The sequence below is a fragment of the Dactylosporangium cerinum genome (assembly GCF_042653625.1).
Classification (GTDB): domain Bacteria; phylum Actinomycetota; class Actinomycetes; order Mycobacteriales; family Micromonosporaceae; genus Dactylosporangium; species Dactylosporangium cerinum.
The window spans coordinates 1-230,686 of record NZ_JBHSIU010000130.1 but is presented as its reverse complement, the minus strand read 5'-3'; the positions used below and the strand labels follow the sequence as shown (position 1 = coordinate 230,686).

The 230,686-nt window shown below is 72.8% G+C and carries 174 protein-coding genes, 1 tRNA gene and 4 pseudogenes; 83 read left to right on the top strand and 96 right to left on the bottom strand.

What is annotated here, in order from left to right; translation table 11 throughout:
- Positions 1-269: 269 nt before the first annotated feature.
- The 6 genes from ACFPIJ_RS59115 to ACFPIJ_RS59090 all read right to left on the bottom strand — a co-directional run bounded on the left by ACFPIJ_RS59115 (position 270) and on the right by ACFPIJ_RS59090 (position 5,247).
- Entirely contained in the window at positions 270-647 is a 378-nt protein-coding gene (locus ACFPIJ_RS59115; RefSeq protein ID WP_380128346.1) for a DUF5655 domain-containing protein, read from the bottom strand.
- A 130-nt stretch (positions 648-777) separates the two neighbouring features.
- Positions 778-2,025, bottom strand: coding sequence for a hypothetical protein (locus ACFPIJ_RS59110; protein WP_380128345.1), 1,248 nt, complete (start codon positions 2,023-2,025; stop codon positions 778-780).
- A 2-nt stretch (positions 2,026-2,027) separates the two neighbouring features.
- Positions 2,028-2,363 carry a hypothetical protein gene (locus ACFPIJ_RS59105; RefSeq protein ID WP_380128344.1) on the bottom strand — a complete coding sequence of 112 codons (336 nt, stop codon included), beginning with the start codon at positions 2,361-2,363 and terminating at the stop codon, positions 2,028-2,030.
- Positions 2,360-2,692 (bottom strand): hypothetical protein, encoded by a 333-nt coding sequence (locus ACFPIJ_RS59100; RefSeq protein WP_380128343.1) that lies wholly within the window; start codon positions 2,690-2,692, stop codon positions 2,360-2,362. The genes ACFPIJ_RS59105 and ACFPIJ_RS59100 overlap by 4 nt, the downstream gene beginning before the upstream one ends.
- 77 nt (positions 2,693-2,769) lie before the next feature.
- Positions 2,770-4,215 carry a glycosyltransferase family 2 protein gene (locus ACFPIJ_RS59095; protein ID WP_380128342.1) on the bottom strand — a complete coding sequence of 482 codons (1,446 nt, stop codon included), beginning with the start codon at positions 4,213-4,215 and terminating at the stop codon, positions 2,770-2,772.
- 51 nt (positions 4,216-4,266) lie between these two features.
- Positions 4,267-5,247: a glycoside hydrolase family 5 protein gene (locus ACFPIJ_RS59090; RefSeq protein WP_380128341.1), complete on the bottom strand. Its 981-nt coding sequence runs from the start codon at positions 5,245-5,247 to the stop codon at positions 4,267-4,269.
- Between the two features lie 367 nt (positions 5,248-5,614).
- On the opposite strand from ACFPIJ_RS59090, the gene ACFPIJ_RS59085 reads away from it, so the two are divergent.
- The gene (locus tag ACFPIJ_RS59085) at positions 5,615-6,946 is read left to right on the top strand and encodes a condensation domain-containing protein (protein ID WP_380128340.1); all 1,332 of its coding nucleotides are present in this window, start codon (positions 5,615-5,617) and stop codon (positions 6,944-6,946) included.
- On the opposite strand, the gene ACFPIJ_RS59080 is transcribed toward ACFPIJ_RS59085, so the two are convergent.
- Positions 6,943-8,268 carry a condensation domain-containing protein gene (locus ACFPIJ_RS59080; protein WP_380128339.1) on the bottom strand — a complete coding sequence of 442 codons (1,326 nt, stop codon included), beginning with the start codon at positions 8,266-8,268 and terminating at the stop codon, positions 6,943-6,945. The genes ACFPIJ_RS59085 and ACFPIJ_RS59080 overlap by 4 nt on opposite strands.
- A gap of 77 nt (positions 8,269-8,345) precedes the next feature.
- Between ACFPIJ_RS59080 and ACFPIJ_RS59075 the strand changes: the two genes are divergently transcribed.
- The 10 genes from ACFPIJ_RS59075 to ACFPIJ_RS59030 all read left to right on the top strand — a co-directional run bounded on the left by ACFPIJ_RS59075 (position 8,346) and on the right by ACFPIJ_RS59030 (position 29,151).
- Positions 8,346-9,809: a class I adenylate-forming enzyme family protein gene (locus ACFPIJ_RS59075; protein ID WP_380128338.1), complete on the top strand. Its 1,464-nt coding sequence runs from the start codon at positions 8,346-8,348 to the stop codon at positions 9,807-9,809.
- Positions 9,806-11,254 carry a condensation domain-containing protein gene (locus tag ACFPIJ_RS59070; RefSeq protein WP_380128337.1) on the top strand — a complete coding sequence of 483 codons (1,449 nt, stop codon included), beginning with the start codon at positions 9,806-9,808 and terminating at the stop codon, positions 11,252-11,254. The genes ACFPIJ_RS59075 and ACFPIJ_RS59070 overlap by 4 nt, the downstream gene beginning before the upstream one ends.
- Positions 11,235-12,128 carry a thiamine pyrophosphate-dependent dehydrogenase E1 component subunit alpha gene (locus tag ACFPIJ_RS59065; RefSeq protein WP_380128336.1) on the top strand — a complete coding sequence of 298 codons (894 nt, stop codon included), beginning with the start codon at positions 11,235-11,237 and terminating at the stop codon, positions 12,126-12,128. The genes ACFPIJ_RS59070 and ACFPIJ_RS59065 overlap by 20 nt, the downstream gene beginning before the upstream one ends.
- On the top strand, positions 12,125-13,090 hold the full coding sequence (locus tag ACFPIJ_RS59060) for an alpha-ketoacid dehydrogenase subunit beta (protein ID WP_380128335.1): 966 nt from the start codon (positions 12,125-12,127) through the stop codon (positions 13,088-13,090). Before ACFPIJ_RS59065 ends, ACFPIJ_RS59060 begins: the two co-directional genes overlap by 4 nt.
- A complete protein-coding gene (locus ACFPIJ_RS59055; RefSeq protein ID WP_380128334.1) occupies positions 13,083-14,219 on the top strand; it encodes a 2-oxo acid dehydrogenase subunit E2 in 1,137 nt (378 codons plus the stop codon). The genes ACFPIJ_RS59060 and ACFPIJ_RS59055 overlap by 8 nt, the downstream gene beginning before the upstream one ends.
- A complete protein-coding gene (locus ACFPIJ_RS59050) occupies positions 14,216-20,209 on the top strand; it encodes an amino acid adenylation domain-containing protein (protein ID WP_380128333.1) in 5,994 nt (1,997 codons plus the stop codon). Before ACFPIJ_RS59055 ends, ACFPIJ_RS59050 begins: the two co-directional genes overlap by 4 nt.
- The gene (locus tag ACFPIJ_RS59045; protein WP_380128332.1) at positions 20,206-25,632 is read left to right on the top strand and encodes a non-ribosomal peptide synthetase/MFS transporter; all 5,427 of its coding nucleotides are present in this window, start codon (positions 20,206-20,208) and stop codon (positions 25,630-25,632) included. Before ACFPIJ_RS59050 ends, ACFPIJ_RS59045 begins: the two co-directional genes overlap by 4 nt.
- A complete protein-coding gene (locus tag ACFPIJ_RS59040) occupies positions 25,632-26,045 on the top strand; it encodes an MbtH family protein (protein ID WP_380128331.1) in 414 nt (137 codons plus the stop codon). Before ACFPIJ_RS59045 ends, ACFPIJ_RS59040 begins: the two co-directional genes overlap by 1 nt.
- 68 nt (positions 26,046-26,113) lie before the next feature.
- On the top strand, positions 26,114-26,905 hold the full coding sequence (locus ACFPIJ_RS59035; protein ID WP_380128329.1) for a peptidoglycan DD-metalloendopeptidase family protein: 792 nt from the start codon (positions 26,114-26,116) through the stop codon (positions 26,903-26,905).
- Positions 26,906-26,976: 71 nt separating this feature from the next.
- Positions 26,977-29,151, top strand: coding sequence for a DUF6461 domain-containing protein (locus ACFPIJ_RS59030; protein WP_380128328.1), 2,175 nt, complete (start codon positions 26,977-26,979; stop codon positions 29,149-29,151).
- Between the two features lie 100 nt (positions 29,152-29,251).
- On the opposite strand, the gene secD is transcribed toward ACFPIJ_RS59030, so the two are convergent.
- Both secD and ACFPIJ_RS59020 read right to left on the bottom strand, forming a co-directional pair.
- Positions 29,252-31,681 carry a protein translocase subunit SecD gene (gene secD, locus ACFPIJ_RS59025; protein WP_380128327.1) on the bottom strand — a complete coding sequence of 810 codons (2,430 nt, stop codon included), beginning with the start codon at positions 31,679-31,681 and terminating at the stop codon, positions 29,252-29,254.
- Positions 31,682-31,759: 78 nt separating this feature from the next.
- Positions 31,760-32,131 (bottom strand): hypothetical protein, encoded by a 372-nt coding sequence (locus ACFPIJ_RS59020; protein ID WP_380128326.1) that lies wholly within the window; start codon positions 32,129-32,131, stop codon positions 31,760-31,762.
- A gap of 223 nt (positions 32,132-32,354) precedes the next feature.
- Here ACFPIJ_RS59020 and ACFPIJ_RS59015 point away from each other — a divergent pair, with 223 nt between their 5' ends.
- From ACFPIJ_RS59015 to ACFPIJ_RS58975, 9 genes are all read left to right on the top strand, one after another.
- A complete protein-coding gene (locus tag ACFPIJ_RS59015) occupies positions 32,355-32,654 on the top strand; it encodes a hypothetical protein (RefSeq protein ID WP_380128324.1) in 300 nt (99 codons plus the stop codon).
- A gap of 116 nt (positions 32,655-32,770) precedes the next feature.
- Positions 32,771-35,107: an ATP-binding protein gene (locus tag ACFPIJ_RS59010; protein ID WP_380128323.1), complete on the top strand. Its 2,337-nt coding sequence runs from the start codon at positions 32,771-32,773 to the stop codon at positions 35,105-35,107.
- Between the two features lie 99 nt (positions 35,108-35,206).
- Positions 35,207-35,641, top strand: coding sequence for a hypothetical protein (locus ACFPIJ_RS59005; RefSeq protein ID WP_380128322.1), 435 nt, complete (start codon positions 35,207-35,209; stop codon positions 35,639-35,641).
- On the top strand, positions 35,638-36,078 hold the full coding sequence (locus ACFPIJ_RS59000; RefSeq protein ID WP_380128321.1) for a hypothetical protein: 441 nt from the start codon (positions 35,638-35,640) through the stop codon (positions 36,076-36,078). Before ACFPIJ_RS59005 ends, ACFPIJ_RS59000 begins: the two co-directional genes overlap by 4 nt.
- A 69-nt stretch (positions 36,079-36,147) precedes the next feature.
- A complete protein-coding gene (locus tag ACFPIJ_RS58995; protein WP_380128320.1) occupies positions 36,148-36,579 on the top strand; it encodes a hypothetical protein in 432 nt (143 codons plus the stop codon).
- 308 nt (positions 36,580-36,887) lie between these two features.
- On the top strand, positions 36,888-37,136 hold the full coding sequence (locus ACFPIJ_RS58990) for a hypothetical protein (RefSeq protein WP_380128319.1): 249 nt from the start codon (positions 36,888-36,890) through the stop codon (positions 37,134-37,136).
- 314 nt (positions 37,137-37,450) lie between these two features.
- Entirely contained in the window at positions 37,451-38,425 is a 975-nt protein-coding gene (locus ACFPIJ_RS58985; protein ID WP_380128318.1) for a hypothetical protein, read from the top strand.
- Positions 38,415-39,761 (top strand): type I glutamate--ammonia ligase, encoded by a 1,347-nt coding sequence (locus ACFPIJ_RS58980; RefSeq protein ID WP_380128317.1) that lies wholly within the window; start codon positions 38,415-38,417, stop codon positions 39,759-39,761. The genes ACFPIJ_RS58985 and ACFPIJ_RS58980 overlap by 11 nt, the downstream gene beginning before the upstream one ends.
- Positions 39,749-40,861 carry an amidohydrolase family protein gene (locus tag ACFPIJ_RS58975; RefSeq protein ID WP_380128316.1) on the top strand — a complete coding sequence of 371 codons (1,113 nt, stop codon included), beginning with the start codon at positions 39,749-39,751 and terminating at the stop codon, positions 40,859-40,861. Before ACFPIJ_RS58980 ends, ACFPIJ_RS58975 begins: the two co-directional genes overlap by 13 nt.
- 2 nt (positions 40,862-40,863) lie before the next feature.
- Here ACFPIJ_RS58975 and ACFPIJ_RS58970 read toward each other — a convergent pair whose 3' ends face one another.
- The 6 genes and pseudogenes from ACFPIJ_RS58970 to ACFPIJ_RS58945 form a co-directional block, all read right to left on the bottom strand.
- Positions 40,864-41,682 (bottom strand): carbohydrate-binding protein, encoded by an 819-nt coding sequence (locus ACFPIJ_RS58970; RefSeq protein ID WP_380128315.1) that lies wholly within the window; start codon positions 41,680-41,682, stop codon positions 40,864-40,866.
- A gap of 497 nt (positions 41,683-42,179) precedes the next feature.
- On the bottom strand, positions 42,180-42,857 hold the full coding sequence (locus tag ACFPIJ_RS58965; protein WP_380128314.1) for a hypothetical protein: 678 nt from the start codon (positions 42,855-42,857) through the stop codon (positions 42,180-42,182).
- A gap of 82 nt (positions 42,858-42,939) precedes the next feature.
- Positions 42,940-44,094: a pectate lyase gene (locus ACFPIJ_RS58960; protein ID WP_380128313.1), complete on the bottom strand. Its 1,155-nt coding sequence runs from the start codon at positions 44,092-44,094 to the stop codon at positions 42,940-42,942.
- Between the two features lie 327 nt (positions 44,095-44,421).
- The gene (locus tag ACFPIJ_RS58955) at positions 44,422-45,696 is read right to left on the bottom strand and encodes an MFS transporter (RefSeq protein ID WP_380128312.1); all 1,275 of its coding nucleotides are present in this window, start codon (positions 45,694-45,696) and stop codon (positions 44,422-44,424) included.
- 174 nt (positions 45,697-45,870) lie between these two features.
- Entirely contained in the window at positions 45,871-48,657 is a 2,787-nt protein-coding gene (locus ACFPIJ_RS58950) for a GH92 family glycosyl hydrolase (protein WP_380128311.1), read from the bottom strand.
- Between the two features lie 100 nt (positions 48,658-48,757).
- A pseudogene (locus ACFPIJ_RS58945) lies at positions 48,758-48,988 on the bottom strand (metallophosphoesterase family protein); the annotation flags it as partial.
- A 226-nt stretch (positions 48,989-49,214) separates the two neighbouring features.
- Here ACFPIJ_RS58945 and ACFPIJ_RS58940 point away from each other — a divergent pair.
- The gene (locus tag ACFPIJ_RS58940; RefSeq protein ID WP_380128309.1) at positions 49,215-50,210 is read left to right on the top strand and encodes a lipid II:glycine glycyltransferase FemX; all 996 of its coding nucleotides are present in this window, start codon (positions 49,215-49,217) and stop codon (positions 50,208-50,210) included.
- Between the two features lie 58 nt (positions 50,211-50,268).
- On the opposite strand, the gene ACFPIJ_RS58935 is transcribed toward ACFPIJ_RS58940, so the two are convergent.
- Both ACFPIJ_RS58935 and ACFPIJ_RS58930 read right to left on the bottom strand, forming a co-directional pair.
- Complete coding sequence (locus ACFPIJ_RS58935) at positions 50,269-51,459, bottom strand: ABC transporter substrate-binding protein (RefSeq protein ID WP_380128308.1); 1,191 nt, start codon at positions 51,457-51,459, stop codon at positions 50,269-50,271.
- 18 nt (positions 51,460-51,477) lie between these two features.
- On the bottom strand, positions 51,478-51,660 hold the full coding sequence (locus tag ACFPIJ_RS58930) for a hypothetical protein (RefSeq protein ID WP_380128307.1): 183 nt from the start codon (positions 51,658-51,660) through the stop codon (positions 51,478-51,480).
- A gap of 264 nt (positions 51,661-51,924) precedes the next feature.
- On the opposite strand from ACFPIJ_RS58930, the gene ACFPIJ_RS58925 reads away from it, so the two are divergent.
- The 6 genes from ACFPIJ_RS58925 to ACFPIJ_RS58900 all read left to right on the top strand — a co-directional run bounded on the left by ACFPIJ_RS58925 (position 51,925) and on the right by ACFPIJ_RS58900 (position 59,883).
- Positions 51,925-53,268 carry a hypothetical protein gene (locus ACFPIJ_RS58925; RefSeq protein WP_380128306.1) on the top strand — a complete coding sequence of 448 codons (1,344 nt, stop codon included), beginning with the start codon at positions 51,925-51,927 and terminating at the stop codon, positions 53,266-53,268.
- Positions 53,269-53,306: 38 nt separating this feature from the next.
- Complete coding sequence (locus ACFPIJ_RS58920) at positions 53,307-54,488, top strand: hypothetical protein (RefSeq protein ID WP_380128305.1); 1,182 nt, start codon at positions 53,307-53,309, stop codon at positions 54,486-54,488.
- Positions 54,478-56,895 (top strand): serine/threonine-protein kinase, encoded by a 2,418-nt coding sequence (locus ACFPIJ_RS58915; RefSeq protein WP_380128304.1) that lies wholly within the window; start codon positions 54,478-54,480, stop codon positions 56,893-56,895. Before ACFPIJ_RS58920 ends, ACFPIJ_RS58915 begins: the two co-directional genes overlap by 11 nt.
- Positions 56,896-57,003: 108 nt before the next feature.
- The gene (locus ACFPIJ_RS58910; RefSeq protein WP_380128303.1) at positions 57,004-58,311 is read left to right on the top strand and encodes a VWA domain-containing protein; all 1,308 of its coding nucleotides are present in this window, start codon (positions 57,004-57,006) and stop codon (positions 58,309-58,311) included.
- Entirely contained in the window at positions 58,298-58,876 is a 579-nt protein-coding gene (locus tag ACFPIJ_RS58905) for an FHA domain-containing protein (protein ID WP_380128302.1), read from the top strand. Before ACFPIJ_RS58910 ends, ACFPIJ_RS58905 begins: the two co-directional genes overlap by 14 nt.
- Before the next feature lie 20 nt (positions 58,877-58,896).
- A complete protein-coding gene (locus tag ACFPIJ_RS58900) occupies positions 58,897-59,883 on the top strand; it encodes a glutamate ABC transporter substrate-binding protein (protein ID WP_380128301.1) in 987 nt (328 codons plus the stop codon).
- Positions 59,884-59,891: 8 nt separating this feature from the next.
- On the opposite strand, the gene ACFPIJ_RS58895 is transcribed toward ACFPIJ_RS58900, so the two are convergent.
- Positions 59,892-61,748 (bottom strand): WD40 repeat domain-containing protein, encoded by a 1,857-nt coding sequence (locus tag ACFPIJ_RS58895; RefSeq protein WP_380128300.1) that lies wholly within the window; start codon positions 61,746-61,748, stop codon positions 59,892-59,894.
- A gap of 638 nt (positions 61,749-62,386) precedes the next feature.
- Here ACFPIJ_RS58895 and ACFPIJ_RS58890 point away from each other — a divergent pair.
- Positions 62,387-62,758, top strand: a pseudogene (locus ACFPIJ_RS58890) (GAF domain-containing protein); the annotation flags it as partial.
- Here ACFPIJ_RS58890 and ACFPIJ_RS58885 read toward each other — a convergent pair.
- On the bottom strand, positions 62,759-62,929 hold the full coding sequence (locus ACFPIJ_RS58885) for a hypothetical protein (protein ID WP_380129004.1): 171 nt from the start codon (positions 62,927-62,929) through the stop codon (positions 62,759-62,761).
- A 7-nt stretch (positions 62,930-62,936) separates the two neighbouring features.
- Here ACFPIJ_RS58885 and ACFPIJ_RS58880 point away from each other — a divergent pair, with 7 nt between their 5' ends.
- From ACFPIJ_RS58880 to ACFPIJ_RS58860, 5 genes are all read left to right on the top strand, one after another.
- Positions 62,937-63,509 carry a sensor histidine kinase gene (locus ACFPIJ_RS58880; RefSeq protein WP_380128299.1) on the top strand — a complete coding sequence of 191 codons (573 nt, stop codon included), beginning with the start codon at positions 62,937-62,939 and terminating at the stop codon, positions 63,507-63,509.
- Positions 63,510-63,842: 333 nt separating this feature from the next.
- Positions 63,843-65,441, top strand: coding sequence for an endo-1,4-beta-xylanase (locus tag ACFPIJ_RS58875; protein WP_380128298.1), 1,599 nt, complete (start codon positions 63,843-63,845; stop codon positions 65,439-65,441).
- Between the two features lie 591 nt (positions 65,442-66,032).
- The gene (locus ACFPIJ_RS58870; protein WP_380128297.1) at positions 66,033-67,637 is read left to right on the top strand and encodes a glycosyltransferase family 39 protein; all 1,605 of its coding nucleotides are present in this window, start codon (positions 66,033-66,035) and stop codon (positions 67,635-67,637) included.
- A gap of 2 nt (positions 67,638-67,639) precedes the next feature.
- The gene (locus tag ACFPIJ_RS58865) at positions 67,640-68,959 is read left to right on the top strand and encodes a glycosyltransferase family 2 protein (protein ID WP_380128296.1); all 1,320 of its coding nucleotides are present in this window, start codon (positions 67,640-67,642) and stop codon (positions 68,957-68,959) included.
- The gene (locus ACFPIJ_RS58860) at positions 68,952-70,025 is read left to right on the top strand and encodes a glycoside hydrolase family 26 protein (RefSeq protein WP_380128295.1); all 1,074 of its coding nucleotides are present in this window, start codon (positions 68,952-68,954) and stop codon (positions 70,023-70,025) included. Before ACFPIJ_RS58865 ends, ACFPIJ_RS58860 begins: the two co-directional genes overlap by 8 nt.
- Before the next feature lie 4 nt (positions 70,026-70,029).
- Here the strand turns inward: ACFPIJ_RS58860 and ACFPIJ_RS58855 are convergent, their stop codons facing one another.
- On the bottom strand, positions 70,030-71,025 hold the full coding sequence (locus ACFPIJ_RS58855) for a glycosyl hydrolase (protein ID WP_380128294.1): 996 nt from the start codon (positions 71,023-71,025) through the stop codon (positions 70,030-70,032).
- A 156-nt stretch (positions 71,026-71,181) separates the two neighbouring features.
- Between ACFPIJ_RS58855 and ACFPIJ_RS58850 the strand changes: the two genes are divergently transcribed.
- The 4 genes from ACFPIJ_RS58850 to eccB all read left to right on the top strand — a co-directional run bounded on the left by ACFPIJ_RS58850 (position 71,182) and on the right by eccB (position 76,408).
- The gene (locus ACFPIJ_RS58850) at positions 71,182-72,429 is read left to right on the top strand and encodes a type VII secretion protein EccE (protein ID WP_380128293.1); all 1,248 of its coding nucleotides are present in this window, start codon (positions 71,182-71,184) and stop codon (positions 72,427-72,429) included.
- Positions 72,426-73,427 (top strand): hypothetical protein, encoded by a 1,002-nt coding sequence (locus ACFPIJ_RS58845; RefSeq protein WP_380128292.1) that lies wholly within the window; start codon positions 72,426-72,428, stop codon positions 73,425-73,427. The genes ACFPIJ_RS58850 and ACFPIJ_RS58845 overlap by 4 nt, the downstream gene beginning before the upstream one ends.
- Positions 73,428-73,509: 82 nt before the next feature.
- Positions 73,510-74,913: a type VII secretion integral membrane protein EccD gene (gene eccD / locus ACFPIJ_RS58840; RefSeq protein WP_380128291.1), complete on the top strand. Its 1,404-nt coding sequence runs from the start codon at positions 73,510-73,512 to the stop codon at positions 74,911-74,913.
- A 1-nt stretch (position 74,914) separates the two neighbouring features.
- On the top strand, positions 74,915-76,408 hold the full coding sequence (eccB, locus tag ACFPIJ_RS58835; RefSeq protein ID WP_380128290.1) for a type VII secretion protein EccB: 1,494 nt from the start codon (positions 74,915-74,917) through the stop codon (positions 76,406-76,408).
- A gap of 250 nt (positions 76,409-76,658) precedes the next feature.
- Here the strand turns inward: eccB and ACFPIJ_RS58830 are convergent, their stop codons facing one another.
- From ACFPIJ_RS58830 to ACFPIJ_RS58815, 4 genes are read right to left on the bottom strand one after another with little or no spacing between them, the layout of a single operon-like run.
- A complete protein-coding gene (locus tag ACFPIJ_RS58830) occupies positions 76,659-77,891 on the bottom strand; it encodes a S8 family serine peptidase (RefSeq protein WP_380128289.1) in 1,233 nt (410 codons plus the stop codon).
- A 5-nt stretch (positions 77,892-77,896) separates the two neighbouring features.
- Entirely contained in the window at positions 77,897-81,859 is a 3,963-nt protein-coding gene (gene eccCa / locus ACFPIJ_RS58825) for a type VII secretion protein EccCa (protein ID WP_380128288.1), read from the bottom strand.
- A gap of 36 nt (positions 81,860-81,895) precedes the next feature.
- Complete coding sequence (locus tag ACFPIJ_RS58820; protein WP_380128287.1) at positions 81,896-82,825, bottom strand: SseB family protein; 930 nt, start codon at positions 82,823-82,825, stop codon at positions 81,896-81,898.
- The gene (locus ACFPIJ_RS58815) at positions 82,822-83,826 is read right to left on the bottom strand and encodes an HNH endonuclease (RefSeq protein WP_380128286.1); all 1,005 of its coding nucleotides are present in this window, start codon (positions 83,824-83,826) and stop codon (positions 82,822-82,824) included. Before ACFPIJ_RS58815 ends, ACFPIJ_RS58820 begins: the two co-directional genes overlap by 4 nt.
- A 78-nt stretch (positions 83,827-83,904) precedes the next feature.
- Here ACFPIJ_RS58815 and ACFPIJ_RS58810 point away from each other — a divergent pair, with 78 nt between their 5' ends.
- Positions 83,905-84,357, top strand: coding sequence for a hypothetical protein (locus ACFPIJ_RS58810; protein ID WP_380128285.1), 453 nt, complete (start codon positions 83,905-83,907; stop codon positions 84,355-84,357).
- Positions 84,358-84,361: 4 nt separating this feature from the next.
- Here ACFPIJ_RS58810 and ACFPIJ_RS58805 read toward each other — a convergent pair whose 3' ends face one another.
- Both ACFPIJ_RS58805 and ACFPIJ_RS58800 read right to left on the bottom strand, forming a co-directional pair.
- Positions 84,362-84,655 carry a hypothetical protein gene (locus ACFPIJ_RS58805; RefSeq protein WP_380128284.1) on the bottom strand — a complete coding sequence of 98 codons (294 nt, stop codon included), beginning with the start codon at positions 84,653-84,655 and terminating at the stop codon, positions 84,362-84,364.
- Between the two features lie 14 nt (positions 84,656-84,669).
- The gene (locus ACFPIJ_RS58800; protein ID WP_380128283.1) at positions 84,670-85,314 is read right to left on the bottom strand and encodes a hypothetical protein; all 645 of its coding nucleotides are present in this window, start codon (positions 85,312-85,314) and stop codon (positions 84,670-84,672) included.
- Between the two features lie 81 nt (positions 85,315-85,395).
- Here ACFPIJ_RS58800 and ACFPIJ_RS58795 point away from each other — a divergent pair, with 81 nt between their 5' ends.
- Entirely contained in the window at positions 85,396-85,959 is a 564-nt protein-coding gene (locus tag ACFPIJ_RS58795) for a hypothetical protein (protein WP_380128282.1), read from the top strand.
- 16 nt (positions 85,960-85,975) lie between these two features.
- Here the strand turns inward: ACFPIJ_RS58795 and ACFPIJ_RS58790 are convergent, their stop codons facing one another.
- The 9 genes from ACFPIJ_RS58790 to ACFPIJ_RS58750 form a co-directional block, all read right to left on the bottom strand.
- Positions 85,976-86,503, bottom strand: a complete 528-nt coding sequence (locus ACFPIJ_RS58790) for a hypothetical protein (RefSeq protein ID WP_380128281.1) — start codon at positions 86,501-86,503, stop codon at positions 85,976-85,978.
- A gap of 24 nt (positions 86,504-86,527) precedes the next feature.
- A complete protein-coding gene (locus ACFPIJ_RS58785) occupies positions 86,528-87,178 on the bottom strand; it encodes a hypothetical protein (protein WP_380128280.1) in 651 nt (216 codons plus the stop codon).
- Positions 87,175-88,233 carry a hypothetical protein gene (locus ACFPIJ_RS58780; RefSeq protein ID WP_380128279.1) on the bottom strand — a complete coding sequence of 353 codons (1,059 nt, stop codon included), beginning with the start codon at positions 88,231-88,233 and terminating at the stop codon, positions 87,175-87,177. The genes ACFPIJ_RS58785 and ACFPIJ_RS58780 overlap by 4 nt, the downstream gene beginning before the upstream one ends.
- 6 nt (positions 88,234-88,239) lie before the next feature.
- Positions 88,240-88,980, bottom strand: coding sequence for a hypothetical protein (locus ACFPIJ_RS58775; protein WP_380128278.1), 741 nt, complete (start codon positions 88,978-88,980; stop codon positions 88,240-88,242).
- A 26-nt stretch (positions 88,981-89,006) separates the two neighbouring features.
- Positions 89,007-108,881, bottom strand: coding sequence for a glycosyltransferase (locus tag ACFPIJ_RS58770; protein WP_380128277.1), 19,875 nt, complete (start codon positions 108,879-108,881; stop codon positions 89,007-89,009).
- A gap of 40 nt (positions 108,882-108,921) precedes the next feature.
- A complete protein-coding gene (locus tag ACFPIJ_RS58765; RefSeq protein WP_380128276.1) occupies positions 108,922-109,308 on the bottom strand; it encodes a hypothetical protein in 387 nt (128 codons plus the stop codon).
- The gene (locus ACFPIJ_RS58760; RefSeq protein ID WP_380128275.1) at positions 109,301-109,666 is read right to left on the bottom strand and encodes a YbaB/EbfC family nucleoid-associated protein; all 366 of its coding nucleotides are present in this window, start codon (positions 109,664-109,666) and stop codon (positions 109,301-109,303) included. The genes ACFPIJ_RS58765 and ACFPIJ_RS58760 overlap by 8 nt, the downstream gene beginning before the upstream one ends.
- 166 nt (positions 109,667-109,832) lie before the next feature.
- Positions 109,833-110,141 carry a WXG100 family type VII secretion target gene (locus tag ACFPIJ_RS58755; protein WP_354788920.1) on the bottom strand — a complete coding sequence of 103 codons (309 nt, stop codon included), beginning with the start codon at positions 110,139-110,141 and terminating at the stop codon, positions 109,833-109,835.
- A 38-nt stretch (positions 110,142-110,179) separates the two neighbouring features.
- A complete protein-coding gene (locus tag ACFPIJ_RS58750) occupies positions 110,180-110,539 on the bottom strand; it encodes a WXG100 family type VII secretion target (RefSeq protein WP_380128274.1) in 360 nt (119 codons plus the stop codon).
- Between the two features lie 142 nt (positions 110,540-110,681).
- Here ACFPIJ_RS58750 and ACFPIJ_RS58745 point away from each other — a divergent pair, with 142 nt between their 5' ends.
- Both ACFPIJ_RS58745 and ACFPIJ_RS58740 read left to right on the top strand, forming a co-directional pair.
- A complete protein-coding gene (locus ACFPIJ_RS58745) occupies positions 110,682-111,842 on the top strand; it encodes a hypothetical protein (RefSeq protein WP_380128273.1) in 1,161 nt (386 codons plus the stop codon).
- Between the two features lie 6 nt (positions 111,843-111,848).
- A complete protein-coding gene (locus ACFPIJ_RS58740; RefSeq protein WP_380128272.1) occupies positions 111,849-113,750 on the top strand; it encodes a hypothetical protein in 1,902 nt (633 codons plus the stop codon).
- A 43-nt stretch (positions 113,751-113,793) separates the two neighbouring features.
- On the opposite strand, the gene ACFPIJ_RS58735 is transcribed toward ACFPIJ_RS58740, so the two are convergent.
- Positions 113,794-115,470, bottom strand: coding sequence for a right-handed parallel beta-helix repeat-containing protein (locus ACFPIJ_RS58735; RefSeq protein WP_380128271.1), 1,677 nt, complete (start codon positions 115,468-115,470; stop codon positions 113,794-113,796).
- Between the two features lie 172 nt (positions 115,471-115,642).
- A complete protein-coding gene (locus tag ACFPIJ_RS58730; RefSeq protein ID WP_380128270.1) occupies positions 115,643-116,371 on the bottom strand; it encodes a hypothetical protein in 729 nt (242 codons plus the stop codon).
- Positions 116,372-116,721: 350 nt separating this feature from the next.
- Between ACFPIJ_RS58730 and ACFPIJ_RS58725 the strand changes: the two genes are divergently transcribed.
- The gene (locus tag ACFPIJ_RS58725) at positions 116,722-118,266 is read left to right on the top strand and encodes a GAF domain-containing sensor histidine kinase (RefSeq protein ID WP_380128269.1); all 1,545 of its coding nucleotides are present in this window, start codon (positions 116,722-116,724) and stop codon (positions 118,264-118,266) included.
- A 79-nt stretch (positions 118,267-118,345) separates the two neighbouring features.
- Here ACFPIJ_RS58725 and ACFPIJ_RS58720 read toward each other — a convergent pair whose 3' ends face one another.
- From ACFPIJ_RS58720 to ACFPIJ_RS58670, 11 genes are read right to left on the bottom strand one after another with little or no spacing between them, the layout of a single operon-like run.
- Positions 118,346-119,650, bottom strand: coding sequence for a hypothetical protein (locus ACFPIJ_RS58720; protein WP_380128268.1), 1,305 nt, complete (start codon positions 119,648-119,650; stop codon positions 118,346-118,348).
- A gap of 18 nt (positions 119,651-119,668) precedes the next feature.
- The gene (locus tag ACFPIJ_RS58715; RefSeq protein WP_380128267.1) at positions 119,669-120,301 is read right to left on the bottom strand and encodes a hypothetical protein; all 633 of its coding nucleotides are present in this window, start codon (positions 120,299-120,301) and stop codon (positions 119,669-119,671) included.
- Positions 120,302-120,310: 9 nt separating this feature from the next.
- On the bottom strand, positions 120,311-121,840 hold the full coding sequence (locus ACFPIJ_RS58710) for a M23 family metallopeptidase (protein WP_380128266.1): 1,530 nt from the start codon (positions 121,838-121,840) through the stop codon (positions 120,311-120,313).
- A complete protein-coding gene (locus tag ACFPIJ_RS58705; RefSeq protein WP_380128265.1) occupies positions 121,837-122,436 on the bottom strand; it encodes a hypothetical protein in 600 nt (199 codons plus the stop codon). The genes ACFPIJ_RS58710 and ACFPIJ_RS58705 overlap by 4 nt, the downstream gene beginning before the upstream one ends.
- 22 nt (positions 122,437-122,458) lie before the next feature.
- Positions 122,459-122,980, bottom strand: a complete 522-nt coding sequence (locus ACFPIJ_RS58700) for a hypothetical protein (RefSeq protein ID WP_380128264.1) — start codon at positions 122,978-122,980, stop codon at positions 122,459-122,461.
- A 29-nt stretch (positions 122,981-123,009) separates the two neighbouring features.
- Complete coding sequence (locus ACFPIJ_RS58695; RefSeq protein WP_380128263.1) at positions 123,010-123,717, bottom strand: hypothetical protein; 708 nt, start codon at positions 123,715-123,717, stop codon at positions 123,010-123,012.
- Complete coding sequence (locus ACFPIJ_RS58690) at positions 123,714-127,295, bottom strand: hypothetical protein (RefSeq protein ID WP_380128262.1); 3,582 nt, start codon at positions 127,293-127,295, stop codon at positions 123,714-123,716. Before ACFPIJ_RS58690 ends, ACFPIJ_RS58695 begins: the two co-directional genes overlap by 4 nt.
- Before the next feature lie 27 nt (positions 127,296-127,322).
- A complete protein-coding gene (locus ACFPIJ_RS58685) occupies positions 127,323-130,007 on the bottom strand; it encodes an ATP-binding protein (protein WP_380128261.1) in 2,685 nt (894 codons plus the stop codon).
- Complete coding sequence (locus ACFPIJ_RS58680; RefSeq protein WP_380128260.1) at positions 130,004-130,690, bottom strand: hypothetical protein; 687 nt, start codon at positions 130,688-130,690, stop codon at positions 130,004-130,006. The genes ACFPIJ_RS58685 and ACFPIJ_RS58680 overlap by 4 nt, the downstream gene beginning before the upstream one ends.
- 54 nt (positions 130,691-130,744) lie before the next feature.
- Positions 130,745-131,014 (bottom strand): hypothetical protein, encoded by a 270-nt coding sequence (locus ACFPIJ_RS58675; protein ID WP_380128259.1) that lies wholly within the window; start codon positions 131,012-131,014, stop codon positions 130,745-130,747.
- Positions 131,015-131,064: 50 nt separating this feature from the next.
- Positions 131,065-132,243, bottom strand: a complete 1,179-nt coding sequence (locus ACFPIJ_RS58670; protein ID WP_380128258.1) for a hypothetical protein — start codon at positions 132,241-132,243, stop codon at positions 131,065-131,067.
- Between the two features lie 661 nt (positions 132,244-132,904).
- Here ACFPIJ_RS58670 and ACFPIJ_RS58665 point away from each other — a divergent pair.
- On the top strand, positions 132,905-133,528 hold the full coding sequence (locus tag ACFPIJ_RS58665; RefSeq protein ID WP_380128257.1) for a hypothetical protein: 624 nt from the start codon (positions 132,905-132,907) through the stop codon (positions 133,526-133,528).
- Between the two features lie 37 nt (positions 133,529-133,565).
- On the opposite strand, the gene ACFPIJ_RS58660 is transcribed toward ACFPIJ_RS58665, so the two are convergent.
- A complete protein-coding gene (locus tag ACFPIJ_RS58660; protein WP_380128256.1) occupies positions 133,566-134,468 on the bottom strand; it encodes a hypothetical protein in 903 nt (300 codons plus the stop codon).
- A 243-nt stretch (positions 134,469-134,711) separates the two neighbouring features.
- Here ACFPIJ_RS58660 and ACFPIJ_RS58655 point away from each other — a divergent pair, with 243 nt between their 5' ends.
- Positions 134,712-136,487, top strand: a complete 1,776-nt coding sequence (locus ACFPIJ_RS58655) for a type IV secretory system conjugative DNA transfer family protein (RefSeq protein WP_380128255.1) — start codon at positions 134,712-134,714, stop codon at positions 136,485-136,487.
- Positions 136,488-136,495: 8 nt separating this feature from the next.
- On the opposite strand, the gene ACFPIJ_RS58650 is transcribed toward ACFPIJ_RS58655, so the two are convergent.
- Positions 136,496-136,888, bottom strand: coding sequence for a hypothetical protein (locus tag ACFPIJ_RS58650; protein ID WP_380128254.1), 393 nt, complete (start codon positions 136,886-136,888; stop codon positions 136,496-136,498).
- Between the two features lie 88 nt (positions 136,889-136,976).
- Between ACFPIJ_RS58650 and ACFPIJ_RS58645 the strand changes: the two genes are divergently transcribed.
- A complete protein-coding gene (locus ACFPIJ_RS58645) occupies positions 136,977-137,702 on the top strand; it encodes a hypothetical protein (protein WP_380128253.1) in 726 nt (241 codons plus the stop codon).
- Positions 137,699-138,271, top strand: coding sequence for a hypothetical protein (locus tag ACFPIJ_RS58640; RefSeq protein ID WP_380128252.1), 573 nt, complete (start codon positions 137,699-137,701; stop codon positions 138,269-138,271). Before ACFPIJ_RS58645 ends, ACFPIJ_RS58640 begins: the two co-directional genes overlap by 4 nt.
- A 21-nt stretch (positions 138,272-138,292) precedes the next feature.
- On the opposite strand, the gene ACFPIJ_RS58635 is transcribed toward ACFPIJ_RS58640, so the two are convergent.
- From ACFPIJ_RS58635 to ACFPIJ_RS58615, 5 genes are all read right to left on the bottom strand, one after another.
- A complete protein-coding gene (locus tag ACFPIJ_RS58635; protein ID WP_380128251.1) occupies positions 138,293-140,413 on the bottom strand; it encodes a transglutaminase TgpA family protein in 2,121 nt (706 codons plus the stop codon).
- On the bottom strand, positions 140,410-141,513 hold the full coding sequence (locus tag ACFPIJ_RS58630) for a DUF58 domain-containing protein (RefSeq protein WP_380128250.1): 1,104 nt from the start codon (positions 141,511-141,513) through the stop codon (positions 140,410-140,412). The genes ACFPIJ_RS58635 and ACFPIJ_RS58630 overlap by 4 nt, the downstream gene beginning before the upstream one ends.
- A gap of 41 nt (positions 141,514-141,554) precedes the next feature.
- A complete protein-coding gene (locus ACFPIJ_RS58625) occupies positions 141,555-142,526 on the bottom strand; it encodes an AAA family ATPase (RefSeq protein WP_380128249.1) in 972 nt (323 codons plus the stop codon).
- Entirely contained in the window at positions 142,520-144,913 is a 2,394-nt protein-coding gene (locus tag ACFPIJ_RS58620) for a fibronectin type III domain-containing protein (protein ID WP_380128248.1), read from the bottom strand. The genes ACFPIJ_RS58625 and ACFPIJ_RS58620 overlap by 7 nt, the downstream gene beginning before the upstream one ends.
- 241 nt (positions 144,914-145,154) lie before the next feature.
- Positions 145,155-146,069, bottom strand: a complete 915-nt coding sequence (locus ACFPIJ_RS58615) for an AraC family transcriptional regulator (RefSeq protein ID WP_417323614.1) — start codon at positions 146,067-146,069, stop codon at positions 145,155-145,157.
- 138 nt (positions 146,070-146,207) lie between these two features.
- Between ACFPIJ_RS58615 and ACFPIJ_RS58610 the strand changes: the two genes are divergently transcribed.
- Positions 146,208-146,618, top strand: a complete 411-nt coding sequence (locus ACFPIJ_RS58610; RefSeq protein ID WP_380128246.1) for an organic hydroperoxide resistance protein — start codon at positions 146,208-146,210, stop codon at positions 146,616-146,618.
- Positions 146,619-146,868: 250 nt separating this feature from the next.
- Positions 146,869-147,801, top strand: a complete 933-nt coding sequence (locus ACFPIJ_RS58605) for a hypothetical protein (RefSeq protein WP_380128245.1) — start codon at positions 146,869-146,871, stop codon at positions 147,799-147,801.
- A 246-nt stretch (positions 147,802-148,047) separates the two neighbouring features.
- Here ACFPIJ_RS58605 and ACFPIJ_RS58600 read toward each other — a convergent pair whose 3' ends face one another.
- From ACFPIJ_RS58600 to ACFPIJ_RS58575, 6 genes are all read right to left on the bottom strand, one after another.
- Positions 148,048-148,632: a GTP-binding protein gene (locus ACFPIJ_RS58600; RefSeq protein ID WP_380128244.1), complete on the bottom strand. Its 585-nt coding sequence runs from the start codon at positions 148,630-148,632 to the stop codon at positions 148,048-148,050.
- A complete protein-coding gene (locus tag ACFPIJ_RS58595) occupies positions 148,610-149,059 on the bottom strand; it encodes a DUF742 domain-containing protein (RefSeq protein ID WP_380128243.1) in 450 nt (149 codons plus the stop codon). The genes ACFPIJ_RS58600 and ACFPIJ_RS58595 overlap by 23 nt, the downstream gene beginning before the upstream one ends.
- A complete protein-coding gene (locus ACFPIJ_RS58590) occupies positions 149,056-149,538 on the bottom strand; it encodes a roadblock/LC7 domain-containing protein (RefSeq protein WP_380128242.1) in 483 nt (160 codons plus the stop codon). Before ACFPIJ_RS58590 ends, ACFPIJ_RS58595 begins: the two co-directional genes overlap by 4 nt.
- A complete protein-coding gene (locus ACFPIJ_RS58585; protein WP_380128241.1) occupies positions 149,535-152,090 on the bottom strand; it encodes a sensor histidine kinase in 2,556 nt (851 codons plus the stop codon). The genes ACFPIJ_RS58590 and ACFPIJ_RS58585 overlap by 4 nt, the downstream gene beginning before the upstream one ends.
- The gene (locus ACFPIJ_RS58580) at positions 152,080-153,102 is read right to left on the bottom strand and encodes a hypothetical protein (RefSeq protein WP_380128240.1); all 1,023 of its coding nucleotides are present in this window, start codon (positions 153,100-153,102) and stop codon (positions 152,080-152,082) included. The genes ACFPIJ_RS58585 and ACFPIJ_RS58580 overlap by 11 nt, the downstream gene beginning before the upstream one ends.
- A gap of 768 nt (positions 153,103-153,870) precedes the next feature.
- On the bottom strand, positions 153,871-156,507 hold the full coding sequence (locus tag ACFPIJ_RS58575; protein WP_380128239.1) for a helix-turn-helix transcriptional regulator: 2,637 nt from the start codon (positions 156,505-156,507) through the stop codon (positions 153,871-153,873).
- Between the two features lie 260 nt (positions 156,508-156,767).
- Here ACFPIJ_RS58575 and ACFPIJ_RS58570 point away from each other — a divergent pair, with 260 nt between their 5' ends.
- From ACFPIJ_RS58570 to ACFPIJ_RS58485, 18 genes are all read left to right on the top strand, one after another.
- Entirely contained in the window at positions 156,768-158,273 is a 1,506-nt protein-coding gene (locus ACFPIJ_RS58570; protein WP_380128238.1) for a class I adenylate-forming enzyme family protein, read from the top strand.
- A gap of 52 nt (positions 158,274-158,325) precedes the next feature.
- Positions 158,326-159,765: a pentapeptide repeat-containing protein gene (locus ACFPIJ_RS58565; protein ID WP_380128237.1), complete on the top strand. Its 1,440-nt coding sequence runs from the start codon at positions 158,326-158,328 to the stop codon at positions 159,763-159,765.
- Positions 159,762-160,421 carry a PIG-L deacetylase family protein gene (locus ACFPIJ_RS58560; protein ID WP_380128236.1) on the top strand — a complete coding sequence of 220 codons (660 nt, stop codon included), beginning with the start codon at positions 159,762-159,764 and terminating at the stop codon, positions 160,419-160,421. The genes ACFPIJ_RS58565 and ACFPIJ_RS58560 overlap by 4 nt, the downstream gene beginning before the upstream one ends.
- A gap of 43 nt (positions 160,422-160,464) precedes the next feature.
- Positions 160,465-161,805, top strand: a complete 1,341-nt coding sequence (locus ACFPIJ_RS58555; RefSeq protein WP_380128235.1) for a UDP binding domain-containing protein — start codon at positions 160,465-160,467, stop codon at positions 161,803-161,805.
- Between the two features lie 4 nt (positions 161,806-161,809).
- Complete coding sequence (locus ACFPIJ_RS58550; protein WP_380128234.1) at positions 161,810-163,303, top strand: FAD-dependent oxidoreductase; 1,494 nt, start codon at positions 161,810-161,812, stop codon at positions 163,301-163,303.
- Entirely contained in the window at positions 163,300-164,133 is an 834-nt protein-coding gene (locus ACFPIJ_RS58545; RefSeq protein ID WP_380128233.1) for a sugar phosphate isomerase/epimerase family protein, read from the top strand. The genes ACFPIJ_RS58550 and ACFPIJ_RS58545 overlap by 4 nt, the downstream gene beginning before the upstream one ends.
- Positions 164,134-164,146: 13 nt before the next feature.
- Positions 164,147-165,136 (top strand): amino acid--tRNA ligase-related protein, encoded by a 990-nt coding sequence (locus ACFPIJ_RS58540; protein ID WP_380128232.1) that lies wholly within the window; start codon positions 164,147-164,149, stop codon positions 165,134-165,136.
- Entirely contained in the window at positions 165,133-166,410 is a 1,278-nt protein-coding gene (locus tag ACFPIJ_RS58535; RefSeq protein ID WP_380128231.1) for an acyltransferase, read from the top strand. The genes ACFPIJ_RS58540 and ACFPIJ_RS58535 overlap by 4 nt, the downstream gene beginning before the upstream one ends.
- Positions 166,407-167,504 (top strand): hypothetical protein, encoded by a 1,098-nt coding sequence (locus ACFPIJ_RS58530; protein WP_380128230.1) that lies wholly within the window; start codon positions 166,407-166,409, stop codon positions 167,502-167,504. Before ACFPIJ_RS58535 ends, ACFPIJ_RS58530 begins: the two co-directional genes overlap by 4 nt.
- Positions 167,501-168,787 (top strand): ATP-grasp domain-containing protein, encoded by a 1,287-nt coding sequence (locus ACFPIJ_RS58525; protein WP_380128229.1) that lies wholly within the window; start codon positions 167,501-167,503, stop codon positions 168,785-168,787. Before ACFPIJ_RS58530 ends, ACFPIJ_RS58525 begins: the two co-directional genes overlap by 4 nt.
- Positions 168,784-170,076, top strand: coding sequence for an MFS transporter (locus ACFPIJ_RS58520; RefSeq protein WP_380128228.1), 1,293 nt, complete (start codon positions 168,784-168,786; stop codon positions 170,074-170,076). The genes ACFPIJ_RS58525 and ACFPIJ_RS58520 overlap by 4 nt, the downstream gene beginning before the upstream one ends.
- A complete protein-coding gene (locus ACFPIJ_RS58515; protein WP_380128227.1) occupies positions 170,073-171,272 on the top strand; it encodes an ATP-grasp domain-containing protein in 1,200 nt (399 codons plus the stop codon). Before ACFPIJ_RS58520 ends, ACFPIJ_RS58515 begins: the two co-directional genes overlap by 4 nt.
- Positions 171,259-172,446: a pyridoxal phosphate-dependent aminotransferase gene (locus tag ACFPIJ_RS58510; protein ID WP_380128226.1), complete on the top strand. Its 1,188-nt coding sequence runs from the start codon at positions 171,259-171,261 to the stop codon at positions 172,444-172,446. The genes ACFPIJ_RS58515 and ACFPIJ_RS58510 overlap by 14 nt, the downstream gene beginning before the upstream one ends.
- A gap of 34 nt (positions 172,447-172,480) precedes the next feature.
- On the top strand, positions 172,481-174,190 hold the full coding sequence (locus ACFPIJ_RS58505; RefSeq protein WP_380128225.1) for a PHP domain-containing protein: 1,710 nt from the start codon (positions 172,481-172,483) through the stop codon (positions 174,188-174,190).
- Between the two features lie 33 nt (positions 174,191-174,223).
- Positions 174,224-176,110: an aspartate--tRNA ligase gene (aspS, locus tag ACFPIJ_RS58500; RefSeq protein WP_380128224.1), complete on the top strand. Its 1,887-nt coding sequence runs from the start codon at positions 174,224-174,226 to the stop codon at positions 176,108-176,110.
- 143 nt (positions 176,111-176,253) lie between these two features.
- On the top strand, positions 176,254-177,282 hold the full coding sequence (locus tag ACFPIJ_RS58495; protein WP_380128223.1) for a glycosyltransferase family 2 protein: 1,029 nt from the start codon (positions 176,254-176,256) through the stop codon (positions 177,280-177,282).
- Between the two features lie 173 nt (positions 177,283-177,455).
- The gene (locus ACFPIJ_RS58490) at positions 177,456-177,932 is read left to right on the top strand and encodes a hypothetical protein (protein WP_380128222.1); all 477 of its coding nucleotides are present in this window, start codon (positions 177,456-177,458) and stop codon (positions 177,930-177,932) included.
- 282 nt (positions 177,933-178,214) lie between these two features.
- Entirely contained in the window at positions 178,215-180,815 is a 2,601-nt protein-coding gene (locus ACFPIJ_RS58485; protein ID WP_380128221.1) for an ATP-binding protein, read from the top strand.
- 186 nt (positions 180,816-181,001) lie between these two features.
- On the opposite strand, the gene ACFPIJ_RS58480 is transcribed toward ACFPIJ_RS58485, so the two are convergent.
- A tRNA-Pro gene (locus ACFPIJ_RS58480) sits at positions 181,002-181,075 on the bottom strand.
- Positions 181,076-181,170: 95 nt separating this feature from the next.
- On the opposite strand from ACFPIJ_RS58480, the gene ACFPIJ_RS58475 reads away from it, so the two are divergent.
- The 3 genes from ACFPIJ_RS58475 (at position 181,171) to ACFPIJ_RS58465 (ending at position 183,010) form a co-directional block, all read left to right on the top strand.
- Entirely contained in the window at positions 181,171-181,572 is a 402-nt protein-coding gene (locus ACFPIJ_RS58475; protein WP_380128220.1) for a VOC family protein, read from the top strand.
- Between the two features lie 260 nt (positions 181,573-181,832).
- Positions 181,833-182,132, top strand: a complete 300-nt coding sequence (locus ACFPIJ_RS58470; RefSeq protein WP_380128219.1) for a response regulator — start codon at positions 181,833-181,835, stop codon at positions 182,130-182,132.
- Positions 182,133-182,278: 146 nt separating this feature from the next.
- Entirely contained in the window at positions 182,279-183,010 is a 732-nt protein-coding gene (locus ACFPIJ_RS58465; protein ID WP_380128218.1) for a hypothetical protein, read from the top strand.
- A gap of 188 nt (positions 183,011-183,198) precedes the next feature.
- Here the strand turns inward: ACFPIJ_RS58465 and der are convergent, their stop codons facing one another.
- The 3 genes from der to ACFPIJ_RS58450 all read right to left on the bottom strand — a co-directional run bounded on the left by der (position 183,199) and on the right by ACFPIJ_RS58450 (position 185,884).
- A complete protein-coding gene (der, locus tag ACFPIJ_RS58460; protein WP_380128217.1) occupies positions 183,199-184,584 on the bottom strand; it encodes a ribosome biogenesis GTPase Der in 1,386 nt (461 codons plus the stop codon).
- Between the two features lie 39 nt (positions 184,585-184,623).
- The gene (gene cmk / locus ACFPIJ_RS58455) at positions 184,624-185,295 is read right to left on the bottom strand and encodes a (d)CMP kinase (RefSeq protein WP_380128216.1); all 672 of its coding nucleotides are present in this window, start codon (positions 185,293-185,295) and stop codon (positions 184,624-184,626) included.
- A 64-nt stretch (positions 185,296-185,359) separates the two neighbouring features.
- Positions 185,360-185,884, bottom strand: coding sequence for a MarR family winged helix-turn-helix transcriptional regulator (locus ACFPIJ_RS58450; RefSeq protein WP_380128215.1), 525 nt, complete (start codon positions 185,882-185,884; stop codon positions 185,360-185,362).
- 93 nt (positions 185,885-185,977) lie between these two features.
- Here ACFPIJ_RS58450 and ACFPIJ_RS58445 point away from each other — a divergent pair, with 93 nt between their 5' ends.
- On the top strand, positions 185,978-186,538 hold the full coding sequence (locus ACFPIJ_RS58445) for an NADPH-dependent FMN reductase (protein WP_380128214.1): 561 nt from the start codon (positions 185,978-185,980) through the stop codon (positions 186,536-186,538).
- Between the two features lie 4 nt (positions 186,539-186,542).
- Here the strand turns inward: ACFPIJ_RS58445 and ACFPIJ_RS58440 are convergent, their stop codons facing one another.
- A complete protein-coding gene (locus tag ACFPIJ_RS58440; protein ID WP_380128213.1) occupies positions 186,543-187,520 on the bottom strand; it encodes a helix-turn-helix transcriptional regulator in 978 nt (325 codons plus the stop codon).
- A 63-nt stretch (positions 187,521-187,583) separates the two neighbouring features.
- Here ACFPIJ_RS58440 and ACFPIJ_RS58435 point away from each other — a divergent pair, with 63 nt between their 5' ends.
- Together ACFPIJ_RS58435 and ACFPIJ_RS58430 are read left to right on the top strand one after the other, a co-directional pair.
- Positions 187,584-188,519, top strand: coding sequence for an ATP-binding cassette domain-containing protein (locus ACFPIJ_RS58435; RefSeq protein WP_380128212.1), 936 nt, complete (start codon positions 187,584-187,586; stop codon positions 188,517-188,519).
- The gene (locus ACFPIJ_RS58430) at positions 188,516-189,286 is read left to right on the top strand and encodes an ABC transporter permease (protein ID WP_380128211.1); all 771 of its coding nucleotides are present in this window, start codon (positions 188,516-188,518) and stop codon (positions 189,284-189,286) included. Before ACFPIJ_RS58435 ends, ACFPIJ_RS58430 begins: the two co-directional genes overlap by 4 nt.
- A gap of 6 nt (positions 189,287-189,292) precedes the next feature.
- Here the strand turns inward: ACFPIJ_RS58430 and ACFPIJ_RS58425 are convergent, their stop codons facing one another.
- From ACFPIJ_RS58425 to ACFPIJ_RS58410, 4 genes are all read right to left on the bottom strand, one after another.
- A complete protein-coding gene (locus tag ACFPIJ_RS58425; protein ID WP_380128210.1) occupies positions 189,293-190,108 on the bottom strand; it encodes a pseudouridine synthase in 816 nt (271 codons plus the stop codon).
- The gene (gene scpB / locus ACFPIJ_RS58420; protein ID WP_380128974.1) at positions 190,095-190,886 is read right to left on the bottom strand and encodes an SMC-Scp complex subunit ScpB; all 792 of its coding nucleotides are present in this window, start codon (positions 190,884-190,886) and stop codon (positions 190,095-190,097) included. Before scpB ends, ACFPIJ_RS58425 begins: the two co-directional genes overlap by 14 nt.
- Positions 190,887-191,635: 749 nt before the next feature.
- Positions 191,636-192,694, bottom strand: a complete 1,059-nt coding sequence (locus ACFPIJ_RS58415; protein WP_380128209.1) for a segregation and condensation protein A — start codon at positions 192,692-192,694, stop codon at positions 191,636-191,638.
- Between the two features lie 37 nt (positions 192,695-192,731).
- Entirely contained in the window at positions 192,732-193,667 is a 936-nt protein-coding gene (locus ACFPIJ_RS58410) for a ParA family protein (protein WP_380128208.1), read from the bottom strand.
- Positions 193,668-193,836: 169 nt separating this feature from the next.
- Between ACFPIJ_RS58410 and ACFPIJ_RS58405 the strand changes: the two genes are divergently transcribed.
- The 3 genes from ACFPIJ_RS58405 (at position 193,837) to ACFPIJ_RS58395 (ending at position 197,075) form a co-directional block, all read left to right on the top strand.
- The gene (locus ACFPIJ_RS58405) at positions 193,837-195,105 is read left to right on the top strand and encodes a serine/threonine-protein kinase (protein WP_380128207.1); all 1,269 of its coding nucleotides are present in this window, start codon (positions 193,837-193,839) and stop codon (positions 195,103-195,105) included.
- A 103-nt stretch (positions 195,106-195,208) separates the two neighbouring features.
- The gene (locus tag ACFPIJ_RS58400; RefSeq protein WP_380128206.1) at positions 195,209-195,892 is read left to right on the top strand and encodes a SigE family RNA polymerase sigma factor; all 684 of its coding nucleotides are present in this window, start codon (positions 195,209-195,211) and stop codon (positions 195,890-195,892) included.
- On the top strand, positions 195,822-197,075 hold the full coding sequence (locus tag ACFPIJ_RS58395) for a hypothetical protein (RefSeq protein ID WP_380128205.1): 1,254 nt from the start codon (positions 195,822-195,824) through the stop codon (positions 197,073-197,075). Before ACFPIJ_RS58400 ends, ACFPIJ_RS58395 begins: the two co-directional genes overlap by 71 nt.
- 493 nt (positions 197,076-197,568) lie before the next feature.
- Here the strand turns inward: ACFPIJ_RS58395 and ACFPIJ_RS58390 are convergent, their stop codons facing one another.
- Both ACFPIJ_RS58390 and ACFPIJ_RS58385 read right to left on the bottom strand, forming a co-directional pair.
- A complete protein-coding gene (locus ACFPIJ_RS58390) occupies positions 197,569-197,787 on the bottom strand; it encodes a hypothetical protein (protein WP_380128204.1) in 219 nt (72 codons plus the stop codon).
- Positions 197,788-197,982: 195 nt separating this feature from the next.
- Entirely contained in the window at positions 197,983-198,576 is a 594-nt protein-coding gene (locus ACFPIJ_RS58385) for a TetR/AcrR family transcriptional regulator (protein ID WP_380128203.1), read from the bottom strand.
- A gap of 80 nt (positions 198,577-198,656) precedes the next feature.
- Between ACFPIJ_RS58385 and ACFPIJ_RS58380 the strand changes: the two genes are divergently transcribed.
- Positions 198,657-199,817, top strand: a complete 1,161-nt coding sequence (locus ACFPIJ_RS58380) for an NAD(P)/FAD-dependent oxidoreductase (RefSeq protein ID WP_380128202.1) — start codon at positions 198,657-198,659, stop codon at positions 199,815-199,817.
- On the opposite strand, the gene ACFPIJ_RS58375 is transcribed toward ACFPIJ_RS58380, so the two are convergent.
- Complete coding sequence (locus ACFPIJ_RS58375) at positions 199,799-200,758, bottom strand: site-specific tyrosine recombinase XerD (RefSeq protein WP_380128973.1); 960 nt, start codon at positions 200,756-200,758, stop codon at positions 199,799-199,801. The two genes, ACFPIJ_RS58380 and ACFPIJ_RS58375, sit on opposite strands and share 19 nt — an antisense overlap.
- 63 nt (positions 200,759-200,821) lie before the next feature.
- The gene (ald, locus tag ACFPIJ_RS58370) at positions 200,822-201,937 is read right to left on the bottom strand and encodes an alanine dehydrogenase (protein ID WP_380128201.1); all 1,116 of its coding nucleotides are present in this window, start codon (positions 201,935-201,937) and stop codon (positions 200,822-200,824) included.
- Between the two features lie 178 nt (positions 201,938-202,115).
- On the opposite strand from ald, the gene ACFPIJ_RS58365 reads away from it, so the two are divergent.
- Positions 202,116-202,811 (top strand): RICIN domain-containing protein, encoded by a 696-nt coding sequence (locus tag ACFPIJ_RS58365; protein ID WP_380128200.1) that lies wholly within the window; start codon positions 202,116-202,118, stop codon positions 202,809-202,811.
- A gap of 291 nt (positions 202,812-203,102) precedes the next feature.
- On the opposite strand, the gene ACFPIJ_RS58360 is transcribed toward ACFPIJ_RS58365, so the two are convergent.
- The 3 genes from ACFPIJ_RS58360 to arfB all read right to left on the bottom strand — a co-directional run bounded on the left by ACFPIJ_RS58360 (position 203,103) and on the right by arfB (position 204,986).
- Entirely contained in the window at positions 203,103-203,738 is a 636-nt protein-coding gene (locus tag ACFPIJ_RS58360; protein WP_380128199.1) for a Rossmann-fold NAD(P)-binding domain-containing protein, read from the bottom strand.
- Between the two features lie 100 nt (positions 203,739-203,838).
- Positions 203,839-204,516, bottom strand: a complete 678-nt coding sequence (locus ACFPIJ_RS58355) for an RlpA-like double-psi beta-barrel domain-containing protein (RefSeq protein ID WP_380128972.1) — start codon at positions 204,514-204,516, stop codon at positions 203,839-203,841.
- A gap of 44 nt (positions 204,517-204,560) precedes the next feature.
- Positions 204,561-204,986 carry an alternative ribosome rescue aminoacyl-tRNA hydrolase ArfB gene (gene arfB / locus ACFPIJ_RS58350; protein WP_380128198.1) on the bottom strand — a complete coding sequence of 142 codons (426 nt, stop codon included), beginning with the start codon at positions 204,984-204,986 and terminating at the stop codon, positions 204,561-204,563.
- A 123-nt stretch (positions 204,987-205,109) separates the two neighbouring features.
- On the opposite strand from arfB, the gene ACFPIJ_RS58345 reads away from it, so the two are divergent.
- Both ACFPIJ_RS58345 and ACFPIJ_RS58340 read left to right on the top strand, forming a co-directional pair.
- Complete coding sequence (locus ACFPIJ_RS58345; protein WP_380128197.1) at positions 205,110-205,514, top strand: ATP-binding protein; 405 nt, start codon at positions 205,110-205,112, stop codon at positions 205,512-205,514.
- Positions 205,515-205,523: 9 nt separating this feature from the next.
- The gene (locus ACFPIJ_RS58340; protein ID WP_380128196.1) at positions 205,524-206,090 is read left to right on the top strand and encodes a GNAT family N-acetyltransferase; all 567 of its coding nucleotides are present in this window, start codon (positions 205,524-205,526) and stop codon (positions 206,088-206,090) included.
- Here the strand turns inward: ACFPIJ_RS58340 and ACFPIJ_RS58335 are convergent.
- Positions 206,072-206,443: a YchJ family protein gene (locus tag ACFPIJ_RS58335; RefSeq protein WP_380128195.1), complete on the bottom strand. Its 372-nt coding sequence runs from the start codon at positions 206,441-206,443 to the stop codon at positions 206,072-206,074. The two genes, ACFPIJ_RS58340 and ACFPIJ_RS58335, sit on opposite strands and share 19 nt — an antisense overlap.
- Position 206,444: 1 nt before the next feature.
- The gene (locus ACFPIJ_RS58330; RefSeq protein ID WP_380128194.1) at positions 206,445-207,368 is read right to left on the bottom strand and encodes an AraC family transcriptional regulator; all 924 of its coding nucleotides are present in this window, start codon (positions 207,366-207,368) and stop codon (positions 206,445-206,447) included.
- Positions 207,369-207,443: 75 nt separating this feature from the next.
- On the opposite strand from ACFPIJ_RS58330, the gene ACFPIJ_RS58325 reads away from it, so the two are divergent.
- Positions 207,444-207,917: an anthrone oxygenase family protein gene (locus tag ACFPIJ_RS58325; RefSeq protein WP_380128193.1), complete on the top strand. Its 474-nt coding sequence runs from the start codon at positions 207,444-207,446 to the stop codon at positions 207,915-207,917.
- Positions 207,918-207,978: 61 nt separating this feature from the next.
- Here the strand turns inward: ACFPIJ_RS58325 and ACFPIJ_RS58320 are convergent, their stop codons facing one another.
- The 8 genes and pseudogenes from ACFPIJ_RS58320 to steA form a co-directional block, all read right to left on the bottom strand.
- Positions 207,979-208,563 carry an NUDIX domain-containing protein gene (locus tag ACFPIJ_RS58320; RefSeq protein ID WP_380128192.1) on the bottom strand — a complete coding sequence of 195 codons (585 nt, stop codon included), beginning with the start codon at positions 208,561-208,563 and terminating at the stop codon, positions 207,979-207,981.
- A 79-nt stretch (positions 208,564-208,642) separates the two neighbouring features.
- Positions 208,643-210,352, bottom strand: a complete 1,710-nt coding sequence (locus ACFPIJ_RS58315; protein WP_380128191.1) for a CTP synthase — start codon at positions 210,350-210,352, stop codon at positions 208,643-208,645.
- A gap of 70 nt (positions 210,353-210,422) precedes the next feature.
- Positions 210,423-212,519: a hypothetical protein gene (locus tag ACFPIJ_RS58310; RefSeq protein ID WP_380128190.1), complete on the bottom strand. Its 2,097-nt coding sequence runs from the start codon at positions 212,517-212,519 to the stop codon at positions 210,423-210,425.
- A gap of 34 nt (positions 212,520-212,553) precedes the next feature.
- Positions 212,554-213,639, bottom strand: a complete 1,086-nt coding sequence (locus ACFPIJ_RS58305; RefSeq protein ID WP_380128189.1) for a glycosyltransferase family 4 protein — start codon at positions 213,637-213,639, stop codon at positions 212,554-212,556.
- A 3-nt stretch (positions 213,640-213,642) separates the two neighbouring features.
- Entirely contained in the window at positions 213,643-215,241 is a 1,599-nt protein-coding gene (murJ, locus tag ACFPIJ_RS58300; RefSeq protein WP_380128188.1) for a murein biosynthesis integral membrane protein MurJ, read from the bottom strand.
- A 206-nt stretch (positions 215,242-215,447) separates the two neighbouring features.
- Positions 215,448-216,170, bottom strand: a pseudogene (locus ACFPIJ_RS58295) (hypothetical protein); the annotation flags it as partial.
- A gap of 544 nt (positions 216,171-216,714) precedes the next feature.
- The gene (locus ACFPIJ_RS58290) at positions 216,715-217,668 is read right to left on the bottom strand and encodes a copper transporter (RefSeq protein WP_380128187.1); all 954 of its coding nucleotides are present in this window, start codon (positions 217,666-217,668) and stop codon (positions 216,715-216,717) included.
- 40 nt (positions 217,669-217,708) lie between these two features.
- Positions 217,709-218,881 (bottom strand): putative cytokinetic ring protein SteA, encoded by a 1,173-nt coding sequence (gene steA, locus ACFPIJ_RS58285; RefSeq protein ID WP_203853928.1) that lies wholly within the window; start codon positions 218,879-218,881, stop codon positions 217,709-217,711.
- A gap of 15 nt (positions 218,882-218,896) precedes the next feature.
- Here steA and ACFPIJ_RS58280 point away from each other — a divergent pair, with 15 nt between their 5' ends.
- The gene (locus tag ACFPIJ_RS58280) at positions 218,897-219,289 is read left to right on the top strand and encodes a PASTA domain-containing protein (RefSeq protein WP_380128971.1); all 393 of its coding nucleotides are present in this window, start codon (positions 218,897-218,899) and stop codon (positions 219,287-219,289) included.
- Positions 219,290-219,538: 249 nt separating this feature from the next.
- Here the strand turns inward: ACFPIJ_RS58280 and ACFPIJ_RS58275 are convergent.
- From ACFPIJ_RS58275 to ACFPIJ_RS58245, 7 genes and pseudogenes are all read right to left on the bottom strand, one after another.
- Positions 219,539-219,991 (bottom strand): annotated as a pseudogene (locus ACFPIJ_RS58275) (DedA family protein); the annotation flags it as partial.
- A 51-nt stretch (positions 219,992-220,042) separates the two neighbouring features.
- Positions 220,043-220,834, bottom strand: a complete 792-nt coding sequence (locus ACFPIJ_RS58270; protein WP_380128186.1) for an MOSC domain-containing protein — start codon at positions 220,832-220,834, stop codon at positions 220,043-220,045.
- Positions 220,835-221,193: 359 nt separating this feature from the next.
- Positions 221,194-222,951, bottom strand: a complete 1,758-nt coding sequence (gene recN / locus ACFPIJ_RS58265; RefSeq protein ID WP_380128970.1) for a DNA repair protein RecN — start codon at positions 222,949-222,951, stop codon at positions 221,194-221,196.
- Between the two features lie 39 nt (positions 222,952-222,990).
- Positions 222,991-223,893: an NAD kinase gene (locus ACFPIJ_RS58260; protein WP_380128185.1), complete on the bottom strand. Its 903-nt coding sequence runs from the start codon at positions 223,891-223,893 to the stop codon at positions 222,991-222,993.
- Positions 223,890-224,690, bottom strand: coding sequence for a TlyA family RNA methyltransferase (locus tag ACFPIJ_RS58255; RefSeq protein WP_380128184.1), 801 nt, complete (start codon positions 224,688-224,690; stop codon positions 223,890-223,892). The genes ACFPIJ_RS58260 and ACFPIJ_RS58255 overlap by 4 nt, the downstream gene beginning before the upstream one ends.
- Positions 224,690-224,848, bottom strand: a complete 159-nt coding sequence (locus ACFPIJ_RS58250; RefSeq protein ID WP_380128183.1) for a hypothetical protein — start codon at positions 224,846-224,848, stop codon at positions 224,690-224,692. The genes ACFPIJ_RS58255 and ACFPIJ_RS58250 overlap by 1 nt, the downstream gene beginning before the upstream one ends.
- Positions 224,849-224,913: 65 nt before the next feature.
- Complete coding sequence (locus tag ACFPIJ_RS58245; RefSeq protein ID WP_380128182.1) at positions 224,914-225,591, bottom strand: phasin family protein; 678 nt, start codon at positions 225,589-225,591, stop codon at positions 224,914-224,916.
- A gap of 125 nt (positions 225,592-225,716) precedes the next feature.
- On the opposite strand from ACFPIJ_RS58245, the gene ACFPIJ_RS58240 reads away from it, so the two are divergent.
- Positions 225,717-226,055, top strand: coding sequence for an SCP2 sterol-binding domain-containing protein (locus tag ACFPIJ_RS58240; RefSeq protein ID WP_380128181.1), 339 nt, complete (start codon positions 225,717-225,719; stop codon positions 226,053-226,055).
- Here ACFPIJ_RS58240 and ACFPIJ_RS58235 read toward each other — a convergent pair.
- Together ACFPIJ_RS58235 and ACFPIJ_RS58230 are read right to left on the bottom strand one after the other, a co-directional pair.
- Complete coding sequence (locus ACFPIJ_RS58235) at positions 226,052-227,071, bottom strand: HAD-IIA family hydrolase (protein ID WP_380128180.1); 1,020 nt, start codon at positions 227,069-227,071, stop codon at positions 226,052-226,054. The two genes, ACFPIJ_RS58240 and ACFPIJ_RS58235, sit on opposite strands and share 4 nt — an antisense overlap.
- A complete protein-coding gene (locus ACFPIJ_RS58230) occupies positions 227,064-228,275 on the bottom strand; it encodes a tetratricopeptide repeat protein (protein WP_380128179.1) in 1,212 nt (403 codons plus the stop codon). The genes ACFPIJ_RS58235 and ACFPIJ_RS58230 overlap by 8 nt, the downstream gene beginning before the upstream one ends.
- Between ACFPIJ_RS58230 and ACFPIJ_RS58225 the strand changes: the two genes are divergently transcribed.
- Positions 228,165-230,228 carry a hypothetical protein gene (locus ACFPIJ_RS58225; RefSeq protein WP_380128178.1) on the top strand — a complete coding sequence of 688 codons (2,064 nt, stop codon included), beginning with the start codon at positions 228,165-228,167 and terminating at the stop codon, positions 230,226-230,228. The two genes, ACFPIJ_RS58230 and ACFPIJ_RS58225, sit on opposite strands and share 111 nt — an antisense overlap.
- Positions 230,229-230,686 lie beyond the last annotated feature (458 nt).

Sequence of the window (230,686 nt, the reverse complement as noted above, 5' to 3'; positions counted from 1 at the left end):
GCCACCCGGCCCGCAGGAGATCTGCGCCCGTGAACGCCGACCGGTCCGGCGGCATCGCCTGGGCCACCGACCGCGGCCCGGCCGACGCCAACCGCCTCGAGCGCCTCCTCACCCTCCTGACGGACAGCCTGCGCCGGCGGTGACTCCGGCTCAGGCGCCGCCGGTCGCTTCGCCCGTCCGCGCGAGGAAGGTCCCGACGAGCATGTCCGTGCCGCGCTGCCCGGGCACCGGTCGCTCGTGTTCAACCCTGGCGAGGCCCGGATCCACGATCACGGGCTCGCGAGGTGCTCGCCCCGGCCGACCTGGTAGGCCTCCGCCAGCCAGCCGGCGAAGTCGTCGTCGAGCTCGCCGAGCGAGACGACGCGGTAGCGGTTGACGAACAGGCGCTTCGTGTACGGCGTGGCCCGGCGGATCCGTGGATCCTGCAGGGGCCGCTGCAGATCGAGGTACCCCTCCAGCCACCGCGCGCCCGGGCTCGCGCCGGCGAACCCCCGCCGGGTCCCCTTCAGGGTGATCGCGGTCTTCGCCACGGCGTAGGTGAACGGCCCGCACGCCTCGGCCAGCTCGATGAACCGATGGTAGAGCGCGGCGATCCCGGCGGGCCGACCCGCCAGGTGCCGCGCTACAGTCCACTCATCTTCGTCCATGCGGCCGATGGTATCGGCCGGCTCGGTCACCGTTACAGCGTCACCGGGACGGGGTTGTCGGGCACGAGGGTGGCCAGCGAGACGTGCGGCCAGGTCAGGCCGTTGAAGTTCAGCAGCGGGCGCGGCTGCCCTACCGGCCGGCCACCGCGACCGGCGCGGCGGTGTCGCGCCGCCGGGAACCCAGGCCGACCAGGGCCGCCCCGGTCGAGATCATCGAGGCGCCGACCAGGATCAGGTTGACCAGTCCGAGGCCGGTCACCGCGAGCATCGACGGCACCACATTGGCGGCGTAGGTCGACTCCGCGGTCTGCCCGTAGGCGTCGATCACCCGGTACCGGACCGCCTTCGCGTGGCCGGTGAAGCCGTTCACGGCCACGAAGCTGATCTTCCCGTTCGCCGGCTGCAGGATGTAGGTGCCCTGCCCCGGGATCCGCACCAGCGTCGCCATCCGGCCGCGCGCGTCGAGCAGCGTGATCGACCCGCCGCTGGGCACCGCCAGCTGCGCCGTCCGCGTCTCGTCCACCGGTCCGGTGGTGGTGCGCGACGGCGTCTCCGGTGGGCCGGGGATCGTCACCAGCGGCGTGTAGGTCGCGTTCGCGGTCTGCCCGTAGGCGTCGGTCACCATGTACGGGACCGGCGGCAGCTGGCCGTGGAAGCCGAGCACCGGCGTGAACGTCACGAGCGCGTTGCCCGCCTGCTGCGACGGGTTCGGCACCGTGCCGGCGGCGGCCGCGGTGGCCGTCGCGGCGGCCGCAGTGGCCGGCGCGAGGGTCAGCGTGTAGGCGCCCTTGGCCTCGATGAACAGCGACGTGGTCGGGTTGCCGTTCGCGTCGATCAGCGCGATGCTGCCGCTCGCCGGCACCGGCAGCGTCGCCGTCTGCGGCGTGACACCGACGCCGGACGTGGTGCGGTCCGGCGCGGCCGGCGGCGGCGGTTTCGTGACGGTCGCCGTGTACGTGGAGTCGTCGTGCTGCTGGTATGCGTCGGTCACGCGGTAGGCGACGGATCCCGCGACGCCGACGAAGCCGGCCACCGGGTTGAACGTGAGCCGCTGGTCGGTCCCGCTCCAGCCGTACGTGCCCTCGCCGGACCGCGTCACCGTGGACACCGCACTGCCGCCGTCGAGCAGGGTCACCGTCACGCCGTCGGGCACGTCGACGGCGGCCGACTGCGCGGCCGTCCCCGGTCCGGTGCTCGTCTTCGCCACCGCGTGCGGCGGCGCGGGTCTGGTGACCGTCGGCGTGTACGTCGAGGCGGCGGTGAGACCCTGGCTGTCGGTGATCCGGTACCCGGCCGGCGTGGCGACCCCGGCGAATCCCTTGACGGGCGTGAACGTGAGGACGGACCCGGTGCGGGTGTAGGTGCCCTGCTGCGCCACGGTCACCGTGGTGGCCGGCTGGCCGCCGGTGTCCAGCGCGTCACCGTGCAGCCCTCGCAGCTCGCCACGGTCGCGGTCTGGGGCGTGGTGCCCACGCCGGTGCTCGTCAGCGGCGCCGCCGCCGGCCCCGGGGGCGGTCCGACGGTCGGGGTGTAGGTCGAGGTGGCCGACAGTCCCTCGGCCGTCAGCTTGTACGTGACCGGTGTCGCGACGCCGGTGAAGCCGTTCGCGGGGGTGAAGGTGATGACGCCCGTGCCCGCGTCGAGGGTGTACGTGCCCTCGGCGGGCACCACCGTCACGGTGGCCGCCGGCTGGCTGCCGCTGTCCAGCAGGGTCACCGTGCCGTCGAACGGGATGGTCCGGGCGTGACGGTGAGGGTCCCGGTGGTGAAGCCGCCACCGCCGCCCTTGGCCTCAAGGCCGTTTGCGCCGCCGGCGCCCCAGAGCTTCAGGCGGAGACTGGTCACGCCGGCCGGGACGGTGAACGTCTGGTCGGCGCCGGTGTAGCCGAAGCGGACGCAGTTGGTGTAGCTCACCGGTGTGCACGTGGTCGACGCCGCCGCGGCGGTGACTCCCGGCCCGAACACGCACAGCGGCACCGCCAGCGTGCCCAGCACGGTGGTGGCCACCAGCCGCCGGTTCCTCAAAGTGAGTGTCAAGCTGCTCATCCCCCGTATGTCAAGCAGGCTGACTCACCCTAAACGGCATAAACTCCTCTATAAGGATGATTCCCATAAAAAGGGCGTCACGAGGGTTTCGCGATGACCAGGAACTTGTTCTCGGTGTGCCGGGCGAACTTCAGGAACCCGCGCAGCCCCGGGATGCTCTCCATCAGCCCGAAGATCGGGATCAGCAGGATCACCGCGAGGGACTCCCACCAGCGGCGCCGGGGGTCGGCGGACACCTCGGCGTTGACCCGCAGGCCCTCCCAGTACATCCAGATCACGTACGCCATGTTCAGCGCCCAGAGCGGGATGACCAGGTACGTCACCGGCGAGGTGTTGGGGTCGGCGATCAGCACCCCGATGAGCATCACCACGCCGACGTTCTGGATCGGGCCGACCACCCACGACATCACCGAATACCCGAGCAGCAGCCGGTTGCGCAGCTGCAGCGACCGGTTGAACACCAGGCCGGCGAGGCCCCAGGACCAGCGTTCGCGCTGCCGGAAGAAGTCCCGGAGGCAGGCAGGCGACGCGCCGTAGCACCGGCCCCCGAACCAGCCGCTGCGCCCCTCGTAGCGGGCGCAGAAGATCAGGGCGAACTGGGCGTCCTCGACGATGCTGCGCGGTCCGAAGTCCCAGCCGATCGTCGCCTCGATCGAGGCCCGCACCAGCAGGAGCTCACCGTGCACACCGGCGCGTGGTGTGCCGCTGCCCGTCCAGGCGGAGAAACGCCCCACGTCCTCGGCCGGCCGGGCCGAGTCCGCGAGCCAGGTGAGCCGGTTCATGGCGTATTCGCGCGGGTACGTCAGGATGCCCTGGGCGAGGTGTTTGCCGTTGCGGCCCGCCTGGGCCTGTTCCTCGATGAACCGGGCGACGGCCAGTGCGGTGTCGGGTCCCACGCCGGTGTCGTCGTCCATGTGCAGCACCCACGTGTCGTCGCGGTGCTCCTGCTCGCAGATGCGCAGTTCGTGCGAGTAGTGGGTGGCGCGCGCCTTGAACCTCGTCCCGTTGGCGGTGCGGTACCACCGCGGCACGGTGACCACCCGGATCAGCGGGCTCCCGGCGGCCAGTTCGGCGATCCGGTCCGCCGCCTCGCAGCCCTCGTCGACGACGATGTCGATCCTGAGCCGCGGGAAGCAGCGCGGGAGGAAGGTCACGTAGGACAGGACGGAGCGTTCGAGCGCCGGGTAGGTGTCGTGCCGGCCGACGGTGGGCACGACCACGATCAGGAAGCTCCCGCTGATCGTCAGCCCGTGGCCGTGCCACCGGGCCGCCGACGCGCGCAGCGCCCTGCGGGTCCGCCGGATGCCGACGATGCCGGTGAGCGTGGTGAAGATCGGCCACGTCCACATCACCGTCAGCGGCCAGCCGAGCACCCCGGGGGTCGGCCCGGCGGCCCAGAAGTCACTTGCCACGATGACCACGTACGCGACGATCAGCGGCTGGTACGCCGGCCGCCAGCGGGACAGCCTGCGGTGCAGCTCCCGCGCCTGCTGGGGCACGTCCCTGTCCCGGGGTGTTGCCATCGAACGTTCCACGTCGGCTCTCCCCTCGTGGTCCCGGCCGGGACCGCCGTTCTACCCGGCCGCCGCCTCCCTACCGCCGTAGACGGTGGCCTCCTTGGCGGTCGCCCGGATGCCGTCGGCGCCGTCGAAGATGCGCCGCCCCCAGGCCGTCGGCTGGCCGGCGTCGAAGCCGGCGGCCATGTCGAGGTATTCGACGCCGCCGCTGTTGCCGGCCCATGACCAGCCCAGGTAGCCGATCCCGCGGGCCTGCGCCTCGCTCATGACGGTGTCGGCGGCCACGCCGCCGTCGGTGTGCTTCCACCCGAACTCGCCGACGACAAGCGGCAACCCGGCGTCGCGGAAGGCGTCGTAGTAGTCGGTGACCTTGGCCGCGGTGCTGTACACGCCGTACATGTGGACCGAGAACACGATGTTGTGCAGTGGATCGTCGGCGAACACCGCCGGGGCGTTGCCGCGCATGACGCCCGACCAGTCCTGCCCCCAGTTCGGCCCGTCGACCATGACGAGGTGCTTCAGACCGGCCGCGCGCAGCTTCGTGACCGCGCCGTTCGTCGCACCGGTCCAGCCGGCGGTGTCGTTGTTGCCGAACGGCTCGTTGCCGACGTTGATGACGACGTAGTCCTCCTGGCCGGCAAGCACCTGTCGCAGCCCGACCCAGTAGTCCGCGGCCGCTTCGAGGGGGACGGAGTCGCGGTCCTCGCCGTATCCGGTGGTGCCGTGGAACTCCAGGACGCAGATCAGCCGGTGCCGCTTGCACGTCGAGATGACGTCGGCCACCTCGCCCGCCCCGACGTCGGCCGTCAGCACCACCCGCACGGTGTTGGCGCCCAGCCGTTTGATGTCGGCGAACGACTGGTTCTGGTCCTTGTACCAGGCGTACGGGTGGCTGACGCCCCGCATGACGAAGGCCGCTCCGTTGCCCTCGACGATGTTCCTGCCGCTGACGTGCAGACCGGCCCCGTGCGGCAAGGTCTGAGTCGAGCGGGCCGGTTGCCGGGCGGCGAACCCGAACGCGATGAGTGCGACGCACACCACTCCGACGATAACGGCTGTCCTTCTCATGATCTCCCTAGGCGACGGTGCGGACCCGGATGGGCGCGGGCGACCCCCGCCGCCGGGCACGCATGCGTCGGCGGCGCTGAATCAGGCGGGAAAGCCGGCCCGCAGCGGTGCGGTCAGATGCCGCGCCGGACCGGCGGCTGTCCGCGGGCCCGGCAAATGCCGTCGAGTGTACGACCCGGCCAATCACCCGCAAAGCCACTCGAATTCGCAGGATGTGCCCGTTCTGGCCGGCCGCCACAGGGCCGGTTGCCGCATAGCTCGGCGTATCTGTAAAGAAACTGTACGATGCTGCCCGGGTGATCGATGGACGTCACGGGACCACGGAAGGACCGGTGGCATGACAGCACAGATCATGGTTGCGTTCGAGGGCGAGGGTTCCGGCGTCGACGACCTGTCCTGGGGCCAGCTGGATCTCTGGATGGCGATGCGGCGCCAGAACTCCTGGCTGCCGATGGGCGGCGCGACCCCGTTGCCCGACGGCACCGAGCTCACCGACGTCGTGGACAACCTCCGCTATCTGATGAGCCGCTACCAGTCGATGCGGACCCGGCTGCGCTTCGACGCCGACGGCCGGCCGGCCCAGGTGGTGTCCGGTTCGGGGGAGATCGCCCTCGATGTCGTCGACGCGGGCGACGACGACCCGGCCCAGGTCGCCGACGCGCTGCGGCGCAGCTACGAGGAGACCGGCTACGACTTCGAGACGCAGTGGCCGCTGCGCATGGGCGTGGTGCTGCATGACGGGCGGCCGGCGCACCTGGTCGCCATCATGTGCCACCTGGTCACGGACGGTTCGGGCGCCGCGGTGATGATCGCCGAGTCCGGCGCGCGGGTGACCACGCCGGTCCGGGGGATGCAGCCCCTCGAACAGGCCCGCTGGCAGCGTTCGCCGGCCGGGGTCCGGCAGAACGAGGCGGCACTGCGGTACTGGGAACGGCTGCTGCGGACCATCCCGGCGCGCCGGTTCGCCGGCTCGGACGACCCGCGGACGCCACGCCACTGGCGGGGCGAGTTCAGCTCGCCCGCGCTGCACCTGGCGACGCAGGCGATCGCCGACCGGGCGGGCATGGACGCCTCGCCGGTGCTCATGGCCGTCTACGGGGTGGCCCTGCACCGGATGACCGGGATCAATCCGGTGGTGTTCCGGCCCACGGTGAACAACCGGTTCCGCCCCGCGCTCGCCGACGTGGTGTGCACGGTTGCCGAGAGCGGCCTGTGCGCGCTGGACGTCGCCGGGGTGCCGTTCGCCGAGGCGCTGTCGCGGACCCAGCGGGCGGCGATGGCGGCGTACAAGCACGCGTACTTCCACCCGGTGGACCTCGACGACCTGATCACGCGGGTGGCCCGGGAGCGGGACCCGGACTTCGACCTCGGCTGCTTCTACAACGACCGCCGCATCACCACGCGGGGCGGCCCGACCGGCCCGGCACCGGCACCGGCCCAGATCCGCGAGGCGCACGCCGCCGGCCGCACCACGTTCCGCTGGACGATCCGGCAGGACGACCCCTTCGAGCGGCTGTTCGTCCACATCGACGACGTGCCGGACACCGTCCAGATCACCGTGTTCATGGACACCCACTTCGTCTCCCCCGGCGACGCGGAGGCGTTCCTGTTCGGGATGGAGACGGTCGCCGTCGAGGCCGCGCTGGAGCTGGTGCCCCAACCGAGCTAGCCGGACGCGCGCTCCAGCACGTCCTCGACGTGCCGGAGCATGTCGCCGGCCGCCGGCGCCCAGGCCGTGTCGCGGTGGCAGGCGATCGTCATCAGCGCCGCGGCCGGCCGGTGCTGGACCGACAGGATGTAGCGCGACCCGCCGGGGCGGTCCGGCTGCTCGGTGATGCGGTCCTGGACGGCCGGATCGGTGAAGGGGATCGCCTCGGCGCCGAGGGAGCGGCTGTTCGCCGCGCTGCCCACGATGGAGGCGTCGATGTAGTTGAACCGGGCGACGGCCGCGCCCGCCGCCGCGAGGTCGCCGAGGACCTCGGCGCCGATCGCCGTGGCGCTGACCGGGTCGAGGTTGGCGAACCGGTGGCCGTGCAACTGGTTGCTGGCCGTGGCCGCCAGCCGGGCCGCCAGGTCGCCGGTCCCCGGCACGAGGACCGGCACCGGCATGACCGCCTTGCGCACCGACGCCTGCGTGCCGGCCGACAGCCGGTTCGCGGCGAGGGACCGGATGCCCGCGCACGGCGAACCCTCGACCTGGCTGATCGCCGAGCCGAACGCGGTCAAATAGATCGCCGACACCGGCAGCCCGGTCCGGGTGGCGACGGCCTGCGCGGCCCGGGCGGCACGCGCCGAGGCGAGCCAGCGGGACTGGAGCACCGGCTCCGCCGGCACCGGCCCGCCGCCCGGGCGCCACCCGGACAGCCCGTCGCGCAGCGCGCCAAGCTGGCGCCGCCAGTGCGCCTCCGCCCGCGCGGCATAGGCGCGGCCCGATCCGGAGCGCTCCCACTCGGCGGTTTCCAGGGGCTGCTCCGGCGCGGGCCGGCCGTCGAACGCCGGCCGTCCGCTCGCGCGGTTGCGCAAAGCGTGCAAGAAGTCGCCGCGGAGCACCCGCATGCCCCATCCGTCGACCGCGGAATGATCGACGACGATGCCGATCCGGTGCACGGCGCCGGCGGCGACCTCCAGCACGAACAGCACCGGCGGCTGCTCGGCGAGCCGGAACGGGGTCGCGGCGGCGTCGGCCAGGGCCTGATCCGCCTCCGGGCCGGCCGGGGCGACCCGGACCACCTCGCCGAGCCGCGGAGCCGCCGGAAGGACGTGCTGCTCGCGGCCCGCGGGGCCGGCGACGGGCAGGAGCGTGCGCAGCCCCTCGTGCCGGTCGAGCAGGTCACCGATCGCCGCCAGGACCACCCCCAACCGGGCGCCGGCGCCGTCGACGACGCCGGTGAAGTTGGCCGCGGAGGACCACGGCGAGTCGGTGTCGATGCCGACGTCCATGAACCACTCACGTTGCGCGCAGGTGAGCGGCCCGCGCCGAGTCGAGTTCATTCCCGTTCCTGTCCAGTTTCTAAAGTCGACTGCGTTGGATATTGCAGGACTTCACTGCGTCATGCAACCCTGTTGCCGTGGTTTTGCACGCCGTTCCGCCGACGGTTCCACGCCTCCTCGCCGACCGTTCCTTATCGGAGCCGGACCGCGAGGCGCTGGTCGTTGACGGCGTCGGCGCGCTGACGTTCGGGGCCTGGCAGCGGCGCGCGGTCGGCCTCGCCGGGCGGCTGCGGGAGCGCGGCGTCGCGCCGGGCGATCGCGTCGGCCTGCGGTTCGGCGCCGCCGACTGGCTCGACTACGCCGTCGCCTCCGTGGCGGTGCAGCGGCTGGGCGCGGCCGCCGTGCCGGTCCCGGACGACGCGCCGCCCGCCGAACTGGCGCACGTGCTCGGCGACTGCGGCGCCACCGGGCTCGTCCACGCCGGCGACCCACCCGGCTGGACCGGCGGATGGACGCACGCCGCCGGCGACGGCGCGGAGTCCCCGGACGGCCCCGATCTGTCCACATCGGACGGTCTGGCGCAGATCCTGTACACGTCCGGCACGACCGCGCGGCCCAAGGGCGTCGCCGCCAGCCACGCCAACGTCACCTACGGGGCGGGCGCCCGGCACCGGCCGTTCCGGCACTCCCGGCACCTGTTGCACGCGTTCGCGATCGGCACCAACGCGGCGCAGGTCATGCTGATGAACGCGCTGCTGGCCCACCCGGCCGTGGTGACGCTGCCACGGTTCACCCCGCTGCGCTTCGCCCGGGCCATCGCCCGCTGGTCGGCCGGCACGGTGTTCGTGGTCCCGGCGATGGCCATGGAACTGCTCGCCTGCGTGGACCGCGGCGACGACCACGACCTCAGCAGCGTGCGGCTGCTCGGGTCGGCCGCCGCGCCGCTGCCCGGGCCGGTCGCCGCCCGCCTCGCGGCCGCGTTCCCGAACGCGACGATCGTCAACTACTACACGTCGACCGAGGCCGCCCCGGCGCAGACCGCCATGGCGTACGACCCGGAGCGGCCGGGCAGCGTCGGCCGGCCGATCGCCGGCGGCGGCCTCCGCGTCGTCGACGACGGGCGGCCCTGCGCGCCCGGCGAGATCGGCGCCGTCTGGATGCGCTCCCCCGCCCCGGCCCGCACCTACTTCGGTGACACGGCGACCAGCGCCACCGCGTTCCAGGACGGCTGGGTCCGGATGGGCGACGTCGGCTACGTGGACGCCGACGGCTTCCTGTACCTCGTCGAGCGGGACAGCGAGGTCGTCAAGACCGGCGCCCACCGGGTGTCGACGCTGCAGATCGAGGCGGCCATCCACGAGCATCCGGCGGTCGCCGACGCCGCCGTCGTCGGGCTGCCGCACGAGGTGCTCGGCGTCGAACTGGCCGCGGTGATCGTGCTCGGCGGCGACGCGTCGCTGACCCCGCCGGAGCTGCGGGCGTTCCTCGCCGACCGCCTCGCACCGCACGAGATCCCCTCCCGTGTCCACACCGTGGACCGGCTTCCGCGCAACCGCGGCGGCAAGGTCGACAAGTCATCCCTGCGAAGGACGCTGCCATGATCCAGGCCTCCGCGGCGCAGCACGGCATGTGGGTCGCCGCGTCCGGCGCCGGCCCGACCGCCTACCACCTGCCGCTGGTCGTCACGTTCGCGCACGAGCCGGACGTCGGCCTGCTGACGAAGGCCTGCGCGGCCGCGGTCGAACGGCATGCCCTGCTGGCCACCGCGATCGTCGACCGCGACGGCGTCGCCCACCTCACCCGGGCCACCGCGCCGGGCCTGCGCGTGGCCGGGCCGGACGAGTCGGTCGACGAGGAGATCGCGCGACCGTTCGACCTCGGGCAAGGGCCGCTGGCCAGGTTCGCGCTGTTCGGCCGGACGCTGGTGATCACGGCGCACCACCTCGTCTTCGACGGGCAGTCCAAGGAGGTGCTGCTGCGCGACCTGGCCGCCGGCTACGCGGGTGAGATCCCGGCGCCGCTGCCCCGCACCGCCGCGGACGAGCTCGCCGCCGACGCCGCGCGGCTGGCGGACCGGCGGGCCGCGGCGGCCGCGTTCTGGGACGGCCGGTGGGCCGAGCCGCTGCCCGTGCTCGTCGGCGACCATGTGCTCACCGGCCGGGACCACGGTCCCGGGCAGGTGCACGCGTTCACGCCGCCCGTGCCCGAGCTGCCCGGGCTGACCCGGTTCGAGACGCTCCTGGCCGCGATCCACGCGACTCTTGCCGGGTACGGCAACCCGCGGGTCACGACCGGCGTCGACCTGTCCACCAGGGAGCCCGGCGCCGCCGACACCATCGGACCGTTCGCCACCGAACTCCCCGTCGACTCGCAGCCGGGCGACGCCACGTTCGCGGAGTTCGCCGCCGGGCTGCGCGGCGCGCTGCGCACCATGTACCCGCACCGCTCGGTGCCCCTGGCCCGGGCGGTGCGCCGGATCCGGCCGCACGCCGCGGTGGCGCCCGTCTCCGTCAGTTACCGCCGGATCGGCGCCGCGCCCCGGTTCGACGGCGCCCCGGCGGACGTCGACTGGCTGGCCTTCGCCGGCAGCGTGCGCGGCGACCTGCAACTGCAGGCCGTCGACGACGGCACGACGGTCACCGCGCGGCTGCGCTGCTCGGCCGCGGCGGCGCCGGTCGCCGCCCGGTTCGCCGGCGACCTGTGCGCGGTGCTCTCCCGGGTCACCGCCGACCCCGCGACCCCGCTGCGCGACCTGGTCGCCCCGGCCGCGCCGGCACCGCCCGCCGCCGCCTCCGCACCGGCCGCCGCGCCCGCGCCGGCGCCCGGCGGGGACCTCGTCGAGCCGGTCCTGGCCATCTGGCGCGACGTGTTCGGCGATCAGGCCATCGGTCCCGACGACGACCTGTTCGACCTGGGCGGCGACTCGCTGACCGCGACGCAGATCATCGCGCGGATGCGCAAGACGCTCGGCCTCGACGTCGACATCGACACGTTCTTCGACCACCCGACGGTCAACGGAGTCGTCCATGCCGCCGGCGCTCGCTGACACGGCCGAGCGGACCGCCACCGACCTGGCGGCGATGCTGCTCATCCGGCACTTCGAGACGGCGCTGCTCGACCTGTTCGCGCGCGGCGAACTGTCCGGGACCACGCACACCTGCCTCGGCCAGGAGCACGTGCCCGTGGCCGTGAGCGGCCTGCTCGAACCGGACGACCACGTGCTGAGCAACCACCGCGGGCACGGCCACTATCTCGCCCGGTTCGACGACCCGGAGGGACTCCTCGCCGAGATCATGGGCCGGGCCGGCGCGGTGTGCCACGGCGTCGGCGGCAGCCAGCACATCCACCGGCCCGGATACCTCTCGACCGGGGTCCAGGGGGAGAGCCTGCCGGTCGCGGCCGGGCTCGCGCTGCACCTGCGCCGGCACCGGCCGGGCGCCCTGGCCTGCGTGTACATCGGCGACGGCAGCTGGGGTGAGGGCGCGGTGTACGAGGCGCTGAACCTGGCCGCGCTCTGGCACCTGCCGCTGCTGGTCGTGGTCGAGCACAACGGCATCGCCCAGTCGACGCCGACCGGGCAGGCCATGGCCGGCACCGTCGCCGGGCGCGCCGCCGCGTTCGGCCTGGCCCACACCCGGATCACCGGGACCGACCCGGCCGCGATCCGGGCCGGGCTGGCGCCGCTCGTCGCCCGGGTCCGGGCCGGCGAGCCGCTGATCGCCGAGTTCCACGTGCCGCGGCTCGGCCCGCACAGCAAGGGCGACGACACCCGCCCCGCCGAGCAGGTCGCGGCGCTGCCCGACTGGTATCCGGCCCTGGCCGCCGCCGCGCCGGAGCTCGACCGGGCGCAGCGGGACCGGGTCGCCCGCGTCGTCGCCGACGTGTCCGCGCGCCCGCCCGCCGAGTGGACCGACCGGTGAGGGTCGCCGAGAACATCAACGCCGCGCTGCACACCGTCCTCGCCGGCGACGAACGGGCGTACCTCATCGGCGAGGACGTCCTCGACCCGTACGGCGGCGCGTTCAAGGTCGCGCGCGGGCTCTCCACCCGGTTCCCGGACCGGGTCCTGTCGACGCCGATCAGCGAGTCGGCCATGACCGGCGTCGCGGCCGGCCTGGCTCTGGCCGGCGACACCGCGATCGTCGAGTACATGTTCGCCGACTTCCTGACCCTCGGCTTCGACCCCCTGGTGAACTTCGCCGCCAAGTCCGTCACCATGTACGGCACGCGGCTGCCGATGCGCCTGATCGTGCGCTGCCCCAGCGGCGGCGGCCGCGGCTACGGCCCGACGCACAGCCAGACGCTGACGAAGCACCTCATCGGTGTCCCGGGCCTCGCCGTGTACGAGATGTCGCCGTTCCGCGACGCGGCCGAGGTCTTCGCCGAGATGCTCGCGCTCGCCCAGCCGTGCGTGTTCGTCGAGGACAAGATCCTCTACACCCGCCGCATGCACGCCGGGTGTCACCCCTTTACGGTGTCGGTCCGCGACGGCGTGGCCCACGTCGGCACCGGCGAACCGCCGGACCTGGTGCTCGTCGCGCCCGGCGGGATGGCCGGACGCGCCGTGGCCGCGCTGCGCCGGCTGCTGATCGAGGATGAGATCGCCGGCCTGCTCGTGGTGCCGTCGCGGCTGTACCCGGTCGAGCTCGACCTGCCACCCGTCCCGCACGTGGTGGTGGCCGAGGACGGCACCGCCGGCGGCACCTGGGGCGCCGAGGTCGCGCAGCACGTGCACGCGCGGCACTTCGCGGACCTGGCCGCGCCCGTCACGCTCGTCCACGCGGCCGGCACCGTCATCCCCGCCGCGCCGCACCTGGAACGCGAGGTCCTGGTCAGCGCCGACACCATCTACGACGCCCTGGTGAGGACGGTCCGTGGCTGAGATCGCGGTGCCCAAGCTCAACACCAACGACGACAGCTACGTGCTGCTCGCCTGGCTCGCCCCGGACGGCCAGGCCGTGACCGCCGGCGCCCCGGTCGCCGAGGTGGAGACGTCGAAGGCGGTCGAGGAGCTGACCGCCGCGGCCGGCGGCGTGCTGCGCCACCGCGCCGCGACCGGCGCCGACATCATTCCCGGGCAGGTCATCGCGCTCGTCGACGACCCCACCGCCCCGGGCCACGCACCGGCCGCGCCGACGGCCGGCGCCGACGGCCCCACGATCACCGGACCGGCCCGCGCGCGCATGGCCGAGCTCGGCGTCACCGAGGACCGGGTCGCCGCGCTCGGCCGCCCGATCGTCCGCCGCGCCGACATCGACGCCCTGGCCGGCACCGCGGTGTCCACAGTGGACTCTGCAGGCGCAGGGTCCGCTGCCGCTTGTTCATCCACAGTGGATGGCGAGCCGCCCGGCACGCTGTCGCGCAACCAGCGGGCGGTCGCGCGCACCGTGGCCCGGTCGGCCGCCACCATCCCGGCCGCCTACACCGTGATGGCGGTCGACGTCGGCGCCGCCCTGGAGCGGGCGCCGCAGCTGGCCCGCGAGGTGCGGCGCCCGGTGGGCCTGGCCGAACTGTTCGTCGCCGCGATCGGATCGGTGCACGCGGCGCATCCGATGTGCTTCGCCCGGCTCGACGACGACGGCGTGACGCTGCACCCGTCCGGCGCCGCGCACGTCGGCGTCACCGTCGACGTCGGTGAGGGCCTCTACGTCCCGGTGGTCCGGGACGCGGACACCGCGACGATCGGCGACATCGCGCGGACGCTCACCAGGCACCGGGTGACCGCGGCCGGCGGCACGTTCCGCGCGGCCGACCTCGACGGCGCCAACATCACGCTGACCCTCCACCTGGACGCCGGCGTGAGCCTGGCCGTGCCGATCGTGTTCCCGGGTCAGACGTGCGCGGTCGCGGTCACCGCCCCGCGACCGGAGCTGCACCTCGACGACGACGGCCGGCCGGCGACCCGGACCGTGACGCAGGTCGGCCTGGCCTACGACCACCGCGTCATCAACGGCCGCGAGGCGGCCCGGTTCCTGACCGCCCTGGCGCAGACCGTGAAGGAGCCGAGATGAGCGCGCTGCGCGCCGCCCAGGAACGCCTGTGGTTCCTGCACCAGCTGGACCCGGCCGACGCGTCGTACCATCTCCCGCTCGTCCTGCACGTCCGTGGGCGACTGGACCGGCCGGCCCTCCAACGCGCGCTGGACGCGGTGACCGCGCGGCACGGGACCCTGCGGGCCCGGGTCGACCTCGTCGACGGCACGCCGGTGCTGGCGGCCGCGCCCGGCGGGGTCCGCCTCGAGACCGCCGCCGCGGCCGGCCTCGAGGACGCCCGTGACCTGGTCGCCGCGTTCGTCGCGCGGCCGTTCGACCTCGCCGCCGGCCCGATGGCCCGCTGGCTGCTCATCGACGCCGGCCCGGACGGACACGTGCTCGCGCTCGTCGCCCACCACGTCGCGGCCGACGGCTGGTCGCTGCAGGTGCTGCGGCGTGACCTCGACACGCTGTACCGCGCCCACACCACCGGCACCCCGGCCGCGCTGCCGGAACTGCCGGACCCGCCGCCGGACGAGGGCGGTGACCCGCCGGACCTCGGGTACTGGACCGGACAGCTGGCCGGCGCCCCGGTCCTGGAACTGGCGACCGACCACCCGCGGCCGCCGGTGCGCCGCGGCCGGGGCAGCTCCGTCGTCTTCGACCTCCCCGTCGACCTGCTGCGCCGGCTGGAGACCGTGGCCCGGGCCGAACGCACCACCGTCTACACCGCCCTCGTCGCCGCGTTCTCGCTGCTGCTCGGCCGGATCAGCGGCCAGCACGACATCTGCCTCGGCACGCCGGTCCTCGGCCGCGACGACCCGGACCTCGCCGGCCACGTCGGCTGCTACGCCGAGACCCTCGTCCTGCGCACGGACCTGTCCGGCGACCCGACCTTCCGCGCGCTGCTGCGGGCCACCCGGCGGACCGTGCTCGGCGCGCTGAGCCACGCCGCCCCGTTCGAACGCGTGGTGTCGGCGCTCGGCGCGCCCCGCGACCGCAGCCGCACCCCGCTGTTCTCCGCCATGATCATGTACCTGCGGCAGGAGCAGGACCGGCCGCGCCTCGGCGACCTCGACGCCGAGCTCCTCGACCACCCGTTCGACGCCGCCCGCACCGACGTGTCCCTCGACGTCGTCCAGGGCCCCGGGACCGCGGTCGGCGTGCTCACCGTCGACCGCGACCTGTTCGACCCCGGCACCGCGCAACGGCTGATCCGCCGCCTCCTCGTCCTGCTCGACGACGCGGGCCGGCGGCCGGACACCGCGATCGGTGACCTGCGCTGGTTCGACGACGACGAGCGGCGCGAGGCACTGCACCGGTGGAACGACACCGGGCCCGGGCAGACCGGCCCGCTGGTCGCCGAGCTGTTCCAGGCGCGGGCCAGGTCCGCGCCGGACGCGGTCGCGGTCACCGGCGACGGCGTCGAGCTCACCTACCGCGACCTCGACGCCGCGGCCGACCGCCTCGCCGCCCGGCTGCGCGGACGCGGGCCGCTGATCGGCGTCGGGCTGTCCCGGTCGCCGGCGATGGTGGTCGCGCTCCTCGCCGTCTGGCGGGCCGGCGCCGCGTATCTGCCGCTCGACCCGGCGTACCCGGCCGACCGCCTCGCCTTCGTCATCGCCGACGCGGGCGTCACCACCGTGCTCACCGAGGCCGCCTTCGCGGAACGGTTCGGCGCGGCGTCGCTGCTGATCGACGCCGCCGGCACGGAGCCCGGGGACACCACGGCGCCGGTCACCGCCGCCGGTCCCGACGACCCGGCCTACGTGCTGTACACGTCGGGATCGACCGGACGGCCGAAGGGCGTGGTCGTGCCGCACGGCGCGCTCGCCGCGTTCGTCGCCGCCCTCGCGGACATCACCGGACCCCAGGACGGCCGCGCGTGGCTCGCGCTCACCTCGCTGTCGTTCGACATCTCCGGGCTGGAGGTGTTCCTGCCGCTCAGCCGCGGCGGCCGGGTCGTCGTCGCCGGCGACGCGCAGACCGCCGACGGCGCGGCGCTACGGGCGCTCATCGCCGCGCACGGCGTCACCGACGTCCAGGCCACCCCGTCCGGCTGGCGGATGCTCCTCGCCGCCGGGTTCGACCATGACGTGCCGGCCGCGCTGGTCGGCGGCGAGGCACTGCCGGCGACCCTGGCCACGGAGCTGCGCGGCAGGGTCGGCCGGCTGACCAACGTCTACGGCCCGACCGAGACGACGATCTGGTCCACGTACTGGCCGGTGCCCGGCGAACCGGCGGCGGTCTCCATCGGCGGCCCGATCCCCGGCACCCGCGTCTACGTCGTCGACGACCGGATGAGGCCCGTCCCCGCCGGGGTGCCCGGCGAGCTCGTCATCGCCGGTGCCGGCGTCGCGCTCGGCTACCTGCGCCGGCCCCGGCTGACCGCCGACCGCTTCGGGCCCGACCCGTGGGGTCCGGCGGGGGCGCGGATGTACCGCACCGGCGACCGGGTCCGCCGCCGGGCCGACGGCGGCCTGGAGTTCCTCGGCCGGCTCGACACCCAGGTCAAGCTGCGCGGGCACCGGATCGAGCTCGGCGAGGTCGAAACCGTCCTCGCCGGCTGCCCGGGCGTCGCCGCCGCGGTCGCGGCGGTCCGCGACGACTCCCTGGCGGCGTACGTCACCGCCCGCCCCGGCGCCGCCGTCGATCCCACCGCGATCCGCGACGCGACCCGCGCCGGACTGCCGGCCTACGCCGTGCCGGCCACCGTCACGGTCCTCGACGCGCTGCCGCTCACCCCGAACGGCAAGGTGGACCGGTCCGCCCTGCCCGACCCGCGACCGCACACCACCACCGCGTACGTGCCGCCGCGCACCGCGGCCGAGGCCCGCGTCGCCGCCGTGTTCGGCGAGGTGTTCGCCGCCCCCGCGGTCGGCGCGCACGACGACTTCTTCGCCCTGGGCGGCCATTCGCTGCTCGCGGTCAAGGTCGCGGCGCGGCTGCCCGGCCTGACCGTCCGCGACCTGTTCGACCACCCGACGGTCGAGGCCCTCGCCCGCCGGGTCCCCGCCGGGAGCGACGCCGCCGCCGGTGCGGCACCGGACGGCCCTGCGCCGCTGACCGACGCCCAGCGCCGGCTCTGGTTCCTGCAACGGCTCGACCCCGACGACGCCTCGTACAACATGTTCCTGGTGCTGCGCCTGCGCGGCCCCCTCGACGGCGGCGCGCTGCGGCGGGCCGTGGACGCCCTCGCGGCCCGGCACGTCGCGCTGCGGTGCGCCTACCCGGAGGTCGCCGGCGACGCAGGCGTCCACATCGGACCGGCGACGGTGCCGTTCGAGACGGTCGACGTGGCGTCCGAGGCGGCGGCCCGGGCCGCCGTCGCGCAGCGGACGAACGCGCCGTTCGACCTGCGCACCGGCGCGCCGGTGCGGGCCACGCTGCTGCGGATCGGCCCCGACGACCACGTCCTCTGCCTGGTCCTGCACCACATCGCCGGGGACGGCTGGTCGCTCAACGTGCTGCGGGAGGACCTCGCCGCGCTGTACGCCGGACGGCCGCTGGCGCCGCTGCCACCCGTGCCGGCGGCGACCGGTGACCTCGAAGCCGGCCTCGCCTACTGGCGGGACCGGCTCGCCGACCCGACCGCGCTCGACCTGCCGACCGACCGGCCGCGCCGGGACCGGCCCGGCGGGCACGGCGGCGGGTTCGTCGGCGCCCACCTGCCCGCCGACGTCACCGGCCGGCTCGAGGACCTGGCCGCCGGCGCCCGGACCAGCCTGTTCGCCGTGCTGCTCGCCGCCTACCAGGTGCTGCTCGCCCGGCACACCGGCCAGCGCGACGTCCTCGTCGGCTCGACCCTGGCGGCCCGGGACCGGATCGAGCTCGAACGGGCCGTCGGCTACTTCGCCCGGACCGTCGTGCTGCGCAACCACGTCGACCCGGCCGAACCGTTCACCGGCCTGCTCGGCCGGGCCCGCGAAAGCGTCCTGGACGCGCTCACCCACGCCGAGGCGCCGTTCGAACACCTCACCGCGGCGGCGGAACCGTTGTTCCAGACCATGTGCATCCTGCACACCCAGGACGACGGCACCCCGGTCGAGGAGTTCGCCGGCCTGCGCGCGTCGTTCTTCGAGTCCGGCTACCGCCAGGCCAAGTTCGACCTGATGCTGGAGGCGTGGCGGGCCACCGGCGGGCTCACGCTCGTCTTCGGCTACGACACCGACCTGCTCGACGCCGCGACCGTCGAGCGCTGGGCGCGCCGGTTCGAGGTGCTGTGCGCCGCGGTCGCCGCCGACCCGGCCACCGCGGCCGGCGCGCTGCCGCTGCTGACCCCCGACGACGAGGCCCTGATCGCCGCCCTCGCCGCCCCGGCGCCCGTCACCGCGGCACCGCCACCGGCGTCCGAGCTGCCCCGCCGCGCGGAGCCGTCCACGGTCGCACTCCGCTGCGGCGCCTCGTCGCTGACCTACGCCGAGCTCAACCGGCGGGCCGACGACCTGGCGACCGGGCTGCGGGCGGCCGGTGCCGCCGGTCACGTCGTCGCCGTCGCCGCGCACCGGGACATCGACACGATCGTCGCGCTCCTCGCCGTCTGGCGCGCCGGCGGTGCGTACCTCCCGATCGACCCGGGACAGCCGGCCGAACGGATCGCCGCGCTCGTCGCCGGCAGCGGCGCGCCGATCAGCATCGGGGACGCACCGTGGCCGCCCCTCCCCCGGCCGGAAGCGACCCTGGACGGCGCCGCGTACGTGCTGTACACCTCCGGATCCACCGGCACCCCGAAGGCCGTCGTCGTCGACCACGAGGCCCTGGCGGCCCGGGTCGACTGGATGCGCCGCGACTACGGGCTCGGCCCGGGCGACACGATCGTCCAGTTCGCGCCCCTCGCCTTCGACACGCACGCGGAGGAGCTGTGGCCCGCGCTCGGCGCCGGCGCCACGGTGCGGCTGCTCCCCGACGGCCCGCTCAGCCTGCCCGAGGTCCTCGCCGGTCCCGCCGGCCCGGAGATCACGGTGCTCGACCTGCCCACCGCGTACTGGCACGACCTGGTCGCCCAGCTCGACACGGTCGCCTGGCCGCCCCGGCTGCGGCTGGTCATCCTCGGCGGCGAGGCCGTCCACGCGGCGGCCGTGGCCCGCTGGCGCGCCCGGTTCGGCGACACCGTGCGCCTCGTCAACACGTACGGCCCCACCGAGGCCACCATCATCGCGACCTCGACCGACCTCGGCGCCGGCGACGCGGCCGGGACACCGGCGATCGGCGTGCCGCTGCCCGGCGTGCGGGTCGCGGTCGTCGACGCCGACCTGCGCCCGGTGCCGCCCGGCGCGCACGGTGAGCTGCTGCTCGGCGGCACCGGCCTGGCCCGCGGCTACCTCGGCCGGGACGACCTCACCCGGGACCGGTTCGTCCCCTGGCGCGGCGCGCGCTGCTACCGCACCGGCGACCGCGTGCGGCTGCGCGCGGACGGGCGGCTCGACTTCGCCGGCCGGCTCGACGACCAGCTGAAGGTCCGCGGGTTCCGGATCGAACCGGCCGAGGTCGAACACCACCTGCTCGCGTGTCCCGGGGTGACCGGGGCCGCGGTGACCGCCCACGACGGCGCCCTGGTCGCCTACGTGGCCGGTGCCGTGCCGGTCGACACGCTGCGCGCCCGGCTCGCCGCGCAGCTGCCCGGCCACCTGGTGCCGGACCGCTGGATCGCGGTCGAGGCGTTGCCCCGTACCCCATCCGGAAAGATCGACCGGCGGTCACTGCCCGCGGTGCCCAGCCGGCCCGAACCGTCCCGGCCGCCGCGCACCGACGCCGAGCAGCTGATCGCCGACGTCTGGGCCGACGTCCTCGGCGTCGACGGCGCCGGCGTGGACGACGACTTCTTCGCCCTCGGCGGGCACTCGCTGCTCGCCGTCCGCGTCGCCGCCCGGCTGCGCGCGATCACCGACCTCGACCTGCCCATCCGCCTGCTCTTCACGCATCGCCGGCTGGCCGACCTGGCCGTCGCGGTCGAGCAGCGGCTCCTCGACGACCTGGCCGGGCTCACCGACGACGAAGTGGCCGGCCTGCTGGAAGCGGAGACCCTGTGACCGTCGACGACGCCCGCCAGGCGCGCCAGGCGCTCTTGGCGCAACGACTGCGCCGGCGCGCGGCGACCCGGACCGTGCCCGCCCGCCCGGCCGGCACGGCGCCGCCGCTGTCGTTCGCGCAGGAACGGCTCTGGTTCATGGAGCAGTACGCGCCCGGCAACCGCGCCTACCTCGTGCCCGTGGCCAGGCGGATCCGGCGCGCGATCGACGCCGACCGGCTGACCGACGCGCTCCGCCGCGTCATGGCCCGGCACGAGGCGCTGCGCACCCGGTTCCCGGCCGCCGGCGACGGGATCCCGGCCCTCGTCATCGACGAGGAGCCGGCCGTCGACCTGGCCGTCGTCGACGCCGCCGACGAAGACGCCGCCCGGGCCGCCGTCGAAACCCTGCACGCCCGGGGATTCGACCTCGCCACCGAACAACCGCTGCGGGCCGCGCTCGTCCGGCTCGCCCCGGACGACGCGATCCTCGCGATGACCGCGCACCACATCGCGATCGACGGCTGGTCGGTGCCGCTGCTGCTGGCCGAGCTGATGACCGCGTACGACGGCGGCGACCTCGCGCCCGTTCCCGTCCAGTACGGCGACTACGCGGCCTGGCAGCGGGACCAGCCGGCCACCGGCGTCGCCCGCTGGGCGCAGCGCCTCGCCGGCGTCGAGCCCCTCGCGCTGCCGACCGACCGGCCGCGCCCGGCCGAACTGACCTACGCCGGCGGCAGCGTCGAGTTCGAGATCGACGCCGGTCTCGCCGCCGGGGTCCGGGCCCTCGCCGACAACCACGGGGCGTCGCTGTACATGACGATCCTCGCCGCGTACGCCGCCCTGCTGGGCCGGCACGCACACCAGACCGACCTCACGATCGGCTCCCCTGTCGCCGGCCGCGACGCGCCGGAACTCGAAACCGTCATCGGCTGCTTCGTCAACACCCTCGTCATGCGCGTCGACCTCAGCGGCGACCCGACCTTCACGGAGCTGCTGCTGCGGGTGCGGGAGACCGCACTCACCGGCCTCGCGGACGCCGGCACGCCCTTCGAACGCGTCGTCGCCGACCTGAACCTGCCCCGCGACGTGTCCCGGTCACCGCTGTTCCAGGCGCTGCTCGCGGTGCAGAACTACGGCTCCGCGGGCCGCGGCGACGGCCTCGACGGCTACGAGATCACCGCGTGGGCGACCCGCTACGACCTCGAGCTGTACGTCAGCGACACCGCCGGCGGCGGGCTGTGGGGCCAGTTCATCGCCAACACCGCACTGTTCGACGAGGCCACCGTGCGGCGTCTCGTCAGCCACCTGACCGCGCTGCTGCGGGGGGCCGTCGCCGACCCCCTCACCCCGGTGGCCGCGCTCGACCTGCGCGACGACGACGAACGCGCGGCGCAGGCGTCGTGGAACGCGACGTCGGTGCCCTTCGACCGGGCCGCCACCCTGCCCGGGTTGTTCGCCGCGCAGGTCGCCGCCACGCCGGACGCGCCGGCCGTGACGTTCGAGGACACCACCTGGAGCTACGCCGAGCTCGACCGGTACGCCGACCGGGTCGCCGCCGCGGTGCGGGCCGCCGGTGCCGGGCCGGGCACGCGGGTCGGCGTGTGCGCGCCCCGGTCGCCGCAGCTGCCCGGCGCGCTGCTCGGCGTGCTGCGCACCGGCGCCGCGTACGTACCCCTCGACCCGGAGTATCCGGCCGAGCGGCTGGCGTTCATGGCGGCCGACGCCGACCTGCGGGCCGTGCTGGTCCCCGAGCCGGCGGTCGCGCCGGCGGTCGCGTTCGACTGCCCGGTGATCCGGCTCGACGCGCTGGAGTCCGCGGAGCCGCGGCCCAGCGCCGCGACCGCCGGCGACACCGCCTACGTCATCTACACCTCCGGTTCGACCGGACGGCCCAAGGGCGTGCCCAACGGACACCGCGGCGTCGTCAACCGGCTCGCCTGGATGCAGGACCGGTTCCGGCTCACCGCCGGCGACGTGGTCCTGCAGAAGACCCCGGCCGGGTTCGACGTGTCGGTCTGGGAGTTCTTCTGGCCGCTGATCACCGGTGCACGCCTCGTCCTCGCCAGACCCGGCGGGCACAAGGACGCGGCGTACCTGCGCGCCCTGATCGACCGCGAGGGCGTCTCCGTGCTGCACTTCGTGCCGTCGATGCTCGCCGCGTTCCTGGCGGACGACTCGCCGTTGCGCGGCGCGGCGCTGCGTGCCGTCGTCTGCTCCGGCGAGGAACTGCCGGCCGGCCTCGCCCGCCGCTGCCTCGCCCAGCTGCCGGCCGCCGAGCTGCACAACCTGTACGGGCCGACCGAGGCCGCCGTCGACGTCAGCGCCTGGGCCGTCACCGCCGCCGCGCTCGGCTCCTCGTCGCGGGTGCCGATCGGCGCCCCCGTCGCCAACACCACGCTGCACGTCCTCGACGACCGGCTCCGGCCGCAGCCCGTCGGCGTGCCCGGCGAGCTGCACATCGGCGGCGTCCAGGTCGCGCTCGGCTACCTGCGCCGGCCGCGGCTGACCGCCGAACGCTTCGTCCCCGATCCGTCCGGTGCGCCCGGTTCCCGGCTGTACCGCACCGGGGACCTGGCCCGCTGGCGGCCGGACGGCACGATCGAGTTCCTCGGCCGCATCGACGGGCAGGTCAAGCTGCGCGGCCTGCGCATCGAGCTCGGCGAGATCGAGGCGGTGCTGCGCGAGCAGGCGGGCGTGCGGGACGCCGCCGTCATCGTCCGCGAGGACCGGCCCGGCGACCAGCGGCTCGTCGCCTACGTGGCCGGCGCCGTGCCGGACCGCGCCGCGCTGAAGCGGGTGCTGCCCGACTACATGGTCCCGGCCGCGTTCGTCGAACTCGACGTGCTGCCGCTGTCGGCGAACGGCAAGCTCGACCGGCGCGCGCTGCCGGCGCCCGTCCGCACCGCTCCCGCGGGTGCGCCGCCCACCAGCGGGACCGAGCGGCTCGTCGCCGGCGTGTGGGCGGCCGTGCTCGACCTGCCGTCGGTCGGCGCCGACGACGACTTCTTCGACCTCGGCGGCCACTCGCTGCTGGCGACGCAGGTGGTCGCGCAGCTGCGCCGGGCCGGCGCGGCGGTCGGCGTCATCGACCTGTTCCAGCACCCGACGGTGCGGGAGCTCGCCGCCCTGATCGACCGGCCGGCCGACGGCCCGCGGGCGCTGATCCGCCGGCTCACCCCGGACCGGCCCCGCGCCGACCTGTCGCTCGTGTGCGTGCCGTTCGGCGGCGGCAGCGCCGTGGTGTACCAGCCCCTGGCGGACGCGCTGCCGGACCGGTACGCGCTGTACTCGGTCGCCATCCCCGGCCACGACGTCGGCATCATCGAGGACCGGCTCGACTTCGACGCCCTCATCGACCGCTGCGTCGAGGAGATCATCGCGACGGTCGCCGGGCCGATCAGCCTGTACGGCCACTGCGCCGTCGGGTCGGCGCTCGCCATCGCCCTCGCCCGGCGGCTCGAAGCGGCCGGCCGCGACGTGCGCACCGTCTACATCGGCGCGATGTTCCCGTTCGCCGAACCCCGCGGCCGCCTGGCCCGGACCCTGTCGAAGATCGCGCGGATGGAAGGGCTGCGCAGCGACCGGGTCTACCACAACTGGCTGACGTCGATCGGCGCCGACCTCGGCGGGCTCGACCCGGCGGAGGCCCGCCACATCGTGCGCAACCTGCGCCGCGACTCCGTCGACGCCGAGCGGTACTACACCGGGATGTACGCGACCGGCGCCGAGCGGCTGCGCGCCTCGTTCGTCACGATCGTCGGCACCCGCGACCCGGCCACCGAGTTCTACGAGGAACGGTTCCGCGAGTGGCATTTCCTGTCCGACCACAGCGCCGTCGTGGTGCTGCGGGAGGCCGGGCACTTCTTCCTGAAGTACCGGGCCGCCGAGATCGCCGAGATCATCGACACCCCGCAGTTCGGGCCGCCGCCGCCTGATGCGACGGGCCGCACCTGGTTCCGGCACGCGGAGTCGCACGACCGCACTGTGTCACCCGACCGTGCGGTGTCACCCGACCGCGCGGTGTCACCCGACCGCGCGGTGTCACCCGACCGCGCTGTCGCCACCGGGCCGCAGCCGAGCCTGGGCCGGTTCGCGGCCGTCTCCGCCGGCCAGCTGGTGTCGATGTTCGGGTCCGCGCTCACCGAGTTCGCGATCCCGGTCTGGATCTACCTGACCACCGGGTCGGTCGCGCAGTTCGCGCTGTTCGCGGTCCTCGGCCTCGTCCCGGGCCTGCTCACGCTGCCGGTCGCCGGGGCACTCGTCGACCGGCACGACCGGCGCCGCATCGTCCTGGCCGCCGACCTCGCCGCCGGCGGGGTCCAGGCGGTCCTCGCGGCGCTGCTGTGGGCCGGGCACCTGAGCGTCGGCGCGCTCTACCCGGCCACGGTCGCGCTGTCGGTCGCGCTGTCGTTCCAGCGCGTCGCCTACATCTCCTCGATCCCGCAGCTCGTGCCGAAGCGCCTGCTCGGCCACGCCGCCGGGATCGGCCAGCTCGGCGCCGGCCTCGCCCAGCTGGTCGCCCCGCTGCTGGGCGCCGGGCTGCTCGCCACGATCGGGCTGCGCGGCATCCTCACCCTGGACGTGGCCAGCTACCTCGTCGCGTTCACCGTCGTGCTCGCCGTGCGGTTCCCGGCCACCATGCCGTGGCGGCGCCACGAGACGCTGCGCGCGGAGATCGCCGGCGGTTTCCGCTACGTCTGGGGCAACCGGAACTTCCGCCGCATGCTGCTGTGGTTCGCGGCCCTGAACGTGCCGCTGTCCGCGACCTTCCTCATGCTCTCGCCGCTGGTCCTGTCGTTCGGCACGCTCCGCGAGGTCGGCCAGGTGTCGTTCGTGTCCGCGCTCGGCGTCTTCGCCGGCGGCGTCGTGATGGCCGCCTGGGGCGGGCCGCAGCACCGGCGGATGTTCGGCGTCCTCGTCGCGACCCTCGGCCTGGCCGCGGGCGCGCTCGTCACCGGCCTGCGCGAGAACCTCGTCCTGATCGGCGCCGGCGCGCTCGGCATGGCCCTCGCGCTGACGCTGCTCAACGGCGTGTACACCACCATCATCCAGGTCAAGGTCCCGCAGCGGCTGCACGGCCGGGTGTTCTCCCTGAACACGCTGATCGCGTGGTCGACGATGCCGATCGGGTTCGGGATCGTCGCACCGTTCGGCGCCGAACTGTTCCGCCCCCTGCTGCGCGCCGGCAGCCCCCTCGCCGGCGGTCTCGGCCCGGTGTTCGGCACCGGACCGCACCGCGGGCTCGGCCTCATGTTCGCCGGGTACGCCGTCGCCATCGCCGCCATCGCCGCGGTCGGCCTGTACGTGCTGCGCCGCTTCGACGACGAGGTGCCCGACGCCCTCGCCGACGACCTGGTCGGCCTGGCCGTCCTGGACACCCCCGCCACCGACGTCCAGACCGCCCTGGACGCGGCGGCCCGCGCCACCCTGGAGAGAACCTGATGGACTACCGCGTAGTGATCAACGCCGACGAGCAGTACTCGATCTGGGCCGTGGACGACGACCTGCCGCCCGGCTGGGTCGCCGAGGGGCACCGCGGCAGCCGCGACGAGTGCCTCGACCACGTCGAGCGGGTCTGGACCGATCAGACCCCGGCCCGCACCCGGATCCGCGCCTGGCTGACCGGCGCCGTCTCGGAGGTGTCCGACGGCCTGCTCACCCCGGCCGAGGTCGGCGCGGCCGGCTGCTCGTTCATCGCCATGGGCGTGTCGTCCCTCGCGACGGTCCGCCTGGTCGACGCGGTCGAGGTGGAGTACGACGTGACCGTCGACTTCACCCGGCACGCCCTGGACGACCTGGACAGCCTGACCGACTTCATCGCCACCGAACGGCTCGGCCGCCGCGAGGGCCATTGAACAATCTCGACATCTTTGATGCATCACCATGGATGCGCGCATAGATTTTTGACGATACAGTCACGCGCATGGTGAATTTGTTTCCATCCCGGCGCGCCATGATCCGCGCCTTCGCCATCCTGGTGGGTGCCGCCGCCGTGGTCGTCCCGGCGACCGCGGCGCTCGCGGCCCCCACGTTCAAGGTCCCGTTCCCGTGCGGTCAGGTGTGGTCGGGTCAGACCCGCTCCGACCACAGCCCGGCCAACGCCATCGACTTCAACCGCACGAACGACGACGGCGACCCCGTCGTGGCCAGCGCGTCCGGCACCGTCGACCGGGTCACGGACCTCGGCAACACCAGCTACGGCAGGTACGTCAGGATCGACCACGGCGGCGGTTACACCACCTACTACGCCCACCTGAGCCGGTTCAACGTGTCCGTCGGCCAGACCGTGCGCTACGGCCAGGTCATCGGCTACGTCGGCACGACGGGCGGCTCGACCGGCCCGCACCTGCACTACGAGCAGCGCTCCGGCGGCACCGCCGTGAAGATCAAGTTCAACGGCACCCAGGCCCTGTACTGGGGCACGAAGAACTACACCAGCGACAACGGCTGCCCCTCCGGCTCCGCCAACGGCACGGTGAACACCTCCGGCACCCCGCTGACCGTGCGCTCCGGCCCGGGCACGGGCTACGACCCGGTCGGCACGGTCGCCGACGGCGGCGCGGTCACCATCGCCTGCCAGACGACGGGCACGACGGTCGACGGCACGTACGGCACCAGCAACATCTGGGACCGCATCGGCACCGGGCGCTACATCGCCGACGCCTACGTCCTCACCGGCTACGACGGCTACATCCCCGGCGTCCCCCGCTGCTGAGCGCTCCACGACGCCCCCCGTGCGGATCGACTACGGTGACCACGAGCTGTTCGACGGTCGCGGGGGGCGCTGTGGACGACATTCCTGATGCGGTGCTGGCGGCGCTGGCCGGCCCGGTCGCCGCCGCGCTGCCGCTGCTCGTCGCCCGCACACCGGCGGCGCCGGCGGTCGAGCTGGGCCGGCTGCGGGCGGCCGTCGACGGCCTGGCCTGGCCGGTCCGCCCCGGATCCGGTTCCCACGCGGCGCCGGGCGGGTTGCGGTCCCGTGGCCGGCGCGGGCCGGGCGGCTCGCCGGTGCTCGACGCGCTCGGCGCACTGGAGGAGCTGCTCGTCCAGCGCCTGCTCGGCGCGCTGGAGCTGACCGTGGCGGAGCTCGACCTGACCGCCGCCCCGGACCTGACCGGGTTCCTGGGCGAGCCGTTCACCGGCGGCTACAGCGTGGTGAGCATGGGCCGGAAGAGCGAGGCGGTCACCGGCGCGGCCACGCTGGAGCGGATCCGGCCCGGCGCGCTGCCGCTGGTCGCCGCGCTGGCCGGGCGGCTGGCCACCCACCCGCACATCGCCGCCGTGCTGGAGGTGGACCCAGGCGCCACCGACGAGGCAGGCATCGCCGCCGCGCACGGCGCGGCGCGGCTCGCGTTGGGGGTGGCCACCGCCGCCGCCGTCCTGCACCGGGTGGGCATCGGAGCGTGGGCGACCGAGCCGCCGACCGTGCTCGGCGCGGGGATCGGCACCGCGGTGCTGCTCCTGCGCGCGGCGCCGGTGCCCGACGGCTACGGTGCCGCGGTGCTCGCCCGGGCCCGGGCGGAGTACCGGCTGCCGAACCGATCGGGCGGGTCGGCGCTGGTGTCGGAGCACCGGTTCGCCCTCACCGAGGGCACCGACGTGCCGCGGGCCGACTTCACCGGCAACGGCCTCGTCGCGGTCGTCCCGGGCGGTGCGGTGATCCGCACCGGCGTCGAGACCGGACACGTCGGGTTCACGTTGGTGGTGCTGGACGGGCCGCCGCCGGACGTCGAGACCATCTGGGAGGAGGTCGTCGAGGTCAGCTGGCGGGCGACCGGCAGCGGGGCCGCGGTGCCCGGACCCCACGAGCGCGCGCCGGATCCACGCCGCTGCACCCCGCCCTGGCCGGGCGACTACCGGTTGCGGGTGCACGCCCTCGGCAGGGACGAGCCCGACGACCGCGGCAGCGAGCACTACCAGCTGATGGTGTGGCAGGCACCCGCCGCGCCGGAGATCGTGCACGCCCGCACCGACCGGCTCGGCCACCGGCTGCGCGGCGAGCCGGAGCCGGTGCGGCCCGAACGGCCCGAGGCCGTCTACCGGTGGCTGCGGGACAGCAGCATCGGCGAGGCGGCGACGGTCACCGTGGCGATCGGGACGGCGGTCGCGGACGTCGTGGCGGCCTTCGGCGCGGACCCGGCCCGCCCGGAGTCCGCCCGGGCCCTCGTCGACGACCTGTCGCGCCGGCGGTCGATCGACCCGTGGGTCGCGGTGCTGGACCTCGGCGGCGCCGTGCTCGCCGTGGAGTACAACGGCTGGCAGGGCTCGACCGCTCCCGTGCTGATCAGGGCGTCCGCCGGTGGGCGGGCCGCCAGCATGTACTGGAACGTCAACGCGGTCACCCGGCTGTCCTTCGCCGAGCACGGCGAGCTGCTGCTGGCGGTGGAGCCGTCCGGCGACCTCGGCGCGCCACCGGCGCTCGCCGCGGCGCTCGGCGACCTCGACTTCGCCGACCGCCACCGCGACCGGCGACGCATGGGCCTGGTCGCGGTGCAGGGGTTCACCGGCCACGGCATCACCGCCGAGCACCTCGCCCGCATCGCGGCCGCCGACGTCGCGTTCCGGATCGTGCCCGACCTGCCCGCGCTGCACCCGGACCGCCGGCCGCGCGCCGACCATCCGCTCGGCCCCGGCATCGACGTGCTGACCGGCCTGCCCGAGCCACGGCTGCGGGACCTGGCGTGGTGGGCCGCGGCGGAGGCGGCCCGCTACGCCGGGCTCGGCGCCGACCCGGACGTCGCCGCCAGCCTCGCCGCCCGCGCCCTCACCCCGGACGCGGTCCGGCGCGCCCGCCGGTCCCAGCTCGACGACGGCGAGCACCGGACGTTCTGGCTCGCCCTGCACCAGGCGACCAACCCGGACCCGGTGACCGCCGTCCTCGCGACCGTCCACGCGGCGCGGTACGTCGCCGGCCCGCACGCCGCGGACCTGATCGCCGGGGCCCGCGCCCGGATCGCGTGACGCCCGCCGCACCGCCGCGTTCCGGCGGCCCACTGGGTGCCGCGTTCCGGCGGGCCGCCGGTGGCGCGTTCCGGCGGCCCGCCTGGTCAGCCGGTGACGGTCACGTGGCGCCGGACCGGCGGATGACGATCACCGCCGGCTTCGTGCCCGCCGGTGGCTGCTCGACCACGGCGGCGCGGCGGCGGTCGGTCCGCGACCGGTCACCGCGACCGGCCGGCCCGGGACCCCCGCGACCGGCCCGTCCGCGCCCGCCGTCGAACGTCACCGCCAAGGGGGCGGCGAGGAAGACCGACGAGTAGGTGCCCACGCCGATCCCGACGAGCAGGGCGAGGGCGAAGTCGGCGAGGGAGTCGCCGCCCAGGACGAGCAGGGCGGTGAGGATGAACATCGCGCCCAGACCGGTGTTGATCGTCCTGGGGACGGTCTGCAGGCAGCCGGTGTTGGCGTGCTGCGCGAACGGCACCCGGCGCCGCGGATCGCCGCGGACCAGTTCCCGGATCCGGTCGAAGATCACCACGGAGTCGTTGATCGAGTAGCCGACGACGGTCAGCAGCGCGGCCAGGAACACGCCGTCGACCGGTTTGCCGAGCCAGGCGAAGACCCCGACGAGCAGCAGCACGTCGTGGAGCATGGCCAGGACCGCCGCGGTGCCCCATCGCCACCGGAACCGGACCGCCAGGTACAGCAGCTGCGCGCCCAGCGCCACGGCGAGGGCGATGAGGGCGTTGCGCCGCAGTTCGGCGCCGAGCGACGGCCCGATCGTCTCGTCCCGCAGGCGCTGCACGTCACCGCCGCCGGCCCGCTCCAGGGCGGCGCGGACGTCGGCCTCGGTCGCGTCGTCGAACCCGCCGGCGCGGACGCTGAGGTCGTCCGGGCCCGCCGTGTTCACCACCGCCCGCTCCAGGCCGGCATCCTGCACCGCGGCCCGGGCGGCGTCGATGGACAGCGGCGCCGAGACGCGGTACTCCACCAGCCGCCCGCCGGTGAACTCGACGCCGAGGTTCAGCCCGCGGACCCCGACGCCGATCACCGCGATCACGACCGCGACGACCGAGATCGTCAGCCACATCCGCCGGCGGCCCATGATGTCCGGCGGGCGCCGCTCGAGCCGGCGCCGCACCCGCCCGAGCCCGGCCAGCCCGCTCCAGGCGGGCCGGGCGGCCAGCCACCGGCTGTGCGTCAGCGGCACCGCGAGGGTGCGGGTCAGGACCAGCGCGGTGAACATCGACACGAGCACGCCGATCGACAGCGTGACACCGAAGCCGCGGACCGGCCCGGCGGCGAAGTAGAACAGCAGACCGGCCGCGAGCAGTGTGGTGGCGTTCGAGTCGGCGATCGCCGACCAGGCGTGGGTGAACCCCGACCGCAGCGCCGTGCGGAGGCTGCGCCGGCCGTCGCCGGCGGCGTACTCCTCCCGGGCCCGTTCGAAGACCAGGACGTTCGCGTCGACGGCCATGCCGATCGCGAGCACGAACCCGGCCAGCCCGGGCAGCGTCAGCGTGGCGCCGACGGCGAGCAGCGCCGCGTACGACACCAGGCCGTACGCGGTCAGCGCGAGCGCCGCCACGCCACCGACCAGCCGGTACGCCGCGACGATGAACAGGATCGTGGCGATCGTGCCGATGACCCCGGCCCACGCGGACGCCGTCACCGCGGCCGCACCGAGCGTGGGCCCGACCGTGCGCTGCTCGATGATCTCCACCGGCACCGGCAGCCCACCGGACCGGATGAGCAGCGCCAGATCCTTGGCCTCGCCGGTGGTGAACGAGCCGGTGATCTCGGTGGTGCCGCCGGTGATGCCCACCTCGCAGGTCACGTTCCGGCCGACCTGCGGCGAGGAGATGACCTCGCCGTCCAGCACGATCGCCACCCGGCGGGCCGGGTCGCCGTCGCGGGCGCAGGCGGCCGCGGCGGTCAGCGTCCGCCAGGCCGCGGCGCCCTTGTCGCGGAAGTCGAGCGTCACCCGCCAGCCGGCCGGCCCGGCCGCGGCGTCCGCGTCGGCGACGTCGTGGCCGAACACGACGGCCGGGCCGAGCCGCAGCCGCCGGCCTTCCTCGTCCGGCAGCACGACCTCAGCACCGTTCGCGGGAGCGGCGGGCGCCTGGGTCGCCGGTGTCGTGGGCGTTTGTGTCGTCGGCGCCGGTGTGGCGCCGGCACCTGGGCCCGGCTCGGCCGGGGCGGGGCCGAGGACCGGGCGGAACATCAACTGTCCGGTCCGGCCGATCACCCGCACCGCCTCGGCGGGGTCGGTGACGCCGGGCAGCTCGACGATGATGCGCCGCTCACCGGCGCGGGTCACGGTCGGCTCGGTCACGCCGAGCGCGTCGACGCGCCGGCGGAGGATCTCGAGAGCGTCATCGGTGGTGGCGGCGTTCGCCTCAGCGAACTCGCCGTCCCGGGTTTCCAGCACGATCTGGGTGCCGCCACGCAGGTCCAGGCCGAGCCGGGGCGGTCGGGTGGCGACGAGCCACCCGGAGACCGCCAACACGGCAAAGGCCAGCACCGCGCGCACGGCAATGGCGCGCGTCATCAGTATTTCTCCTCGGCAGGGAAGACGCCGACGGTCCGCACGGCGGGACGCCGTCGGCGAAAGGGAACGGGACGCTGGTTACCGCACGGCGTGCGGTGGCGCCCGGCCCCTCAACGCGCCGAGAACCACGAGCGACGACCCGGCCGGACCCGCCGTGCCGCCGCCGGTCCGGGCCGTGGGCCGCGCCGGGCCCGCCAGCAGCGCGCACATGGCGGCGACGAACAGCCAGACCGCGGCACCGTCACCGGTGAGGCGGTCGGCGGCGAGTTGGACGTCCGGCCGGACTGCGTTGACCGACGCCGGCAGCACCGCGGGCATCAGCACCGCGGGCGTCCGCGGCATCGGCTCCGCAGCCGGCGGCGCCGGGTCGGAGCCGCTGAGGACGCCGAGGGCCAGCAGCACGGACAGCAGCACGCCGGGCATCGCCCACCGCACCGGTCCGCGTCGCATGGCTCGACCCTCTCGTCGTCCGGTTCACCGTACCCGTCATCTCGACGCGCCGGGCTCCCGCAAAGGTTCGCCGGGTCGTCCTGAACCCGGACTCGGTCGGTCATCCGGTCAGGCACGGGTGTCCGCCAGCTCCAGACATCGACCCATATACACATAGGCACCGGTAGCTGCCAGTTCTACGGTGTGGAGGTCAGGCCCCGGATCGCACGTCAGGGGGAAAACCATGGGGGATGTCGCCGTACGGCTCCTGAGCAGCCTCACGTTCTGGACCGGCCTGCTGCTGGGGCTGCCGACCGGTGTCGCGTACCAGCGGATGCGCAGCTCCTGGAACGCGCACAAGACCGCCAAGGCGTTGGTGCCGGGCCTGGCCAAGGCGCGGTGGGGGTTCGTGCGCAAGTTCCTCGTGCTGGCCGCCGTGGTGGCGGCGGGGGTGCTGTTCTCACTGTCGTGGATCGCCGGGCAGAACGCGGGCTCCAACCCGGTGCCCGCGTCGGTGCCCACCCTGAGCCCCAGCCCTCGCTAGCTCCCGAACGACCCAGCAGGTCTGCCGAAGCTCAGGATTTCGTCAAGCCCGTCGCCGCGCGGATCGTCGATGTCGATGATCACCGATAGCCTGCGGCAGACGGAAGGTGGAGCCTCATGTCCGACGGGCCGGCCGGCGCCGCGCACATCGGCGGCATCGTGCGCCGGCTGCGGGAGCGAGCGCTGCTGACGCAGGAGGAGCTGGCCGGTCGCAGCGGGTTGAGCGTCGGCACGATCCGGGGCATCGAGGCGGGCCGGATCCGGCGCCCGCACCAGGGCTCGGTGCGGTTGCTCGTCGCGGCGCTGGAGCCGGACGGCCCGGAGCAGGACATGCTGCTGGTCGCGCTGAGCGCCGGCACCCCGGCACCGGCGGCCGACGGCACGCCGGCGACACCGCCCGCCGCGCCGCCGCTCCCGGACCGTCCGGTGCCGGCGCAACTGCCGGCCGCGCCGGCGGCCTTCACCGGGCGGGGCGACGTCCTCGCCCGGCTCGACGCGCTGCTCCCGGCCGCGGTGCACCGGCCGGACCCGGCGGCGGGGCCCGTCGTGGCGGTGGTCGGCGCGGCCGGGATCGGCAAGACGGCGCTCGCGCTGTACTGGGCGCACCGGGTCAAGGGCGCCTTCCCGGACGGCCAGCTGTACCTGAACCTGCGTGGCTTCGACCCCGGCGCGGCACCGCTGAGCCCGGAGGCGGCGCTGCATGCCTGCTTCGACGCGCTCGACGTGCCACCCGCCCGGGTGCCGGCCACGATCGACGGCCAGAGCGGTCTGCTGCGCAGCCTGCTCGCCGAGCGCCGGATGCTCCTGGTGCTGGACAACGCCCGGGACGCCGGACAGGTCCGGCCGTTGCTGCCCGGTTCGCCGGGGTGTCTCGTCGTGGTCACCAGCCGGGTCCGGCTGACCGGGCTGGCCGCGACCGACAGCGCCACGGTCGTCACGCTGGACCTGTTCACCGACGGCGAGGCGCGCAGGCTGCTGACCGGGCACCTCGGCGCGGACCGGGTCGCCGCGGAACCCGACGCCGTCACCGGCATCGTGGACGCCTGCGCCGGACTGCCCCTGGCACTCACGATCGTCGCCGCGCGGGCCGCGGCTGGTCCCCCGTTCCCGCTCGGGGTGCTTGCCGGCCAGCTGCGCAACATCCGGGATCAGCTCGACGCGTTCGAGGACGACGACGCCGCCGGCGACCTGCGGGCGGTCATGTCCTGGTCGGTGCGGACGCTGGACGACGGGACCGGCCGGCTGTTCCGGCTCCTCGGCCTGCACCCGGGTCCGGACGTCGACGCGGCCGCGGCGGCCGCGCTCGCCGGCGTCCCCCGGCCGGCGGCCGCGCGCGCCCTGACCCGGCTCGCCCGGGTCCACCTCGTCGTGGAGGAGCGGCCCGGCCGGTACTCGTTCCACGACCTGGTCCGCGCCTACGCGGCGGAGCTCGCCCGCACGGACGAGTCCGCCGAGGCCGGCCGGGCCGCGGTCGAGCGGCTGTACGACCACCTGATGCACCAGGCGCACGCCGCCGCGCTGCTGCTGCGCCCCGAACGCCGGCCGGGCCTGCCCCTGCCGGTGCCCTCCGCCCCGCCATCGTTCGCCGACCAGGCCGCGGCGGCCGAATGGTTCGACGGCGAGCTGCCGGTCCTGCTGACCGCGGTGGCGGCGCAGTCCAGGGCGACCGGGTCCGCCCTGGACGGCGCTGTCTGGCGGATCGCCTGGGCCGTGCAGGACGTCCTCGATCGCGGCGGCTGGTGGGCCGAACTCGCGGCGGTCCAGCACGCCGGCCTGGTGTGTGCCACCCGGCTCGGCGACCTCCTCGGCCAGCTGCACACCCGCCGCGCTCTGGCGCTCGTCGGCTTCCGGCTCGGCCGGGGACGCGAAGCGGCCGAGCACCTCAAGCACGCACTGCACTGCGCCGAGGCGCTCGGCGACGTGCCCAGCCAGGCGCAGGTGACGTACAACATCGCGCTCCTGCTGCTCCGGCAGGAACAGCTCGACGCGGCGCTGGCCGCGGCGGAGCGGGCGGACCTGCTCTACGCGGCCGGCGAGCCCGTGCACCGGTGGCGGGCGTGGCAGGTCGTCGCGCAGTGCCACACCGCGCGCGGCGACCACCAGGAGGCCCTAGCGGCCTGCCGGAGGGCGTTGCTGTTCGTCCGCGCGAGTCCGGACCCGGCGTCGCAGGCGTTCGTGTGGGACACACTCGCCGACGCGCACCATCGGCTGGGCCGGCTCCAGCTGGCGGCGGCGTACAAACGGCGGGCGTTCGCCCGGTTCGAGGCGGCCGGCGACGCGTACCACATGTCGCAGGTCCTGCTGGACCTCGGCGACATCGAGCGGGACGCGGGTGACCACGACGGCGCGCGGGAGCGCTGGCGGGCCTCCCTGGCGATGCTCGAGCGGCTGGAACACCCCGACGCCGAGTTGCCCCGGGCGCGGCTTGCCGCCGCGAAGTTGACGGTAGCTTGACGGCGAACCGCCTGGTTCGGGAATCACGGAAGCGACAAGGTTGGACGACGGCGACATTTCGCCGCAAGTCACAACATTTCCCGTGAAAGGACTTCCTGAATGTTCCGAGCGTTCAAACACGCCGCCACCGCCGCGGCCCTGATCGCGGCGGCGCTGGTCGCGACGCCAGGCGCCGCCTCCGCCGGCAGCAACGGCTACGCCTACGCGTGCTGGATCAAGCCGGGTTCCGTGACCAACGGCGGGTGCGCCAAGCTCTACGCCGAGGGCGACTTCCTGCGCCTGATCGACTACACGGCCGACGGCTGGGGCACCCGCGCGCAGATCCAGAAGCTGCTGCCGGACTCGCACGGCGTCTTGCAGTGGGTGAACCACAGCAGCGCCTGCTTCGACGACACCAGCACCAGTAACAGCATCAAGGGCTACACCGTCTGCAACTACAACGTCACCGAAGGCACGACGATCCGCGTCCACACGTGGGCTTCGCACAGCGGCACGACCGCGTACCACATCTACAGCCCGTCGATCACCGCATGAGCGGGGACCGCGTCATGCGCACCGTCATCGGCCGGGCCGCGACCACGCTCGGCGCCGCGCTCCTCATCACCGGCGCGCTGCCGGCCGCCCTCGCCCATGCCGACGCGGCCGGCGAGTACTGCCGGTCGAACCTCGACGACTACGTCGACGTCTGGCGGGGCAACGGCTGCTTCGTCAGCTATGGCGACAAGATCACCGTGCGGGACAACGTCGAAGACGGGCTGCGCGTCATCGTCACCTGGCAGACCGACTACGGCCGCTCCGACGTGTGCCACAACGCCAAGGGCGGGGGCACGACGGTGACCTGCAACTACGACATGCGTGAGGACAGCCGGATCCGGTTCGAGGTCTGCAACCGCAACGGCGCGTCCGGCGCAAACATCAACTGCACGAGCTGGACGCCCTGGTTGAGCATCAGCACCGGCAAGCCGGCCTGAGCACCGAGAGGACTCCGAGATGCACAGCGGCACGACCGCGTACCACATCTACAGCCCCTCGATCACCGCGTGAACGCCGCCCGCACCGTGCACCGCACGTCCCTCGTCGCGGCCGCCGCGGCGGGCGTGCTGCTGGCCCTGGCCGTCCCGGGTCTCGCGTCCGCCGGCTACTACGGCGACGAGACGGACTACGCCAAAGCGTCCGGCGGACCGACCGGGCAGTACTCATGCGGATCGTCGACGGGTGTCACGATCTGCTTCAAGGCGAGCGACGACCTGATCTACGTCAAGGACACGAAGGCGGACGGCTACGCCGCGGCCGCCGACTGGTACTACTCGAACTCCATGCGGACCGGCTCGTGCGTCAACAAGCTCACCGCGGGCACCTGGGGCGTGTGCAACAAGAACTTCGCCGAGAACCAGATCGTGTGGTTCGACCCGACGCGGTACAACAACGGCCAATATGTTGACGACGGTGATTCGTTCAGCGTGTACGCCTGACGGACCGCAGCCCGGCTCGAGTGCCGCCGGCCCCCTCCCCCAAGGTCGGCGGCACTCGTCCCGGTCACACCGGAACGAGGCGGCGACCCGGGCGGCTCCAGGTGCCGGATCGCCTGCTGCCGGAAACACCGTCCCGCGCTCCCCACCGGGTTGCGGACGAAGGGTGAGCGGGCATACCTGCCAGCAGGTATATGCGGGTGCGGAAACCCGCAGTCGGAGAGTCCCGCTGGCGCCGAGGCTGTCCCCCAACGGTACGAGAGAACGTGGATGAAGAGACATTCCACCCCCTCTTGAACAGGTGATCCCCCATGACGACTTGCCCGGTTGAGCCGATGCTGAGCATGGCACTGTTCGTCTCCGACGCATCCGCACGCGGCGACCTGGACGACGCCACCATCCGCGACACCGTCCACCGCACGCTCGATCAGCTCGGCCCCGACGAGTGCTACGCCCGGGCCGCGGAGGTGTTCGGCGACCGCCCCGAGGTCGCGCTGCCCAGAATCCAGTGGGCGCGCGAGCGCTGCGCCCGCGCCATGGCGCCCGTCCTCGCCGCCTGACCCTCCGATCCGCCTCCGACCCGCCTCCAGCCCAGCCCGCCAGCTGCGCCGCGCGGGTCGGACCCGAGCACCCCACCCCACGGCTCACCCTCACCCGCCTGCCCGCCACGTCACGGACCAGCACCAGCACCAGCACCTCGGCATCAAGCGCTTATACCCGCCCGGGCGGGGCAGGTCGCACATCGACCGGTGAGCGGCCGAGCCCGGCACGGACCCGGCCACAAGGGTGAGTCTCTGCGAAGGTGGGCCTTGACGTGCGGGCTTTTTGGGATGCGCTGGTAGCCGGCCTCGATCGGTTGACGTTGGCCGGGTGGATGCAGATCATCGCGGCCATCGGCGCGGTCGCCGCAGCGGTTGCCGCCGCCTCGGCCGCCCGCTCGGGGCGCGCCGCCGCCCGGACCGCTGCCAGGCAGCTGCCGGAGCTGCAGCAGCAGGTCGAGATCAGTGCGGCGCAGTCGAAGGCCGCCGGCGAGCAGGTCGTCCTCGCCCAGGAAACCCTCAAGGCCGCCACGGCGGCGGTCCGGGAGGCGGCCCGCGCCAGGACGGACGAGCGGGCTCCCCTCGTCGTCGCGCTGTTCGAGGCGCCGCGCTGGCCCCCGTTGATCGACGCGACACGGGACCGGATGCCGTACGGCACCGAACCGCGCCTGCTCGACCACCACGCCGTGGCGCAGGCCGAGGCGGCCTCGCCGGCGCGTCTCTTCGCCCGGAACGAGGAACGGACCCGGCTCCTGTGGTTCCAGACCCGGGGCGTGCTGATCAACGAGGGCGCGACCACCGCACGGGTGCGGCTCGCCGACGAGGCCCAGTTCGTGGAGGCGAACGCCGCGAAGCGGGAGCGCCTCCTGCGACCTGGCGAGGTGGCCCCGTTCGAATGGGGAGCGGGGCACACGGTCGCGGAGTGGGCGGTCGCCCGCGAGCGACCCGACCCGCCCAACCCGCTCGGCGCCTGCTTCCTGACGATCACCGTGTTCGACTCGTTCGAGCAGGGCATCTTCGACCACATCCACGTCGTCATGAACGGCCGGCCGATCGTCGGCGTGGACGGCGCGTTCGACGAGGTGCGGCTCGCCTCCCGGGAGTCCGAGGCGGACATGGCCGTCACGGTCTTCCCCACCCGGCGCACGTACCGCTCCGACGGTGCGCGACGGGACCCCCTGCCCTGGGACGGCACCTACGCGGCCTGGTGGCGGGAGAACGGGCGGCGCGCCACGGAACTGGGCGTATCCGGGACCGGCACACCGGCCGCAAACCGGGCAACGGGGGGACAATCAGGCCATGGAACGTGACGAGCGCAGCGCCCGCGCCCGCCGGCTCGCCGACGAGTCGGCCGCCCGGGGGGTACGGGCGGTGGCGCTGACCTTCGTCGACAACGCGGGCGTGACACGCGTGAAGACGGTGCCGATCGGCCGGTTCGGGCACGCGGCGGCGTGGGGGGTCGGCATGTCACCGGTCTTCGACGTGTTCCTGCTCGACGACTCGATCACCACCAGCCGCCACATCGGCGGCCCGGTCGGCGACCTGCGGCTGTACCCCGACCTGGACCGGTTCACCGTGCTCGCCGCCCAACCCGGCTGGGCCTGGGCGCCCGCCGACCGGCTGACCCAGGAGGGCGAGCCGCACGCCGGCTGCCAGCGGACCTTCGCCCGCACCGCCGCCGGACGCGCCCGGGAGCGCGGCGTCGACCTGCGGATGGCGTTCGAGGTCGAGTGGTTCGTCGGCACCGAAGACGCCTCACCGGCGTGCGAGGGCCCGGCGTACGGCATGACCCGCGTCGTGGAGCTCTCGTCGTACATCGACCGCCTGCTGGCCGCGCTGGACGCGCAGGACGTGCCGGTCGAGCAGTTCCACCCGGAGTACGCGCCGGGGCAGCTGGAGCTCTCCGTCGGCGCGGACGACCCAGTGGCGGCGGCGGACCGGCAGGTGCTCGTCCGGCAGACGATCCGCGCCGTGTCCCAGTCGTTCGGCCATCGGGTGTCGTTCGCGCCGGTCGTGGTCGCCGGGCAGGTCGGCAACGGCCAGCACCTGCACCTGTCGGCCTGGTCGCACGGCCGCAACCTGTTCAGCGGCGGCGACGGGCCGCACGGGCTCACCGCCCAGGGTGAGACGATCCTGGCCGGGCTGCTCGACCGGCTCCCCGCGCTGAGCGCGATCGGCGCGCCGAGCGTGGCGAGCCACCTGCGGCTGGTGCCGCAGCACTGGGCGGCGCCCTACCAGTGCTGGGGCCACGAGAACCGCGAGGCCGCGCTGCGCCTGGTCACCGGCAGCCTCGGTGAACGGGACACGGCCGCCAACGCCGAGCTCAAGTGCTGCGACGGTGCGGCGAACCCGTACCTGCTGGTCGGTGCGGTGGCCGCGGTGGTGGCCGGGGTCGCGGGCGGGGACCGGCGGCTGCCGCCCGGGATCGACGTCGACCCGGCGCTGCTCCCCGAGGCCGAGCGACCACCCCGGCTGCCGGCCGACGTCGACGCGGCGGTCGAGGCGCTGCGCCGCGACGACCTGCTCCCGGCGGCCCTCGGTGAACCGCTGCTCGAGGCGTTCTGTGCGGTGCGGCGCGCCGAAGCCGAGCTGTTCCGCACCGCCGACCCGGCGGCGATCGCGGAGGCCGGCCGGTGGAGGTACTGATCGACGCGCACTGCCACACCGTCGTCGCGGGCGAGCTCGACGCGGCGGCATTCGAGCTGGCGTGCACCGAGGCGCACCTGCCCGCGCCGGCCGGAACATCCTATTTGGACAGTCAGGTCGGGCTGGCGCTGCGGCGCTGGTGCGCACCCGCGCTCGGACTGCCCGGGCACGCGGAGATCGGCGACTACCTCGCCCGCCGGTCGGCCCTCGGCTGGCGCGACGCGACGCGGACCCTGCTGCGGTCCGCGGGCCTCACGACGCTGCTGGTCGACACCGGCCTGGACGGCCCGGACCGGCTCGACCCCGCGACACTCGGCGATCTCGCCGGTGCGGCGGTGCACGAGGTCGTGCGGCTCGAAACCGTCGCCGAGCACGTGGCGTCCACGGGCGTCGACGCGGCCGGGTTCGCCGCCGCGCTCGCCGAGGCCCTCGAACGCCGCACGGCGCACGCGGTCGCGGTCAAGTCGGTCATCGCCTACCGCGCCGGGCTGGCCGTGCCCGCCGAACGCCCGGCCGCGGCCGAGGTCCGCCGGGCGGCCGGCGACTGGTTGCGCCGCGGCGGTGGGCGGCTCACCGATCCCGTGCTGCTGCGCCACGTGCTGTGGGCCGGCGTCGGCACGGGACTGCCGCTGCAGGTGCACACCGGCTTCGGCGACCGCGACCTGGCGCTGCCGGCCGCCGATCCCGCGCACCTGCAGCCGTTCCTCGGCGCCGTCGACGTGCCCGTCGTGTTGTTGCACTGCTACCCGTACCATCGCCAGGCCGGCTGGCTGGCCCAGGTCTATCCGCACGTGTACCTGGACGTCGGCCTGACCGTCGGGCACCTCGGCCTGCGCGCCGACACGGTGCTGGCGGAGTGCTTCGAGCTCGCCCCGTTCGGCAAGGTGCTCTTCTCCACCGACGCGTACCTGCTGCCCGAGCTCTACCTCATCGGCGCCGCGCAGTTCCGGCACAGCCTGCGCCGCATGCTGGACGCCTGGCGGGCCGACGACGCGATCAGCGCGGCGGACGCGGCACGGCTCGCCGAGCGGGTCTGCGCCGGCACCGCCCGCCGCGTCTACGCCCTCCCGCCGACCGGCCGGGCCGGCGGGAGCGCGTAGCGTCAGGCGTCGGTCTTCTTGAGCTCGACGTAGTCGAGTTCGGCGAAGCCGGTGCCCTTCTGCAGGCGGATCCGGTTGGTGCCGGCGGTGAGCGTGACCGTCACCGCGGCGACGCGGCCGGCGCGGTCCTGGGCCGGGCCGCCGAACCACGCGCCGGTGCTCGGGTAGAAGACGGTGCCCGCGGCGCCGCCGTTGACGGACACCTGGTGGGTGGACGTCGCGGTGGTGCCGTTGCCGTAGCCGACCTCGAGGCGGTAGTCGCTCGTCAACGCAGGGTAGGTGACCGAGCCCTGCGGCTGGCCGTTGACGCGCACCGTGTGGGTGGCGTTCGCAGCCGTGGTGCCGTTGGCGTAGCGGACCGTCATCGTGTGGATGCCCGCCGACGCCGCCGTGACGGTGAACGTGACGGCGCTGTCGGCGAAGTCGATGCCGCCGACCCAGCCGCCGCCGGACGCGACGACGCTGCCGGACCTGGCCGCCGCGTTGACCCGCTGGGCGTGCTCCGCCTCGTACTTCGTGGGGTACGCGGCAGGTCCAGCGGCCGGCGAGATGAGGATCCGGTAGCCGTTGTAGCCCTCCATCCGGTGGACCGGCACGGTCAGCGCGCCCGAGGCGTCGACCGTCATGGTCGTGTCGACCAGGTTGAGCGGTGCGCTCTGCCAGTCGCCGCCGGCCTGGACGTTGCGGTCGGTGGCGAGCGGGTCGACCGTCCACACCGCTGAGTCGACCCGGACCCGGACGTTGCCGGTCAGGCCGCGCCGGGCCAGGCCCAGCACCCGCATGTCGACGTCGTTGTCCTCGCCGCCGACGAGGATCTGCACGGTGCGGAGCTCGTCGTCCCAGCTGGCGACGCCGTCGCAGGCCAGGTACCGCCGGGTGTCCCACCCGGCTCACGTCGACGCGGGTGCCGGTCATCGCCTTGTACCACGCCATCATCTGCCAGCCCGCGTTCGGCTTGAGCCCCGCCGAGGTGCGCCGCAGCGTGTTGCCCAGCAGCCCCGGGTTGGTGTAGATGCCCATCATCGCGTGGTCGACGTTGTACCGCTCGAACTCCGCCCAGTGCTTGATCATCGAACCGGGGACCCCCTCGAAGTCCTTCGCGGCGCCCGAGCCGTACTCCTCGATGACGACCGGCAGCGGCCGGCCGGGGATGCCGAGCTCGTTCTCGAGCGGGCGGTAGTACCGGCTGAGCCCGGAGCAGGACCGATCGATTGGGAGCGCTCCCAATTCCCCGATCGTGGTGCGGTGCCCGCGCGACCGTCGACCGTTTTCGAAACCCGGGCGGAGAACGGCACAAAGGTCCCGGGCGCCCGGCGGATCAGCGCCGGGACCGCTGCCTGCCGGTGCGGCGCCGCGGCTGCGGGTACCGGCCGTAGTGCCAGTGGATCCGCTGCAGCTGGGGCGCCTCCGGGTGGTCGAGCAGCCAGAGCAGGAACCGGGCCCGCTTCGCCGGGACGGCATTGGTGCCGTCGTCGAGCTCCGCGAGCCGTCCCCGGAACTCCGGCAGGTCCACCGCCCGGGCCAGCCGCGCCCAGCTGACGTCCTCGACGTGGTACTCCCGCCGGATCACCAGCACGACCAGCTCGACGAGACGCCGCTTGGCCGCCACCGGCAGGTCGGCGAACTCGCGCGTGAGATGCCGCAGCAGCACCTCCTTGGCCGTCCAGTCCTTCGCGGTCGCGTACCACTCGTCGGGGTACCGGACCTCCCACTCCAGGTAGCGGATGAGGTACGGCAGGCAGGCCGACGTCCCGAGCGGCTCCTTCGGACCGAGCCCCTCCGGGAAACAGAAGCTCTGCCGCAGCCGGTAATGCGCGAGGAGGCCGGCCCGCTCCGGGTCGTCCAACCGGCCGGGCACCGCGTAGAGGCGGCGGAGCGCGGCGTACATGAGCCGGCGCATGACCGTGAGCCGCCGCTGCGCCCGCACCCGCACGACGGGGTCGTCGGCGACCAGGCCGGCCGTCCACCCCAGCCGCCCCTCCCACGTCGTGTCCACAGCGACGTTGGTAACCCGTGGCCCGCCGACCGCGCAAACAGTTAAGGGGCGCCCACCGTCAGGCGGGCGCCCCCTCTACTGCCTAGCGGTACGTGATGTCACTCTGCTTGACCTTGCAGTTGGCGTCGTTCCAGCCGTCGCCGAGGTAGCTCGGCTCGCTGCCCTTGGCGACGCCCTTGTACTTGGCGCAGACGTGGATGCTCGAGCCGTTGTACACGGTGACGCGGGTGATGGTGGCGGTGTCACCCCAGTTGCTGTTGATGCCGGCCACGTAGTCGACGTCGTCGACGATGACGTTGTCGATGACGACGTGGCGCTGGTAGGAGTTGGTGCAGTTGCCGCAGGCGCGGTACAGCTTGCCGGCGCCCTTGAGGTAGAAGCCGCTGATGTTCACGGTGCCGTTGCCGTTGTGCTGGAACGTCTTGTCACTGCCGGACCTGGCGCCGCCGCCGATGACGTAGGAGGTGCCGCCGCCGGTGCCCTTGAAGGTGGCGGCGTCCTCGCCGATGTCGTTCCACCAGACGTTGCGCAGGGTGCAGGTGCCCTCGCAGTGCACGCCGTCGCCGGCCGGGGAGCCGAGGATGACGTTCTGCAGGGTGGCCCCGTTGGCCAGCTTGAACATCGGGTCCTGGCTCTCGCTCTGCCCGCCGTCACCGATGCAGCAGTAGGTCTTCATGCCACCGTCGAAGGTGCCCGAGACGTTCTGCGTGCTGGAGATCGACACGTTGCCCCGCGACGTCGGCCACGACGTGGTCGGGGTGCCGCTGCCGCCCGTCGGGGTCGGGGTGGCGGTGGGGCCCGTCGGGGTGGGGGTCGGGTTCGAGCCGCCGCCGCTGGCGTACGTCTCGAACTCCGCGATCCGCGGCGCGCCGGACGCGCTGGTGATGTCGAGGGTGAGCTTCTTCAGCGCGGTCGAGGAGAAGGAGATGGTGCTCGGGCTGCCGCTGCCGCTGGTCAGGACGGCGCCGTTGTCGCCGTTGAGCAGACGCCACGCGCCGATCGACCCGCCGCCGGACGCCTGCCGGATGACGGCGCTGCTCACCGTCGTGGCGCTGCCCCACTTGACCGAGACGTACCCGGTCGAGCTGGCCGGCGACCAGTAGGTGCTCGTGTTGCCGTCCTTGACGTTGCCGTAGCTGGTGCCGCTGGCCTTGCTGGAGCCGTCGGCGCCGGCACCGATGCTCAGGTTGGGTCCGTCCGCGGCCGAGGCCTGGGGCAGCGCCACCGCCAGCGTCACCGCGGCGCCCGCGACCGCGACGGCTCCTCCAGATATCCACCGTAGAGCAGCTGATCGTCTCATCCGTGTCTCACCTTCATGTCATGGTGCGTGGCGGTCACTACCGCTTTCCCGGCGATGACGGGTGCCGGGTCTGGACGGGTCGTTCGGAAGCGCCGGGCCGGACTTGGCGTTGCGCGCGGGGCGGGGAGTCGACTGACTTCAATGTAGGAATGCGCTTTCCTCAAGGCAAGCGGAGGCGTTTGCAGGTTTGTTGCAGCGCGTGCCGGGCGCTGCGCGGGGAGGCCGCCATGAAAATTTCGCGGAGTACCCCGGCGGACCCTGCGGTCAAGCCACGTCCGGTGCCGCCGGCCCGATCGCGTAGGTCCGGAGTCCCCGGATGTTCGAGCGCAGCAACTGGACCGCCGAGACCAGGGTCAGGCCGCAGGTGCAGGCGATGAGCACGACGACGAGCCCGCCCCGCGCGTCGCCGGCCAGATCCGCGGCCACGCCGCCGAGCAGCGCGCCGACCGGGATCGAGCTGAGGTTCACCGTCCTGGTCGTCGCGTTGACCCGGCGCAGCAGCTCCGGGCCGGTGACGGTCTGGCGCAACGTGAGCGAGGCGGCGTTCCAGATGGGCAGCCAGAGCGACGAGACGAACATCAGCGCCATGAGCACGAACGCCGGCGCACCGACGAGCAGGGTCAGCGGGGCGAGCAGCCAGATCAGCCCTTCGGTGAGCGTCAGCAGGAACGTCCGGCCCACCCCGAGCCGGCGGGCCACCCGGCCGGACAGGCTCGCGCCGAGGATCGAGCCCGCCGCGCCGCAGGTGAACACGAGGCCCACGGTCTGGGCCGGGAGGTGCAGCGCGTTGTACATCAGCAGCAGCAACACCGTGCGGTTGGCGCTCATCGCGAGATTGCGCAGGCATGCCGAGATGGCGAGCGGGCGCAGGAACTCGTGCCGCCACAGGAACCGTGCGCCGTCGGCGATCTGCCGCCAGGTCGTGTCCGGGGCGGACGCCTCCCGGCCGGAACTGGCGGGAGCGGCCTCCCGGGCGCGGATCCGGGCCATGCCACCGATGGAGGCGAGGTAGGACAGCGCGTTCGCGCTGAGCCCGACGACGGTGCCGCCGAACTGCAGCAGACCGCTGCCCAGGCCCGGGCCGGTGAACTTCGCCACGGCCTCGGAGGCCACCATCCGGGAGTTCCCCCGGGCCAGCGCCGGCCCCTGCAGCAGGGTCGGCACATACGACTGGTACGAGATGTCGAACACGACCGAGCACGCACCGGCGAACACCGCGACGACGAACAGCTGCGCCAGCGTCAGCCGCCCGGCCGCGGCGGCCACCGGAAGCGAGGCGAAGGCAACCACGCGCAGCACGTCGCAGACGATCATGGCCGGTAGCAGTCGCACCCGGTTCAGCCACACACCGACGAACAGCCCGAGCACGGGGTACGCGATGGTCGTCGCCGCGTTGAGGGCACCGACCTCGAGACTCGACGCGTGCAGGGTCAGCAGCGCGACGGTCGGCAGGGTGAACAGCGACACGTGGTCGCCGAGCAGGCTGACCGACTGCCCGAACCACAAGGACCGGAAGTCCCGCGCACGCTCCCGGCTCACCCGGGCAGCCCCGCCACACACCATCGCCGCGGCAGTGTCACGCGGACAGCCACGGCCATGCCACGCAGCGTAGCCCGCCGCGACCGGTACGGCAGTGACCTGCCGCTCACCGCTCAGAGCTTCCTAGGACAATTCCGAGCCCCGGCCCTGCGACAGGGCCGGGGCGTCGGCGGTTCAGGCGGGGACGGCGATCCGCTGGGCGTTGGAGGCGTTGCAGTCCCACAGCTGCAGCTGGGTGCCATTGGTCGTGCTGCCGGACGGGTCGTCCACGCACCGCCCCGACTGGGGGTTGCGCAGTGCCTGACTGGCGGGCACGTAGGTCCACTGCTGCGCGCCGGTGCCGTTGCAGTCGTACAGCTGCAGCTTGGCGCCGTTGGCGGTGCCCGACGACGTCACGTCGAGGCACTTGCCGAGCGCGCGCACGGTGCCGTCGCCCGGGACCGTCCACTGTTGTGCGTTGGTGCCGTTGCAGCCCCAGATCTGGATCTTCGTGCCGTTGGCGGTGCTGGAGTTGTTGACGTCCAGGCACTTGTCGAGCTGGACCAGCGTCACCGGGCCTGTGCCGGTGCGGTCCGGCGGCCGGTTGGCGGTCGCCGTGCCCCAGGTTGAGGCCGCGGCGCCCATGGTCAGTGACAGGGTGCCGCCGCTGCGGACGAACGACTCCGGCAGCCACGAGCGGTTCAGGGTCGCGCCGTCGAGGCTGGCGGACTGGACGTACTGGTTGGCGTCGGTGGTGGCGGGGGCGTCGACGGTGAGGACCACGCCGTTGTCGCGGACCAGCTTCACGCTCGGAAACAGCGGGCTGCCGACGAGGAGCTCGGCGCGGCCGACGACCTGGGGGAAGATGCCGATGGCGGCGAAGACGTACCAGGCGGACATGGTGCCGAGGTCGTCGTTGCCGGGCAGGCCGCTGGGGCCGGTGCCGTAGACGGTGTCGACGATCTCGCGGGTGGTCGCCTGGGTCTTCGCCGGCTGCCCGAGCGCGTTGTAGAGCCACGGCGCGTGCAGGCCGGGTTCGTTGCCGGGGTCGTAGCGCTGCGCGTTGCCGCCCTTGACGGCCCAGTTGCCGGCGTCGTCGTGGAAGAACGCGTCGAGGCGCTTCACGGCCAGCCCGGTGCCGCCCATGGCCGCGGCGAGCCCGGTCGCGTTCTGCGGGACCATCCACGTGTACGTCGCGGAGGTGCCCTGGGCGAAGCCGACGTCGGTGGAGGGCGAGAACCCGCCGACCCAGCTGCCGTCGGCGTTGCGGGCCTGCTGGTAGCCGCCGGTCGAGGTCGCCTGGGGGTTGAAGGTGTTGCGCCACCAGTCGGCACGGGCGGACATGGTGGCCTGGTCGGCGGTGCGGCCCAGGCGCTGGGCCCACATGGCGAGGGAGAAGTCGGCGAGGGAGTTCTCGAGGGTCTCGGCGGCTCCGCCCCAGCAGTGGCAGGCGTTCTGCGGTGCGTAGTGGGAGGCGAGGTATTGGTTGAGCGCGGGGCGCTGGCCGGTGCACTGGCCGGGGCAGCCGCCGTCGTTGAGCGCGTCGGCGTTCTGGACGGTCGCCTGGCGGTACAGGGAGGCGTAGGCCCCCGCCGCGTCGAAGTGGTCGGCGCCCATCGCGACGAACGTGGCGAGGGTCGGTGCGGCCGGGTCGCCGGTCATGACGTGGGTGGGGCCGTTGTTGTGCAGCCACCGGTCCCAGATCCCGCTGTGCTGCTGCGCGAACTGATACATCGACTGCGCGTAGTCGCCGGCGACGGCGGGTTTGAGCAGCGCGAGGAGCTGGATCTGGGCGCGGTACTGGTCCCAGCCGGAGAAGGTGCCGTACTGCGCGCCCTGCCCGGCCGTGACGGTGTGCACGGCCAGGTCGCTGCCGAGGTAGCGGCCGTCCACATCGGACACCAGGTTCGGCTGCAGGAGGCTGTGGTACAGCGCGGTGTAGAACGCGGTCCGCTGGGCGGTGCTGCCGCCGGTCACCTGAACGGCCGAGAGCTGACGCTTCCAGTCGTCGTAGGCCTGCGCGGCGACGGTCGGGACGTCCACCCCCGCGGTGAGTTCCGTGTCGCGGTTGCGTTCGGCGCCGGCGAGGCTGACGTAGGAGATGCCGATCCGCATCCGCACGTCGCTGCCGGAGGCGAAGGAGACCCAGCCGCCGGAGCCGCGACCGGCCCGGTCGGCGCCCGTCGCGTACCCCTCGCCGCCGGTGGCGCGGGTGCCGCCCGGCTGGAGCGTGCCGTTGACCCAGGTGCCGGTACCCGTGACGGCCTTGTCGAACTGCACACTGAAATACAGCCGGTAGTAGGTGCGGCGGTTGTTGGTGCCGCCGTTGGCCCGCCGGCCGCAGAACGCGCCGGTCAGCACGGACCCGGTGACCCGGCGGTTCGCCGCGTCGATGGTGATCTCGGCGTCCTCGCTGCCGTTGAGCGAGTTGGACGTGCGGAACAGCAGGTTCGCGGGGCGGCCGGCCGGGAACGTGAACTGCCCGACGCCGGCGCGGGCGGTGACGGCGAGGTCGGAGCGGACACCGTCGGCGAGCTTGACGGTGTACCGGCCGGGTTTGGCGCTCTCGTCGGCGTGGCTGAAGTTCGTGGCGTACTTCGCGTCGGTGCTGTCGGCGGACGGCGACGAGTCCACGGCGGACGCGAACGGCAGGATCGGCACGTCGCCCGCGGCGCCCGGGTTGCAGCCGGCCCCGTTGAGGTGGGTGAGGCTCAGCCCCCGGATGCGGGTGACGTCGTACTGGTAGCCGTTCGCGGCCCCGGTGCTGGTCTGGTCGCCGCGGGTGCTCGTCGGGCTCCACGACAGCATGCCGTAGGGCCGCACCGCCCCCGGCCACGTGTTGCCGTCGCGCGCCGACCCGATGAGCGGGTCCACGAACGCCGCCGGGTCGGTGACCACGTCGGCGGCGGGGGCGACCGGCGCGGCCACCAGGCCGGCACCGGTCACGGCGACCACCAGAAGCTTGCGTTTGAGATGAGCCATGACTCCTGCTTCGTAGATCTGTCGAATCTTTCAGTGGCAGGAGCCGGTGCCACTGTCGCTGTAGGTCTGGCCTCGGCGCGAAGCGTTCATAGACATGGTTGTGACCCCACAGCACGACGTCGGCGTTGTAGTCGTACAGCGCCTGATAGAGCGGTCGGGTGTCGGTGGACGGTGCGTGGTTGGAACTCGAGGTGAAGAGCGGGTGGTGCCAGTAGGCGACGGTGCACGGTTTGGTGCTGGCGGCGAGGTCGGCCCGCAGCCACTGCTCCTGGGTGGAGCCGGCGGTCAGTGGGTCTGGCGGATACCCATCCGGAGCGTCCTCTCTGGACATTGACCGACGGCAAGACTGAAATGTAAAAATATCGCAAAACTCATCGATGTAAAGGCTCGTTCTGCGGGGGTTCGTCGCGGACCGGGCCGATCATGAGCAACCTGTGAAGGCCGCGTCGGGTTTCGATCCGATCCCGGCCGTTCGCGGCTTCCGGACGGCTTCTTCATCGGATCCGCACGATCACCTCCCTACCGTGGCGCCACCGGCGCAACGAATGAGGAAGCTCATGTCTCAGCATTCCCCCATCGCGTGGTCCGACGAGGTGCCTGGCAGGTCGTGGGACGACGACCTGTTCGCCCGCGGCGGGCACTTCCTGCAGAGCACCCACTGGGGCGCGTTCAACCAGCAGCTCGGCCGGAAACTGTTCTTCGGCCAGGGCCCAGGCTGGCAGTGCTTCGCCATCCTGGAGCGGTCCAACAAGGCAACCCGCCTCTACTGCCCGTACGGTCCGGTCGCCGAGAACCTGGTGAGCTACCAGCTTGCGATCGTGGAGCTGAAGGCCCTCGCTCAGGACCAGGGCGCCATCTTCGTGCGGATGGAGCCGTGGGCGCCGGTGACGAAGGCCGACCTGCAGCAGCTCAGACATCGGCCGGCGCTGAAGGAGATCCAGCCCTCGCTGGTGCTGCAGCAGGATCTGACCAAGCCGCGCGACCAGATTCTCAGGGAGATGTCCAAGAACAACCGGCAGCGGTACCGCAATGCCGCCAAGGCGGGTGTGCGCATCGAGGCAAGCCATGATCCCGGTGATGTGGACGCCTTGCTGATGGTGCTCCACGAGGTGGCCGCCCACAACCACATCGTTCAGCACCCGGACGACTACTTCCGGACCATGGCGCAGGTGCTGCTGCCCCGCGACGCGGCCACCCTGTACATCGCCCGGCACCACGACGAGCCGGTCTCCGCGGCGATCGTCTTCGACGGCCCGACCACCCGCCACGTCGGACACTCCGGGAGCATGCACGCCCACCGGTACGTCCACCCGGGCGCCATCATGCGCGCCACGATGGTCCTGGACGCCCAGGATCGCGGGCAGAAGATCTTCGACTCGCTGGGCGTGGCGCCGCCCGACGAGCCGGAACACGCGTGGGCCGGACTGACCAGGTTCAAACTGTCGTTCGGCGGCGACTACCGGCACTACCTCGGCACCTGGGAGCTGCCGGTGAGCCCGCTGTACCACGCCTATCGGTCGGTCTACCTGGCCTATTCGGCGACCCGTCGCTGACGGCCGGGTCCGGGGGCGGGATCATCCCCGGGTCTGCCGGGCGGGACGGTCCCGCGGCTCAACCGCCGATGGTCGCCAGCTCCTGCACCAGCGCATTGGTGAGGCCCTGCTCGCCGGCGCGGACCTGCCGAAGGTACCACTTCTGGATCGGCCCGTGGCTGCCGTCGAACCGCCAGGTCCCGCGCGGGCTGGGGATGTCACCGAGCCGGCCGATCTGCTCGTTGATCGCCTCCGGCGTGAGCCGCGGACCCGCCGCCGCGATCGCCCGGTCCAGCACCGCCGCCGCGTCGTAGGAGGCCATCGCGAAGGTCGTCGGCGTCGGCGACTCCGGGTGCGCCTGCCGCCACGCGGCCACGAAACGGTCGTTCTCCGGGTTCTGCAGATCGGCGGAGTAGTTGGCCACCGTGGAGATGCCGATGGCGGCGTCGCCCTCCTCCTTCAGGACCGAACCCTCGGTGAGGAATGCGCCGTAGAGCGGGATGGTGCGGGCGTCCGAGCGCCGGTACTGCTTGACGAAGTCGATGGCCGCCTTGCCCGCGTAGAACGCGTAGATGGCCTTCGCGCCGGTCCGTTTGATCTGGTCGAAGTACGGCATGAAGTTCGTCGTCGCCGGAAACGGCGTCCACAGCGGCTCGCCGCCGGGATTGGCAATTTTGCCGCCGGCCGCGGCAAAATTGTCGACGAAGCCGCCGATCTCGTCGCGGCCGCCCTGATAATCCGGTCCGATCACGAAGACCGGGCCGGCGACGGTGCTTTTGATGAACGGCGCGATGGCCGTCCCCGGGTCCGAGGACCTGAAGCTCGTGGACCAGAAACCGTCGACGGTGTCCATGCCCGGCCGCCCGTTGGCGCTGACGAGCGGGATGCGTTCCTCGCGCAGCATCGGGGCGACCGCGGCCACCGTGCCGCCGCCGACGATGCCGGTCATGGCGACGATGTGCTCGTCGTTGACGAGATTCAGGGCGGCGGGCATCGCGGACGCGGCGCTGTCGCCCTCGTCGGCCACCTTCAGGTCGACGGGGTGGCCGCCGAGCTTGCCGCCGTGCGACTTGAGGTACACCTCGAATCCGCGCTGGATGTCGGTGCCCACGGCCGCGTAGGTGCCGTGCAGGGTGGCGAGCAGACCGATCTTGATCGGCGCCGCCGACGCATCGGCGGCGGGCCCTTCGCCGCACGCGGACGTGAGCATGCCGGTGGCGATGACGGCCACGCACACGGCGGTCGCCGGCCGCAGCAGTGATGCGCGCATGTCACCGTCACAACCAGGTCAGAGGCGCATTCGAGAACAGAGACGCGGGCGGATCGACGGCACCGTGAATGAACCAGTCCAGCCCGTGCCCCCGCTGAGCGCGCCTGTGAAGTTATCGGTTCGGGCCGCGAAGCGCAACGCGCCGTCATCGGTGCCCGCGAATTTCGGCGAGCCGGTGCCGAAATTGAACAGCACTCGCATCTCACATCGCGGCATCGCCGGTTGTGAACTTGTGGAGTGTCTCCACGATGGTTGCGCACGCGGTGGCGGCATTGGTGGAGGCAGATCGATGATCCAGTGTTGGAGCACGGACATTGCGGGGTGGCCCGCCGCCATTTCCTGTGCTTTCATGACGCCCGATGACCGGACGCGACGCCGCCGATGAGCCGTGGCGTCGCCGGCGGTTGACGCGGAACGCAACGCCACGCGCCACAATCGGTCGGCGATCAGGAAGGAACACCGTCGATGGCGTCGACTGACCTCTGGCTGGTCGAGACCGCCCCAGCGGGCCAGCCGGGCGGCGAGCCCGCCGGCCGGCATCATCCGCACCGCCGGGTCGACTGGGCGCGGACCGCGCCCGGCCGGCTCACCATGATCCTGCTGGTCATCGTGGCGCTCGGCGGCGCGACCGGGCTCGCGCAGTTCCTGGCCTGGTCGCAGCGCTCCGCGCTGGTGCACGGCATGGCCACCGGCAGCAGCCCGCTCGGCCTGTCGGCGCTGGACATCTACCGGTCGCTGTCCGACGCCGACGCCACCGTCGCCAGCGACTTCCTGATCGGCGGCACCGGCGACCCGGAGCTGCGCCGGCGCTACCTCTACGACGTCGTCAAGGCGGCCGAGGCGATCAACGTCGCGGCCGGAGCCGTGGACGGCGGCAGCGCCGCCGCGCAGGAGCTCGCGACGCTCAACATCCACCTGCCGATGTACACCGGGCTGGTGGAATCGGCGCGGGCGATCTCGCGGCAGGGGCACTCGCTCGGCGCCGCGTATCTGCGTGAGTCCTCCGCGCTCATGCGCAACACCCTGCTGCCGGCCGCGCAGCGCCTCTACGACACGGACAAGGGCGGGCTCGCCAGCGCCCAGCGACGCGCCTCGGCCGTGCCCTGGGTCGTCGTGCTGATGATCCTCGGCACGATCGGCGCCCTGGTGCTGGCTTCTCGCCGGCTGGCGCGGATGACGAAACGACGCCTCAACGGGGGGCTGCTGGCGGCGACGGCGGCCGCGGTGGCCTGCCTCGCCGTGACCGTGGCCGCGACGGTCACGGCCCGCGACAACCTCGAGGAGGGTCGCCGGCACGGCTCCGAGGACGTGCAGATCCTGGCCGAGGCGCGGACCGCGGCCCTGCAGGCCCGCGCGGACGAGGCGCTCACCCTGGTCGCCCGCGGCGGCGGACGCGACTTCGAGGAGCACTACCAGGCCGCCATGGCACGGCTCGACGGGCTGCTGGCCCAGGCCGAGGCCGACGTGTCCGACGCCGCGTTGCAGCGCACCGTGCGGATCGTGCGGCAGCAGGTACGGACCTGGGCGGGGCTGCACAAGAAGATCCGCGAACTGGACGACCGCGGCCAGTACACGGATGCGGTGAAGCTGGCGACGAGCCAGGACGCCGGCGGCATCACGATCGCCTACCTGCGACTGCACGACGCCCTCGACCGGGAGATCGCCCAGCGCAACACCACCTTCACCGACACCGCCGAGCAGGCCCGGCGGGTGATCGTCTGGTGGGGGGCCGGAGCGCTCGCGCTGACCCTGATCCTGCTGCTCGGCGCGGCGCTGGGCCTGCAGCGGCGAATCGCGGAGTACCGGTGAACGGAGCACCGGCGCGCGGGGCGCCGATGGATGCCGCCATGACCCGCGAGGAGGCCGAGCTGGCATACCGCCGGCTGGCCGGCATCCGGGACCGCCTCGCCCGCAAACTGCTGACGGAGATCGAGAGCCACGACGGGCTGCGGCACCTCACCGACCACCGGCTCGCCGGGCACACGCTGCGGCTGTGGCGCGAACTGCAGGCCGACATCGTGCTGCTGGGCGCGCAGTATCAGGCACTGGAGCGGCACGTCGGCACCGTCGAGGCCCTCCGCGCGCGCGGCGACCGGTCCGGCGTCGCCCGGCTGGCGCGGCTGAGCGACCTGCTGCACAGCCCGATGGTCCGGCTGTGCGCCGACGGTGCACCGGCCGGCGAGACCACCGGCCCGGTCGCCGAGACGATCACGCTGGACGCGCTCTGCGAACGGGTCGAGGCGCTCGGCGACGACATCCGGGCGCGGCTGCAGGACGTGGACGTCGCGGCGAAGGCGGTCCTGACCCGCCTCGGCGCCCTCGCCGACACGCTCAGCGTGCTCGCGGCGCAGCGGCCCGCGCACGACGACCTGGTCGAGCGGTACCGGCGCCTGCGCGCCCTGGCCCTCGACGACCCGATCGGCTGGGCCGCCGACGAGCGGGAGCTGCACCGGCTGGAGGCCGACGCGGCCGACGCCCGGGCGGCGCTGGACAGCACGCGCGAGGTCGCCCGCGCCGCCGGCGAGCGTATCGACACGCTGCGTGCGGCGATCGAGGCGGTGGACGCGGCGGAGGCCCGCGCGGAGACCACCTGCGCGCAGGCGTCGCGGAAGGTCACCGGAGGCGGCCCGGAGCCGGCCGCCGGACAGGGCCCGGCGCTGCGGGCCGCGTTCGCGGACCTCGAACGGCACCTCGCGGCGCAGCGCTGGCCCGAGGTGACCGCGGGACTGGCGGCCGTCGAGCGGGCCGCCCGGGCCGCCCTGGCCGCCGCAGCCGACCGGGCCGCGGCCGCCCAGGCACTGCTGGACCGGCGCGACCAGTTGCGCGGCCGGCTCGACGGCTACCGGGCGAAGGCGGGCCGGCTCGGCATCGACGAGCGCACCGAGCTCGCCGCCGCCTACCGGATCGCCCGGGAACAGCTGTGGAAGGCGCCCTGCGATCTGGATGCCGCGGCCGGGGCGGTGTGGCGGTACCAGGATCTGGTGGCGACCGGCCGCGTCACGACGGAGGTGCGAAGCGATGACCGCTGACGGCAGTGGACGGTGCGGGCGGCCGGGCTGCGGCGGAACGTACGCGGCCGACGGCTACTGCGACCGGTGCGGGCACCGGGCCAGGGCGACCGTCGCCGCGGCGCAGGTGTCCACAGCGGATACCCCGGCCCCACCGGACGCCCGCGACGTCCGCGACGCCCGGGATGCCCGCGACGTGCCGGCGACCCGGCGGTCCGCGCCGGCCGGCCTGCCCAGGCGGCGTTCCGGGTCCGCTCCCGAGCTGGACCGGGTCGCCGAGCTGGACACCCTGCCGGACTTCGGGCCGCGGCACGCCGCCACACAGCGCATCCCGCGCCGGGCCCGCGGCGAGCCGTCCACCCTGGACCGGCCGCGGGCGGGTGCGCGGGGCAGGCTCGGTGCCGGCATCGTCGACATGCCGACGATCCCGTCGCCCGACCCGAGGCGGGCCGTGCTGAGCGACCCGCAGGTGCGGGAGAACCAGCGGTTCTGCAGCAACTGCGACCGGCCGGTGGGCCGCGGCCGGCCCGGCCGGGCCGCGGTCGGCGAAGGGTTCTGTCCGCAGTGCCGCACGCCGTTCTCGTTCGTGCCGGACCTCGCCGCCGGCGACGTCGTCGACGGCCGCTTCGAGATCGTCGGGTGCCTGGCGCACGGCGGCCAGGGCTGGATCTACCTCGCCCGGCACATCCACCTCGGCGACAGCGAGGCCGAGCGCTGGGTGTGCCTCAAGGGACTCATCACGCCCGACGACCCGGAGGCACGTGAGGCGGCGGTCGCGGAGCGCCGGTTCCTGGTGCGGGTCGACCATCCGTCCATTGTGGACATCCAGGACCTGGTCACGCACCCGCACGTCAGCGGCGCGCTGCGCAGCTACATCGTCATGGAGTACATCGGCGGCCGCTCGCTGCGCGAACTGATCCGGGAGCGGCGCGCGTCGGCGGGCCGCACCGATCCGCTGCCACTGCCGCAGGTGATCATCTACGGGCTGGAGACGCTGCAGGCGCTGAGCTACCTGCACGACCGGGAGCTGCTGTTCTGCGACATCAAGCCGGACAACATCATCCACTCCGAGGACCGGATCAAGCTGATCGACCTCGGCGCCGTGCGGTACGCCGACGACGACGTCTCCATGCTGTACGGCACCCCCGGCTACCAGGCGCCGGAACTCGAGCAGTTCACCGGCATCGCGTCCGTGCGTTCCGACCTGTACACCGTCGGCCGGCTGCTGGCCGAGCTCAGCGCCGATATGCCGAAGTTCAGCTCCGACCTGGCCCACCGGCTGCCCACCCCGGCCGAGGAGCCGCTGTTCGCGCAGGAGGAGTCGTTCTACCAGTTCCTGCTGCGGGCCACCGCGCCCGACCCGGAGCTGCGCTTCGGTTCGGCGACCGAGATGAGCGAGCAGCTGTTCGGGGTGCTGCGGCAGTGCATGGCCCGGCGCGGCGAGCCGCCCAGGCCGCTGCCGTCGCTGCTGTTCACCGGCGAACGACGCGTGTTCGGCACCGAGGACGGAGCGGTCGTGCCCGACGCGGCCGGCCCCGGCCCGCGGCCCGGCCGGATCGCGGGCGCGCTGCCCCTGCCGCAGATCGAGGTGCCGGACACCGGCGCCGGCAAGCTCGACGCGATGATGGCGGCGCTGTCCGCGCCCGCGGAGGACGGCGTCACGGTGGCGCTGCAACGCATCCGGGCGGCGTTCGAGCAGGGCCGGCCGCCGCAGGAGGCGACGCTGACCGCGCTGCGGCAGCGCTTCCCGCAGGAGTGGCGCATCGACTGGTACCGGGGGCTGGTGGCCCTGGCCGGCGGCGACCCGGCCGAGGCGTTCGCGGCGTTCACCGCCGTGTACCGGTGGCTGCCCGGAGAGCTCGCACCGCAGCTGGCCCTCGCCGCCGCGGCCGAGTGCGCCGGCGAGCCGGACCTGGCGGCCCGCTACTACGAGCGGGTCTGGCGCACCGACCACACGTATGTGAGTGCGGCGTTCGGCTTCGGCCGGGCGCTGCGGGCCGGCGGCGACGGCCGGCGGGCCGTGGCGATCCTGGACGAGGTGCCGGACAGCTCCAGCCACCACGTCGCCGCCCAGATCGCCGCGCTGCGGGCCCTGCTGGACCCGCGCGGCGGCACGCTGGACGAGGACGCCGTCATCGAGGCGGCACACCGGGCGCAGCGGGTCTTCGAGCGCCGGATCAGCGGCGAGGAATGGCTGATGATCGAGGTCCTCTCGGCCGCCCTCGCCTGGGTGCTGGACCGGGCGCGTCCGGCCGCCGCGGACCGGCGCGCCGGCGGCACCGTGCTGGGCCGCCCGCTCACCGAGCACGCCCTGCGCAGCGGCCTGGAGGACGCGTACCGCCGGCTGGCGAAGGCCACCCAGGAGCCGCGCCGCCGGATCGCGCTGGTGGAACGGGCCAACCAGGTGCGGCCGACGACATGGTGGTAGCGGCGGTGCGCTGTGTCCGGTGCGGCACTGCGGCACTGCGGCGCCCGGCGACGACCGGTGCTGCGACGGCCGGTCCCGGTGCCGGGCGAGCCGATGACGGGAGTGACGATGGCCGACGGTCATGACGTGCTGATCGAAGTCGACCAGAACCCGTACCTGGCGGCGGGTGTCCGGCAGGTCAACGCGATCGTGACCGTCGACGTCGGCGGCGCACCGGCCGGCGGCCGCCCGCCGACCGTGGCGCAGGTGCTGATCATCGACGGCTCGGCCTCGATGGCCTACCCGCAGACGAAGCTGCCGGAGGCGAAACGCGCGCTGGCCGCCGCGATCGGCGCGCTGCGTGACGACACCGCCTTCGCCGTCGTCGTCGGCACCCACACGGCGCAGCCGGTGTATCCGGCCGGCGGCGGCATGGCGGCCGCCACGGCGCGGACCCGGCAGGAGGCGCTGCGGGCGGTCGACGCCCTCACCGCCGACGGGCACACCCGCATCGGCCGGTGGCTGACCTTCGCCGCCGAGCTGCTCGCCGCGCAACCGGCCGACGTCAGGCACGTCGTGCTGCTCACCGACGGGCGCAACAGCGAGGAACACCAGGACGAGCTCCGCGACGCGCTGCGGGCGTGCGCCGGCGCGTTCGTCTGCGACTGCCGCGGCATCGGCCGGGACTGGAAGGGCGAGGAACTGCTCATGATCGCCGACGCGCTCAACGGCAGCGCCGACGCGGTGACGGACCTGAGCGCCCTGGCCGGCGACTTCCAGGCGATCACCGAGAAGGTCATGGGCAAGGTGCTCCCGGACCTCGCCATCCGGCTGTGGACACCGACCGGCTCGGCAGTCCGCTTCGTCAACCAGGTCCACCCGCGCATCCTGGACCTGACCGACCGGCGCACCGACATCGAGCCACGCGTCGGGGAATACCCGCTCGGCACCTGGGGCGCGGAACGCCGCGACTACCACGTCTGCGTCGACGTCGAACCGGGCGACGTCGGCGACGAGATGCTGGCCGGCCGGATCAGCGTCGTGCGCGGCGACCGGGTCTACGCCGAGGAGCGGATCCTCGCGATCTGGACCGCGGACGAGGAACGCTCCACCGTGGTCAGCGAACGGGTGCAGCACTACACCGCACAGACGGAACTCGCCGGCGAGATCCAGGGATTCACCGCGGCCCGCCGGGAAGGCGACGAGGCACTCGCCCTCGCCCGGCTGCGCCGCGCCGTGGAGCTCGCCGACGGGTCCGGTGACGCCGCCACCGCCAGGTCGCTGGAGCAGCTCGTCGACGTCGACGACGAACGCGGCACCGTCCAGCTGGTGCGGCGGACCGGCGACGCCGACCTCGCCGTCGAGGTGGTCACCGTCCGGCGCACCCAGACGGTGCGCGAACCCGGTGCGGCTGCGAGGCACGATGCCGGCCGATGAACGCGTCTGCCGGGCGTGCCGCAGCCCGCTGGAGGACCGGTACTGCGAGCACTGCGGTCACGACTCGCTGGCGCCGGATCCACTCCTACCGGATGCGGCGCCCGCCGCGCGGGAGCCCCGGTCCTGGCTGGTGGTGGCCGCGGCCGACCGGTCGTACTACGACACCGTCTGGGAACAGGCCGGCCCGAAGTCGCAGACGGTGGCGTTTCCGCCCTACTACCCGGCGCGCCGCTTCCCGCTCACCGGCCCGCAGGCGCTGATCGGCCGGCGCAGCGTGCGCCGGGGCATCGACCCCGAGATCGACCTCACCGGCCCGCCCGAGGACGTCGGCGTGTCGCACACGCACGCGCTGCTCAGCGCGACGCCCGACGGCACCTGGGTGGTCGTGGACCTGGGCTCGGCCAACGGCACGTTCCTCAACGGCGACTACGACACGCCACTGCGCAAGGAGACGCCGGTCCCGCTCGGGCACGGCGACCGGATCCACGTCGGCGCGTGGACCGTGCTGACCCTCCAGGCCGTCACCGGCGCCGCCCGCCCGCTCCAGGAGCCGTTCGGATCATGACTCACCTGCAGGAGATCCGCATGCGCGTCATCAGGCTGGCCGCCCTCACCGTCGCCGTGCTGCTGCCGCTGACCGGCTGCGCCGCCGGCGAGTCGCAGGCACCGGTGGCGAAGGCGTCCTACATCGAGCCCCGGCCCGAAGGCGCGAGCGCGCTGCCGCCCGCCTCGGCGGGCGCCCCGACGGCAAGCCCCGCACAGACCTGCAACCCCCTCGCCAGCCTGCGACCGCCGAGCGTCATGCCGACGCCGGGCCACATGCCGGCCGGCTCGACGATGCAGAAGATCGTCGAGCGTGGCCGGCTCGTCGTCGGTGCCGACCAGAGCATCAACCTGTTCAGCTCGCGCGACCCGGCGACCGGGCAGATCGTCGGGTTCGACGTCGACGTCGCCCGCGAGGTGGCGAGGGCGCTGTTCGGCGCCGACGGCGACGAGCACCTGCAGATCACCGCGATCGCCTCCGAGGAGCGGTTCCCGGCGATCCAGAACAAGCGGGTCGACCTGGTCGCCCACACCACGACCAGCACCTGCGAGCGGCCGGAGCCGGCGGCGTTCTCCACCGACTACTACGACGCCGGGCAACGGATCCTCACCAGCCGCAACTCCAACATCATGACCGTGCGGGACCTGGACAACCGCAGGGTGTGCGCGGCCGGCGGCACGACCTCGATCGCCACCATCGCGCGGGTGGCACCCACGGCGCAGATCATCGCGGCGAAGTACTGGACCGACTGCCTCGTCATGCTCCAGCAGGACCAGGCCGAGGCGATCACCACCGACGACACCATCCTGTACGGCCTGGCCGCGCAGGACCCGGCGCTGCACGTCGTCGGCGAACAGTTCAGCCCCGAGCCGTACGGCCTCGTCATGGAACGCTCGGCCATGGACTTCGTCCGGTTCGTCAACGGCGTCCTGGCCCGGATGCGCGCCGACGGCACCTGGCAGAAGCTCTACACCAAGTGGTTGCCGGGCCCGGCCCCGAAACCGCCGGTCGCCCAGTACAGCGACTGAACGAAGGGTCACTTGGCGGCTTTGTTCCAGGCTCCGGTGCCGTGAAGGTCGGCGAGGTCCCACAGCACGACGTTGTCGAGTTCGTCGTAGTCCATCAGGACCGACAACCCGCGTGCCGTCTGGACGACGACGCGGTCCTTCGGCCGGCCGCCGATCGACCAGCTGGCCTGGGTGTCGAGCGTGCCGGCGGGGTGGCCGTCGACGGTGGCCCACAGGTAGATGTGGCCGCTGGAGTCGCCGGCGGCCACCAGCGATCCGTCGTCGTTGAGGGCCAGCGAGGCGACCTGGGACTCCTTCGTGCCGCCCGGCACGTCGATGGCCTGCTTCGCGGTGCCGGTCCGCAGGTCCCAGACACTGACCCGGGCGGCGGTCACGCCGAAGCTACCGGTGGAGACGACCAGTTTCGAGCCGTCGCCGCTGACGGCGAAGCTGGTGAACGAGCCGGGGATCCGGTCGACGGTGGTGCCGGGCAGCGGTGTGACCGCGCCGCTCACCGCGTTCAGGAAGAACAGGCCCTCCGCGGTCGCGACCATCATCGTCGCGTTGTCCGGCAGGTACAGGATGCCGCCCGCACCCGTCCGATACGCGTCGCCGGACTTCTGCTTGCCCGGGACGGTGAACGTCGAGACGCCCGCGCCGGTGGCCGTGTCCCATACCTGGACGGTGAACGCGTCGGCCAGGGTCGCGGCCAGCCTGGTGCCGTCGTTGCTGAACGCCAGCGACGCGATCTGGTGGCCGGTCACGCCGGCCGGAAGGGCCGGCGACGCGACGAGCTTGTGCGCCTTGACGTCCCACAGCACCGTCTTGCTGGCGTTCGTGCCGAGGCCGGCCACGGCGAGCAGCCGGCTGTCGGCGCTGAAGGCGACCGCGACGGGGTACCCGACGGGCAACGGCAGCGTCTCGACGATCTTCGCGGTGTGCGTGTCGAACAGGTACGTCTTGTCGCCCTCGGGCACGGCCGCGATCAGCTTGCCGTCGGGGCTCAGCCGCCCGACCTTCATCATGTCCACGCCCTCGGGGAGGTGGAACGTGTTGATCACCGGCGCGCCGGTGGGCTCGGGCGTGTTCGCGATCACCACCGCGGCGAAGGCCGTGGTCGCCGCCAGGCTGCCCACGAACGACACCACGACGATCAGCGCCGGGAGCCGGAACGACCGGCTGCCCCGCACCCGCGGCAGTGCAGCGGCCGGCGGCGCGCCCCGCAGGTCGAGGCCCGGGACCTGCGCGGCCCGGACGACCTCCAGGACGGACAGGAGGGTGACGGTGACCGCGCCGCCGTAGAACAGGGCGATGCCCGCGGGGTCGCTCGGCAGGGCGTTGCTGCCTTCGATCCTGAGCAGCTGCGGCAGCACCCACGCGACCGCGGTGGCCGCGACCGGCGCGAGCAGGGGATGCCCCTCGGCCGCGAGGAACAGGGTCGTGGCACAGACGTACGCGCCCACCAGCGCGTACCACGCCGTGCTGAGCAGCCCGGCGACGGCAGCCAGCGCCAGCACCAGGGCAACGAGGAAGCCCCAGACAGGGTGCCCGGTGTCGCGGATCGTGTGGAAGGTCCACATGATCAACTTGTACCCGTAGATACCGATGACCCACGGGGCCGCGAAGGCGACGGGGTACAGCAGCACCGTCTGGATCGGGATCAGCATCCGCCGCATCACCGCGCCCCGGGCGGAGGCCTTCGTGAGGATCACGATGCACACGATGGCCGCCAGGACCGCGACCGCCGTCGCCACCACGGCGAAGAGCAGGTCGACCAGCCGCGCGAACGGGTCGAACGCGTCACCGCCGAACCCCGTCGCCAGGAAACTGACGACCAGTGCGGTGACAAAGCCGATGACATTCCGGGCGACATTCAGCCGGGACACGAGGACGTCCTCCTCATACCACCGATTCGCGTGCCCTTCCCCAGGCTCGCTCCGAAGCCGCAAACGCGCGCGCAAGGCGGTGAACAAGCCCTTTTCCCCCTGCCACAGCATGCAAAAGACCGGTTCCGCGGCAAGGCTCTCACGCGCCTCGAACAGCGTCAACGCACGGCACAACGCACCGTTTTGTCGACATGGTTCCATATATCATTGATCGCGCGACCGCCTTTTATATGCGCATCGGCGAGTTGTCGTGGTTTCGATCGAACGGAATTGTCGCGCGGTTCGACATACGCTCCGGAATGACAGATCCGACCGTCCGGAAGATCTCGACCGACCGGCTGCTGATCATCGCCGTCGACCCGGCCGCCGTTCTGCTGTCATCCGGCAGCGGCGCGGCTCTAGAATTGAGCAGAGCCCGACTACCGGATCACAGGTGCCCCGTGGCCCAGGGATCATGACGCCAAGCCAGGTCGCCGTCTCGACCCAACGGGTCGTCCAGTCGGGTACCCGTTGGAACAACAGGACGTTGGCGGCTTGGATGCGACGTCGCCTGCCGGTGTACGCGTGGCGGAAACACCGCCTGCCAGCAGAAGTCCGCAGTGCTCCTGTCGGAGCAGGTGGCCCTGCGGCGGGTGACGATGCTGGTCGCCCGCGGCGCTGCGCCGATGGAGGTGTTCGCCGCGGTCACGGCTGAGCTGCGCCGGCACTTCGGAGGGATCAGCACGGCGCTGGCCCGCTACGAGACCGACGGCACCATCACCCTGGTGGCTCAATGCGACGAGTTCGGCCGTCCGATGATGCACGATGACAACGTCCCGATCGACGGCGACAGCGTCTGCAATGTGGTCCTGCGCTCCGGCCGGGCGGCTCGCGTCAACTACGACACCGCTACCGGCCCGGTCGCTGAGACCATGCATGGCCTGGGCTTCCGGTCCGCGGTGGGCGTGCCCGTCATGGTCGAGGGCAGGCTCTGGGGCGTGGCCCACGCGCTGTCATCCAAGCCGGACCCTCTACCGGTGGATACGGAGCCGCGCCTGCACGACTTCACCGAACTTGTCGGCGCGGCGATCGCCAACGCCGACAGTCGGCAGCAGCTCATCGCGTCCCGAGCCCGCCTGGTCACCACTGCCGACGAAGCGCGCCGCAAGATCGAACGGGACCTGCACGACGGCGCGCAGCAAAGGAATCGTGTCGCTGGCCCTCCAACTGCGGTTGGCCGCAGCGTCGCTTCCGGCCCAGACGTCCGAGGTGCAGCAGCTGCTGTCGCGCACCGTTCAGGGCCTGAACGACATTCACGGGAGCCTCAGAGAGCTCGCCCGTGGCATTCATCCGGGGCTGCTGTCGCAAGGAGGCATTTGTCCCGCCCTCAGGAAACTCGCCCGCTGCAACGCCCTGCCGGTCGAGCTGGATCTATGCCTTGAGCGCCGCCTCCCTGAATGGATGGAGCTGGCCACGTACCTCATGGTGTCAGAGGCGCTGGCCAATGCCACCAAACACTCGCAGGCCTCGATGGTCCGCGTCATGTTGGCGACGGATGGCGCAACGGTCCGCCCGTCCATCCGTGACAACGGCATCGGAGGCGCCGACACGAGCAAGGGCACGGGGCTTGTCGGCCTCCAGGACCGGGTCGAGGCGCTTGGCGGCCGTATGGACATCGTCAGCCCGCGGGGACACGGCACGACCCTGACGGCCGAGATTCCCTACGACGAGGTGCGCACAGCCGACCTGGTCTCGGCGCACCCTTCGCGGCGCGACGAATGACGAGAGCCGGATCGGGCAATGCGCCTGGTCTGACCGCTGCGACGACCCGTCCGGCACGATCCACGGCGGCTGCTCGCCACGCCCACGGCCACCGTTCCCAGCTCAGCGTCCACAAAGGACGGAAGACGGACCACGGCTGCGGCCGGTGGCCGATCGGCAGGTCACCGCCCCTCCGGACCGGGAGCGTCGTCGTCACCGTCCGCCGCCCGGTCCCAGACCTGGGCCCCGGCAGAGGTACGCGGGCAGGGGCGGGCACCACCGTGCGGCTACGATCGAGCGACCGTCGACGCTGGAAGGGACCGCCGGCTCATGCAGACACCCCCGGGTCCGCCCGTGCGGACACGGTCGCTCGTCGCGGCCGGGGCGCTCGTCGCGGTGCCGGTCGCCGTCGTCCTGCTGGCACTCACCGCGTTCTCCAGCTCACCGAACGGTCACGTGCGGCTGACCGCGCCGCAGGCCGAGGCCGTCCCGGCGAACGCGCTCGTCAACACGGGGTTCGAGGACGGCACCCAGGGCTGGAAGGCGCAGGGCGGCGGGCAGGTCCGCCCGTCGACCACGGCGGCACACGGCGGGCGGCACAGCATGCTCGTCACCGGCAAGGACGGCAAACGGCCCGGTGCGTCGCTGGACCTCGCCGGGAAGCTGCGCCCCGGCACCGTCTACGGGGTGTCGGTGTGGCTGTGGCTGCCCGCGCACGACCCGGGGGCCAAGCTGCGGCTCGGGATGTCGTGGGGCTGGGCGTCCGCGGTCCAGGACACCGTCCTGACGTCGGCCGACGTGACCGCCGGCGGCTGGGTGCGGCTCGAAGCCCGGTACACCCCGGTGGCCGCGGTCGACGTCCTCACCGCGGACATCAGCCCGGTCAGCGGCGACGGCGAGTTCCACGTCGACGACTTCACGGTGGTGCCGCTGCCGGACCGCCCGCAGGTCACGGTGCCGTCGCTGAAGGAGGCGTTCGGTGAGAGTTTCGAGATCGGGGCGGCCGTCGGGCAGCAGCAGCTCGCCGGCATGGAGGCCGACCTGCTGAAGCGGCAGTTCGGTTCGGTGACCCCGACGAACGCGCTGAAGTGGACGGCGACGGAGCCGCAGCCGCAGGCGTACCGGTTCGCCGCGGCCGACGCGATCGTGGACCTCGCGACCGCCAACGGGATGCAGGTCCGCGGGCACACCCTGGTGTGGCACAACCAGACCCCGGACTGGGTGTTCCTCGACCCGGCGGGCCGGCCGATGACCCCCACGGCGGAGAACAAGGCCCTGCTGCTGCAGCGGATGGAGAGCCACATCGCGGCGGTGGTCGGGCAGTACCGCGGCCGGATCCAGACCTGGGACGTCGTCAACGAGGTGATCGCCGACGACGGCACGATGCGCGCGAGCCGCTGGTATCAGCTCGCCGGCCTCGACTTCATCAAGCGGGCGTTCCGGGCCGCGCGGACCGCCGACCCGGCCGCGAAGCTGTGCGTCAACGACTTCAACCTGAGCCAGCCGACCCGCCGCGACGCGATGTACCGGCTGGTCTCCACCCTGAAGGCCGAGGGCGTTCCGATCGACTGCATCGGCAACCAGACCCACGTCAACATCGCCTCCCCGACGGCGGCGCAGGTGTCGGCGGCGCTGGAGAAGTTCGCCAGGCTCGGCGTCGACCAACAGGTCACCGAGCTCGACGTCAGCGTCTACACCGACAACACGTCCGTCTACACGACCGTCCAGCCGGCGCTGCTGGCCCGGCAGGCGGCGCAGTACCAGGCGCTGTTCGGGGTGTACCTCAAGCACCGCGACAAGATCAGCTCGGTGACGTTCTGGGGGCTCGCCGACAACGACTCGTGGCTGCACACGTATCCGATCCCGCGGACGGACGCGCCGCTGCTGTTCGACACCGGCCTGGCGCCGAAGCCCGCGTTCTGGGCGGTCGTCGGCGGTCGCCCGGCGAATTGACGCGGCCTGATGGTGCAGCCTCGCGGCGAGCTGCCTTCAGGGCCGCCATCACGGGGAGTATCAGTGTCGACCACCACGGTGTACGTATCGGGGAGGAAACCGGCAAACCGGGACTGATCATCACCAACCCCTCCGACTCCGCCGGCCCGCAGATCGTGATGCTGAGCGACACCCCGTACCCGAAGTCGAACGCGCCGGACTGTGTCTCCTCGAAACCCGAAGGACGTCACAGCTTGCACGCGTCCGATTGACACAGCGTTGGTCCTGCCGCAGCGGCGCAAGCTTGTCGCGGAGGCCGCCGCCGCGAACGGCGCAACTGTGATCGACCCCACTGCGTGATTCTGCACCGCGGCGACATGCCCCGTCATCGTCGGTGACATGGTGGTCTACCGCGACGACAGCCACATGACGACCCCGTATGCGGCGCTGCTCGCACCGATGCTGGGGCAGTGTTGCTGCCGGTGCCGTGATGGAATCTGCCGCGGAACACGACAGACGCACAGGTTCGCTAGGATCGCCACCTTCGCTAGGATCGCCACCTTCGGCGCCGAACAGTCGGCATGACCTGACCCCGAGAACATTGTGAGCTCCGTGACCGACAACGATCAGACGTTCATCATGCCGAGGCAGCGTTCCGTGCCGGACGGCACCATGGACGACGTCGACCTCGACGACAGCACCGTCGTCGTGCCCGAGCGGGTCCTGATCGAAACGGCGAACCAGGCCCGGCAGAATCAGTGGGATGCCGACCGGCCTGCCGCCCGGGGCGTGTCGCCGCTGGAGGGTTCGCCGTTTGGCCGGGAGAGGGCCCTCGGCACGCTCGCCTGGATCGTGGCCGCGGTCGTCACCGGCGCCGTCGCACTGATCCGGCTCAACTGGGCCAGCATGCGGGTCGGCGAACTGTCCGCCTGGGGGTTCACCCGGGCGCCCAAGGCGGTCGTGTTCGACCTGCTCGACGAGGTCGGCGCCGCCGACGCACCCTACTTCGTGCTGCTGAAGGGCTGGGCGAGCGTCTTCGGCCGGACCGACTTCGCGCTGCGGATGCCCTCGGCGATCGCGATGGCCGCCGCGGTCGCGCTGGTCGCGATCCTCGGCAACCGGCTCGGCGGCCCCCGGGTCGGGGTGCTGTCCGGACTGCTCGTCGCGGTGCTGCCGGTCACCAGCCGCTACGCGCAGGAGGCGGGTCCGCAGGCGTTGACCCTGTTCGGGGCGGCCCTCGCCACGCTCGCCCTGGTCAAGTACCTCGACCGGCCGAAGGCATGGCAGCTGGTCGGCTATGCCCTCGCCGTCGCCCTGACCGGGGTCAGCCACACGACCGGGCTGCTGCTGGTCGGAGTCCACGGGTTCGTCGTCGTGGCCATGAAGCGTGAGGTCTTCCTCGGCTGGCTGCTCGCGACGCTGGCCGGGGCCGCACCGGCGGTCGTGCTGATGGTGCTGTTCGGTGCGCCGGTGCGTGACGGCGACCCCGGTGCGTGGCCGTCGGTCACCGGCCTCGCCCACGACACGTTCGGCTCGGTGCTCGCCGGCGGCGTCGTGCTCGGCCTCGGCCTGCTCGCGCTGTCGGGACGCAAGCCCGGCGTCGTGTACTCCGCCTGGGCCCTGATTCCGCTCGTGCTGCTGTTCCCGCTCGTGCGCCTCACCACCTATGGCGCCGACCAGATCACGATCGTCGCCGTCGCCGGCTGGGCCGGCCTCGCCGCCATCACCCTCAGCCGCGGCCTGATCGTGCGCGGGCTGACGGCGGCCGTCGTCGTCGCGCTCATCGGCCTGCCGGAGCAGATCGCGATCCGTCAGCAGGACGGGCACGGACAGGCCTCCCACGAGCTCGCCAACGTCCTGTTCACCCAGGGCAAACCGGGCGATGCGATCGTCTACGGCCCGATCGCCGGCGACGGGCAGTCCGGGCGTGACATCGTCGAGCGCTACCTGTCCCAGGACCACCGCCCGAAGGACGTCCTGATGAAGACGGTCGCCCGCGACAACGGGACGCTGCGGAGCACCGAGTGCCCCGACGTCGACGCCTGCCTCGGCGCGGCGCCCCGGGTGTGGCTGGTGCGGGTCGGCACCTTCGACTCGCCGCTGACCGGCCTGGAGGCGGGCAAGGACGGTGCGCTGCGCGTGCGGTACACCCAGGCCCAGACCTGGAACCTGACCGGCGTGACGCTCGCCCTGTTCACCCTCAAGCCGGCCGCGTAACCATGCTGGCCTTCCTGCTGCAGATCAACGCGTTCGTCAAGAGCGGCGCGGTCTACCCGTTCGCGGTGTTCATGCTGTGGGTGTGGCTGCTGTGGCTGCTACGGGTCACGCTCGCCGGGCAGTACCGCCCCGTGCAGGCCGCCTACAACGTGAGCACCTCGGTCGTCATCCCGGTCGTCGACGAGCCGGAAGACCTGTTCCGCGAGGTGCTCAGCCGGATCCGCGAACAGCGGCCGACGGAGATCATCGTGGTGATCAACGGGCCGCGCAACGAGACCCTCGAGAAGATCTGCAGCGACGTCGGGGTGCGCTGGGTGTGGACGGAGACGCCGGGCAAGCGCAACGCGGTCGCCGTCGGCGTCGGGATGTCCAGCGGCGACGTCGTCGTCCTCGTCGACTCCGACACCGTCTGGACCAACGACACCCTGCGCGAGCTGGTGAAGCCGTTCCGTGACCCGCGGGTCGGCGGGGTCACGACCCGGCAGCGGATCCTCGATCCCGGCCGCACCGTGCTGACCCGCTGGGCCGACTGGCTGGAGAACGTGCGCAACGAGTACTCGATGCCGGCGATGAGCGTCCTGGGCACCGTCGGGTGCCTGCCGGGACGCACGATCGCGTTCCGCCGCTCGATCCTCGTCGACTGCATGGACAGGTTCCTGACCGAGCGGTTCCTCGGGGTGTTCCTCGAGGTCAGCGACGACCGGACGCTGACCAACTACACGCTGCAGGCCGGTTACCGCACCGTCTACCAGTCGACGTCGCTGGTCTTCACGGACGCGCCGACGAAACTGGCGAAGCTGACCAAGCAGCAGTACCGGTGGGCGCGCGGGTCCCAGTACAACACCCTGCGCATGCTGCCGTGGATGCTGCGCAACGCGCCCGTGCTCGCGGTGCTCTACCTGTCGGACATCCTCGTGCCGTTCGTGCTGGTCGGGTGCTTCGTCAGCTGGGGCATCGCCCTCGCGACCGGGTTGAAGTCGCAGCTGTACGGGGCCCTGATGCTGCCGGACGAGTCATGGCAGCGGGTCGCGATCATCCTCGGGCTGACGGTCGTGATGACGCTCGCCTCCCTGGCGCTGCGGTTCGGCCGGCACTTCGCCCACAGCCCCGGCGACGTCTTCGCGCTGCCGGTGTTCATGCTCATCAACACGTTCATCCTGATGCCGATCCGCGTCCTCGGGTTCTTCCGGATGGCGCACAACGCGGGCTGGGGGACGCGGGCCGGCGGGTTCGCCGGGGAACGGCGGCGCAACCCGATGCTGGTGCTGCCCTACATTGCTGGAGTGATCATGTTGTGCGGGTCGGTGCTGCTCGGTGCCTAGGCACACGCGGGAGACGCCGCGGTCGTTCCGGATCTGGATGGCCGCCAACACGATCGTCGTGGTCGGGCTGGCCGCGTGGATCCTCAGCCCGGCGGCGAAGGACCCGGACTCCACCCAGTCCCGCGGCAACGCGGCCGTCGCGGAGGAGAACCGGCGGCAGGCGCAGAAGCCGGCCCCGACCCGCGAGGAGATCCTGGCGATCCCCGGGCTGCGGTTCGGCATCAGCACACCGCAGGCGCCGTGGTCCTCGGCCGAGGTCGGTGCGGCGGCGAAGGCCGCCGGGGCCGACCCGACCGTCGTGCAGTACTTCGTGAAGTGGACCCAGGAACTGCGCGCCGACTCGATCCCGCAGACCTACAAGCAGGGTGCGCTGCCGGTCATCTCGTGGGAGCCGTGGGCGGGGGTGAAGTCGGGGCCGAACCAGACCGACTACGCCCTGTCGAAGATCATCTCCGGGAAGTTCGACGACTACATCACACGGTTCGCGACCTCCGTGCGCGACCAGAAGTGGCCTGTCGCGATCCGGCTCGCGCACGAGATGAACGGCAACTGGTATCCGTGGTCGGAGAAGCAGTCCGGCAACAAGCCGGGCGAGTACGCCGAGATGTGGCGGCACGTCCACGGCATCTTCGCCGCGGTCGGCGCCACCAACGTGATCTGGGTGTGGAGCCCCAACATCATCCGGCCGGTGCCGAGTGTGAAGCTCGACCCGTTGTATCCGGGCGACGCCTACGTCGACTGGATCGGCATGGTCGGCTACGCGGTCGAGGAGAGCAAGGCCGCGACGGTGTTCGAGCCGACGATCGCCGCGGTGCGCAAGTTCAGCCAGAAACCGCTCATCATCACCGAGACAGCCGTCGAGAAGGGCCCGCACCAACTGCAGTGGATCGCGGACTTCTTCGCCTGGATGAACCGTCGGCAGGACATGGTCGGCTTCATCTGGTTCAACTTCAGCAAGGAAGAGGGCGGCACGTCGGACTGGCGCTTCACCGTCCACCCGCCGCTCGCCGAGGCCGTCCGCAAGGGCATGGCCGGGGTCAAGCTGGCCGCTCCCCCGCCGCACTGACCGCTCATCGCTTCGTGGTGATGTCCTCGACGAGGGCCTTGACGATCGGCTTGGCCTCGGCGTCGGTCGTCACCTGCCAGGTCAGGTCACCGACGGTACTGCCGAGGCCGGCCTGCGCGCGCGACGGCAGCTGCGACAGGGTCACCGCGCGGATCCAGTCGACGTCGGGGGTGCCGAGCCAGGTGCGCAGGTCGGTGAAGAACTTGACCCGATCATCCGCGGCCGCGTTGACCTCGGCGAGGATGGCGTCCTTGGCGAACGTGGTGTGCAGCATCTCCAGCCGCGGCACGAACGCCTTCACCTGGTACGACTTCTTGTTCCCCATGCTGATCATCGTCGTGCCGACGTAGTCGACGTGGTCCGGACCGGGCCAGTACTTCTGCACGTTGGCCAGCCACGCCTGGTCCTGCTCCGGGCGCTGGTACAGGTTGGGCGACGGGGCGAACACGAACTTCGCGTTGCCGGCGCCGGCGGAACGGAACACCTCGACGACGTGCTTCCACGCCGCGACGTAGGCGGCCGGGTCGTGGCTCCACGGATACCAGTCGCCGTTCATCTCATGCGCATACCGGATGTACACCGTCAGTCCGGACTTCTTGACCGAGGTGGCGAAGGTACGGATGTACGCGTCGAGCTGCCCGCCGGCGATCGCGGCGTTGCTGAACTTCGGCTGGACCGCCGCGGCCTCCTCGGGCCGGGAGGCGTCGACGCTCGCCCACGGCTCCCACGTCACCGAGTAGGACTTCATCTTCTGGTCGCGGGCTGCCTGGAAGTGCGTGTCGAGGCCCCGGTTGCGCTCCCAGGACTCGAACTCCATCACCATCGTCGGCTTCACCCCGACGGCCTTCGCCCAGTCGGCGGCCTTCCACGGGTCGGATGCGACGCCGAACTCCCGCGGCGGGCGCCCGTTGCCCGCCGTCGCGTCCTCCGACGAACAGCCCGCCACCGAGACGGCGCCCGCGGCAAGACCGGTGAGCAGCAGCTGACGCCGAGTGAGCACGATCGGTTTCCTTCCCCGTGGGTGCGCCACCGTCCGCCGGGCCGGGGCGGCGCCAGTCTAGCGAGCACCGGACCGCGAGGGCGACGTCCATATGATTGGATCGACCGGAGTTCCCGCGGCGGCGCTGCGGCTGACAGCGGCAGGAGGTAGCGGCAGGTGACGACCGACGCCCAAGGGCCGGTCCGGGCTTCGGCCCGTGTCGGTGTCGGACCCGCATCCGACCCGTCCCCGGCGACCCTTGCCCCGCGGCGGCAGCCCAGCCATCTCGGGCCGGTCCACGTGCTGCAGGTCGTCGCCGTCGAGGCGGCGATACTCGGCCTGCTCGCCGTGCTCGACCAGGGTGTCCTGGTCATCGTGCCGGTCGCGCTCGCCGGGCTGCTCATCGCCGTCGTGGCCCTCGGCCGGCAGAAGAGCCGCTGGTGGCTGGAGCGCCGGGTCCTCGCGTGGCACTTCAACCGCCGCGCGAAGCGGCGCCCCGCCGGGCCCGTCACCGACCAGCGGCTCGCCCCGCTGCGCACGCTCGCGCCGCGGCTGACCATCCAGGACGTGGCGGTGTCCGACGACTCCGTGATCGGGGTGGCCCGCGACGACGCCGGCTGGTTCGCAGTGGCGGAGGTCACGCCGACGGCCGCGATGGCCGACGGGCCGTCCGGGCACCTGCCGCTGGAGTCGCTCGTCACCACGCTCACCGGCACCGACCAGCCCGGCTCCGCCCTGCAGGTGGTCACCCACACCCTCGGCTTCGACCTGCAGCAGGCGCTGCCGGCCGCACACTCCTACCGGGAGCTGGTCCAGCGCTTCGGTGCCGCCCCGATCCCGGCCGACCGGGTCACCTGGGTCGCCGTCCGCCTCGACGCGCGGGCCCTCGCCGAAGCCGGCGCGGAGAGCGCCGAGAACGCCGTCGACGTCGTCGCGGCGATGCTCCGCAAGGTCGCGCGGACCCTGCGCACGGCCGGGGTCAACGTGCGGATCCTCGACCGTGGCGGGGTCCTGACGGCCCTGGAGCGCTCCTGCGACCTGCAGCGCACCGACGACGCGACGCCGCCGCCCCAGCCGCGGGAGACGTGGGACGCGTGGCACTCCGCAGGCCTTGCCCACCGGTCCTACTGGGTGCAGGACTGGCCCTCGATCAACCAGGACGGAGCCGTCGGCGCCCTCGGTGACCGGCTTGCCGCCGTGCCCGGCTCGTTCACCAGCGTGGCGTTCGTCATCGTCCCCAATGCCGCCACCGACGCCCAGGTCGACGTCAGGTGTCTGGTGCGTGTCGCGGCACCCGCCGAGACGATCGCCGCCGTCTGCCGGGTCCTCGAAGGCGGCACCGACGGCGCACACCTTCTCCCGCTCGACGGCGAGCAGGGTCCTGCCACCTATGCGACCGCACCGACGGGCGGAGGGCCCCGATGACCCGCCCCATCGAACCGGTTCAGCAGCGCGGTGTCCTCGGCGCGCCCGCACCGGCTCCCGGGCCTGCCCAGGGACAGCCGGCCGGGCAGGCGCCCCACGTGCGGGTCGCCGGGCCGCAGGCGGCACCCGGCACGCAGGTCCAGCCCGATACCGGGCGCGCCACCGAAGCCCATGCAGCCGCCGAGGCGGAGGTCGAGGCGTCGGCGCAGACCCAGCGGGTCGCCGGGCTCGTCGCCGCCGCCCCGGTGCCACCGTCCGGCCCGCCCGGCGGCACCGTCTACGGCAACCGTGACGACGAACGCGACGCCGCTCCCGGCGGCAGACAGCCGGGGCTGCGCATCGGCTGGCACACCGCGTCGCTGACCGCGCTCAACACGATGGGCGTCAGGTCGGCCGGCACCGGGCTCGTCCTCGGCGCAGACCACGCCCAGCAGCCGGTCCCGATCCGGCTGTTCCGGCCCGAGCCGACCCGCGTCACGCTCGTCGGCGGGGTGTGGGCGGCGCAGATGCTCGCGTTCCGGGCCCTGGCGCTCGGCTCGCAGATCGTCGTGATGACGGTCGACCCGACCGCGTGGCACGGCTTCGGCGATCGGGCCGTCGGCCGCGCCGACCGGGTCGCGGTCCTGCACGGTGAGCAGCCGGCCACCATCACCGCGACCGCCCGCCGGCCCGTCCTCGTCGTGCACGACCTCGGCACCACCGGCCCGTCGAGCCCACCGGCGGCCGGGCCGTGGCAGACGCAGCTGACCGTCCTGCGGCGCCTCGAGGAGCCCGGCGCGCCCGCGGTGCGGTCGTGCGATCTCGTGGTCCTGCAACGGTTGCACGCCACCGAGGCCGCGGTCGCCGGGACGGCGTTGCAGCTGGACCCGCAGAGCGTGCAGCGGCTGCAGATGCTGGAGAACGAGATGCTCGCGCTCATCGGCGGCGGTGCCAACCGGTACCTGTGGCTGCACCCCACGTCGACGGAGCGTCAGACCATGGGCAACGCATGGCGATGAGGACGTTGCGCTTCCAGGCGTTCTGTTACGTTGTTTGCCGTCGTCGCCGTCTGTGCAGCCATGACGCAGTGAGGAGATCGCCGTGACGCCCCGGATCGGCATCGGGCTGGCCCGAGTGACCGTCGCCACCCCGAAACGGCGCATCGACGTCGCACTGCCCGACAACGCCATCGTCGCGGAGCTCCTGCCGCACCTGCTGCGCCACGCGGGTGAGGACATGGGCGACACCGACCACAACTCCGGCTGGGTGCTGCGCCGGGCCACCGGCGCGCTCGTCGAGCCGGCCCGCAACCTGACCGTGCAGGGGGTCCGAGACGGCGAGATCCTGCACCTCGTGCCGGGGCGCACCGACTGGCCGGAGCTCGCCTACGACGACGTCGTCGAGGTCATCGCCAACGGCGCGCGGCGCACCGGCAGGTCGTGGAGCGGTCCCGCCACCCGCCGCGGGGGGATCACGTTCGGCGTCGTCACGTTCACACTCGGCGTCCTCGCGATCGCCCTGTCCGGCCCGCCGTGGACGATCCCGGCGGCCGTCGCCGGCGGGATCGCGCTCGTGCTGGCCCTCGCCGGGCTTGTCGTCGCCCGCGCCTTCGGCGACGCACCCGCCGGTGGTGCCGTCGCCGGCGCCGCCCTGCCCTACGCGTTCGCCGCCGGCGCCCTCGCCGTCGTGCCCGACGGCATCGGCGTCACCGGGCTCGGCGCGACCAGCGTGCTGCTCGGGTCGGCGGCGCTGCTGGCGGTCAGCGTGCTCGGATACGTCGGCACGGCCGCCGTGCGGTGGCTGTTCATGGCCGGGCTCGAGGTCGGCATCGTCGGGATCATCACGGGGCTGCTCGTGCTGGCCGGGATGCCGGCGGCCGGGTCCGCCGCCTTCGCCCTGACCTTCGTCATCGGCCTGCTGCCCGGCTATCCGCTGATCGCGAGCTGGCTCGGCAAGCTGCCCTTGCCGGCCCTGCCGAACAGGCCGGAGGACATCCTCGTCGACCAGCCGGTGCCGAAGCGGGCCGGGGTGTTCGCCGCTGTCGCCCGCGCCACCGAGCTGCTCACCGGCATGCTGCTGGCCGCCGCCGTCGTCGGTGCCGTGACCATCGTCATGCTCGGCATCGACGGCCGCACCACGAGCATCCTGCTGGCCGCCAGCGCGTCCGCGGCACTGCTGCTGCGGGCCAGGCTCTTCCCGGCCGCCCGGCAGCGGGTCCCGCTGCTCGCCGGCGGTGCGTTCGGCGTCGCGGTGCTGCTGCTCGGCCTCGTCCTGCGCACCGACCCCGGTGGCGGGCGCCTGGTGGTCCTCCCGGCGCTGCTGATCGTCGGGGGTGCGATCGTCGCCGCCGGGCTGATCTACAGCAGACGGCCACCGACGCCGTACATCGGCCGCATCGCCGACATCACCGACGTCGTCGCGATCATCGCGCTGATCCCCCTCGCCTGCGGCGTGATCGGCGTCTACGGATCGATCCAGGCGCTGTTCGCCTCGTTCGGCAGCTGACATGGCTACCCGCCGGGACCAGCTGCAGTCCTACCAGTTCATGACCCAGCGGGTCCTGTCCGCGTTCGTCATGCGCGAGACCGACCCGGCCCAGTCGCCGCTGCGGCGCGGCATCGGCGCCGTCTTCGCCGGCATCATGGTCGCCGTCCTCGTCGGTGCCGGCTTCGGCGTCTACGGCATCCTCACGAAGGTCGGCGGCACCGCCTGGAAGGCCGACGGATCGATCGTCATCGAGCGCGAGACCGGCGCGACGTTCGTCTTCATGGACGGCCGGCTCCACCCGACGCTCAACTTCACCTCCGCGTTGCTGGCCTCCGGGCGGGGCGCATCGCAGCTGTTCCGCGTGTCGCAGAAGTCCCTGGGATCCGTGCCGCGCGGCATCACCATCGGCATCACCGGCGCACCCGACTCGCTCCCCCCGGCCGGCAGGGCCGTCGGGCTGCCGTGGACCGTCTGCTCCACGGCGGGCACGTCGAGCTCCGGCGGGCAGACGGCAACGGTCAGCCTCATGGCGGGTGAGGCGACGGCCGGTGCACGTGCCAGCGGAAACGGCCAGGGCGTGCTCATCAAGGACGTCACGACCGGCCTGACCTACCTCGTCGTCAACGGTCACCGGCACCAGCTGTGGGAGTCGCGGACGGTCATCCCGGCCCTGTTCGGTGCCGTCGTCACCCCGGCCCCGGTCGGCACCGCCTGGATCAACACCCTTCCCGCGGGTGTGCCGATCAGCCCCATCACCATCAACAACCGCGGCACCGACAGCAAGAGCGTCACCGGCCGCAAGATCGGCGACCTGCTGGTCGTGCAGACGGGCTCCGGCCCGCAGCACTACCTCGTCTTCGACGACGGGATCGCCCCGATCACCCAACTGCAGAAGAACATCATCGACGCCCAGTTCCCCGGCAAGGACCCGGCACAGGTCTCCGTCGGCGACATCAACAAGGCCAAGCGCAGCTCCCGCCTGACCACCCCCGAGGGAAACGACGCCGCGGCCCCGTCCGAGCCGCCGAAGCTGGACCTGCAGCCCGGCTCCCCCGGCGACCTCGTCTGCGCCACCACGACCGACCCGCGCAACGCCCCGCAGATCACCGTCGGTGGCACGATCCCCTCCATCGACGCCGGGGTCCCCACGATCGGCCGCTCGACCGCCGGCACCACCCTCGCCGACCGCGTCTCGATCCCGGCGGGGCGGATCGCCGTCGTCCGCGTCCTGTCGTCCGCGACTGCCACCTCGGGTGCCTACGCGATCATCACCGACATGGGCGTGCGCTTCTCCGTGCCGTCGGCGGAGGTCCTGCGGATGCTCGGCTACCCGCCGGAGAAGGCGACCGACGTGCCGAGCTCGCTGGTGACCCGCATTCCGGCCGGTCCGGTCCTCGACCCGGCGGCAGTGCTCCAGCCGCAGGTGGCCGGCGCTCCGGCCGCACCGGCCACACCGTCCTCACCGGCTCCGTCCACGTCCGGCTCCCCATCCCCGAAGCCATCCACCAGCTGACCCGGTTCGTCCGCCGCCGCTTGATCAACCTCCCGGGAGACGGGTGGGCGCTGGACGAGCGTGCCACCGGCCAGGACAAGGTCGACGCGCCCGGTCATCCGCTCGACGGGTGATGGTGTCAGTCGCGCGACCTTGCCGTCAGCAAGCAGCGCGGCGAGGAGATGCCGGCCCGGAACTGCTGACGACGCGACTCGAGCAGCTGCGGTGCTGCCGGCGTCCCGCCTGCTGATCGTCATCAGCCAGGAGACCGTCAGTCGAAGAGCATCGCCGGCGGCCCGGGCTCCTCCGGCTCGTCGCGGACCCGGGCCGGAGCCGGATGCTCCGCCCGCCAGCGCCGGCGGCGGCCCTGCGGCAACGCGACGGCAAGGACCGCGATCACGACCGCGAGCCCGAGCGCGCCGGCCGTGCCGATCAGGGCCCAGCGGCGGCTCCCGGCCCAGATGGAGGCGCGGGCAGGCGCCGGACCGTCGACCGGGCCGATGACCGCCGGCGGCTGCTCGACGACCTGGTCGCTGAGGGCGCCTGCCGGATTGACGATCCCGTGGCCGTAGAACTGGCTGCCGGGGCCACCTGCGGCGGGGACGGCGGTGCCGGTGAGCCGGCGGGTCACCTCCGCGACGTCCGCCCGCGGGACGAAGGCGCGCACGAGAGCGACGACGGCGCTGACGAATCCCGATGCCACGCCCGTGCCGTTGACGACCGTGAGACCGGAGGCCCGCTGCAGCGTGAGGATGTTGCCGCCGGGTGCGACGAGGTCGACATACTCGCCGAACTGCGAGCTGTCCACCCGGATGCCGCGCTCGTCGACGGCGCCGACGCCGATGACACCGTCGTAGGCGGCCGGGTAGGGGGTCGGGTTCTGCTGGTTGGCGCCGCCGAGGTCACCGACGGCCGCGACGACCACGATCTGCTTGCCGAGGGCCTTCTGCACGGCGGCACGGACGGCCGGGTCGTCGGTGTAGGTGGGCACGGCCACGTCGATGACGTCGGCGCCGGCGTCGACGGCCGCGTTGATGCCCTTGGCGAGCTGGGCCGCCTGGGCACCGCCGGTCTGCCGGTCGGCGACGACGCGGACCGGCAGGATGCGGGCGAGCGGGGCGACACCGGTGAAGCCGATGCCGTTGGTCACCTTGCCGGCGATGACCCCGGCGACCTGTGTGCCGGTGCCGACGCAGTCGGTGTTGGCGGGCCCGGTGCCGGCCACCGCGTCGACCCCCGCGGCGACCCGGCCGCTGAGCTGCGGGTGGGCGGCGTCGACCCCGGATTCGAGGACAGCGACGGTGATGCCGCCGCCGCGGGTGAGGGCCCAGACATCGCTCGCGCCGAGGTTCTGCTGCGCCCACGGCACGGTGGTGATGTCCTGCCCGGGATCGGTGCACTCGGCCGCCGCCGCGGGTGCCGCGAACGGCGCGACCACCGCCACAACGCCGACCAGTGCAACGGCGAGGATCCGGTGCAGCCACATGAGGGATGCGCTCCACATCGTCGTCATTGCGGGGGCGGTGTCCACGGCATCTGGATGAGCCGGCCGCTCTCGCGCCGCGTGAACAGATAGCCCCGCCCGGGCGGCAGGAACTGCGGCCGCATGTTGCCGAAGAGCGGACCCTCCTCCCGGGAGCCGGACATCATGATGCCCGGTGAGGCAAGCTCGCGGATGCGGGTGATGATCGGGTCGAACATCGCCCGCCCGGCGCCACCGATCCGGCGGGTCAGGATGAGGTGCAGGCCGATGTCACGGGCCTGGGGCAGGAACTCGAGCAGCGGCGCCAGGGGGTTGGCCGCGGCGCCGGCGACGAGGTCGTAGTCGTCGACCAGCATGTACAGCTCGGGCCCCTTCCACCAGCTGCGGTTGCGGAGCTGGTCGGGGGTGACCTCCGGCCCGGGGAGCCGTTCGCGCATGACGGTGACGACCTGCTTGACGAGGTCGAGGGTGACCTGCTGGGAGGTGCCGTAGCCGAGGAGGTGCTCGGGGCTGACCGCACCGAGGAGGCTTCGGCGCAGGTCGACGAGCATGATGCGCGCCTCGGACGGCTGGTATGCCTGGGTGAGGCTGCGGGCGAGGCCGCGCAGGAAGGCGCTCTTGCCGCACTCGAGGTCGCCGAAGAGCAGCAGGTGCGGGTCGGCGTCGAAGTCGAGGGTGACGGGCAGCAGGTCGTTCTCCGCGATACCGATCGGGATGCGGCCGCGCATCGGTGCCGGCAGCGACTCGAACGGCAGCTGGTCGGGCAGCAGCCGCACCTTCGGGGCGGGTGCCGCGGTCCAGTAGGCCTGCAGGTGCTTGACGAACTCGGTGACCGCGTCGGACAGGTCGTCGACCTGCTGCTGGCCGTCGATGCGGGGCAGGCCGGTGAGGAAGTGGAAGCCGTCGGCGGTGAGGCCGTGGCCGGGTGCCTGCTCGGGGACGTTGACGGCGGCGCGGCGGTTGATCGCCGAGTCGCTGGGGTCGCCGAGGCGCAGCTCGACCTTCGTGGTGAACATGTCGCGGGTCGCGGTGCGGATGTCCATCCAGCGGTTGGTCGAGGCGAGGATGTGGATGCCGTAGCCGAGGCCGCGGTTGGCGATCTCCGACACCATCGGCTCGAGGTCCTCGAACTCGCCGCGGAGGGTCGCCCAGCCGTCGACGACGAGGAACACGTCGCCGAACGGGTCCTCCGCCGCGGGGCCGCCGGTGCGCTGGCTGCGCCGGTAGGCGGCGATGCCGTCCATGCCGAGCTTGGCGAACAGCCCGTCGCGTGCCTGCAGCAGCCCGTAGACCTCCGCAACGGTCCGGCGCACGGTGTTGACGTCGCGCCGGTTGGCGATCCCGCCGACATGCGGCAGGCCGGCGAGGGCGCTGAGGCCGCCGCCGCCGAAGTCGAGGCCGTAGAACTGGACCTCGCGCGGGGTGTGCAGCAGGGCGAGGCTGCTCACGAGGGTCCGCAGGAACGTGGTCTTGCCGGTGACCGGGGCGCCGACGACCATGACGTTGCCGCCGGCGCCGGACAGGTCGAGCCACATCGGGTCGCGCAGCTGCTCGTAGGGCTTGTCGATGATGCCGGCGACGCCGTGCAGGCGGCCGTGCAGCGACGCGTCGGCGACGGTCAGGCCGCGCTCGGGCGACTGGACGATCTGGGGCAGCAGCTGGTCGAGGGTCGGCGGCTCGTCCAGCGGCGGCAGCCACACCTGGTGCGCTGCCGTGCCCTGGCCCTCCATCCGCCGCACGAGGACGTCGAGGAGGGTCTCCCCGACGTGGGTCTCCTCCGGCTCCGGTGCCTCGTCGGCCTGCTCGGTCCCACGCGGCGGCGTGACGTAGGCGGTGGTGAAGTCGCGGACGGCGTCGACGGTCCTCCCGCCGACCGTCGGCAGGGCTCCGTCGCGCCGGTAGGCCCCCGACACATACGCCGCCTTGAACCGGATCAGCCCCTCCGTGCCGGCCTTCAGGTAGCCGTGGCCGGGTGAGCGCGGCAGCTCGTAGGCGTCGGGGACACCGAGGACGGTGCGGCTCTCCATCGAGGAGAACGTCCGCAGGCCGAGCCGGTAGGACAGGTGCGTCTCCAGGCCGCGCAGGCGGCCCTCCTCGAGGCGCTGCGAGGCGAGGAGCAGGTGCACGCCGAGGGACCGGCCGACCCGCCCGATCTGCACGAACATGTCGATGAAGTCGGGCCTGGCGGTCAGCAGCTCGCTGAACTCGTCGACGATGATGAGCAGGCTCGGCAGCGGCCCCAGCGGGACCCCGGCGGCACGTGCCCGCTCGTAGTCACGCTGCGACGCGTAGTTGCCGGCCTTGCGCAGCAGCTCCTGGCGGCGCACGAGCTCGCCCTGGATCGCGCCGAGCATGCGGTCGACGAGTGACAGCTCGTCGGCGAGGTTGGTGATGACGGCGCTGGTGTGCGGCAGGCGGTCCAGCGCGGTGAACGTCGCGCCGCCCTTGAAGTCGACGAGGACGAAGTTGAGGATCTCCGGGTTGTGCTTGACGGCCAGGGCGAGCACGAGGGTGCGCAGCAGCTCGCTCTTGCCGGAGCCGGTGGCGCCGACGAGCAGGCCGTGCGGGCCCATGCCGTCCTGCGCGGACTCCTTGATGTCGAGCTCGATCGGGCGGTTGTCGGCGCCCATGCCGATCGGCACGCGCAGCCGGTCGCGGTTGGGCCGGCTGGCCCACGCCTGTGCGAGGTCGAACTCGGCCGGGTCGCCGAGCTCGAGCAGCTCGGCGAGGCCGAGGTCGACGGTGACGGAGGTCGACTCGGCGAAGGAGGCCGCCGACAGCCGCAGCGGTGCGAGCTCCCGCGCGAGCACCTCGGCCTCCCCGGGGTGCAGCCTGTCGGCCTTGCCGATCTGGATGGTGCCGTCCATGGTGGTGCCGGAGACGGCGCCGTCCGCCGCGATGTCCAGCACGACGGTCGTGTCGTCGAGCAGCCGCGGCGGCGGGTTGGACAGGTCGATGATGGTGACGCCGGCGACACCGCCGTCGGTCATGAGGTGGTCGGACCCGGCGGTGGAGCCGCCGTCGATGACGACGACGGTGTGCGGGCCGGCGAAGTTCTGCGCGACGGCGGGGTCGAAGCGGGGCCGGTTGGCCAGGACGTCGTCGAGCATGGCCTCCAGGCCGGTGACGCCGGGCGTGAAGAGCCGCACCGCACCGACCGCGTCGACCTTGGTGGGGTGGGCGGCGTGCGGCAGCCACTTCACCCACGACCACTGCGGTGCCTGCGCGTCGGCGACGGCGACACCGATCAGCAGGTCGTCGGGCGAGTGGAACGTCACCATCTGGGCCAGCAGCGCGCGGACGAGGTCACGGACGGTCTGCTCGTCGGTGCCGCGGATGTAGACGTGGGAGAAGTCCCGCAGCGCGATCGCGACCGGCAGGTCGGGCACGACGGTGTAGGTCCCGACGAACTTGCGCAGCGCCATCGCGCACAACGGCTCGAGCTCGTCGACGGGGCGGGTCTGCGGCGGGATGAGCGGGGTGGCGACCTCCTGGGCGCCGAGGCCGATCCGGGCGACGCTGAAGTCGGCGTCGCCACGGCGGCGTTCCCACAGCCGGGCGCCGGTGACCAGCGACCACAGCACCGACGGGTCGGGGTGGCGGTAGTAGATGGCCTCGCGCTGCTTCTTGATCGTGTCGCGCAGCTGGGCGCGCAGCTGGCTGAGGCGCCGCATGTACTGCCGGCGGGCCTCGATCATCTCCTTCTTGCCCGGCCCGTTGGTCTGCGTGGCCATCATGGCGATCATGCCGAGGATCGAGACGCCGTACATACCGCCGGCGACGTAGACGAGCGGGCCCGAGCGGCCGCTGGCGCCCATCATGAGACCCATCGCCACGGCGCCGGCCGCCATCGGCAGGATCATCAGCATCCGGGTCCACGTCTTGCCGGCCGCGTTCGGCACCTCCGGCGGCGGGTCGAGCAGCACGTCCCCGGTCGGTAGCGGCGGCGCGGCACGCCGCGGCGGACGCTTGATGATGACGGACGTCACGTGCCTGCCTCCCCAGTCTGACCAGCGCGGCCAATCCTATAGACCACCGTGCACCCACACCTCATCGCGCTCGTCCGTGGTGGTCGTCGTGCCCGCGGCGGGGTCCTCAGGCTCCCACAGCAGCAGCGCCTGCACGTCCTGCGCCGGCAGCTCGATCCCGAAGTCGGTGCGCGGGTTGACGGCCAGGGCGGTGCCCTCCGGCCACACGCCGAGCAGCAGCACGAACGGCATCGTCACGCTGTGCACCCGGCCGGTCGCGGAATCGGTGCGGGCCATCGGGAACGCCGCGAAGAACGCCTCCTCCGACGTGAAGACCTCCAGGACCGGCTCCTGCTCCGTCCCGGCGGGACGCCACCAGTCCTGCTGGTCGAGCAGCTGCTCGGGGTCCTCGACGGCGTGCGCGGTCGGCACGACGACGGTCGAGTCGAGCAGGGTGTCGATGTAGGTGCCGGGATCGTTGCGCTCGGCGGCGTCACGCAGGACCGTGTCGGTGTCGAAGACCTGCGTGGCCTGCTCGTCCTCGGCGAACCCGGCGACGATGACCTGGGCGGCGGTCGGCAGCTTGACGTCGCCCTCCGCCGCCGCCCCGACCGCCTCCACGGGCAGATACGCGTCGATCGGATAGCCCGGGTTGACCGCCAGCCGCCAATCCGGCTGCGGCCACCGCTCGAGCAGCTCCTGGTAGGTGGTGACCGAGTATGCGTCGGCGACCCCGGCGACCGAGGCCGTCAGTCCTTCCAGCGACGTGTAGACCACCAGGACGGTCTGACCGAACAGCTCCGCGGTGATGAACGTCTGCTCCTCGGTCTCGTCCTGGCCGACCTGCGGCAGGTAGAGCTCGGCGGAGGCGATGATGCCGAAGAACGCCTGCTGGTCGCCGTCGGCGAGGGCCTCGGCGAGGGCGCGCTCGGTCTCGTTCGCCGGCTCCCACTGCGGAGGCTGCTGGTCGGGGGCGGGGTCGGTCATCGGGTCGCTCCTCCGCTCGCCGGTTGCGGGCCGGTGGGGCGTTTCGCGGCCGGCAGCGCCGCGCCCATCCGGTCCGGGTGCAGCTGTATCACGTCGGCAGCCGCGGCCGCTGCCCGCAGCGGCTCCGGCGGCTCGCACAGCATCTGCCAGAAAACCTTGAAGTCGTCGGCGCAGTGGTGCAGCAGCCGCTCGCACACGTCTTCGGCGGTGTCGTCGTCCTTGGCCCGCGGGTCGTCGTCGTCGAACCACCACACGGAGCCGGTTGCCTCGCCGCGCACCTTCACCGCGATCAGCCCGCCCTGGACGTAGCCGGCCGCGACGTAGTCGGCGGTGAACCGGTCACCGAACCAGGCGTTGGCGTAGAGCAGGTCCTGCAGCGCGTCGGGCCGGGCCACGCCGAACATCGGCTGGTCGGCGACGAACCCGAGACCGACGTGCACGACCGCGACGTGCGGGCCGCCGCCGTTGCTGTCGCGCAGATACTGACGGTAGTCCGCCGGCAACGCACGGCCGAGGTGCTCCTCCACCTTCGTGAGCGCGTCCTCGGCGACGGTCGCCTCGACCCGGCTCGGCACCGGCCACCGGCCCGGCTCGCCGAGATAGCCGCGGGTCCGGGCGGTGCGGGCGGTGCTCACGCCGCCGAGGTGCCGGTGCGCGCCGTGCAGCTCGATCGGCACCAGCGCGGCCCGCCGCGGCGCGCCGGGTGTGACGACCGGCAGGTGCGCCCATGTCCAGCCGGCCGGTCCACCGCCGGCCGGGGCGTCCTCATGGAGCGGGTCGGTGCCGGCGACCACACGGTTGGCGGCGAGCACGTCCACGACACGGTTGGCATGGGCGCCGAGGTCGTCACGGACCGGTGGCAGCTGCACGACGGCCCGCGCATACGGGACCCAGTCGGGGAATCCGTGCGCGTCCACGACGATCCCCGCCCGGTAGCGCACCCGCAGCATGGGTGAGCCCGGGTGCAGCACCTGGAACGCATGCCGGCCACCGGCGATCATCGACCGCTCCTTCCCCGTCAGGAGGCATCGAGGTTAAGCTACCGCGGTCGGTCGTCGGCTACCACGGGGAGTTCACGCATGCTACGGGTCGGACCACCGGTCGCCGTGCTGCTGGTGGCGGCGGGTGCACTGAGCGGCTGCAGCACACCGGCGGGGAGCCCGCCTGCGGCGAAGGTGACCCACACGGTGACCTACGAGCTGTTCCACTCCGGCGGCCCCGGATTGAAGATCGTCGGCGCCTACACCGACGATCGGGGCGCGTCGGTGTCGGTCGAAACCCCGCAGTCGACCTGGACGAAGCAGGTCAACGTGGTGTATCCGGACGTCACGATCGTGGTCCTCGGCGGCAACGCCGCCCCGGACGGCGACACCGTGATCGGCGCGCAGATCCCGCAGCTGCAGTGCATCCTGTCGGTCGACGGCTCGATCGTCGCCCAGCAGCACTCGCTGAGTCCGCGGTGCGAGGCGAAGCTCACCGGCACCGTCACGACACCGAAGCCCGGCTCGCCCGCGCCGTCAGCATCCCGCTGACCCGTCAGCCTCGCAGCAGCTGCGCCAGGGCGGCCCTGGCCTGATCGGCCGTCGCCGTGGTGACCGGCGGGCACATGAACCCGTAGCGCAGGATGTGCCCGGCGAACGGCGGCTCGGGCAGCAGGTGCTCGCGCTCCAGCCGCTCGGCCAGGGCCGGTGCCCAGATCCAATGGCCGTCGGTGCGGTAGCCGCCGCCGACGGGCGCACCGGCGCGCAGATACCGCAGATACCGCTGGCGGCGGCCCGGATCGTCCAGGCGTTCACCGCCGGCCTCCCCGGCGAGGACGAACTGCCCCATGGCGTCTCCGTTCGTCACCACGGCGGCGCCAGCGGCACGGCGTCGGCCACCGCCGCACAGTCCCACGCCGCGGGCGCGCCGTGGGGAGTCTTCGGGATCCGGACGGTCCACCGGCTCACGTCGAGCACCGGCCTGCCACCGACGACCTCGGTGGTCTGCCGGGACGCGAAGAACGTCAGCCGCGTCGCGTCATCCGTGTCCTGCACCTGCGGCGCTTCCACCTGCGGCAGGTCCGCCTCCGGCGGATGCTCGCCGCGCCACGCGGCCGGATCGGTCACGACCTGTTTGAACCAGCCGCCCGGCCACTGGCACGAGGCGAGCACCTCCGCATACGCCACCGGGTCGAGGTCGCCGGTGACGACGAGCGCACCGAGCGCGGCGACGGTGCCCGGGTCACGCAGGTGCAGGGCCTCGCCGTCGGTGCGCAGCAGGAAGACGTCCTGCGGCGCCGGGCCCTCGACCTCCTGGTCCTCGCGGATCGCCACGACGAGCGCTTCGACCCACGGTGCCGCACCGACGCGCAGCAGGTCGGGCACGACCCGGACGTTGAACAGCCGGTCGCTGGTCTCGACGGCGAGTGCGGGATGCGGCGCGTAGTCCTTGCTCCACACGACGGTCTCGTCGTCGAAGAACACGAACCGTCTCAGGAGATCCAGCAACACCGCACCAGTGACCATCGTCTGCCTCGCGTCCGCCCGTCGACTGCCGTGGGCAAGCGTAGCGTGGGTAAGGTCGTCGGCATGGTCCTGCGACTGGCACGCACGAACGTCGAGGCACACCTGTTCATCGAGTTGCACCCGTGTGAGACGTGCGGCGAGACCCGCTTCACCCCGCCGAGCTCCGTCGTGGTCGTCGGTGACGACCTCGCCAGCCGATATGCGGGGCCGTGCCCGCGCTGCGGCACCGAGCGGGAGTTCACGTTCCGCCTGCCGGAGCAGGTGACGCTCCCCGACGAGGAGGAGCCGGCCTTCGGCGTTGACGGCGGCGCGTCGGAGATCATCGACGCGGGTGAGTGGCTGTGGGTGGCCGACCTCATCATCCGCAACACGCCCGCCGAGCCGGACGAGGCGATGGCCGTCGAGCAGCGCCGGCAGGCGTTGATCGACCTGCGGATCGCGGCCGCCGCCGTCGGCGAGGCGATCAAGTTCGTCCCGCCGGGCGCCGACGCCGTCCCCGTCCACGCGCTGTGGACCGAGCGCGGGCGGTCGGTGTACGACGCCGAGCCGGGCAGGTTCCGCAAGATCCGGCTCGAAGCGGTCCAGCGGACATACCGGGAGCTCTCCGACGGCTTCGCCACCCGCTGACCGCACAATCGGGCGGTCAGGCCGTCAGGGCCAGCAGCGCCTGCCGGCACGCCTCGATGCGCGCCTGCAGGCGTTCGCGGGTGAAGGCGGCCGGATCCGCGGCGTACCAGGCCCGTCCCGGCTCCGACGTGAACGCCGAAGCCGGCACCGCGGACGCGTCCGGCGGCACGAACTTCAGCACCTCCTCCACGGCGGCGAGCGCGTCGGAGGCGGCGGTGCGCGCGTCTTCGCGGCGAGGCCCGGACGCGTCCGCAGGGACGGCCGCGTGCCGGGCCGCCCGTTCGCTCATCGCCAGGAACTCGCCCGGGTCGATGATCCGGGACGGCTCTGGTCCCCCGTAGGCCGGCGGCGGCACCGCATCCGGCGCGATCACGAACTCGAACCGGCGGGACGCGCCGCACGACGGGCAGGGCCCTTCGTAGGCCGACCGCGGACCAGGCCCGCGGTCGTGCCGCGACCACGGGAAGTCCCACTCGCCGCAACCCTCACACGGGTGCAGGGCCATGTACAGATGGCACTCGGTCACCGACCGCGCGACCAGCAACGCAACCTCCCTCTAGACCGGCCTCTAGACCGGCACGGACTCGGCGACGGTCCGCACCTGCCAGGTGGCCGGGGCGTCGGGAGGCACCGACACCGACCACGCCGACACGTCCAGCGTGAACCGCCCGGACAGGTCCGGCACCTGCCGGGCCGCGGCGAACGTCAGCGTCATCGTGCCGCCGGTCAGTCGCACCGACAGCGGTTCGACGTCCGGCAGCGGCGCACCGGCCGGATATCTGCGGCGCCACGCGACCGGGTCGCCGACGACCTCCTTCGCCCAGCTGCCCGGCCACTGCCCGTGCACGAGCAGCTCCGCATACGCCGCCGGCGGCAGGTCACCGGAGCGCACCCGCTCCCCCAGCGCGGCGACCGCACCGGCGTCGGCGAGGCGGACCGCGGTGCCGTCGTGCCGCATGAGCAGATACTCCCGCGGCGGCGGGCCGTCGAAGTCCTCGTCCTCGCGGGTGACGGCGACGACCGCCGCGACGAAGGACGCCCGCTCGGCCTGCAGCAGCCCGCGCACGACCCGCACCGACAGCCCGCGCTCCGCCGTCGACAGGGCCACGACCGGCGTGTCGGTGCCGTCGCCGACGGCCTTCATCCACTCGATCGTCTCGTCGTCGCGCAGCACGTGCCGCCTGGCGAACTCGACGAGCCGGTCAGCACCGATCGTCACCAGTCGTCCTCCGTCCAGTCACGGATCGCGGCGTCCAGCAGGCGCCGCTGCATGAACTGCCCCAGCGGTTCGGTGTCGAACCGCACGGTGCCGACCTGGCGGCCCGGCCGCAGCCGCACTGCCAGCTCGTCGAGCAGGTCCGCGGTGACGGTCGCCACCACGTCCGGCAGCACCACCCAGGCCCGCTGCGGCGACCACCGCGGCACCGGGTCGTCCGGGCCCGGCCGCCACGGCCCGCGCAGGTCCCGCAGGTGGTCCCGGATGCCGGCGGCGTGCTCGGCGAGGCCGACGGGGCGCGGGACGTCACCGTCGAAGCGGACGAACGACACCAGATGCTCGGCCGGGCGCAGCCCTTCGGCGCGTTCCCGCCAGTCCGGGCCGGCGCTGCGGTAGAGGCCACCGAGCAGCTGCGCGGCCGCGTCCGCCGCGTCGAACCGGACGCTGAAGTCGGTGCCGCCGGCCAGCTCCCGCGGGCTCGGTGTGGCCGCCGCGGCGAGCCGCGCGGCCGCTTCGAGGCGATCGGCGGCAGCCGGCATCGGCAGGCCGGCCGCGAGCGGCTGCGGTCCGCGCAGCGACGGGCGCGGCCGGGGTGGGTGCGGGGCGCCGCTGACCGCGGTGCGCAACGCGGCGGCGAACTGTGCCGCGACAGCGCTCAGCTCACCTCCGGCAGCACCGACCGTCACGGCCGGCCGGCCAGGGGCGAGGCGGCCGGTGAGCTCACGCAGCAGCCCTCCGGCGAGCGTGTGCCACAGCCCCGGCATCGCCACGACCGTGCCCGGGGCGGGCGGCGCCGCCGCGGTGATCCGCTGCTCCCACGCCCGGACCGCGTCCGCGATCCCGACCGGGCGGCCGTCCTCGTCCACTGTGGACGCCAGCTGCCAGGCCGGGTCGGCGGTGCCCGGCAGCGTCGTGCGCGGCAGTGCGGTCAGCAGCATCTCCAGCTCCGACCAGCGCCTGCGGCGCTCCTGCGGCCAGTGCGCACGGCCGGCTGCCGGGGCGTGCTCGGTCAGCATCCGCGCCGCCGCGGAGTACACCCGTTCGTAGCGCTCCTGCACGTCAGATCACCCTGCGGGGCCGTCAGGGCTGCCGGGGCTGCCGGGGCGCAGCAGCGCCGCGAGTGCGCGGGCGTTGCGCGGCGACAGGGCGGCGCCGTCGAGCTCGGGCAGGAACCAGTGGGCGAACTCCGGGCCCTCGGTGGGGAAGAAGAAGTGCTCGGCGGCGAGCGGCACGAGATCCCGGTGCAGCTCGGCGAGGTCGACCAGGTCGAGCCGGACCGCGTCGGTGATGACCCGGCGCAGCTCCAGGTGGTCCATGTGACCGCGGACGAGGTCCAGGACCGTGCGGTGCGCGACGGTGACCGGGAGCCTGCCACGGACGGTCACCTCGTCCGGGCGCAGCGTCTCGACCAGCACCCGGGTCGCGCGCGGCGCGGGCAGCGGCTCCGGTGCGATGAAGCTGACCCGGCCGAGACTCGGCGCACCGAGCCGCCACGCCCGGGCCGCGGCCTCGTGCGACAGCACCGCGTCGGCGGTCACCTCGCCGCCGGCGCCGGGGCGTTCCCAGGCGAAGACGGCCGGGCGCAGCGCCAGCCACGCCGCGTAGGGATGTGCGTCGATCGGCGGGGTCGGGCTGCCGCGGACCTCGAACACGTCCCAGTCGACCCGGCTCAGCAGCATCCGGCGGTACAGCTCGGCGCGCGTGGCGGGGTCGACGCCGGCACGTTCCAGCTGCGCGGCCGTCACCAGCCCGCCCTGCCGGCCCGCCACCGCCGTGACCGCCTCGAACGCCCGCTCGACCGTCATGCCCCGCCCATCTCCGCCCACGTCCATCATGCCGCCGGCCCCGGCCCGCGCTCGTCGCCACGCCGCCCGCCATCCGTGCCGCGGCCCGGATCCACGGAGCGACCGGGTCCGCCGACCCCACCGGCTGCACCGGCCCCCGGCTCACCGGCAGCGGTCCCGGCACCCGTCCCCGGCCCGGTCATGACGCCCGGCTGCGGACCGGCCGGCGCCGCCCCGGCCACGCCTCCCGCTGCCGGCCCGGTCACCACACCGGGACCAGTGCCGGGTGTGTACGGCCGGACCGCGCCGCCCGGGCCCTGCACCGTGTCGCGGGTCGCGCCCGGTGTCGCCTCCACGATCGCCTGTGCCAGCCCGGTGGCCGCGTCCTGCCAGGTGTACTCGGCCAGGGTGGTCTGCAGCCGGCCCGCCTCGACGCGCCGCTGGACGTAGTCGCGGCGCAGCTCGGCGACCGCGTCGGCCCACACCGCGGCCCGCGCCGGCTGGTTGCCCGCGAGCCCGGTGTCCGGCACGACCGCCGCCGTGCCGGCGGTACCCGGGATCCGGCCGGAGTCGGCCAGGAACTGCCCGAACCCGCTCTCGGCGGTGACGAGCACCGGCAGGCCGTGCGCTGCCGCTTCGGCGCCGGACAGCCCGTACCCCTCCACCTTCGACGGCATGACGGCCGCGTGTGCCCACTGCAGGTCCTGCAGCAGCTCACCGCGGTCGGTGGTGTAGGGCAGCAGCTCCACGACGCCCGGGCGGCCGACGGCGGCGTCCGCCTCGGCCTGCAGGGCCGCCAGCTCGTCGGGCTGGACACCGCGGACCCGCACCTGCACGGCGATCCCCCGGCGGTCGAGCTCGGCGACGGTGGCGATCATGTCGGTGTAGCCCTTGACCGGATCCGATGCCCGGCCGGTGAAGAGCAGGTGCATCCGCTCGCCCGGCGGCGGCCCGCTCACGTCGCCGAGCAGCTCGATACCGGGGATGAGCTCGTGGAAGTTCGGCGGCCGGATCGCGCCCTCGGCGAGGTGGCGGGCCTCGGCGGTCAGCAGCGGGCCGACACCGACGACGAGGTCGCTGTTGCGCACGACGACAGCCTCGCGGCGGGCGTACTCGGCGCCGAGTACGGCCCGGCCCTGGATCTGCGCGTACCGCTCGATCGGCATGTGCAGCACGTCGACGAGCGCGGCCGACGGGTACCACCGGTTGCGGATCTGCATGGCGGCGGTGCTCGAGAAGCGGGAGTGCCCGACGACCACGTCGTAGGCGTCGCTGTTCGCCGGTGGCAGGCCCTCGACGGCGTCGGGCTGTTCGCGGCGGCTCAGCTCGTACAGCTGCTCACGCGAGGTCATGCCCTCGTTCGGCGGGATGGAGCGGATCACCGCGGCACCGTGCGGTTCGGTCTCGCCGACGGTGAGCAGGGTGACCTCGGCGCCGGGGTGCGCGGCAAGCGCCCTGGTGATCTCGCCGCTGGCGACCGGCAGGCCGCCGAGCCCGGCGCTGCGGCCGCTGGCGTGTGCGACGACGAGGACCCGCAGCCGGCCCGCGGCGGCCACCTCGCCGGCGGGCACCGGGTCGGCACCGGCCCACACCTGCCGCGCCGGGTCCCACACGCCGGTCGCCGCGCGGGTGCGGTTGAGCAGCGGGTCGAGGAACGCCTTCGCGACCGGCAGGGCCTCGGCGACGGTCCGCAGCGGCAGGCCCGGCGTGCCGGACGCGAACTCCGCATAGCCGGCGTGCCAGTCCGGGTTCGGGATGTAGAACTTGGCCGGCACCCGCAGCGGCTCGCCCTGCTCGATCCGCCACGTGAACTCCTCGAGCAGCATCCGCTGCACGGCGGCGGCGTCCCACGGGCGGTTCACGACCAGCAACATCGTGTCGACGAGGTCCTGCACCCGATACGGCAGGTCCCCCGTCTGGCACGACCACGTCCCCTCCGTGCGGGGCAGGCAGTCGCCGCACTTGGTCTGCGCGGTCTTGACGCCCTGGGTGAACATGCCGGACACCTTGTGGGCGAGGGTGTCGGTGAGCGAGATGAGCCGCAGCTGCGGGCTCTCCCCCGGCACGCCGGTGCGCATGATGTGCTCGGGGAAGTCGACGAGCTCCGGCTGTGCCCACATCGGCCGGCTGCGTGGCGGGGCCAGGTCGACGCTGACCTCGGCGACGAACCGGCCGTTGAAGTAGGCGTCGTGCTTGAGCCGGGCACCCATGCCGTGCTGCAGCGGCGCCTCGTAGGTCTGCGTGAAGGTCAGGTGGTCGCCGAGGCTGCGCTGCAGGGCCTCGGTGTACTGGCGCACCATTTCGGCACGGGACGCGCCGGTGTGACCGACGAGGTCGATGTCGCTGGTGACCCGGGCATCCGGCCAACGGGCCAGCAGCGTCTGCCCGCCCTTGATCATCCAGTGCTCCGGGTGGGTGGTGAACACCCGGGCCATCACCCGTTGCAGGACGAACTGGCGCAGCTCCTGTTCAGCCGTCGTGCCGCGCCGTTCGGCGACCTCGGCGACCCGGTCGCTGAGCTCGTGCCAGAACAGGTCGGCCGGGGTGATGCGGTCCGGGCCGAACACGGCACTGATCAGCTCCGGGCCGTTGGGCTCGGGGTGCAGGTATCGCGCGGCAAGCCCGGCGTCGAGGTCGGAGCCGTCGGTCAGCCAGCGGGCCCGCGGCGCCAGCTCGGCGTTGTCGGCGGAGGTGAGCCGCTCCAGGCCGAGCAGGAAGTCGCGCTGCCGCTCGTGGGCGGGCCGCTCGCGGTCGATGGTGACCTTGGCGAGTGCGGCCTCCTGGTCGGCGGCGGTGGCGTTGTCGGCGAGGCCCTCGAAGGCCGCCCGGCGCTGGGCCTCGCGGCTCGGCTGCATCGCGTGCTCGGTCTCGTGCACGACGCTCGCCGCCGCCTCCACGAACGGCGTGCCCGGCCGCAGGAACACCGCACCGGCCCGTTCGCTGTAGCCGGCGTAGCGGTGCACGCCCGGCGCGACCTGCTCCAGCATCGCGGCCGCGACCCGCCTGCCCCGTTCGCCGAGCACCGCGGCGGCGTGCTCGCCGTCCATCGGCACCGCCCGGGACAGCTCCTCGGCGTAGCGGGCGGCGAAGCGCGGGCCGAGGACCTTCTCCGCGAGCACGACCGCGACCGCCTGGTCGAGCACGTGGAACCGGTGCGTGGCCGGGTCGACGCCGAACACCCGCCGGGCAAGCCCGGCCGGGTCGAGCGGGTCGGCGAGCTCGTCGCCGAAGGCGCGGATCCGGTCGCTGAGGTCCCGCAGGGCCTCCTTGAGCGGCGTGAGGTCGCCGCTGTGCCGGGCGGCGGCGGCCAGGTCCTCGACGTTGTCGGCGGCGGCGCGGATGACCTGCAGGTCACCCAGGCGCGGGTCGCTGCGCGGCAGGCCGGCCGCGACGGCGTCGACCGAGGTGCGCACGTCGCCGGGGATCTGCGCGGCGGTCGGCCGCGACGGATCGGCGGGGCGCGGCGCCCAGCCGCCGAGCTCCGAGTCGATCCCGCGCAGCTCGGCGGCGGGGTCGGTGAGCGCGGCCCGGATCGCGTCGCTGAACGTGCGGTGCCCGTCCGGGTGGCGGGCCCACTGCTGGAACTCCTCCCGCAGGTTCAGGCCGTGCCGGTGGGCCTGCTCGACGAGCGCCGGGTCGACGCTCGCCCGGGCGGTCGCGAAGCCGGTGTCGGGGAAGTCGGTCTGCAGCGTGCCGTCGGGGGCGGCCCGGTAGCGGCGGACGGTTCCGTCGGCCTCGGTGACGTCCAGCAGCACGTCCGCGCGGCGGACCTGGGCCAGCTGCAGCGCCGCGGTGATCGGGTCGGCGGCGTCGGGGTGCCGCGACGCGGTCGTGGAGAGCTTGATGAGGGCCGTCTCGGTGCTGCCGCGCGGGTCGAACCGCCACTGCGGGCTCGTCCCGGCGCCGGCTTCCTGCCCGGCGCGGATGGCGTCCAGCTCGTGCTGGAAGAGGGTGAGCACCGCCTGGCCGGAGGCGGCGTCCGGCATCTGCGCGGACACCTCGATCGTCTCCCGCCCGCCGGGCCCGACGGTCTTGGCGACGAACGTCAGGTGGTAGTCGACGCGGGTGGTGACGGTGCGGGCGGAGCTCTCCTGGAAGTCGCTGGTCTCCATGCGGGCACCGGACGGCGCGGACGTCTGCTCGGTGGCCGCGGCGCCGCCGGTGAAGCGTTCGCTCAGCCCGCCGAGGCTCTTCTGGTCCTCGGCGAGGGTCCGGCCGGTCAGGGCGAGCCGGGCCCGTTCGTCGCCGATGCCGACGGTGCGCTGCGACCGGTTGACCCGGCGGATCTCGGCGACCTCGATCTCGGCGGTGACGCGCAGCTGCGACTGCTCGGCCCGGACCCACACCTGGACCATCCGGTTCTCCCGGGCCGGGTCGCTGAGCGTGATCGACGGGTGCCCGCCGGGGCCGGCGACGCGTTCCAGGGCCGGGGTGTGCGCCAGCGCGGACAGCTGCCTGCGCAGGTCGGCGTCGCGGACGGCGAGCCCGGCGCGGCCCAGCATGTCCTTGCCGGCGAGCCGGTCGCTGATCACCTCGTGGAGCCTGCCGATGTCGGCGGTCTCGACGACGGAGCGGTCCGGCATCGGCAGCTGCCGCGGGTCGGCCGGGCCGTCGACGACCGCCGACGAGCGGGGCACGAGCTGGTCCTTGGTGGCCAGCTGGACCAGCGAGCCGCTGACGACGCCGAAGGAGCTGTCCGACGCGCCGTGCCGGGTGACCAGGTCGGCCATCCGCCGCGGCAGCTGCTTCAGCGGGTGCGGCACCGACCGGGACACCTCGATGTGGATCTCGATCGGCCGGCGCATCCGCACGACCCCGTCGGTAATCATGAGGCCCTGCACGACGGTGCGCTGCCCGCCGACGGTGCCGGACCTGGTGTAGCCGCGGTTGGTGCCGCCGCTGGCCTCCGGGGTGTCCAGGGCGGTGCCGTGCCCACTGCCGCCGGTGCCGTACCCGTAGCCGCTCACCCGGGTCTGCTCATGCTGGGCGTACGCGTAGTCCTGCAGGATCGGCAGCACGTCCGGCCTGGTGCCGATGGGCGTGCCGCCGCCGAGCGTGGCGGTGATCCGGACGGTGACGTGCTCGACCCACAACCGGCCGGACGGCACCGGGAACGAGGCCGTGAACCCCTCCGGGGACAGCATGTTGTCGAGCTGCCCCGTCCAGCGCTTGCCGGCGAGGCTGCCGGACAGCCCCTGCCACAGCCCCGGCAGCCGTTCCGCCGCGCCCGGCACGACCTGCTCGACCCGGGCAAGGACTTCCTGGAACAGCTCGACCGGCCGGCCGTCGCGGGCCGACAGGCGGATCGCGGGCTCCAGGACGCTGTGGCCGAGGGCCCGACCGAGGTGGTCGGCGAGGCGCAGCGCACCCTCCGCCGGCGGCACCGCCGGCAGTCCCTGCTCCTGGCGGATGATCGCGCTGATGCGGGCCGCCGGGTCCGTGACCGTCCTCGGCACCGACGCGTCCGGGAACTGCTCGCCGAGCTTCCAGGCGATGCCGGTCGCCAGGTCCGGCGGCGTGCCGTACCGGTCGAGGAGCCCGGTGACGACCTTGCGGTCCAGCGTCAGGTGCCCGGTGCTGTAGCGGTGCAGCGCGTCGGCGATCATGTCGGCCGGGACGGGGTGCTCGCCGGCCACGTGGAGCTCCAGCGCGACGCGTTCCGGGATGGCGTAGACGACGTCGCGGGCCGGGAGGCTCTCGTGCGCGGTCCGGGTGCCGCCGAGGGCCTTCGGGTGGTGCTCGACGCCGGTGATCTCCAGGTCGACGGGCATGCGGTAGACGTACTGCTTCTCGGTGCCGCTGGTGTGGATCCGCAGCCGCTCACGACCGTAGATGCGGGTCGAGGTGTGCGACTCGGCGTTGAACCAGCTGCGCGAGCCGCGCAGGCCGCCGGCGGCGTCGCCGACGGGTTCGCCGGCGACGTCGGTGTCGGCACCGAGGTCGAGCCCGCCGCGCAGCGAGCCGCCCGCGTCGCCGCCGACCTGCCGGCCGAACGTGACCGCGTCGGCGACCATCGTGAAGTTGATGTCGCCGATGACGAGGTCGGTCTCGCCGACGAACTGCGACGCGCCGGCCCGGCCCTGGATGGTCAGGCCGGTCCGCAGCGGGGTCACGCCGCGCGGGTCGACGGCGAGGTCGGTGCGGTGGCCGGTGAGCAGCCACTCCGGGTTGGCCACCAGGCTGCGCACGTTGGCGAACGACGTCAGGTGGGCGTGTGCGGCCGACTCCGGCCGGGCGCCGTCGGGCAGCACCCGGGTGACGGCGTCCCACACCCCGGCGGCGTCGAGGTGCAGCACGGTCGCCCAGCTCAGCGCCGCCGGCGAGGTCGGGGGTCCGGTCCGCGGCGCGGGCGGCAGGACCGGCGCACCGGCGCGGGGCAGCAGGTCGGCGGGGAACAGCACCCGCGCCGAGCCGTCCCGCGACGCGACGAAGCTCCCCCCGCCGTGAGCGTCGACCCGCACGACCTCGAGGACGTGCGGCACGGTGAAGATCGCGGTCCGGCCGCCCTCGACGAGGGTCACCTGGTTGACGGTGTCGCCGGTGCGCCAGCCGGCGCTGCCGGTCACGGTGCGGGCCCCGCCGAGCCCTGCCCCGCCGGGGACGACCACACCGTCGCCGGGGGTGAGGTCGGCGACGCCCTCGCCGCGGACCGCCAGCGTCGAGGTCCGCCCGCCGGTGCGCGCGAACGTCGACGAGCCGATGTCGAGGTTGACGACGGTCTCCGCGGTGGTGTGCCCGACCAGCTCGGCGCGGTCCCAGTCCTGTTTGATCCGCAGCCGCAGCGTGATGTGGTCGGGTGCGAGACCTGGCCGCTGCCGGACCAGGTTGATCAGGATGCCGTCCTGCGCCGCCTGGTCGTAGGCGGCTTCGAGGCGGGCGGCGGAGATCTCGGTCAGCGCCCGCAGGTTCGCCTGTTCGGCGGCCCGGCGCAGCGGGTCCCCGGACAGCCGCGGGTTGCCGTCGGCGTCGGGTCTCGGCAGCAGGTTGTCCTGTGCAAGCTTCTCGGCGACATCGAGGCGCAGCGCGTCGGCCCCGGTCAGGCGCTGCACGAGGGCGGGCCCGGCACCGTCCATGCCGTGCCGGCCGATCCAGTCCGGGAGACGCCCCGCCCTGTTCGGCGGCGCGCCGGTCTCCGGGTCGTCGCGCAGGACGACGCTGCCGTCGGGCCGGTGCTCGACAGCGGCCTTGTCGACGGGCAGGCCGTAGCGGTACGCCTCCGGCTCCGGCATCCGGAACAGCCCGGTGCTCTCCACCGAGCGGGTCAGCATGTCGGGCCGCGACGGTTCCCACCCGGACGGCTCGACCGTGACGTCGTGCACGACGCTCAGCCGGTAGCCCTGGGTGTGCCCGGAGTAGCGCTGCACGCTCGGGTGGATGGCGGTGCCGCCGGCGCTGATCCCGTCGCGCGCGCTCGACCCGGTCGATACGGTGCCCTGCAGCCCGGTGGTGCCGAACGGCAGCTCACCGGCGTCGGTGCGCGGCCCGGCCGTGAGGTCCGCCTGCCGGGAGCCGCCGATGGTCACCGACCCCGAGGCGCCGGAGAACGCGATGCGCAGCCGCTCCTGGTGGTACTTGTCGCTCGCGGTGCCGATGAGCTCGGCCGAGCCGGGCACGACCCGGGTGTGCACGGTGACGGTCGCGACGACCCGCCCGCCGTCGGTGATCGGCCGCTGCACCCCGGCCGGGTCGTTGATCGCGTCGGCGAGCAGTCCCGGCAGCTCCTCGACGACGAAGGTGCGGACCTGCTGGCGGATCGGCCCGCCGACGTGGCGGTACTGCTCCGGCAGCATGCCGACGACGGTGTCGTTGAGCCGTTCCAGGCCGGTGAGCCCGGTGACGACGTGCTCCGGGAACTGCTCCGCCCGCGGCCGCCCGGCCGGCAGCGTGTCCGTCGCCGTCTGTGGCAGCGCCGGCTCGGTGTAGGGGTGCGGCACCCACAGCTGCAGCCCAGTGGCCGGCCCAGTGGCCGGCCCGGTGGCGCGGTCACCGACGGGGACCGGGTCGGTCCAGACCGCGCCGGGGCGGCCGGGCCGGACCTGGACGGTCCAGTGGCCGTCGACGTCGAACAGCGCCGACTCGCCACGGTTGTCCGCGACGGCGCCGGTGAGGCTGAAGTCGTTGCCGGACCCCTGCACGGAGAACTGCCGGCGCAACTCGCCGCCGACGTTCAGGGTGGCGTGCCGGGCGATCTCCTTGACCACGCCGAGCGCGCCGGGGGCACCGTCGGCGATGGCCGCGTCGAGGGCCGCGGCGACCGGGAACGCCACCGCAGGGCCGGCGTTGCGGTTCAGGGCCGCGCCGAGGGTCCGGCCGGCGGTCGCCTGCGGCATGTGCCCGGTGATCACCTCCGACGAGCGGGTCGGCGGGCGGGGCACCTCGACCGCGTCGCCCGGGTGGAACCGGACGCGGACCTCGGCGGCGCCCATGCCGACCGGGAACACGGCCCCGTCCTCGCCGCCGGCCTGCCGCCACACCGACTGCAGGATCCGGTCGGCCTCGTCGGGTCGCAGGGCGACGTCGACGTCGGCGGCGTCGAGCAGCGCGTTGACGGTGTCGGTCACCGCGTCCAGGTGCGGCATCCGGCCGCCGGGCACGCCCGCCGTCAGGACCTCGTGCAGCGGCTGGGTCGCCGCCACCGCCTGCCGGTAGGTCTCGAACGCGGCCGTGGCGGCGTCGACGTATCCGCGCAGCCGCGCCGGATCGGGCTCGGCGAGCTCCAGCCGGACGAGCTCGAACGCGTCGCGGGCGGCGGTCGCGGCGTCGCGGGCCGCCCAGAACCGTTCGGCCGCAGCGTAGTGCCGGGCGGCCACGTCGGCCGCCTGCCGGGCCTCGACGCCGGCCCGTTCGGCGCGGGCGTCGGAGCTGCGGTCGGTCCGGTCCTGCTCCGCGTCGCGGTCGGCCGCCTTCGCCGTGGCGGTCTCCTCGGCCTTCAGCGCGGCCTCGATCCGGGCGGTGACCCGCTCGTCGAGGGCCTTCGCGGCCCGGTCCAGTGTGCCGGTGAGTTCCGTGACGGTTTCTGCGGTGGGTGCACCCGCAGCGACCCGCACCTGCTCGGCGACCTGCCCTGTGCGCAGCGGCGCGTACGCGTCGGCTCCGTCACCGGTCCGGCCGGCGGCACGGGCCGCCTGCACCGCGTCGCGGGCGTGACCGGCCAGCTCCTGCGCGGCGGGTGGCAGCACCTCGCGGCGCCACGCGTCGGCGGGGTTGTCCGCGACGACCCGCTCCGCGACGGCACGGGCCTGCTCGGCGACGGTGTCCGGCAGGCGGCTCAGGGCGGTCAGGGTACCTTCGGCGCGGGTGCGCCCGCCCCGGCCGTAGACGTCGGTCTCCGCGCCCAGGATCGCCGCGGCCTCGGCCCGCAGCAGCGCGGCGTCGGCGCCGTCGGTGAGCCTGGAGCGCAGCCAGTCGCGCAGTGCCGCGACGTCCTCGGCCGGCAGCTGCCGGACCTGACCGTCGTGACCTGTCAGGTGCAGCGACCCGGCGGCCGGGCCCGGCGCGACGCCGGCGGCGAGCGCGGCCGGGTCGGGGCCGACGAGCAGCGGCCACGTCTCGGCGAGGATCGCCTCGGCGAGCAGGCCGTGCAGCGGCCCGGCGACGCCGTCGGGCAGCGGCTCGCCGCGCAGCGCGTCGAGCTGCGTGGCGTCCAATGTGGACAGCCGGTCGAGCAGGGCGGTGCGCCACACCTCCCGCAGCTCGGCCGGGGCCGCGTCGTGGCCGCGGGTGAGGACCCGGGCGGCGGCGAGGTCGGCGTCACCGGCCCAGAGCACGCCGAGCCGGTCGCCGAGGGCGGTGACGACGTGCGCGGCAAGGTCCGCCGCGGCACGCACGCGCAGCGGCTCACCGGCCGGCCCGGCGGCCCGGTCGGTGAGTGCCGCGAAGGGCTCGTGCACCGGCAGCGTCACCGTCTCGCCACCGGCGGTGCGGACCTCGATCACGGCGTCGCCGCCGGGGTGCGGACGGGCGTGGTCGACAAGACCCGCCGCCGTCAGCTCCGGCAGCGCCCCGTTGACGGCGGCCTGCACCTCCGCGTGCCGCCGCTGCGCCGCCTCGGCGCGCCACGGCGCACCCGGGTCGGCCACCTCGCGGGCCGCCGCGGCCAGGTCCGCGGGGAGCCGGTCGACGACACGGGCGGCGGACCCGGGGCCGAGACGGTCCAGCAACTGCCCGATCCGCGCGTCGGCAGCGGCGTCGGCGGCGCGGCCGTGCAGCTCCGTGGTGAGCTCGGAGAGGACGGCCCGTTCCGGGCCGGTCAGCGGGGTCCGGCCGAGGAGCCGGTCCTTCAGCGTCGGCCCCGGTTCGGGCGGCGGCGGCGCTCCGCGTTCCACAGTGGACGGTGGGGGTTGCAGGGCGGCGATGTGCTCCCAGCCGGGTTCGCGCAGGTTCAGGTACAGCTGCTGCTGCGCCGGGGACAGCCGCTCGGCGGGCACCTCGGCGTCGATCATCCGCCACAGCGCCGGGGCGTTCGGCCCGTCGAGCCCGAGGTGCCGCAGGTGCGCCCGCAGGTCGGCGATCAGCGCCGCCCGCTCCGCCGGGCTCTGCTCCGCGACGATCCGCCCGACGCGCTCCTGCACGTCGCCGACGCCGCCGCGGTCGTGGTCGGAGAGCCGGTCGCCGGCGGGTGCACCCTGGCGGTCGGTCAGCACGTCGGGTCGCGGGTCCGCGCCGGCCGGTCCCCACCACCCGCGGCGGTTCAGCCGGGCGTCGACCTCCCACGTCTCGTGGGTGAAGGTGCCGAGCAGGTCGGGGCTGTCGGCGTGCCGGTCCGACAGCACGACGGTCGCGTCCGGCTCCCGCGCCGGGGCGCCCTCGGCCACCTCCGTGCGGGCCCGCAGGTCGCCGACGTCACCGGCGGTGACCCGCATCCGCAGCGGCTCGCCCGTCCAGCGGTGCACCTCGACGTCGGCGGCGACGACGGTGCCGTCCGGGCCGGTGTGCACCTGGACCGGGCGGACCTCCCGGACGACGGAGTCGCTCAGTCGGTGCAGCCCGGTCGGCTGGACGCGTTCCCAGAACGACCCGGCGACCCGGGCGGGGTCCGGCCCGGGAAGGCGGTCGGCCTCCGAGCGCGTGCCGTGCACGACGGTCGCGGTCACCGGCCGCTGCGGCGGGCGGTCGCCGGGGGTGTCGGCCCAGTCGATCCGGTCGTGGCCGAGCAGCGGTGTGGCCAGCGCCGCCGGGTCGTGCTGCCCGACGACCCGGGCGCGGACGGTGAACACGTCGACGCCGGTCTGCTCGATGCCGAGGAGCCGCAGCCGGGTCCCGGCGGCCAGCAGCACGCCGGCGTCGGCCGGCCCGTCGGTCAGCTCACCGATCCCGGTCAGCCGGGTCTGTGCCGGCGCCTCGATCACCAGCCGGATCCGCTCGAACTGCTGCGGTGTGTGCGCCGACGCGGGCAGGAACCCCTTGTGCGTGACGGTCGCACCGACCATCCCGGCGAGCCCGGTGACGTCGGGCAGGCCGAGGGCGGCCGGCGACACGGCCGCGTGCAGCAGCAGGTCCGCGCCGGCCGGGCGCATCGCCGCCCGGATCCGCAGCGCGTCGGCCCGCTCGTCGCGGGTGCCGATGCGGCCGTCGTGACCGATGTAGGTGTCGACGTTGCGCCCGGCCGTGGTGGGGTACCGCTCCAGCGCCGCCCGGATCGGCTCGGGCAGGCCGGCGGCGGGTCGCTGTGCCTGCTCCGGCGGGCCGAACCTGGCGCTGTCGGCCGGCTCGCGCCACGGCACCTGCGTCGTCACGTCCAGCGCGGTGCGGGCCTCGTGGTAGGCACGCCCCTGCGGTGTCTCCAGCCATGCGTCGACCTGCGAGCCGGCGTGCCCGCGGCCGGGTGCGCCCGCCGTGGCGTCGAGGCCGTCGACGACGCGGGCGGCCTCGGGCACGGTCAGCCCGGACACCCCCGACGGGGACGACCTGCCGATCCGGGTGCTCTCCTCGCGGAGCATGTCGTAGAGCTGCTCCGGCGACCGGGCAGCAGCCAGCAGCGACGGGCCCTCCGCCTGCAGCCGAGCGGCGACCAGCGGGTCGACGACGGCCGGGTAGCGCGCGAGGACCTCGGCCCGCATCGCCTTCAGCGGGGTGCCGTCGGCGCCGGCGGCGGCTGCGGCACGGTCGATCTGGCCCTCGCCGACGGCCCGCACAGCGGTGACGGCAGCCGTGGCCCGCTCCGGCGGCATCCGGCCGTCGAGCAGCTCACCGACCAGCTGCCGCAGCTCCGGCAGGAGCGGCTCGACCCGGGCCGGCGCCGCCGATCCGCCGGTGTCCCGGGTGGGCAGCGGCGGCCCGGCCGTCTCGGCCATCCCGAGCTCGATCCGGGCGCGCAGCAGGTCCGCGCCGAGCCAGGCGAGCTGGTCGTCGCCGGTGAACACCTGCCGGTCGGAGTCGAACGACAGCGCGTCCTCACCGGCCGGGCGTTTCGTCGACAGCAGGTTGTGCACGTTGGACACGTCGACGTCGAACGTGACGCCGCGGGTCGTCGTCACCCGCAGCACCGCACCGGGAACCCCGAGTGCGTCCTGCCGGGCGGCGGGGCTCGTGGTGACGCGGTCGACCCGCGCGACGCCGGGGATCTCACCGGGCCTGGCGATCTCGCCGACGGCCGCCGTGAACGCCTGCTCGCCGCGCAGCCGGCTGTAGCGGCTGCTGTCGCTGGCACCGGACTCGACGTCGAACATGCTGACGTCGGCACCGCCCTCGCGGGCCTTCTCCGCCAGCATCCAGGCGTGGTCGACGGTCGGGACGTAGTGCCCGCTGCGGCCGCTCACCGACACCTGGCGGCCGTTGACGGCGACGAACTCACCGGCCGACAGGGTGTCGCCACCGGCGAGGAACGACGCGTGCTTCGCGTTGAGCCGGCCCATCTGCGACTCGTGCAGCGCGTAGGTCCGCAGCGTGCCGGGCTCCACGACGAAGTGGTACAGCCCGTCCAGCGGGACCCCTTCGGCGTCGTACCACAGCCCGTCACGCAGGTGGATCTCCATCGACGCGCGGGTCTGTGCGTCGAAGTACGACACGCGGTCGCGGGCGTCCTGGAGGCGGATCTCCTCCGCCAGCCGCATCGCCGGCAGCGAGTCGTGCGTGCGCGGACCGGTGACCTCGACCCGCGGCACCGGCACCGGGTTGCCGGCCGCGTCGGTGAACAGCGCGGTGTCGACAGGCTCGCGGACGTGTTCGAGCCGCCGGGCCAGTTGCAGCTCGATGCCGTCGGGCGCGCGCAGCTCGATCCGCGGCGGCCGGCCGTCGGTCCAGTAGGCGGGGTCGGCGGCGGCCTGCAGCAGCCCCCGGACGTGGCCGGTGAGCGCGTCGACGGCGTGCGAGTCGAACCGGCCGGCGCGCGCCACGACCTCCGGCGGCGGGGTGCTGACCCAGGTCCGGCCGCCGTCGGCCGCCTCGATGAGCGCCCCGGTCAGCTCCGGGGAGCGCGGAAGGTCGGGCAGGCCTGCCAGCTCCGGGCCGGGCCGCGTGCCGGGCACGAACGCGGGCGGCTCCAGATGCTGGGTGCCGTAGGTGCGCCGGACCCCTTCGATGGTCTCGTGGATGCCGGGCAGGGCGTCCTCGGCGAGGTTGTACTGCACATATGCGCCGGACTGCCCCGGCCGCTTGAACATCTGCCGGTCCAGCTCGAGGATCTCGCGGCCGATGACGCCGCGCTGCCCCGGCGGGGCCTGTTCGAGCGCCTCGGACAGCACCTTCAGCTGGGCGAGCAGCTGCCTGTCGTCACCGTTGAGCTTGAACGCCCGGCCTTCCGGCCGCAGCGCGCCGGCCTGCTCGCTGTCCTGGCCCAGGAGCCGGTTGACGAACCCGCTGACCTTGCTGCGGGTGCCGGCGACGTCGACGGCGTGCGCCTCGAGGGCGCGTGCGGTGAACCTGTCGAGCCGGGCCGGGTCGTGCAGCACCGACTCCGGCACGACGACCTCGACGGCCGGTTTCCCCGCCACGGTCGCGGCCGTGCGCACCGGCGTCGAAGGCTCGGCCGCCGGCAGCTCACCGGCGCGCGGCACGGGTTCGGCGGCGGTCCGGAAGACGATCGGCCGGCCCTTCTCCGGCTGGACCACGACGTGGTCGGCACCGGCCGACACGCTCCACCGGGCGTCCGCGGGCAGGCCCCGCTGCACCGAGTCGGCGATCGCCGGGATCTGCTCCGGGCCGCGGGCGCCGCCGGCGAGCCGGTCGACCGGCGCGGCACGGTCGAGCCCGTCCGCCACGGACGTGTCGAGCCACTCGGTGAGCGCCGTGCGCAGCTGCTCCGGGTGCAGCCGGCCGGCGAGCGACTGGGCGACCCCTGACAGGTCGGCGACGACCGGTGCCCGGCCGGGGACCGTGACCCGCACCTGACCGTCCGGCAGGGCCTCGACCCGCGAGCCGGGGACCGCCGCGTCGACGCGGGCGGCATAGAGGTCCACCACGTCCTCGACGGCCTGCCGGGCCGCACCGTCGAGCCGCACCGGCTCCACCCGCGGCTGCGCCACCTTGAACGACAGGTCGATCCCGGCCCGGCCCAGCACGTCGGTGACCTGGTGCAGGTACCCGGGGGCGATCCGCTCGCCGGAGAGGAACTGCACCACACCGTCGACGACGGCGATCTTGCCGTAGCCGGCGAGCGGCATCCCCAGGCTGCCGGGGGAACGGTCCGGCCCTACCACCAGGAACGTGCCGTCGGTGCCCATGCCCCACAACGCGACGCCGTCCGGGGCGAGCGCGCGGGTGTCGAGGCGGCGCCCGTCACCGTCGAACAGCGCCGACCGGCCCGGCACCACAGGGTCCGGCCCTGCCGCCACCCTGGCGCGGGCCTGTTCGGCGGCGCTGAGTGGTGTCTCCCGATATCCCGATGCAACGTCCGGCCAGGCGTGCAACGGCCGGGACCCGCCGTCCGCCGGGCCGCGTTCGAGCTCCGCGCCGTCACCGAACGCGTCGCTGGCCAGCTGCTTGCCGTTGGGCAGGGCACGGACGTACTCGTTGATGATGTGCTGCCGGACCCGGCTGTCGGACTCCAGCAGCCACTGGTAGTCGCGCGGCACCGCGGCGTCGTGCCCGTCGCGGGCCAGCTGCGCCGCCGTCCGGCTGCCGGCCATCCCCTCCAGGAACTGGCGCTGCTGCTGGAACGCCGCGTATTCGCGCTGGAACAGCCGCTGGGCGATCGCGACGTCCTGCGCGTACGGGTCCGCGATCTCCTGGCGGAAGGCCGCCACCTCCCGGGACCAGCTGGGCTGCCGCGCATGCGTCGTCTCGTGCACCGCCGTCGACGCGACCTCCATCAGCGACCTGTCCGGCCGGATGAGCAGCCGCTCGAGCCGGCCGTCGTAGAGGCCCTTGACGTTGCCCTGGACGTGGTGCTCGATGTTGCGGTACTCCCGCGCGGACAGCAGCTCCCTCGCGTGCACCTCGTGCAGCGGCACTGCCCGGTCGAGCTGCCCGATGACGGCGTCGGCGACGTCGCGGGGCATGACCCGCTCGACGGCCGCGCCGATGATCGCCCGGTCCATCGGGTGGAACCGGTGGGTGACCGGGTCGATCGCCGTCTGCCGGTTGACCATCTCCACCGCGTCGAGCGGGTCGACGCCGTGCAGGTCGCGCCACGCCTCGTCGACCTCGGGACGGCGCTGGTGCTGGTCGTGCTCGACGATCGTGTGCCGGTCGCCGTACTCGCGGACCTGCCGGCTCAGCTCCCGCACCCCGTCACGGACCGGGGCCAGGTCGCCGGTCGCCCGCGCCTCCTGCAGCAGCGCGTCGAGCCGGTCCGCCTGTGCCCGGACCGCGTCCAGCGCCTCGAGCCGCTCGGTGAGCCGCGGCGACGGCTCGAACGTCCGCTCCAGCCGCGCCTTGGCCTGGTCGACGAGCTCCCGGACGTTGTCGGTGAGCTGCTCGCCGGTGCGGTACCGCGTGCCGTAGTGCTCGCTGACCCGCGGCGGCCGGTCGGCGCGCTCGAGCTCGACGGCGGCCTCCGCCTCCTCCCGCAGCCGCTGCATGGCGGCGTCGATCTCCGCCTTCGACTTCGGGGTGCCGCCGTCGGTCAGGTGGTCCTGGATCTGCCGGGCCAGCTCAGGCGGGGTCGACCTGTCGGCGAGCCGGGCACCCACCCACTCTGGGGTGATCTCCCGCGGCGGCGGCGACCCGGCCGGGGTGGTGTCCCGGACCCGCACCTGCTCGGCACCGACGACGGGCACCTGCTCGGCGGGCCGCACCGGCACCACCGGGTCGGCGGGCTTCGGCGGCGTCTCGACCGGGCTGTCCGGTGTCCTGACGGGGCCGTCCGGCGTCGCCTTCGACGGCGGTATCAGGTCGTGCACCGAGTCGTGCAGCGCCCGCCACGCCGCCGGCAGCTGGTGCAACCCCGACGCGGGCACAGCGACCACCGCCGGTCCGGTCTGCACCCAGCGTTCGCCAGTCCAGACCATCTCGGGCCGCACGATCGCCGGGTGCCCGCCCGCCAGGATCGAGTTGACCTGCGGGGTGAACCACACCGAGTGCCCGTCCGGGAAGTGGGCCACCAGCCCGTGCTTCTCGAGCGTGAGGCGCACCGGCGAGTCCGGCTGCACGTTGCCGAGGATGTCGTCGATGTAGCGGTTGAACGCGTCGCGCGTCACCTCCGGCGTCGAGAGCCCGTCGCGCGGCGGCGCCCCTTCGACCTCGACCGGGATGATCCGCGGCGGGACCCGCGTGCCCGGCGCCGGCGGGCGGCCCGTGATGGGGTCCGGCCCCTGATCGGGCAGGCCGTCCGGCAGACCGGGTGCACCCCGGCCCGGCGGCACGGAGGTGTCCGTGGCGTTGCGCAGCTGCTCCGGCAGTGCACCACCGGTGCGGGACTGCGGGCCGCGCACCGTCTCCACGGCCACCGCCGTGCCGTCCGGCGGGCCCTTCAGCCACGAGTCGACGACGTTGAGCGCCTGCCGCAGGCCGACCGCGACCTCCGCCGGGCGGGTCGCCGGATTGCCGGCCCCGACCCGTTCGTCGACGACGACACGCACCGGACCGGCGGGGCGGCCCGGTCCCCCGTCGTCGAACCGCAGCTCGGGGAACTCCACCCGGAACCGTGCGCCGCCGGGGTTGCGGCCGATCTCGATGCGCACCTCGGCGAGGCCACCGTCGCGGAACCACACACCGTGCAGCCCTTCGCCGAGCTCCGCCACCCGGACGGCCTGCCACGGCGTGGCGAGGTTCGGCCCGCGGGCAGCCGCACCGGCCGGAGCGGGCACCCGGTCGACGGCCCGGTCCATGGCGCCGCGCAGCCCGGTGGCGTCACCGGCCACGTCGGCGCCGAACGACCGGCCGAGCGAAAGGTTGCGCGGCTCGGCCCGGGTGACCTGCCCCGTAACGGCCGGTTCGGGGTAGCCGTCGCGCAGCCGCTGGAACTCCGCCGGGATCTCGGCGGGGCCACGACCGGCGGCGGGCGGTTCGGTGGTGACCGGGTCGGCCGCCGGATCCCGCGCGGGGTTGACGGCCGTGTTCTGTGCCGGGTCGGTCCTGGGTCCGGTGGTGCGGTCCGTGCCGGCGGGGCCACGGTCGACCGGTCCCGCGTCACCGGGGCGGTCGAGCAGCGGCGGCAGGTCACGGCCGTCGGCGGGGTGGCCGTTCCGGCCCGCCGCGGTGCCGTCCTCGGGCCTGGTGACTTCACCGGCCCTGCCGTTCTCCCCGGGCCTGCCGTTCTCCCCCGGCCTCGTTGTCTCGCCGGGTCTGGTGGTCTCGCCGGGCTTTGTGGTCTCGCCTGGCCGTGCGGACTCGCCGGGTTTGACCGTCTCGGCAGGACTGCCGTTTTCACCTGGCCTGATGGACTCGCCCGGCCTGATGGATTCGCCCGGCCTGATGCTCTCGCCGGGGCGGATCGTTTCGCCGGGTCTGATGGACTCCCCCGGTCTGATGGTCTCGCCGGGGCGGGCCGTGCCGCCGTCCACCAGGTTTTCCGGGCCGCGGACGAGTGTGCCGCCGTCGGCCGTCCGCAACGCCTCGGGGCCGCGCACCACCCCGGCGTGGTCGGCCGGGACCTCGGGGCCGCGCGGCGGGCCACCGTCGACGAGGGCGTCCGGGCCGCGCAGGACACCTCCGTCGACCTGCGGGCCGCGGATGGCCGGCCCGGCAGGCTGGTGCGGGCCGCCGGTAGGGCCACCACCGCCCGGGCCGCCCGGGGGTGGCGGTGACCCGGCGCCGAACGACGGCCCGGTCGCGATCTGCGGCTGGTCCGACACGACGATCGGGTCGAGGAACTGCCGGTGGACCTGGAGCTTGCCGTTGGGGTCGATCACGCCGTACTCGCGCAGCTGCCCACCCTCGGGGATGGTGCCGCCCTCGGTGCGGAAGAACGCGGCACCGCGGCCCGGCGCGTGCCACTGCTCGACGCCGTTGAGGTTGGCGATCCTCGCGGGGACGTGGCCGCCCTGCGGGGTGTCGAACCTGGTGATGAAGCCGGGCCCGCGCTCCGCCGGCACGATGTGCACCGACTGGCCGATCTTGATCGGCATGTGGGCAGGGTTTGCGGTGAAGTGGCTGGCGGCGCCGAAGACACCCCCGACGAACGCGCCGTGCAGGACGCCGTCCCTGATGCTCTCACCGGTCGCGGCGTTGAAGAGGCCGCCGGCCACACCACCGCCGATGGCGTGGCCGAGCGGGCTGCCCCACATGCCTGCGCCGAACAGGGCACCCTGCGCTGCATACACCTTGACCTGATCCAGGTCGAGCAGACCCGGGTCGAGGCCGCGCTTGTCGATGATGTGCAGCTGACCGATGAGGTTGCCGCCGCCCATGAACAGCCCGCCCATGGCGATGCGGGTGCCGAGATACTTCGCCACCTCCGTGCGGAACGACACCTTGACCGTCTGCGCCGCCGCCTGCTGCATGAGGACGCTGCGGGCCGCCTGCTGACCTGCCGCGTCGACGCCGAGGCGGCCGAGCGCCCCTTCCATGGCGCGGCCGCCGACCCGCGCGCCGAACTGCCGGGCCAGCTGCTGCTCCAGGGCCCTGGCGTAGGCGGCGCGGGTGGCCCGGCCGGCGGCCATCGTCGCGGCGCGGGAGCCGACCGACCGGCCGATCCCGCCGGCGACGCTGCGGCCGAGGGTGTTGCGGATGAGCCCGTTGGTGAGCGTCGAGCGCAGCCACTGGTTGGCCATGCGGTCCGCGACGTGCCGGGCGATGACGTTCCTGGGCAGCAGCCCGCGCATGATGCCGGCGCCGAGGTTGCGGGCGAAGTTGGGCAGTGTGGTGCGCACGAACGTCGACCCCGCGGTGCGCAGCGCCGGCAGGGTCGAGCGGGCGAGGACCGGCAGGGAGGCGCGGGTCAGCGCGGGCAGGGCGGTGCGGGTCAGCGCGGGGGTGGCCGTGCGCACCAGCGTCGGCGCGACCCGTGCCAGGAACGGGGTCAGGCTCCTCAGCGCCACCCGGAGCGTCATCTGGCCGATCGCCGTGATGGTCTTCGTGGTGGCGATGCCGATGAGCCTGCCGGTGGTGAGGAACGCCGGGACCACACCGCTGAGCGAGGCACCGCCGGAGAAGAACGCGGCGATGATGAGCTGCAGGAGCAGGGCGCCGAGCATGATGAGGTTCAGCGCGACCATGAACTCCTGCAGCTCGATCTGGAAGCCGAAGCCGTCCAGACTCTGCGACAGGGAGCTGAGCCCCTCCATGGTGGCGCCGACCGCCCGCAGGTAGTTCAGCCACTGTTCGGTCCACTGGACCGCGCCCTGGCTGGCCCAGTTCTCCATCAGCGCGTCGGCGACGTGGGAGACCTCTTCGTAGAGGTCGGCAAGCTCGTTGGCGGCGTCGGCGTAATGCCTCGCCAGCGTGTAGATGCTCTCCTTGTCGGCTTCGGGGACCCGGCCGATGATGAGGTCGCGGGCCATGTTGCCGGAACCCGGGATGTGCTCCTCGAGCTCGACGAACCATCCGATGATGGTGTCGATGACGTTGTCCACCGTCACCCCCGCCGGGTCGCCGGCAGGCACGCCGGGCGCACGTGTGTCGTCAAGCCGGTGCCCAGGTCACTCAGGTGCGGGCGGCGTTGTCGATGTCGGTGGCGCCGTCGTCGTCGGTCGCCGTGTAGGCCCACATGGCGTCCAGCGCGTGCTGGCCGAGATTGGTCATGCCCTCGCCGAGCTTGCGGGCGTTGGTCTTCACGGCCTGGTTGGCCGTCGTCTTCTCGTCACCGACGCCGGACGGGACCATCTGGTGATAACCGCCTTCGCCGCCCTCGCCATGCAGGAAGCTCTTGGCGAAGTCGTCGCCACCGAAGGTCGCCGTCTGGTCCAGCGGGTCGATCCGGGCGACCGCACTCGACATGGTGCTGGTGAGCCTGCCGCCCAGGTCCTTGATCTTCTGTGCCGAGTTGAGCAGGTCGGCGGCGGTGCTGCCGAGAATGACGTAGTCACCCATCGTCGTCCCCCTGTCGCCGGATGTCGGCATCGTGGCTCTGGATCAGCTTGTTGATGTCCATGCCGCCGGCCCGGGCCGCGCGCATGTCCGACGGCAGTGCCTCGTCGTAGATCTCCTGCGCCTGCCGCGCCGACTCCTCGATGGCCTTGCGGACGGTGGCCACGATCGACGCGGCCAGTTCCTTGGAGTTCGGCTTGCGGTAGACCCGAGGGTCGATCTCGAGCTCGATGAGGTGCCCGCGCGGGCCGACCACGGCCTTGACCGTGCGGTCGTCCGACCACGCGGTGCCCGTGACCTCCAGGGCCTTGCGCTGGATTTCGGGCAGCTCCTTGGTGACCCGCTTGAGGTCGGCGAGCATCCCTTCGATCGCGCCCCAGTTGGGACGATCCACGGCACCTCCCCGTCAAGCCGCGATCACTGTGCCTCGGGTGTCCAAGTGTGCACCCGCCGAGGCTCCGGCGCAGCCCCGCCCCGGAACCCCGGCGTTCTTCGTCACATCCTTCGTGACCCGTCCGACGGACCGGTCAGATGCCCGCGGCGATCTGCTTGTCGACCGCCTGCATCCGCTCGGCCGACGCGCCCAGCTTCACACCGACCTGCGACAGGGCGGCCTTGATGTCGCCGATGCCCGAGTTCCACTCGGTGCGGGCGGAGTCGACCGCCTGGCCGGCGGCACCGTGCCAGTCGGCGGCGAAGAGCTGGGTGAACTGCGTGTAGAGGTCCTCGAGGGACCCCTCGACCGCACCCGTGTAGGTGCCGATGGCGGTTGCCACGTCCGCGATCTGGCCGAAGTTGTAGGTGATGGCGCCGTCAGCGCCGTATCCCGCTCCCATGGATGTTCCTGCCTCTCGAAGGTCTCGTCGCGGAAGGGTCAGCCACGCAGGGCGGAGATGACCGTGGAGTCGCCGGTGGCGGCAGCCGCGGCCCGGATGTCGTTCGCCGCGTCGTCGTCGTTGACACCGAACGTCGAGGAGGCGCTGCTGATCTTCCCGGCGAGGTCGTCGAGGGCGTTCAACATCTTCGTCAGGCCCTGGTTGAGCTGGGCCGAGGAGCCCTGCAGCGCGTTGTTCGCGGCACCGGACATGCCTGCCCCGCTGAGGCCGTTGATCCGGTCCAGCAGCTGCGCCATGCCGGTCGCGATGCTCTCGCGGGTCTCCATGCACTTGTTGGCCATCGTGTTGAGCTGGTCCTGGGTCGCGTGGACCGTGCCCACACCTGGTGTGTCCGTCAAGTTCGTCTCACCCCGTTTTCTGCTGTGGCTCCCCGGGAGGGAAGCTCGCTGAGCGATGGATCGATACAACCCACCATAATGCGGCGTACCAGACGGTAGCGCCCCAGTTCAAGGTCGGTCCAGTCAGACAGGGTTATCCATTGTGGCGCTGTCCGGTTACGCTCGATCTGGACGAGGATGCCGGAGCGCCTCGGGCGATGGACCAGAGGCACGGATCGACGGGGGAGAGATCTTGGCTGAGCCGCACGACGACGTGCCCTACAACCCGTACCAGTCTCAGACCACCGCCAACACGAATCCGGCGTGGCTCGATGCCGGCCACAAGAACATCGACGCCGATATCGACGGCATGGCGGACTTCGCCGGCAACATGAAGATCATCATGGAGAACCTCCGCGGCAAGGTCCCGGAGCTCAACCTGCTCGGCACCATGCCGATCAACGCGTGGGCGCCCGGCTCGCTGCCCGAGGGTGCCTACACCGCGCATCTGATGCTGGCCAACTACAACGAGTTGCAGCAGTATCTGTCGTTCCTGGCGCAGGGGCTGATGAACACCGGCTCGGCCGCGCAGACCATCGCCAACGCCTATGCCGGCACCGACGGCTGGTCCGCCGCCGACATCAACGCGGTCAACTTCGCCTATGGCGACAGCAGGGCCAAGCGACCGGCCGGCTATCCCGAGGAATGGCTCAAGCAGGTCAAGACCTGGCAGGACGCCTACAGCGAGAACATGAGCTCCGGCAACGGTGCCGCCTCGGGCGTGGTGGTCCGCTGGACCGACCAGGGCACCTTCACCGACGCGCAGGGTCAGCACAAGGTCGCCGTCAGCACCGACGGCGTGCGCCGCGAGATCATCACCAGGGTCGACCCGTATACCGGCAACACGGTGACCACGACGATCGTGACCTATCCGCCGAACCCGAAGGGGCAGACGGACGAGGAGCGCGCGGGCTACACGCGCACGAGCCGGGCGGATACCACGACGTTTGCCACGTCGGGCAACACGGTGCAGCAGCAGACCACCTATTACGGCAACGACGGCAAGCTGACCGGTTCGCAGACACAGACGACGACCTACACCGACGGCGAGGTCTCGGGCACGAGCACGCAGAACAAGGACAAGGACGGCAACAACACGACCGGCAACAGCGTGGTCACCAACGCCGACGGCAGCCAGACCATCACCAAGACGCAGGAGGGCAAGGACCCCAAGGTCCTGCAGATCGGCGAGCAGACCGACGGTGTCGTCGGCGCCGGCGAGCAACCCGCCCAGGACAAGATCAACCAGCTCAGGCCGCAGTGATGCCCCGTGACTGAAGACTGGCGATACATGCGCGCGGAGATGCCGCACCCCGGCCCCTCCGGATCCGGCATGTGGTACAACGTGCCCGATCAATTCGGCGTCGAGTTCACCAACCCGCCCAACGACGGCGAGAACGGCCCGTGGATCGAAGACATCCGCCGGCAGATCATGAACCAGCACCCGGAGGACATCTCCGCACTGGCCGACCAGTGGAACCGGGCGTGGCAGCTGCTCTTCGGCATCCAGCAGCAGGTCCTGCAGACCAGCAACGACCTGTATGAGAAGGACTGGAAGGACGGCGACGCCCGCGACAAGTTCATGACCGAGGGGCCGGGCAAGATGCTGGCCTACCTGCAGTCATGGATGGACTCGGCGCTCGACAACGTCGCCGCGCTGCGCGCACAGGTCACCATCGTCCGTGCCGCGCGCACGGAGATGGAGGGGATGTGGAGCCGATACAAGACGGCCATCGACAAGGCGTCGGAGACCGACGGCACGTTCGGCAACTGGTTCTGGCACTACAACCTGATCCCCGGCGGCGACCAGACCGACTACGACAACGCCAACAAGCGTGACGCGATCGAGCAGGTCAACGAGAAGAAGAAGGAGTTCGCCCGCGAGGCGCAGGGGCTCGCGCACCGCACCGCGCAGCAGATCTTCCAGACCTACTCGACGATCGGCAACGGCCACGGCGCGCCGTTCTTCCCGATGAACGCACTGATGACGCCGATCGGCCAGCCCAACCCGATCAACCTCGGAGGGCCGCCCGGCGGCATGCCCGGCGGTCCGCCGCCGGGGCTCAACCAGAGCCTGCTCGACCTGCAGAAGAACGCGCCGGTCATCCCGAATCCGGTCTCGACCAACCCGCTGCAGCCGGTGCTCAACGTCACCAACCCGCCGAACGTGGTGCCGCCGGGCGGGCTGCCCAACCCGACGATCGTGCCGCCGGTGCTGCCGCCCGGTGTCCGCCCGCCCGGGCAGCCCCTGGCGAAGCCGACGACCCTCAACCCCAACGTCACGTCGCCGTTCGCCAAGCTCGCCCCGAAGGGTCTCAACCCCGGCCTCATCCAGGCGAAGGGCATGGTCTCCCCGACCGGCGACATGACGCCCGGCGCGCTGCGCTCCCCGGGTTCGGCCCCGCCGGCACCGCCGATGTCCAACCGCGCCCAGCGGCAGACCCCGCGCGCCAACCCGGCCGGCACGGGCAAGCAGCAGGAGAAGCTCAGCGGCGTCACGCGGCCGGGCGGGGTCGAGGAACCGTTCGCGCGGCAGCAGTCCGGCACCGTCCCGCCGGTCCTCAACAACAAGCAGCGCGGTGCGCGCAGCAAGCCCGGCAGCCAGTCGGAGCTGCACCCGCAGTCCCGGCAGGCGCCGGGCACCACGTCGCCGCTGCGCCCTGCCGGGGCCGCCCCGCCGGTGCTCAAAGCCCCGTCGCAGAGCCCGATGTTGCCGCCGGGGCAGCCCGGGTCGCGCACCACGCGCAAAACCGCGACTGGCAACGGCCAACCGGGTCAGCCGGTCCCGAACTCCGACTGGGTCGGGGTGGAGGCCGCCCGCTCGGACGCGGCCGCGCCGATCCTCGACGCTCCGGAGCTGCCGCCGACGGGTGCCGCAGTGTCGAGGCTCGAGGAGGTCAAGCTCCGCGGGCGGGCCGCTGCGACCGGCGCCCGCTCGGGCGGGCAGTCGCGGATCAAGGCCGGCCCGACGGTGTCGCCGGAGCTGACGGCCCGCAAGGCCCGCCGCGACGGGTCCGGCACGGGGTCCGAGGCCGACGAGTCCGCCAACCGGATCGTGACCGACGACGTCGCGTTCAGCGTCGAGACGCCCGGTGGAGGCGTGGTCGCGAAGCAGCAGGACACGAGGGCCTACCGCCCGGAGGCGCCGACCGTCCTGGGTGGCGGCGCCTGATCCGTTGCCTGCTCTGCATGGAGGGTTTCGCCTGCTGGTCGCCTCAGCGTGCGGCGGCCAGCAGGTCCTCCAGGACGAGCATCCGGAGGTCCTCGCGACTCGGGACCCGGCCGAGGCTGCGCAGCCGCCCGGACTGCGCCTTGCGCATCCCTTCGAGCAGCTTGCGGGCCTCACGCGCGTTGCCGAAGTTCTGCCCGCGGTCCATCTGGTCGAACCACTCGTACAACGCGTCCTCGAGCCCGGGGGCGAAGACGTAGTCGTCGTTGCGGGCGATCCGCCCCGCGATCAGCACGAGCTCCTGCGGCGAGTAGTTCTCGAACTCGAGCGTCTTGGCGAACCGCGACGCCAGACCCGAGTTGGCGTCCAGGAAGTCGGCCATCTCGGCGGTGTAGCCGGCGACGATGACGGCGACCTGGTCGCGCTGGTCCTCCATCAGCTTCACCAGCGTGTCGATCGCCTCCTGCCCGAAGTCGGCGCTGGCGCCACCGGAGCGGGCCAGGGTGTAGGCCTCGTCGATGAACAGGACCCCGCCGAGCGCCTCCTCGAAGACGGTCGTGGCCTTTTCCGCGGTGTGGCCGATGTACTGCCCGACGAGGTCACGCCGTGAAACTTCCTTGAACTTGCCGATGGGCAGGACCCCGAGGGCCTTCAGCAGCTGCCCGTAGAGCCGGGCGACGGTCGTCTTGCCGGTGCCGGGCGCCCCGGTGAAGATGAGGTGGTGGCTGACCGCGCCGACGGCGAGGCCGGCATTGCGGCGCCACTCGTTGACCTGAATCTCGTCGATCAGCGAGCGGACCTCGCCCTTGACCCCGGCCAGGCCGATCATCGAGTCGAGCTCGGCAAGGAGCTTGTCGACCTTGTCCGTGTCCTGCTTCGTCGCACCCTCGATCGCCTGCACGCCGACCCGCGGCCGGTGCCGTTCGTCGGCCTCGCGGATCGTCGGGCTGGCGCCCTCGTCGACGTGGATGCCCGGCGTGGCCGTCGACTCGACGCGGCAGCTCTCCACGAGCCCGCCGCAGCCACGGCCGAACATGATGCCGACACCGTGCGTGTCGTGGATCCACGTCTCCGTGATCGTCGGTGCGCTCTGGTGCGCGACGGAGACGCCGGCGTCGCCGGTGGCCGAGATGTCGCAGCGCTCGATCGTCGGCTTTGCGGCGTGGTACACGTAGATGCCGCGGAATCCACAGCCCTCGATCGTGCTGTTGCGGATGACGGGGCTTGCCCCGAGGCGCACGATCACCCCGTCGTCGGCGATGTTGCGCACCTCGCACTTGTCGATGACGCCGTCGGAGTCTTCGATGACCATCCCGTACTGCCCCTGCGTCACCTTCACATCGGTCGCCTCGACGTGCGCGCCGTCGGTGATGCTGAGCCCTGCCGCGAACACGGCACCGACCTCGCACGCCTCGATCGCGAGCCGGCCACCGGTGACGCTGACCGCCGGATAGTCGTCGGCGGTGAGGATCAGCCCGCGCAGTGTGACCTCGGCCGACTCGCACGCCACGGCCGAGCTGCCGAGCCCTGTCGCGTCAAGCGTGACCGAACCGGCCTTCCCCGCCGCGACGATGCTCACCTTGCGCCGCCGCAGCCGGACCACCTCGGCATAGGTGCCCGCCTCGACCGAGATCACCGCACCGTCGGTCGCGATCTCCAAAGCGTCCTGAATCGTCGGATATGCCCCGGCCCGCTCCCGGGACACGATCAAAGTCTGCGCCATAACCCCACCGTCGACGGCAAACGATTGACGCGAGCGTACCTCGCGGCACAAATCCCACAGGTTCAGTCGTTATGGCGTTGCGGTGACCGATCACGTGACAAACCCGCAGCGGCCTGACCGCACCCCCGCCGTAGCACCCGACGGCCGGCGCGCGGCGCACGACGGGCGGGCGTCAGTGCCCGATGCAGGTGAACCTGTAGATCGCGGTGTCGGTGGCGCTGCTGGGGGCGGTCACCTTGAGCCCGATGCGGTGATCGCCGGCAGTGTGCGGGACACTGATCGGCCAGCTTTCGGTGTACGTCTTTGACTGCGCGATGCCGCCGTGCTCCCCGCCGCCGTTGACGCTGAACCGCAACCGCACCCCAGGCTGCGACACGGTGATCGTGACGTGCACGTAGACGAGGTCATTGCCCGGGTCGCAGATGCCCTGCTTGCTGTCCGGGCTCACCGTGATCCGCGCCGACGTGACCTGCGATCCGACGGGTGGCGGCGCGGCCGTCGTCTTCTGCACGGTCGGCGTGCGGGTGGGGCCGGCCCTGGTGGGGGTCGGGCCAGGCTGCGGGGACGCCGATCCGACCGGCGGCCCGCCGGCGGGTTCACTGGCCGGCCCGCTCGCCGGTTCGCTGCCCGGGTCCACCGACGGGCTCAGCACGATCGGATCGGCCGCCGCCGACGTCGCGTGCGGCCGCGACGTGTCACCGGTCGAGAGCAGTGCGGCCGCACCCAGCGCGGCGACCAGCACAAGGATCATCCCACCACCGACCACGAACAACACCTGACGGGACGGCGGGACCCCAGCGCCGGTGCTCACGTCACCGTCCAGGCCACCGGCAGGGTCGTCGTCCGGGTCGCCGGCCGTTGCCGGCAGCTCGGGGGTTGCCGGCACCTCGGGTTCGATCACGGGCAACAGTGCACCATGGCACCAATCCGCAGAACCCTCGGGAAAACGGCCAGAATCGGCGCCCGGTCACAGATCCGGAAACGGTCACGCCGACCTCGCCGGTGCCGACCGCACACTGCCGGAAACCCGGGTGCGCGTGCCGCATCCGGGCCCGGTCCCGGCCGAGCTACCAAGACACCGTCCCGCAGTCCGGACTCCCCCGGGCGGCTCGACACCGTCGCCGACGAGAGGGCCCGAAACACCAGATATAATGTGAGTTGCCGGTATATGTCGGGCGCAGCCTGGCGGCACCGGTCCGCGAAACCAGGCCAGCAGCCATGTGTGCGCGTCGCGGTGCGGAGAAGGAGTCGATGGTGCAGGCACGCCTGCCGGATTGGCTGGTGCGGCCGCGGCCGTCGTCGATTGCGGTGGGGACAGTGGTCGGCGCGATGTTCGCCGCGCTGGAAACCCTGCTGGTATCCCCGCCCGGAGCCTTTGCTTCGCCGGGAACCCTGGCCACGATCGTCCTGACATTCCTCGTCGTGGCGGTGCTGACCGCTTTGGTGGCGGAGTTGGGCCGATCCCGGGCGGCCGAGTCAGCCGGGTGTCACCGCGAGGCCACCGGCGGTTCCCCGCGGGCGAGCCGCGAGAAACTGCGGGCGAGCCGGGAGGAACTGCGGGCGAGCCGGGAGGAACTGCGGGCGAGCCGCGGGGAACTGCGGGCAAGCCGGGACGAGCTGTGCAAGATCGCGACAGAGATGGCAATCCTGCGGCGGGTGGCGGTGCTCGTCGCGCGCGGTGTCCCCGCGGAGCAGGTGGTCGCTGCCGTAGCCACGGAAACGGCCCGGCTGTTCGAGGCGGATGCCACGAATCTGGTGCGCTATGAGGCCGATCAGACCATCACCATCACCGCCGAGCACAGCACCTTCGCGGCGCCTGGGATGCCGCATCCGCCGCGCCCGGCCGGCCTGGGTCGACGTGTGCCCGTCGAGGGCGGCGTCGCGGAGCTGGTGCTGCGCACCTCCCGCCCCGCCCGCGTGGACAGCTTCGCCGATCGTCGAGGTGCCCTTCCCGAGTTGGCGCAACGCGAGGGCTTCCGATCGGCCGTCGCGGCGCCGATCGTGTTCGAGGGCCGCGTGTGGGGCGCGCTTGTTGTCCTGTGGGCCCGGCGCGAGCCACCCCCGCTCGGTGCCGAGGACCGGCTGGCGCAGTTCACCGAGCTCGTGGGCACCGCCGTCGCCAACACCGAGAGCCGGGCGGAGCTCAACGCGTCACGCGCCCGGATCGTCGTCGCCGCTGACGCGGCTCGTCGCCGCATCGAGCGTGACCTGCACGACGGGATCCAGCAGCGCCTCATGTCGCTCGGACTCGAACTTCGTGCCGCGGAAGCGCTGGTGCCGGCGGAGCTCGACGAGCTCAGGGCGCGACTTTCACACACGACCGACGGCCTGGTCACCGCCTTCGACGACCTGCGGGAGATCTCACGGGGCATCCATCCGGCGATCCTCTCCCAGGGTGGCCTCGGCTCCGCGCTCAAGACGCTTGCCCGCCGTTGCCCGATCCCGGTCACGATCGACTCCGGCTGCACCGGGCGCCTGCCCGGCTGCGTCGAGGTGGCCGTCTATTACATCGTGTCCGAAGCGCTCACCAATGCGGCCAAGCACGCCCACGCTTCGGCGATCGAGGTCGACGTCAACATCGCCGACGACCGCGAAACCGAGGGTGAGACGCTCATGCTGTCGATCCGCGACAACGGTGTCGGGGGCGCCGACCCCGCCCAGGGATCGGGACTCGTGGGCCTCACCGACCGGGTCGAGGCACTCGGCGGACATCTGCGGATCGCGAGTCCGGTGAATCGCGGGACATCGCTGTCCGTTTCCCTGCCGATCTGCAATACGGCCGACCAGATTGCATGAGTGGGGCGGCGAACGGCGCCCGGACCCGGCCGGCCCGGGCGCCTGCCTGACCAGGGCAACGCTGAACGCAATGGACCCCTTACGGACGCCACCGCTTGAGCGGGACAGCGTAGAGCGTGTCGTCGCCGCTGCCCGGGGCGTGCATCACGAACAGCCCGTGGCCGAGCCCGTCGAAGTCACCCGGCACCGTGACCGGCGTCCGGGTGTCCAGCACCGCACCGGTCAGCAGGTCGAGGACCACCGGCTTGGTGGCCGGCTTCGTGGCCGGTGTGGACACCGACGGTGATGACGCCGCCGACGGCACGCGTGAGGCCGACGCGGATGGCGACGGTGACGGCGCCGTCGATGGCGCGGCGGCGGCCGGCTCGACACCGTAGGCAACGGCGTCCTGGATCTGGGTGAAGGCGTACGGCCCGCCCTGCAGCACCGTTTCGGCCCCGTTGCTCAGGTTGAATGCGCGGGACCCGTAGACGGCCCACGCGCCGTCGCGGGCCACCAGGAACGGCTGGGGTTCCCGGCCCGCCCGGTCGGTTGCGGCGAGTTGGCTCGTCGCCCGGACCGTGCCGGTGAGCAGTTCGTGCAGCGCGAGCGTGGTCCGCTTGTCGTTGCCGGTCCACACCGCGACGACGAAAGCACCGTCGACCGCCATGGCGGTTGCGGTCGCGTTTGCCGCAACCCCCGGCGGCCTGCGGTCCTTCGACAGCCACCCGATCTTCTCGGCGATGAGCCCGAATCCACCGGCGAGGGTCACGAGCACATTGGTGCCGTACGACCGGATCGGCACCTGCCCGGGGGTGGCGAACACCTGGGCGACGCCGGAGGCCGGGCGGTACACCAGGGATCCGCCCTCCTTGACGGCGGTCACCAGGACCCCCCGGTCGGTGACGGTGACCACCGGCGGCTTCCCGTTTGCGCCCTCGAACTTGTGACCCTGGACGGGCTGCACGTCGCGGCCGGTCGCGTAGGCGTCGAAGACCCACAGCATGGTCGTGGCATCGGTGGTCGACTCGACCACGACCCACGGGTGCCCGTCGTCGGAGGTGAATCCGGCCTGCGGCGCGATCGTGGTAACCGGGATCGGCACCGACACCCAACGCGGCACGCCGTTGGCGGGATTGAGCACGCTCACCACATAGGCTTGGGAGCCGGCCGATCGCAGCACCAGGATCCCGGGGTCCGCGGCCGCGACGGCCGAACCGGATCGGACCGCGACGGACCAGTCGGCGGCGGTGACGAAGGTGGACGGCAGGCCGGACACCGCGACGTGGGGGGAGGACGTCGGCTGATCGTCCGCCGGAGCGGTGGTGCAGCCGGCGACGAGCAGCCCCGACAGAACCACCACAACGGCTCCCCCGGCGACCAGGTGTGCGGTGTTGCGTCTCATCTCCGTGCTCCAGTTCACTCAGGTTGCCTCGGGGCTGGCGCCGGGACTCACCCGGTCGGTGACGCTCACGACCTCCCACTTGACGGCGTTGTGCGCCATCGTGACGTCGACGACGAGCCCGCTGTCGTAGGTGAGCCGGGCCTCCACGACCACGGCGGCCGTCTCGTGCAGGTCGACGCGGAGGAGGACGCCGGACGGGACATTCCCGATCGGCACGTTCTTGTACCGTTCGGCCGCGTCCGCACTCAGAAACGCCGCGAGCCGGTTGAACCAGGCCCGCTGGCCGCCCTGCGCGTTGGTGAACGCTCTGCCGAAGCCCTCCGCCGTCTCGCGCGATCCCGGCGGCGTGGATTCCCCGCCGAGGTCCGAGCCGGTGTAGGTGGTGTTCGTCGGCACCGGGCTCGCGGCCGGCGACCCGGTGCCGTCGGCGGTGGTGGGGCGTGCCGCGCCCGCCGTCGGGGCCGGCCGGCCGACGTTGAGCGGCGGCGCCGGGCTGGCTGCGGACGTGCGCTTCGGCGGCTTGTCCACGGCGATGAACTCGACGTAGACGAAGACGCCGACGAGCGCGAGCGCGACGAACACGGCAAGGCCGGTGAGCGCGGCACGCAACCGGGGCGAGCCGAGTCGAGCGGCGATGCGGTCACTGTCCACGGTGGACTCCTAGAGCTTCACGCCGCGCTGGGCCATGAACGGCTCGGGGTTGATCGGCGCTCCGCCGTTCGGGCGGACCTCGAAGTGCAGATGCGGGCCGGTGGAGTTGCCGGTCGAGCCGACGTTGCCGATCTGCTGGCCGGAGGTGACGTGGGTACCTTTCGCGACGATGTAGTTGCTCTGGTGCCCGTAATACGTGACGGTGCCGTCGAGGTGCCGTATCTCGACCAGGTTGCCGTAGCCACCGCCCCAGCCGGCGAAGATGACCACGCCCTCCGCGGCCGCGAAGATCGGCGTGCCACTGCTGATGGCCAGGTCGATGCCGGTGTGCGCATGGTCGGTGTGTGCGTTGTCGTACTCACCGAACCGGGTGGTGACGTGGTAGCCGGGCCGCAGCGGCGCCGCCCAGCCCTCGCCGCCACCCGCCGCCGCGTTGCCCTCCACGCTGACGTGGACGTGGTCGAGGTGCTGGCTGGTCGGGTCGCTGCCACCGGCTGTGTAGGCACGCCAGCCCTCGGCGTTGCGCCTGACCGACCAGATCTTGGCATCCCAGATCACGTAGGTCACGCCCAACCCTGCCGCGTTGGCGCGCACCCAGTTGGCGACGGACCAGCCGAGGGTCTTGCCGTCGTCGTTCTGCCACTGCGGGATCATCGCGTCGACCGCGCGGCCGCTCGGGTGGTCGGACACGCCCTCCCGTTCACCCACGCCGTAGAACGTGGTGATCGTCGGGAAGTTCTGGTGTATGCAGCGGATGACGCGCAGCGCGTCGGGGGTCAGCCCGCTCTCCGCCGAGAAGCTGGTGGCCGGGCAGGTGAGGCCGAGCCCGTTGCCGCACAGCAAGCCGCCGTCGCCGCTGATCGGCCCGGCCGCGCCGCCGAGATTGGCCACGATGTCGCGGGCCATGGCTTCCCACTGTGCGTACCGGTCGGCGTATGCCGACACCTGCACCGCCTGCGCCGCTTCTCCGGGCATCATCGCCTGCCAGCCGTTGATGTCGAGCAGACCCCGCTGCCCGGCCTTGCCGCCGGTGAAGAACATGGTCGCCGAGTGGACCGGGTCCATCCGATCCGCCATGGGGCCCCAGCCGTCGCGCTGCTGGAAGAGCCCGACGCTGTCGTAGTTGCCGGCGGCGACGCCGTCGTGGGGGTAGTTCAGCGAGTCCGGGTTGGCCCTGGACGCCAGGTTGAGCAGGCCGGTCTCCTGCATGGCGGTCATCAGCGCGATGACCCAGCCCTGCTCGGGAATGTCGAGGCCCTTGGCGACGCCGATGATGACGGTGGAGTTGCGGCGCTGGGCCTCGTTGAGATCGGCGTACGTCGTGCCGGCCTGGGTCGTGCCGCCGGACTCGGACGGAAGGCCCCAGATGGCGCAGTCGCCGCCCGACGTCTCCTGCAGCAGGACCGAGGAAGCGCCGGTGAGACTGGCCACCGCCCCTGCGATGGTCGCCATCACCATGACCACAGCCGTGCCGACGCACACCAGCACCATGATCAGCGGTGCGGCGGCGATCGCCAGCGCGATCCCTGTCTTCTTCACCGGCCCGCCTCGCTCCCGGGTCGATACGTGATGCTGAGCAGCCGGTAGGTGCCGGCATTGCGCGCGAAGGTCACGGTGCCGCGCAGGTTCTGCTCGACGAACGTCACGGCCTCGAGCTGGTCGCCGGCCTGCATCACGGTCATCCCGGCCGGGTCCGGCACCGGGGCGACCCGGGCGACGGCGGTGCCGACCGCGCGCGCCTGGGCGGTGGTGAGGCCGCCGATCCTGACCCGGCGCTGCTCATCGGTGACGGCCTCGCCGGGATCGATGGCGGTCAACGGCGTGTAGGTGAACCTGCCGTCGCTGATCCGGTCGAGGAACGTGACGGTGATGTCGAACTCCCCGCAGCCGTCCGGGCCGCCGCGCAGGCACGCGAAGAGCTCCAGCATCGCGGCGGCACGCGTCTGCGCCGGGACGGCGGCGCTGTCGGGGGTGTTGCTCGTCCGGTCGGCGCCGACCGCCATGAACAGCATGACGCCGGCCACCGTCACGGTGGGCAGCAGCAGGACCGGCGCCAGGAAGTACAGCACGATCGGGCGCCAGTTGTTCCGCAGTCCCCACAGGACGCCCGTTCCTGTTCCGGGTCCGGTCACCACGCCCCCAGCGAGTTCCGGCGGCTCATCGCAGGGACCACCAGGTGCGCAACAGCCCGATCAGCCGGCGACCGTTGCTGCCGATGCGCAGCAGCACGATCGCGACGCCGACGAGCATCGCGCCGGTGAGTGCGAGCCGTCCGGCGTCCAGCAGCAGCAACTGTGCGCCGGCGAACGCGGAGCCGACCGCGGCCCAGGCCACGGTGCGCCAGGGCGCGGTGCGGGTCGGCCAGAGATGCGAGGCGATGCCCGAGAACACGGCCAGCCCCACGCCCATCAGCAACGCCGAGCCGTAGGCGACGTAGGGCGCCACGAGCCCGATGTAGGTCAGCATCGAGCCGAGCCAGACAAAGACCACCAGGAACGTGCGGACCGGCTGGCCGAAGAGGCGACGCGCCCACCGCTGCAGGCTCCAGCGCATCGGCCGCGGCGCGGGCGGCAGCGGCGTCAGCGGCGGCCGCGGCGTCAGCGGCACGGCCGGGGTGGCGGTCGGCGCCGGCGCGCTCCGCTTGGCCTTCGTGGCACGCCGTCGGGTCTTGGCGGACAACCGCGACACCTCTTTCCCGTTGCTGAGGGCTACTCGACCCGGACCCGGATGACCGACCAGGCTCCGCCCAGCGAGCTGGCGACCGGATCGGGGCTCGGACTCGGACTCGGATTGGGGCTGGCCGACGCCTTGGACGTCCACGTCAGTTCGACGCGGTACGTCGGTGCGCTGGTCCGCTGCCCGCCGAGGCCGGCGACGTCCTGCAGCACCTGGACGCGCACCTCCGCCTTCAGCTGCTCGAACAGCACGACCATCGGGGGCACGCCGCTCAGCCGGGCCACCGCCAGCGTCTTGTCCTGCGTGTACTGCACCCAGCGGGCGTTGGCCTCGGCCAGGAGCGTCGGCCGGAGCTCGGTCGACACCCCCGGCAGGGCGTCGACGTAGCTCTGCGGGGTCCGGCCGGCGTCGTACGTCGCGTACGCCTGCGCGAACTTCGCGGCCGTCGCCACGGCGGCGTCGTAGCGCGCCTGGTCCTGCTGGTTGTACCCGCTCCGGTCCCGGGCGGTCCCGGTGGCCTGCCGACCGGCCGCGAACGGATCGGCGACGAACGGCTGGACGTCGGGCGCCCGGTCGTCGGTGAACACGTTGACCCGGTCGTCCGCTCCGGCCGAGGCGGTGTCGCCACCACCACCGGCCGCGCGGGCGGCGAAGATCAGGCTCAGGGCGACCGCGCCCAGCCCGATGAAGACCCGGCGCGCCAGCCGGCCCCGGTGGGTGTCGAAGGGGCTCGGCTTCATCGCGGCTCGTCCCAGCCGTCGTCCAGATTCGGGAAGAAGCCATGGCCCCGGTCGCCGCCGTTGCCCTCGAACGGGCCGGCGTCGTGGCCGGGATCCGGCCGCTCGCCGGACGGCGGGCCGGTCGGATCGGGCGGTGCCGGCTGGTTGGACGAGCGCAGCTCGTCGCGCACCAGCCGGCTCACCTCGTCCGCCAGCGCGAACGGGTTGCCCGCCGCCTGGTCGAGGACGACCCGGAGGTCGCGGCCGGGCTGGATGTCCCGGGCGATCAGGGGCTCAACTGCCGCCGCGATGTCCCGCGTGAACTCGTACTGGTTGAACCCGGACCAGAAGCCGTCGACGGCGGGTGCCCGATAGCTCGGCGGTGGCGGTGGCGGTTCCGTCGGTTCGATTCGCGACCACGGGCGGTCCGGTGCCGGGCTGTCGGTCGCGTAGCTCGGCGCCGGATCGCGGTCCGGGCGTCCGTCCGGCGGAGCCGAGTTCGGCGCCCAACCTGCGATCGGCGCCCATCCCTCCCGCGTGCCCGACTGCTGGGCGAAGCGCCGGCCGCTCTCCTCGAACTGTTCCACCAGTTCCCGGTCGACGATCGAGGCCTGGATCACCTGCGGGTTGTCGGTGGTGAACGCATTGACCACGTTCATACCGAGGGCGTTCACCTCGCCCACGCCGACCCCTGGGTTGGCCAGCGCCTCCCGGTACTGGTTGACCGCAGCGAAGGCCGGATGATCCGCCGGGATGGACGCCGCCGCGGCGGAGAACACGATGGCGTCGTCGAGGCGTTGGTGCGGGCCGTCCGCCGCGTTCAGTTGGCGCATCACGCCCAGCACGGACATCGGCGAGAAGTCCTGGGCGGTCTGGCCGACCGACCAGACCCCCTCGACCCTGTTCGGCACTCCGTACGCCGCCACGGCGCCGGTGGCCTCCCGGAACGCCTGTTTGAACTGCTCCGAGTCCGGATTGGCCTCGGTGAACATCAGTTTCATCAGCGCGGGCGTCGCCTGGTGCCGGGGATCCATGAGGCCGGGGTTGTTGTCGTACTGGGCGAGAATGCCGCTCGGCCCGCCGAGGTTCTGTGCGGCTTCCCGGTCGGTGGTCACGCCGGCGTTCAACTTGATCTGGTCGGACGGCAGCACCAGCCGGGCCTTGAGGTCCTCGCCGCTGCCCCACTTCGGCGAGTTGACGACGTCGAGGGCCTGGCCCTTCATCGACAGCAGCATCCGCGCGCGCAGGACGCCCGGATCAAGGTCCTTGTTGGCCGGGTTGGCCGGATCGAGCGGGTGGTACTCGCCGTGCTTCCTGCGGTGCCCGGCAAACTGCTGCTGCATCGCCTTGGTGTATTCCTCCTCGGCGGCGGACCCCCGCTCGTGCGCCTTGGCGGTGCTCCGGAAGTCGCTGACTGCCTTGGCGATCGCCCCTTTGGTCGGCTGTTGGCCCGGCCGCAGCCCGTACTTGGCCGGGTCCTGCTTCAGCAGCGCCGCCGCGCCGGCCTGCTCGGCGCGCTTCCGCCCGTCCGCCATGCCCTTGAGGTCACCGAGATTCTTGCGCCATTCGGCCAGCCGCAGCCCGCTCGAGACGAGCTTGCCGGTCTTCCCGCCGGCCGAGGACAGCAGCGTCGCCGCGCTGCCCGCCTTGCCGCTGGCGAGGGCCGCGGCGCCGAGGCTGGTGCCGCCGGTGGCCGCGGCGACCCCGGCCACCACCGCCGCCTTGACCGTCGTCTTGATCGTCCACTTCGCCGCGTCGGAGGGCGCGTCGAGTGTCTTGCGGACGATCTCGGTGTCGTTCTTCGTCACGGCCGTGCCGATCTTCCGCGCCGGGAAGTACAGCGTGATCATCGTGATGAAGTAGAGGATCGCGGCGAACGGTTTGAGTGCCCACGGTACGTCCGGCACGTTGGAGCCGGGTGGCGGGAACAGCAGGACCGCCAGCGAGTTCGCGACGAACAGCACCACAAGGACGCCGACGCATTGATAGATGACGACCGCGACGGCCCGCTCGGCGTACTTGACGGCATACTCGCGCCGCTGCGGGATCGCCCCGATGGCCAGCCACAGCGGCGCCCACAGCAGGATCCAGAAGAACATCATCTTCTGGTACGCCACGAAGAGGGCAGCGAACACGAGCGCGATGAAGACCGCTGCCGAGGCGACGCCGCCGGTGAACGCGGCCACCAGCCGCTGGTCGTAGTGCTCGCCGCGGAAGTTGCCGATCCACGCCGCGGTGCCGGCCTTGCCTGCCTCGCAGGAGCTGCGGCTCCACCGGTTGTTCTCGCCGTCGCCGTTGCCGTCCTTGCCGTTGTCCTCCTCGTCGTCGTTGCACATGAACTTGACGACGGTCAGGAACGGCACCTTCTTCCACTGGTCTTCCTTGGTCCAGAGGTTGGTCTTGGTGTCGTCGCCGTTCTTGCCGTAGGTGGCCTTGTTCCACGCCTCGGCGTCGGCGAGCACGTCCTCGCCCTTTGCGTCAGGCAGGCCCTTGTCGTTGGTACCGACGTAGAGGCCGTTGAGGATGGCCTGTGACCAGCCGATGCGCCCCTCCGCCTCGGCGGCGCGGTCCCGGCCCGCCTGGTCGTCGCCGACCTCGCCGAGCATCCAGGTGTTGTACGGGATGCCGCGCCACAGCGCGTTGTTGAGTCCGGCGCTGCCGCCATCGCCGTCGCACGTGCCGGCGCTGCCCTCCACGCCCGCCGCCATGAGCTGGCAGCCGGCTTCGCTGGTGAACGAGGTGACGAAGGTGTTGGCGGTCTTCACCACCGTGGAGGTGTTGTTGGTGACCCAGAGGAAGGTGCCCATGATGAAGGCGATCCACAGCGCCGCCGACAGCATCTTCGACACCGAGCCGCGCGTGCGCACCCACACCAGCGGCAGCCCGATGAGGATGGCGAACAGGACCACCCAGGGCCGGAAGATCGCCGCGAAGACGGCGACGAACGGGGAGATCAACGCGCCGAAGATGTCATACAGGCTGTTGTCGAGCGCGAGCCGCACGCCCGCCATCGTCAGGATCGTGGGCACCTTGACCAGGAAGTCGAACACGTAGTTCGTCGGCGCCGCCGACCAGAACCCGGTCGACGCACAGCCCTGCTGGAAGTTCGTCCACCGCAGGGCGCTGAAGCCGTACCGGTCGTACGTCGGGTGGATGACCAGTTCGTTGTCGCCGCCGCCGGGGTAGGTCTCCTTCAACCGCTCGTAGCCCGAGCCGTCCATCGGGATGTCCCCGGGCATGACCGTCTTGCGTACCTCGGCGTACGCCTTCGCCTCGTCGGCGTCGTTCGCCGTGTTCAGCCCGAACCCGTTGTCGAGCCCGGAGTACGTCGACAGCTCGGGCACGTCGGCCGGCCCGCAGAAGTTGATGATGATGCCAGGCAGGTTCTTCACGTCGTCCCACGGCCACGCCTGCGCGGGCGTGGCCCCGGCGCCGCCGAGGAACGCCAGCGCGCCGAAGAGGATCGCGAGGAACACCATCCCGCGCCGGGTCCAGCGCCGGGCGGCGGACGTCTGCCGCCGGGCGGCGGCGCGTTCCACGGCGGCCGCCCGGGCCACGACGGCCAGGGTCGGAGTGGGGTTCGCACGCAGAGCGATCATCGTCGGAAGTCTCCCTGAACCCATCGGCTAAGCAATGGAGATGGGGTTGTCGTCGAAGGTGCTGACCGGGTTCGCGGTGATGCGGCGTTCCTTGCTGACCGCCTGGGTGTTGAACTTGTCCAGCAGCCAGGCCGACCAGATGTCGACCTTGACCCGTGCCACCCGGCCGCGGGGGTCACGGAACAGGAACTCCCCCTTGCCGAGGTTCATGAGCATGCGCAGGTTGTTGTCGGACGCCTCGATGCCCAGGAGGTGGCAGGCCGCCCGGGCCTCGTCCTCGTCGACGCTCAGCCCGCACCATGCGGCCGACAGGGAGCCGCTGTCGACGTCCTTGGCGGACTGGCTCATCTGCCGCACCGAGCACCGGCGGGACCGGCCCATCCGGCGCAGCCAGTCGCCGAGTGCCTCCGCACGCGAGGTGCGCTTGATGACGTGCCACTCGTCGAAGACCGCGCTCTTCGGCGCCCAGTGCGGCATGTTGGACAGCAGGCTGCGGATGTAGTCCACCATCAGCCCCGACAGCACATCGCTGATGATGTTGGTCAGGCTCGGCGCGGACTGGGCGCCCGACGTGGTGACGTCGCTCGTCCGGAGCCCGATGGCCACGAAGATCGTCATTGTGCCCTCGACGATGCGCATGGCCCCGCTCTCGCTGGGGTTCCGGAAGAACAGCCGCCCCAGCGTCGAGCGCTCCACCCGGTTGAGGTGGCGCACCAGCAGGTCGGCGTGTTCCTGCCACTCGTGCCGGCGGTTCTGCGGCATCCGGGCGAGTTCCGGGTCCGAGTAGTCGTTGCTGCTCATCGCGGTGAGGATCTCCAGCACGCCCCGCATGCTCGCCGGCGTCCCCTCGCGAACCTCCCGCAGCAGCGCCACCTGCACCGCGACGCCCAGGATGTTCGTGTACGTGAGCCCGCGCGCGGGATTCTGCACGAACTCCGAGCACAGCGCGGACAGCACCTCCAACGCCAGCGTCTCGCGGTCGTCGATCGAGTTGCCGGGGTCGACATCGGCGATGGCGAACGCGTCGAGCGAGATCGACGACTTGGAGTCGAGCAGGTCGATGAGGCGTACCTTCGCCGGGTCGAGATGCATCTCGCGGGCGTATTCGAACAGCGGGCGGAAGTCGCCCTTGGGATCCCAGATGAACTGGGTGACGCCGCGCAGCGCATCCTCCAGCGCCACCTTGAGCCCGCGGCTCACCGTCTTGCCGGAGCCGGGGAACCCGGTCACCACCTCGGTCGGCGCACGGTCGTCCTCGTCGGCGACGTTCTGCAGGTCGAAGAAGACCGGTACACCGGGCTGGAGCGCGCCGTTGGCGTCGATGAGCACCGTGTGCCCCTGGTAGGTGCCGGAGTTGTCGCCGACCGTCGAGGTCAGCCACGGCGTGCCGGCCGCGAGGTACGACGCGTCAGTGCGCTGCAACCAGTCGGTGACCAGCAGCTCCGATCCGGGCAGCGACTGGTAGAACAGCTCACGCTGGTCCAGCGGCGGGCACACCAGCTCGAAGTGGATGTCGCGGTAGTGCCGGATGAGCGTCACCACCTTGCGCATGAGGACTTCCTTGTCGACGTCCGACACGCACAGCACGGCCTGCCAGTACGTCAGCGGCATCCGCCCCATCCGCACGCGCGTCTTCACGTCGCGGAGCACGGACTGCTGGATGAGCGTGGCCTCGTCCGGCTTGTACCCGGCTTCGGTGTCCTCGTCGAACTGGGCCTCCGCCGCCCAGATCGGCCGCTCGAGGTCCTTCTCGGCGCGGTCCGGGTCGATGACCTCGAACCGGATGCTCATGTCGACCGGGAAGTCGAGCGACGTGGCGTGGTGCGTCCAGTTCGTCGAGTAGTGCAGGTTGTCCGGGATGTAGCTGAGCACCAGGTAGGCCGCGTACGACGTGCCCGTCCCGGTGGGCGAGGTGAACTTGACGCAGTTGTAGCGGTCCTTGCCGGACTGCCCGAGCGGGACCTCTTCGGTGAACGAGGCGAGCACGGTGCGCCACTTGCCGATGCTCCATTCCCAGTCGTCGGTCGGCGCGATGTCGGGCGTCGGCTGGGCCGGCGTGTCCAGGTGCCGGATGACGCGCTCGACGTCGGCGCGCCCGATCGGGTGCGCCCGCAGCCACGAGGTTCGCAGCGACTGGGTCAGGGCGAGGGCCTGGCCACCCCAGAACTCGATCTCGTCGGCGTCCGGCTGCGAGTCGTCGATGCCCATGCCGCTGGCGAAGAAGGCCATGGCGTCGCGGAACGAGCCGGCCAGCCCGCCGCGGTTGCCCCGCGAACCCATCCGCACCAACAGGTAGATGTCCTGCTCCCAGAACTCGCTGCGCTCGATCGCGGCCCTGGAGTCCGCGATGTAGCCGGCGAAGGCCGGGGTCGCGTACTTCGCATAGCGCTCCAGCAGCGTCCGCTGCCACTCGTCCGCGGAGTGGACGCGGTTGGTCACCAGCAGATGGCCGGCGTTGTCCTTGCCCGCGGGCAGCATGCGGTCGAAGACCGAGACGGCCGAGTAGTAGTAGTTGAGCCGGTCCTTCTCCGGGAGGAACCCCCACGGCTTCTGCGGGATCATGTATCCGCACCAGGCGCCGTCCTTGCTGACGAAGAAGTCGTCGGACCCGTAGACGACCGGGAGGCGGTGCGCGTCGCGCGCCGCCTCGTCGAACAGCAGGCTGGTATCGGTCATGGCGCGGGCCTCGGCCATGCGCTTGAAGAACTTCATGAGTCGGCCCCCTCGATCGGGTCTTCGTCGTAATCGTCGGGCAGGACGACCCGGCCGGTGGCACCGCGCATCCGGCGCCGCCATTCGTCGTCGTCCGTGCCGGCGTGGGCACGAGGGACGGCCGCGGCACGTTCGGTGATCACGTGCCCCAACCAGGCGTCAAGGTCGACCCGCCGGCCAACCGGCGGTGGGTCGGCGTCGTACGTCGAGCTCGGCGGCAGGTGCGGGCGAAGCGCCGGGTGGGCCTGCCAGGTGCGCAGGAAGTGGATCCGCGGTCCGGTGATCGGGCGGCGGCGCAACGGGACGCCACGCCGGTGCACCGGATCGTCGAGCACCTTGCGCAGCCAGGACCGCACGGTGCCGGGTATGGACTTGCCCGACTTCATCGGCTTGCCGACCCGCATGCCGAGCAGCACCGACGGCCCGAGGAAGTACAGCAGGTAGAACCGCCAGCCGGGACTCACCCCGGTCAGGGCGAACAGCGGTGCGATCAGCGTGCCGTACAGGAACAGCAGCACCACCAGGGCCAGGAGGAACGTCACGAACTGCTCGACCCCGAGGCCGCGGCGGAACGGCAGCGAGATGTCCTGCACCTTGCGCATCCGCTTCCGGATCTTGAAGAAGTTGCTGTAGGAGTGGGCGATCAGCCCGCGCGCATCCAGATCGTCGCGTTCGTCGGCCACTGGTGCGGGACCCCTCCCTCGCGTCGGGTGCTACTGCTCGCGCACGAGCCCGTCTCAGGTGACCTGGGCCACGGCCCAGTCGATCAGCGCCTTGAACACGCTCGGCACGTCCTGGTACAGCACCGCCGGGTAGGCGACGAACGTGGCGAGCAGCCCGCCGCCGAGCGAGACGCCGAGCGCACGACCGATGCGGCCCTTGCTCCGCCCGTACTCGTAGATGCCGAGACCCACGGCGAGCACCCAGATGAGGCTGACGATCAGCCCGTTGATGGGTGTGTCGGTGTCCGGCTTGGGTGCGGCGAGGATGTGCTCAACGATTTCCACGGTTGCTCCTCCAGGTGGCTACCGGCACGGATGGTGCTCGGGGTGGCACATCAACCGCCGGCCTTCGTCGGGGTCGTGGACGCTGACGGCACCTGTGTGCCGGGGAACGACGGGCCCGGCACGACCGGACTGCCCGACGGGTTGGGGTAGGTGCCGGCGCCACTGCTGGCATTCGGGTCGGCAACCAGCCCGCTGGGGTTGCCGCCACTGACGTTCGGGGCCTGCACCGGGGCCGCGGGCTCGCCGGTGACGAACCACTGCGCGCCGCTCTTGGTGAGCGGCACCTCGTACACCGTGGTGAGCGTGGCCGGCGAGCCGGGCACGCTCCAGGTGACCGGGACCGTTGCGGAGTACTCGTCGCTGCTCTCGGACGCCGAACGCAACAGCACGTCGCCGATGGTCGGCAACGGCAAGGACAGGAAGGCACCGCCGAGCCCCATGGTGCGCATCCCGGACACCGTGTACTGGCGCAGCGCGGCCTGGTCGGAGGCGGCCCAGGCGGCGAAGAAGCCCGGCAGGAACGTGGCGCGCAGATCGTCTGCGCCGTCCCGATTGACCTGCTGCGACGGGCCGGGGGGCAGGTTGGGCGCGCCGGTGCGCGGCGCGCACGCCGCGGGCACCGGGTTGCCGGCCAGCGCGAACGCCCACGGTGCGCTTTCCCCGAAGTCCTTCGGCTTGTACGCGAAGACCGGTAGCGCCACGCACCGCCACGTGCCGTCCTGGATCTGGTAGACGGTGTCGACCGTCGCGTGGTTCGCGTCGCGGACCTCGGGCTCGGGGTTGACGGAGGCGTAGAGCACCTGCTGCAGCCCCTTGCCGTTCCAGCCGGCCTGGCTGTCCATGCCCTGCGACAGGTAGGGCGCGAGCAGCACCGCGCGCTGCGTCGCGGCCCGCTCGTCCCACGTGCCCCATACGCGTGCCACCTGGCCCGCCCACATCACCGCGTCACCCTTGGGGAACTGCGATCCTGCGGCGAGCATCTCGGCGCGCACCAGGTCGGAGATGTCGTTGCGGCTGGGCTTGTTGAGCGCGACCACGAGCGACATCAGGGAGAGAATCGGGGCGACGCCGAGCGCGCCGGCCATCAACAGCCAACGGCGCCGGCTGCCGGTGAAGCGCAGCCCTTCGGACAACGCCCGCTCACGCTCGCGTCTGGCCTTGCGGGCGGTGCGCGGTTTGGCCGGAGCGACGGCCTGGCCGGGCTGCGCGCCTGCTTCTCGCACGGTCACGTGGAGCCCTCCCTTGCGCGCGGGAAAACGTATTTACACTAACGTTTCAGGCAACTATTTACACTAACGGGTCGGGCCGCGGATGGAAGTCGTGCGAAGACTCTGGGCCGGGTGGGCCGGCGCCCGAAGCGACATCAGGCACCTGGCACGACTTGGAGAAGTCACCGAAGCGCTCCGCGCCGGCGACGCCGTCCTCAGGAAACCCCGTTGTCACGTCCGCCGCCACTTGGCCCAACGCCTCGTGGTGGACATGCGGTACCGCGTGAAGATCTTGGCGGAGGGTTTCGGCCCTGTCAATATCGCCACCGGAGTCGTTGACATCGTTGCCGCCGATACGTCTCATGCGTGCTGCGGCGAACACGGTCTGTGCACGTCGCGCGGTGTGTCGCGCCCGCATCGCTCCGGGCCCTCACGCCGGGTCCTCGCGCCGCACCCCGTCCAGATCGGCCGAATCGTCGCGCAACGCATGAATCGAGAAATGAGGATTCATCGTCGACTGTCCGCACCCTTGTTGATGCGTCGAATGCGAATACCGGTCGAAATTCGGACAGTCGGCAGATTGCCGGGGCGACGGCTCCGGGGGCAACGGCTCCGGGGGTAACCTTTACGGTAACGGATTGGAACAAGATCGCCGATCTTGGCGAAATGAGGTGCCCGGGTCGTGCGTTACGAGATCGCGCTGCCGAAGCGGCCGGAGCGGGCCCTGAGCGCGGCTTATCGTGCCTACGCCAATGCGAGTGCCGCAGGCGACCGTGACGCACGGATCCACGCCGGGCGGCGACTTGCCGCCATCGCAAAAGCCGGCCGGGAGGCGCACTGGCGGTGGAATACGCTCGCCGCGCCGTGCGGCATCAGCCCCGAGCGACTCCGGCAGATCACCAACACCTACTCCGATCCGTCCGGCACCGTCGTCGGGGTGCCCAGGTTCCCCGATTTCGAGCGCAAGCTCCGCAACGCCCGGGCGGCGGACGGTCCGCGCCCGCGCCAGCCCCGGGGCACGCTGACCGACCAGGAGCGCCAGCAGTTGCGCGAGCTGGCCGTGGTGGCGAAGACCAGCACCGGCAGCGTCCGGCTCGACGACCCGCGACGTGTGGCGAGCGAGCGGTTCAGCGAGCTCATCATCCAGCTGCGGGAACGCCGGGTCACCTGGAGGGAGATCTCCGAGGCGAGCGGACATACGCAGATCGGCTTACGCATGCGCGCCGCGCGATACGGTCTCGGTTCACTCCCGCCCAGCGTTGCGCCGTACCGCCGGATCAACATTCACGATTCCTCGACCCACTGAGATCGCTTCCGGGCACATACCCGATCCGGGTCCCGGTTCAATTCTTGGGTTCGAACACTCCACCCTCGGCGGCGAAGTCCTCGGTGATTCGCACGTTCCTGCCGGTGGGCGTGCCGGTGCCGCCGCTTTGTGGCGGCTGGCCGATTGCGGGAACGTGGTTGCCCGCTTGGATGTACCAATGCTCGTATGCATTCTGGCCGGTCGGCGTGCAGCGATCGATCCGCACCCGCTGTTGGGTTCGCAGGTCGACACACACCGCCGCGTACTGGTGTGTGACGCGCGCGGCCAGCACCACCCGGGCGGCGCCGGCACCGATGAGGAGCACGATCACCGCGACGACGATCGGCCTGCGCCCACGCCTCCGGCTGGGCTGCGGTGGCGTCGGCTCCTCCTCCGGCTCCAGCATCGGCACCGCTTCGGGTGCCGGATCCGGCGTCGTGACCTCCGCGGGTGTGGGATCGGGCACGAACTCGATCAGCCGGGGCCGCAGCGGGGCCGCCGGCGGGGCCGGCCCCGGCTCAGGCGCCGGCTCCCGCGTGGGCGGCTCGGCTTCCGGCTCAAGCGCCGGCTCCCGCGTGGGCGGCTCGGCTTCCGGCTCAGGCGCCATCGGGAACCAGCGCTCATCGGGTGGCGGAGGGGGTGGCGGAGCCGTCACCCGCAGATCGGCCAGCGTCAGCGTCGCCTGCGGTGGCAGCGCGAAGTGGTGCACGCCCAATCCACCGGCGCGCTGGTCCTTGACCGTCACATCCATCGGCGGATCCCGCGGATCGCGACGGGCGGAGAAGGCGGAGACCTGGCCCAGTGCATAGCTCAGCCGCGACTCGCCGTCGTCACGGCCGTCGGCCGCGTGGTGCGGTCCGGGCGGCAATGGCACGCCGTTGACCACAAGACGGCCCTGCTGGTCCAACTCCACCAGGTAGGCGAGGAACTTCCGGCTCAAGCGCTGTCACCTTCCTCGAGCCGGTCGAGTCGTGATCCGCCGGTCGATGCTGCCGTCCGGTAGGGTAGCGCCTTTGCCGAACCACGCAAGAGCACACCGTAACATCTTCGTCATCGAGCGCAAGAGCGGCAACGACCGGCCGCCTCCGATGGCGCCGACGTAGTAGAGTCCCGCTTCAGCTTGGGCGCAAGAGACCCGCGCTCTTCCACGGCGGGTGCCGACAGACTCGGCGGGAGTGAGATCGTGAGTTCTCAACAGTCCGGTGGGCACGAGGCGGGAGTCCGGCTCCTGGTCATCGTCGGGTTGGTGGTGGGCGGCGGCGGGTTCGTCATCGGGCTGCTGCTCTGGCTGGCGGGGCAACTCGCCGCACTGCTCTCCGGCAACGGCTGGCCTGACGCCGGCCCCGGCGACGCGCTGAAGATCCTGCTGAAGTTCCTGCGGGATCCGTCCCATCCCGCGCTCGCCTGGCCAGAAGCGGCCCGATCGGCATTCGGCCCGACCTGGCTGTTCCTGTTCATCCTCGTCATCTTCCTGGCCGGCGCGGCCTACCTGGCGACGCACGCCGTCCGGCTGGCGGAGAACATCCGGCGCCGCCGCGGGATCCGGCTGCTCCGGCTGGGGTTCGCCTCGCCGTACGAGGTGAGCCGGCTGCTGGGCAGCAAAGCGGTGCTGCGCAAGGCGAAGACGATCCGGCCATCGCTGAACGGCCGGGTCCGCCCTGCCGACGTCGGGTTCCGCCTCGGCCACGACCACCGGTCCCGCCAGGATCTCTACGCTTCGGTGGAGGAATCCTTCGTCATCGTGGGCCCGCCCCGGCAGGGCAAGGACGCGCTGTTCTGCGTGCCGTTCACGATCGACGCGCCGGGACCGGTCATCGTCACCTCCTCGCGCATCGATGTGTTCCTCAACACCTACGCGATGCGTGCGGAGAAGGGGACAGTCCACGTCTTCGACCCCAACGGCATGACCCAGTGGCCCGAGCGGATGCGCTGGTCGCCGATCCGCGGCTGCGAGGCGGGCGCCACCGCGGCGACCCGGGCCAACGCGATGCTGCAGGTCGCCGGGCTGCCCGAGCTGGGTGCCGGCGCACCGCACGTCACCGCCGCGTTCACCGTCCTGCGCGGCTATCTGCACGCCGCCGCGCTGGAGCGCCGGACGCTGACGGACCTCATCCGATGGGCCAACGAGCAGGTGAGCCCGGAGCCCATCGACATCCTGCAGCGGCAGTTCGCCGCCGGCCGTGCCGCGCCGGGCTGGGCCGAGGCGCTGGCGGCGGTGACGGTCAAGGGCGATCCGCACACCCGCGGGCTCGCCTTCGCCAACCTCACGCTCGCGCTCGACTGCTTCAACGACCTGCAGGTGCTGCAGGAATGCTCGCCGCGAGCGGATGACCTGTTCGACATGAAGGAGTTCCTGTCCGGGCCCAACACGCTGTACATCCTGGGCCGGGAAGGCAAGAGCGGCGGCATCGCCCCGGTGGTCACGGCGATGGTCGAGGACCTATTCGCGATGGCTCGCTCCACGGCCAACCTGTCGCCCGGCGGCCGGTTGGACCCCCCGCTCACGGTCGAGCTCAACGACGCCGCGCACATCGCACCGACGCCCAAGCTTCCGATGTACATGGGCGACTCCGGGGCCTTCTCCATCTCGGTGCACGCCTACTTCCAGTCGCTAGCCCAGGCGCGCCTGCGGTGGGGGGCCGCCGAGGCGCAGACCATCTGGGAGAACGCCAACGTGCGCGTCGTCCTCGGCGGCTCCGGAAACGCCTCGGATCTGGAAGACGTGTCCCGCCTGATGGGCGAGACGGAGGACCGGACGGGGCGGCGGCGGGTGCTGTCGGTCGACGAGATCCGCACGCTGAAGTTCGGCCAGGCGGTCATGATCGCCGGGTCGTCGCGCCCGATCGAGGCCCGGCTCACGCCGTTCTGGAAACGCAAGGACGGCGACAAAATCATGAGCGGCAGGAAGGAGACCGAGCAACGCGTCAAGGGGTACAAGGAAGCAGCGGCGCGCCGGTAGGCTCGGCGCTACCTGCGACGCGGGCGGCGCCGCGACGTCGGTGCGCGCCGGTCCGCCGCAGGCGCGGCCGCGAAGTACGGACGCATCCTGATGGCGACGAACAGCATCGCGGTGGCGGCCCCGCCCAGCAGCAGCACCTGTGCCCAGCCGCCTACGGCGAGGGCGGTCAACGGGAACAGCAGGGCCAGCAGCAGGCTTCCCGTGGCGACCAGCGTGGCGACGGCCAGCATCCGGCGAGTGCGCTGCACTTGTGGGTCGTCGGGATCGGTGCCGAGGCGGACCAGCCGGCGCAGGGTCGAGCGGGCCAGCAGCGCTACCAGCGCGCACAGCCCGCCGAGCACGGTGGCCGCGACGAGCAGCGGGATGAACGTGATGGACGCGTCGACGAGGGTGTCGCGCATGCTGTGGTCCTCATTCACTTCCGGCCGTTGCCCAACATGCTACAGTAACGCCTGCTGAGCGCCCGCCTACGACGGCAGAGGACGTTTTGTGACCCAGGAGGCCACCTCGCGCGGGGGGGAGTTCCAGTTTCCCGTCCTGCAGCGCGTGCTCACGACCTACTTCCCCGGTCCGGGGCACGAGGAAGACCACTCGGAGGAGTTCATCCGGCGCTACAAGCGCTTCGGTGAGGAGACCATCGAGTTCCTGGGCATCAAGACGGAGCTGGAAGACGCCATCAACCGCCATCCGATGGTGGCGGCGCTCGAGGTCAACTTCGCGCTCGGCCTGGACCTGCCCGACGACGAGGTGCGCAAGCACCTGATGAGTCTCTACGACCAGATCAACGAGCTCGGCGTCTACGACCGCGAGCGCATCAAGGCGCAGCGCCCCGAGGGCACCGAACTGCTCCGGTCGTACTTCCTGGTCCCGGTCAGGCTCCCCGCCGCGCTCACCCAGCGCAAGGGGTTCCCCAGCGTCGTCCCGATCGGTGCGGTGTTCGTCGCCGGCCTCCTCCTGCTCGTCGCGGGCACCGCGGTGTTCCGGCTCCTGCCCGCGGCACTGCACCTGGTCGCCAACTTCATCACCGTCATCGGGCTGCTCACGATGGGCCTGTCGGCGTGGGCGATGTTCTGGCTCCGGCGGGCAGCGCTCCACCCCGAGGAGGCGGCCGAAGCGCAGGATGCGGAGTCGGCCGGCCGGCGGCGCAAGGGCAGGAAGGCCGACGAGCCGCGGGCGCCGAGCCGGTGGGCCGCCTGGACCCGGTTCCGGACGTGAGCCTGGAGCCGGAAGGCGAGGTCGGCGCCCTGGACCCGGCCTTCCCGCCGCCCATGCTGGTGAGCGACCAGCCGGACGCGCCGCCGGTCGTCGCGGGCCGTCGCGGTGCCGGTCGGCGCCTGCTCGTGTTCGGCGTGGCGCTCGCGGTGGTCGCCGCGGCCGGGCTGGCGGCTCTCCTGCTCGCCCCGCTGGTGCGGGACGGGTCACGCGGGCAGGGCGCCACTCCCCCGACGCCCTCGGCCGGCGTGACCGCGACGCCGTCGACGGTGCCGGGGATCGCACCCGAGGATGTCCGGCTGGTCGACGAACGTGTGGCGGTGACGCTGACCTGGCGCGATCCGACCGCCGGGCAGGCGGTCTTCTACGTCGTCGGCACCCCGGCCGGTGGCGTCCCGACGACGGTCGCCAACGCCGTCCGGGGCAAGACCTCGGTGCGGGTCAACGGCCTGAACCCCACCGTGGACTACTGCTTCGTCCTGGTGGCCGCGCTGTCGGTCGATGAGGTGGGCAACTCCGACAGCATCTGCACCAACCGGTCCGCGACCACCAGCGCGTCATCGTCCAAATAGGACCTGGGACCTCGACGGACGTCAGCGCCACCAGAGTGGGCGCGGATCGACCGGCCAGGCCAACCGGCGCCCGAGGCTGGCCCGCTGCCACAGCGCCCGCCGCAGTGCGCGCACGTCGCCGGCCACCCGGTCGGCATCGCCGGCCGCGACGGTGGTGCCCCCGAACCCGGTCGCGTTGACCGTGCCGGCCAGGGCGTTGGTCCGCTCCCGCCATCCACTGTCGAGCGCCGACGCGGCGAGACCGGCCACCTCCTCGACGGTCAGCGCCGCATCCGGCACCCGGCCGGCCAGGCGCAACCCGTGGCGTAGCTGCGTCCAGGCGCCCAGCACCCGCACCGCCGGGGCGCCGCGGCGGAGTCTGGCCATGCCGCGCCACCACCGGACGGCGGCCAGGATCAGCAGGACCGAGAGCGTCGCTGACGCGAGCATCAGCAGGACGGACCAGATCCGGCCGGCCGCGGCCTTGCCACCCACCCCGTCCGGGTTGCCGGCCGGGTCGACCGCGACGGGGTCCGTCAGTTCGGGCGGTGCCGGTTCGGCGGTCGGCGTGGGCACCGGCACCACCCCGACCGGTGCCGCGGGATCCGCGGAGGACTCCGTCGGGGTGGGATCGAACGGCACCCAGCCCTGGCCGTCCAGGTAGACCTCCGGCCAGGCCAGCGCGTCGCCGGCGGTGATCTGGTAGCGGTTGCCGCCGACCGGCCGGCCCGGGTCGAAGCCGACAACGACCCGGGCCGGCATGCTCAGCGCCCGGGCCAGCACGGCGAACGCGGTGGCGAACTGCTCGGAGGTACCCCGGCGACCGCCGAGTTCGGCGGGCTGGAACAAGAACCGGTTCAGGCTCGGATAGCCGTTGCCGCCCAGCGCCTGCCGGTCGAAGCCGTACTCGCCGCGAAGGTAGCTCTCCAATGCCTTCGCCTGCTGGAACGGGGTACCGGCGCCGGCGGCCCGCCGGGCGAGTTCGTTGAGTTGGGCGGGTTCGCCGGCCGGCAGTGACCGGTACGGGTCGTACGCCTCGGCGGCGGGCAGGCGCGCGCCGGTCAACCGGTCCGCCTGCCACACCGGGGGCTCGGCGGTGACGGTGTAGCGCACCCCGCTGGTCAGGCCATTCGGCGCCGCGAGCGTGTCCGAGCCGACGTCGACCGCGACGCGCACGCCGTGCACCTCACGCGTTCCGTCCGGTGCCGGCAACCAGCCGCCGGTGAGACCGGTGACGTACATGTCCTGGCGCACCCGCGACGGGCCGGCGGTGGCCATGCTCGGCAGCGACGGACCCGAGGCCCGGTACGCCGGTGCGGGCAGCCAGGTCACCCCCGTGAACTCCGGCAAGGTGACCCAGCGCAGCCGGGTGGGCCGATCGGTGGTGACCTCCAGCAGCGAGCGATCCGGCTGCGCGGCCCAGCCGGACAGCATGCTCAGCGGGTTGATCTGCTCCGGGTTCTGATACGGAGGCACCACGTGGGCCCGCAGATCGGGTGGGTGTGCGGTGGTACGGGCGAGCAAAGGCGGGCAGATGAAGGCCGTCGCGCCACCGAGCAACACCGACAGCGTCGCGGCGCCGAGCGCGGCCATCCGACCGTGCGCGATGCCCGGGCCCGCGACCACACCGAACAGCAGGGCCAGCGCGGCAACCAGCACGGCCGTGTACCCGTACAACGGTGCCGGGGTCGGCCCGACGAACGCCAGCGCCCCGGCGAAGAGCACCACCGGTGCCAGCCCGGCCGAGGCGGGGCGGGGGGACGCCAGCAACGCGATCCCGGCCGACGCGGCCAGCCAGGTCGCGCAGACCGGCAACGCCACGGTCTCCACAGTGGACGGTGCTGGCACCGCGCTGGTCAATATGCGAGCACCGGAGTTCAGCAGCGCCTCGGCGCTCGCGGCCAGCAGCGAGCCGGCCGGGCGCGGCAACCACACGCCGAGCCCGACGATGCCGGCGCACATGGCCACCAGGCTGCCCAACAGGGCAAAGCCCGAAGAGCGCCGAGCTGAGCGCAGCAACGCGGTCACGGCCGCCCCACCGATTGCGGCGGCACACAGCAGCCCAGGCAGCGGACCTGGGGCGTAGGTCACGGTCACCGGCAGGGCCGCACACACCGTGGCGGCCACGACCGCCGTGCCGGCGGCGAACGTCGCCAGCTTCACCGCAGCGTTCCGTTCCAGTTGTGCACGAACTCGGCCGCCGTGGTGGCGAGGATCATGGTGACCTCGGCCGGCGGCGCGGCGGCTGTCACCGCGCCGAGGATCACCACGACAACCTGGGCGTATCCGCTGCGCGCGGCCAGCACCGGCCGCAGATCGGCGTCCGGTCCGGTGACGAACACCAGGGTGTCGCCGGCATTCTCCAGGCGGAGCCGGTGTGTCGTGGTGGACAGATCCACCCCGGCCACCGGTTGAACCTGGGCCAGCAGGTCGAGGCCGGCACCGGCGCCCCCTACTGCGTCGGTGTCGGCCGGCGACCGCGCTCCGGAGGCCAGCCGCAGGGCCATTGGCAGGCCGGCCTGGCCGGCCGCGACCAGAATGGACGCGGCGACCTCGATGGTCTCTTCCACCGCGTCGGGATCGCCCGTGTACGACTCGGCTCGATCGTCGACGAGCAGCAACAGTCTCGGCAGTGCGGTGTCGATGTGCTCGCGCACCATCAGCGTGCCGATGCGGGCGGAGGTGCGCCAGTGCACCTGACGCAGGTCGTCACCGATCTGATATTCGCGCAGCGCGTGGAAGGTGATGCTGCCGTGCAACGCGGCGTCCGCCACGCCGTCGAGACTCGGTGAGAGTCCCGCCGGCACGCCGCGTAACGGGTGCCATTTCGGTCGCACCAGGAGCCGGGCGGTCCCGCCGATCGCCCGGTCGCCCTCGCACAGTCCGAACAGGTCGCGCCGGCTCACCCGCACCGGCCCCACCATCAGCAGACCGCGACGGTCGGTGGGCAGGTCGTAGCCGGCCCGGGCCGGGGTCCCGCCACGCACCCGGATCGGCGGGACGGTCGCCGCGCGAACGCCGGCCGGTCCGCTGATCCGGTCGGCGATGACCACCGTCCGGGTCCTGCGGGAGGCGGTGCGCAGGTCGACCACGGCCCGGCAGGGATCGTCGCGACCGACCTGTTGCGGTTCGATGCGGCGATCGACCGTCAGCCTCAGCGGCAGGGTGACCCAGCAGGCGGCGAGGAGGACCGCAACCAGACCCGCGCCGGCCACGGCGGCGAGTTCGCGATAGCCGACCGTAAGGCCCAGGACCAACAGCATCGCACTCACCGCCAGGACGGTCCATCCACGCGCGGTCGGCATCAGCGGACAGCACTCGCGGTCGGGTCGGGGGCGGCCACCTCGCCCAGGATCTCCGCCACGATGTCGGCCTCGGTGCGTTCGCGCAGCGCCACGTCCGGGCGCAGCAGCAGGCGGTGCGCGCACACCGCCGGGGCGAGGCGCTTGATGTCCTCGGCCAGCACGTACGGCCGGCCGGCGGCCAGCGCCGCGGCCCGGGCCGCCCGGACCAGGGCCACACAGCCGCGCGGTGACAGTCCGAGCCGCACGCCGGGATGCTGGCGGGTGGCCACGGCGAGGCGGCGCACATAGCCGTACATGGCGTCGTGGACGTCGACCCGCGCGGCCAGGCCGGCCAGCCGGGCCACGTCCGAGGAGCTGGCCACCTTCGGGAGCCGGTCGGGCGAGCGGACCGACTCGCCGCGCATCACCTCGATCTCGCTGTCCTCGTCCGGATATCCCAGCGACAGCTTCATCAGGAACCGGTCGAGCTGCGCCTCCGGCAGCCGGTACGTGCCGGCCATCTCCACCGGATTCTGCGTGGCGCACACCAGGAACGGCCGGGGCACAGGATGCCGGACGCCGTCCACAGTGACGTGGCGCTCCTCCATCACCTCCAGCAACGCCGCCTGCGTCTTGGGCGACGCGCGGTTGATCTCGTCGGCGATCACGATGTTCGCGAACACCGGACCGGGGTGGAACTGGAACTGCCCGGAACCCTGGTTGAAGATGGTGACCCCGGTGACGTCGGACGGCAGGAGGTCGGGCGTGAACTGGATCCGCCGCCACTGACCATCCACTGTGGAGGCGATCGCTCGGGCGAGCGTGGTCTTGCCGACGCCGGGCACGTCCTCGATCAGCAGATGCCCCTCGGCGAACAGGCCGATCAGCGCCAGCCGCACCACCTCGCCCTTGCCCAGCAGGACCGACGACACGGAGTCAGCCACCCTGGCGAAGACTCCGGCGTAGTCGGCCACTTCCTGTTCGTTCAGCATGCCCGCACCGCGCTCACGGCGTCGCCGTTGTCGATGGTCGACCAGGCCCACGGGATCCACATACCGGTGCTCATCTTCAGCCAGACACTGCTTCGCTTGTTGTTGTTGTAGACGTAGGCGTAGACCTCACGGCCGGTCTGCTTGCAGGTGACCGTGAACCTCGTGCCCGCCCTCACCCGGTGGTCGTCGTTGGTGTCGCTGAGGTTGCGGAACACGCCGATGCCGCCGGTCGCGGTGCAGTAGACAGGATCCGGATTGGAGGCCCGGTCCACGCAGGTCACCTTCGCGCCGAGGGTCAGCGTGCTCCGGCTGACCGAGGCGGTGTCGGAGCCAACCGAGTTGGTCGCGGTCACCGTGACCTTGTAGGAGGTGCCGGCCGTCAACCCGGTGAAGGTGGTGGTGCCGCCGCACCCGGGCGCCGTCTTCCCGCTCGGCGCGATCGAGATCGCGCAGGAGGCCGTGGCCCCACCATTGTCCACTGTGAACTTGACCGTCACCGCGGTCGCGGTCGAGCTGATGCTGCTGATGGTCACGTTCGGCGCGCCGACCGGCACCACCGCGTTGCTGGGCGGGCTCGTCGCGCTCGATCTGCCCTCGGCGTCGACCGCCACCACGGTGAACGTGTACGACGTGCCCAGCTTCAGCCCGCTGAACTCGGTGCTGGTGCCCGACACGCGCTGGACGGGATCCGCGCCCGCAACGCCCGCCCGCAACGGCGTGACCACGTATTCCCGGGCATCGTTCACGGCCGGCCAGGTAACGGTCACGTTGCCGCCCTTCGCCACCGCGGTCGGCTTGGCCGGCCGGTCCGGTGGAGTGCCGTCGACCGGCGTGACCGGGCCGGACAGGGCCGGTGCGCCCTGCCCGTAGCGGTTGACGGCGGCCACGCGGAACCGGTACTCCTTGCCGTTGGTCAGCCCGCCCACCACCGTCTGGCGGGTGTCTCCGGCGACGGTCGACGATCCGCCGTCCCAGGTCACGATGTAGCTGGTGACCGGCGCGTCGTCGGACGCCGCGATACCCCAGGTCAGGGTCACCTTCCCATCGCCGGCAAACGCGGTCACCGGTATCGGTGGACCGGGTGGCTGCGGAACCGGCGGCGGCGTGGTGGGTGGTGGCGTGGTGGGCGGTGGAGTGGTGGGTGGTGGAGTCAGCGACGCGGGCGGTGGGGTGGCCGGTGGCGGTGTCCTGGTCTGGCCACCGCCGACGTCGCTGGTCGGCGGGTTCGCGGTCGTCGGCTTGCCGGTTGGACCGCCGTTACCGGGCCGCGACACGGTCACCGAAGGTGGCGCACTGACCGAGCCGGACTGGGACGGGAGGGTGCGCACCGGCTCGCGCTTGTCGATGATCTGCGTCCCGCCACCTTCGTCGATGATCGACGCGACGGATGAGTCCGGGGCGTTGATGAACAGGTGCTGTTCGCGCACCTCGAGTTCCAGCTCGCCCTCGGCGGCCGGGATCGTGATCGTGCTCAGCGACCTTCCGTCGACGCTGTACACCTGCACCGTGTGGTTGTCGTTGTCAGGGACGTAGATCCGGCCGGCGAACGGCACAGCCACCTCGACACCGTCCTTCTTGGACAGTGGGAGGCGACCGATCGGGCCACCCTTGCCGACATCCGCGATGGTGACCACGGCCTGCGCGGCCGGGACGGTCAGCGCGGCGAGGGGACCCACGGTCCGCTCCGGCAGCAGGGCGCCGGTCAGCGGCACCGGAGCCGTCATCCGGTGCACGTCGTCGCCGACCACGGCGACGATGTCGCTCCCGCCCCGGTCCACCGCGAGCACCCCGTTGTCGAGAACGCTGATGGCGAGCTCGTGCCCCGGCGGAGCGACCGGCACGGTGCTGCGCACCGCCACGGCGCCGTCCTGCAGGCTCAGACCGACCACGGTGCCCTGGGTCGGCAGGCCGACCCACAGGACGCCCGACCCGTCGAACGCCGAGCCGCCCACCAACGGTGCCGGCAGCTGCAGCGGTTCGCCCTTGACCTGCAGGGTGGCCGGATCGATCACGCGGATGAGGCCTCGGCTACGGTTGACCACCGCGGCCACCGAGCCGGACAGCGCCATCGCGACGTCATCCGTCGTGCCGACCGCCAACGAGCCGGAGAAACCCATCCGGGTCAGGTCCACGGACGTGATCCGACCGGTGTCCAGGTCGTGCAGGAACAGGTACTGATCACTCTGGGTGACCTTGATGTGGTGACCGCGTGAATCCACCACCGGCTGGCGGAGGTCGACCTGGCCGGAACCGGAGCTGACCCGCATCACCACGCCGTCGCCGCGGCTCCACAGCCACGATTTGCCGTCGAGCACGTCGGGCGCCTGCCCGGTCGCGCCGAGTCCGAAGACCGTGCCCACCAGCGCCACTCCGGCCATGACAGCCATGAAGCCAGATGTGTTACGGCGGACCACATTCCCGATTACGTCGAGCCATCTCACGTGGCGACCCCCGTCGGATCGGTGCGTAGCGCTCGTTAGGTCCCAAAACGGTGGTCAGCATACTGGATCATGTCGGATGTCCCAAGGGCTCCCTTGCGGCGCATCACCATCCGCCGGCGCCGGGTCTGCCGGGCGCCGATGCGTTGTGGGGACCGGCGGACACGTCGAACCCGCGCCCGGACGGGGATTACCTTCGCGAGTGCTGGCGGTACTGGCCAGGGGCCAGGCCCTGCTCCCGTTTGAACGCTTTGGCGAAGGCGAATTCGGAGGCATATCCGGCGCTCTGCGCTATGGTCTGCACCGATTTGTCGCTGTCGCGCAGCAGTCGCATTGCCAAGGTCATCCGCCACCAGGTCAGGTAGCCAAGCGGCGGTTTGCCGACCAGTGAGGTGAACCGGCGAGAGAAGGCTGCCCGCGACAGCCCGGCCTTCGCGCCCAGCGCTTCGACTGTCCACTGCCGGGCCGGTTCCTGGTGGATGTGGCGCAGCGCCGCGGTGATCGCGGGATCGGCCAGCGTCGCGGCCCAACCGGTGACCGGGCCGCCCTCGGTCTGGTCGGCGAGCCAGGCCCGCATGATGTAGAGCAGCATCATGTCCAGCAGCGCCGAAACGACGGCTTCGGTTCCTTGGCCGGGGTGGGCGATCTCGTCGCCGAGCAGGTTGACAGCAGCGTGCAGCGGCGAGCGGTGGCCGAGGCGAGCCGGCAGGTGAATCACCTCGGGCAGTTCCTGGAACAGTGGATGCGGCCGAGTCTGGTCCAGCGTGTAGGCGCCGCACAACAGGATCGTGGCGGCGCCTTCGCCGTCGTCGGCGCTCGGCACCACCTCCGGCAGGGCGGCCGAGGGCGCGCCCGCCAGCGGCCTGGACAGGCTGTCGGCCAGCGCGTGCCCGCAACCGTGCGGCAGGCACACCACATCGCCCGGACCCAGCGCGATCGCCGCACCCTCCGACGGGATCAGCCAGCACGTCCCTTCCAGCACCACGTGAAAGCCGGCCCCGGAGAACGGCTCGGCCCGCACTCCCCACGGGACACGTTTGCGGATCTCGGCGGAATGTGGCCGCCCCGTGCGCATGACGCGGATGGCGTCACTGAGTACGTCCATCGCCAGATCGTATCGCCCGACGGCACCGATCGAGACGATCAGACATGGATCGAAGACCCAGAACCATGGAGAGCGGTCTTTGATCTCCATACGGTGAACGCAGTCAACTGATCGGTCTGCCTACCAGAGGAGCAGGACATGAGTCATTACACCGCCGTCGCGACCGCCACCGGCCGCGACGGCCGCGCCTTCAGCTCGGACGGCAAGTTGGACGTCACGCTCGCCCTCCAGAAGGAGTTGGGCGGCACCGGCGACGGCACCAACCCCGAACAGTTGTTCGCGGCCGGTTACGCCGCCTGCTTCGCCACCTCGATGCAGCTGGTGGCGCAGAAGCAGAAGATCGACGTCTCCGGCATGTCGGTCACCGCTGAGGTCGGCCTCGTCCCGAACGGGCAAGGCGGCTTCCGTCTCGAAGTCGCCCTGCGGACGACGCTGCCGGAAAGCCTGCCCCGGGAAGCCGGTCGCGAACTCATCGAGGCCACTCACCAGGTATGCCCGTACTCCCACGCCACCCGCGGCAACATCCCGGTCGAACTGCTCGCCGGGTAACCGCCGCCCGCCGGACGCCGCCTGGACCGTGACCACCGGAGTCCGCGGTTCTGCTCCAGCACCTCATCGATCAGCGGCGACGACAGCTGAGGCAACAACACCTTGATCACGTCGGAGGCACACCGACGTGAAGTGCGCCCGACAGCAACCGACCACCATGGACAGGTCCGGCCGCCGTCTTCGCGCCGGCGCCGAATTTCTTCGTGCGGGTGGCCGGGCGGGTGGCGCGCGGTTGGTAGCGTCCGCGCGCATGGGTGGCATTGGGTTCTCGATCGGCATTGACGGCGACGGCGACGTCGACTCGGCCCGCGTGGCGGTGTGGGGGAAGATGCGGACGTTTGCGCAGTGGTTCCATGTGCTCGGCGGCAAGGCCTACGACGAGCTGGACCACTACCTCGACGGGCTCGAACCGGCCGCGGAGCCGCATCGGGCCGGGGACCGGCGGATGTACTGGTGGTTTCCCAGCCCTGCCGGCAGCTGCCCGCGCTCGATGCTCGCCTGGGCACACTGGTGCGCCGTCGCCGTCGCCGTCGACTGGGAGCAGGTCGGGTACGTCGCCGGGCGGCACGGGGTCACCATCACCGGGCCGCGGCCCGACGCGACGGCGGGCGACGAGCGGTTCGTGGTCCTGCGCGACCGGCTCTGGCTCGTGGACGACGACGGGCTGCGGGGCGACGACCTCCTGCTGCCGCTCGACGAGCTGACCGGAGAGGAGGCCGGCCGCGTCGACACCGCGCGGGAGCGGTGCGGGTGCGTGGTCTGCGCCGGGCTGCGGCCGGATCCCGAGATCGTCGCGGTGGTGCTCGCCGACCTGCACGGGGCCGACGACGGCCGGGCCGTGCAGGCCGCGTGGCACCTCGAGCGGATGGACAGCGTCACGCCCGAGGCCCTGGAGGCGCTCGTGCGGGTGGGCGCGCAGCCCGGGCGGTTCCACTACGACGACTTCAGCCACCCGATCACGCGCTGCGCCGGCCGCGTGCCCGGCGCGTGGGCGCAGCTGATGGCCCTCGCGCCCGAGGTGGGCCACGACGGGAGAGACATGGCCCTGCAGGCGTTGTTCCCGTTGTACCGAGCCCCGCAGCGCACCGAGGACGAGCGCGACGCCTACCGGGCGGCGCTGCGGGCCGCCCTCGCCGAGTACCGCAGCGACACCGCGTTCTACCTGCTCAAGGAGCTGGGCTAGAACGGCATCGCCGAGGACGATGCCGTCGAGGACGACTACGGCACGGTCGTGTTCGTCGCGCCGACGGAGGTCGCGGTCCTCGACCTGGACCCCACCTGCTGACCAGCGGGCCGCCGAGGGCCTGGAGGTCCGGCCGGCACGGGCCGGACCTGCGCACCGTCACGCTGGTGAGCTTCGGCTCCACCAGGGCGGGTCAAGCGGGAGGCGGTGCGGCGTCAGGCGGCTGGTTGGTTCGCCGGAATACGGCTATGAACGGGAATTGCTGACGGCCCGGTCCAGGGCCCGGTCGAGAACCACGAGCAGCGCGTCGCGCACCGACAGGCGGTCGCGGGCGTCGAACGCGATCACCGGCACGTGGTCGGCGACGGCGAGTGCCCACCGGACGCTCTCCAGGTCGTTGGCAAGCGCGCCGTCAAAGGCGTTGACCGCCACCACGAACGGCAGCCCCGATTGCTCGAAGTAGTCCACGGCCGGGTAGGAGTCGTCGAGGCGGGAGCTGTCCACGACGACGAGCGCGCCGAGGGCGCCATGGGCGAGATCGTCCCACATGAACCCGAAGCGTGCTTGACCAGGCGTGCCGAACAGGTACAGCTTGAGCGTGCGGTCGATCGTCACGCAGCCGAAGTCCATCGCGACGGTGGTGGTGACCTTGTCGACGCGGTGCCCGGCGTTGTCGATGCCGACCCCCGCGGAGGTCATCTCGGCCTCGGTGGTCAGGGGAGGAATCTCGGAGATCGCGCCGACCGTCGTGGTCTTGCCCACGCCGAAGCCACCGGCGACAACGATCTTGACTGGTACGGGTGCTGCGTCAGGAGATCGCACGGAGTCCATGGATTACTCGCAAAATGACGTCGGGACTGTGGACGGGGTCGACCTCGAGCTGGTGGATGTCCAGATATCCGGCGGCGCACAGGTCGCCGACGAGGATCTTGGTCACGCCGAGATGCAGGTGGGCCTGAGCGGAGATCTCGGCAACCGACACCGGGGAAACGCAGGTGGTGAGGATCGCCTGGAGCTCGGTGGGCATGAACCGCACGTCCGACGGCGCCCCCGGCCGGATCGTCACCTGCGTCTCCAGGTTCACCGCCGGGTCGTCGCCCTGCACCCGCCCGGCCGTCAGGACGTACGGCCGTGGGTTGTCCGGTGCGCGGTGCGCAGGGCGGTTCCACGCTGCCGGCGGAGCCGGTGAGACCGGCGCGACCGGTGAACGCAGATACGGCCGGATGCCGGGCGGCTCCTGCCCGGGCGGCACGGTCACCGCAGGACCGCGTTCTTCAACTCGGCGATGAGCTGCGGGGTGAGCGCCGCGCCGGCCCGGTTGGCGAAGAGCGTCATCTCGTAGGCCACCGTGCTCAGGTTGGCCGAGCGGGTCGCGATGACACCGAGGACCGACCCGGCGCTGATGGAGGTGATCAACAGGTAGCCGTCGACCATGTCGACGATGACCCGGTTGAGCCCGCCGAGGGTGTACCAGGCGGAAGCGCCGCTGGCGAGGCTGGTCATCCCGGAGACGACGGCCGCCAGGCGCTCCGCGTTGGCCCGTTCCTTCGAGGCCGACGTAGCCATCAGCAGGCCGTCCGAGGACACCGCGATGGCCTCCACCACGCCGGCGGTGCCGGACGTGAACGAATCGAGCAGCCAGTTGAAGGTCTGCACCTCCGTGCTCAGCGGTGCGGCGTTGAGCGTCCCACCAGAGGTTTGGCGGTGCGTGCTGTCCTGGATGAACGGACTCGTCATTGTGATGATCCTTCTGATCTGACCTCGCGCAGTGCGCGCAGGACGCCGGATTCGAACTGCTCGACAAGGTTCCTTGCACTGTCGGGATCGAGGGACGACTGACTCTCCACCAGGTGGGGCCCTGGTCTCGGGATGGCACCGGGGTCCTGCAACGTGGCACCCGGCACCCGTCTGCTCAGGTTCCGACCGGCGGTGGCCGGCCGCGCCGGCGTTGACTGAAACTGCGGCGTTGGCTGCAGTGGCGGCGTCGGCGGGAGCGGTGGCGTCTGGTCGGCCGGGGGTGCTGCGACGTCGTGCTGCGCTCGGCGTACACCATCCTCGAACGCCTCGACGAGTGCCTGCGCACTGCTCGGATCGGGAGGAGCCGCCACGACCTGCGCCGCGTTCCTGGCGGCCTGGGTGCCGGCCGACAGCTGCGCCCCCGGCACCCGCCGTCGCAACGCTTGCCCCTGCCGCGATGGTTGCCGCAGCAGCGCGGGGACCTCAGCGGTGGCATCGGCATCCAGCGGTGCCACGACAGCGGCGATGGCCGGCGGCGGCTCGACGGCGGCGATGGCCGGCGGTGACGCGACGGCGGCGAGCGTGCGCGGCGCGGCGAACGCGTTCCACGGCTGCCGGCCGTCGATCGAGTGGGTGGCCCGGTTGAGTGCGCCGATGTCGACGACCGAGGCGATCATCTCCCGCGCTTGCGGCTCCGGCGAGGCCGAACCTTCCAGCAGCTCCCGCCCGACGACGACGGTCGCGGTGACGCCACCGCCGGGCGTGTCGCTCAACGACACGTGCAGCCCGTGCCGACGGGCCAGCCGGCCCACCACGAACAGGCCGAGCACCTCCGTCGGGGCGAGGTCGATGCGCTCACGGCGCTCCAGCCGGGCGTTCTCGACCGTGAGCCGCTCGGCCGGCATGCCGATGCCGTGATCGACGATCGACACCCGCACATCGGTCGCGCTCTCGCCGGTGGTGACGGCGACCCGGGTGTGCGGCGGCGAGTTGGAGGTCGCGTTCTCCATCAGCTCGGCCAGCATCAGGACCAGGTCGCTGATGATCGCGGGCGCCAGCATGATCGTGCCGGTGAGCTGCACGTCGACGCGGTCGTACTCCTCGATCTCGCCGAGCGCCAGGCGGACCGCGTCGGCCAGTGCCAGCGGCGCCAGGTGCGGGTTGGTGCCGGTACCGCCGGACAGGACGACCAGGCTGCTGGCGTTGCGGCGCAGGCGGCTGGCGACGTGGTCCAGCCGGTACAGCTGCCGCAGCCGGTTGGGCTCCGTCTCGTCGCGCTCCAGCTGGTCGATGAGGCCGAGCTGCCGGCCGACGAGGTTCTGCGTGCGGCGGCCGACGTGACCGAACATCTGCGCGACGTTGCGGCGACTGGCGACCTGCCGCTCGACCAGCTGCGCCGCGGTCTGCTGCACGCGCTCGAAGGTCCGGGCCAGGTCGCCGATCTCGTCCCGGCCGCCGACGGTGATCCGCTCCAGGCGCACCGGCTCGGGCGCGGCGGACTCGTCGTCCGCGACCCGGACCAGCTCGTCCTCGGTGACCTGCGCGACGCGGGCGGCGGAGGCGGTCAGCAGGGTCAGCGGCCGCGCGACCGTGCGCGCGATCGCCGTGCTCAGCAGGATGACGAGCAGCAGCAGCAGGAGCATGCCGACGCCGAGACCATACGCGGCGGTGGTCTGCCGCTGCTCCTGGTCGGTCATCGTGGCGGTGACGTCGGTGACGATGCGCTTCTCCACGAAGCGGCCGAGCGCGATGTAGGCCTCCAGCGACGGGAACAGCGTGGCGACCCGCAGGTCGGCGATCGCCCCGGCCGGGTCGGTCTCGACGCTCTCCACGAAGCCACCGCCGACGCGGGAGGCGAACGCGGCCGTGACCAGACCGTACAGATCCACCTGTTCGGGGGTCCCGGAGGCGGTGAACCGGTCCAGGTTCGGCTGCACGGCGGCGGCGTTGGCGAGGTACCTGGCGAGGTCACGCTGGGCGCGGGTGGCGACCATGACGGTGATCAGCGCGGCGCCGGCGCTGTTGCCCTCGTCGACCCGCAGCAGCGCGTCCAGCGCCAGGAGCTGCCGGCCCTCGGCGGTGGTCGCGTCGGCCGCGTCCATCAGCCGCAGCGCGTCGATCAGCCGGCCGGTGACCGCGGTGAACTGGGTCAGCACCCCGTCGACGTCGGCGCTGCCGGACACCAGCGAGGCACGCAGCCCGGCGAGCGACTGCACGTCGTCGATCGCGTCCGCCACCTCCGGTGACAGGTCGCCGGCGTAGTCGAGTCTGAGGTTGGTGACCCGGTCGGTGACCGCCGCCGTCTGCAGCAGCAGCCGCGAACGGCCGACCGCCTGGACGAGGTACCCGACCGCCATGAGCCGTTCCTGCTGCAGGTCCTGGATGAGCGCGCCGACATCACCGGCCACCCGGGCTGTCCGGGCGGTGTCCGCCGCCCGGCCGGCCTGCTCGACCCGGTCGACCACGACGATGACCGTGAGCAGCACAACCGCGATCAGCGGGGCGATGAGCAGGACCGCGAGCTTGCCGCGGATGCGGAGCCTAGCGAGCACCGGTCGGCTCCCGGCGCCAGGTGGGGACCACGTCCTCGGCCGGCAGGGGTGGCAGTGGGACGGATGGGTCCGTGACCGGCCGACGGCGGGGCCGGACGAGCCGCACGGCCAGCGGGACCAGCGCCAGCAGCACCCCCACCGCCAGGGTGACAGCCGCCGTCAGCCGCTGCCGGTCCAGGTCCTCGATCCGGGCGCTGATCAGCAGGTCGAGCTCGTCCAGGATCGTCGCCGCCAGCTCGGACGCGGCCGTCTGGACCTCGTTGCGGACGTCCCGCAGCGCCGCGGTGTTCACCGCGGTCCGCCCGTCGACCGGCACCGTCGTCGCGGTCAGCGTCTCCATGCCGCGGCGGAACCGGTCCAGCCGGCTCAGCAGGTTGCCGCTGAGGGTCCGGCTGCTGGTGCCGTCGACCGCGGCCTGCAGGCCGGCGGCGAGGTTGTTGGCCGGGTAGTTCACCGCGTCACGGGCGTTGAGCAGGTTGGCGGCCGTGCCCGCCGGGTCGTTGCGGGGCCGCCCGGCGGCGATGACCGCCAGGTCCATGAACCGGCCGGCGGCCACCACGGCCTCGGGCAGCTGCTGCGCCGCGCCTTCCTGCAGGTAGGACGCGTCGACGTCCTGCTCGCGGGTCAGCTGCGAGTTGTCGCGGACCTCCTTGTACAGCGCAAGGAGCATGTCGGTCGCCTCACCGAAGGTGCTGAACGCCGTGGCGGGGTCGATGACACTCAGCGCCGCCAGCGCCTCGATCTTGGCACGCAGCCCGGACCACCGCTCGTGGGTGCGCAGGTCCCCGCCGAGCCGGGTGTCGACCGAAGCGGTGGCCTCGACCACGCGGGTGATCGTGTCCCGCGGGAACGGGCGCCCCGCGACCGCGGCGGACTGCGCGTCCGTCAACGCGATCGTGAGCTGACCGAGACTGCGGACGTATTCGATGCCGTTGCGTTCCGACTGGGCGAACCGGGCCTGCTCCCCGACCGAGCCCCAGACCCGGGCGAAGAGGAGCGTAGTCGGCGCCATCAGGGCGAATGCCAGCAGGCAGTGCAAAAGGACGGCGGTCAATGAACGGGACCGCGTCGCGTGTTGTGCCATCGTCGGAGCCTCCGGCTACGTGCCAAGGTGGCGGCCACACGCTGTGACGAGCCGTCGCGGTGCGTTCTGTTGACGGCCCGGCCGTGCGCCGGTCGCAGAGGGTAGACCAAAGTCCCCGTGCCGCCGGGCGATTGAACCGCACAATTTCTCGGTAAAGCGTTCCAAATTCGGACCGTGCGGCAGCGCTCACGAATAGCGACGGAAAATTGTCCGCTCCCGTACCGCTCTGCGACTTGAATACTATTTACGACCAGTGCCGCTAATGTCGTGACATCGGGTGAATCCACTGGCCAGTTCGGATTTCGCCGCAAAGGTCGCCCTTCATCGACGCAGCGTTTCATCGAAACATCAACAACAACGAGTCGCTTGCGAAGCCGTTGATCGATATGACTGGTACGCGGCGCTCTTGCGTTGGCCGTTCGCAAGATCGAGGCAGGCTTGACCGGCACAGCTGTTGAACCTGCCGGGCTCGCAAACTCGGTTCGGCGGCTGTGACGTGCGGTTTTGTCCGCCGCCAAGCGGTCGGCAGCGGTCGGCACAGACAAGGACCCAGCGGTCCGGATCGCCGCCGAAAGAGCCACCCGGTCCGGCACGTGTCGCTGGGAACAGCGTTACCTGTCAGCAGTGGAATGGGCCGGCGGAGCCGTCGGCGGCATGCGGCTCCAAACGATTGCTGCCGCTGCCGTGCCGCGGCGATCAGTCGGGTGGCTGGTTCGCCTCCGGGTGCTGCAGGGCGTCGGCGAGCTGGCCGCGCTGGCGGATGCCGAGCTTCTCGTAGGCGCGTTGCAGGTGGTTCTCCACTGTGCGGACGGACAGCACCAGCTGCGCCGAGATCTCGATGTTGCTCAGGCCGGCGGCGGCCAGCGCGCAGATCTCCTGTTCCCGCCGGGTGAGGACGGTCACCGGTGCCGGCTCGTCCAGCCACCTCGGCCAGTGCCCGTCGCAGCGGTCCCGCAGCTCGGCGATCCGCCGGGTCAGCCGCCCCCCGGTGCGCTGGTCCGGGTCGGGCCGCGCCTGTCGCGCCCGCACCGCCGCTTCGAGGGCGAGCGCGGTGTAGTCGCGGTGCTCCCAGGACAGGCTGAGCTCCTCGAGCTGGTCGGGGTCGCCGGCGGCGAGGGCGTCGGCGTAGTCGGCGAACCAGGAGAACAGCGGGCTGTCCGACATGTCCGCGACCCGCCGGGTCTCGGCGGCGACCTCGACGGACGGTTCGATCCGGGACCACAGGTGCAGCGCCTCCATGGCCGAGGCGACGACGCCGGATGTGGTGAACTGCTCGGCCAGCTCGCGCAGGACCTTCACCGCGTCGGTGGGCTGGCTGGTGCTGGCCAGCAGCAGCGCCTTCGCCAGCCGGGCGTAGTCGCCGCTGCGGCTGTCCGCGGGCAGCAGCTCGTCGACGGCCTGCAGCGCACGGGTGGCGCGGTCGACCTGCCCCTGGTGCGCCGCCCACCAGGCCTGCATGCCGAGGATGTTCGCGCGGATCGGGAAGAGGGTCAGCGCGTCGGTGACGGCGAGCGCCTCGTTGGTCCACCTCCCGGCCTCCGCGACCCGGCCGCGGTCGCCGTGGCAGATGCCGACCATCATGGCGATCAGGCCCACCCCGTCCGGCGAGCCGTGCGCGACCGCGTCCTGGTAGTACCGGTCGGCCAGGACAGCGGCGTCCGCCAGCTGCCCGCACATCACGAGTGCGTGGATGTGGCACGCCTGGGCCGCGGCTCGCATCGTCGGCCAGGCCGACCGTGGTGATACGGCGCCGGCCAGCTCGGCCGCGGCCTGCTTCGGTGCTCCCGCGTACGCCAGGACGAACGGCAGCAGCGGGGTCAGCGCGAGAGCCAGCAGAGGCTCCTGCGGCGGCCGCTGCAGCGCCGCGACGACCACGGCCGCGGCGTTGATGTCGGACTCGTAGAACACCGCGATGCCGGCCTCGGCGACCAGCATCTCCCCGTGCACCTCCGCTGGGAGCCGCCGTCGCGCCTTCTCCAGCAGCGACAGCGCGACGTCGGGCTGCCGCAGCCCCCAGAACAGGTTCAGGGCGCGCAGCGCCGCCGCCCGCGCCTGGATCACGGGGTCGCGCAGCCGCTCGTAGGCGGTCGCCAGTAGCGGGTCGGCCTCCTGGGAGCGGCCCAGCGCCACCTGCGCCCGGCCCAGGTACCACGCGCCGAGCGGGCCGGGGATGCTGCGGGCGAGCCGCTCGGCCAGGGCGGCGCCGCCGCGGTCCAGGGCGGCCTCGGCGGCGGCGAGCACGTCGGGGAGGTCGACCGGGAGCTCGGCCTCGCACCGCCAGGACATCACCCGGATGCGGTCCTGGACCGATGCCATGTCGTCCTGCATCGCCCCGACGAGCTCGCGCAGCAGCCGCCGGCGGCGCAACGGTCTCGTGCGGGCGCGGATGGCTTCGCCGAACAGGGGGTGGCCGAGCCGCACCAGAACGCCACGGCCGTCGTCGACCAGCCTGATGAGGCCCCGCTCCTCCAGCCGTTCGGCCACCGCTGGTGCGACGAGCCGGTCCAGCACGGCGGGGCGCAGCGGCTCGGCGTAGGCGACGTATGCCAGCGCGGCGGCCTCCTCGTCCGACAGGACCCCGACGGTGAGCTCGACCGCGTCGTACAGCCGCGGTGTTCGCCGCCTGCCGGGCCGCCACTTCCACACGCCCTCCTGGGACCGCAGGCTGCGTTCGGCGATGGCGGCCCGCAGCGTCTCCCGGGTGAAGAGCGGGTTGCCCAGCGTGGTGCGCCACAGCGCGTTGAGGGCGAGGCCGCTGACCGGGCCGCCGAGCACCGCCGTCACGAGCTCGTCGTGCCCGGCGCGGTCCAGCGGAGGCACGTCGATGCGGTCGAGCCCGCCGGCCCTGCGGACCAACGCGACGACCGGCGTGTTGACCGCGTTGCTGCGCACCGTCGCGAGGACCCTGACCACGCCGTCGGTGAGCAGCCGCTCCAGCAGCGCGGCGGAGGCGTCGTCGAGCCAGTTGACGTCGTCGACGCCGAGCACGACCGGTCCGGCTGAGCCGGGCGGGCCGCTCCTGGTGAGGCGCTGCCGCGCCAGCTGGAACGCCTCGGCGAGACCGGCGCCAGCCAGTGGCGCGAACCCGGGGACGGAGCCGAACGGCACGTCCTGCCACGACGGGGTCGCGGTGATGCGCAGGACGCCGGCACCGCGGCCGTCGAGCTCGTCGAGGGCCGCGCCGAGCAGCCGGCTCTTACCGACACCGGGATCTCCGGTCAGCAACACGCCGGCACCGGCGCCGGACAGCATCCGGCGCACCGACGCCAGTTCGTGGACCCTGCCGACGAGCCCGTGGATCGGCGGTGTCGGTTCCCTGTCAGTCGTGCGCAAGCCCGTTCCTCCCGGTACTCAGTTGCCGCCGCTGGCGCCAGAACCAGGCCGCCAGCGGTGTCCGAGTGGGCGCTGACCTGTGCCGGCCCACTCGGAACTCCCGGTATACACACCCTCGTCCAGTTCCTACGACCATGACTGATTGATCCCTTTCGATTGAGTACCGACTACTCAGGACGTCGCGGGTCGCCGTCGCCGAACCTGGGTCGGACGCCGACGGACCTGATGACCAGGTCGGCCCAGCCGCGAAAGGCGACGCCATGCGACTCGACACACGGATACTGGACGCCACCGAGCGGTACGCGGACGCCGTCGCGTTGGTGTCCGGCCCGCACCGGGTCACCTACGCCCAGTTCGGCGCGCAGGTGCGGAAGCTGGCCGAGGAGATTCGCGCGGCCGGCCCGCGGTCCGTGGCCGCGATCGTCCCGGTGAGCAACCGGCCCGGTGACTATGTCGCCCAGGTGGCTGCCTGGCACGCGGGGCTCGTCGTCGTCCCGGTCCACCGCGGCACCCCGGCCGCGCGGCTCGCCGCGATCGCGGCGCAGACCGGCGCCCGCCTGCTGGTAGGGCAGGACGTGCCGGCCGCGTGGTCCGGACCGGTCGAGCACGCGGGCGAGGCGGCTCAGGTCCACCCGGTCGGCACCGGGCCCTCGGCCACGCCCGCGCCGCTCGACAGCGACCAGGCCCTCGTCGTGTTCACGTCCGGCTCCACCGCGCAGCCGAAGGGTGTGGTGCTCTCGCACGCCGCGTTCATCGGCAAGCTCGCCACGATCGCGACGGTCCTGCCGTTCCCCGCCGGCAGCACCACGCTGCAGGTCCTGCAGCCGCACTTCAGCTTCGGGCAGTGGACGTCGCTGCTGACGCTGCTGTCCGGCGCGACCCTGCTGCTGCGGGAGCGGTTCGACACCGGCGACGTGCTGCGCACCCTGGTGGAGTCCGACGTCGCACGGATCGCCGTCGTGCCGACGATGGCACGGATGCTGCTGCGGGACGCGCCGGCCGAGGGCACGGGCGGTAGCCGGCCCGCGCCGCTGTGGATCTGCGGCGGCGAGGTACTGCCACCGGCGGTCGGCGAAGGACTGGGGCGCCTGCTGCCCGGCTCGCGGATCGCGGACGTCTACGGTCTGAGCGAAAGCTGCACGTCGGACTTCATCGTGCCGCCGCAGGAGTACGACAAGGCGGCCGGCACCATCGGCCGGCCCTCCCCCAACGTGACGGCGGCGGTCGTCGACGAACACCGGCAGCCGGTCCCGCCGGGCGAGGTCGGTGAGCTCGCCCTGCACACCCCGTATCTGATGACCGGCTACCTGGGCGACGCCGCGGCCACCGCGGCGGCGGTCCGCGACGGCTGGCTCTACACCGGCGACCTGGGCCGGCTCCGCGCGGACGGCCGGGTCGAGCTCGCCGGCCGCAGCAAGACGCTGATCAGCCGCGGCGGGATCAAGCTCTCCCCACTGGAGATCGAGAACGCGTACGCCGGCTGTCCCGGCTGCGCGGAGGTGATCGCGGTCGGCGTCCCGGACGCCGTGTTCGGCGAGCGGGTCCACCTGCTGATCGTCCCGGACCGGGCCGCCGGGCCGGCGGCCCGTCTCACCGCCGAACGCATGCGCGTCTGGGGACGCGGCCGGCTGGAGCCGGCGAAGGTGCCCGACGTGTTCCACGAGATCCGCGAGATCCCCCTGGGGCAGACCGGCAAGACCGATCGGCGGGCCGCGCGGCAGCTCGTGCTGCACCCGGAGGCCGGCCGCGTGCACCGCATCCGGTAGCCGCCCGCCAGCACCAGGCCACACGCCGTACACGCCGTACACAGCAGTCGACATGGATGGGTGGTTCACAGTGGTACACCAGTCGCACGGATCGTTCCTTCGGGACGCGGTCGCCCTGCCGGAGCGGACCGAGACGGAGAAGACCGTCGCGGAGCTGACGCAGCGGCTGCTCGACACGACCGGCCGGGGCCTCGACCTGCGCGAGGCGGACCTGTCGGGGCTCGACCTGTCCGGACTCGACCTGCGCGGGGCGACGCTGAGCCGGGCGTTGCTGCACGGCACGCGGCTGGTCGGCGCCGACCTCACCTCGGTGACGATGGTCTGCCCGGGCATGGAACGCACCGACCTGTCCAGGGCGATCCTGCGGTCGGCGTACGTGCACGCACTGGCGTCCCAGACCTGCAACTTCGACGGCGCGGACATGACGGACCTCAAGGACGCCACCGGCACGCTGTTCCACGGCTGCTCCATGCGCGACGTGCGGCTCAGCGGCAGCCAACTCGCGGGTGCCGCGTTCTACCAGTGCGACCTGTCCGACAGCGACCTGAGCCGCGCGAACCTGCAGGGCGCCACGATCAACGAGTGCATGCTGGACGGCGCCCGGCTCGACGAGGCGCTGCTGGACCAGCTCACGATCACGAAGTCGAGCCTACGTGCCGCGTCGCTGGCGCGAAGCTCCGGCCGCGGTGTGCAGTTGCAGCGGCTCACCTGCGCCGACGAGCTCACGCTGTCCGGTGCGGGACTGCCGTTGCTGCGCCTGGAGGGCGTGAACGGCCGCGGGCTGCGCGCGGACGGCCTGAAGGCGCCCGACGCGGACCTGGTCGCCTGCTCGCTCACCGGCGCCGATTTCACCAACGCCGACCTCACCAACGCCCGCATGTTGCGGGTGACCGCTCCGGGTGTACTGATGCCCGGCGCGTCGCTCAGCGGCGCCTCCGTGCGGCGGTGCGACCTGCACGACGCCTCACTGGTATCGGCGAAGGGCGAGAATCTCTCCATTGTGGAGTCGGACCTGTCCGGCGCCGACCTGACCGCTTTCACGGGTCGCTGCATGACCGTGCGGGACAGCACCATGACGCGGGCGTGCCTGCGCGGCGCGAACCTCTACCGGGCGATGCTGACCGGCGACCCGCCCAAGGGCATGATTCTCGCCGAGGCCGACCTGCGGGGCGCGACCCTCGTCCAGGCGTACCTGGCGGCGGACCTGCGGCGGGCGGACCTGACCTCGGCGAACTGCGCGTACAGCAGGTTCAGCCAGTCGGACCTCAGCGGCGCGCGGCTGGACGGCTGCAACATGTACCAGTCGACCTGGGTGAAGGTCGTTCTCGTCGGCGCGAGCCTGGCCGGGGTCGCCGCGCCCGTCTTCGCCGACCGTTGCAAGGGGCTGCGGGAGTCCCTGGAGCAGGCGAACTGGCCGGGCGCCGCCGAGCTCGGCCAGTTCGTCGAACGCTTCGACGGGGTGCTGGCCAGCGCCGCGAAAGGCTCGACGTGACCGGCCTGCTGGTGATCGCGGCGCACCCGGACGACGCCGAGCTAGCGATGGGCGGCACGATCGCCCAGCTGCACGAGCGCGGCACCGACGTCGCCGTCTGCGTCGTCGCGGTCTCCGAATTCTCCGCCGCGGCCGCCGCGCAGCGGGTCGCGGCCGCCGAGTCCGCCGCCGCGGTGCTCGGGCACCGCCTGCACTGGCTGCCGGGCGACGCGCGTGAACAGGTCGAGCAGATCCCGGAGGCGCTGCTCGTCCGGCGGCTCGACGAGCTGGTCGACGCGGTCCGGCCGCGGGCGGTGGCGACGCACTGGGACGGCGACTCGCACGCCGACCACGCCCGCACCGCACGGGCGGCCATCGCCTCGTCCCGGCGGTGGGGCGACGTCACGCTGCTGCAGTTCGGACCGAACGAGACCAGGACCGTGCGGTACGCGGAGTTCGTCCCCAACGTCTACGTACCCCTGCCGCCGCCCGCCGTCGAGGCGAAACGGCGCTCCATCGAGTTCTACAACTACGCCGGGCAGGGGCACCGCAGGCTGGACAGCCAGCAGGCCGAGGCCCGCGACGCGGCCCGCGGGTTTGAGATCGGCGCCGCCGCAGCGGAAGCGTTCCGGCTCGTCAGGACCTGCGGCGGGCTGCCCTTCCTCACCGCCACCTGAACCAGCTTCCGCCGAAACAGGCCACACGCGTTGGAGGGACCCCATGAGTACACAGATTGAGGAGCAGCCCGAGGCCGACATGACCGGCATCGGGGCCACCTACCGCGAGGCGCTCATCTCGGGGCGGCACCGCGCGGCGGTGTGGGGCATCGGGTACATCGGCGCGTCGACCGTCCTGGCCCTCGCCGACAACCGGATCCGCACCTGCGGGTACGACACCGACCAGCTCCAGGTGACCCGGCTCGCGGCCGGGATCACCAGTGCCGCGGTCGAGCTGACCGATGACGTCACCGTGCCGCTCGGCGACGACGTGCTGGTGCACTTCGTCGCCGTGCCGACCGAGCGGCAGGCCGAGCCGTGGCTCGACGCGCTGGCCGACGTGATCGGGCGGCTCGCCCGGGCCACGAAACCGGGCCGGGACCAGCCGCCGCTGGTCATCATCGAGTCGACGCTCACCCCCGGCACCACGACCGACGTGCTGCTGCCGGTGATCGAAGCCGCCGGTCTCGTGCCGGACAAGGACCTCCTGCTCGCCCTCGCGCCGCGGCGGGACTGGCTGACCGAGAGCGACAAGAACCTGCGCGAGCTCGACCGGGTCTTCGGCGGCGTCGGACCCAACTCGGCCGAGGCCGCGCACGGGGTCCTGTCGATCCTGTGCCGACGGCTGCACCGCGCCAACAGCCACGTCGAGGGTGAGCTGGTCAAGTGCGTGGAGAACGCCTACCGGCACGTCATCATCACGATGGCCAACCAGCTGACCCTCGCCTACCCCCAGGTCGACCTGGCCGAGGTGCTGCGCCTGGCCGCGACGAAGTGGAACGTCCAGCTCATCCACCCCAGCTTCGGCACCGGCGGGTACTGCGTGCCGCTGTCCAGCCGGTACCTGTTGCAGGGCGCCCAGCACCACGCGGACAAGCTCTCGCTGCTGTCCGCCGCCGTGGACACGGACAACCGGATGCGCAGGATCGTCGCCAACGCCGTCGCCTGGCAGGGCCCGGTCGCCGTGTTCGGCCTCGCGTACAAGGGCGGGATCAAGGTGGCGACGCTGAGCCCCACCATCGAGATCGCGGCCCGGCTGCGCGAGCTCGGTGTGCCGCACTCGATCCACGACCCGCTGTACACGCCGGAGGAGATCGAGCGGATCACCGGCAGCCCCGCGATGCCCGACCCGGAGACGGCGCTGGCGACCGCCGGGACCGCGCTCGTCGTCACCGACCACGACGCGTTCCTCGACCCTCGGTTCGTCGGCCTGCTCACCGCCGCGCGGGATGCGCCGCTGTTCGTCCTGGACAACTACGGCCTGCTCGAGGACACCCAGTGGCCGGCGCACGTGCGCTACCGCCGGGCCGGCAACGCCGGCTGGCTCGCCGGCGCGCCGAGGTAACGCCGTGGCGGACATCGTCGTGGCCGGGTCCGGCGTCGCGGGGCAGGCCTCGGCCCTCTTCCTCGCCCGCGCCGGGCACCACGTGACGATCGTGGAGCCGGACCCGGCGCAGAGCATCGGACCCGGTGACGACACCGCGATGGACGGCGCCCGGCCCGGCCTGCCGCAGCGGGCGCAGGGGCACAGCTTCCACGGCCTCGCCCATCGCGTGCTGTCGCAGGTCGCGCCGGACGTGCTCACCGCGCTGCGGGCGGCGGGCGCGGAGGAGATCGACTTCTCCGCACGGCTGTCCGAGGAGGACCGGCGGCCGGACGACGCCGGCATGGTCAGCATCCAGATGCGCCGGCACGTCCTGGACCGGGCGCTCACGCGGGCGCTGACCGCCGAGCCGGGCGTCGTCCGCCGGTTCGGGCAGCGGGTCACCGGCCTCCTGCCACGGCGCTCGGCCGGCCACACCACCGCGTGCGCCGGTGTCCGCCTCGCGTCCGGCGAACGGGTCGAGGCGGACCTGGTCGTCGACGCCTCCGGCCGCATGTCCGACCTGCCGCGGTGGCTGACCGGGCTGGGCTTCCCCCGCCCGGCCGAGGTCACCCAGCCGTCCGGCACCCTGTACTACTGCCGGCACTTCCGGCATCGCGACGGCCGGCGGTGGGACCCGGCCGAGGGTTTCTTCGGCCCCACCGGCGACCTCGGCTACCTGCGGTTCTCGGTGCTGCCGGAGGACTCCGGCGGGTTCGTCGTCACGATGAACACCGCCGGCGGCAACCGGGCGCTGCGCGTCCTGCGAGACGCGTCGGCCTGGATGTTCGTCGCTGCCCGGATCCCGCGGCTGGCGGAGCTGGTCGCGGCCGACCGGGCGGAGCCGATCTCCGCCGTGCACGCGATGGGCGGGCTGCGCAACACGCTGCGCCGCTTCGGTGCCACCCCCGACACCCACCCGGCCGGCGTCGTGCCGATCGGCGACGCGCTGTGCCACACCAACCCGACGCAGGGCTGGGGCGCCTCGCTGGCACTGTGGCAGGCGTACCGCCTCGCCGAACTGCTGGCCGGCGCGCCGGGCCGGGCCGGGCATGCCGGGCTGCGGGCGCACCCCGCGATCCGGGAGTTCACCGCGCGCGTCGAACCGCATTACGCGGCCGCCTCGGGCGAGGACGCGGAGCGCGCCCGGCTGGCCGCCGACCCGGGACGCGACGTGACCGACCCCGGCAACCCGCTGTTCCTGCGCAAGGTCTGCTACCCGATGGCGTTGCACGATCCGGGTCTGCTGCGGCCGGTGCTGCGCCGCATCCACCTGTTCGACCGGCCGGACGCGCTGCCGCGTGATCGGGCGCTGCTGCACCGGGCCCGGGCCCGGTTCGCCGAGCAGCTCCGCCCCGCCGCCGCCGAACCGCCGTCACTGGACGAGCTCCTGGCGGCGCTGGCGCGGCGACCGGCGGCGGAACGGTCGGAGCGGTCGGAGCCGTCGGAGCCGTCGGAGCGATCAGGGGCACGGCGGTGACCGGGGTGGCGGTGTCGACCGGGTCGCTCTACGACCTTGACGTGCCGACCGAGGACGCGGTCGACCGGCTGGCCGAGATGGGCGTGCGCGCGGTCGAGGTGTTCCTGCAGTGCGACCCGGAGCTCGACGAGCGGTTCCTCGCTGAGCTCCGGGCCCGGTGCGACGCCCGCGGTGTTCGCGTCGTCTCGGTCCACCCGTACGGCTTCGGCTACGAGAACCTGCTGTACAGCCCGTACCGGCGGCAGCGGCGGTGGGCGTTCGCCCGCTACGAGCGCTACCTGGAGGCCTGCGGCACCCTCGGCGCCACCCACTACGTGGCACACGGCCCGCCCCGGCACCTGGCGCACGACGGCGCGGCGCTGCGCCGCGGCTACATCGAGGGGACCGCCCTGCTGGCCGAGCTCGCCGGCCGGCACGGCGTGCGGTACTGCCTGGAGAACGTCAGCTACGGGCTGCTGCGCACCCCGGACGAGGCCGTCGCGCACCTGGCGCAACTCGGCCCGGCCGTGCCGTTCGTCCTGGACTTCAAGAGCGCCTGGAAGTGCGGCGTGGCACCGCAGGCGTTCGCCGCGGCGGTCGGCCGGCACATCGCGTACACGCACGTGAGCTACCGCGGCTCGGCCACCGGCCCGTTCGGCCTGACGTCGGTGGCGGGCCGGCCGGAGCCCGACATCACCGAGACGATGCGCCGGCTCGCCGAGGCGGGCGGGATGACCGGCCCGCACGTCGTCGAGGTGTTCGGGCCGGCCTCCCTCGATGACGTCGCCGCGACCTTCCACGACGTCACCCGCCATCTGTCGGCGTCGCTTCAGCCGCCGTACGAGCCATGAGAAGGGAATTCGCATGACGACGTCCGTCCCTGCCCAGGCCGTGCCGCCGGGCACCGGCGAAGACCGGTACCGCATCCCGCCGATGATGCGGCACCTGCGGGCGCCGCACATCCAGGACAACCTGCGCACCCGCGACTCGATCCGCCAATCGCTGCGGCGCGGCCTGCTCGCCGACGGGTTCCTCGAGGTGGACACGCCGGTCGCCGGGCCGCGCCTGGACGAGTACCGCTCCGGGCACATCCACACCTGGGACGCCTTCGGTCAGAAGCTCTGGCTGGCGCAGTCCCCGCAGCTGTACAAGCAGATGCTCATCGCTGCGGGGTACCGCCGGTACTTCCAGTTCGCGCACTGCTTCCGCGACGAGCCGTTGGACCAGCAGCGCCCGGACCACCTGCGGGAGTTCGTGCAGGCCGACATCGAGCTGGAGGCGACCGACGCGGCGCAGGTGCGGCGGCTCGTCGAGCGGCTCGTCGCCGCGCTGTGCGCCGACCTCGGCCTGCCGTGCGTGACGCCGTTCCCCCAGCTCGACGCCGTCGAATGCGTCGCGCGGTACGGCACCGACCGGCCGGACCTGCGGACGCACCCGGACGAGCTGGCGTTCGTCTGGGTCAACGACTTCCCGCTCGCGGAGGCCGACCACGACGGCGGACCGCGGTTCGTCCGGCACCCGATGGCGCTGCCGCATCACCTGCCGGCGAGCCCCGCCGACGCCCTCGGCGTCCGGACCCACTCCTACGACCTGGTGCTCAACGGTTACGAGATCGCCAGCGGCGACCTGCGCATCGCCGACGCGGACCTGCAGTGCGCCGTGCTGGACCTGGTCGGGGTCGACACGCGGGCGCTGCGGCCGCTGCTGGCGGTGCTGCGGTCCGGTTGCCCGCCGCACGGCGGCCTGGGCATGGGCCTGGACCGGCTCGCGATGCAGTTCACCCGCAGCGCGTCCGTCGCCGAGGTCACCGCGTTCCCGGCGTGGTCGGGCTACTGGGACGGGGGCGCGCGGTGACCGCACCGCTGACGATCACCGACGCCGACCATCCGCGCCGGCCCTTGCCGGCCGCGGCCGGCGCCGGACCCGACGTGGTCATCAGGGCCGGCCGGCTGGAGATCGGCCCGGGCTGCACGATCGGCCCGGGGACCGTCCTCGCCGGTGACACCGTCACCCTGGGCGCCGGCGTCACGATCGGGCGGGGCTGCGACCTGCGCGCCGGCCGGCTGTCGATCGGCCCCCGCAGCGAGATCGGCGCCGGTGTCACGGTCCTCGCCGCTGAGGCGTTCGAGGTCGGCCGGGCCGCCCGGATCAGCGACCAGGTCCGGGTCGTCTGCCGCAGCCTGGTCGCCGGCACCCTGCTGTACCTCGGCCACGAGGCCACCGTCGGCTACGGCGGCACCACCGAGTCGACCGCGACGCTGCGGCTCGGCGACCGGGTCGCGCTCGGCCCTCGTACCATCGTCAACGCCAACCATCCCGTGGACCTCGGCGACGACGTCGGCACCGGCAGCGACGTGACGTTCTGGACGCACGGCTACCACTTCGGTCACCGCCTGCTGGACGGCTACCGGGCGACGTTCGCCCCCATCGTCCTGGAGCCGGGGGTCTGGCTCGGCTACCACTGCTCGGTCATGCCGGGCGTGCGGGTCGGCGCCGGCACGATCGTCGCCGCCGGCGCCGTCGTCGCCGCGGACCTGCCGGCCGGGTGCCTCGCCGCCGGCGTCCCGGCGAAGGTGAAATCGCCGCTGCGCCCGGTCCCGCCCGAGGGCGCGGCCGCTCTCGACGCGGTCCGGGACGTCCTGGCCGGGTGGGCTGGCGAGCTCGCCTGGAAACAGGTCCCCGTCGTCGCCGACCCCGGCGGGTCGGCCTGGACGGTGGACCCAGGCGCGACGCTCGGCCCAGCGCACCGAGTCCGGCTGGTCCTGGCCGCCGCCGGGCCCGTGACCGGCCGCGCCGACCTCGTCGAGGTCGTCGTCGCCCTCGGCTACGAGGCGGCGCATACCGGGCCGGAGGCGGCACATACCGGGCCGGAGGCGGCATATGCCGGGCCGCACGCCGCGCTGTTCCTGCCCCGCACCGGGCGGCTGCACGGCGCCACCTCGGCGGTCATCGAGGACCTCCGCGACCACCTGCGCCGGCACGCGTTGCCGTGCGGCGACGAACGGTGCTTCACCAGCATCACGCCCGAGGCGTTCACCCGCCTGCGGCGCATGACGGCGGCCGGCCCGCCAGCCCTGCAACCGGCGGCCGGCCGGCCGACCCCGCAACCGATGGAGCGACACCCGTGATCCCGCGCATCTCCACTGTCGTGATGACCCACCCGGACCGGATCGAGTCGGCCCAGCGGCTCGTCGACGCCCACCCGGACATGTCGATCCGGATCGTGCTCGACCCGCGGCCGGACGGCCCCCCGGCGGCGGTGCGGACGGCCCGGCGCGCCTGGTCGGCGATGCCCGGCGACGCGTCCCACCACCTGGTCCTGCAGGACGACGTGCGGGGCACCGCGCACCTCGGCCAGCACGTCACCGGTGCCGTCGCGGCGATGCCGGACTCGCCGCTCTGCTTCTTCACCGAGTGGGGGTCCAAGACGGCACAGGCGGTTCGGATGGCCGCGCTGTGCGGCAATGCCTGGGCCGAGATCGTCGACCACCTGCACACCAGCCAGGCGGTGCTGCTGCCCGCGGCGCTGGTCCGGCAGCTGCAGGCGCACATGGCGACCCCGGGTGTCGCGGACGACGACGCCGTCGCCGACGCCGACCTGCTGTTCGGCTTCCTGCGCGAGCGTGGCACCACACCGCTCGTCTCAGTGCCGAACCTGGTCGAGCACATCGAGCTGCCGAGCCTGCTCGGCAACGACATCCTCCGCGGCCCGCGGCACTCGCCGTGCTTCGATCCGAGCCTGCCGACGCATGACTGGGACAGCGGTGTGTGGCGGCCCGCGGCGGTGCTGCCACAGTTCTCCACCCGCGACGCACGCTCGTACTGCCACCTGCGGGAGACCGGCGGCGGGTGGACGTCCCCGCAGACCGTCGACTGGCTCCGCGAGCGCGGCCTCGCCCTCCCGGAGCTCGTCGAGCGGTTCCGCTCCCGTCTCGGCGCACTGCCGGCCGCGGCACGGATCCGCGCCGTCATCGCCGAGACGATGCTGTTCGAACTGTGGGTGACCGCCTACGCCGCCGGTGTCGTGCTGCGGGAGCACCACGGGCTGGATCCGGACACCGCCGGCGGGCGGCTGCGCGCCCCGGTCGCCGACCGGGCCTGGGCAAGCCTGGTGCCCGGCGCGCTGCGCAAGATCCTGCCGCTGCCGGTCAGCCACTGGCTCGCCGAGGAGCTGCGGGCGCTGGTCCGCGACGCCGTCAGCGCGGGCGGGTCGACGCGATGAGCGCGAACCTCGATTCGCGGCCGGTGCCGCCACCGCTGCTCGTCGTCTACGCCCCGGGCAGCCCAACCCCGGCCACGCTGATCCGCAGCCTGTCCGGGGTCGCGGACGCCTGCTTCGTCATACTCGCCGAGCACGCGCCGGCCACGCTGGACGCGTTCCCCCCGGCCGCCACGATCGTCGTGGGGGCCGGCGAGCCTGAACGGGCGGCGGCGTGGGCCGCCGGGCGCGGGGTGCGTGGCGTCGTGACCTACAGCGAGCTCGCCCTGCGGTTCACCGCCCAGGTGGCCCGGACGCTGGGCCTGCCGCACCACGACGTGCGGGCGGCCGAGACCATGACCGACAAGCTCGCGCAACGCCGGGCGCTGGCCGCCGCCGGGGTGCCGGTGCCGGCCTTCGCGGAGATCAGGGGGCCCGGCGACGTCGACGGCGCCGCCGCCGCGGTCGGCTTCCCGGCCGTGCTCAAGCCCCGGCGCGGGATGGGCAGCGCGCTGGTGGAGCGGGTCACCGGCCTTGAGCGGCTGCGGGCGGTGGTCGCCGCGTCGTGGGCCGGGTTCGACGCCGACGAGCGGCTGCGCGGCACCGACCCGGCCTTCGTCCTGGAGCAGCAACTGCGGGGGGTGCGCTGGCATGAGGACCCGCGCTTCGGCGACTACGTGTCGGTCGAGTCGCTGCTCGACCGGGGACGGATCGTCCACCTCGCGATCACCGACAAGACGCCCCTGGCCGAGCCGTTCCGGGAGGTCGGGCACCTGATGCCGAGCAGCCTCCCGGACGGGCGGCTGGCGCAGATCCACGAGGCCGCGACCGCCGCGCTGCGGGCCGTCGGCGCGTACCACGGCGCCACCCACACCGAGATCAAGCTGACCGCCGACGGGCCGCGGGTCATCGAGGTGAACGGCCGTCTCGGTGGCGCGATGGCCCGGCTCATGCGCAACGCCGCCGGCTTCGACGTCATCGCGGTGATCGCGGCGAACGCGCTCGGCCGTGACGACGCCGGGCCGCCCCGGTTCACCCGGTATGCGCTGACCTACTGGCCGCCGCCACCGGCCGGGATCGTCGACGTCACTGCGGTCGGCGGTCTGGACGACATCGTCGCGCTGCCCGGTGTGGAGCATCTCGCGCTGATGAACCCGGCCGGCAGCACGATCGACAGCCGCGGCGGCACGAGCACCGTCGCGATCGTGCGGGCCGTCGGCGAGTCGCCCGCGGACCTGCTCGACCTGCGCGACCAGATCGACGCGCTGCTGCGGGTCGAATACCGGTACCGGCAGGAGCCGGCGTGACCGGTCCGGAAGACATCGCGGGAGCCGGCCCGACCGGGAGTCCGCTACGTGAGGCGCGGTTCCGGCGGTTGTGGTTGGCGCGCGGCGTCACCTCGGTCGGCGGGGCGATGGCCCCGATCGCGCTGACATTCGGTGTGCTGAGCGTCGGCACCATCGGCGACCTCGGTGTCGTCCTGGCCGCGCAGACCGCCGCCAACGCCGGATGCAGCCTGCTCGGCGGCGCGCTCGCCGACCACCTGTCCCGGGCCCTGCTGATGGTCGCCTCGGATCTGCTGCGCTGCGTCACGCAGGCGCTGCTCGGGATCCTGTTCATCGTGGACCGCCCGGCGGTGTGGGTGGTCGCGCTGCTCGCCGCCGCGCACGGGGCCGGCAGCGCGTTGAACGGCCCGGCCCGCACCGGGCTCGTCAAGCAGCTCGTCGACCCGGACCGGCTGCAACGGGCCAACTCGACGCTGACCGCCTCGGAAAGCGTCGTGTCGGTCGTCGCGCTCGCCGCCGCGGGGGTCCTCGTGGCGGCGGTCGGACCCGGGCCCGCGCTCGTCATCGACGCCGCCACGTTCCTGGCCAGCGCCGCGCTGCTCGCCCCGCTCGCCCGCGGGCTCGGCACCGCCGGAAGCCGCCCGCGCGTGCTGCGCGACCTGCGGGCCGGGCTGCGGTACGTGCGCGGCACACCGTGGCTGCCGCCGTCGCTGGCGCTGCTCGGGGTGTTCCAGTTCCTCTTCCTCGGCTCGGTCCTGGTGCTCGGCCCGGTGGTGATCGAGCAGCGCGGCGAGCCGGCGTCGTCGTGGGCCACGGTCATGGTCTGCTTCACCGTCGGCGCCCTGGCCGGCAGCCTGCTGGCCGGCCGGCTGCGCCCTTCCCGCCCGCTGCTGGTGAGCTTCCACGCGATCCTGCTGGCACTGCCGGTGCTGGTCCTGCTCGCGGTGTCCGCACCCACCTGGAGCATCGCAGTGGCCCACGGGGTGTCCGGGCTCGTCATGGGCTTCGGCGGCGTCGTCTGGTCGACCGTGCTGCAGCGCTCGGTCGACGACGCCCTGCTCGGCCGGGTCTACGCCCTGGACTGGCTGGCGTCGGCGGCGCTGCGCCCGGCCGGCCTGATGCTCGCCGGCGCGGCCGCCGCCGTCCTCGGGCCGGCCGCCGTCCTGCTCGGCGCCGCCGCACTGCTGGCCGCCGTCGTGCTGCTGACCGCGAACCTGCCCAGCGTCCGGTCGCAGCGGTTCCAGCCGCCAGGCCCGCGGGCCGTGCCCGAGCCCGTGCCCGCGCGGGCCACGACGAAGGAGTCCACATGACCGTGATCGTCGTTGCGGCGAACCCGCCCGTGCTGGAACAGGCGGTCCTCGACAGCGGGGTGCAGGACGTCGTCTCCGTGGTGCCGCAGCGGATCGCCGACACCCGCGCCGCAGAAACCTACCCGGTGCATGTCGTGCCCAGCCTGTCGGACCTGCCCGCCCTGGCCGTGGTCGCCGCCGCCCACCCGGGCGCGACCGCGGTCCTGGCGCTGCAGGAGGAGGCGATGGTGGCCGCCGGGTTCCTGCGGGACCTGCTCGACGTGCCCGGTCCGCGGCTCGGCGAAGCAGTCCGCTTCACCGACAAGGCCGTGATGAAACGCCGGCTCGATCGCGCCGGTCTCCCCGTCGCCCGGCACATCCGGGTGCGCACCCTCGACGAGGTCGCCGCGGCCGCCGACCAGCTCGGATGGCCCGTCGTCAGCAAGCCGGTCACCGGCGGCGCCACCCAGCACGTGTGGCGCCTCACCGACCGGGCCGAGCTCGACCGGCTCCGCGGCGGCGGGCACCTCACCGGCGAAGGTCCGTTCCTGGTCGAGGAGTACGTCGACGTCGTTCAGGAATACCACTGCGAGGCCCTGTTCGCCCGCGGCGCCGAGGTGTACGCGCACGTCGGCCGCTACCCGCAGCCGCTGCTGCACGGCCTCGGCGACACCAACGGCACCACGTTCCTGCCGGACGACTCGCACGAGGCGCGGACGGTCGCCGAGCTGCACCGGTCGGCGGCACGCACGCTCGGCCTGACGGACGGGTTCACCCACGGCGAGTTCTTCGGCACCCGGCAGGGGCTCCTCGTCGGCGAGGTGGCGGCCCGGCCCGGCGGCGCCGGCATCCCCCGGGCGCTGCAGCTGCAGTACGGCATCGACGTGCGCGGGTGGGCGATCGACCTGGCGCTGGACCGGCCGCTCCGACCGGCCGGACCGCCCAGCGACGGCGTGGTGACCTGGCTGGCGCTGGCCGCGCGCCCCGGCCGCATCGCCCGGATCAGCTCCGCCGAGGAACTGCTGGCCCACGACGGCGTGATCGAGGCCGTCCTGCGCTACCAGCCCGGCGACATGTTCGACCGCCCGCGCGCCGCCACGGCCTACGCCGGCCACGTCTATCTCGCGTCGCGCCGGATCGCCGACGCCGCCGCTGACATCGCCGGGCTGCTGGCCCGGTACCGGTTCGAGATCGAGGTGGACGATGCGACCCACTGACCCGCCGCTGCCACGCGTCGCGCTCACCCCCCGCCTGCGCGGGTTCGGCACCACCGTCTTCGCCGAGATGTCGGCGCTGGCCGCCGAGCACGGGGCGATCAACCTCGGGCAGGGGTTCCCGGACAGCGACGGCCCGACGGTCGTCAAGGAGGCCGCCGTCGCCGCGATCCGGGCAGGACACAACCAGTACCCGCCCGGCCCCGGCATCCCCGAGCTGCGGGCGGCGATCGCGGAGCACCAGCGCCGCTTCTACGGCATCGAGCTGGACCCCGGCAGCGAGGTCCTGGTCACCACCGGCGCCACAGAGGCCGTCGCGGCCGGCATCCTCGCCTTCACCGGCCCCGGCGACGAGGTCATCGCCCTGGAGCCGTTCTACGACTCCTATGCCGCCTGCGTCGCGATGTCCGGCGCGACGCTGGTCCCGCTGACCCTGCGCCCGCCGCACTTCACGGCCGACGAAGCCACGCTGCGGGCCTGCGTGACCCCCCGGACCCGGCTGATCCTGCTGAACTCGCCGCACAACCCGACCGGTGTCGTGCTCAGCCCGGCGGAGCTGCGCGGCATCGCCGAGGTCGCGGTCGAGCACGACCTGATCGTGCTGGCCGACGAGGTCTACGAACACCTCGTGTACGACGGCACCCACATCCCCATCAGCACCCTGCCCGGCATGCGGGACCGGACCGTGACCGTCTCCTCGGCGGCCAAGACGTTCGCCCTCACCGGCTGGAAGATCGGCTGGGCGACCGGACCGGCGGACCTCGTCGGCGCGGTCCGCACCGCGAAGCAGTACCTGACCTTCGTCAGCGGCGCCCCCTTCCAGCCCGCGATCGCGGCCGCGCTGCGCCTTGAGGACGGCTACTACACCGGCCTCCGGCAGGACCTGCGTCGCAGACGCGACATCCTCGCCGACGGTCTCACGTCGGTCGGGTTCGAGGTGTACCGCCCGGCCGGCACCTACTTCGTCACCGCCGACGTCCGCCCGCTCGGGTTCGAGGACGGGTACGCCTTCTGCCGGCGGCTCCCCGAGTGGTGCGGGGTGGCGGCCGTGCCCAACGCCGTGTTCTACGCCGATCCGCGGGAGGGTCGCGCGTTGGTGCGGTTCGCGTTCTGCAAGCGGCCGGACGTGCTGCGCGAGGCGGTCCGACGGCTGGCCTCGATGTCCCGTCCCTCCTGACACCCCTACCCCCGACCAGAAACGGAGTCTTCCCATGGGCCACGGCCACCCCCACCATCACCACCACGACGCGCCACTCGGCGGCGGCGACGGCGCCCTGCCGGCCGCGCTCGACGGCGCCGTGCCGGACAGTGAACTGTCCCCGGCCGACCTGTCCAGGCGCGGGTTCCTGCGCGGCGCCGGCCTGCTCGGCGCCGGCGCGGCGGCCGGGGCGAGCCTGCTGCCGGGAGCCGCGCACGCGCACACCGCCGAGGACGTGGACCGGCACGGCAACACCCGGCGGCACGGCTCCGGGTACACCTGGCTGGCCGGCGACCACCACATCCACACGCAGTTCAGCGGCGACGGGATGTACCGGGTGAGCGACCACGTCCGGCACGCCTCCGCGTACGGGCTGGACTGGATGGTCATCACCGACCACGGTGGCCCCCAGCACGCGAAGATCGGCGTGGACAAGGTGAACCCGCAGATCCGGGCGGCCCGCGACGCGTACCGCGACATGCTGGTCTTCCAGGGCCTGGAGTGGAACATCCCGATGGCCGAGCACGGCACCGTCTTCGTGCTGCCGGGCGCCAACGAGGTCCCGGTGCTGAAGGAGTTCGAGAACAGCTTCGACGGCACGGCGGTCGGCGCGGTCGACCCGTCGCTGGTCACCGAGGCCCTCGCCATCGCCGGCGTGCGGTTCCTGGCCCGGGCCGTGGACCAGCGGCTCATCGGCGACGCGCTGTTCGTCGCCAACCACCCGGCCCGCCGGGGCCTCGACTCGCCGCACGAGTTGCGGGACTGGCGTGACGCCGCGCCACGGATCGCCGTCGGCTTCGAGGCCGCGCCGGGGCACCAGGCGGCTGGCATCCCGAAGCCCAGCGGCTTGGGCGGCTCGCGCGGCGGCTACGACAAGGTGCCCAGCTCCGCGTCGTTCCCCGGGTACCCGCTGGACAGCTACCGCACCTACGGCGGCTTCGACTGGATGACCAGCACCGTCGGCGGGATGTGGGACAGCCTGCTGTCGGAGGGCAGGCCGTGGTGGATCACGGCGAACTCCGACTCGCACGTCGTGTACGGCGAGACGGCGACCCGCCCCGCTACCAGCGACTTCGGCAACAACGGTCACCACGACGACCCGGTGTACGGCCAGCCGACCCTGCTCACCGCCGACGACTTCTGGCCCGGGTACTACACCCGCACCCACGTCGGCGCGCGCGGCTTCGGCTACGCCGCGGTGATGGAGGGCATCCGGGCCGGCCGGGTCTGGGTCGACCACGGCGGGTTGATCAGCGACCTCGACGTGCAGCTGCGGCAGCACGGCACCCGGGGCGGCGTCACGCTCGGCGACACCCTCGTGGTGCACCGCGGCGCCCGGGTGGAGCTGGTCATCCGCATCGAGCTGGCCAACACGCCGAACTGGGCCAACTTCGTGCCGGCACTGGCCCGCGTCGACGTCATCCGCGGCGAGGTGACCGGGCCGGTGGCGGACCGCGACACGTTCCTCGCGCCGAAGACGAAGGTGGTCACGTCGTTCGCGGTCGGCCGGTCGACCGGCAGCGTCACGCTCACCTACGACCTCGGCCCGATCGAGACCGCCGGGTACGTGCGGCTGCGCGGTACCGACGGCAGGCGCTCCGCGCCCGGCCTGCTCGGCGCGGCGGTCGATCCGGCCGGCCCCGCTCCGGACGTGGCGGGCGACGCCGACCCGTGGCAGGACCTGTGGTTCTACGCCAACCCCATCTGGGTCGCACCCCGGTGACCCGATACCTGCCGCCCGGTCCGGGCAGAATCAATGGAAACCCTTCATGACCGGCCCATGTACGATATTCCGGGCCATGTCGCGAAGGATGAATGGCATCCTCACATGAAGATGAGTTGGATGGCGATGCATCGTTATCGGTCACACACCTGCGGTCAGCTCCGAAAGGCGGACGCGGGACTGGACGCCCGGGTTTCCGGATGGCTACACAATCGGCGCAATCTCGGCGGTGTTCTCTTCGTCGATCTGCGCGACCATTACGGCATCGTGCAGCTGGTGGCGCACCCCGGCAGCGACGCGTTTGAATCGCTCAGCAATATTCGGAAGGAAACGGTCGTCTGCGTTTCCGGTGCGGTGCTGGCGCGCAGCTCGGAGAACGTCAACCCCAACCAGCCGACGGGTGAGATCGAGATCCTCGCAGACACCGTCGAGGTCCTCGGGCCGGCCGACCCGCTGCCGTTCAGCGTCTTCCCCGAGGACCCGGTGTCCGAGGAGAAGCGGCTGACGCACCGGTTCCTGGACCTGCGCCGCGGCCAGATGCACCGCAACATCATGCTGCGGTCCGCGGTCATCCGCAGCCTGCGGACGCGGATGCTCGACCTGGGCTTCACCGAGTTCCAGACGCCGATCCTGTCGGCGACCAGCCCGGAGGGCGCCCGCGACTACCTGGTGCCGTCCCGGGTCTATCCGGGCCGGTTCTATGCACTGCCGCAGGCGCCGCAGCAGTTCAAGCAGCTCATGATGGTGGCCGGATTCGACCGGTACTTCCAGATCGCGCCCTGCTTCCGCGACGAGGACAGCCGGGCCGACCGGTCGCCGGGCGAGTTCTACCAGCTCGACATCGAGATGAGCTTCGTCGAGCAGAGCGACGTCTTCGAGGCCGTGGAGTCGGTCATCACCGACGTGTTCCGCGAGTTCGCCCCGCACCGGGAGACCACGTCGCCGTATCCGCACATCACCTACCGCGACGCACTGCTGCGGTACGGCACCGACAAGCCGGACCTGCGGGCGCACCTCGAGCTCGTCGACGTCTCCGACGTGTTCGCCACCAGCGAGTTCCGGGCGTTCGCCGGCCGGCACGTGCGTGCCCTGGCCGTGCCGGACACCGCCGGGCAGCCGCGGTCGTTCTTCGACCAGATGGAGGCCCTCGCCGTCGCGCGGGGGGCCAAGGGACTGGCCTGGGTCCGGTTCGACGACGACGGCAAGGTCACCGGGCCGATCGCCAAGTTCCTCGCCGACGACGAGGTCCAGGCGCTCGGCGGCGCGGTCAAGGCAACCGGGGGAACGGCGGTGTTCCTCAACGCCGGCGACCCCGCCGAGGTCTCCAAGATCATGTCCGAGGTACGGGTCCAGGCGTCCAAGCGCACCGGCCGGTTCGACGAGGACGCCTTCCGCTTCTGCTGGATCGTCGACTTCCCCATGTACGAGATGGACGACGACGGCCGCATCGAGTTCAGCCACAACCCGTTCTCGATGCCGCAGGGTGGCCTCGAGGCACTGCGGACCAAGGACCCGCTGGACATCCTCGCCTGGCAGTACGACATCGTCTGCAACGGCATCGAGCTGTCCTCCGGCGCGATCCGCAACCACAGCCCCGAGGTCATGTTCAAGGCGTTCGAGATCGCCGGCTACCCGGCCGAGCGCGTCGAGCAGGAGTTCGGCGGGATGCTGCGGGCGTTCCAACTCGGCGCGCCGCCACACGGCGGGATCGCGCCCGGTGTGGACCGCATCGTCATGCTCCTCGCCGACGAGCCCAACATCCGCGAGGTCATCGCGTTCCCCCTCAACCAGAACGCCCAGGACCTCCTCATGGGCGCGCCCACGGAGATCTCCGCCGAGCGCCTGGCCGAGCTGCACCTGAAGATCGACCGGAAGCCGCCACGGCCGGCCGGGACACCGGGCGCCACCACCCCCGCGTAACCGGCGCCACCATCCGACGACCGGCGGCTCAGCCCGTATTACGAGCCGCCGGTCGTGCTTCCGGCCGTTTCTGACGGCGTTGCTGCGGACGCAGTTCCTGCACAATTTCCTGCCGTTTCCGCATTCACCTCAGGGACTATCTTTTGTCTTCGATCTCCGTCGTCATGCCCACCTGCGGGAAGCCCGGATATCTCGCCTACACGCTCGCATCCCTGAGCGTGCAGACCGATCGGAATTTCCAGCTGATCGTCGTCGACGACGACGACGGGACCAGCCGGGCGACCGTCCAGCAGTACCGCGCCGATGTGCACCTGGTCTATCTGTCGCAGAAGAATGCCGGCCGTTCGGCGGCCCGGAACACCGGGATCGGCGCCGCCGACGGCGACCACGTACTGTTCCTGGACGACGACCGGATCGCCGCCCCCGACCTCGTCGCCCATCACCACTCCGCACAGCGGCACTCCAGCGGCGTGGTGATCGGCTGGAAATCGCGCTGCCTCACCAGCTGGCGCCGCGACGCCCTGCCCATGCAGGAGTCGGACTTCCTGCAGCTCGCCACCCGGCATCCGGCGATCGCGGCCCGCATGGCGGTCGAGGACTTCGACCTCATCGCGCCCGCCGACATCCACACCGACCACGCGGCGGCGCTCGACATCGCGGGGCTCGGCGACGACGGCGACAACTACCCGCAGATCGTGCGCCGGTACGGCGCCGGGTTGACCGGCTTCCGGCTGCCGTGGGTCCTCGGCACCACAGCCAACCTGTCCGTCCCCCGCGCCCTGCTGGAGGACGTCGGGGGCTTCGACGAGCAGTACCACGGCTGGGGCATGGAAGACACCGATCTCAGCTACCGCCTGCACCGCGCCGGCGCCCCCTTCCGGGTGGAGCCGTCCGCGGTGAACTGGCACCAGATCCACCCGCTCGGCCCCGGCCCGCTCCGCCGCGACCTCCGCCGGCGCGAGACCGACCTGACCCGCAACCTGGCCCGCTTCTGCGACCGGCACCGCACGGTCGAGACCTATCTCTACTGGCGCAAGTGGAAGTCGAAGCTCAGCCTCGAGGCCGCCAGCGACCTCCTCGACGTCCTGGACCGCGCCGGCAGCGACACCTGGCGGGCCGAACTGCTGGACACGTACGCGACCCTCGTCGCCACCGACCTCGCCGCGCCCTGACAGCCAGCACCAACGGATGCAAGCGTGTCACCGTTCGCCAGCGGGTTCGCGGGCTCCTGCACCTGCCGACAAATACGTCCGTGCTGGTCAACTGGTGTTTCCGGCACACAAATACGATCTTGTTTCGTCGGTCACCGCGAGCCCCTTGCCCTCGCCGGCGGTGATTCTGACCCATGCCGCTGCGACTGGCGTACCTGGGTATCACGAACGCGTTCGCATTGCTGCGGCTGCTGCCGGGCAGTGCCCGGGATAAGGATGCGGAGATCCTCGCCCTGCGGCACCAGCTCGCGGTGCTACACCGCCAGCTCGGCGGGCAGCGGGTCCGGTTCGAGCCGGCCGATCGGGCGCTGCTGGCGGCGCTGCTGCACCAGCTGCCCCGACCGAACCTGCACCGTCTGCGGCTGTTGGTGCGGCCCGACACGGCGCTTCGCTGGCACCGCGACCTGCATGCCCGCCGCAACACGGCCGTGTCGCGGCCCCGACGGCGGGGACGGCCACGCACCGTGCGCTCGATCCGCGGGCTCGTGACGCGCTGCGCGAGTACGAGGTCTTCTACAACGAACACCGACCGCATCAGGGCATCGCCAACGCCCGACCACTCGCACCGCTACCCGGACCGATCACCGACCCGCACCGGCTCGCACACCTGAGCATCCATCGACGTGACCGCCTCGGCGGCATCCTCCACGAGTACGAACATGCCGCCTGACCTGCCAGGATGACATTTTCGGCAGGTACAGATGGGCCACCCCCGTTTGCCGGCCCATCACCCTGGCGCGCGTCTTCCTTGGCGAAGTGCCGATACCTGGTATCGGCACTTCGCCGACGTCCCTTACGATCGCCGGACGCGGTGGTAACCGCCAGGTCAATGGGCGGCAGTTGACCGGCAACTTCGCCCGTTGGCATCATGGGCACGGCATCGGTCAGGGCCGATGCACCGGTCCTCACCCAGCGGGTGCTGGGGCTTCTACGGAAAGGATCGGATGTTCAGCGCGCAGGTACGGGCCCACCGCCGGCGGCTAGGTATGACGCAGGAAGACCTGGCAGCCAAAACGGGCGTGAGCGTGCGCACCATCCGTAACCTCGAAGCCGGCCAGACCGCCCGCGCCCGGCCTGGAACGGTACGACTGCTGGCCGACGCGTTCGTGCTTGCCGGCGCCGAACGGGACCGGTTCTGCCGGTCCGCGCTCGACGGCACCGACCAGCAGCCCGCAGACAAGGCCCCGACGAGCGCCGCCGGCACTCCCCCGGCGCACGGACGACCCGTTCCGGCGCAGCTGCCCGCAGACGTGGCCGGATTCGTCGGCCGTGCCGACCAGCTGCGACAGCTCACCAAGCTGCTCGACGACCATGACCGGCCGGCCGCGGTGGTGATCTCCGCGATCGCCGGCACGGCCGGCGTGGGCAAGACCGCCCTCGCGGTGCACTGGGCACACCAGACCCTCGACCGGTTCCCCGACGGGCAGCTGTACGTCAACCTGCGCGGCTATGACCCCGACCAGCCCGCCACCCCCGCCGAGGTGCTGGCCCGGTTCCTCACCGCCCTCGGGGTGCCCGGCACCGACATCCCCGCCGACCTCGACGAACGCGCCGCCCGCTACCGCACCGAGCTCACCGGCCGACGCCTGCTCATCGCGCTCGACAACGCCGCCACCGTCGACCAGGTCCGTCCCCTGCTACCCGGAACCGGTTCCTGCCTGGTCCTGGTGACCAGCCGCGACAGCCTCGCCGGACTGGTCGCCGTCAACGGCGCCCACCGCCTCGACCTCGACCTACTCCCCCCAGCCGACGCGATCACGTTGCTGCGCCGGCTCATCGGCCACCGCGTCGACGCCGACCCCGACGCCGCGGCCACCCTCGCCACCCAATGCGCCCATCTACCTTTGGCGCTGCGGGTCGCCGCCGAACTCGCCGTCGCCCGCCCCACCACCCCACTGGCCGAACTGGTCATCGAACTGGCCGACCAACAGCACCGCCTGGACCTGCTCGACGCCGACGGCGACCCCCGCGCCGCCGTCACGGCGGTGTTCTCCTGGTCGATGCGCCACCTACCGGTCGACGCCGCCCGCACCTTCCGGCTGCTGGGCCTGCACCCCGGCCCCGACATCGACGCCTACGCCACCGCTGCGCTCACCGACACCAGCCTGTCGCAGGCTCGCCTCGCCCTCGACCGGCTCGCCCGGGCCCACCTCGTGCATCCCACCGGCCCGGCCAGGTACGGCATGCACGACCTGCTACGCGCCTACGCCACCACCCTCACCACCGCGCACGACTCCGACGCCGACCGCCGGGCGGCGTCGACCCGACTGTTCGACTACTACCTGGTCACTGCCGCGGCCGCCACGCAACAGCTGCGCCTCGTCGATGCCCACGGCCGGCCCGGCACCGCTGCGCCGGCCACCACCCCAACCCCGGAACTGGCCGGCCCCGGCACCGCCCTGCGGTGGCTGGACACCGAACGGCCCTGCCTGGTAGCCGCTGCCGCGCACACTGCCACCCATGGCTGGCCCGCCCACGCCGTGCGGCTGTCGATGACCCTGTACCGCTATCTCGAGGGCGGCCACTACATCGACGCGCTCACCATCCACGCACACGCCCGCGACGCCGCCCGGCAAGCTGGTGATCCGGCCGGGCAGGCCCACGCGCAGCTCGGCCTCGGCACCATTAACGTTCGCCTCGGCCGGCTGGAGTTGGCCACGGAGCATCTCGTCCAGGCGTCGGTGCTGTTCCGGCAAGCCGGCGACCTGATCGGCCAAGCCCGCGTGCTGACGAACCTCGGCGTCGTCGAGGACCACCGAGGCCACTACCAGGCCGCCGCCGACCGCCTCGAGCAGGCGCTGGCCCTGTACCAGCAGACCTGCCACACAATCGGCGAAGCCATGGCTCTGCACAACCTCGGTGTCGCAGAGGACCACCTGGGCCGCCATCAGGCCGCCGCCGACCGCCTCGAGCAGGCGCTGGTCCGGTACCGACGGCTCGGCTACCCCCGCGAAGAAGCCATGACGCTGCACAACCTCGGCCTCGCTGCGATGGGGCTGGGCCGCTACCAGGAAGCCGCCGACCGCCAGGAGCAGGCGCTGGCCCTGATCCGACAGCTCGGCTACCCGCGCGGGGAAGCCTGGGCGCTGTACGGCCTCGGCAGCGTCCAGACCCGCCTCGGCCGGCCTGACCAGGCCATCGCGCTCCACACGCAGGCCCTCACCCTCTTCCGGGAGTCAGGTGAGCGCGGCGGCGAAATCCGAGCGCTCAACGGCCTGGGCGAAGCCACCCTCGCCGCCGGTCGCCCTGCCGACGCGCTGACCCACCACACCGCCGCCCTGAGCACCAGCGTTATCCCCGATCAGCAGGCCCGCGCCCACACCGGCGCCGGCCGCGCCCACCACATTCTCGGCGACCTCGTCCGCGCCCGGCACCACTATGAACACGCCCTGGCTCTGCACACCCGCCTCGGATCCCCGGATGCCCACGACGTAGGGGCCTGTCTCATCGCCCTCGACGCGTCACCTGACACCGGCCACGACCAACACGATTGACGGACGGGCCGAAGATTCAAACACGATCCGCCGTGCTCTGAAACCGAGGAAGCCGAGCTGGTCAAGGAATCGCTCTGATTCCTTGACCACCGGTCAAGGTGCGCTACGCGAGCAGCACTTGACCGATCTGGTCCCCAGAACGCCAAAATGGGCCGACCCGAAAGTGGATCAGCCCTCTGACCTGCGTCGGGACGGCGGGATTCGAACCCACGACCCCTTGACCCCCAGTCAAGTGCGCTACCAAGCTGCGCTACGTCCCGTGCATCCGGACGCCGTCCGGAGCAGCCGCTACAGACTAGCGCATCCCCTCACCGCATCGCGCGGGAGTATCCCCCGTCGCGGCTAAGGTGCGGGGATGCGACTTGATCTCGTGACGATCGTGGTGGAGGAGTACGACCCGGCGATCGCCTTCTTCACCGACGTGCTGGGGTTCGACCTCGTCGAGGACGAGCCGTCGACCACCACCGACGGGCAGCCGAAGCGGTGGGTCGTGGTGCGGCCGCCCGGCGGGGGCACCGGGCTGCTCATCGCGCGGGCCGACGGTGAGCACCAGCGTGAAGCGATCGGCGAGCAGGTCAAGGGCCGGGTCGGCTTCTTCCTGCAGGTCGACGACTTCACCGCCACCTACACGCGGATGACCGCGGCCGGTGTCGAGTTCGTGCGGCCGCCGCGCTCCGAGGTGTACGGGCAGGTCGCCGTCTTCAAGGACATCGCCGGGAACCGGTGGGACCTGCTGGGACCCGCAAGCGGGGTGTGACCCGGGGCACACAACCAGCCGGCAACCGCGTGGCCGCTGGAGGGCAGCCGGGGAGGGTGAATCTGGGAGACCTCAACACACAGGAGGCGTCCCAATGAGCATCGCCGTTGCCGGAAGTATCGCGGCAGAAGGGCAGACCGCGCGGATTCTCGTCGTCGACGACGACCCGGATCTGCGGGGGATGGTGGCGTACAAGCTGGTGAAGGCCGGCTTCGAGGTGATCGAGACGGACAACGGGCTGGCCGCGGTCGACGCGGCCGGTGGCGTGCCTGCCCAATCTGGTGATCCTCGACATCATGATGCCGGGGCAGGACGGGCTGAGCGCGTGCGAGCAGCTGCAGCACGATCCCGAGACCGCGCAGATCCCGGTGATGCTGCTGTCAGCGTTGTCGCAGCCGGACGTCGTGCGCAGCGGGGTGATGGCGGGGGCCGTGCACCACATGGTGAAGCCGTTCAGCCCGGACGCGTTGCTGCGCAGCGTGCAGTCGCTGCTGCGGGTGCACCCGACGCCCGTCGACCCGAACACCGGGCACGACCTGGGCCGCAGCTACCAGTGGTGAGCACCACATGAGGTCGTGACCAACGGTGTCCATTCAGGACGGTCCGGGGCGGGGGCGGGTGCCACGCTGCCGGACGTGATGGACACCGCAGCGGCCCGGGGCGGGCTCGAGATCGGTGTGGCGGTCCTGCGACCCGGCGGTGCCGGATGCACGCAGCGGTCGACGACGACTGGGACGCGGCGCTCCGGGCGGCCTTCGAGCTGCTGCTCGGCCGCTCCATCGGCGACGGTGAGCCGGCCGAGATCTACTGCGGCGACGTCCTCGACGAGTTCCTGCTGCCGGCGCGGTGGCTGACCCCGCAGGCACTGGCCGGCGGCGCCCCGGTGGCGGTGCCGGAGGTCGACGCGACCTGGGCCGATGCGGACCACGCGGCGCTCACCTGGCGGTATGACCTGGGCGGTTCGCGGTTCGCGTTCGACGAGGAACTGCGTGACCAGCTGCCTGCCGCGTGTTTCGCAGCGGGTGGGGTGCGCGGAGCGGACCTGGCCGCCTTTCGGCATCGACCTGGCGGGGCGGGGCGCGAAACGGTGCACGGTGGCTGCGTCGCTGCGCATCGCCACGGACGGGACGCTGTTCGACGCGATGCGGCAGGCGACATTCACCGCGCACGGACCCAGGCAGCTCATCGCGAACACCAGGAAGGCCGCCGCGCGGTGGGAGCCGGTCCTCGACGGTGTCGCGGACCCGCGGCTGCGCGCGACCACCTGCGCCTGCACGCCCTGGATGAGGACGACGCGCGCAGCGACGGCGCCGGTTACATCGCGGCCGGGTGGTGGCCGCCGGGCTCGTCCGCCCTGGAGGGCGCCTACGACTTGATCGCCGGCTGGGAGTTCGGCGAGTCCCAGGGCGGCGTCTCGATCGTCGGTCCCCGCCCCTAGCACTGACCGGCCCCGGGGCCGGCCGGGCGGAAGCGGGCCAGCAGCAGCCCAGGTGCGGCGCCGGTGCGGGCCTCAGCTCCGGCACGCACCGGTCGAACTCGCGGGCATGGGACTCACAGTGTTCGCCGTGCTCGTCGTCGCGGCCGTCGCCACGGAAGCGTTGCTGCCCCGCAGGTCGGCCGCGGCGGTTACTTCTTCCCGCGAGGGCTGTTCTTCTTGCGGGGCTTCACGGTGATGTGGATCGGGGTGCCGAGGAAGTCGAACTCCTCGCGGAGCTTGCGCTCGACGAACCGGACGTAGCCGGGGTCGAGCACGCCCGTGGTGAAGAGCACGAACTTCGGCGGCGACACCCCGGCCTGGGTGGCGAACAGGACGCGGGGGGCGCGCCCGCCGCGGACCGGGTGCGGGGTCTGCTGCACGAGCGCGGTGAGCCACTGGTTGAGCTGGCCCGTCGGCACGCGACGCTCCCAGTTCTCCAGTGCCGTGTTCAGCGCGGGGGCGAGCTTGTCGACCGCCCGGCCGGTGAGCGCGGACACGTTGACCCTGATGGCCCAGGGGACGCGGCGCAGCTCGCGTTCGATCTCCTTGCCGAGCTGGTGGCGGCGGTCCTCGTCGACGAGGTCCCACTTGTTGAACGCGATGACCAGGGCGCGGCCGGACTCGATGACCATGGTGATGATCCGCTGGTCCTGCTCGGAGATCACCTCGCTCGCGTCGAGGAGCACGATCGCCACCTCGGCCGCCTCGATCGCCGCGTTGGTGCGCAGGGAGGCGTAGTACTCGGTGCCGCTGGCGTGGGAGACGCGCTTGCGCAGGCCCGCGGTGTCGACGAGGTGCCAGGTCTCGCCGCCGAAGTCGACGAGGCTGTCGACGGGGTCGACGGTGGTGCCGGCGACGGAGTCGACGACCGCCCGCTCCTCCTTGGCCAGCTTGTTGAGCAGGCTGGACTTGCCGACGTTGGGCCGGCCGACGAGCGCGATGCGGCGCGGCCCGGCCTCGCGCGGGACGGCCGGCTTGGCGAGCGGCAGCGCCTCGAGGATCTTGTCGAGCAGGTCGCCGGCGCCGCGGCCGTGCAGGGCCGAGATCGGGAACGGCTCGCCGAGGCCGAGGCCCCAGAGGCTGGAGATCTCGCCCTCGATGCGGGCGTTGTCGACCTTGTTGGCGACCAGGATCACCGGGCGGCCGCTGCGGCGCAGCATCTTGACGGCGGCCTCGTCGTCGGCGGTCGGCGGGATCGTGGCGTCGACCACGAACAGCACCACGTCGGCGGTCTGGGTGGCGATCTCGGCCTGGGTGGCGATGGCCTTGGCCCGTTCCTTGGCGTCGGGCAGCCAGCCGCCGGTGTCCACGACGGTGAAGTGCCGCCCGGTCCATTCGGCGTCGTAGGCGACGCGGTCCCGGGTCACGCCGGCGACGTCCTCGACGACCGCCTGACGGCGGCCCAGGATGCGGTTGACGAGGGTCGACTTGCCGACGTTGGGTCGGCCGACGACGGCGACGATCGGCACACTCAGCTCGACGTCATCGACAACGTCGACGTCGACCTCGGCACCTGTGGATGCCTCAGCGCTCACGGGGGTCCTTTGTTCACGGCCGGGGGGCCGGCGCTCGCCTTATGCGGTGACCTTGTCCAGCATCCGCTGGAGGCGCTCGACCACCTCGTCGATACCGATCGCCGTGGTGTCGAGCACAACGGCGTCGTCGGCTTGGCGAAGTGGATCCGCGGCGCGCGTCGAGTCAAGTCTGTCACGCCGGGCCAGGTCGGCTGCGGTCGCGGCCTGGCTGGCGGCATTCTCGGTGCTCCGGCGCCGGGCCCGCTCGTCCGCGGAGGCGGTGAGATACACCTTCAGGTCGGCGTCGGGAGCGACGACGGTGCCGATGTCGCGGCCCTCGACCACGATCCGCGCCGCCTCGGTGATGATCTCGCGCTGGAGGGCGACGAGCCGCGCCCGCACCCCCGGGACGGCCGACACGGCGGACACGGCCTGGGTGACCTCGGCGCCGCGGATCTCCCGGTCGACGCCGACGCCGTCGACGCTGATGTGCGGCGCGGCCGGGTCGGTCCCGATGGTGAGGGTCACGTTCGCCGCGACGGCGTGGATCTTCTCGGCGTCGGTGAGGTCGACGTTGTCGCGCAGCACGGCCCAGGTCACCGCCCGGTACATGGCGCCGGTGTCCAGGTAGCGGGCATCGACGGCCTGCGCCACCCGGCGGGAGATCGTGGACTTGCCGGAGCCGGAGGGCCCGTCGACGGCAACCACCAGCTGGCCGTTGGTCCCTGACACGCCGACTCCTTCACCCCGATGACAACTGCTGTTCGACAGTACTTGACCGGCCAATGGCCCTACCTCACGGGAGGACGTCGTCGCAGGAAGGTGGCACATCGCACGGTGGACATGGCGCACCCATGGTGCGGTCGGCCTCACGCAGGTGACCCAGGACGGTGTCGTTGAGGTCCAGCAGCGCCTCGACCTGCTCGGGCCGCAGCGCGTCGAAGAACCAGTGCCGCACGTGCGCGACGTGCAGCGGGGCGGCGCCGGTGATCGCGTCCCAGCCGGCCTCGGTGAGCACGACGAACGCGCCGCGGGGGTCGTCCGCGCACGGCTCACGGGCGACCAGGCCGCGGCTGGTCATACGGGTGATCTGGTGGGTGAGCCGGGTCTTCTCCCAGTCGGCGGCGACCCGCAGCTGGAAGACGCGCAGCCGGCCGCCGGGTGCCTCGGACAGGCTGACCAGCACCGCGTAGTCCGCGCTGGACAGGCCCGTCTCCTGCTGGAGCTGACGGGCGATGCGACCCCGGACCGCGGCGTTGACCGCGAGGAACCCGCGCCAGGCGCGCTGCTCCCGCTCGTCGAGCCAGGCCGGATCCGTCACACCACGAAGTCTACTGGTATGGGTGACACATCACCGTTGTTCTGCGCTACGGTGTCGGTGACACGTCACCCATGACGATGAGAAGGTTGGGCAATGACCAAGATCGGAATCATCCTCGGCAGCACCCGTCCCGGCCGGAACGGCGAGGCCGTGGCCAAGTGGGTCTACGACATCGCGAGCCGCCGCTCCGACGCGGAGTTCGAGCTGGTCGACCTGCTCGACTACAACCTGCCGCACCTGGATGAGGCGGTGCCGCCGTCCATGGGGCAGTACGCCAACGAGCACACCAAGCGGTGGGCCGCGAAGATCGCCGAGCTGGACGGTTTCGTGTTCGTGACGCCGGAGTACAACCACTCCACCAGCGGCGCGTTGAAGAACGCGATCGACTTCGTCTACGGCGAGTGGAACAACAAGGCCGCCGGCTTCGTCAGCTACGGCAGCGTCGGCGGCACCCGCGCCGTCGAGCACCTGCGGCTGATCATGGGCGAGCTCCAGGTCGCCGACGTCCGCGCACAGGTGGCGCTGTCGCTGTTCACCGACTTCGAGAACTTCTCGTCGTTCAAGCCGGGCCCGCAGCACGAAGGCACCCTCGGCGTTGTGCTCGACCAGACGGTGACCTGGTCGAAAGCACTGGAGACGGTCCGCAAGGGCTGACCACCTACGTCGAAGCGCCGGCCGCCCGGGTGAACCGGGCGGCCAGCGCCGCCGTCGCCGCCCGCAGTTCCGGCGGCCCGATGAGCTCGACCTCCACGTCGAACATCCCGAACCACGCCGCGAGCCCCGTCCACGACCACGACCCGGCGCTCACCCGGGACCGGTCCGGCCCCACGACCTCCACGATGGCCTGACCCCGGGTCCACTCGGTGATCGCCGCCGCCGGCGCGTGCAGGATCGCCTCCCCGCGGCACGGCAGCGGGTCGTGCCCCTCGAACCGCTCCGCCACGAACGCCGCCACGTCCGCCGCCGGCAGCGGCCGGGGCGTGAAGCGGGGGCCGTTCGGGGTGCGCAGCGTCATCCGGTCGACCCGGTACGTGCGCCAGTCCGACCGGTCCAGGTCGTAGCCGATGAGGTACCACCGCCCGCCCCACGTCACCACGTGGCACGGCTCGGCCCGCCGCCGGTCCCCCGGCGTCCCGGCGGCCATCTCGCGCACCCCGGCGTAGTCGAAGCGCAGCACCTCCCGCGCCCGCACCGCCTGGCCGATCGCCAGGAGCACCGAGGTGTCGACCCGGGACGGCTGCCAGCCGGTCTTCGCCACCCTGGTCACCTGCAACGCGTCGACCCGCTGGCGCAGCCGGGCCGGCATCACCTGCCGCACCGTCGCCAGGGCCCGCAGGGCCGCCTCCTCCACCCCCTCGACCGACATCGTGGCGGTCTGCAGCGCCACGGCCACCGCCACCGCCTGGTCGTCGTCGAACAGCAGCGGCGGCAGCTCCGAGCCGGCGTCGAGCCGGTATCCGCCGTCCGGGCCGCGGGTCGCCTGCACCGGGTACCCGAGGTCGCGCAACCGGTCGACGTCGCGCCGGACCGTGCGCGGGCTGACCTCGAGGCGGTCGGCGAGGGTCTGGCCCGGCCAGTCACGGCGCGCCTGGAGCAGCGACAGCAGGGCGAGCAGGCGGGCCGAGGTCTCCAACATGGGTCCAGTATCGCCCGCTGTTCAGGACAGAGGCTGTCCGCATCTGCCGGCAATATCGGCAGCATGATTCAGACGAGAGCTCTGACGAAGGACTTCGTCGTCAACCGGAAGACCACGGTGCACGCGGTCCGCGGCATCAGCCTGGACATCGCGCCCGGCGAACTCGTCGCGGTGCTCGGACCGAACGGCGCGGGCAAGACCACCACCCTGCGGATGCTCACCACGCTCATCGCGCCGACCAGCGGCACCGCCACGGTCGCCGGGCACGACGTCGCCACCGCCGCCGCCGAGGTCCGCCGGCAGATCGGATACGTCGGCCAGGGCAACGGCGCCGGCCACATCCACCGCGTCGGCGACGAGCTGCGCACCCAGGGCCGCATCTACGGCCTCGACCGCAGGTCCGCCGCGCGGCGCACGGACGAGCTCCTGGAGGCCCTCGACCTGACCGAGCTGCGCGACCGCAAGGTGTCCGACCTGTCCGGAGGGCAGCGGCGCCGGCTGGACGTGGCGATCGGTCTGGTGCACGCACCGCGGCTGCTGTTCCTGGACGAGCCCTCCACGGGGCTCGACCCGCAGAACCGGGCCAACCTCTGGCAGCACATCCTGCGCATGCGCGAGGAGCACCGGATGACGATCGTGCTCACCACCCACTACCTCGACGAGGCCGACACCATGGCCGAACGGGTCGTGGTCGTCGACCACGGCGAGGTGATCGCCGACGACACCGCGCGGGCGCTGAAGGCGAAACTGGCCGGTGACCGGCTGATCCTGACCGGCGACCTGCCGCTGCTGGCCAAGGCAGCGGCCGCGCTCCCCGGCGCGCGCGACATCACCGAGACCACGGACACCCTCGAACTTCGCGTCAGCGACGGCCCGGCAGCACTGCCGGAGCTCGTCGCTGCTGTTCCAGGCGCTGTCCGTACCGCCGAAATCCAACGACCGACCCTCGACGACGTCTTCCTGTCCCTGACCGGCCGCAACCTCCGGGAGCACTCATGAGCACCTTGGCACTTCGTGACGTCGGCATCGTCGCGGCCCGCGAGCTGCGGCCGCTGCTGCGCTCGCCGTTCTCGCTGATCTTCGGCATGATCCAGCCGCTCGTCTTCCTGGCGCTGTTCGGGCCGCTGCTCGTCGGTTCGCTGCGCGGCCAGGAGAACGGGCTCGGCAGCGACGTGTGGCAGTGGTTCGTGCCGGCGATCCTGGTGATGACGACCCTGTTCGGCACGTCGACCGTCGGGGCGAACCTGCTCGGCGAGTTCGTCACCGGCGCGCACGAACGGATGCTCGTCACTCCCCTGGCCCGGCACGCGCTGCTCGTCGGCCGGGCGCTGAAGGAGATGGTCCCCCTCGCCGGCCAGGCGATCATCGTGGTGCTGGTCATGCTGCCGTTCGGTTTCGACCTGTACCCCGCCGGCGCGTTGCTCGGCCTGGCCCTGCTGACCGTGTTCGGGGTCGGCCTCGGGTCGCTCAGCTACGCCCTGGCCGTCGCGGTGCGCCGCAACGACTGGATGTTCTGGGTCGTGCACCAGACGCTGCTGTTCCCGCTGATGATCCTGTCCGGCATGCTGCTGCCCCTGGAGACCGGGCCGGAGTGGATGCGGGTCGCCTCGCACTTCAATCCCCTGGCCCACATGGTGACCGCCGAGCGTCTCCTGTTCGCGGGTACGGTCGACGACCGCGCCGTGCTCTGGGGCGCGATCGCCGCGGCTGCCACGGCGGTCATCGGGCTGGCCGTCGGCATCCGGGCGATGCGCCGCAGCACCTGACGGTCCTTATTCTCCGACTGCCTTGAAGAGTGCGCCGATCTCCGCCTGGGACAGGTGTCGCGTCCTGCCCGGGCGGAGATCGCCGAGCCGGATCGGGCCGATCTGCGTGCGGATCAGCCGCTGCACCGGGAACCCGACCGCGTCGAACATCCGCCGCACGATGTGGTTGCGCCCCTCGTGCAGGACGACCTCGACGAGCGCCACCTTCCCGTACGCCGTGACGACCTTGAACGAGTCGACCTTCGCCGGCCCGTCCTCGAGCGTGATACCGGCCTTCAGTTCGCGGCCCATCGCCCGCGGCACCGGCCCGGCGATCTCGACCTGGTAGGTCTTCGCCACCTCGTACGACGGGTGCATCAGCTTGTGCGCCAGCCCGCCGTCGTTCATGAGCAGCAGCAGGCCCTCGCTCTCCAGGTCGAGACGCCCGACGTGGAAGACCCGGGTGCTGATGTTGGGCACGTAGTCGGCGAGCGCCTCGCGGCCCTTGTCGTCGTCCATCGTGGACACCACCCCGGCCGGCTTGTTCAGCGCGAGGTACACCATCCGGGTGTCGGTGACCAGGCGCGACCCGTTGACGTGGATGACGTCCTGGACGGCGTCGGCCTTGTCACCGAGGGTGGCCTCCTTGCCGTTGACGGTGACCTTCCCCTCGTCGATCATCCGCTCGCAGTTGCGCCGCGACCCGAGGCCGGCGGCGGCCAGGATCTTCTGCAGCCGCTCCTCGTTGCGTGGCCGCACCGCGTCCGGCGGCGCGTCGAACGCGGAACCCTCGAAAGTGCCAGGGTCGGTGGGCAGGTTGGTGGACGGGTCAACGCTGGGCATCGGCGATCTCATCAATGTCGTCGGGAAGGAACGGGGCGAGCGGCGGCAACTGATCCACGCTGTCCAGGCCGAGTTTCTCCAGGAACAACGACGTCGTCCGGTACAGGAACGCCCCGCTTTCGGGCTCACTGCCGGTCTCCTCGATCAGACCCCGCGTCACCAGCGTACGGACCACCCCGTCGCAGTTGACACCGCGGATGGCCGAGATGCGCGATCTGGTTACCGGCTGCTTGTACGCGACCACAGCGAGTGTTTCCAGGGCCGCCTGGGTCAGCCGGATCTGCTGCCCGTCGAGCACGAACTTCTCCACGTACGGGGCGAACTCCGCCCTCGTGTACAACCGCCACCCACCGGCCACCCGGCGCAGGTCGAAGCCGAGGCCGAGCTCCGTGTACTGCCGGGCGACGTCCTCGAGGACCCCGCGGATGCGGTCGACGGGCTGGTCGAGCACCTGCGCGAGGGTGACCTCGGTCGCGGGTTCGTCGACGATGAGCAGGATCGCCTCGACGGCGCCGCGCAGCTCGGTGTCGGACATCTCCGCGACGGCTGGAGCCGCCTCGACGGGGGCCGGGGCGGGGGCGGGCAGGTCGAACAGCGCCTCACCACCGGCCGCCGCCTCGGACTCGGGCCCGGCGACCGGGTCGGCCTCAACCTCGGCCTCGGGCTCGGCGGCCAGCTCGGGCTCGGCAACCGGCTCGGACTCGGCGGTCAGCTCGGGTTCGGGAACCGGCTCGACGTCGGGCTCGACGGCAGGCTCGGACTCGACCGTCGACTCGATCCCGGGCTCAGCCTCGGCAACCGGCTCGGACTCGGGTTCAGCCCCGGCAACCGGCTCGGGCGTCGACTCGACCTCGGGCTCGGCAACCGACTCAGCCTCGGCAGTCGGCTCGGCCTCGACAGTCGGCTCGGCCTCGACAGTCGGCTCGGCCTCGACAGTCGGCTCGGCCTCGACAGTCGGCTCGGCCTCGACAGTCGGCTCGGCCTCGACAGTCGGCTCGGCCTCGGCAGTCGGCTCGACGTCGGGCTCCGACTCGGGTTCAGCCTCGGCAACCGGCTGGACCTCGGGCTCAACCTCGGCCACCGGGTCGGGTTCGGCAACCGGCTCGGGCGTCGACTCAACCTCGGGCTCGGCAACCGACTCAGCCTCGACAGTCGGCTCGGACTCGACAGTCGGCTCGACATCGGGCTCGGGCTCAGCCTCGGCAACCGGCTCCGGCTCGGGCTCCGGCTCCACGTCGACGGCAGGCTCGGGCGCGGCGGGCTCGGGCCAGTTGACCTCGGAGACTTTGTCCGCCCCTGACGAGACAAACTCTCCAAGGTCAACTTCAGTCGGCTCCTCGGCCGGTTCGTCGACCGGCTCCTCGGCCGGTTCGTCGACCGGCTCCTCGACCGGCTCGACGACCGGCTCGACGACCGGCTCGACGACCGGCTCGTCGGCCGGGGTCGGGGCGGGGGGTTCGACGCGCGCCCACGGCGGGACCCAGCTCGCCGCCTGGTCGGCGAGCGACCTCGACTGCTCGTCCTGGCTCACTGGTCCACCTCGCTGTCCCGACCGGCTTCCACACTCACGTCCGGCTCATCCGATACGTCCGGCTCGTCATCGCGTACCCCATCCTCAGCATCCACCGCATCGGCGTCCGGGTCGGGCGGGGCGGCCGCGGTGTCCGGTGGGGCGGGCGAGCCCTCGTACTCCTCGACCTCGATCGCCGCCGCCGCCGCGTCGTCCGGGCCCGTCCAGCGCACGAGCAGTTCCCCGAGCGCCTGGACCTGCTCGAAGGAGACCAGGTCCTCCCGGTACAGCTCCAGCAGCGCCAGGAACCGGGCGACCACCTCGAGGGTCGACTCGCAGTCGATGCACAGGGCACTGAACGTGGCCTCGCGCTGCTCGATGAGCCGGTCCCGGACGATGTTGGCGTGCTCGCGGACGCTGACGCGGACCATGTGGATGTGGGCGATCGACACCAGCGGCGGGTCGGCCTTCGGGGTGAACGCCCGCAGTGCCAGTTTCAGCAACCTGGCCGGGCCGACGCCGAGGACCAGGTCGGGCAGGGCCTCGGCGTACTGCGGCTCGAGCGAGACGGAGCGCGGATAGCGGCGGGAGCCGATGGATTCGAGGCCGGCGATGTGCGCGGCCGCCTCCTTGAAGGCCTTGTACTGCAGGAGCCGCGCGAACAGCAGGTCGCGGGCCTCGAGCAGGGCCAGGTCCTCCTCGTTCTCGACGGTGGCGGACGGCAGCAGCCGGGCGGCCTTCAGGTCGAGCAGGGTGGCGGCGACGACCAGGAACTCCGATGCCTCGTCGAGGTCCCAGTCGTCGCCCATGGCGCGGATGTACGCGATGAAGTCGTCGGTGACCGTGTGCAGCGCGACCTCGGTCACGTCCAGCTTGTGCTTGCCGATGAGCTGCAGCAGCAGGTCGAACGGCCCGGTGAAGTTGGCCAGCCGCACCTGGAAACCCGCGGGCGCGGCTGCGGCGTCCGCGGCGGGCACCAACGCAGCGTCCACGGCGGGAGCGGCTGTTGCGTCCACGGCGTCCGTAGCGTCCACGGCGGGCGCCGACGCGGCGTCCACGGCGGCAGGGTCGGTCACCGGAAGACCGTAGCGCAAACGGCCCGGAAAACCGCTACTACAACCGCCGTTCGGCCTGCTGGGCGATGACCTCGCGGGCAAGCTGCCGGTAGTTGCGGGCACCGGAGGACGACGGGTCGAGGGTGGTGATCGGCGCGCCGGCGACCGTGGACTCGGGGAACTTGACGGTCTTGGTGATGACGGTCTGATACACCTTGTCGCCGAACGCCTCCACGACCCGCTGCAGCACCTGGCGGCAGTGGGTGGTGCGGCTGTCATACATGGTGGCGAGGATGCCCTCGAGCTCCAGGTCGAAGTTGAGCCGCTCGCGGACCTTGTCGATCGTGTCCAGCAGCAGCGCCACACCACGAAGTGAGAAGAATTCACATTCGAGCGGGATCATGACGCCGTGCGCGACGGTCAGCGCGTTGATGGCGAGCAGACCGAGCGAGGGCTGGCAGTCGATCAGGATGTAGTCGTACTCCTTCAGGACCGGTCGCAGCACCCGGGCGAGGGCCATCTCGCGGGCGACCTCGGTGACCAGCTGGATCTCGGCCGCCGACAGGTCGATGTTGGCCGGCAGCAGGTGCAGGCCCGCGATGTCCGTCTTGATCCGGATGTCCTCGACGGTCACGTCGGAGTCCATCAGGATGTTGTAGATCGTCAGGTCGAGGTTGTGCGGGTTGACGCCGAGACCGACCGACAGGGCGCCCTGCGGGTCGAAGTCGACGAGCAGGACCCGCCGCCCGTACTCGGCGAGGGCCGCGCCCAGGTTGATGGTCGACGTGGTCTTGCCCACGCCGCCCTTCTGGTTGGCCATCGCGATGATCCGCGCCGGACCGTGATGGTCCATCGGCATCGGCTCGGGGATCGGCTTGCGCATCGTGTATGCCGTCGGGTCGGCAGGTCCGAGCTCAGCACCGAGGTCGAGCGATGCCTGCTCGGCGCGCATCGTGGTCGTCCAGGACTCCGCCTGGTCACCCATGCCTGTCATCGAACCTCTTCGCCCCTCCCGGCGGCTCATCTCCACCCGGGGCCGATTCGTCGTCGGCGATCTGGGGAAGCGGGACGGCCGTTGCCCGACTCTACGCCAATGCAGGGTACATACCCCACTCTGCGCGCCCGGCGTGTCGTGGGTGCCGTCGTTGGGTACGGTCATCGTCGTGTTGGGACCAGGAGACGTGCTCGGCGACAGGTACCGCCTCGATGAGTTCGTCGCCAGCGGCGGCATGGGGCAGGTCTTCCGCGCCACCGACAAGACGCTCAACCGGACGGTCGCCGTGAAGGTGCTGCTGCCGGGTCTGACCAGGGATGCCGAGTTCGGCAGCCGGTTCCGGGCCGAGGCGCGGATCATGGCGTCGATCGGGCACAAGGGCGTGGTCGGCGTCTACGACTACGGCGAGACCCCCGAAGGCACGATGTTCCTGGTCATGGCGTTCGTCGAGGGCCGGCCGCTCGGCGAGCGGATCATCCGGGAGGGCGGGCTGTCGGCCGAGGAGACCATGGCGATCGTGGCGCAGGCGGCCGACGCGCTGCACGCCGCGCACAGCAACGGCATCATCCACCGCGACGTGAAGCCCAACAATCTCCTGGTCGGCGACAACGGGGCGGTGACGCTCGTCGACTTCGGCGTGGCCCGCTCCTCCAACGTGACCTCGGTCACCAAGGTGAACGCGGTGATCGGCACCGCCCTGTACATGTCGCCCGAGCAGGCGTCGGGCAAGCCGATCGCGCCGTCGACCGACATCTACGCGCTCGGCGCGGTCGCGTACCACTGCCTGACGGGCGGCCCGCCGTTCACCGGCAACTCACCGCTCGAGATCGCGATCAAGCACCTGCAGGACGACCCGCCGCCGCTGCCCGCGAACCTGCCGGGCAGCGTCCGTGCGCTGGTCGAACGGGCGATGGAGAAGGACCCCGAGGACCGCTTCCCGACGGCCGCAGCCCTCGCCGCAGCCGCCCGCGCCGCCCAGGATCAGACCCTTCAAGATCAAGAGCCTGGCGTGGTACCGGTGCCGCCCCGCCGATCCGCGGTGCCGCCGGCCAACCGGGCGCCGTCGCCCTCCCGGCCCGCATGGATCCCGGTCGCCGTCGGCGCGGCCCTGCTCGCCGTCGCCGGCGGCGTCATCATCGCCCTGATCGCGCTCACCGGCGACAACGACAACAAGGGGACGCCCAACGGCGGGCCGAGCGCCTCGCAGTCCGCCGCGCCGGCCACGTCGGGCCCGGTTCCGGGTGGTGGAGACGCCACCCGTACCACATCCGCACCGTCGACGAGCGCGTCCACCTCGTCGTCGCCCAGCGCCGCGACGACGACCTCCGCGCCTCCCCCGGCGACGAGCGAGCCGCCCGCCCCGACGACGACGCCACCGGTCGAGCCGACCACCGGCGGCACGACACCGCCTGTCGACACCTCGGTCCCGGCCGCGTAGCCGGTCGGCCACTTCTCGCGACGCGGTCGAAGTTTCGTCATACCCACGTGCAACCCTTCGTCCCGGGGCCTCGTCTACCCCGCGACGAAGGGAGCCCGAACGGGTGAACGAAGACGACGAAGCGCAGTTCCGGGAGTTCGTCGCCGCACGGTTCGACGGCCTGCGCTCGCTCGCCTACCTGACGTGTGGGGACTGGCACACGGCGGAGGACGCCGTCGCCTCGTCCCTGGCGAAGCTCTACGTGCACTGGAAGCGCGTCGACACGCCCCTCGCCTACGTGCGGCGGGCGGTCGTGCACGCCCTGGTCGACGAGAGCCGCCGGCCGTGGCGGCGCAAGGAGCGCTCGGCGGGCTACAGCCTGCCCGAGCTGCCCGGCCCCGACCACGCCGATCAGGTCGACGAGCGGATCCGCGTCCGCGCCGCACTCGCCCGGATGGCCCCCGGCCAGCGCGCCGTGCTGGTCCTGCGGTACTACGAGGGGCTGAGCGTTGAGGAGACAGCCGAGGTGCTCGGCCGGCAGCCGGGCACCGTCAAGAGCCAGACCGCCCGCGGGCTCACCGCCCTCCGCGCGCTGCTCGGCGCGGAACCGCGCGACGACGACGACCCTGGCGTCCCCGGCCTCTTCACCGGATCCGGCCCGCGGCCCGCTGCCGGCCCGGGCCGGCACGCCCGGCCGGCCCACGGCGCTCACGAGATGGAGAACGGGAGGGAAGGGCATGGATCACGACCTGCACAGTCTGCTGGCGGCGGCCAGGGACGACGCACCGCCACCGCGACTCAGCATTGACGACATCACCGCCGCCGGCCGCCGGCTCGCGCGGCGCCGCCGCCGCGCCGCCCTCTTCGCCTCCGTCGCCGGCGGCGTCGTCGCAGTGATCGCCGGCGCGACCGCCGCGGTCGTGCTGATCTCCCCGCCCACGCTCGCCCCGACCGTCGACCCCAACGGCAACCCCGGCCTCGCCGACGTGTCCCAGTCCCCGGCCCGCCGGGCGGACTTCACCGCGGCCGGCGCCTTCGAGACCAACTACACCGGCTACACGTCCGGCCGGTATGTGGTGCGCGACCCGGACCTGGTCACCGCCAGCTACCAGCAGTCGACCATCGACGTGAGCGCCGCCCAGCCGTCCATCTCGCCGACCGGACGCCCCACCGTCCTCGCCGGCGCCTCTCCACCCGCCTCCGCTCCCGGCGCCACCGTTCCTGGTGCCGCCACTCCCGGTGCCAAGCAGAGCAGCGCGGCCGGCGGCCGGGTCCTGCCCCGCGAGGGCCGCCTCGTCGTCTACGGCGTCGACGCCTTCGAACCGGCCGAGTTCACCGGCGGCGAGAAGCTCCAGATCGCCGGGAGGACCGCCCTGCTGCGCTACGCCGGTCCGGTGGCCCCGCCGTCCACGGCCACCAAGGACGGCTGCTGCTCAACCCCGACGGTGCCGACCCTCGCCTGGCAGTACCTGCCCGGCGCCTGGGCGGCGATCTACTGGTCGTCGTTCGAGACCGCCCCGACCCGCGACGAGCTCATCGCCCTGGCCGAGGACCTGCCCGCCGGCGAGGTGCGCGCCTTCCCGGTCGGCGTCCGCCTGCGCAACCCCCCGAAGAACTATCGGATGATCGCGGTCGGCACCCGCAAGTTCTCCTACGACGCGACGAACCTGTCGGTCGTGTGGCTCTCCCCGAAGACCCTGGTGCCGCCCTTCACCGTGCCGGTCGACCTCGAGGAGTACCCGTCGATCGTGCTCACCCTCGGCATCACCGACCTGCGCACCCGCGACAAGATCGGCGCGTCGTCATGCCAGCCGGGCAGCGGCACCTGCTCAGCCCTGCTCGCCGACGGCCAGCACTACGTCCAGGTCGACACGTTCGGCCAGCAGGCGATCCCTTCGACCGAGCTGGCCCAGATCCTGAAGTCCCTGACCGCCGAGCAACCCGAGGACCCGAGCACCTGGCCCCCGGCCTCCGAGACCTTCACCTTCTGACCCGGACACCTTCCCGCCCCTCCCCATGATCCGGAAGACCTTGTGCACCCCTGGGTGCACAGGGCCTTCCGGATCATGGGGGAGCACACCCGATCGGGGCTGCTCCACGTAACCCAGTCGTTCCGGCGGAAGCTGCACGGCGCCACGGCATCGCCTTCACGACCTGGACGACGCCCGGATAGCCCCCCTTTACACGGTTACTCCACACCCGGAGCGGATCTTCACGGTGATCAAGCCGCAGGCTGGTCGCGTGAACGACCGGCACACGACTTCGATCACCGACACGACGGTGCCGGCGCTGGAACGGATCCGGCATAGGGGACCTGCGGGGCCTTCCGGCCTGCCGCGCCGGGGCGGAGGTTGCGCGGTGCACGACGGGCGCGGCAGTCGCCCGGGCGGGCAGTCCGGAGTCCCTGCGCGAGACGGAGCCGCCACCGCGAAAACGCCGCAGGGCGCCCTCGTCAGCGAGGGCGCCATGCGGCGGCAGGCACGGCTACTTGTGCCGGTTGTACATGCGGGGCGACTTCGCCTTGCCGCCCTTGCCGCCGGATCCCTTGCCGCCGCCGTGCTGCTGCACGCCCGGGGGAAGGGAACGGTTGGCCTGGGCGCGGCGGATCGCCTCGAGGGGGTTCAGCGGGGGCGCCTCGGTCTCGGCCTCGGCGACCTGGGTCGACTCGTTGTCGGGCTGGTTGTCTGCGGCAGCGGCAGGCATGGCGTCTCCTTCGCGGATGAGCTGTCGCGGATCTCGATGTCCGCGGATGGCGTGCGGATGGCCTCGCAGGAGCATGGACAGTCGTCAGCCGCGCAGAGAACGAAGCGGGAGTCCCACAACGGGGGCCGCGGGCAGACTCTCGCAGGAGGGTCGCGGCGGCACGCGCGGCGTCGATGGGCTCAGAAACGCATGCGCCTACGGTAACACGCCTCCCAGCGGCCCGGTGAGGTACCGCTGCACCGTCGCCCCGACCTGGACGACCAGGACGTCGGGGGCGGCGGCGACGATCGGTGGCAGCATCAGGATCTGCCGGCACAGGGCCAGGCCGAGCATGGACGTGGCGACCAGCCCGGCGCGCAGCGCCGCCTCCGCGGGGTCGGCGGTGACGGCGAGGGCGACCGGGGCGACCTGCTCGCGGAAGATGCCGCGCAGCCGCTCGGCCACGGACTCGTCGGTGGCGGCGGAGCGCAGCAGCGTCAGCAGCGCGTCGTCGGTCGGGTCGCCCTCCCAGCGCCGGATGAAGTGCGCGACCAGGGTCTCGCCGAGCCGGTCGCGCGGGACCCGGGCCACGTCGGGCAGCCGCAGGTCGATGTCGACGGCGGCGGCGAAGAGCTGGGCCTTGTTGCCGTAGTACCGCATGACCATGGACGGGTCGATGCCGGCGTCGGCGGCGATCGCGCGGATCGTGGCCCGCTGGTAGCCGTCAGCGGCGAACCGGGCCCGCGCCGCCCGCAGGATCCCGGCGCGAGTGGCATCGGACCGCCGGGCGGCCGGCTGGGCGTCGGTCATGCCCACAACCAAAGAGTCATGCCCACAACCGTAGGCCAACAACCGTTGACACTCTAGTCAACACGTGTTGGCATAGATGGGTGTACGACGTCATCGTGGTCGGCGCACGACCGGCCGGTGCTGCCACCGCCATGCTCCTCGCCCAGAGGGGGCTGCGGGTCCTCGCGGTCGACCGGGCCCGCTTCCCGAGCGACACCCTGTCCACCCATCAGATCCAGCCGGCGGGGGTCGCCCGCCTGCAGCGCTGGGGGCTCCTCGACAAGCTCCTCGCCGCCGGTACCCCCGTCACCGACCGGGTGCGCTTCGACGTCGGCGGCACGGTCCTCGCGGGACGGTTCCCGGCACACGGGTTCCTGTGCAGCCCGCGCCGCACCGTCCTGGACAAGTTGCTCGTCGACGCCGCGCGCGAGGCCGGCGCCGACCTCGAAGAGGGGTTCCACGTCGGCGGGCTGATCCGGGACGGTGACCGGGTCGCGGGGATCCGCGGCCGCGACGGCACCGAGCACCGCGCCCCGATCGTCGTCGGCGCCGACGGCAAGCACTCCCTGGTGGCGAAGGAGGTCGCCGCGCCGGTGCTGCGCGAGGTCGGGCCGCGGACCGTCGCCAGCTACTCCTACTGGGAGGGCCTCGACCAGCCCGTGGGCGAGCTCTACCACCGACCGGGCCGGGCGGTTGCCGCGTTCCCCACGAACGACGGCCTGACGATGGTGTACGCGGCCGCGCCCGTCACCGAGTTCGGCACCTGGCGCACCGACCCCGAGCGGCACCTCCTGGACACCGTCGACGGCTGCGGCGACCTCGGCAAACGGGTCCGCAACGGCCGGCGGGTCGAGCGCCTGCGCACCACCGTCGACCTGCCCAACGTCGTGCGCCGGGCGCACGGACCGGGCTGGTTCCTGGCCGGCGACGCGGGCCTCGTCATGGACCCGGTGACGGCGCAGGGCATCGGCAACGCCCTGGCGGACGCGGAACTCGTGGCGGCGACCATCGCGGACGGCGGCACCGGCGAGGCGTACCAGCGGATCCGCGACGAATCACGGCTGCCGATCTTCGACCTGACCACCGGCCTTGCCGCGCTGCGGCCACCGAAGCGTTTCGACGGCCTGTTCCTGCGTGCCGTCGCCCGCCGTCAGGACAGCGTCGAGCAGTTCCTCGGCGTGTTCGCCGGCACGGTGCCGGTGCGGGCCTTCCGCCGGCCGTCGAACGTGGCGCGGATCCTGGTTCAGCGGGCGCGCGGGTGAGCGGTGGCGTACACCTCGCGCAGTTTGTCGACGGTGACCAGGGTGTACACCTGCGTGGTGGTCACCGAGGCGTGCCCGAGCAGCTCCTGCACGACCCGGATGTCGGCGCCGCCGTCGAGCAGGTGCGTGGCGAAGGAGTGCCGCAGCGTGTGCGGTGACACCCCGTGCGGCCCGTCGACGGGCAGCTGCGCCCGGACCGCGGCCTTGCGCAGGATCGTCCACGCGCTCTGCCTGGACAGCGCGCCGCCGCGGGCGTTGAGGAACACGGCCGGCACGCCGGTGCCGTTGGCGACGAGGGTCGGCCGGGCGCGCACCAGGTACACGTCCATCGCGGTCCGCGCGTAGCTGCCCATCGGCACCAGGCGGGTTTTGCCGCCCTTGCCGTGCAGCGTGACGAGGCCGTGGGTGCCGGTGAGGTCGAGGTCGTCGACGGCGATGCCGACGGCCTCGGAGATGCGGGCGCCGGTGCCGTACAGGAACTCCAGCAGCGCCTGGTCGCGCAGCCCGAGGGGGCCGGCGTCGGCGGCGGTGGCGAGCAGGCGCGACACCTGGTCGACGTCGAGGGCCTTCGGCAGCCGCTTCGGCAGCGACGGCGGTTTCACGTCCCGCGACGGGTCGGTCGGCGCGAGCCCTTCCAGGAGCAGGAACCGGTGCAGCCCCCGCACCGCGCTCGCGGCCCGGGCCGCCGAGGACGCCGACAACGCCGGGTGCTCGCCGCCGTCCTGGAGGTCGCCGGCCCGCAACGCCGCGACGTGCCCGGCGATGTCCCGTGCCCCGACGTCGGCGAGGTCGCCGATCCCACCGGCGGCCAGCCAGTCGACGTAACGGTCGAGATCGCGGCGGTACGACGCCAGGGTGTTCTCGGCAAGCGCCCGCTCGACGGTGAGGTGGTCCAGGTACACGTCGACGGCCTTGCGCAGCCCAGCGGCATCCACGGCCATGACGGTAGCCGCCGCGCCCGGGTCACGGGTCGCGGCGGTGTCCGCCGGGTCGCGCCGCACCGTCTAGGCCAGCACGTCCGCCAGCGCGAGATGCTCCATGCCGTGCGCGTCGGCGACCGGCCCGTACGTCACGTGCCCGTCGTGCGTGTTGAGCCCCAGCGCGAGGGCCGGGTCGCGGCGCAGCGCCTCGCGCCAGCCCCGGTTCGCCAGCTCCACCACGTAGGGCAGGGTGACGTTGGTCAGCGCGTACGTGCTGGTGTGCGGGACCGCGCCGGGCATGTTCGCGACGCAGTAGAAGATCGAGTCATGCACCTTGTACGTCGGCTCGGCGTGCGTGGTCGGGCGGGAGTCCTCGAAGCAGCCGCCCTGGTCGATCGAGATGTCGACGAGGACGCTGCCCGGCTTCATCCGCTTCACCAGGTCGTTGGTGATGAGCTTCGGGGCCTTCGCACCCGGCACGAGCACCGCGCCGATGACGAGGTCGGCGTCGAGGACGGCGCGTTCGATCTCGTAGCTGTTGGAGGCGACCGTCTGCAGGTGCCCCTGGTAGATCGCGTCGGCGCCGCGCAGCCGGGAGATGTTCTTGTCCAGCAGCAGCACCTCCGCCTGCATGCCCAGCGCGATCGCGGCCGCGTTGAGGCCGGAGACGCCGGCGCCGATGACGACGACCTTCGCGGCGTAGACGCCGGACACGCCGCCGAGCAGGACGCCGCGGCCACCACCGGCCCGCATCAGGTGATACGCGCCGACCTGCGGTGCGAGCCGCCCGGCGACCTCCGACATCGGGGCGAGCAGCGGCAGCGACCGGTCGGTGAGCTCGACGGTCTCGTACGCGATGCCGGTGACCTTGCGGTCGACCAGGGCGTCGGTGCACGCCTTCGACGCGGCCAGGTGCAGGTAGGTGAAGAGGACCTGCCCCTCGCGCATGCGGTGGTACTCCTCGGCGATCGGCTCCTTGACCTTCAGGACCAGGTCACCGGCGGCCCAGGTGTCGTCGGCGGTCGGCAGGATCTGCGCGCCGGCCTCGCGGAACTCCTGGTCGGTGATCGACGAGCCGTCGCCGGCGCCGGCCTCGATGAAGACCTCGTACCCGTTCGCGGTGAGCTCGTGGACTCCGGCCGGGGTGATGGCCACCCGGTACTCGTGGTTCTTGACCTCGCGCGGAACTGCGACCTTCACGTCTCGTGACCCCTCTCCACCAGCGACGACGGTGACGCTGCGTGTACCAGCGGCAGTCTATGGCGCCGGGACGGCCCGCGAAGGCAGCACAGTGTGAACTCCTCCGGGGGCGGATTGACACAGTGTTGCCTGCTGGCCGTCAGGAGTCGCCCGTACGGCTGATCTATGCTGTGCGGCCATGACCGTCTACGGCGGGCCCCGCCCGACACCGCCGCCTCCGCCGCGCATCAAGCAGGACCCGCTGCTGTTCGGCGCGTTCGGTTTCCTCGTCGTCGCGGTCGTGGCAGGACTGGTCTTCGCGTTCCAGGGCGGCGGCGACGGCGACGGCGGGCCGAGCGCCGCCGAGCAGCAGACCGGCGCGCCCGCCGTGCAGGCCCCGTCGCAGGCCGCGTCCAGCGCCGCTCCCCCACCGGCGCCGACCAGCACCGCACCGTCACCGCCCCCGCCGCAGGGCGTGGTCGCGGCGAAGCCGACGCTGCTGCGGGCCTCGCACTCCGGGCTGTGCATGCAGGCGGCCGAGGGCAACGGCGGCAACGTCACCCAGATGCCCTGCGACAACAACCCGACCCAGGTGTGGATGCCGCAGCTGGTCGGCGGCGCCCAGGACGTGTACGCCTTCGTCAACACCAAGGACAACCGCTGCCTGGACGTCAACGGCGGGTCGAAGGACAACGGCGCCCAGATCGTGCAGTGGGACTGCCACGGCGGCCCCAACCAGCAATGGCGCCTGCAGCGCGACGGCGACGGCTTCCGGTTCGTCAGCCTCAACAGCGGCCGCTGCATCGGCGTCGACTCCGGCAGCCCCGCCCCGGGCGCGGCCGCGCGCCAGTGGGACTGCGACAACTCCGCGAACCAGCGCTGGCAACTGCCGTAGCGAGGGCCCACTCCGCGAACCAGCGCTGGCAACTGCCGTAGCGAGGGCTGGGACAACGCCGCGGACCCCGACAACTCCGCGGACCCAGCGAGCGACGACTGCCAGCAACGACTGCGAGCGAACGCGACGAGCGGGGATTGCGACAAACTCCGCGAACCAACGCTGACGGCTGCCGTAGCGCTGGTTCGAGGCGTGGCTCCCGGGCCGGTCAGCGCGTTCTTCCAAACCGTACCCCGGACCACCTAATCGCCGAACGGTCTCACCACCAACCGTAACCGTGCCTGCCCGAGCCTACAGCGCGGCGATGTCGCGGGACTCCAGGACGTGTTTGGTGCCGCCGGTGCGGGCGACGTGCAGCATGGCCCGGCCGATCTGCTGGGTCGTGGTGGCGATGCCGGGCGCGAAGCGGACCAGGGCCGCGGTCAGCGGGCGCAGCACGGTGTACATCGCGCGGTACAGCCGGACCTTCGACACCGCGCCGTGCATCGGCTGGATGAAGCCGGGCCGGAACATGTAGGCCCGCAGGTCCATGGCGAGCAGGGTGTCCTCGACGGAGCCTTTCACCTGCGCCCACTTGGCCCGGCGGGTGGTCCCGGTGCCGGCGCCGGACACGTAGACGAACGTGGAGCCCGGCGTCACGGCCCGCGCGGCGGCGAGGGTGTAGTCGACGGTGATCCGCCGGTACGCCTCCTCGGACATGCCGACGGAGCTGACGCCGAGGCAGAAGAAGCAGGCGTCGTAGCCGGTCAGGTCGACACCGGTGAAGTCGGTGAAGTCGGCGTGGACGGTCTCGCGCAGCTTCGGGTGCTGCTGGCCGGTCAGTGAACGGCCGACGACGAGGACCTCGGTGACGTCGTCGGCGAGCAGGCACTCCCGCAGGACGCCCTTGCCGACCATGCCGGTGGCGCCGAAGACGATGACTCTCATACCCATCATCATGCCCGCAGCACGGACAGCGTGGCGCCTCGGAGGTGCCCACCGTCATGCCCGCAGCACAGACAGCGTGGCGCCTCGGAGGTGCCCACCGTCATGCCCGCAGCACGGACAGCGTGGCGCCCTGGAGGGTGGTGTACAGGTCGGAGCCGGTGAAGTCGGCGCCGGTCTCCTCGCCGACGTAGACGTCGACGTGTTTCGAGCCGCCCATGCCGGGTGTGAACTCGTCGACGATCGTCCAGGTCGGTGCCTTCAGCCTGGCGCAGACGACGGCGGTGACCTCGGCGGCGGTGCCGCACCGCAGGATGCTGAACCGGGCGCCGCCGCGCAGCACGTCACCGTCGGCGGCGGCGGACACCCACGGCACGAGCGGGCGGCCGGCGGTGTCGCGCGGGGCGGTGTCCATCCAGTACCCGGTGTCGTAGGACCAGTTGAGGTACCGCCCGTCGGCGACCCGGCCGGTCCCCTCATCCTTGACGGCCTTGACGAACGACGCCGGGAAGCTGCCGAGGTCCCGCTGGTTGCGGCCCTTCTCGCAGTCGATCGTCGGGCAGCCGGTGACCTGCTGCGACGCGCCGCCGTGCAGCGCGGCGACGGCCGTGTAGTAGACGGTGACCTCCCAGCCGGTGGACGTGACGGGACTCGCGCCGGGAGCGGGCGTCGGCACGTCGGAGAGGCCGGGCAGCGCGCCGGTCTGCGGCGGATGCCCCGGGGTCTCCGACACCGTGGCGACCGGCGAGGGCGTACCCGCCGAGCACGCCGCCAGAACCATCACCGTGAGCAATGCAGCGATTACCCGTACCACACCCTGATCCTCTAGTCCTCGGGGCGGCGGCGCTCCTGTTTGCGCAGCCCGGTGCGCCGCTTGTCGGTGAGCCGCCGCTCGATCGCACCTTTGGAGGGCTTTGTCCGTTTCCGCGGCCTGGGTGGCGGGGCGATCGCCTGCGCGATCACGGTCACCAGGCGCAGCTCGGCCGCGCGCCGGTTCTGCAGCTGCGAGCGGTGCTCGGACGCGACGATCGACAGCACGCCGTCGACGAGCCGACCGGCCAGCCGCGCCAGCGCCCGCTCCTTCAGCGGCTCCGGCAGCGCCTGCGTCGCACCCAGGTCGAAGCGCAGCTCAACCCGGGAGTCGGTGGTGTTGACCGACTGGCCGCCGGGCCCGCCGGAGCGGCTGAACCGCCAGCCGAGCTCCGCGCGCGGCAGTGCAATGTCATCGGTGACCCGCAAGTCGTCGTCCACGCCGTCAAGGATGCGGGTTCCGGTCTGCATCTTGCACTCCAGGGTGACTTCTGCGCGTGTTCCGGATCAGGTCGGGGTACTCTCGGCTTCGTCGCAGCGGAGACGCAGCGGAAAGGTGACACCGTGGCTGAGGCCGTTGAGACGGCACTGCTGGTCGAGGAGTTCGACGCTGAGCAGATCACCCCGGTGCGGCATGCCGTGAGCCGGGCCGCCGCGGCCGCCGGGCTGCTCGGCCAACGTCTCGAGGACTTCGTCCTGGCGGTCAACGAGATCGTCACCAACGCGGTCCGGCACGCCGGCGGGCGCGGCGCGGTGAAGCTGTGCACCCTCGACGGCACGCTGCTGTGCGAGGTCACCGACAAGGGCTCCGGCATCCCCGCGGAGCGCCTCGACGGCTCCACGCTGCCGCCGAGCAACGCGGTCAGCGGCCGTGGCCTGTGGCTGGCCCGGCACCTCGTCGACGAGGTCACGGTGCAGTCGACGCCGGCGGGCACAATTGTCACGCTTCGCAGCGCACTGGCGGGTTAGCATCCAGTCGTGCTCCGCCCCTCCTACCCCATCCGGACCGAGCGGCTGACGCTGCGCCCGTTCACCGAGGGTGACTTCGCCGACCTGCACGCCCTCACCGGCGACCCGGATGTCGTGCGCTACCTCTACTGGGACGTCCACGACGAGGAGATGACCCGGGACTCGCTGAAGAACCGCATCGCCCAGGACGCGCTCACCGCCGAGGGCCAGTGGCTGGTGCTCGCCATGGACCTCGACGGGCGGGTCATCGGCCAGGTCGTGCTCAAGTGGGAGAGCGCGCTGAGCCGCCAAGGCGAGCTCGGCTTCGTCCTGCACCCCGGCTTCCAGGGCAAGGGCTACGCCCGGGAGGCGTCCGAGGCGATGCTGCGCCTGGGCTTCGAGGACCTCGGCCTGCACCGCATCTGCGGCAAGTGCGACACCCGCAACGTGCCGTCGTGGCAGCTGCTGTCCCGGCTCGGGATGCGCCGGGAGGCGCACTTCGTCGAGGACGAGCTGTTCAAGGGCGAGTTCGGCGACCAGTACGTCTACGCGATGCTGGACCGGGAATGGCGGGCCCGTCAGACCTCGTCCACGTAGAGCCACACCCCGTCGACCTTCACGAAGCGGCTCGTGTCGTGCATCACGCCCGGCTTGCCGTCGGCCTCGTAGCGGGCCTTGAACTCGACCGTGCCCTCGCTGTCGAACAGCCCGCCGCCGGTGCGGTCCAGGATGTACAGGCCCTTCCAGTGCTGCCCGTCCTCGACCGACAGCAGCCGCGGGCGGGTCTTCTCGTGCCAGGTGCGCAGCAGGAAGTCGCGGTCGCCGACCACGTACGCGCTGTACCGGGCGCGCATGAGCAGCTCAGCGCTCGGCGGCGCGTCGGTGCCCCGGTGGAAGCGGCCGCAGCAGTCGTCGTAGGGCTCGCCGAGCCCGCACGGACACAGTGACATGTCAGGATTGTCCACGATGCCGTTGGGGGCTCACACCGCGGACACGCTTGAACGCCGCGCTCAGCGCGAAAGCACCCCCGTAGCCCACCCTCCTGGCCACCGCGCCGAGGGTCGCGCCGGGTTCGAGGAGCAGGTCCGCGGCGAGGGCGAGCCGCCAACCGGTCAGGTACGCCATCGGCGGCTCCCCCACCACGTCGGTGAACCGCCGGGCGAGCAGCGCCCGCGACACGCCGACCTTCTCGGCGAGCACGGCGACCGTCCACGGGTGCGCCGGGTTGTGGTGCAGCAGCGCCAGCGCCGGCCCGACGACCGGGTCGGACTGGGCCCGGTACCAGCCCGGCGCGTCGGATGAGGGACGGTCCAGCCAGTCGCGCAGCGCGGAGATGAGCATCAGGTCGAGGAGCCGGTCCAGGACGGCCTCCTGCCCGGGGCGGTCCTTGTCGATCTCCCCCGCGAGCAGCGCGACCAGGTGCCCCTCCCCACGCACCACGACGGCGTCCGGCAGCGCGCTGAGCAGGCGGCGGCCGACCTCGCCGGTGAGTTCGTAGGCGCCGGTGATGACGAGTGTCGGGCCGTCGGGATCGGTACCCCACGTGCGGACGCCCAGGTGCATGACCTCTGCGAGGTCCTGCCCGTCGGGTGTGGTGCACCGCTGCCCCGGGTGGATGATGATCTGCGGCTCGGTGCCCGGCGGGTCCGCCACGGTGTAGTGGCCGGGACCGCGGATGACCATCACGTCGCCGGGGCCGATGGTGCGCACGGTGCCGTCGTCGGGGATGTACGCGGCCTCGCCGCGCACCATCGCGACCAGGGCCAGGGCCGCCTCGTCACGGATCCGCAGCGACCACGGCGGCGCCAGCACCGACCGCAGCAGAAACGCCCCGCGGGCCCTCGGCCCGTCGAGCAGCGCCGTCAACGCGTCCACACCGTAGACGATGACACATGCATCGGCGATGCTCGACCATGGCCCGTCTGCGATCGACACGGTTGACTGAACCGCATGGAACAGTTGCGCAGCGCCGTCCTCGCCACGGCGACCCTCTTCGTCGGCCTGTCCACGGGCGTCTTCTTCGCCTACTCGACCTCGGTCATGCTCGCCCTGCGCCGCGTCGACGACCGCACCTTCGTCGACGTCATGCAGAAGATCAACTCGTCGATCCTCAACGGCTGGTTCCTCGGCGCCTACGTGGGCGCGCTCGTCGCCGCGATCGTCGCGGTCCTGCTGCACCTCGGCGGCGCCCACCGCGCGATGCTGCCCTGGCTGATCGCGGCGACGCTGCTGTACGCCGTGGTGTTCATCGTCACGGCCGCGATCAACGTGCCGCTGAACAACCAGCTCGACGCCGCCGGGCTGACGGACCCGGCGGCGGCGCGGGCGGTGTTCGAGGCGTCCTGGAACCGCTGGAACACGGTCCGCACCGTCTCCTCCGCCGCCGCGCTGCTCACGCTGGCGATCGCGCTGCTGCGCGCGTGAGTGATCCGGTAGACCTGGTGCAGTCACGGGGGTGCACGAGGTCTACCGGGTCATGCGAACGTCAGGTCGCCGACGACGCCGGCCGCAGGGTCTTCCAGTCCCGGTCCCGGGCGTGCGCGGCGCCCAGCACCCCCACCAGGCACGCCGCGTTGGTGATCTCGCCGCTCAGCGCCATCCCCACCGCCGCGTCGAGGTCGACCCAGTGCAGTTCCATCTCCGCCTCCTCGTGGGTACGGGCATGGCGGTCCGCGTCCGGCACCGGCGAGATGTCCCGGGCCAGGAAGAGCCGGATCTTCTCGTTGGAGCAGCCGGGCGACGGGTGCACCTCGGTCAGCAGGTCCCAGGTCGCGGCCGCGAGGTCGACCTCCTCGGCGAGCTCCCGGGCGGCCGCGTCGACGAGCGGCTCCCCCTCGACGTCGACCAGCCCGGCGGGCAGCTCCCACAGCACCTGCCGCACCGCCGGCCGGTACTGCCGGACGAGCGCGACCCGCCCGGCGGTGTCGACCGCGACGACGCCGACCGCACCCACGTGGACCATGTAGTCCCGCTTCGCGGTGTCACCGCCGGGCATGACGACGTCGTCGGTGAAGATCGCGAACACCTTGTTGCGGAGGCGTTCCGTGTGCGACAGCACCTCGTACGTCACGCCGTCCCCTCCGCTTCGCTCCGGCGACGGCTCAGGCTGAGCTCATGATGAGCGATCTCTCCGCTGCGCTCCGGACCGCTCATGCGTCGACCGTTTCCAGCTCGACGGGCAGCCGGTCGGCGGCGTTGTACGCGACGGCCGCGCCGACGAACGCCGCGAACAGCGGGTGCGCCCGGGTCGGGCGGCTCTTGAGCTCCGGGTGCGCCTGGGTGGCGACGAAGAACGGGTGCCGCTCCCGGTCCAGCTCGACGAACTCGACCAGGCGCCCGTCCGGCGACGTGCCGGAGATCAGCAGCCCCGCGGAGGTCATGGCCTCGCGGTAGGCGTTGTTCACCTCGTACCGGTGGCGGTGCCGCTCCGACACCTCCGGCGCGCCGTACGCGTCCGCGGTGAGCGTGCCGGGCGCGAGGACCGCCGGGTACGCGCCGAGGCGCATGGTGCCGCCGAGGTCGCCCTTGCCGGCGACGATGTCCTGCTGGTCCGCCATGGTGGAGATGACCGGGTCGGTGGCGTCGCCGTCGAACTCCAGGGAGTTGGCGCCCTCGATGCCGGCGACGTTGCGCAGCACCTCGATCGTCATGCACTGCAGGCCGAGGCACAGGCCGAGGGTCGGGATGCCGCGCTCCCGGGTGTACTGGGCGGCGCCGATCTTGCCCTCGATGCCACGGACGCCGAAGCCGCCGGGGATGACGACCCCGTCGACGCCGGCGAGGGCCTGGGCGGCGCTGGCCGGGGTGGTGCAGGCGTCGCTGGGCACCCAGCGGATCTCGACCCGGGCCCGGTGCGCGAACCCGGCGGCGCGGACCGCCTCGGTCACCGACAGGTACGCGTCGGGCAGGTCGACGTACTTGCCGACGATCGCGACGGTCACCGTCTGCCGCGGGTGGTGGACCCGTTCGAGCAGGTCGTCCCACTTCTTCCAGGCCACGTCCCGGAACGACAGGCCGAGGCGGCGCACGACGTAGGCGTCGAGGCCCTCCTCGTGCAGCACGCGCGGGATGTCGTAGATGCTCGGCGCGTCCGGCGCGGACACGACCGCTTCGGCGTCGACGTCGCAGTACAGGGCGAGCTTGTTCTTGGTCTTCTCCGGGATCTGCCGGTCGGAGCGGCAGACGAGCGCGTCCGGCTGGATGCCGATGCTGCGCAGCGCGGCCACGGAGTGCTGGGTCGGTTTGGTCTTCAGCTCGCCGCTCGGCGCGAGGTACGGCACCAGCGACACGTGCAGGAAGAAGCAGTTGTCGCGGCCGATGTCGTGCCGCACCTGGCGGATGGCCTCCAGGAACGGCAGCGACTCGATGTCGCCGACGGTCCCGCCGACCTCGGTGATGATCACGTCGGGTGCCACGCCGTCGGCGTCGGGGGCCGACATCGCCCGGATCCGGGCCTTGATCTCGTTGGTGACGTGCGGGATGACCTGGACGGTGTCGCCGAGATACTCCCCGCGCCGCTCCTTGGCGATGACCGCCGAGTAGATCTGGCCGGTGGTGACGTTGGCGTTGCGGGACAGGTCCTGGTCGAGGAACCGCTCGTAGTGACCGATGTCGAGGTCGGTCTCGGCGCCGTCCTCGGTGACGAACACCTCGCCGTGCTGAAACGGGTTCATGGTCCCGGGGTCGACGTTGAGATACGGGTCCAGCTTCTGCATGACGACCCGCAGACCGCGGGCGCTGAGCAGACTGCCGAGGCTGGAGCCGGTCAGACCCTTGCCGAGTGAGGAGGCGACGCCCCCGGTGACGAAGATGTGCTTAGCCTGCCGGCTCGCACCGGTCCGTGTCGAAGAGCGATCCACGGGAGTTCAGCCTAACAGCAGGTGAACGGCCCCGCTCCGGACACTCCGGGCCGCTCAGCCGTTGGGACGCTCACCGGGTCCGGTCATCGGCGTGGTCCAGCACCCGCAGGCACGCCAGGACGGTCAATGGCGCCGCGGTGGCGAGGGCGGCGCCGAGGACGTTGAGCGACACCCCTTCCACGACCCCGGCGAGCACGCTGGCCAGCACCAACCCGACCAGGGCGCCACGGACCGGCGGGAACACCCCGAGCAGCCGGCGCACCCCGCCCCAGTCCCGGAGCAGCACGAACGTCACGTAGAGGACGGTCCCGATGACCAGGATCGTCAGCGGGCTGGTGACCGTCGTCACCACGTTCGCCTCGCCGATGCGCCGCGCGATGTACCCGGCGGTGCCGTCCTGGGTGCGCACCAGCAACCGGCCCACGCTGCTGCGCTGATCCTCGGGGCGGAACAGGTCCAGCACCCCGATCCCGGCGGTGACGGCGAGCGCCGCCGCGACCGCCCAGATCAGCCGGGTGATCGTCAGCCACCCGCCGACCGCGAGGGCGGCGGCCGCGCACACCCCGGCGGTCAGCGCCACCGCGCCGGAGGCGTCGGCGCCGAGGTACGGGCTGCCGATGACGATCATCCCGGCCGCGCCGACGACGGCCATGACGAACGGGCGCCAGCGCCGCTCGAACCGCTGCGCGAGGCTGGCACCGCCGAGCAGCACCCCCGTGACGAGCAGCCCGAGGCCGATGACGCCGACCCCGGCGTAGCGGCCGCCGGCCGCGGCGGAGTAGCCGGCGACGCCGTTGAGCTGCAGCCGCGCCCCGGTGAGCACGTCGAGCGTGACGGCGAGGGCGCCGACGGCGGCGACCCCGCCGAGCGGCGCGTTGGCCCGGCTCCGCGACGACGACCACGCGATGACGAGGGTCGCGACGGCGAGCGCGGCGAGAGTCACGCCGGCGAACCCGAGCCCCGGCGACGACCACCGCCACCACGGCAGCAGGTCCGCGACGAGCGCCGCCGGCACCGCCAGGGACGCGGCGATGAGCAGCACCTCGGCGGCCCGCACGACGACCCGCGGCGCCGGCGGGTGCGCGACCGGCCCGGCCGGCCGCCGGGCCCACCGCAGCAGCGGCACGACCAGCACGAACAGGGCCAGTTCGGCGACGACGAGCAGCGTGAAGAACGTGGAGCCGACCCGCTGCTGGACGCTGGCCTCCCGGTCGGCGTCGGCGAGCCGCTCGACGGCCCGGCCGACCGAGGCGGGCCGGCCGTCGCTCATCGTGGCCGCGCCGCCGGCGAAGAGCTTGCCGGGGATCGGCCGGTCCAGGGCGGCGAGGGCGGTCGGGGCGAGGTCGACGACCTGCACGTAGCCGGGCCGGGACGTCGACGGTGAGGTGAGCCAGCCGCCCGTGTAGCCGGGGCCCTGCGCGATCGCGACGTGCAGGCGGGTGCCGGCGTCCAGGTCGGACAGGCCGGCGAGCACGACCACGGCCCGGGCCGGCCGGGCCGCGATGACCGTGGCGAGGGCCGCGTCGGCGCGGCGGGCGTCGCCGGCGCGGGACGCGGCGTCGTTCCCGGCGATCTGGCCGAGGTCGACGAGCGTCAACGCGCACGCCGACAGCACGTTCTCGTCGACGGTGTCGGCGTAGCGGTCGACCCGCCCGTACGGCCTGGCGGCGGCGACGGCCGCCCCCGGGCCGACAGCCGTGGTGCAGCGCACGCCCTCGGCGAGGGCACCCGGCTGGGCGCCCCAGTGCAGCGCCCGGTTCTTCGCCACGACCCCGTCGTGGTCCGGCAGCGACGCGCCGGTCTTCGTCCCGTCCGGCGTGATCGACACCGCCAGGGGCGGGCACTCGGAGGTGATCGGACCGCTCGTGTACGTCGCGTAGTTCCCGGCGCCGAGCGTGAGCCAGCCGTCACCGGCGCAGGTGACCCGCCGCGCGGAACGCACCGACAGCGCGCCGATCGCGCCGTCCTGCGCCAGCTGCCACATCGTCGGGGTGTCGGTCGGGTTCACGTCGTCCCAGCGCAGCCCGGCGACCCCGACGATGATCACGTAATCGGCGGACGGCGGCGCCGTGGCCGAGTCGGGCCGCGGGATCAGCGCGAGCAGTGCGAGGACCCCGACGAGCAGGGACAGCAGCGCCGGGGTGGAGCGATGCAGCCGGTGCCGCATCAACGCTCCCCGCGGGGACGGCCGGTCACGCCCTTCACGCCCTGCCGGCGGTTCCTGGCAGCTGCGCGTACACCGCCTCGACCTGCGCCAGGGTGTCGCCTTCGGTCGGCCAGGTCGCCGCCCGCTCCAGGCCCCGCCGGCCGAGCTCCCGCAGCGCGGCCGGGTCGGCGAGCAGCGCCTCCGCGGCGGCGGTGAACCCTTCGACGTCGTGCGGCTCGACCAGCCGGGCGCCGTCGCCGACCACCTCCGGGATCCCGCCGACGGCGGTCGCGAGCAGCGGCACCCCGGCGGCCAGGGTCTCCTGCACGAACAGCGGCTGGCCCTCCCACACGCTGGTCACCACGACCAGGTCGGCGGCGGCGAGCAGGTCCGGGATGTCGTCGCGATAGCCGAGCAGGTGCACCGGCGCGTGCTCGGCGGAGATGCGCTGCGCCAGGGTCATGTACGAGGGGCCGCTGCCGGCGATCGCCACGAACGGCTGCGGCTGGGACCACTTGGCCGCGACGAGGGTCTCGAACCCCTTCTGCGGGTGCAGCCGGCCGACGGCGAGGACGAGCGGCTGGCCCGGCTCCACGCCGAGTTCCTCGCGCATCTCGTCGCGGCCGCGGGTGGCGGCGGGCCGCACCGGGGCGGGCACGAGCGCGAGCCGCACGTCCCGGCCGCCGAGTTCGCGGGCCCGCTGGACGAGGTCCGTCGACACGCCGAGGGTCACGTCGGCGGCGCGGGCGACCCGCCGTTCGAGCGGGTGGTAGAGCTTCGCCCGCAGGCCCTGCGCCAGGACCAGGTTGTGCCAGGTGACGACGAGCGGGGTGCCGGCCGGGCGGCCGAGCGCGGCGACGAACCCGGCGCGCAGCCCGTGCGCGTGGATGACCGCCACGTCCCTGAGCGACCTGCGCAGCGCCCGGACGGCGAGGACGTCACCCGGTTGCGGGCTCGCCGGGATCTCGACCGGCACGAACTGCGCGCCCCGGCCGCTGAAGCCGAACTGGGTGTCGGTCGCGGCGGGGCCGTGCACGCTGACGTCGTGACCGTGCGCGACGAGGCCGTCGACGAGCATGCCGACGTGCCGGCCGACGCCGCCCGTGCTCGACGCCAGGACCAACGCGATGCGGGCGCCCACCCCTCAGCCCCTCCTGTGTATGAGCCGCTGCAGGGTCCGCCGGTCCGTGACCGCCACCCCGGCGAGGAACACCACCGCCACCGCGACTCCGCACAGCATGCCCTGTGCGACCGCCCCGGGGACATCGGGGGTCCCGCCGCCCCAGAGCAGATGCCTGATCGTCAATGCCACGGTTGCCGCGACGGTTGCCGATGCGACGGCCGCCGCGACGGTACGCCCGGCGCCGGCGACCGCGTCACCACCGGCCCTCGCGCGGACCGCGACGGCCAGGGCGGCCCCGAGCACGAGCATGCCGATCGAGTTCGCCGCCGCGATCGCCGCGACCCGCCGGTCCAGCGGCAACCCGGCGGCGAGGGGCACGGCGGTGGCGGCGGCGACCGCCCAGCCGAACCCGGTCGCCCAGGCCGCCGCGTAGGCGTTGCCGCCCGCGTACAGGGCCCGGGACAGCAGCGCGAACAGCCCGTAGCCGATCAGCCCGGGCGCGAACCAGGTGATGCCGCCGGCCAGCTGCCCGACGTCCGGCGGCTCCGACGACAGCTCGGCGAGGATCACCGCGACCGGCTCCGCGAGCACGACCAGCGCCGCCGCGCCGAGGCTGGTCAGCACCACGACGGTGCGCACCGCCGGGGCCAGCACCGCGGCGAACCGGTCCCGGCCCTCCGCCCCGCCCGCGCCGGCTTCGGCCAGCGCCGGGTACGCGGTCGTCGCCACCGGCACGGCCAGGACCGCCCACGGCAGCAGGAAGATCGTCTGGGCGAGGCTGTACACGACGACGACGCCCCTGCCCGCGTACCCGCTCAACGCGATCGCCAGCCCCAGCACCAGCTGCTGGCTGCCGACGGTGACGATCCCCGCGACGACAAGCGGCTTGAGCGCGCGCACCTCATGGGTGTCGAACCGCAACGTCGGGCGGATTCGCAACCGGAGCCGGCTCAGCGGGATCAGCAGGCTCAGCGTGAGCACCGCCACGGCCAGGGTCGTCCCACCGGACAACAGCCACAGGTCGGCGTCGTCGACCTGCTTTCCGCTACCGACGATGTCCGCCCCGCGTCCGGCCAGGACGCCGAACGCCACGTACACCGCCATCACGGTCAGGCTCGACAGCAGCGGCGCGATGACCGGCCAGGCGAAGCGGCGGTACGTCTGCAGGGTGCCCGTCAGGACGATGCCGACGCCGTACAGCGGCAACTGCGGCGCGAACACGCGCAGCATGTCCGTCCCCGCGTCGACGGCCTCGGCGGGCTGGGCCCGCATCAGCAGCCCGACGAGCGGCCGGGCCAGCACCGCCACCAGCACCGCGAGGGGAACGAGGATCACGACGACCCAGCCGAGCAGCGCCGACACGGTCCGCCCCACCTGCTGCCGGTCCTGCCGCGCGACCGCCCCGGCGAGCAACGGCACGACGAGACTCGCGAGGGCCCCACCGGCGACGAGCTCGAAGATGATGTTCGGGATGGTGTTGGCGGCCGTGTACGCATTGCCGAGGTACGTCGGCCCGACGGCTCCGTTGAACACCAGAATGCGCGCAAATCCGGCAAGCCGGCTCAGCATGGTGAGCGCCGCGACGACTGCCGCGGCTCCGACGAGCCGCTTTCCGGTCACCCGTCGCGACGCGGTCTCGGCGACGGCTTGGCCTTCGCCTGCACATCGGCGTGCTGGCTGTGGTCCTGCCGGCCTTGCTGGCTTTGGGTTGTGTCTTGCTGGCTTTGGCTTTGCTCGTCCGGTGCCTGCTCGTCCGGTGCCTGCTCGTCCGGTGCCTGCTCGTCCGGTGCCGATGCGGGTCTGGCCGGAAGGGTCGTCGGGCGCAGGCGGCCGAACTGGTCGATCGCCCGCAGCGCCGGGGTCTTCTCGATGACCTGGGTGAAGCTGACCTTCTCACTGGCCGCGGTCAGCGCGACGAGCCCGGCGAGCGCGGCCAGGCGCCCCCAGGTGCCGGTGCGGGCCACGTACGCGGTCCCGAGCACCGCCCCGAGCGCGTTCGCCCCGGCGTCGCCGAGCATGATCTCCTCGCCGAGGTCCGCCGCGAGCAACGCCCCGGCCGCGCCGAGCGCCCCAGTCGCCGCACCCCCGCCCCGGCCGACCGCCAGCGGCGCCCCGACCAGCATCCCGGCCTTGATCGCCCGCCCGGGCCGCAGGTCGAGCAGGTTGAACAGGTTCGCCGTCCCCGCGATGACCCCGGCCCCGAGCAGCACGTCGACCACCCGCCGCCTGGGCAGCAGCGCGGCGGCAACCACCCCGGCCGCCCCGACCCCGACAATCTTGATGAGGCCGCTGGTGACCCGCCCCTCCTTGAGCGCCCCGAGGTGCCCCCGGAACCCTTTCGCCGCGTGCTCCGGCCGCCCACCGACGAGGTCGTCGTAGAATCCAACCGCCCCCGCGCCAAGCCCGGCGACCGCCACGGCCCCCATCACCCGAGGCCCCCGCCCAGTCCAGACCACCCGCCGCCGCGCATCAACACCCAGCGCCACTGATCCACTACGCGAATCAAGGTCAATTAGGTGGTGCGGGGTACGGTGCATGGAAGCAGGCAGCCCACCGGCGGCACCCACCTCAGCCGCCACGGCCCGCCCGCCGTCCCCGTTGCGACGCCTCGGCGCCTGACGGCTCCCCGAGTCGCTCCCCCGACGGCCTCCCGAGCGACCGCCCGCGCCCAGACCCGCGATGGCGCCGCCGGTGGCCGCGGCGGTGGCGGTGGCACGAGCCTGGCGGCTCCCCGAGCGTCCGCTCGCAGTGGCGGCGGCGTCAGCAGCGCGAGCCTGGCGGCCCCCCGAGCGGCCGGCCGCGCCTAGGCCGTTGGCGGCGTTGGCGGCGTTGGCGGCGCGAGCCTGGCGGCGGCGTCCTGAGCGTCCGGCCGCGCCCAAGCCGTCGGTGGCGGTGGCGGCGCGAGCCTGGCGGCTCCCCGAGCGGCCGGCCGCGCCGAGGACCGCGCCCACGGTGGCGCCGACGGCGAGGGCGGGGCCGCCCGCGAGGGAGACGGTGCGGCCGCGGAAGTTGGTGCGGTCCAGGGCCGGCAGGCCACGCAGCTCACGCAGCACGGCCCGGGCGGCGGCCGCCCCGGCGACGGCGGCGAGCAGCTTACGAACCACTGGCCGCGCTCGCCGTCTTGGGCAGCAGGCTGGTCGCGCCGCTGCCGATGCCGTAGTGGCCGGCCTTGCCGCCGAGCCGCTCGACGAGGGCCATGACTGCGGCGACTTGGCCGTAGGCGGTGACGGCGTTGTCCACGGTGGACACGTCCTTGGCGATCGAGGCGTCGTCGCGGACCGAGGACACCAGGCCGTTGGCCGACAGGCCGGCCACGACCACGTCGCCAGAGAGGGCGACGTCGAGGCGGCTGACGACGGTCAGCGCGGCGGCGTTGCGCTCCTTGGCGTCCTTGCCGGTGGCGGGCGCACCGGCGACGACGATGACCACGTCGGCGGGGGTCTTCAGGTCACCGTCGAGGCCGATGTAGCCGCCGTTCTGGTACGCGGACAGGACCTTCCGGGTGCCGTCGACCTGCGGCGTGCCGGCCTTGTCGGCGACGAGGACCGCGGCGAGCAGGGCGGCGGAGGTCTCCTGGCCTTTGCCGTTGTTGGGCAGGGCGCCGATGATGGCGGGGGGCGCCGTGGAGTCGGCGAGGTCCAGCAGCGTGCTGTCGCTGACACCGGCGGAGAACTTCTCCTTGATCGTGACCGTGCCGGTGAGCTTGGCGCCGGCGGTCTGCAGCATGGTCGTGATGCCGTCGGCGGCGGTGTCGACGTCCTTGTCGTTGCCCTCGATCTTCACGAGCAGGGCGGTGTGGCCGACGAGCTTGCCGTTGAGCAGCATCGGGGCGACCTCGGTGGCGAAGTCCGAGTTCTTCTTGAGCTCGGCCCGCGACTGGTCCAGGTCGTCGCGCAACTGTTCCTTCTCGTCAGTGATCTTGTTGACCTGGTCGTTGAGGTTCTCGGCGAGCGGCCCGTTCGCCGCCGCGGTCCCGACGACGAGGCCGATGGCCAGCGCCAGGAAGACGGCGGCCAGCGACACCACGTGGTACCGGAAGTTGATCAAGGTCGGTCCCGTCCAGGAGAAACAGCGCCAGGCAACGGCACTAGGAGAACAGCGTGAAGATCAGGTTGTCCCACCACTCGGCGATGACGCTCAGATAGGCCCGGCCGATCGTCGTCACCGCGAGCGCCGCCGCCATCGCGGCGATCGCCGAGGCCAGCAGCAGGACCAGCGACGAGCCCGACAGACTCTGCCGGTAGAGCCGGCTGACGCCCTTGGCGTCCACCAGTTTGCCACCGAGCTTGAGCCGGGTGAGAAAGGTGGAGGCCATGCCGCCGCGACCCTTGTCGAGGAACTCGATGAGGGTGTTGTGGGTGCCGACCGCCACGAGCAGCGACGCGCCCTTCTCGTCGGCGAGCAGCATCGCGATGTCCTCGCTCGTCGCCGCCGCCGGGAACGTGATCGCCTCGACGCCGAGTCGCTGCACCCGGGCCAACCCGGGGGCCCGCCCGTCGGGATACGCGTGCACGACGACCTCCGCGCCGCAGCGCAGCACGTCGTCGGAGACCGAGTCCATGTCGCCGATGATCATGTCGGGGGTGTAGCCGGCCTCGACGAGCGCGTCGGCGCCGCCGTCGACCCCGATCAGCACGGGCTTGTACTCGCGGATGTACGGCCGCAGCACGTCGATGTCGGCCTTGTAGTCATAGCCCCGGACCACGATCAGGCAGTGCCGCCCGGCGATCTCGGTCTGGATCTCGGGCACGCCGACGCCGTCGAGCAGCAGCGCGCGCTCCTGCTTCAGGTACTCCATCGTGTTGGCGGCGAACGCCTCCAGCTGCACCGACAGGCCCTCCCGGGCGTCGGCCATCGACAGCGCGACCGTCTCGGCGTCCTGCCGCTGACCCTTGGCGACCGCGTCGTCACCGACATATACGGTGTCGCCCTCGATACGGACGGACTCGCCCTCACGGAGCCGGTCGAACAATTCCTCGCCGAGGTCGTCGACGAGCGGGATCCCGGCCTTGATCAGGCCTTCCGGCCCCAGGTTGGGATAGCGGCCCGACACCGACGGCTTCGCGTTGAGCACGGCCGCGACCCCGGCCGCGACGAGCGAGTCGGCCGCGACACGGTCGAGGTCGACGTGGTCGATGACCGCGATCTCACCGGGCCGCAGCCGCCCCACCAAGCGTTTGGTCCGCCGATCCAGCCGCACGACGCCACCGATGACACCCGGCTCGGCGGGCCGGGTGCGGCGCAAGGTTGGAAGTCGCATCTCAACCATCCTGGCATGGACCCCCGACAAAAGCCGGGCACGACATGTCCACTAGCAGGTGGAACGCCACTTTTCGCGCAAAGGGTGACGCCCGTCACCTTCTTGTACTGTCAGCCAGGCGACACATTTCCCGCGTATTCACGACGGCCCCGGGTCCCTCTTGTCCGTGTACGCATCGGAAGGAGTGCCGCAGTGAACCTCTCGTCGATCAGCCTGACCCTCGTGCCCAACCTCACCGGGAAGTCGCCCACCGAGGCCGCCACCGAGCTGCGCGCCGCCGGGCTCGAGCTCGGGGTGATCCGCGAGGTCGGCCCTAGCGGCAGCATGATCGTGCTGGAGCAGTCGACCCTGCCGCTCACCGTCGCCCCACGCGGGACCCGGGTCAACCTCCTCGTCGGCGTCGCGTGACGCAACCCGCCCGAACGCGTCCGCGTCACGCGACGCAACCCGCCCGAACGCGTCCGCGTCACGCGACGTGACCGGCCCGAACCCGTCCGCATCACGCGACGCGACCCGCCCGAACCCATCGGCGTCACGTGACGTGATCCGCCTGAGCACCTCGGCGACCACGAGCAGCGACGCCGCGCCGGCGTACGCGAGCAGCAGCGCCTGCCACATCCGCCCGTCCAGGATCCGCCCGCAGCCGTACCCGATGGACCCCGCCAGGCAGGCCCACACGCTCACCCCGACGGCCGTCCACGCCCGGAACCGCCCAGCTGGGTAGCCGACCACGCCGGCAGCGAGCGCCGAGGCCGACCGCCCGCCGGGCAGGTACCTCGCGAACACCAGCACCTGCCCGCCGCGGCCGGTCAGGGTGCGGTGGGCCCAGGCGTACACCCGCAGCCCCCGCCGCCGGGTCCGCAGCCGGCGCAGCACTCCCGCCCCGGCCCTGACCCCGATGCGGAACGACACCATGTCCCCCGCGAACGCCCCGGCCGCCGCCGCGACGATGACCAGCCAGATCGCCGGCCGCCCCGTCTGCGCCGACACCACGGCGACCGCGATCAGCGTCGACTCGCTCGGCGACAACGGCACGACCGCGTCGAGTGCCGCCACCACGAACACGACCAGCACCACCCACGGCGTCGCCGTGACCGACTCAACGACCATCGCCCGACTGTCCCGCGACGGGCCGAACACCGACCGTCGCGCGGACGACCGTCAACCGTCGGTTTCGATACGTCCCGACTGCTCGACGGCCGCGTACCAGCCGAAGCACGCCGCCGTCCCGAACTCCCCCACCGGCATCCGGTAGTGCTTCGCGAGGGTCCGCAGCAGCCCGGTGTCACCCGCGCCGCCCCCGTGCCCCAGCGACGGCACCACGCATCGCGGCGTCGGCACCTGCACCCGCAGCCGCACCCCACCGACCTGCACCACGTCCCCCGGCTCGGGGTCGTCCGGCAGGTCGAGCAGGAGGTTGGGCCGGAACCGCCGGTGGTCGACGGACGCACCGTGCACCTCGGCGAGCCGCTCCAGCGCGCCGGTCGTCACGGCGTGCACGGCGCCGAAGTCGTGGAACCGCCCGCTGCCGATCGTGCTCAGCACGTCGCTGCCGGCCTCTGCCGCGGCCGCCCAGGAGGGGATCATGCCGGGTTCGCGCGGCCAGAACCGGTGCAGCACGGCCCCTTCCGGCACCACGTCGGTCACCGTCACCGCCCGCCCCAGCCACGACGACAGCAGCGCACCGGCGTCGGCGACGCCGTCCCGGTCGAGGACCGCGGTCCTGCCGTCGGGCAGCCACACCCCGTCGCCGCGAACGGTGACCTGCAGCAGCCGCTCCCAGAGCCGCGGCTGCTTCGCGCTGACGACAACACCGTCGGGGTCGATGCACGCCCACCGCCGGTCGCCCACGAGCCCGTCCGGGGCGACGTCGACCTCGTCGAGCTGCTCTCCGCCCGCCGACTTCATCGGGTACCGCCAGATCCTCGCCGCCCGCACCCCACCACTCCCCATGGTCCGCATCCGGCACCCGCCGCCGCGACACGAACCCTCGACGGCACCCGGCGCCCAGCATAGTGCCGCAGTACCCGCCGATTGATCTTGCGAGATTGATCAGAGCCACCCACGACTTCGATCTGTGAGCGGTCTTGTCAGACGGTGGCGGCGTAACAAGCCGAACGATTTCCGGGGTCAGGGAGCCTGTTGCGAATGCCGCGAAACACCGACCCGCGAAACACCGATCCGTGAAACACCGATCCGTGAAACACCGGCCGCGAAAAGAGGAAGACCGACCCGCGAAGAACCGAACACCGCCCCCGGCGCACAACACGCGCCGCCGCGGCGCAACTCCACGCCACGGCGGCAGCACGGTGTCAGTGGTGGGACTTCTCCCGGTCGGCGACCGACAGCAGCTCCTCCGCGTGCGCGATGCCGAGATCCGAGTCCGGCAGCCCGGCCAGCATCCGGGCCAGCTCCCGGGCCCGGTCGGTGTGCTCCACGACCCGGACCCCGCTGGTGGTGACCGCGCCGCCGGTGTCCTTGGCGACCACGAGGTGCCGGTCGGCGAACGCGGCCACCTGCGGCAGGTGCGTCACCACGAGGACCTGGTGGTCGCGGGCGAGCCGGGCGAGCCGCTTGCCGATCTCGACCGCGGCGGTGCCGCCGACGCCCGCGTCGACCTCGTCGAAGACCAGGGTCGGGGGGCCGCCGACGCCGGCGAAGACGACCTCGATGGCCAGCATGACGCGGGACAGCTCGCCGCCGGAGGCGCCCTTCTGCAGGGGCTGGGCGGGGGCGCCCGGGTGCGGCAGGAGCCGCAGCTCGATGTCGTCGGCGCCGTCCGGGCCGACGCCCGCGTCGGTGCCGTCGGCGGTGGGGACGGTAGGTCCGCCACCGGCGGGCTTCGGGCCGACGACGACGTGGATGCGGGCGTGCGGCATGGCGAGGCCGGCCAGCTCGACGGTCACGTCGGCGGCGAACCTGCCGGCCGCCTCCTGACGGGCCGCGGACAGCGTGGCGGCGACCTCGGCGACCTCGCCGTGCAGCCGGCGGCGCTCCTTGTCGAGCTCCTCGAGGAGCTCGTCGGAGGTGTCGAGCTCACCGAGCTTGGTGCGGGCCCGGTCGGCCCAGGCGACGACGCCGTCGACGTCCTCGGCGTACTTGCGGGTGAGCGCCCGCAGCGCGGCGCGGCGCTCGTAGACCTCCTGGAGGCGGCCCGGGTCCGCGTCCAGGGACGCGAGGTAGCTGCCGAGCTCGGTGGACACGTCGCCCGCGAGGGTGGCGACCTCGTCGAGGCGGGCGGCGAGCTCGCCGAGGACCCGGTCGACGCTCGTCTGCGCCTCGAGGGTGCGGCGGGCCGTGGAGAGCAGGCTCAGCACGTCGGTGACGTCGTCGCCGTCGCCGGTGCCGGTCAGGGAGACGTGGGCGAGCTGGGCGGCGCTGCGCAGGCCCTCGACGTGTTCGAGCCGCTGGGCCTCCTCGCGCAGCAGCTCGTCCTCGCCGGGCTGCGGGTCGACGCGGCTGATCTCGTCGAGGCCGAGGCGGAGCAGGTCCGCCTCCTGGCTGCGCTGCCGGGCGTTGGCGCGGCGGTCGGCGAGGTCGTCCTCGACGGCGCGCCAGCGCGAATACAGCTCCGCGAACCGCCCGAGCAGCTTCTCGTGCTCCGGCCCCGCGTAGCGGTCCAGGGCGGCCCGCTGCTCGGCCGGGCGCAGCAGCCGCAGCTGGTCGGACTGGCCGTGCAGGGCGAAGACCCGCTCGCCGACCTCGGCGAGGACCGCGACGGGCACGGTGCGGCCGCCGACGTGCGCCCGGGACCGGCCCTCGGCCGTCAGGGTGCGGCTCATCAGCAGGGTGCCGTCGTCGTCGATCTCGGCGCCGGCGTCGACGATGCGGCCCTCGACCGCCGCGCGCAGGTGCGCGGGCAGCCTGAGCCGGCCGTCGACGGTCGCTCGACCAGGGTCGGCGCGGACCCGGCCCGCGTCGGCGCGACCGCCGAACAGCAGGCCGAGGCTCGTCACGACCATGGTCTTACCCGCGCCTGTCTCGCCCGTGATGACGGTCAGGCCCGGTCCGAGGGGCAGGGTGGCGTCTTCGATCACGCCGAGTCCGGTAATGCGGAGTTCCTCCAGCACAACCAGAGACACTAGCCGCGCGGTACGACACTTCTCCACTCAGCCGTGCCGTTTGTTGTGTCTCCAACCATCGACCGGCAGGGCGAACTTCGCCACGAGGCGGTCCGTGAACGGTCGCTCACGCAGCCGTACCACTCGAACGGGTAGCGCGCCCCGCCGGACGGTGACCGTCGATCCGGGGGCGAGGTCCATGACCCGGCGGCCGTCGCAGGACAGCAGCGCGAAGCTGGTGAACGGCTCGACGTTGATCGTGATCGTCGAGGAGGGCGCGATCACCATGGGCCGGCTGAACAAGGCGTGCGCGCTGATCGGCACCAGCAGCAGCGCCTCCAGCTCCGGCCAGACGACCGGGCCGCCGGCGGAGAACGCGTACGCCGTCGAACCCGTCGGCGTGGCGCACACGACACCGTCGCAGCCGTACCGGGACAGGGGCCGGCCGTCGACCTCGACGAGCAGCTCCAGCATCTTCTCCCGGGCGCCCTTCTCCACGGTCGCCTCGTTGAGCGCCCACGAGGAGCCGACGGGCTGGCCGTCGTGCTCGGCGAAGACGTCGACGGTGAGCCGCTCGTCGACGGTGTAGGTGCCCTCGACGACCTCCCGCACCGCCTTGTCGACGTCGCCGATCTCGGCCTCGGCGAGGAAGCCGACCTTGCCGAGGTTGATGCCGAGCAGTGGCGCCTTCGCCGGCCGGGCCAGCTCCGCCGCCCGCAGCAGGGTGCCGTCGCCGCCGAGCGCGAACACGATCTCGACGCCCTGCGCGGCGGTCTCGCCGCTCACCGGCACCGCGCGGGGGATGTCGAGCTCGTCGGCCTCCTCGGCGAGGACCCGCACGGTGAAGCCCGCCGCGAGAAGGTCGGCGGCCACGGTGCGGGCGTGCTCGTTGTTGCTGCGCTTGCCCGTATGGGTGACGAGCAACGCCTCACGAGCCGACGAAGCGATCACGAAACCCCCAACGAAGCCACGGCGTACACCGCGTCGGGCGACACCGGCGGCGCGTCGCGACGCAGCCACAGGAAGAACTCGACGTTGCCGGACGGTCCCGGCAGCGGGCTGACCGTGACCCCGGCGACGCCGAGGCCGAGCTGCGCCGCGGCGGCGGCCACGTCCAGCACCGCCTCCGCCCGCAGCGCCGGGTCCCGCACCACGCCACCCTCGCCGACCCGTTCCCGGCCCACCTCGAACTGCGGCTTCACCATCGGCACGAGATCGCCGTCAGGCGCCGTGCAGGCGGCGAGCGCTGCCAGCACCAGCCGCAAGGAGATGAATGACAGGTCGGCGACGGTCAGGTCGGCGGGCCCGTCGATCTGCTCCGGGGTCAGGGTGCGCACGTTGGTCCGCTCGATCACCGTCACCCGCTCGTCGGTGCGCAGGGACCAGGCGATCTGGCCGTAGCCGACGTCGACTGCCGCGACGCGGGCCGCGCCCCGGCGCAGGAGCACGTCGGTGAAGCCGCCCGTGGACGCGCCCGCGTCAAGACACCGCCGCCCGTGCACAGGCAGCGCCTCGAACGCGTTCAGCGCCCCGGCGAGCTTGTGCCCGCCCCGGGACACGTAGTCGTCGCCGGTCGACTCGCCCAGGACGTGGACCGGGTCGGCCGGGTCGACCTGGGCAGCGGCCTTCCCGGCCAGGACGCCCCGCACCTCGACGCGTCCCTCGGCGATCAACGCGGCCGCCTGCTCCCTCGATCGGGCCAGGCCGCGGCGCACCAGCTCGGCATCGAGTCGTGTCCGCCGCGCCATCACCGTTCCTCGATCGTGCCCAACATCTCCTGCAACGTGCGGTGGGCATCGGCGTACACCGAAACCTGCCGCTGCAACGGCAGCGACGCTACCCCGTTCAACGCCTCGACCGCCGCCTCGACCCGGCCGAGTGTCGCCGCGCCCGGCGGGCCCGGCATCGGACCGGGGGTCGGGCCGGGGCCGTGACCAGGCACGGGACCAGGCACGGGTCCGGGCGTGACGCTCACGAGGACGCCGCCCGCTTGCGGGGCGTGGTCTTCTTCACAGGCGCTACGTCGGACGCTTCGGCGATCTTGTCCACGGCGGCCTTCGCCGCCGCCTTCTTCGCCGGGCCGCTGCGCTTGACCGGTGCCGCCTTCGCAGGGGCCGCAGTCTTCGCGGGGGCCGCAGTCTTCGCGGGGGCCGCCGCCTTCGCAGCCGGCGCGGTCTTCGCGGCCGGCGCCGCCTTCGCGGCCGGCGCCGCGGTCTTCTTCGCCACGGTCCGCTTCGCCACCGTCTTCTTCGCCGCGGCGACGGCGGGCGCGTCGGAGGTCTCCACGATCTCCGCACCGACCGGCAGCGCCGGCTCCGGCTCCACCGACGGCGCGGTCGCGGCCACCGACGCCGCCTTGAGCTGCGCCTCGAGCTCATGCACGCGGGTGGTCAGCGCCGAGACCTCCTCGGCGGTGGCGAGACCGACGGCGCCGAGGGCACGGTCCAGCTCATACCGGACGAGCTTGGTCACCGCCTCCCGGTTGGCCGTGCCGGCCTTCACCAGGTCCTCGGCCATCACCTGCAGCTGCTCCGCCGTCGCGCCGCTCCTGCCGACCAGCTTGCGGACGGTCTTGGTCGCCTTCTTGGTCGTCGCCTCGGTCATGCCGTACGCCAGTTCCAGGTATGCCCGCCAGGCTTCCTGAGCCATGCTTGCGCCTCTCCTCCAAGTGGTGTACCGCTGTTCACGCTACCGGGCGGTCCGTGACGCCGTACGGTACGGTCACAATCCAAGTGTCCGCATTGGACATTTGGATGCACGGAAACGGGGGAAACATGGCCACGGTTGAGGAATGCCGCGCGGCACTGCAGAAACTCGCGGCACGGCTCGCCGAGAACGCCGCGGCGGCCAGGGAGAAGCTCGACTTCGACCGTTCCCTCGCCTGCCGGGTCACGGATCTGAACGTCGCGTTCCACGGCCAGCTGCAGGGCGGGCAGATCTCCGGCCTGACCGACGGCGACGACCCCCGCGCGAAGATCAAGCTCACCTCGACGAGCGACGACCTCGTCGCCCTCGTCAACGGTGAGCTCAACGTCATGCAGGCCTGGACCGGCGGCCGCATCAAGATCGACGCCGGGGTGTTCGACCTGTTGAAGCTCCGGAAGCTCCTCTAGAGCTTCATCCAGCTCAGCGCCGATTCCGCCGCCTCACCCGTCGCCGTCACCGGCCGGACCTCTCCGGCCGCCCACGCCACGGCGCACAGCGCGGTCAACGCGTCGATGCGTCGGCCGTCGCCGGTCAGCTCCCACCGGTCGCCGTGGTCCTCGACCCGCCACTGGTTCGTCCCGGCGGCCGGCGGCGCCTCGAACAGGCCCGCGAGGTCCTCGGCGACGAACGTGGGCCGCCGCTCGACCGGCGCGGCCAGGAGCTCGGCGGCGTCGCTGACCCCGGTGAGGACGAGCAGGCTGTCCATGCCCGCCCGGTACGCACCCTCGATGTCCGTGTCGAGCCGGTCCCCGACCACGATCGGGTGCGTCGCCGCCCGTTCCCGGGCCGCCTCGAGGAACAGCGTCGGGTCCGGCTTGCCGACGATCGTGTCCGGCTGCCGCCCCAGCGCCGTGGCGAGGGCCGCGACCAGCGACCCGTTGCCGGGCAGCGGGCCCCGCGGCGACGGCAGCGTCTTGTCGGCGTTGGTCGCGATCCACGTCGCGCCGGCGCGGATCGCCACCGACGCGTCGGCGAGGTCACGCATGGCGACGTCCGGCCCGTACCCCTGCACGACCACCTCGGCCTCCAGGGCCTCGGTGACCGGCCTGAGCCCCACGGCCCTGACCTCCTCCTGCAGCGCCGGCGCACCGAGGATCAGCACGGGCGTGCCCGCCGCGAACCGCTCGGCGAGCAGCAACGCGGTCGCGTGCGCGGACGTGACCACCTCCCGCACCTCGGCGGGGATGCCGATCCTCGTCAGCAGCGCCGCCACGTCACCGGGCAGCCGCGACGCGTTATTGGTGGCGTACGCACTGGGCACGCCCCGCGCACGCAACCGCGCACACGCCTCGGCGGCGCCCGGGATCACCTGGTCGACCAGGTACAGCACCCCGTCGAGGTCGAAGATGACCAGATCGTAGTGGCTGACGAGGTCCCCGCCGGCGGTGTCGCCGGCGGGGATCGGCGCGGTCGTGTCAGGCACGCGTGGTCCCGCTGTCGTCACCGTCGCCGTCGGCCTGGGTGTCGGTCGAGGGGGTGGCGTCGCCGTCACGGTCGTCGTCGGTCTCGCCGTCGGTCTCGTCGTCGGTCTCGCCGTCGGTCTCGCCGTCGGTCTCGCCGTCGGTCTCGCCGTCGGTCTCGCCGTCGCCGTCGCCGTCCGTGTCGTCGTCGCGGTCACCGGTACGCGACGCGTCGGTCACCCGGTCGTCGTCCCCGCCGTCGCCGCCGGGTGCGTCGCCGTCACGGTCGTCGTCCTCTTCGTCTTCGTCGTCTTCTTCGTCGTCGTAGTCGTCTTCGTCGTCGCGGTCGTCTTCATCGTCCGCGTCTTCGTCGTCGTCTTCGTCGTCATAGTCGTCCGCGTCGTCTTCGTCCTCGTCGCGGTCGTCCTCGTCGTCTTCGTCGTCCTCTTCGTCGTCGTAGTCGTCTTCGTCGTCGCGGTCGTCATCGTCGTCCGCGTCTTCGTCGTCGTCTTCGTAGTCGTCCGCGTCGTCTTCGTCCTCGTCGCGGTCGTCGTCCTCGTCGCCGGCGACTGCGTCGAGGTCCTCGTCGTCGCCGTCCTCGTCGCCGTCCAGGACGATGCCGTCGAGCTCGAGCAGCCGCTCGGCCGCGTCCGTGGCCAGGTCCTCGTCGAGATCGGCGGCGCGCGCGAACCACTCGCGGGCCTCTTCCCGGCGACCGGCACGCAGGAGCGCGTCGGCGTACGCGTACCGCAGCCGCGCCGCCCACACCGCGTCGGGCGCCGACGTCAGCTCACGCACCTGCAGCATCGCCACGGCGGCGTCGTGCTGACCCATGTCACCCCGGGCCCCGGCCGCGACGATGAGCAGCTCGACGATCTCCTCGGCGGTCAGCTTCTCCCGGTCCGCGGTCCGGAACAGGTCGATCGCCTTCTCCGGCCGCTCCAGGGCCCGCTCACAGTCGGCGATGACCGCGATGTGCGTCTGCCGTCCGGTCATCCGGTGGTACGTCCGCAGCTCACCGAGCGCGGTCTGCCACTCCCCGGCGTGGTACGCGGCAAGCCCCGCAGCCTCCCGCACCACCGCGATACGCGACGCCTTCCGCCGCGCGACGAGCGCGTGGGCGAGCGCGAGCTCCGGGTCGTCGTCGATGAGCTGCCCGGTCGCGATGAGCCGCTTGGCGACCTCCTCCGCGACGGGCCGGGCCAGGGAGCTCAGCTCGCTGCGCACCTCACGGTCCAGCTCCGACGGGTCGATGTCGTCGGCGAGCACCGGGTCCGCGACGCGGCTGACCGTCTCCTCGCCCTCGACCTCCTCGGCGACGAACCCGGGGTCGCTCTGCCGCGGCCGGTACCCACCGGCGTCGTTGCGCCGCAGCCCCTCGGGCCGCTGGAAGCCCGCGCCACGCCCGCCGGAGTCCCGGTCCCGGTACCCACCGGCACGCGGCCCGCCGTCCCGCTGCCCGGGACGGTCGCCCCGGTCACGGCGGGGACCACCCCGGTCGCCGCCGCCGTCGCGGTCCCGGAAGCCACCGGGACGCTCGCCACCGGCGGGCCGGTCACGGAAGCCCGGCCGGTCGCCGCGGTCGCGGAAGCCGGGACGGTCACCACGGTCGCGGAAGCCGGGACGGTCACCACGGTCCTCGCGGTCGCGGAAGCCACCGGGACGCTCGCCACGGTCGCCGCCGGCACGGAAGCCGGGACGGTCGCCACGGTCGCCACGCGGGCCACCGTCACGATCACGGGAGCCACCGGGCCGGTCGCCACGCGGGCCACCATCACGGTCACGGAACCCACCGGAGCCGCTGGGACGGTCGCCACGCGGGCCACCGTCACGGTCACGGAACCCACCGGGCCGGTCGCCACGGGGACCGCCGTCACGGTCACGGAACCCACCGGAGCCGCTGGGACGGTCGCCACGCGGGCCACCGTCACGGTCACGGAAGCCACTGGGACGGTCGCCACGCGGGCCACCGTCACGGTCACGGAACCCACTGGGCCGGTCGCCACGCGGGCCACCGTCACGGTCACGGAAGCCACCGGGACGGTCGCCACGGGGGGCGCCGTCGCGGTCACGGAAGCCGCCGCGGTCGCCGCCGTCGCGGAAGCCGGGACGGTCGCCCCGGTCGCGGTACGCGGGCCGGTCCCCACCATCACGGTCACGGAACCCACCGCCACGGGGGCCGCTGTCGCGGGACCCGCCGTCACGGTCCCGGAATCCACCGGAGCCGGCGGGCCGGTCACCACGGTCGCCACCACGGAAGCCGCCGGGACGGTCGCCACGGTCGGCGCCGCCACGGAACGGCGGACGGTCGCCACGGGAAGCGTTGTCACGGAACGGCGGACGGTCGCCGCGCGGGCCACCGTCACGGTCCCGGAACCCACCGGAGCCGCTGGGCCGGTCGCCACGCGGCGCCCCGTCGCGGGACGAGGGCCGGTCGTCACGGTCGCGGAACCCACCGCCACGGGGACCACTGTCACGCGGGCCACCATCACGGTCACGGAACCCACCGGAGCCGCTGGGACGGTCACCACGGTCTGCGCCACGGAACCCGGGACGGTCACCACGGTCGCCACGGTCAGGGCGCGGGCCACCGTCACGGAAGCCACCGGGCCGATCGCCGCGCGGGCCACCGTCACGGTCCCGGAATCCACCAGAGCCGGCGGGCCGGTCACCACGGAAGCCACCGGGCCGGTCACCACGGTCGCCGCCACCGAACCCACCGGGACGGTCGCCACGGTCGGCGCCGCCACGGAACGGCGGACGGTCGCCACGGGAAGCGTTGTCACGGAACGGCGGACGATCGCCGCGCGGGCCACCGTCACGGTCCCGGAACCCACCGGAGCCACCAGGCCGGTCGCCACGGTCGCCACGCGGGCCACCGTCACGGAACCCGCCGGAACGCTCGCCGTCGCGGAACCCCGGACGGTCACCACCGGAGCGGAAACCACCACCAGCGCCACCGGAACGGAAGCCGCCCGGCCGCTCACCACGGTCACCACGCGGGGCCCCGTCACGCGGTCCGCCGTCACGGTCGCGGAAGCCGCCGGAGCGCTCGCCACCTTCGCGCGGCCGGAAACCACCGGAGCGCTCGCCGTCGCGGTACCCGGGACGGTCACCGCCGGCACCGCCGGACCGGTAGCCACCCGAGCCGCCGGCGCCACCGGACCGGGAGCCACCTGAGGAGCCACCGGAGCGGTACCCACCCGAGCTGCCGGATCCGCCGGTACGGTCGCCCGACCGGTAGCCGCCGGAGCGGTCACCGCCGGTCGTACGGTCACCGGAGCGGTACCCGCCGCCGTCACGGTCGCGGGAACCGCCGGAGCGGTCACCGCCGGCCCGCGGGGCGCCGTCGCGCGGGGTACGGGAACTCGAAGACGAGCCGCGGTCGCGGTCGGCGCCGGTCCAACGGGGCTTGCGGTCACCGGACGCGGGGCGATCTCCCCGGTCCTGGCCGCCCTGGTTATCGCGGTCGTGGGGTCCTGCGGTCACGACTTCATCCTTCCCGACCGGGGTGCGCTGCATGCACTCGACCCGGTAAACGAATTAAGGGCCGCCCTAGGCAGGGCGGCCCTTAATCGAAAATTTGTCCGGCGGCGTCCTACTCTCCCACACTCTCTCGGGTGCAGTACCATCGGCGC

Coding starts and splice junctions, on each gene's coding strand:
- ACFPIJ_RS59115 (WP_380128346.1), bottom strand. CDS start 647: ATGGACGAAGATGAGTGGACTGTAGCGCGGCACCTGGCGGGTCGGCCC.
- ACFPIJ_RS59100 (WP_380128343.1), bottom strand. CDS start 2,692: ATGAGCAGCTTGACACTCACTTTGAGGAACCGGCGGCTGGTGGCCACC.
- ACFPIJ_RS59095 (WP_380128342.1), bottom strand. CDS start 4,215: ATGGCAACACCCCGGGACAGGGACGTGCCCCAGCAGGCGCGGGAGCTG.
- ACFPIJ_RS59085 (WP_380128340.1), top strand. CDS start 5,615: ATGACAGCACAGATCATGGTTGCGTTCGAGGGCGAGGGTTCCGGCGTC.
- ACFPIJ_RS59080 (WP_380128339.1), bottom strand. CDS start 8,268: ATGAACTCGACTCGGCGCGGGCCGCTCACCTGCGCGCAACGTGAGTGG.
- ACFPIJ_RS59070 (WP_380128337.1), top strand. CDS start 9,806: ATGATCCAGGCCTCCGCGGCGCAGCACGGCATGTGGGTCGCCGCGTCC.
- ACFPIJ_RS59065 (WP_380128336.1), top strand. CDS start 11,235: ATGCCGCCGGCGCTCGCTGACACGGCCGAGCGGACCGCCACCGACCTG.
- ACFPIJ_RS59050 (WP_380128333.1), top strand. CDS start 14,216: ATGAGCGCGCTGCGCGCCGCCCAGGAACGCCTGTGGTTCCTGCACCAG.
- ACFPIJ_RS59040 (WP_380128331.1), top strand. CDS start 25,632: ATGGACTACCGCGTAGTGATCAACGCCGACGAGCAGTACTCGATCTGG.
- ACFPIJ_RS59035 (WP_380128329.1), top strand. CDS start 26,114: ATGGTGAATTTGTTTCCATCCCGGCGCGCCATGATCCGCGCCTTCGCC.
- secD (WP_380128327.1), bottom strand. CDS start 31,681: ATGACGCGCGCCATTGCCGTGCGCGCGGTGCTGGCCTTTGCCGTGTTG.
- ACFPIJ_RS59020 (WP_380128326.1), bottom strand. CDS start 32,131: ATGCGACGCGGACCGGTGCGGTGGGCGATGCCCGGCGTGCTGCTGTCC.
- ACFPIJ_RS59015 (WP_380128324.1), top strand. CDS start 32,355: ATGGGGGATGTCGCCGTACGGCTCCTGAGCAGCCTCACGTTCTGGACC.
- ACFPIJ_RS59010 (WP_380128323.1), top strand. CDS start 32,771: ATGTCCGACGGGCCGGCCGGCGCCGCGCACATCGGCGGCATCGTGCGC.
- ACFPIJ_RS59005 (WP_380128322.1), top strand. CDS start 35,207: ATGTTCCGAGCGTTCAAACACGCCGCCACCGCCGCGGCCCTGATCGCG.
- ACFPIJ_RS59000 (WP_380128321.1), top strand. CDS start 35,638: ATGAGCGGGGACCGCGTCATGCGCACCGTCATCGGCCGGGCCGCGACC.
- ACFPIJ_RS58990 (WP_380128319.1), top strand. CDS start 36,888: ATGACGACTTGCCCGGTTGAGCCGATGCTGAGCATGGCACTGTTCGTC.
- ACFPIJ_RS58985 (WP_380128318.1), top strand. CDS start 37,451: ATGCAGATCATCGCGGCCATCGGCGCGGTCGCCGCAGCGGTTGCCGCC.
- ACFPIJ_RS58980 (WP_380128317.1), top strand. CDS start 38,415: ATGGAACGTGACGAGCGCAGCGCCCGCGCCCGCCGGCTCGCCGACGAG.
- ACFPIJ_RS58950 (WP_380128311.1), bottom strand. CDS start 48,657: ATGGCTCATCTCAAACGCAAGCTTCTGGTGGTCGCCGTGACCGGTGCC.
- ACFPIJ_RS58940 (WP_380128309.1), top strand. CDS start 49,215: ATGTCTCAGCATTCCCCCATCGCGTGGTCCGACGAGGTGCCTGGCAGG.
- ACFPIJ_RS58935 (WP_380128308.1), bottom strand. CDS start 51,459: ATGCGCGCATCACTGCTGCGGCCGGCGACCGCCGTGTGCGTGGCCGTC.
- ACFPIJ_RS58930 (WP_380128307.1), bottom strand. CDS start 51,660: ATGCGAGTGCTGTTCAATTTCGGCACCGGCTCGCCGAAATTCGCGGGC.
- ACFPIJ_RS58925 (WP_380128306.1), top strand. CDS start 51,925: ATGGCGTCGACTGACCTCTGGCTGGTCGAGACCGCCCCAGCGGGCCAG.
- ACFPIJ_RS58920 (WP_380128305.1), top strand. CDS start 53,307: ATGACCCGCGAGGAGGCCGAGCTGGCATACCGCCGGCTGGCCGGCATC.
- ACFPIJ_RS58915 (WP_380128304.1), top strand. CDS start 54,478: ATGACCGCTGACGGCAGTGGACGGTGCGGGCGGCCGGGCTGCGGCGGA.
- ACFPIJ_RS58910 (WP_380128303.1), top strand. CDS start 57,004: ATGGCCGACGGTCATGACGTGCTGATCGAAGTCGACCAGAACCCGTAC.
- ACFPIJ_RS58905 (WP_380128302.1), top strand. CDS start 58,298: ATGCCGGCCGATGAACGCGTCTGCCGGGCGTGCCGCAGCCCGCTGGAG.
- ACFPIJ_RS58900 (WP_380128301.1), top strand. CDS start 58,897: ATGCGCGTCATCAGGCTGGCCGCCCTCACCGTCGCCGTGCTGCTGCCG.
- ACFPIJ_RS58865 (WP_380128296.1), top strand. CDS start 67,640: ATGCTGGCCTTCCTGCTGCAGATCAACGCGTTCGTCAAGAGCGGCGCG.
- ACFPIJ_RS58845 (WP_380128292.1), top strand. CDS start 72,426: ATGACCCGCCCCATCGAACCGGTTCAGCAGCGCGGTGTCCTCGGCGCG.
- eccB (WP_380128290.1), top strand. CDS start 74,915: ATGGCTACCCGCCGGGACCAGCTGCAGTCCTACCAGTTCATGACCCAG.
- ACFPIJ_RS58830 (WP_380128289.1), bottom strand. CDS start 77,891: ATGTGGAGCGCATCCCTCATGTGGCTGCACCGGATCCTCGCCGTTGCA.
- ACFPIJ_RS58820 (WP_380128287.1), bottom strand. CDS start 82,825: ATGACCGACCCCGCCCCCGACCAGCAGCCTCCGCAGTGGGAGCCGGCG.
- ACFPIJ_RS58815 (WP_380128286.1), bottom strand. CDS start 83,826: ATGATCGCCGGTGGCCGGCATGCGTTCCAGGTGCTGCACCCGGGCTCA.
- ACFPIJ_RS58810 (WP_380128285.1), top strand. CDS start 83,905: ATGCTACGGGTCGGACCACCGGTCGCCGTGCTGCTGGTGGCGGCGGGT.
- ACFPIJ_RS58805 (WP_380128284.1), bottom strand. CDS start 84,655: ATGGGGCAGTTCGTCCTCGCCGGGGAGGCCGGCGGTGAACGCCTGGAC.
- ACFPIJ_RS58795 (WP_380128282.1), top strand. CDS start 85,396: ATGGTCCTGCGACTGGCACGCACGAACGTCGAGGCACACCTGTTCATC.
- ACFPIJ_RS58775 (WP_380128278.1), bottom strand. CDS start 88,980: ATGACGGTCGAGCGGGCGTTCGAGGCGGTCACGGCGGTGGCGGGCCGG.
- ACFPIJ_RS58765 (WP_380128276.1), bottom strand. CDS start 109,308: ATGGGTGACTACGTCATTCTCGGCAGCACCGCCGCCGACCTGCTCAAC.
- ACFPIJ_RS58760 (WP_380128275.1), bottom strand. CDS start 109,666: ATGCTCGCCGACCTCAAGCGGGTCACCAAGGAGCTGCCCGAAATCCAG.
- ACFPIJ_RS58755 (WP_354788920.1), bottom strand. CDS start 110,141: ATGGGAGCGGGATACGGCGCTGACGGCGCCATCACCTACAACTTCGGC.
- ACFPIJ_RS58735 (WP_380128271.1), bottom strand. CDS start 115,470: ATGGCGCAGACTTTGATCGTGTCCCGGGAGCGGGCCGGGGCATATCCG.
- ACFPIJ_RS58725 (WP_380128269.1), top strand. CDS start 116,722: ATGGTGCAGGCACGCCTGCCGGATTGGCTGGTGCGGCCGCGGCCGTCG.
- ACFPIJ_RS58720 (WP_380128268.1), bottom strand. CDS start 119,650: ATGAGACGCAACACCGCACACCTGGTCGCCGGGGGAGCCGTTGTGGTG.
- ACFPIJ_RS58695 (WP_380128263.1), bottom strand. CDS start 123,717: ATGAAGCCGAGCCCCTTCGACACCCACCGGGGCCGGCTGGCGCGCCGG.
- ACFPIJ_RS58690 (WP_380128262.1), bottom strand. CDS start 127,295: ATGATCGCTCTGCGTGCGAACCCCACTCCGACCCTGGCCGTCGTGGCC.
- ACFPIJ_RS58685 (WP_380128261.1), bottom strand. CDS start 130,007: ATGAAGTTCTTCAAGCGCATGGCCGAGGCCCGCGCCATGACCGATACC.
- ACFPIJ_RS58650 (WP_380128254.1), bottom strand. CDS start 136,888: ATGCGCGACACCCTCGTCGACGCGTCCATCACGTTCATCCCGCTGCTC.
- ACFPIJ_RS58630 (WP_380128250.1), bottom strand. CDS start 141,513: ATGCTGTTGGTCCTGGGCCTTACGGTCGGCTATCGCGAACTCGCCGCC.
- ACFPIJ_RS58625 (WP_380128249.1), bottom strand. CDS start 142,526: ATGCTGAACGAACAGGAAGTGGCCGACTACGCCGGAGTCTTCGCCAGG.
- ACFPIJ_RS58620 (WP_380128248.1), bottom strand. CDS start 144,913: ATGGCTGTCATGGCCGGAGTGGCGCTGGTGGGCACGGTCTTCGGACTC.
- ACFPIJ_RS58615 (WP_417323614.1), bottom strand. CDS start 146,069: ATGGACGTACTCAGTGACGCCATCCGCGTCATGCGCACGGGGCGGCCA.
- ACFPIJ_RS58610 (WP_380128246.1), top strand. CDS start 146,208: ATGAGTCATTACACCGCCGTCGCGACCGCCACCGGCCGCGACGGCCGC.
- ACFPIJ_RS58605 (WP_380128245.1), top strand. CDS start 146,869: ATGGGTGGCATTGGGTTCTCGATCGGCATTGACGGCGACGGCGACGTC.
- ACFPIJ_RS58600 (WP_380128244.1), bottom strand. CDS start 148,632: ATGGACTCCGTGCGATCTCCTGACGCAGCACCCGTACCAGTCAAGATC.
- ACFPIJ_RS58590 (WP_380128242.1), bottom strand. CDS start 149,538: ATGACGAGTCCGTTCATCCAGGACAGCACGCACCGCCAAACCTCTGGT.
- ACFPIJ_RS58580 (WP_380128240.1), bottom strand. CDS start 153,102: ATGGCGCCGACTACGCTCCTCTTCGCCCGGGTCTGGGGCTCGGTCGGG.
- ACFPIJ_RS58570 (WP_380128238.1), top strand. CDS start 156,768: ATGCGACTCGACACACGGATACTGGACGCCACCGAGCGGTACGCGGAC.
- ACFPIJ_RS58565 (WP_380128237.1), top strand. CDS start 158,326: ATGGATGGGTGGTTCACAGTGGTACACCAGTCGCACGGATCGTTCCTT.
- ACFPIJ_RS58555 (WP_380128235.1), top strand. CDS start 160,465: ATGAGTACACAGATTGAGGAGCAGCCCGAGGCCGACATGACCGGCATC.
- ACFPIJ_RS58540 (WP_380128232.1), top strand. CDS start 164,147: ATGACGACGTCCGTCCCTGCCCAGGCCGTGCCGCCGGGCACCGGCGAA.
- ACFPIJ_RS58525 (WP_380128229.1), top strand. CDS start 167,501: ATGAGCGCGAACCTCGATTCGCGGCCGGTGCCGCCACCGCTGCTCGTC.
- ACFPIJ_RS58515 (WP_380128227.1), top strand. CDS start 170,073: ATGACCGTGATCGTCGTTGCGGCGAACCCGCCCGTGCTGGAACAGGCG.
- ACFPIJ_RS58510 (WP_380128226.1), top strand. CDS start 171,259: ATGCGACCCACTGACCCGCCGCTGCCACGCGTCGCGCTCACCCCCCGC.
- ACFPIJ_RS58505 (WP_380128225.1), top strand. CDS start 172,481: ATGGGCCACGGCCACCCCCACCATCACCACCACGACGCGCCACTCGGC.
- aspS (WP_380128224.1), top strand. CDS start 174,224: ATGGAAACCCTTCATGACCGGCCCATGTACGATATTCCGGGCCATGTC.
- ACFPIJ_RS58490 (WP_380128222.1), top strand. CDS start 177,456: ATGCCGCTGCGACTGGCGTACCTGGGTATCACGAACGCGTTCGCATTG.
- ACFPIJ_RS58485 (WP_380128221.1), top strand. CDS start 178,215: ATGCACCGGTCCTCACCCAGCGGGTGCTGGGGCTTCTACGGAAAGGAT.
- ACFPIJ_RS58475 (WP_380128220.1), top strand. CDS start 181,171: ATGCGACTTGATCTCGTGACGATCGTGGTGGAGGAGTACGACCCGGCG.
- ACFPIJ_RS58465 (WP_380128218.1), top strand. CDS start 182,279: ATGCACGCAGCGGTCGACGACGACTGGGACGCGGCGCTCCGGGCGGCC.
- ACFPIJ_RS58445 (WP_380128214.1), top strand. CDS start 185,978: ATGACCAAGATCGGAATCATCCTCGGCAGCACCCGTCCCGGCCGGAAC.
- ACFPIJ_RS58440 (WP_380128213.1), bottom strand. CDS start 187,520: ATGTTGGAGACCTCGGCCCGCCTGCTCGCCCTGCTGTCGCTGCTCCAG.
- ACFPIJ_RS58435 (WP_380128212.1), top strand. CDS start 187,584: ATGATTCAGACGAGAGCTCTGACGAAGGACTTCGTCGTCAACCGGAAG.
- ACFPIJ_RS58430 (WP_380128211.1), top strand. CDS start 188,516: ATGAGCACCTTGGCACTTCGTGACGTCGGCATCGTCGCGGCCCGCGAG.
- ACFPIJ_RS58425 (WP_380128210.1), bottom strand. CDS start 190,108: ATGCCCAGCGTTGACCCGTCCACCAACCTGCCCACCGACCCTGGCACT.
- ACFPIJ_RS58410 (WP_380128208.1), bottom strand. CDS start 193,667: ATGACAGGCATGGGTGACCAGGCGGAGTCCTGGACGACCACGATGCGC.
- ACFPIJ_RS58395 (WP_380128205.1), top strand. CDS start 195,822: ATGGATCACGACCTGCACAGTCTGCTGGCGGCGGCCAGGGACGACGCA.
- ACFPIJ_RS58390 (WP_380128204.1), bottom strand. CDS start 197,787: ATGCCTGCCGCTGCCGCAGACAACCAGCCCGACAACGAGTCGACCCAG.
- ACFPIJ_RS58385 (WP_380128203.1), bottom strand. CDS start 198,576: ATGACCGACGCCCAGCCGGCCGCCCGGCGGTCCGATGCCACTCGCGCC.
- ACFPIJ_RS58375 (WP_380128973.1), bottom strand. CDS start 200,758: ATGGCCGTGGATGCCGCTGGGCTGCGCAAGGCCGTCGACGTGTACCTG.
- ACFPIJ_RS58365 (WP_380128200.1), top strand. CDS start 202,116: ATGACCGTCTACGGCGGGCCCCGCCCGACACCGCCGCCTCCGCCGCGC.
- ACFPIJ_RS58360 (WP_380128199.1), bottom strand. CDS start 203,738: ATGAGAGTCATCGTCTTCGGCGCCACCGGCATGGTCGGCAAGGGCGTC.
- ACFPIJ_RS58355 (WP_380128972.1), bottom strand. CDS start 204,516: ATGGTTCTGGCGGCGTGCTCGGCGGGTACGCCCTCGCCGGTCGCCACG.
- ACFPIJ_RS58335 (WP_380128195.1), bottom strand. CDS start 206,443: ATGTCACTGTGTCCGTGCGGGCTCGGCGAGCCCTACGACGACTGCTGC.
- ACFPIJ_RS58325 (WP_380128193.1), top strand. CDS start 207,444: ATGGAACAGTTGCGCAGCGCCGTCCTCGCCACGGCGACCCTCTTCGTC.
- ACFPIJ_RS58310 (WP_380128190.1), bottom strand. CDS start 212,519: ATGCGGCACCGGCTGCATCGCTCCACCCCGGCGCTGCTGTCCCTGCTC.
- steA (WP_203853928.1), bottom strand. CDS start 218,881: ATGCGACTTCCAACCTTGCGCCGCACCCGGCCCGCCGAGCCGGGTGTC.
- ACFPIJ_RS58280 (WP_380128971.1), top strand. CDS start 218,897: ATGGACCCCCGACAAAAGCCGGGCACGACATGTCCACTAGCAGGTGGA.
- ACFPIJ_RS58270 (WP_380128186.1), bottom strand. CDS start 220,834: ATGGGGAGTGGTGGGGTGCGGGCGGCGAGGATCTGGCGGTACCCGATG.
- ACFPIJ_RS58255 (WP_380128184.1), bottom strand. CDS start 224,690: ATGGCGCGGCGGACACGACTCGATGCCGAGCTGGTGCGCCGCGGCCTG.
- ACFPIJ_RS58250 (WP_380128183.1), bottom strand. CDS start 224,848: ATGCCGGGCCCGCCGGGCGCGGCGACACTCGGCCGGGTCGAGGCGGCG.
- ACFPIJ_RS58245 (WP_380128182.1), bottom strand. CDS start 225,591: ATGGCTCAGGAAGCCTGGCGGGCATACCTGGAACTGGCGTACGGCATG.
- ACFPIJ_RS58240 (WP_380128181.1), top strand. CDS start 225,717: ATGGCCACGGTTGAGGAATGCCGCGCGGCACTGCAGAAACTCGCGGCA.